Here is a 225,907-nt window from a genome sequence, read left to right on the forward strand (position 1 = left end):
GACGAGGCGGTCGTCGTGATGTTCGGCAACCACCCGTCGTGGGGCACGTTCACCCCCGGCGACCAGCGCGTCCGCGTGCGGGCGACGGACGCCGAGCGCAGCTGGCTGGTGCGGCTCGGACGATTCGCGGGTACGTCCTCGCAGGGCGAGGCCGTCGACGTCCCCTCCTGGCAGGCGGTCGACGACGACGGCCGAGCCGCCGACGCAACCGTCACCGGGTCCGCCGCCGACCTCGACCTGTGGCTGTGGGGCCGGCCGGTCATCGGCAGCGAGCCGGTGCTCACGGGCGACCAGCAGGCGCTGGCGACCTTCCGCGCGGTGCGCGACGACGGCGTCGGCTGACCGCCCGCCGAGCAGACCGGCCGGCCCGGAGCATCCCGCCGGCCGCGGCTCAGACCGCGTTGCTCGGATGCACCTGGGCGGGCTCCTCGACCGGCACCGGGGCGTCGCGCAGCGCCCGGTTCACCGCCGAGAGCACCGCGGTGAGCGAGGCCTTCACGATCGAGCTGTGCAGGCCGACGCCCCACAGCACGCGCTCGCCGATGGCCGCCTCGACGTACGCCGCCGCCCGGGCGCCCTCACCGGCCGACATGGCGTGCTCGGCGTAGTCGAGCACCCGCACGTCGATGCCGAGCGTCGACAGGGCGTCGGTGAACGCGGCGATCGGGCCGTTGCCCTGCCCCTGGATGGTGATCTCGCGGCCGCCGTTGTCGCGGTCGGTCATCGTGGCGGTGATCCGGTCACCGTCGGACGTGCTCTCGATGGAGTGCGTGATCGGGGCGAACCGGCCCCAGGCCGCCTCGCCCTCGCCCGCGCCGGGGACGTACTCGTCGGTGAAGACGTCCCACAGCTGCGCCGGGGTGACCTCGCCGCCCTGGGTGTCGGTGCGCTGCTGCACGACCCCGCTGAACTCCACCTGCAGCCGGCGCGGCAGGTCCAGCTGGTGCTCGCTCTTGAGGATGTAGGCCACGCCGCCCTTGCCGGACTGGCTGTTGACGCGCACGACCGCCTCGTAGGAACGGCCGATGTCGTGCGGGTCGATCGGCAGGTAGGGCACGCCCCAGACCAGCTCGTCGAGCTCGCGGCCGGACTCGCGCACCTGGCGGTCCATGTCCTCGAAGCCCTTCTTGATGGCGTCCTGGTGCGACCCGGAGAAGGCGGTGTAGACCAGGTCGCCGCCCCACGGGTGCCGCTCGTGCACCGGCAGCTGGTTGCAGTGCTCGACGGTGCGCCGGATCTCGTCCATGTCGGAGAAGTCGATCTGCGGGTCGACGCCCTGGCTGAACAGGTTCATGCCGAGCGTGACCAGGTCGACGTTGCCGGTGCGCTCGCCGTTGCCGAACAGGCAGCCCTCGATGCGGTCGGCGCCGGCGAGGTATCCCAGCTCGGCCGCCGCCACGCCCTCCCCGCGGTCGTTGTGCGGGTGCAGCGACACGACGATCGACTCACGGCGGTCGAGGTGGCGCACCATCCACTCGATGGAGTCGGCGTAGACGTTGGGCGTGGCCATCTCGACGGTCGCCGGCAGGTTGACGATCATCTTGTGGTCCGGCGTGGGGTCGATGACGTCGATGACCTCGTTGCAGATGCGCACCGCGAACTCCAGCTCGGTGCCGGTGTAGGACTCCGGGGAGTACTCGTAGTAGACGTCGGTCTCGGGAACGGTCTCCTCGAGCTTCTTGCACAGCCGGGCCGCCTGCAGCGCGATGTCGACGATGCCGTCCTGGTCGAGCCCGAAGACCACCCGCCGCTGCAGCGCCGAGGTCGAGTTGTAGAAGTGCACGATCGCCGACTTCGCGCCGCGGATCGCGTCGAAGGTGCGCTCGACCAGGTGGTCGCGGCTCTGCGTGAGGACCTGGATGGTCACGTCGTCGGGGATGTGGCCGCCGTCGATGAGCTGGCGGCAGAAGTCGTAGTCGGTCTGGCTGGCGCTGGGGAAGCCGACCTCGATCTCCTTGTAGCCCATGCGCACCAGGAGCTGGAACATGCGCATCTTGCGCTCGGCGTTCATCGGGTCGATGAGGGCCTGGTTGCCGTCGCGCAGGTCGACCGCGCACCAGCGCGGCGCCTTGGTGATCTGCTTGTCCGGCCAGGTGCGGTCGGGCAGGTCGACGGTGATCTGCTTGCTGAACGGTTCGTACTTGCCGATCGGCATCGACGTGGGCTGCTGGGGGTGGATCATCTCTCGCCTCGGGTTCGGGGCGGTGCGCTCGCCGGTGCCGCAGTGATGGCGCGGGGCCGACGGGTCCGCCAGTTCAGGTGTGGCTGAAGGGGATTCGGCCGCAGGAGGCGACTCCGCGGCGAGGAAGGCCGAAGATCAGGCCTCGCCGCGGCGACGAAGGAGAAGCAGCGAGTACGTCGTCCGCACGTGGTCACCATAGCCGCGCCCAGGTGCGTGGTGTCCACGGGTCGGTCTCGATTGCCCGGGATGCGGGACGCCCCCAACGCTGATCGAGTAGCCGAGCCGCTAGGCGAGGCGTATCGAGATCGCCCCCAGCCGGGCGGCGAAGTCGAGGATCGCCGGGCCGGACTCGGGGCCGCGGTCGCCGAGCGCGAGCACCGGCACGCGGGTGGCACCGGCGTCGGCGAGCTCGTACACCCGGTCGGTCAGCTGTTGCACCGACGCGTCGACGGGCAGGTCGGTGAAGACCACCACGTCGGGCTCGGCCGCTCCCGCCGGACGGGCCCCGCGCAGCCGTGCGACGGCCTCGCGCACGGCCGCGGCGGACGTCCCGCCGGTGAGGATCAGCCCGTCTCCGAGCTCGCCGGCGAGCGCGATCGTCTTCGGGCCGACCGCCCCGACGAGCACCGGCGGCACCTGCTCGGGCGGCCAGCGCAGCTGCACGCCGTCGAGCCGGACGTAGCGCCCCTCGACCGTGACCGACTCCCCAGCGAGGAGCGCGCGCAGGGCCGTGGCGTGCTCGCGCAGCAGCGTCATGGGCGACTCGGCGCGCACCCCGGCCTGGCCCATCCACTCCAGCACCCCGTGGCCGATGCCGGGCAGCAGCCGGCCGGGGAACAGCCGCGCCAGGGTGGCCAGCTCCATCGCGGTCAGCGCGACGTTGCGCAGCGGCACCGGGAGCAGCCCGACGCCGACCCGGATGCGCTCGGTCCACGCCAGCGCGGCGGCGGCCGGGGCCAGCCCGCTCTCGGCGAAGCAGTCTTCCCAGAACCACACCTCGGGCAGACCGGCCCGCTCGGCGGCCAGCACCGCCTCGCGGTAGCGCTCGGGCGGTTGGTCGGGCGGCACGATGAGTCCGGTCTCAGCCATGCCCGGCACGCTAGAGGTGCCCGACGACATCCCCCCGCCGATCGGCGCCGGCTCGCTAGCCTCCCGCCATGCGACGAGGACTCCCGGTGACCGCTGCGGCGGCAAGCGGTGCGCTCCTGCTCACCGGCTGCGGCGGCAGCGACGCCGCGGACGACGCACCGGCCAGGCCCGCCACCTGCGCGAGCCAGGCGCCGCGGGTGAGCCAGGCGTACGGCTGGGGGTCGAAGGTCGACGTCGACGACAGCGGCCGGCTGTACGCCCTCGCCACCGCCGTCGACGGACCCACCGTGCGCGACGCGCGCGTCGAGGTCGGGGTGGTCGCCACCCGCCGCACCGGCGACGTGCTGGCCGAGGCCAGCACCCTCACCCTCGGCGTCGTCACCAGCGACGGGAAGCTGTGCCGCGACCCGGTCGGGCTGCCGATGCTCGGTCTGAACCGGCAGACCTCGGTCGATGTCTCGGTGCGCACCGAGACCTCCGGCGAGAGCAAGGACGCGATCACGCTCGTGGTGCTCGACCAGGGCGGTGCGGTGCTCGCGGCGTGGCGCACCGGAGGCGCCACCGCCCCGAGCTGACAGGCACGACGACCCGCCGATCACCGCTCGAACCGCCACGCCCGGCGCGTGCGCTCGCTAGCCTGCCGGCCATGCGAGCTCTCAGGGGGACAGCCGCCGTCGGTGCGGCCATCGGTGCTTTGGTGCTGGCCGGGTGCGGCAGCGACAGCGGACCGGCAGCAGCGAGCTCCGCTGCGGGACAAGGCGATTCGCACGCGAGCGCATCAAGTGGTGACTCCCCCGACCGTAGCTCCGGACCGCGCAAGCCGTTCGGGTGCGAGGACTCCGCGCCCGAGGTGACGAAGACGTACGCCTGGGGTTCGCAGGCCGAGGTCTCCAGCGGCGGCGAGCGATACTCGCTCAACACCGCCAAGCAGGGCCCGGTCGTCAAGGGGTCGCGGATCACCGTGGCGCTCAACGCCGTGCGCACCAGCGGCGACCAGTTCCCCAGCCCCACCAAGCTGCGGTATGCCGTGGTCACCGGCGACGGGATGCTGTGCCAGGACCGCACGCCGTTCCAGATGCTCACCCGCGGCCGGGTAGAGCCGGTGAACGTGTCCGTGCAGGCCGACTCCCCCGGCGAGGACAAGAACCGGGTGACCCTCGTGGCGCTCGACACCGGCGGCCGGGTGCTCGCCGCGTGGCGGACCGGTGGCGAGGTGCGCACGATCGCGCCACCGACCGGGTGCACCGCGAAGCTGAAGGAGCCGTTCGACCCCGACCGCACGACCTCGTTCGGCAAGGCGGCACCGCTGCGCAAGAAGCAGGTCGAGGGCACGACGCTGCAGGTCGCGAAGCCGAAGGTCACGAACGAACCGGGTGCGCTGTCCAGCACGGTCACCGTCGAGGTCACGCTCACCAGTCCGTTCTCCGCCATCGTGGGACCGCAGCAGTTCGCCCTGGTGGACGGCAAGGGAAACCTGTGCCCGCGCGTGAAGGACGTCGTCGACCTGCCGCTGGTCTCCTCGGGCGACCCCGAGACCCGTGAGCTGACGTTCGAGCTCCCACGCGGTGTGAAGCCGGAGGGTCTGAAGGTCTTCTGGTCCAGCTCCGAGGAGACCGTCGAGTTCCGCTGACCGCCCCCGGGCACAGCTGCGCCCGACCCGACCGAGACCTCGGTCACAGTATTTGACAGAGTCAAGCATTTCGACATACTTGACGTTGTCAAACAACCCCGTGACCGAGGAGGCCGCCCCCGATGACCGATCTGGTGCACCGCAGGGCAGGCCTGCCACCCCTGCGACGGGTCCACCGCGAGCACCCGTGGCGGATGCCGATCCTGGTCGTCGCGGTCATCCTGTCCGGTCTCGCGGTGCGCTCGCCGATCACGGTGATGGGTCCGCTCGGCCAGCAGATCGGCGACGCGTACGGCTTGTCGGCCGCGGGCATCGGCGCCCTGACCACCGTGACGCTCGTGGTGTTCGTCGTCGCGTCACCGTTCGCGACCACCGTCGGACGCCGGCTCGGCATCGAGCTCGCGGTGGTGCTCGGCTTCCTGATCGTCGTGGCGGGGGCGGTGGTGCGCACGCTGCCCTCCACCGCCGCGCTCTACGCCGGCACCGTGCTCGTCGCGCTCGGGCTCTGCCTCCCGAACGTGCTGCTGCCCATGGTGATCCGCCGCGACTTCCCCCGCTCGATCGGGACGATGACCGCCCTGTTCACCTCGACGATGACCGTCAGCGGCGCCCTCGGCTCCTTCCTCGCCCTGCCGCTCACCTCGCAGTGGGGCTGGCACGTGGCGATCACCGTGATCCCGGCCGGCGCGCTGCTCGCCGCCGTGCTGTGGCTCCCCTTCGAGCGGGAGCACCACCAGCCCGACCGCACCGCCGGCGTGCCCGCCGGGTCGCTGTGGCGCTCGCCCCTCGCGTGGCAGGTGACCGCCTTCTTCGGCATGCAGTCGCTGATGTTCTACACCGCGGTCGCGTGGCTGGTGCCGATGCTCACCGACCGGGGCATGTCCGCCGCGGCCGCCTCCGGCCTGCTGGGCATGCTGGCGCTGATCGGCATGGTGCCGAGCCTGCTGGTGCCGCCGATCGCGGCCCGCGGGCGCGACCAGGTCGTCGTGGCCGCCCTGATCGGGCTCGTGCAGCTGGTCGGCGGCGTGCTCGTCGCGACCACGACGGGCGCGGCGCTCGCGGTCGGCGTGCTGGTCGTCGGCGTCGGCAGCGGGGCCGGCATGTCGCTCGCATACTCCTTCCTCGGGCTGCGCACCGGCACGAGCATGGCCGCCGGCCGGCTCGCCGGCATGTCGCAGTCCGGTGGCTACGCCATCGCCGCCCTCGGCCCGGTCCTGGTCGGGCTCGCGCACGAGTGGTCCGGCTCGTGGAGCGGCCCGCGGTGGACGTACGCCATCGTCGGGCTGGCTACCCTGACGCTCGGCATGCTGGCCGGTCGGGCCCGCCGCGTCTGATCAGGAGACCCCGCATGACGACTTCGAGCAAGCTGCCGCCCGAGCTGGCCGGTGGCCTCACGGGCCGGGAGCGAGAGACCTGGCGCGAGTTCGCGCGGGTCTCGCGGGCCATGGAGGCGCGTCTGGCCGCCGTGCTCGCCGACACCCCGGTGAGCACGGGCGAGTTCGGCGTCCTGATCGCCGTGGCCGAGCTCGGTGGGTCGCCCCAGATGTCCGTCGTGGCCGGTCACCTGTCCCTGTCCCCCAGCGACCTGTCCCACCGCGCCGCCCGGCTCGAGCGCAAGCAGCTGCTGCGGCGCAGCAAGTCCTCCGACGACGCCCGCGCGACCACCGCTGAGCTGACCGACGAGGGACGGGCGCTGCTCGCGGAGGTGCTGCCGACGTACGCCGAGACGGTGCGCGGCGGGCTGCTGGCCCGGCTGAGCGCCACCCAGCAGCGCTCGCTCGTGGACTGGCTGCGCGACATCCGCCCCTGATCGGAGCACGCACAACGCCCCCGCTGTCGGACCCTCGTTGCACAGTAGGGGCATGACCACGACTCGCTGCCACATCGTCCCGCCCCACCTGCTGCGTCGGCTGGCTCGCGACGCCGACCCCCGGGTCGCGCAGATCGCCGAGCGCACGCTGCTGATGGGCAACGACATGGTGGCGCGTCGCGAGGTGCGCGCCGCGCGCAGCGGCCCGCGGCGCGACAACCTCGGCGGCACCGGTCTGCTGCCGCCCGACGTGCGCGACCGCGGGCGCGCGGCACGGCCGGCTCCCACCGACCCCACCGTCGTGCGCCCCGAGCCGACCGACGAGCTGCAGCCCGACTCCGGCGCCGTCTCGCCCAAGCGCAGCATCTACGACGCGCAGCGCAAGCAGGAGCTGCCCGGGGTCCTGGTGCGCTCCGAGGGCGAGCCGCCGGTCGCCGACGAGTCGGTGAACGAGGCCTACGACGGGCTCGGCCAGACGTTCGCGCTGTTCGCCGAGGAGTACGACCGCAACTCCCTCGACGACCAGGGCTTGCCGCTGACCGCGAGCGTCCACTACGGCGTCGAGTTCGACAACGCCTTCTGGGACGGCGAGCAGATGGTGTTCGGCGACGGCGACGGCGAGTTCTTCAACTCCTTCACCGACAGCGTCGACGTCATCGCGCACGAGCTGGTGCACGGCTTCATCCAGTTCACCGCTGCGTTCACCTACGTCGGCCAGTCCGGGGCGCTCAACGAGTCGGTGTCCGACGTGTTCGGGTCGCTGGTCAAGCAGCGGGTGCGCGGCGAGACCGCCGACCAGGCCGACTGGCTCATCGGCGAGTCGCTGTTCACCGACAAGGTGCAGGGGGTTGCGCTGCGCTCGCTGAAGGCGCCCGGCACGGCGTACGACGACCCCACCCTCGGCAAGGACCCGCAGCCGGCGACGATGGACGACTACGCCGAGATGCCGCACGACGAGCAGAACGACAACGGCGGCGTGCACATCAACTCCGGCATCCCCAACCACGCCTTCTACCTCGCGGCGACCGCGATCGGCGGCAACGCCTGGGAGCGGGCGGGGCAGGTCTGGTACGACGCGATGACCCGGGGCGGGCTGCCCAAGGACGCCGACTTCGCCGTGTTCGCGCAGGCGACCGTCACCCAGGCCGGCGAGCGGTTCGGTTCCGGCAGCCCCGAGCAGCAGGCGGTTGAGCGGGCTTGGCAGCAGGTGAAGGTGCTGTGACTCAGCGGCGGCGGCGCAGGTCGGGGTGGCGCCGCACCGCGAGGTAGCGGTCGTCGATCTCCTCGATGCCGAACGAGCCGACCGGGATCTCGTCGACGATGGTGTCCTCGCTCAGGCCGTAGGGCCGCACCCGCGTGGACACCTCGCGCACCACCTCGCCGTCGCGCAGGGTGAGGTAGTCGTTGGTGATCTCGACCCGGCCGTCGTCGAGCGGGGTCGCGGCGAACCAGCGCTGATACTCCTGGCGGCCCATGGTGGCCGAGGCCGACAGCTTGCGCTCGACGGGGCCGTCACCGGCGCCGTACGACCTGCTCATCAGCACCGGCGCCCCGGGCACGAGCACCCGCGCCATCCGCTGCCAGAAGGCTTCGCGCTGCCGCTCGCCGAGGAAGTAGATCACGTTGAACAGCAGCGCACCGCCGCACTGGTCGGGCAGCCAGGAGTCGAGGATCGACTCGGGCAGCACGGTGGTGCGCGGGCGCAGGTCGTCGCGCTCGGCGATGCGCAGCATCAGCAGCGAACGCATCACCCAGTCGGGCTCGACCGCGACGATCTCGGCCTCGGGGTAGCGCTCGGCGAGGGTGACCGTGGTCAGCCCGGACCCCGACCCGATGTCGATCAGCGGCAGCTCGGGCTTGAAATCCGCTGCCTCCCAAGGGATGTCGGTGACGAAGTCGGTGTCCTTCACCGGCAGTCGCAGGGCGTCGCCGAACTCGGCCCAGGCTTCGTACTCGCTCATCGTCTCCCGCTCAGAAGCCGAGCTTGCTCAGCTGGTTGGGGTCGCGCTGCCAGTCCTTGGCGACCTTGACGTGCAGATCGAGGAACACCCGCTGCCCGAGCATCGCCTCGATCTGGGTGCGCGCCTGGGTGCCGACCTCGCGCAGCCGCGAGCCGCCGCGCCCGATGATGATCGCCTTCTGCGACGGCCGCTCGACGAACACGTTGACCCGCACGTCGAGCAGCGGGTTGTCCTCGGGGCGGTCCTCGCGCGGCACCATCTCCTCGACGACGACCGCCAGGCTGTGCGGCAGCTCGTCGCGCACGCCCTCGAGCGCGGCCTCGCGCACCAGCTCGGCGATCATCACCGACTCCGGCTCGTCGGTGAGCATCCCGTCGGGATACAGCTGCGGCGACTCCGGCAGGTACGACATCAGCACCTCGGCGACCGTGTCGACCTGGTCCATGCGCGTCGCCGAGCACGGGACGATCGCGTCGTAGTCGCCGAGCTCGCTGATCGCCACGAGGTGCTCGGCCAACCGGTCCTTGCTGACCGTGTCCGACTTGGTCGCGATGGCCACCACGGGCCGTCGGCGCCCCCGCCGCAGCTCGGCCAGCTCGGCGGCGATGAACGCGTCCCCCGGACCGATGCGCTGATCGGCCGGCAGGCAGAAGCCGACCACGTCGACCTCGAGCAGGGTCTCGCGCACCAGGTCGTTCAGCCGCTGCCCCAGCAGGGTGCGCGGCTTGTGCAGCCCAGGGGTGTCGACCAGCACCAGCTGGGCCTGGTCGGTCGTGAGCACCCCGCGAATCGTGTGCCGCGTCGTCTGCGGCTTGCTGGAGGTGATCGCGACCTTCTGGCCGACCAGCGCGTTGGTCAGCGTCGACTTGCCGGCGTTGGGCCGGCCCACCAGGCAGGCGAACCCCGCGCGATAACCCTCGCCGCCCGCACCCTGCGCTGCGCGCTCCTCGCCGCTCACAGCACTACCTCCTCGCCCGAGGACCGGGCATGCTCGCGGGGCTGCTCGTCGTCGGACGGCTCCCCCGGGTCGACGGGCTCCACCACCACGGTCGCCAGCTGGTGCCGGCGACCCGACATCCGCTCGGCGACCAGCCGCAGCCCGGCGATGTCGCCGGTGGCGCCCGGGATCGGCACCCGGCCGACCAGCTTGGTGAGCAGGCCGCCGACCGTCTCGACGTCCTCCTCGTCGATCGTGACGTCGAACAGCTCGGCGAGATCGTCGATGTCCATCCGCGCCGGCACCCGGGTGCGCCCGTCGGCGAGCTGCTCGACGCCGGGGGTGGCGCGGTCGTACTCGTCGTCGATCTCGCCCACGATCTCCTCGACGATGTCCTCCATCGTGACCAGGCCGGCGGTCCCGCCGTACTCGTCGATGACGACCGCGAAGTGACGCCGCTCGAGCTGCATCTCCTTGAGCAGGTCGTCGGCGGGCTTGCTGTCGGGCACGAACGCCACCGGCCGCATCACCTCGTGGACCGGCAGCTGCTCGGAGTCGTGGTCGGAGAACACGCGACGCGACACGTCCTTGAAGAACAGCAGGCCCTCGATGTCGTCGGGGCTGCCGTCGACCACGGGCAGGCGGGAGAAGCCGGAGCGCGAGAACAGGTACATCGCCTGCCGCAGCGTCTTCTCGCGGTCGATCGTGATCATGTCGGTGCGCGGCACCATGACCTCGCGCGCGAGGGTGTCGCCGAGGTCGAAGACCGAGTGCAGCATCTTGCGCTCGTCGTCCTCGATCAGCTGCGACGCCTGCGCGATGTCCACGAACTCGCGCAGCTCGGCCTCGGTCTCGAAGGGGCCGTCGCGGTAGCCGCGACCGGGGGTGACGGCGTTGCCGAGCAGGACCAGCAGGCGTACGACCGGGGCCAGCACGCGACGCAGCTGCACCACGAGCGGGGCGCTGACCAGCGCGACCGCCTCGGCGTGCTGGCGACCGAGCGTGCGCGGGGAGACGCCGACGAGCAGGAAGCTGACCAGCAGCATGACGCCGATCGCGGTGAGCAGCGCGGGCCAGAAGTCGTCGAAGAGCTCTTGCACGGCCAGCGTGACGAGCACGGCGGCGGTGGCCTCGGCGAGCACGCGCAGGAATGCCAGCACCATCGCCACGGCGCTGCGGTCGGCGACGACGGCCTGCAGCGCGGGCGCGCCGCGCTTGCCCTCCTCGACGAGCTCGGCCGCCCGGCCGGCCCCGACCCGGCGGATGGCCGACTCCATGGCGGCGAAGGCGAACCCCAGCACGACGCTCGCGAGGGCGACGATCCACAGGGCGGTCATGGTGTGCTCACTCCTTGCCCGACGGCGGGGTGATGCGCGCGTCGGAGCCTCGGCGGGCGAGGAAGGTCAGCAGCAGGGTGCGCTGCAGGTCGAACATCTCTTGCCGCTCCCGCGGCTCGGCGTGGTCGAAGCCCAGCAGGTGCAGCACGCCGTGCACGGTGAGCAGCAGCAGCTCCTCCTGCGTCGTGTGGCCCGCCTCGGCCGCCTGACGCGCCGCGACGGTCGGGCACAGCACGATGTCGCCGAGCACGCCCTCCTCGGACGGCTCGCCGGCGCGGCCGGGACGCAGCTCGTCCATCGGGAAGCTCATGACGTCGGTCGGCCCGGGCAGGTCCATCCACTGCACGTGGAGCACCTCCATGGCCGCCTCGTCGATGACCCGGATCGCGAGGTCGGCCTGCGGGTGCACGTGCATCTCGTCCATCGCGTAGCGAGCCACCTCGTGCAGCTCGTCGAGGTCGACCTCGACCTCGGTCTCGTTGAGCACGTCGATGCTCATCGCTCCCCCTGCGGGCGCCGGCCGGACGGCCCCTGCGGGCCGCGCTGGCCGTGCTGGCTGTGCTGGCCAGGGGCCCCCTTCTCCTGCTTGGCGTCCCACCGGCCGTAGGCCTCGACGATCTCGCTGACCAGGCGATGGCGTACGACGTCCTGGGCCTTGAGGTGCGCGAAGTGCACGTCCTCGACGTCGCCCAGGATCTGCTGCACCACCCGCAGCCCCGACGTGGTGCCGCTCGGCAGGTCGACCTGGGTGGTGTCACCGGTCACGACCATCCTGGAGCCGAAACCCAGCCGGGTGAGGAACATCTTCATCTGCTCGGCCGAGGTGTTCTGCGCCTCGTCGAGGATGATGAAGGAGTCGTTGAGGGTGTTGTGGGTGACCAGGAAGTCGTCGGTGACGTAGAGGGAGTCGGCCGCGGCCACCTGGATGCACACCGTCTCGGCCTCCCCGGCCGGCTCGATCGCGTGCACGAACCGCATCGGCCGCCCCGGCTCGCCCTGGGCGTACTTCACCCGCTTGCGCTCCAGCCGGAACGGTTCGAGCCCCGCCGGCAGCCGCAGGTCGACGACGTAGGCGTCGTGGTCACTCCCCGTGTCGGCGACGCCGCCCAACGACCGCACCAGCTCGACCACGTCGTCACGCAGCCCAGCCGAGCCGGACCGCACCTCGATCGAGGTCGTGCCTGCCTCGCCACGCACGTGGCCCGCCTCGCTGTCGAGCAGGCCCTGCAGCAACGCGTGCCGGACCGAGAGGCTGTTGAGCAGGTACGCCTGAGGAACCCGGTCCGGCGCGTCGCCTGGGGCCGGACTTGGATCGAGTGAGCCGCCGGCCGAAGCGTTGACCACCGCGCCCGCCGCGACCGGATTCGCCAGGGTCGCCCTCGACCCGTCACCGAGCAGCAGCCCCAGCACGTAGGGGTCCAGCGGGACGTCGGCCTCGGGCAGGTTGACCGGTGCCACCACCGGCAGCTCGAACCGGTGGGCGTGGGCGGCGCGCTCGTGGCCGATCATGTCCTGGGTCTGCAGCGTGCGCTGGGTGCCGCGGCGCTTGTCGCTCGCGGTGCGCACGGTCCACAGGTGCTCCCCGCAGCACAGCGTGGAGCTGCCGTCCTGGGCACTGACCCGGAAAATCGGCTTGCGACCCTGCGGGAAGACGCCGAGCACCGGAGTGGGCGACCCGTCGGAGCCGATCACCAGGTCACCGACGGCCAGCGAGCCGATCTCGCGGAAGCCCTCGGGGGTGAGCACCTTGGCGTCGAGCGGCTGCGCGCGGCCGCGCATATAGGCCAGCGGCGCCACCTCGATCGTGCCGGCGGCCATCAGCCGCGGGATCGAGTCGGGGTCGATCATGTCGTGCAGCGCGTCGTAGAGCGGCCGCAGGTAGGGGTCGATCTTGTCGTTCAGCGTGCCGGGCAGGAAGCCCAGCCGCTCGCCCGCCTCGACCGCCGGCCGGGTCAGGATGATCCGGTTGACTTCCTTGGCCTGCAGCGCCGCGACGGCCTTGGCCATCGCGAGGTAGGTCTTGCCGGTGCCGGCCGGGCCGATGCCGAAGACGACGGTGTTGGAGTCGATGGCGTCGACGTACTGCTTCTGGCCGAGCGTCTTCGGCCGGATCGTGCGGCCGCGGCTGCTCACGATGTTCATCGTCAGCACGTCCGCCGGCCGCTCGCGGGTCTTGGCCTGCAGCATGCCGATGGAGCGCTCGACCGCGTCGCGGTTGAGCGGGTGGCCGGCGTCGATGATGGTCAGCAGCTCGCCGAGCAGCTCCTCGACGATCGCGACGTCGGCGCTCGGGCCCTGCGCGCGGAACTCGTTGCCGCGCACGTGCAGCTCGACGCGCGGGAAGGCGCGCTCCATCGTGCGCAGCAGCTCGTCGCGCGGACCGAGCAGCGTGACCATCTGGATGTCGGGCGGGATGGTGACGGTGCGGCTGATCGAGTCGCCGCCCTCGGGGCTGGGGGTGTCGTCTGCGGGGACCTCGGCCGTGCCGGGATGCTCGCTCGGATGGTCGTCTGTCATCGCGGCCAGTCTACGGAGCCCCGCCGACAGCGGCCTCATCCTTTGTGCCCGACCAGCGGCTGCGCGCCAGCAGCACCGCGAGCGCCGCCGGCCCGGCCGTCGACGAGCGCAGGACCGTCGACCCCAGCCGTACGTCCGTCGCACCTGCCGCACGCAGCGCGGCCAGCTCGGCGGGCGAGATACCGCCCTCGGGCCCGACCACCACCAGCACCTCGCCCGCTGCGGGCAGCTCCACCGCGCCGATCGGCTGCTCGGCCTCCTCGTGCAGCACCAGCGTGGCCGCGGCGTCGCCCGCCACGGCGGCCAGGCCGTCGAGCCCGACCACGTCACCGACCTCGGGCACGGTCGCCCGCCGCGACTGCTTGGCCGCCGCCACGGTCGCGCTGACCCACTTCGCGTGCGCCTTGGCCGCCCGGTCGCCGCGCCAGCGCACGATGCTGCGCTCGGCCTGCCAGGGCAGCACCCGGTCGACGCCCAGCTCGGTGGCGGCCTCGACCGCCTGCAGGTCGCGGCCGTCCTTGGCCAGGGCCTGCACGAGCACGAAAGTCGTTGCAGGAGAGGGCGATCGGTCGACCGACTCGACGAGCAGCACCAGCTCGTCGCGGCCGGCCTCGGCCACCGTCGTGGTCGCGACCGCACCGGTCCCGTCGGCCAGCAGCACCTGCTCCCCCACCCCGATGCGCCGCACGGTCGCGGCGTGCCGCCCCTCCGCCCCGTCGAGCACCACCCGGGTGCCGGGCTGCGTGTCGGCGAGCCGGGCGTACGGCAGGTGGAACAGCGGCGCGGTCACGCGCTACTTCCCCCGAAGGCGTCGCGGATGCGGCCGAACAGCCCCTGGCTGACCGGCTGGAAGGCGGCCTGCGGCCGCTCCTCGTCGCGCTCCTTGGCCAGCTGACGCAGCAGCTCCTGCTGCTGGTGGTCCAGCTTCGTGGGCGTGCGCACGTTGGCGTGCACCATCAGGTCGCCGCGCACGCTCGAGCGCAGGTGGGTGACGCCCAGCCCGCGCAGCGTGACGACGTCGCCGGGCTGCGTGCCGGGGCGCACCTCGACGTCGCGCGGCCCGTCGAAGGTGTCGAGCGCGACGGTGGTGCCGAGCGCGGCCGCGGTCATCGGCAGCTCGAGCGAGCAGTGCAGGTCGTCGCCCTGCCGCTGGAAGACGGGGTGCTTGCGCACCCGGACCTCGACGTACAGGTCGCCGTTCGGACCGCCGCCCGGACCGGCCTCGCTCTCGCCGGCGAGCTGGATGCGGGTGCCGCTGTCGACGCCCGCGGGGACCTTGATGGTGATGGTGCGGCGGTCGCGCACGCGCCCCTCGCCGGAGCAGTCGAAGCACGGGTCGGTGATGATCTCGCCGAAGCCGCGGCAGGCGCCGCACGGTCGGGTGGTGCGCACCTGGCCGAGGAAGGAGTTCTGGATCTCCTGCACCTGGCCGGCGCCGTGGCACACGTCGCAGGTGCGCCGGCCGGTGCCCGGCCGCGCCCCGTCGCCGTGGCAGGTCGGGCAGACGACGGCGGTGTCGAACGTCAGGTCGGCCTCGCCGCCGAACACGGCCTCGCGCAGGTCGATCTCGAGCGGCACGAGGGCGTCCTGGCCGCGCTGCTGGCGACTGCGCGGCCCGCGGGCGCCGCCCGCCGCACCCGCGCCGAAGAAGGCGTCCATGATGTCGGTGAAGGAGAAACCCTGGCCGAACCCCGCGGCTCCGCCGGCCGCCATGGGGTCGACGCCGGCGTCGTACTGCCCCTTCTTCTGCGGGTCGGACAGCACCTCGTAGGCCACCGACAGCCGCTTGAACTCCTCGGCCGCCTCGGGGCTGGGGTTGACGTCGGGGTGCAGCCGGCGGGCCTGCTTGCGGTAGGCGCGCTTGATCTCCTCCGGGCTCGCGTCGCGCGAGACGCCGAGGGTGCCGTAGTAGTCATTCACTGGTCGAGGATCTCCGAGACGTAGCGGGCGACGGCGCGGACGGCCGCCATGGTCGAGGGGTAGTCCATCCGGGTCGGTCCGAGCACGCCGAGGCCGGCGACGCCGCCACTGCCGTACGTCGTCGTCACCACCGACGTGGACTGCAGCCCGGCGTGCGGGTTCTCGGCGCCGATGCGCACCGCGACGGCGTCGCGCTCGACGGGGTCGAGCGACTCCAGCAGGCGCAGCAGCACCACGTGCTGCTCGAGCGCCTCGAGCACGACACCGAGGTCTCCGGCGTCGACGCCCGTGCGCGCGAGGTTGGAGGTGCCGGCCAGCACCACCCGCTCCTCCCGCTGCTCGCGCAGCAGGTCGGTGAGCGAGGTGATGATCGCCTGCACGCTCGGCCGGTCGGCGGCGGGGAACTCCTCCGGCAGGCTGGACAGCTGCGCGGTCGCCTCGCCGAGCACCTGACCGTCGGTGACGGCGTTGATGCGGGCGCGCAGCTCGCCGAGCAGCTGCTGGCCGGCCGCGTCGGCCGGGTCCTGCGCCAGCTCGACGACGCGCTGCTCGACCCGGCCGCTGGACAGGATCAGCACCACCATCGCGCGGTCGATCCCGAGCGGCACCAGCTCGACGTGGCGCACCGTCGAGCGGCTGAGCGAGGGGTACTGCATGACCGCGACCTGCTGGGTGAGCGAGGCGAGCAGCCGCGCGGTGCGGTCGACGACGTCGTCGAGGTCGACCGACTGGTCCAGGAAAGTCCGGATGGCGCTCTTCTCGGCGCGGCTCATCGGCTTGATCCCGCTGAGCCGGTCGACGAACAGCCGGTAGCCCGCATCGGTCGGGATGCGCCCGGCCGACGTGTGCGGCGCGGCGATCAGCCCGTCCTCCTCGAGCGCGGCCATGTCGTTGCGCACGGTCGCGGCCGAGACGCCCAGGCGGTGCCGCTCCAGCAGCGCCTTGGACCCCACCGGCTCGGAGGTCGCGACGTAGTCCTGCACGATCGCGCGCAGCACCTGCAGTCGCCTGTCGTCGGACATGGTCACCACCTTCGTCGGCATCGGGAGCGGCGGGCGCGCTCGCACCGGCCCGGGACCGCCCGAGCTGGCACTCTGCACACCCGAGTGCCAAGTCTACGTCCGGTGCGGCGCAGCGAGAAAACCACGCGCCGGCGTACGAGCGTGTCGCCCGGGCGGGTCTGCTCCCCTTCCCTACCCTCACGGGGTGACTCCCGACCGCTACGGATCCGACGTGCTCGCTGGTGACTGGAAGGCGCCCCGGCGCGGCCGCTCGGCGCAGGTCGAGGCCGCGCGCGACCTGGTCGTCGAGGACGCCGACTCCGGCTGGGTCGGCGCCGTCGTGCGGGTCGAGAAGGCCGGCGGCATGCACGTGGTGCACCTGGAGGACCGGCGCGGCCGGGTCAAGGCGTTCCCGCTCGGTCCGGGCTTCCTCATCGACGGCAAGCCGGTCGAGCTCACCGCGCCGCGCACCGACACGGCCGCGCTCACCGCGCAGCGGGCCACGAAGAGCCGCACCGCCTCCGGGTCGGTGGCCGTGCCCGACGCCCCGGCCCGGGTCGCGTCGGCCTCGCGCATCCTCGTCGAGGGGCGGCACGACGCCGAGCTGGTCGAGAAGGTCTGGGGCGACGACCTGCGCATCGAGGGCGTCGTGGTCGAGATGCTCGACGGCGTCGACGACCTGCAGGCGGTGATCCGCGACTTCCGGCCCGGTCCGCAGCGCCGCCTCGGGATCCTCGTCGACCACCTGGTGCCGGGCAGCAAGGAGACCCGCATCGTCGAGCAGGCCCGCGCCGCGGCCCCGTCGGAGCACGTGCTGATCGTGGGCCACCCCTACGTCGACGTCTGGCAGTCCGTGCGCCCCGAGCGGCTCGGCTGGTCGCAGTGGCCGACCATCCCGCGCGGCACGTCGTGGAAGCACGGCATCCTCGACGAGCTGGGCTGGCCGCACGCCTCGCAGGCCGACGTCGCGCACGGCTGGAAACGCATACTGGGCACCGTGCGCACCTACGCCGACCTCCAGCCCGAGCTGCTCGGCCGGGTCGAGGAGCTCATCGACTTCGTCACGGTGCCGTGAGCCGCAGGCCCGGCGCGGGTGCCGTCGCGCAGGACACCACCGAGCTGGTGGCGCTGGTCGTCACGGTCGACGACGGCATGCCCGCCGCGCTGGCCTCCGGCGACCCGCGCCGGCTGCCTGCCGGCCCGCTGCACCCGCAGCAGCGCTCGCTGCAGGCCGGGGTGCGCGCGTTCGTCGAGGAGCAGACCGGCCACTCGCTGGGCTTCGTCGAGCAGCTCTACACCTTCGCCGACCTCGGCCGCGGCGACAGCGAGGGCCGCGTGGTGTCGATCTCCTATCTCGGGCTCACCCGCGCCGCCACCGACGAGCAGGGCTGGCTGGGGCTGTACGACGCGCTCCCCTGGGAGGACCGGCGCGGCGCGGCCACAGAGCCGGGGTCGGCCGACGGGTCGCCCGGGTCGGCCGGGTCGGCCGAGCCGGTGGCGCGGCTGGACCGCTGGGTCGGGCGCGGTTCGGGCGCGCAGGTGCGGGCGCGGCGCGAGCGACGCGACCAGCTGTTCGGGCTGGGTGAGCACGCCTGGCGCCCGGAGCTGGCGCTGCAGCGCTACGAGCTGCTGTGGGAGGCCGGCCTCGTGGCGGAGTCGCCGCAGTTCGGTCCGCGGTCGGGACAGGAGCCGCTCGGCGTGCCGATGCTGCACGACCACCGGCGCATCCTCGCCACCGGCCTGTCGCGGCTGCGCACCAAGCTGCAGTACCGTCCCGTCGTCTTCGAGCTGCTGCCCGAGGCGTTCACCCTCGGCCGGCTGCAGGAGGTCGTGGAGGCGCTGGCCGGGCAGACGCTGCACAAGCAGAACTTCCGCCGCGTCGTCGAGCAGCAGCATCAGCTGGTGGAGCCCACCGGCGAGACCACGCACGCGACGGGCGGACGCCCGGCCCGGCTCTACCGCTTCCGCCGCGAGGTGTTCGCCGAGCGCGAGCAGGTCGGCACCAAGCTGCCCATCCCCCGCTCCCGCTGAGCCGAGCCGAGCGCGGGCTCCGTCGAGGGCGTCGGGCGTACATCTGGACAGGAAGAACGCGTCCTCGGCACCGGAATAGCGCACCGCTGCGGGAGGGGCGCGGGCTTTGTCCCGTCCATCTGCACGGCGCCGCGCAGATTGGCCCTGTGGACAACGGCACAGCGACCCGGCGCGCGCCAGGCTGGTGCGCATGTCCCGAGCCGTCATCGACGCCCTGCGCGAGCGGGGCGGAGCCGCGCGGCTGGGCGACCTCCTCGGACCCGTCACCCGGCGCGAGATCGCCGAGTCGGTGGGGTCGGCGGACATCTGCCGCCTCGCTCACGGCGTCTACTGCCTGCCCGAGCTGGAGCCCCAGCTGCGCCGGGCCGTGGAGCTGAGCGGCACCCTGTCGCACGTCTCGGCCGCGGTCCGTCACGGGTGGTCGGTGAAGGCCGAGCCCCGGCAGGCCTGGGTCACGATCCCCCCGAACCGGCACCTGCGCGTGCCCCCGCCCCGCGACGTGCGGCTGGTCTGGCGGCCGGTCCCGCCCGAGGACGTCGTCGACGGGGTCACCGAGCCGCTGCGCACCACGCTCGACTGCGCGCGAGACCTCCCGTTCGACGAGGCACTGGCCGTGGCCGACTCCGCCCTGCGCAGCGGCATGGTCACCGCGCGCGAGCTGCGCTGGGCGGCCGACCGGCTGCGCGGGCCACGCTCTGCTGCGGCGCGCCGCGTCGCCACTCACGGCACCGGCGAGAGCGCAGGCCCCATGGAGTCGGTGCTGCGCGCCATCTGCCTGGACGTCCCGGGGCTGGCGGTCACCCCGCAGCTGATCATCAGCGACGACGGGTTCTGGGCGCGGGTCGACCTGGGCGACGAGGACCTGCGCATCGTGATCGAGGCGGAGGGGTTCGAGCACCACGGCACGCGCCAGGGGTTCGACAAGGACACCGAGCGCTACACCGAGCTGGTCAGCCGCGGCTGGCTCGTGCTCCGGTTCACCTGGACCCAGATCATGTTCCACCCCGAGTGGGTGCGCGAGCGGATCGTGGAGACGGTGCGCCTGCGCCGGGCCGCCGCCTGACCGGCCGCGCGGATCCGGGGAGCCGGGGAGCCGGGGAGCCGGGGAGCCGGCGCTGGCGTACATCTGGACAGGAAGAACCGATCGCGGCACCCCGATCGGCGCGGGTTTCGGCACGGCCCGAAGGCTTCGTCCCGTCGAGATGTCCGCACCCAGCCTCGTGAGATATGCTCACTCCTAGCATTTGCTCAATATGAGCAGATCAAACACTCGAACGAGGGAGCAGACCATGAGCGTGACCGCCCGCCCCAGCGACCTGGCGTACGACCGTGTCCGCCACGTGGTGCCCGAGGTCGAGTGGGCGACGTTCGCCGACGACATCGACGCGATCCACGCGCTGAAGCGGGAGCACGACGCGGTGATCCTGGCGCACAACTACATGACGCCCGAGGTCTTCCACGGCGTCGCCGACATCGTGGGCGACTCCCTCGCACTGGCCCGGGAGGCGCAGACGGTCGAGGCCGGCACGATCGTCCTGGCCGGGGTGCACTTCATGGCCGAGACCGCCAAGCTGCTCAACCCCGGCAAGCGGGTGCTGCTGCCCGACCTGCGCTCGGGCTGCTCGCTCGCCGAGTCGATCACGCCCGAGCAGGTGCGCGAGCTGCGCGCGCAGCACCCCGGTGTGCCGGTCGTGACCTACGTCAACACCAGCGCTGCCATCAAGGCCGAGAGCGACATCTGCTGCACCAGCGGCAACGCGCTGGCCGTGCTGGAGTCGCTCGGCGTGCCCGAGGTGATCATGATCCCCGACCAGTACCTCGCCCGAAACATCGCTGCGCAGACCGGGATTCGCGTGATCACCCACCCCGGCGCGTGCGAGGTGCACGAGCGGTTCACGCCGCTCGACATCGTCGGCATCCGGCAGGGCCACCCGGGCGTGCAGGTGCTCGCGCACCCCGAGTGCCCGCCCGACGTGGTCGCCGAGGCGGACTTCGCGGGTTCGACCGCGCAGATGCAGGCGTACGTCGAGCGCGAGCGACCCGAGCGTGTCGCCCTGATCACGGAGTGCTCGATGAGCGACAACGTGGCGGCCGCGAACCCCGACGTCGACTTCGTGCGCCCGTGCAACCTGTGCCCGCACATGAAGCGCAACACGCTGTCGGCGATCCGCGCCGCGCTGGAGCAGGGACGCCACGAGATCACCCTCGACCCGGCCACGGCCCGCGACGCGCGCCGCGCCATCGAGCGGATGCTGGAGGTGGCCTGATGCGGGCCCGCCCGATCGTGGTCGGGTCCGGCCTCGCCGGGCTGGTGGCGGCGCTGGAGCTCGCGGCGCGCGGCGGTTGCGTGCTGGTGACCGCCGGCCGGCTCACCGAGGGCGCGGCCAGCGCGTGGGCGCAGGGCGGCATCGCTGCCGCGCTCGCTCCCGACGACTCCCCCGCCCAGCACGCCCACGACACCTGGCTCGCGGGGGCGCGGGCGGGTGACCGCGAGGTCATCGCCCGCATCACCGACCTGGCGCCCGGCGTCGTCGCCCGGCTCGCCCGCGACGGGGTGCCGTTCGACAGGGACGCGAGCGGGGCGTACGACCTCGCGCTGGAGGGCGGTCACTCGCGCCACCGCGTCGCGCACGCCGGCGACCGAAGCGGGGCGGTGATCACCGCGACCCTGGCGGCGCTGGTCGAGGGGCACCCCGACATCGAGCTGCTCGAGGGCCGCAGGGTCGACGACCTCCTGCTCGACGAATCGGGAGTGGTGCGCGGGATCCGTTGCGGCGCAACGACTCTCGAGAGCGACCGGGTCATCCTGGCGACCGGCGGGCTGGGCGGCTTGTTCCCGCACACCACCAACCCGGTCACCGCGACCGGCGCGGGGGTCGCACTGGCCGCTCGGGCGGGGGCTCGCACCGACGACCTGCACCTGGTGCAGTTCCACCCCACCGCGCTCGACGTGGGCTCGCGTCCGGCGCCGCTGCTGACCGAGGCGCTGCGCGGCGCCGGCGCGGTGCTGCGGTCGGACGGCGAGCGGTTCGTCGACGAGCTGCAGCCGCGCGACGTGGTGGCCGCAGCCGTCTGGGCCGAGCTGCAGCAGGGGCGAACCGTGCACCTCGACGCACGACGCGTCGACGACGCTGAGCGCCAATTCCCAGCGGTGACAACGCTTCTCGCGGGCCACGGTCTGACGCTGCAAGACCTGCTCCCCGTCCGGCCCGCCGCGCACTACTCCATGGGCGGCGTCACCGTCGACGCGCAGGCGCGCACCGGCGTGCCGGGCCTGTGGGCGGTCGGCGAGGTGAGTCGCACCGGGCTGCACGGGGCCAACCGGCTGGCGTCGAACTCGTTGCTCGAGGCGGTCGTGACCGGCCGCGCCGCCGCGGCGTCGGTCTGGGCGCACAGTGCCGCCGACGGGTGGCGGGCCGACGGCCCGCCCGCGGACCCCGGCCTGGTCCGTCCGCGCGAGCAGGCTCCCGCGATCGCCACCGAGCAGGTGCGTGCGGAGCTGGGCCGCTCGTGCGGCGTGCTGCGCGAGGCGGGCGCGCTGCGCGACACGATCCGACAGCTCGAGCAGGCCACCGGGCAGGACGACGCCTACGTCGCCTGGCTGCTGGCGCGCTCCGCCCTGGCGCACCCGAGAAGCGTTGGGGCACACCGACGTACGGACACGACCGAGGCGGTGCCGGCATGACTTTCGACCCTCAGCTGGAGCAGGTTGTGCGCACAGCGCTCGCCGAGGACCTCGGCGCCGCCGGTGACCTCACGGCGGCGGCCGTCGTCCCCGAGGACGCGCAGGCGCAGGCCCAGATCGTGGCGCGCGAGGACGGGGTGCTGTCCGGTGTCGACGCGGTGACGACGACGTACGCCCTCGTCGACCCGCGCATCGAGGTCACCTGGCACGGCCAGGACGGCAGATCGGTGACGCCAGGGTCGGTGCTGGCGACGGTGCGCGGCCCCGCGCGCGGGGTGCTGACCGGTGAGCGGGTCGCGCTGAACCTGCTGGGCCGCCTGTCCGGCGTGGCGACCGCCACCGCCGAGCTCGTGCACCTGGTGGACGGCACCGGCGTCGGCATCGCCGACACGCGCAAGACCACCCCGGGCCTGCGTGCGCTGGAGAAGCGGGCGGTGCTGCACGGCGGCGGCGTGAACCACCGCTTCGGCCTGCACGACGCGATCATGGTGAAGGACAACCACATCGGGTTCGGCGGCGGGCTGGCCACGGTGCTGCGGCGGCTCGCCGACCAGCCCCGGCACATGGTCACCGTGGAGGTCGAGGTCGACACGCTGCAGCAGCAGCTGCAGGTGCTGCAGTTCGACGCCGAGCGGATCGCCCGCGGGCTGCGGCCGGTGTGCCACGCGATCCTGCTCGACAACATGACTCCTGGCCAGGTCGCCGATGGTGTCCGGCGGGCGCGCTCGCACCCCGCGCCGCTGGTGGTCGAGGTGTCGGGCGGGGTGAACCGGAAGACCGTGCGCCCGCTCGCCGAGGCCGGGCCCGACCTGATCTCGGTGGGCGCCCTGACCCACAGCGCGCGCTGCCTCGACGTGGGGCTGGATCTGGCGGGGCCGGACCTGGGCTGATCGACCTCGCCCGCCCGACCGCGCGTGCGCCCAGGGTGATCCCTGAGACGTCCCGGATCCGACCCTGATCCGGCCTGTCGGCGGAACGCCGCGGCGGGTTCGCGTGTTGTCATGGATGAAGCACCCGCACAGGAGGAGTGACTCATGAGCCAGCCCGGCCCGCAGCAGGGTCCCGGACCGTTCCCGCCCGGCGGCCAGCCCCAGCAGGGCTATCCGCAGCAGGGCTACCCCCAGCAGGGTTATCCGCAGCAGCAGTACGGCCACCCGCAGCAGGGCTACGCCCCGCAGGTCCCCACGGCCGACCAGCGCACGGCGGCCGTGCTCGCGCACCTGTCGGCGCCGATCGCCGGTCTGCTCAGCCTCGGCACGCTGAGCATGCTCGGGCCGCTGATCGTGTGGTTGGTCTACAAGGACAAGTCACCGGCGGTCCGGCAGGCGGCCGCCGGAGCGTTCAACTTCAACCTGTCGTTCTGGCTGCTCTACCTGCTGAGCTGGCTGCTGATCGTCACCGTGATCGGTGCGATCGTCGGCATCCCGCTGATGATCGTGATCTTCCTGGTGGCGCTCTGGTGCCACGTCAAGGGCGCGATCCGCAGCGCGAACGGCGAGCCCTACCGCTACCCCTTCCAGATCCCGGTGCTGTCCTGATCACCAACCCAGCAACCGGCGTACGACGGTGTCGGCGAGCAGCCGGCCTCGCCGGGTGAGCACGAGTCGCCCGCGCAGGGCCGCCGGCCCGTCGAGCAGCCCGTCCGCGATCAGCCCCGCCACCGCACTGCGGCCGGCGGGGCTGATCGCGTCACGCGGCAGACCCTCGACGAGCCGGATCCCGAGCAGCACCTCCTCGTCGTGGCGCTGCTCGGCGGTCAGCTCCTCGCGCGCGTACGCCGGAGAGTCACCGGCCGACAGGCGCTGGGCAAAAGCGTTGGGGTGCTTGACGTTCCACCACCGCACGCCGCCGACGTGGCTGTGCGCTCCGGGGCCGACGCCCCACCAGTCACCGCCTCGCCAGTAGCCCTCGTTGTGGCGGCACCGCGTGGCCTCGTCGCGCGACCAGTTGCTGATCTCGTACCACCCGAGCCCGGTGCCGGTGAGCAGCTCGTCGGCGAGCTCGTACTTGTCGGCCTCGTCGTCGTCATCGGGCATCGTGACCTCCCCGCGGCGGACCTGGGCGGCCAGCCGGGTGCCCTGCTCGACGACGAGGGCGTAGGCGCTGACGTGGTCGGGCTCGAGCGCGACGGCCGCCTCGAGGCTGGTGCGCCAGTCCTCGAGCGACTCCCCCGGCGTGCCGTAGATCAGGTCGACGCTGACCTGCATGCCCGCGGCGCGGACGCCGTCAACGGCGCGCGCGACGTTGGCCGGGTCGTGCGTGCGGTCGAGCGTGCGCAGCACGTGCGGGACGGCCGACTGCATGCCGAGGCTGACCCGGGTGAAGCCGCCGTCGGCCAACTCGCGCAGCGACTCGGGCGTGACCGAGTCGGGGTTGGCCTCGGTCGTCACCTCGGCGTCGTCGGCGAGCCCGAACCGCTCGCGCAGCCGGTCGAGCATGCGCACCAGGTCGCCCGAGCGGAGCATCGTGGGTGTGCCGCCGCCGACGAACACGGTGTCGACGCGCGGCCGGTCGTCGCCGAGAACCGTTGCAGCCAGGTCGATCTCGGCCATCGCGGCGTCGGCATAGGTGTCGAGGCTGGCGCCCTGCTGGCCCAGCTCGGGCAGCGTGTAGGTGTTGAAGTCGCAGTAGCCGCAGCGCACCGAGCAGAACGGCACGTGCAGGTAGATGCCGAACGGTCGCTCGCCCAGCCCGGCGAGGGCGTACGTCGGGAGGGCGCCGTCGCGCGGCGCGGGGTCTCCGTCGGGCAGGGCACTGGGCATGCGTGTCATTCTCGCCCGCCCAGCGCACAGGTGTGAGTCTGGGGCGGTGAGCTCATCCCTGCCCGGCACACCGACCCCGACCGACGTTCGGCCAGTGGGAGCACCGCCCTTCGCCGCTCCGGGGTCCGTCGTGCACTGGACCTATCGCGGGGCAGGGTGGGTCCACGGCGCTCCGCAGCACGTGAACCCGATGCGCGTCGTCCGCGACGACGAGCGCGGGCTGGTCGCGTGGCTGGCCGAGGGCACGGTACTGCTGCAACCCCGCTATCCCGACGGCGGAACTTTCCGGGAGCGCCCGCTCTCCGAGCGCTTCCTCCCGTCCACGCAGCGTGACCGCATCAGCGCTCGTGCTCGTTGGCGCGGACCAGGCATCCTGCGGATAGCCCCGACGGACCGGCCTTTCAGCGTGTGGCTCTTCTGGTCGACGCAGGGCCAGTTCGCGGGGTGGTACGCCAACCTCGAGAACCCGCTGCTGCGGGCCGGCGACCGCTGCTTCACGTCGGACCATGTGCTCGATGTCTGGATCACGGCCGACGGCCAGGTGCGCTGGAAGGACGAGGACGAGCTGGCTGAGGCCGTCGCTCAAGGCCGATACACCGAGGCGCAGGCGCAGGCGCTTCGCACCCACGGGGAACAGGCGATCGATGAGTTCCGTTCCGGCGCCTGGATGTTCGACGCGAGGTGGACCAGCTGGCGCGCACCGGCCGACTGGACCGTCCCCCACCTCCCCGACGACGCCCACTGGCAGCTGGATCTGCTCGACCGCGGTGGCCGGGGCAGTCCCGGGTGACCCTGGCGGCCCCACCGATAGTCGGGCGTACGTCCTCGCGGACCTCCGCCGAAGGGTGCGCCAGAGCGCACGGGTCGGCGGTGGACCGCCGGTGGGTGCGGAGCCGTACGTTCTCGCGGTCCTCCGCCGAAGGGTGCGCCAGAACGCACGGTTCGACGGTGGACCGCCGGTGGGCGTGCGGGCGTGGCGCACCCCCGCACACCGGTCCTCCGCCGCAAGGTGCGCTCCCCGCGTTAGCGTCCGGGCGTGACCTACGACATCCGCCTCGCCACCACCGACGACGTCGACGCGCTCGCACGGCTGAGCAGCGAGTCGTTCGGCTACCCCGTCTCCGACCACCCGCACCCGGACCCGCAGGCGACCGGGCGCACGACGTACGTCGCCGCTCACCAGGGCCGGATCGTCGCCTGCGTGGTGCACCGGCGCTACGACTCCTGGTTCTGGGGGACGCGGGTGCCGACGGCCGGCATCGCCGGGGTGAAGGTCGCGACCGAGCATCGCGGGAACGGCCTGCTCACACCGCTGTTCGAGCGCTGCCTGAGCGACGCCGCGTCCGAGGGGCGACCGGTCAGCACGCTGTACCCGACCGCGCCCGGCATCTACCGCCGGTTCGGCTACGAGCTGTTCGCGAGCTACGACCACGAGACGGTGCTGCCCACCGCAGCCCTCGCCCAGGTGCGCCCGGGAGGCGGCTCGTTGCGCCGGGCCGAGCTCGCCGACGTCCCCCAGATCCGGCGGGTCTACGACGAGTGGGCGAGGGCGTACAACGGTCCGTTGACGCGTGACGGCGCGAGCTTCCCGGCCACGGATTCCGAGCTGCTCGAGGCGTTCTCGGGCGCAACCCTGGCGCTCGACGAGGCCGGCGGCGTCGTCGGGTACGCCCTGTGGGAGCGCACCGGCGGCTACGGCGCCGACGGGGTGCTCGACGTGCGCGACCTCGTCACCCTGACCGCCGACGCGACGCGCCTGCTGGCTCACGCCCTCGGCTCGTCGGCCGGCGTGGCCCCCACCACGGTGCTCAGCACCAGCCCCTCCGACCTGCTCGACCTCCTGCTGCCCAGCAGCCCGCGCACGGTGCGGCGGGCATACCCCTACATGCTCGCGGTGCTCGACGTCGCCGGCGCCCTCACCTCTCGCGGTTTCGCCGAGATCCTCGACGGCACAACGACGTTCGCGGTCGAGGGTCTACCGCTCAGCGGCCAGGACGGCACCTACGCCCTGACCGTCGACGGCGGCCGGACGAGCGTCGAACGCACCGACGCCGCCCCGGCTGCGACCTTCACCGCCCGCGGCCTCGCCCTGCGCTTCGCCGGCACGCACTCCAACCTCGATCTGCGCCGCGCGGGCCTGCTCACCGGCCCGACCGGCGACGACGCCCGCTGGGACGCCCTGTTCAGCGGGCGGACCCCGCAGGTGCGCGACTACTTCTGAGCAGCGCACGAGCGGTCGCGCCGGCGCACAGCGACCAGGTGCCGACCAGACCGACGCAGACCACGACGCCCAGCAGGCTCAGCGCACCCGACCCGGTGCCCGCCGCCAGCTGGTAGGCGCCGAGCGACAGCGTCCCCACGGGGAAGGTCATGGCCCACCAGCCGGGGGTGAACGGCATCCGCGCCGCGAACCCGCGCAGCGTCTGCCACACCGCCCAGGCCACCAGCCCGGCTCCCACGACGAGCAGCACCAGGCCGTACGCGTTCACGATCCCGCGCAGTGCCGTCGCCGCTCCCCGGGTCAGCTCGGGCGTCGCGGCGGTGACGAGCACCTGCGCGGCGGCCGTCGACTGACCCACGATCCCGAGCGGGATCCACGCGCTCGGCGCCATGACCGGCGTGAGCGGCCGCACCCGCCAGTGGTGGTGGTAGGCCACCGCGAAGATCACCGCGCCGAGCAGCAGCGCCACGACGAAGCACAGCGACGACGCCAGCACGAGCCCCGTGCGCCACGGGTCGCCCAGCCGGTGCGCGATGCCGGCGCCGACGGTCGCCGAGACCATCGGCGACACCACGGCCAGCCCCCACGTCATCGCCGGCTCGCCGATGTCGCGCCGCAGCAGCACGAGCAGGAAGCCGATCGCCGTCCCGACGCCGAGCAGCGTGCCGAGCACCCAGGTGACCTCGTCGACCCGCCAGGACAAGTCGGTGAGCCGGGGCACCCACCCGGGAACCACTGTCGCTGTTGCGGATCCGGCCGACAGCACCCCCATCGACACCATGCCCCAGGTGACCAGGACCTTCGGGTCCCGCAGCGTGCTCGCCAGGGTGCCGGGCGTCGTCAGGCACCGTCGCGCGAAGCCGATCGACAGGCCGAGGCACACGACCCAGCTGACGAGCAGCAGGGTGCGCGCGGCGTACGTCGCCCCCGGCAGCCGGTCGTGGTGCAGCTGCAGCAGCGTCGCGAGGATGGACGTCCCCATGACCGAGCCGAACCACTGCGGCCCCGTCTTCGGGAGAGCAGGAGCCGGTGCAGCACCGGTCTGCGGACGCGCCGTGGTCACCGTCAGCATGCTTCCACGGCCGCTCCCCGGGCGATGCCACGGCCACCGCGCAGCAGCGCGTGCCCGGTCGCGAGCGCGCACAGCGTCCAGGTCCCGACGAGCGCCACGCAGACGACCACGGCGAGCCCGCGCAGCACCTCCAGCCCGGTGCCACCGGCCAGCGTGTAGGCGCCCAGCGACAGCGTCCCGAACGGGAAGACCAGCCCCCACCAGCTCGGCGAGAAGGCCATGCCCGCGCGGAAGCCGCGCACCGTGTGCAGCGCGGCCCACCCGACGAGCACGGCGCCGAACGCCACCAGCGCCAGCCCGTACGCATTCGCCACCATCCGCAGCGTCTCGCCCGTCCACGGGCCGAGTCCGCCGCCCGCGGCCGTGACGAGTCCCTGGGCCGCCGCCGTCGACTGGCCCACGACCCCGAGCGGGATCCACGCCGTGGTGGCGGCAGCCGGCAGCAGCGGCGCCACCCGCCAGTGGTGGTGGTAGCCGACGGCGAAGATCACCCCGGCCAGCAGCAGGCCGATCGTGAAGCACAGGGCGGCCGCGACGAGGAGCCCGGCCCGCCACGCCCCGTCCGTCCGCATGGCGAGCGCGGCGCCGCTGGTGGCCGAGACCACCGGCGGCACGACCGCGAGACCCCAGGTCAGGGTCGGGGCGCCGATGTCGTGGCGCACGAGCACCGACAGGAACCCCACGGCCGTCACGAGCCCGAGCGTGGTGCCCACGACCCACAGCACCAGGTCGACGCCCCACGCGAACCCCGTCAGCCCCGGCACCCACGCCGGCAGCACGACCGCCGTGGCCGACCCGACGCCGAGCACCCCCATGGCGACCAGGCCCCAGGTGACCGCGACGCCCACGTCGCGCACGGTGGCGCCGAACGCGCCGGGGACGGTGCGGCAGCGACGCGCGAACGCCGCGCTCAGTCCGATCAGCAGCGCCGCGGCGACGACGAGCAGCACCCGCGAGGCGATCTCGGCGCCGGGCAGCATCTCCCGGTGCAGGTGCAGCAGCGTCGCGAGGATGCCGGTGCCCATGACCGAGCCGAACCACTGCGGACCCGCCTGGGGCAGGTCGGGCGCGGTGGCGGCGCGGGCCAGGGTCGTGGGCTGCATGCTCCAAGGCTGCCGGGCCGCGCGTCGGCGCAGTAGCCCCCGGAACGGCATCACGACATATCCCCTGGATATGTCTCGCTGGCCATGTCGAATTCCACGAGCCCGGCTCCGACGTACGGTGACGGCCTATCGCGAGGCGGCTCGGCTCACCGCGAGCGCCCCCGAGCAGCGATACCTCAACCGGCGCCTCGCCGCGCTCACCGGATGAGGAGCCATACGCTTCGGGCATGACCGACTGGCCCGACCTCAGCGCCCTCGAGCTGCTGGTCGCCGTCGCCGACCACGGCAGCCTCAGCGCGGGTGCGCGAGCGGTCGGCACGGCGCAGCCCAACGCCAGCCGCTCCCTCGCCCGCCTCGAGCGCCGGCTCGGTCTCGGGCTGCTGCAGCGGTCCACGCGCGGCTCCACCCTCACCCCGGCCGGGCTCATGGTCGTCGAGTGGGCGCGTCAGGTGCTCACCGCGGCCACCGAACTGCGCGAGGGCGCGAGCACGCTGCGCGACGAGGGCACCGCGCGGCTCACCGTCGCCGCGAGCCAGACCATCGCCGAGCACCTGCTGCCCGGCTGGCTGTCGCACCTGCGCGAGACCGAGCCGTCGGTCTCGGTGGTCGCGCACGTCGAGAACACCCAGCAGGTCGTCGACGACGTGCGCCGCGGCCGCGCCGACGTGGGGTTCGTCGAGGGGCCGCAGGCACCGTCGGGCCTGCACCACGCCACCGTCGCGACCGACGAGCTGGTGCTCGTCGTCGCGCCCGACCACCCGTGGGCGCGGCGCCGCAAGCCGGTCGGGCCCGACGAGCTGGCGGCCACTCCCCTGGTCTCCCGCGAGGCGGGGTCCGGCACCCGCATCGCCCTGGCCGCGGCCCTGGCACCGCGCGAGCTCGCGCCGCCCGAGCTGGAGTTCGCCAGCAACGCGGCCGTGCGGGTCAGCTGCGAGGGTGGCTACGCCCCCGCGGTGCTGAGCCGCCTCGCGGTCGCCGACGCCCTCGCCTCCCGCGCGCTGCGCGAGGTCCCGCTCGCCGGAGTCTCGCTGCACCGCCGGCTGCGCGCGGTCTGGGGCGGGCCGCGGCGGCTGCGCGGCCCGGCGGCGAGCCTGGTCGCGATCGCCCGCGCCTGAGGCGCGCCCGCGCGGGCAGAACGGGTCGATACCGACCCCAAAGCACACGCCCGGGGCCGTCCAGCCGGGCAGAACGGGTCGATACCGACCCCCAAACACACGCCCCCGACGTACGCACTCCGCGGCTCAGGCGGTGGCCGGCACCTTCTCCTGGGCGGACGAGGCGGTCGGCGACGCACCCTTCGACGACGACTTCGCCGTCACCCAGATCGGGATCGTGCCGCGCACGACCTCGCTGCCGTCGTCGATGATCCCGGTGCAACGCACCTGCACCTCGAACGGCGGCTCCTGGTCCCAGTCGGCCGGGTCGGTCTCGGCGACGCAGCGCACGTCAGTGGTGACCTTCGCGAGGTAGTCGAGCCGAATCCCCTTGGGGATCCAGCGCATCCCGCGCGGCGTGGTCGCCTCGGCCAGCAGCCCCATCGCCGCCTCCATGCCGTTGGCGACCGCGATCGCGTGCACCGTGCCGATGTGGTTCTGCACGCCCCGACGCTTGCGGATCTTCACCTCGCCGCGGTGCGGGCGCATGTCGAGCACCCACGGCCGGACGGTGGCGAAGTAGGGCGCCTTGAGCATGAAGCCGACGCTGAACGCCTGCTTGCCGAGCGGGCGACGGTCGAGCTTGCGAAAGAGGTCGTACGACGAGGTCATGCCCCGATGTTACCCGTCGGTAGTCCTCGATTCGCGTGCTTGCGACGACGCGTCAGCGCTGCACGGCGAGCTTGCCGGCCAGGCCGATCATGGCGATCCCGCCACCGGCCTTCAGCCGCTGCATCCGGCGGGGCCTGCGCTGGAACCAGCCGCGCAGCGTCCCGGCCGCGCAGATCCACAGGGTCTCGATGAGGACCTGGGCGACGCCGCCGGTGATGCCGATGATGAGCATCTGCAGGGTCGGGCTCCCGAGGCTGTGGTCGACGAACTGCGGCAGGATCGCCATGAGCGAGACGATGCTCTTGGGGTTGGCGACGCCGACGGTGACCCCCTGGCGGATCTCTGCCGTCCTGGTCTTTGCCGTCCTGGTCGCCGGAGCTCCGGTCATCGATTCGACCTGGTGGTCGGGCTCGGCGTGGCGCGCTGCGAGCAAGGACTGCACACCGAGGAACAGCAGGTAGCACGCGCCGGCGATCTTCACCACCAGGAAGAGCTTCGCCGACGTGGCGACGATGACCCCCAGGCCCGCGAGCACCAGCGCGAGCAGGACCATTCCGCCCATGGCGTTGCCGAACATGATCCACATCGCCGACCGTCGTCCTCGGGTGATGGCGCGGCTGGTCTCCAGCAGCACCGACGGGCCGGGGATCGCCGACAGCAGTGCTGACAGGACGAGGAATCCAACGACCAGGCTGGGGTTCACGGGCACGGCTGCGACGCTACCGGGTCGCGCGGGGTCCGCTGGTCATGACGAGACGAGCGCCGGAGTCCGAGGCAAATCGTTTGCCTCCGACGACGCATCCGTCGTGCGATGGTGCGCGTGAACCAGCACCCGACCGACGCGACCCTGATCGCCGCGCTGAGCGCCGGCGACTCCTCGACGCGCCTGCGTGCCGCCCTCGCGGCCGGCACCGGCGCGCGCGCGACCCTGCTCGAGGTGCTGGTCGAGCGCTGCGCGGACGAGCCGGACTTCTTCGTGCGCGACATGCTCACCTGGGCGCTCACCCGTCTGCCGGTCGCCGCGACCGTGCCCCGACTGGTTGCCGAGCTCGACGCCGCGCAGGCGCAGGCGCGCAGCCAGGCGCTGCACACGCTGTCCAAGATCGGCGATCCGCAGCCCTACCCCGAGATCTTGCGGTTCCTGCGCGACCCAGACGACGAGACGGCACGGACCGCCTGGCGAGCAGCGGAGGCGCTCTCCCCGGAGAGCGAGAAGCCTGCTCTGGCAACGCAGCTGGCGACCCAGCTCGGTCGGGGTGAGCACGACCTGCAGCGCTCGCTCAGCCGGGCGCTCGTCGCGCTCGGGGACGCGGCAGAGCCGGCACTGCGCGACGCTGCTGCGAGCGGCGAGGAGGGCGTACGTCTGCACGCGGAGGCGACTCGGCGCCTCGCAGACGACCCCGACCTGGGGTTCGCGGCGGCGCTCGACGAGGCGACGAAGGCCTCGATCCTCGGGAGCTAGCGCGGGGCGTCCGCCGTCGAGGTGCCGAGCAGCGAGCGCACGAGCAGGTCGGGGGTCTCGAACGGCGTCATGTGGCCGACGCCCTCGAGCACCTCGAGCTCGGCGCCCGGGATCGCGGCAGCGAGGCGCTCGCCGAGCTTGCGGGGCGTGAGCCCGTCGCGGCGCCCGACGACGACGGTGACCGGCACCTGGGCGAGCGTGCTCATCGCGGCGGACTCGTCGTGGCGCATCAGCGCGCCGTAGTAGGAGCCCCAGGTGCTCACCCGGGTGCCGCCGAGCATGGCGCGGGTGGCGGCGACGTCGGCCCGGTCGGCGACGGTGCCGAACTGCTGACGCGCGATCTTGTTGCTCACCAGGCGACCCGGCCGCCCCGGCGCCTTGGCCGCGAACGCCATGACCTGCTGCTCCAGCGGCAGGCCGGTCCCGCGCAGCTCGCCCATCGCGGTCGAGGCGAGCAGCACGCGCTGCACCCGCTCGGCGAAGACGTCGGGGTGGGCGCCGGCGAAGGCCATCACCGTCATGCCGCCCATCGAGTGGCCGCCGAGGTGCACCGGCGATCCCTCCGGCACCAGCGCGTCGATGACCGCCGCGAGGTCGGAGCCGAGCCGGCGCACGGACTCCTGCTGCGGCCGGCGCGACCCGGCCGCGAAGGTCGAGTCGCCGTGGCCGCGCTGGTCCCAGGCCACGACGCGCACGTCGCCACGCTCGGCCAGCCGCTCGGCCACCGGCAGCCAGGCGCGGTACGACAGCAGCCAGCCGTGCGCGAGCACGACCGTGGGGGCGTCTGCCGGGAGGTCGGCGGGTTCGTGGCGATAGGCGGCGAGCCGGGCGCCGTCGGGCGTCGCCACGGTGTGCCGCTGGAGGGAGAGGGTCATGCCCCCACCCTCCCACGAGGGGTTACTGGCGCGTAACCGCTATCGCCGCACGACCGCCAGGTCGCGCACGACCCGCCCGGCCCGCTCGCCCTTCAGCTCGAACCGGGTGAGCACCCGGCCGGCGAACCGCGGCGCGAAGCCGCCCCGGTCGCCCTGCGGGTCGACCGCGGGGTCGCCGGCGTCGGCCAGCCGCCCGGCGTGCAGGTTGTCGAACGCCTCGCAGCCCTCGACCACGTCGCGCATCTGCCAGGCGTAGTCGGCCCAGTCGGTCGCGAGCCGCCACGTGCCGCCCGGCCGCAGCACCGTCGCGACGGTCTCGGCGAAGTCCGGCGTGACCAGCCGGCGCTTGTGGTGCTTCTTCTTCGGCCACGGGTCGGGGAAGAAGATCCACAGCTCCTCGAGCGACCCGGGCGCGAACAGCTCGGCCAGCGCCTGCCCGGCGTCGACCTGCGCGACCCGCAGGTTGCGCACGTCGGCGTGCGCCGCCTTGGCGAGCGTCTGGGCGACGCCCGGCCGCCACACCTCGAGGGCGACATAGTCACGATCGGTGTCCGAACCCGCAGCAGCGACAACGCAATCGCCCGACCCGGACCCGATCTCGGCGACGACCGAGGACGTACGTCCGAAGACCGTGGGCAGGTCGAGCCGGCTCTTGCCGGGCTGCACCATGCTGCCGGCGTCCTGCCGCGGCAGGTCGAGCAGGTAGGCCGGGCCGTGCTCGGCGAGGGCGCGGTGGTGCCGCTGCGGCATGCGCCCGCCGCGTCGGGTGAACGAGCGGATGCGCGCGGGGTGGGTGACGCCTTCGCGCCCGACCACCTCGTGCCCGACCACCTCGTGCTCGACGGCCTGCTCCTGGCTCGTCGGGACGGTCACTTCTTCGCCTTCTCGGCCGCGCCGGAGGAGTCCTGCGACAGCGCCGCGATGAAGGCCTCCTGCGGCACCTCGACGGACCCGACCATCTTCATCCGCTTCTTGCCTTCCTTCTGCTTCTCGAGCAGCTTGCGCTTGCGGCTGATGTCACCGCCGTAGCACTTGGCCAGCACGTCCTTGCGGATGGCGCGGATGTTCTCGCGGGCGATGACGCGGGCGCCGATCGCGGCCTGGATCGGCACCTCGAACTGCTGCCGCGGGATGAGCTCCTTGAGCTTCGCGGCCATCATCGTGCCGTAGGGGTAGGCCTTGTCGCGGTGCACGATCGCGCTGAACGCGTCGACCTTGTCGCCCTGCAGCAGGATGTCGACCTTGACCAGGTCGGCGGTCTGCTCGCCGTCGGGTTCGTAGTCGAGAGAGGCGTATCCGCGGGTGCGCGACTTCAGCGCGTCGAAGAAGTCGAAGACGATCTCGGCCAGCGGCAGGGTGTAGCGCATCTCGACGCGGTCCTCGGACAGGTAGTCCATCCCGCGCAGCGTGCCACGCCGCGACTGGCACAGCTCCATGATCGCCCCGACGTACTCGCTCGGCGCCAGCAGCGTCGCGCGCACCACCGGCTCGGTGATCGAGGCGATCTTGCCCTCGGGGAACTCGCTGGGGTTGGTCACCTCGACCTCGGTGCCGTCGTCGAGCTCGACGTCGTAGACCACGTTGGGCAGCGTCGAGATCAGGTCGAGGTCGAACTCGCGCTCCAGCCGCTCGCGCACGATCTCCAGGTGCAGCATCCCGAGGAAGCCGACGCGGAACCCGAACCCGAGCGCGGCAGAGGTCTCCGGCTCGTAGACCAGCGCGGCGTCGTTGAGCTTCAGCTTGTCGAGCGCGTCACGCAGGATCGGGTAGTCCGACCCGTCGATCGGGTAGAGCCCGGAGAAGACCATCGGCTTGGGGTCGCGATAGCCGCCCAGCGGCTGCTCGGCCGGCTTCGCGGCCGAGGTGACGGTGTCACCGACCCGGCTCTGGCGTACGTCCTTCACACCGGTGATGAGATAGCCGACCTCGCCAACGCCGAGCCCCTTGCTGGGCGCGGGTTCCGGTGAGATCACACCGATCTCGAGCAGCTCGTGGGTCGCCTTGGTCGACATCATCGCGATCTTCTCGCGCGGCGAGAGGGCCCCGTCGACGACGCGGACGTAGGTCACGACGCCGCGGTAGGTGTCGTAGACCGAGTCGAAGATCATCGCCCGCGCGGGAGCGTCGGCGTCGCCCTCGGGCGGCGGGAGCTGCGCGACGATCTCGTCGAGCAGCGCCTCCACGCCCTCGCCGGTCTTGCCCGACACCTTCAGCACGTCGGTCGGCTCGCAACCGATGAGGCCGGCGAGCTCCTCGGCGTACTTCTCCGGCTGCGCCGCCGGCAGGTCGATCTTGTTGAGCACCGGGATGATCGCGAGGTCGTTCTCCATCGCGAGATAGAGGTTGGCGAGGGTCTGCGCCTCGATGCCCTGGGCGGCGTCGACCAGCAGGATCGCTCCCTCGCACGCGGCCAGCGAGCGCGACACCTCGTAGGTGAAGTCGACGTGACCGGGGGTGTCGATCATGTTGAGGCAGAACGTCTCCTGCCCGTCGCCGAGGTCGGCCGCCCACGGCATGCGCACGGCCTGGCTCTTGATCGTGATGCCGCGCTCGCGCTCGATGTCCATCCGGTCGAGGTACTGCGCGCGCATCGCCCGCTCCTCGACGACGCCGGTGATCTGCAGCATCCGGTCGGCGAGCGTCGACTTGCCGTGGTCGATATGGGCGATGATGCAGAAGTTGCGGATCTGCTCCGGTGGCGTGGCTGCGGGGGGCAGCCCCTCAGGGGCCATCGGTGACACAGGGTTTCCTCGATGGGTCGACGAACGGGATCGACCCAGTGTCCCACGCGCAAGGAGCACACATGACCGAGCACGACTACGCCGTCAGCGTGGCCTGGACGGGCAACCGCGGCACCGGCACCAGCGACTACCGGGGGTACGGCCGCGACCACCTGATCTCGGCGTCCGGCCTGCCCGACATCGCCGGCAGCGCCGACCGCACCTTCCACGGCGATCGCGACCGGTGGAACCCCGAGCAGCTGCTGCTCGCCGCGCTCGCGCAGTGCCACATGCTCTCCTACCTGCACATGGCGGTGCGGGCGGGCGTGGTCGTCACGGCGTACGCCGACGCGGCCGAGGGCACGCTCGGACTGAACCCCGACGGGTCGGGTCAGTTCACCGCGGCGACCCTGCGCCCGCGCGTGACGATCGACGCCGGGTCCGACCGCGACGCCGCTCTCGAGGCGCACCACCCCGCGCACGAAGCCTGCTTCATCGCCCGGTCGGTGAGCTTTCCGGTGCGGGTCGAGCCGACGGTCGAGGTCGAGAGCTGAGGTCCCTGCGCTGGAGCCAGGCCGAAAGGCCCGCCACCAGCAGACCCGCGACGGCCAGCACCGCGCCCACCCGGCTCGGCCACTCGTAGCCGTAGCCGGCGTCGAGCACCACGCTGCCGAGCCAGGCGCCGAGCGCGTTGGCGATGTTGAGCGTGGAGTGGTTGAGCGCGGCCGCGAGCGACTGGCCCTCGTGCGCGACGTCCATCAGCCGCGTCTGCAGCATCGGGACGAGGATGGTCGGGACGAGGCCGAGCAGGAACACAGCCGGCACCGCGCTCCACTTCTGCTGCGCGGCGAACCCGAAGCCGGCGAGCAGCACGGCGATCGCCATGAGGCAGAAGAAGATTCCGCGCATGAGGCCCCGGCTGGCGACGCGGCCGGCGAGGAAGGCGCCGCACGTCATGCCGACGCCGTAGACCACGAGGATGAACGGCACCGCGCGCTCGCCGAACCCGGTCAGCTCGGTCATGGTCGGCGCGATGTAGCTGAACGTCGCGAACATGCCGCCGAATCCGACGGTGCCGATCGCGAGCGCCAGCCACACCTGCAGGCGGGTGAGGCTGCGCAGCTCGGAGCCGATCGAGGCGGTGTCGTCGCTGCGCTGCCAGGGCACCCAGCGCCAGATCGCGAGCACGGTGACGGCGGAGATGGCGGCGACGAGGGCGTACGGCCACTGCCAGCCGAGGTGCTGCCCCAGCAGCGTCGCGGCGGGCACCCCGACGATGTTGGCGACGGTGAGGCCGGCCAGCATCATCGCGACGGCCCAGGTGCGTCGCTCCTTCGGCACGAGCGAGGCGGCGACGACCGACCCGATGCCGAAGTAGGCGCCGTGCGGCAGGCCGGAGACGAAGCGCGCGAGCAGCAGCGGCAGGTACGCCGTCGCGAGCGCCGACGCGAGGTTGCCGATCCCGAACGCGACCATCAGCCACAGCAGCACCCGCTTGCGCGGCGCCCGGGCCGCGAGCGCCGCGATGGTGGGGGCACCGACGACGACCCCGAGGGCGTACGCCGAGACGACGTAGCCCGCCGCCGGGATGCTGATCCGCACGCCCTCGGCGATCTGCGGCAGCAGCCCCATCGTCACGAACTCGGTGGTGCCGATCCCGAAGCCGCCGAGCGCCAGGGCCAGCAGCGCGAGGTTGACGTGGGCAGCGCGCGGCGCGGGGGCCGGCACGGCCTCCTCGTCGCAGATGTCGCGCAGCGCGGCAGGTTCGGTCACTCGTCAACGGTGGGGCACCCGCTCCCCACCCGGCAAACCGGGGCGCCGAGACGCTGGTCACAGGAGCCGCATCGCCGAAGCCTTTCCACAGCGCGGCCCGCGCCGGGTCGTACGTCCACAGCGCCTCGTCCGCCCCTCGCCCCCAGACCTGGGTCGCCGCAGGCTGCCCGGGTGGAGATCGACGAGGAGACCGTAGCGGCGCAGGGCGACGTGGCATCCCGCGCCCAGCTGCGGGGCTGGGGCGTCACCAGGTGGCAGCTGCGCAACCAGGTGGGGGCGCGGCGGTGGCGCCTGCACGGCCTGCACACAGTGGCGTTGCACACCGGGGAGCTGTCCGCGACGGCCCGGTGGTGGCGCGCGTGCTGGGAGTCCGGGAGCCGCGCGGCGCTCGACGGCGTCAGCGCGCTGCTGTGCGCCGGGCTGACCGGTTTCTGCGCACCCGCGGTGACGGTGTCCCTGCCCTCCGGCCGCAGCCGCCCGGCCGTTCCCGGCGTGCGGGTGCACTACGTCGAGCGCCGGATCCCCGGCGAGCTGATCACCGCGGGGGCGCCGCGGACCCGCCCGGAGGTCGCTGCCCTGCGCGCGGCCTGCTGGGCCGACAGCGACCGCCAGGCTGCACTGCTGCTCGTCATGCCGGCGCAGCAGCGGCTGGTGTCGCCGGCCCGGCTGGCCGAGGCGTGCGACCAGGTGGCGCTGCACTGGCGACCGCGGCTGGTGCGGGCGGTCGTCGCCGACGTGGCGTCGGGCGCGCAGGCGCTGGGCGAGCTGGACTTCGGGCTGCTGTGCCAGCGGTACGGCCTGCCCCGGCCGGACCGTCAGGTCGTGCGGCAGGGGCCGAACGGACGCCTCTACCTCGACGCAGGTTGGGAGGCGCTGCGGCTGTTCGTCGAGGTCGACGGCATCCACCACCACCTCGGGCTGGGGCCGGTCGACGACGCCCTGCGGCAGAACGAGCTGCACCTCGGCGGGGACACGGTGCTGCGCATCCCGCTGCTGGGGCTGCGCACGCACGAGGCGGAGCTGATGGGCCAGGTGGTGCGGGCGTACCGCCTGCGCGTGGCTGCGGCCTGACCGCGCAGGCCGACCGGCCACATCGGTGAGTCGCATCGGTGAGCAGGCGTGCGGCTGAGCGCACGGTTGCTCACCGATCCCCCTCACCGATGCCCACGGCCGGCCGAACCCGCGGCAACCTCACCCCTGGGGGCGCTGTCGGTCGGACCAATGCCTGCTACGGTTTCCGCGTAGTGATCAGTCCTTTCCGCATCTCGGAAACGAACCGCAATCATGGAGGTCTGCATGCCCGCGCTCACGACGCCCGACGGGGTCGAGGTCACCGGTCCGCTCGAGGAGCGATACGAGGAGATCCTCACGCCCCAGGCGCTGGAGCTCATCGCCAAGCTGCACCGCGAGCTGAACCCGCGGCGCCTGGAGCTGCTCGAGGCGCGCACGCAGCGGGTGGCCGACGTCTCCGCCGGCAAGGACCTGCACTTCCTCGACGAGACCAAGAGCGTCCGCGAGGACGACAGCTGGCAGGTCGCGCCGCTGGCCCCGGGCCTGGAGGACCGCCGCGTCGAGATGACCGGTCCGACCGACCGCAAGATGACGATCAACGCGCTCAACTCCGGCGCCAAGGCGTGGCTCGCCGACCAGGAGGACGCCAACACCCCGCTGTGGGGCAACGTCGTCGCCGGTCCGCTGAACCTGATGGACTCCCTCGACGGGAAGCTGGAGTTCACCAGCCCCGAGGGCAAGGAGTACAAGCCGGTCCCGTTCGAGGAGCGGCCGACGATCATCGTGCGCCCCCGCGGCTGGCACCTGCCCGAGAAGCACATCACCGTCGACGGCGAGGAGACCTCCGGCTCGCTGGTCGACTTCGCGCTCTACCTCACCGCCTGCGGCCAGAAGCAGATCGACGCCGGCAAGGGCCCCTACTTCTACCTGCCCAAGATGGAGTCGCACCTGGAGGCGCGGCTGTGGAACGAGGCCTTCGTGATCGGCCAGGACCACCTGGGCATCCCGCAGGGCACCATTCGGGCCACCTGCCTCATCGAGACCTTCCCCGCGGCGTTCGAGATGGAGGAGATCCTCTACGAGCTGCGTGACCACTCCTCGGGTCTGAACGCCGGCCGCTGGGACTACATCTTCAGCGCGATCAAGACCTACCGCACCCGCGGTGAGGACTACGTGCTGCCCGACCGCGCCGCGGTGACCATGACGGTGCCGTTCATGCGCGCGTACACCGAGCTGCTGGTGCGCACCTGCCACAAGCGCGGCGCCTCGGCGATCGGCGGCATGGCCGCGTTCATCCCCAGCAAGGACGAGCAGGTCAACAAGAACGCCTTCGAGAAGCTCGACGCCGACAAGACCCGCGAGGCCGGCGACGGCTTCGACGGCTCGTGGGTGGCCCACCCCGGCATGGTCGAGGCGTGCGCCGAGGCGTTCACCAAGGTGCTCGGCGACAACCCCAACCAGATCGACAAGAAGCGCGAGGACGTCGACGTCACCGCCGAGCAGCTGCTCGACATCAAGAGCACGCCCGGTGAGGTCACCGAGGCGGGTCTGCGCAACAACATCGACGTCGCGCTGCAGTACCTCAAGGCGTGGCTCGAGGGTCGCGGCGCGGTCGGCATCCACAACCTCATGGAGGACGCCGCCACCGCCGAGATCTCCCGCTCGCAGATCTGGCAGTGGATCAAGCTCGGCATCAAGACCGACTCCGGCGAGCCGGTCACCCGCGAGCGCGTGCTGCAGCTGGTCGACGAGGTCATCGCCGACCTCCCGGGCGAGCCGTCCGACTACGACGACGCCAAGGCCACCTTCCTGGAGGTCGCCGTCGCCGACGACTACGCCGACTTCCTCACCCTGCCGGCCTACCGCCGGATGCCCTGATCCGTCGCTGCTGCCGCGCGTCCCTCCACGCGCGGCAGCAGCGCCGCGGGGCCCCTCGCCAGAAGGTATTTCAGGAGCCAGACCATGACGACGATCACGCCCCAAGACCCCGAGCTCGGCCCCACGACCGACAACTCGCCCGCGCCGCAGGAGAACTCCCAGGTCACTCCTGAGGTCGGTCTCGGCTCGGTCGAGCGGGTACGCCAGCGGCTGTCCCGCGAGCTCCCGCCCGAGGCGCTCATCACCGACCGCACCCGGCTGCGCACGTACGAGTGCGACGGGCTCCTGCACTACCGCGTCACCCCCGCGCTGGTCGTCCTGGCGCACGACGCCGCGATGATCCAGGCCGCGGTGCGCGCGTGCGCCGACGAGCGGGTGCCGTTCGTCGCGCGCGGCTCCGGCACCGGCCTGTCCGGCGGCGCGCTCCCGCACGCCGACGGCGTGCTGATCGTGACGTCGCAGCTGCGCACCATCCACGAGGTCTCCCCCGACGACCAGCGCGCCGTGGTCGACCCCGGCGTCATCAACCTCAAGGTCTCCGAGGCCAGCCGGCCGCACGGCTACTACTTCGCGCCCGACCCCTCCAGCCAGCAGATCTGCTCGGTCGGCGGCAACGTCGCCGAGAACTCCGGCGGCGCGCACTGCCTGAAGTACGGCTTCACGACCACCCACGTGCTGTCGGTCGACCTCGTGGCCCCCGACGGCGAGACGGTGACCCTCGGCACCCGCGCGCCCGACGCCCCCGGCTACGACCTGCTCGGCACGGTCGTCGGCTCCGAGGGCACCCTCGGTGTCGCGACGAGCGTGACGGTGCGCCTGGTGCGCACGCCCGAGACGGTCAAGACGCTGCTCGCCGGCTTCCGCAGCACCGACGATGCGGGTGCGGCGACCTCGGCGATCATCGGCGCCGGCATCGTGCCCGCCGCGATCGAGATGATGGACGCCCTGGCCATCGAGGCCGCCGAGGCGGCCGTCTCCTGCGGCTATCCCGCGGGCGCCGGCGCGGTGCTGGTCGTCGAGCTCGACGGCCCCGTCGCCGAGGTCGACCACGAGTTCGCCCAGGTCGAGCGGATGTGCGAGGAGAACGGCTCGTTCGAGCGCCGGGTCGCCGTCGACGACGCCGACCGCGCGGCGATCTGGCGCGGTCGCAAGTCGGCGTTCGCGGCCGTGGGGCGGATCAGCCCCGACTACATCGTCCAGGACGGTGTCATCCCGCGCACCGCCCTCGCCGAGGTGCTGCACCAGATGGGCGAGCTCGCCCGCGAGCGCGGCGTCCGGGTCGCCAACGTCTTCCACGCCGGCGACGGAAACCTGCACCCGCTGGTGCTTTTCGACGAGTCGGTGCCCGGCCAGGGCGAGCAGGCCGAGGAGGTCAGCGGCGCCATCCTCGACCTGTGCCTCCAGCACGGCGGCTCGATCACCGGCGAGCACGGCGTGGGCTCCGACAAGGCCAAGCACATGCCCAAGATGTTCACCGAGGACGACCTCGACACGATGCAGCTCGTGCGCTGCGCGTTCGACCCGGCGGGCATCGCCAACCCCGGCAAGATCTATCCGACGCCGCGGCTGTGCGGCGAGCGGCCCGGCCGGCGCACCGAGGCCCACCCGGCGCAGCAGGCCGGACTGGCGGAGGTGTTCTGAGTGAGCACGCTCGCCCGCGTCCCCGACGTCGACGTCCAGGACGCCACCGAGACCGACTCCGTCGGCGGTGTACGCCCGCGCCTGGTCGCGCGACCCACCTCCACCGAGCAGGTGTCGCAGCTGCTGAGCGCCGCGGCCGAGGACGACCTCGTCGTCGTCCCCCGCGGCCGCGGGACGAAGCTGCGCTGGGGCGTCCCGCCACGGTCGGTCGACGTCCTGCTCGACCTGTCGGGCATGGACCGGGTGCTGGAGCACCAGGCCGGTGACCTCATCGTCGCGGCCGAGGCCGGCACCCCGCTCGCGGCGATGCAGGACACCTGCGCCCGCGCCGACCAGCGCCTCGCGATCGACGAGCTGGTGCCCGGCACGACCATCGGCGGCCTGATCGCCACCAACCTCAGCGGCCCGCGCCGCATGGCCTACGGCACGATGCGCGACCTGCTCATCGGCGTCACCGTGGTGCGGCCCGACGGGGTCGTGGCCAAGGCCGGCGGCAAGGTGGTCAAGAACGTCGCGGGCTACGACCTCGGCAAGCTGATGACCGGCTCCTTCGGCACCCTCGCCGTCGTCACCTCGGCCTTCTTCCGCCTGCACCCCGTGCCCGAGACCTCCACCTGGGTCTCGGTCGAGGCCGAATCCCCCTCTGCCGCAGCCGAAACCGTCCGCCAGGCGGTCCACTCGCAGATGGTCCCGGCCGCCGTCGAGATCGACGCGCAGCCGGGCCGGCCGACGCTCGTCTCGGCCCTGCTCGAGGGCACCGAGGTCGGTGTCGCGGGCCGGGTCGACCAGCTGCTTCGGCTGTGGGGCGACACGGCTGCCGTCGACACCCAGGAGCGGCCGCGCGGTTTCCCCCGCGAGAGCGAGTCGCAGGCTCTGCTGAAGCTCACCTGCGCGATCTCCGCCGTGCCCGAGATCGCCCAGGCCGCAGTCGATCTCGGGCTGCACGTGCGAGGCAGCGCCGGCACCGGCGTGCTGTTCGCGGCGCTGCCCGACGGCACCCCGCCCAAGACCGTGGCGAGCGCGCTCGAGCGGCTGCGCGAGCGTACGACCGCGGCGGGTGGGGCGGCCGTGCTGCTCGACGCACCCCCGGAGATCTCCACCGCCGTCGACGCCTGGGGCCCGGTCCCCGGCATCGAGCTCATGCGGCGCGTCAAGGAGCGCTTCGACCCCGAGAACCTTTTGTCCCCAGGCCGATTCGTGGGAGGAATCTGATGACCACGCACGCCGACCGCCCCCAGACCGACCTCGGCATGCCCAGCGTGCGCGGAGCCTTCGACGACCACCGGCCGCCGAGCAAGGAGCTCATCAGCGACTGCGTGCACTGCGGCTTCTGCCTCACCACCTGCCCCACGTACACGCTGTGGGGCGAGGAGATGGACTCCCCGCGCGGCCGCATCCACCTGATGAAGACCGGGCTCGAGGGCGAGCCGCTGTCCGACGAGATGGTCAGCCACTTCGACGCCTGCCTCGGCTGCATGGCCTGCGTGACCTCCTGCCCCTCGGGCGTGCAGTACGACCGGCTCCTGGAGCAGACCCGCGCGCAGGTCGAGCGCAACCACCGCCGCTCCCCCGCCGACCGGGCGCTGCGCACGCTGATCTTCAGCCTGTTCCCCTACCCCGCCCGGCTGCGCGCCGCGCGCGGACCGCTGCGCCTGGCCCAGCGGCTCGGCGTCGAGGACCGGCTGCGCCACTCGGCGCTGCTGCAGCGCCTCGCGCCGCGCCTGTCGGCGATGCAGAGCCTGACCCCCGCGCTGGCCGACCGCGAGGAGCTGCCCGAGCGCATCCCCGCCGAGGGCACCCGGCGCGCGACCGTCGCGATGCTCACTGGCTGCGTGCAGCGGGAGTTCTTCCCCGGCGTCAACGCCGCCACCGCGCGGGTGCTCGCCGCCGAGGGGTGCGAGGTGCTGGTCCCGCGCAGCCAGGGGTGCTGCGGCGCGCTGTCCGGCCACAGCGGACGCGAGGAGGAGGCCCAGCGGTTCGCCCGGGCCACCATCGAGGCGTTCGAGGAGGCCGAGGTCGACTACATCGTCGTCAACGCGGCCGGCTGCGGGTCGGCCATGAAGGAGTATGACTTCCTCCTCGAGGACGATGCCGAGACGCCGAACGGCCTTGCGCCCGAGCGGGTTCGGGCGTTCACCAGCAAGGTCCGCGACCTGTCCGAGGTGCTGGTCGAGCTCGGGCCGCAGGCGACGTACCACCCTCTCCCGACCACCGCCGCCTACCACGACGCGTGCCACCTCGGGCACGCCCAAGGGGTGCGCGACCAGCCGCGCGCGCTGCTCGCCGGCGTGCCGGAGCTGACCGTCAAGGAGATCCCCGAGGCAGCGATCTGCTGCGGCTCCGCGGGCGTCTACAACATCCTCAACCCCGAGCCCGCGCGCGAGCTCGGCGACAGCAAGGCGCGCAACGTCATGTCCACCGGCGCCGAGCTGCTCGTCACCGCCAACCCGGGCTGCCTCATGCAGATCGCCGCCTCGGTCGAGCGGCTCGGCGGCCGCATCGCGCTGGCGCACACCGCGGTCGTGCTCGACGCGTCGCAGCGGGGCCTGCCGGTCAGCGCGCTGCTCGACGAGGGCAGCTGATGAGCGCACCGGGGTCCACCCAGCGCCGCGGCAGCGTGCAGTCGGTCGAGCGCGCGCTCGACCTGCTCGAGGCCCTCGGCCAGGGCACGCCGATGGGCGTCAGCGAGCTGGTGCGCGCCACCGGGCTCCCGCTCGGCACCGTGCACCGGCTGCTCGCGACGCTCGGCGAGCGGTCCTACGTGCGCCAGGACGGCGAGCGCAAGTACGCCGTCGGCCCCGCCGCGCTCCACCTCGCCGACGCCGGGGAGCAGTCGCTCGCGTCGGCGGGTCGGCCGTTCACCGCGCGGCTCACCGCCCTCACCGGCGAGACCTGCAACCTCGCGGTGCAGCAGGGCAGCGAGATGGTCTACATCTCCCAGAGCCCGTCGCCGCACTCGCTGCGCATCTTCGCCGAGGTGGGGCGCCGGGTGCCGATGCACAGCACCGCGGTGGGCAAGGCCGTGCTCGCCTCGCTGCCGTGGACCGAGGCCGAGAGCCTGCTGCGCGCGGCCGGACTGACCCAGGCGACCCCGCACACGATCACCTCGCTGGGCCGCCTGCGCGAGGAGCTGGAGCGGGTCCGCCGCATGGGGTACGCCATCGACGAGCAGGAGCGCGAGCTCGGCGTGCGCTGCGTCGCCGCGGCCGTCCCCGGCGCGGGTAGTCTGCACGCCGCGCTGTCGGTGTCCGGCCCGGCCGAGCGTTTCCCGCTGCCGGCCGTGCGCCAGGCGGCTCCGGCGCTGCGCGAGGCCGCGGCCGAGCTCGCCGCCGAGCTGCGCCGCAGCGGCTGAGCAAGACTGGACCCGTGCCCGACTCCACGTCCTCGCCGTCCTCGCCGTCCTCGCCCCGCCCCGTCCTGCGCCGACTGATGGCGCGCGTGCGCCGGGCGGTCGCGCCCTCCACCGCGGCGGACCGCACCCGGCCGAGGCCGCCGGCCGGCGGCTACCCGGGTGACTTCACCGGCGTACCGCCCTTCGACTACGCCCCCGAGCCCGACGGGCAGCCCGACGCCGGCGAGATCGTGTGGGCCTGGGTGCCGTTCGAGGAGGACCACACGCGCGGGAAGGACCGGCCCGTCCTGCTGGTGGGCTGGGACCGGAGCGGCGAGGAGCGCGCAGCGCAGGTTGCGGGCGACGAAGGAGCACGCGGCCGGAGCGGAGTGCGACCGAGCGCGACAGAAGGTGCTACCCGCTGGCTGCTCGCGCTCCAGCTGACCAGCAAGGACCACGACCGCGACGCCGAGCAGGAGCGGCGCGCCGGGCGCCTCTGGATGGACATCGGCAGCGGCGCCTGGGACGTGCGCGGCCGGCCGAGCGAGGTGCGGCTGAACCGGGTGATCCGGGTCGACCCCGCGGCCGTACGCCGGGAGGGCGCGGCCCTGGACCGGCAGGTCTTCGAGGCGGTCGCCGCAGCCGCCCGAGCCGCCCTGGCCTGAGGCGCTCGCCAGCCCTCGCCCGCCACCCCGACGCTGAAACGCAGTTTCAGCGCTCTGACTCCGCTGCAGCGCGGTCCGAGAGCTGGAACGCGGTTTCAGCGGCCCGAATCCCCCGGAACGGCGCGGGTTCGCCAGGCTCCCGCTAAGTATCCGGTACCGAAAGTACCGTTTTCCTGTACGCTCTCCGAAACGACATCCGGCGACCACCGGCTGACTCAGGAAGGGCCAGATGAGCGACCTCACCGGCAAGCCCTCCCTCCTTGACCGAGGGCAGGCCCTGGGCCTGCGCTTCATCACCAAGGCGGGCGGGCTCGAAGCGATGAAGAACCCCAAGCTGCGAGGCCGGGTCGAGAAGGCCCTCTACCGCGGGGCCAAGGAAGGCTTCCGGGCGCAGACCGCCGCTGGGCGGCAGTTCGCCAAGAAGTCCAGCTCCGACTCCCCCACCCGCACGTCTCCCACCAAGCCGCGGCGCGAGTTCGACCTCACGCCGACCGAGGACCAGGAGATGATCCGCGGGGTCGCGCGCGAGCTCGCCCAGGAGCTGCTGCGCCCCGCCGGCGCGCAGGCCGACACCGACCGCCAGATCCCCGACGAGATCCGCGCCCAGGCCGGCGAGCTCGGGCTCGCGACCCTCGGGGTGCCGAGCGACCTGGGCGGCATCGCCGACGAGCGCAGCGCCGTGACCGGCGTGCTCGTGCTGGAGGAGCTGGCCCGGGGCGACATGGGCATCGCGGTCGGGCTGCTCGCCAGCGGCGCGGTGGCCACCGCCATCGCGAGCTACGGCGACGCCACTCAGCAGCAGACGTACCTGCCGGGCTTCACCGACGAGAACGCGCCGGCCACCGGCGTGCTGGCGCTCATGGAGCCGCAGCCGCTGTTCGACCCGTTCCGGCTGCAGACGACCGCGCGCAGCGAGGGCGAGGACCTGGTGCTCAACGGCATCAAGGCGCTGGCCCCGGGTGCCGACTCGGCCGACCTGTTCGTGGTGTCGGCGATGGTCGACGACGAGCCGCGCCTAGTCATCGTCGAGGCCGGCACGCAGGGCCTGGAGGTCGAGCCCGACCCGGCCATGGGCGTGCGCGCCGCGCGCACCGGCCGCATCCACCTGATCGACGTGCGGGTGCCCAGGGCCAACCTGCTCGGCACCGCCGAGGACCACCGTGACGCCGTGCGCCGCGGGCGCCTCGCCTGGGCCGCGGCGGCCGTCGGCACCGCGCAGGCGGTGCTCGACCACGTCACGCAGTACACCGTCGAGCGCAAGGCGTTCGGCGAGCCCATCGGCTACCGCCAGGCGGTCGCCTTCACCGTGGCCGACATCGGCATCGAGCTGGCCGCGCTGCGGCTGGTCGTGTGGCGGGCCGCGTCGCTGCTCGACGCCGACCGCGACGCCTCCGCCCAGATCGCGCACGCCCGCCAGCTGGCGGCCAAGCACGGCGCGGTCATCGGCTCCAACGCCGTGCAGCTGCTCGGCGGCCACGGCTTCGTCAAGGAATTCGACAACGAACGCTGGTACCGCGACCTCCGCGCGACCGGCATGCTCGAGGGAGGGCTGTTGGTGTGATCGATCTCGAGGTCCCCAAGAAGTTCGTTCCGCTGGTCCGTCAGGCCGGCTCGCTCGCCGACGAGGTCTTCCGGCCGATCAGCCGCAAGTACGACCTCGCCGAGCACGAGTACCCGCGCGAGCTCGACCTGACGTCGGCGCTGATCGACGGGCTCAGCGACTCCGGCGCCAGCCAGGGCGCGGGCGCGCGCGGCTCGACCAACGCCGGGGCGTCCGAGAAGCCCGCCGGGGTGGGCGCCGGTCGCCGCGAGAAGAAGGAGCAGGGCAACAAGAACGGCGCCAACCTCTCCTCGGTGCTGTCGGTCATGCAGACCTGTCGCGGCGACGTCGGCCTCACGCTGAGCATCCCGCGCCAGGGCCTCGGCAACGCCGCGATCGCCGCCGTCGCCAACGACGAGCAGAAGGAGCGCTACGGCAACCGGTGGGCCGCCATGGCCATCACCGAGCCCGACATGGGCTCCGACTCCGGCGCCATCCGCACCACGGCGGTCAAGGACGGCGACGAGTACGTCCTCAACGGCGAGAAGATCTTCGTCACCGCCGGTGAGCGGGCCGAGCTCGTCGTGGTCTGGGCGACGCTCGACCGCGACCTCGGCAAGAAGGCGATCAAGTCGTTCGTCGTCGAGCGCAGCAACCCGGGCCTGAAGCTCGCCCGGCTCGAGCACAAGCTCGGCATCCGCGCCAGCGACACCGCGGCGTTCAGCCTGCAGGACTGCCGGGTGCCCGCGCAGGACCTGCTCGGCGACCCGGAGATCCGCACCGAGGGCGGCTTCGGCGGCGCGATGCAGACGTTCGACAACACCCGGCCGCTGGTGGCCGCGATGGCGTGCGGTCTGGCCCGCGGCTGCCTGGACCTGATCACCGAGAAGCTCGCCGAGGTGGGCGTCGAGCCCGACCACGACGCCCCGCTGCACCGCCAGCCCGCGGCCGCGGCCCGGCTGGTCGAGCTGGAGGCGGAGTTCGAGGCGGCCTACCTGCTCACCCTGCGGGCGGCGTGGATGGCCGACAACGGCCACCCGAACTCGATGGAGGCCTCCATGGCCAAGGCCAAGGCGGGGCGCACCTGCGTCGAGATCTCGCTGGCCTGCGTCGAGCTCGCCGGCGCCTCGGGATACGCCGAGACCGAGCTGTTCGAGAAGTGGGCACGTGACTCCAAGATCCTGGACATCTTCGAGGGCACCCAGCAGATCCAGCTGCTGGTGGTCGCCCGCCGCCTGCTCGGCCTCACCTCCGCCCAGCTGAAGTGACGCCGTCGAGCTAGCCGCGCTTCCCCTCAGAGCAGCGCCGACCCGGCCGGACCTCCACCCTCCTGGTGGGTCCGGCCGGGTTTTTCTCGTGCCAATCCGCCCCGCCGACGCCCCGAACCGTGGAAACTATTTTCCTGAACCTCCTCACCTATGTGAGGAACCGATCATCCCGAGGGGTCCCCGCGGGCGGCGAAGGAGAGAGCGGATGCGTTGGTCACGGTCGTCAGGGGTGGCTGCGGTCGCAGCGTTCGGTCTCCTGCTCGCCGGGTGCGGCGACGACGGCAGCAGCGGCACGGGCGCGACGGGTGAGGGCAGCGGGTCCGGTGGCGCGCGCACCATCACCTGGTGGGTCATGAAGGGCACCAACCCCGACTCCACCGCCTTCTACAGCGAGGTCAAGGCCGCCTTCAAGAAGGCGACCGGCGCCACGCTGGTCGTGCAGGAGGTGGAGTGGGCCGACGCGCACGACCGGCTGGTCCGCGCGTTCGCCGGCGGCGGCGGACCCGACGTCGCCGAGATCGGCTCGACCTGGACCCCGGAGTTCGCGGCCGCGGGCGGCCTGGTCGACCTGACCGGTCGGATCACCTCCAGCGGGCTCAACAAGGACCTGCTCCCGGCGCTGAAGGACTCGGCCACCTACGACGGCAAGCAGTGGGGCGTCGGCTGGTACGCCGGCACCCGCGGCATCGTCTATCGCAAGGACATCTTCGCCAAGCACAACCTCAAGGTGCCGACGACCTGGGCCGAGCTGCAGCAGGTCGTGAAGACCCTCAAGACCAAGGAGCCGGGGCTGCTGCCGATGCCGATCGCCGGCGGCAGCTCCTACGCCGCCGCCCCGTTCGTCTGGGGCGCGGGCGGCGACTTCGCCAAGCAGGAGAACGGCAAGTGGGTCGGCACGCTCGACAGCCCGCAGGCGCGCGAGGGCCTGTCGTTCTACACCGGTCTCGCGACCAAGGACGGCTCCTCCAGCCCGGGCGCGGCGACCTGGAAGGAGACCCAGCTGCTGGACTCCTTCTCGCAGGGCAAGTCGGCGATGGTCATCCAGGGCAACTGGACGCCCAAGACCGCGGTGGAGAAGAACCCTGACCTGAAGAACAAGATGGGCGCGTTCGCGATCCCCGGCAAGAACGGCGGGATGGCCCCGACCTTCCTCGGCGGCTCCAACCTCGCGGTGCTGAAGACCACGAAGAACGCCGACCTGTCCTGGCGCCTCGTGCAGCTGCTGACCACCGGCGACCTCGCGACCAAGTGGGCGACCCAGACCGGCTTCTTCCCCAGCACGACCACGGGCATGAAGACGTTCACCCAGAGCAACGACCCGCTGGTGCAGCCGTTCGCCAAGGCGATGACCGAGGCGGGCAAGAACGTCCCGAACGCGCCCCAGTGGGGCACCGTCGAGGGCGACAAGACGCTCACCCAGATGCTGCAGTCGATCCTCACCGGCACTCCGGTCGACGCCGCCACCAAGAAGGCGTCCGACGCGATCGGCAAGACGCTGAACAGCGGAGGCTGATCCGCGTTGCCGGTCTCCCGCTGGCGGCCGTGGCTCCTGCTGGCCGCGCCGCTCACGGTCATCGGTGTCCTGCTGCTGTGGCCGATCGTGCGCGTCACGATCCTGTCCTTCCAGCAGTACGGCCTGCGCGAGGTCATCGCGGGCCGGCCCACCTTCGTCGGGCTGGACAACTTCCGCGAGGTGCTGACCGGCGACTACCTGTGGTCGACGGTCCTGCCCAACACGCTGATCTTCGCCTTCGTCGCCGTCGTCGGCACGATCGTGCTCGGCACCCTGGTGGCGCTGCTGCTCCAGCAGCTCGGCACCTGGGGCCGGGTCGTCGTCATCGGCTCCGCGCTCGTGGCGTGGGCCCTGCCCGCGGTGACGGGGACGTACATCTGGGTCTGGATCTTCGAGCCCGACACCGGGATCGCCCGGAAGGTGTTCGAGGGCCTCGGCCTGATCGGCCCGGAGGGGTTCAACTGGTTCACCGAACGCTGGTCGTTCTACTCCATCGCCGCGATCAACGTGATCCACCACAGCTACCCGTTCGTCGCGATCACGATCTTCGCGGGCCTGTCGACCGTGCCCGAGGAGCTGCACGAGGCGGCCAAGCTCGACGGCGCCTCGGCCTGGCGCCGGTTCTGGTCGATCACCGTGCCGATCATGCGGCCGGTCTTCGCCGTGGTCACGATCCTGTCGACCATCTGGGACTTCAAGGTGTTCGCGCAGATCTACCTGATGCCCGGCGGTGACGGCGGCAACGAGGAGATCTTCAACCTCGGCGTCTGGTCCTACATCACCGCCATGACCAAGACCGACTACGGCCTCGGCTCGGCCATCGCCGTGCTGCTCACCGCGGTGCTGCTGGTGATCACCGTGCTCTACATCCGTGCGCTCTTCCGGGAGGACGACCTGCAATGAACCGCTCTCCGGCCGCCCGGCTGGGTCTGGGGGTCGCGGCCACCGTGCTGGTCGCGTTCACCCTGTTCCCCGTCTACTTCATGCTCACCACGGCGTTCAACGCGCGGGCCACCTCGGGCACCGACTCGTTGCTGCCGTCGAACCTCACGCTGGACAACTTCGGCCGCGCGCTCGGCGAGGGCAAGTTCACCGACTTCATGGTCAACTCGGCGATCGTCACGGTCGCCACGGTGCTGTTCGCCTGCTCCATCGCGCTGCTCGGCGCGGTGGCGATGGCCCGCTTCCACTTCCGCTTCCGCACCACGATGCTCGTGCTGATCCTCGTGGTGCAGATGCTGCCCGCCGAGGCGCTGGTCATCCCGCTGTTCCTGCAGATGAAGGACCTGCGGATGCTCAACTCGCTCGCCGGGCTGGTGCTGGTCTACGTCGCGTTCTCGCTGCCGTTCGCGATCTGGAACCTGCGCGGCTTCGTGGCCGCCGTGCCGCGCGAGCTGGAGGAGGCGGCCTATCTCGACGGCTGCGGCTGGTGGCAGATGTTCCGCTACGTGCTGCTGCCGCTCGTGGTGCCCGGGCTGGTCGCCACCAGCGCCTTCTCGTTCGTGATGGCCTGGGAGGAGTTCACCTTCGCGCGCACCTTCCTCACCAACGAGGACCGGATGACCGTCGGCATCGGCCTGCAGCGCTTCTTCGGCCAGAACACCGACGACTGGGGCGGGCTGATGGCCGCCTCGACCCTCGTCACGCTGCCGGTGATGATCGTGTTCGTCCTGGCCCAGCGCCGGCTCGGCTCCGGGCTGGTGCAGGGGGCGGTCAAGTGAGCGACGCGGCCGAGCTGCGCCGGCTCGCCCACCGGGTGGTCATGCCCGGCTTCGACGGTACGTCCGCGCCGGCCTGGGTGCTCGCGGCGGCGGCCGAGGGGCTGGGCGGGGTGTGCCTGTTCGGCCACAACGTGCAGACGCCCGAGCAGCTGCGGGCACTGACCGACGAGCTGCACGCCGCCGGCCCGCTGCTCGTGGCCGTCGACGAGGAGGGCGGCATCGTGTCGCGGCTCGGCGCCATCGGCGGCTCGCAGCACGTCGGGGCCGCGGCCCTCGGCATGGCCAGCGACCCCGACCTGACCCGCCAGGTCGCGGCCGCGATCGGGGCAGACCTGGCCGCCGCCGGGATCGACCTCGACCTCGCCCCGGTCGTCGACGTCAGCAGCGACCCCGACAACCCGGTGATCGGGGTGCGGGCCTTCGGCACCGAGCCGAGCGTCGTCGCGGAGCACGCGAGGGCGTACGTCGAGGGGTTGCGCGAAGCGCGAATCCTCAGCTGCGCCAAGCACTTTCCCGGTCACGGCGACACTCGGGTCGACTCGCACGTCGGGCTCCCCCGCATCGACGTCGACCTCGAGACGCTGCGGGCGCGCGACCTCGTGCCGTTCGCGGCGGCGGTCGAGGCGGGGGCCGACGTGGTGATGACCGCGCACATCGTCTTCCCCGCGCTCGACGAGCGTCCCGCCACGCTCAGCCGCACCGTGCTGCGGTTGCTGCGCGAGGACCTCGGCTTCACCGGGCTGATCACGTCCGACGCGATGGACATGCGCGCGATCGTCGACTCGGTCGGGCTCGCCCCGGGCTGCGTCGCGGCGCTCGATGCCGGGGTCGACCTGGTGGGTCTCGGCAACCCGGTGCTCGGCTCGCCCGAGGGCGACGACGAGACGACGTTCCGGTCGGTGGTCGACGCGGTCGTCGCGGCGGTCGGGTCCGGAGAGCTGGCGCCGGAGCGGCTGCGGGAGGCAGCCGGGCGGGTCGACGCCCTGGCCGCTCGCGGTGCGGCTCGCGGCACGGCCGAGGACGCGGCGGCGGTGCGCGCCCCACGGTCCAGCCCCGCCGACGAGGAGGCCGCGGCCCGGTCGCTCCGGGTGACGCCGTGCGCCGAGGCGGTGCGCGGATCGCTGCGCGGGACCCCGTCGATCGTCGACGTGCGGCGGCACCGCAACGTCGCCGGCGGACGCAACGCCGGGCTCGTCGGCGACGAGCTGCGGCGCCGCCTGCCCGGCGCCACGATCACCCGCGCGTTCGAGGCCACCGGCGTCGTCGGCGGGCAGGCCGCGGGCGAGGTCTCCGAGGGCGAGCTGCCCGACCGTGCCGACGCGATCCTCACCGGGTCACCCTGGCTCGACGAGCGCGAATCTGCAGCGCTCGCAACGCTCCTCGCGCACAACCCCGACGCGGTGGTCATCTGCACCGGCTGGGCGCCCGAGGCGACGATGCTCTCCCCCGCCCGCAACGTCGTACGCACCTTCGGCGACAGTGCGCCGACGGCCCGGGCCGTGGCCGACCTGCTGGTGCGCTAGCCAGCGCCAACCCCGCCCGCCCCGAACACGGCTGCTGAAACGCAGATCGAGCGCTCTGACCGTGCTGCAGCGGAGTCAGAGCGCGGTAACCGCGTTTCAGCGCGGGGATGCGCGGCGGCAGCCTCCCGCCCACCCGCCTGTGGTCGACGCCACATCCGCCCCGTTTGCACTCATCGCGCCTGGAGTGCAAAACTGCACTCTGTGTTGAAGAGTGCCAATCCGAACCTGACGGCCGCGGACCAGCGACGACTGGCCCGCCGCCTGCAGATCCAGGACGCCGCGCTGGAGCTGGTCATGCAGCACGGCTACGACGGCTTCACCATGGACGACCTCGCCGAGGCCGCCGGCGTCAGCCGGCGCACGCTGTTCAACCACGTCGCCGACAAGGAGTCCTCCGTCCTCGGGCCGATGGAGGAGGACGAGGACATCCCCGTCGTCGCGGAGTTCCGCGCGGGCGGCCCGACCGGCGACCTGATGCAGGACCTGGTCATCACCGCGCAGCGGATCATGGACGAGGCGCAGGAGGAAGACACCTGCGCCGTCGAGCGGCACCTGCGCGTCGAGGACGCCATGCGTCGCGACCCGAAGCTGATGGCGCTGGTGGACGCCCGGTTCGCCCGGTTCACCGCGCTCGCCGCCGAGGCCATCTGTGCGCGGCAGCAGTGGCCGGACGACGATCTGCGCGCCCGCGCCATCGCCACCGCCCTGCTCGCGCTGATCCGGCTCAGCCTGGAGGAGCTGCGCGACCGCCCCGACAACCCCGGGCTCGGCGACGCTTTCCGCGAGGTGATCGCCGCCTTCAACGACTGCGCCGACATCGCTCGGCCGCCGTCCGCCTGACCCGGCGCGCCGATCCGGCCGCGCCGACCCGAACGCTCGAACCCGAAACCCCTTAGCCCACAGACTTTTTCGAGGAGATCCCCGTGGCCACCATGCTCTACCGACTCGGGCGGACGGCCTACCGCCGTTGGCCGCTCGTGCTCGTCGGATGGCTCGTCGCGCTGCTCGCCGTCGGCGGTTTCGCCGCGACGCAGTCGAAGCCGATGACCAACGAGTTCACCATCCCCGGCATCCCGTCGCTGCAGGCGGCCGAGACCCAGCAGGAGCTGTTCCCCGGCAGCAAGAGCGCCGACGAGCAGGTCGACGGCCAGGTCGTCGTGCAGGCGCCGGCCGGGAGCACCCTGGCCGAGCAGCCGTACAAGGGCCAGGTGGACCGGCTGGTCACCGAGCTGCGCGGCACGCCCCAGCTGGCCCCGGGCGCGCAGGAGCAGATCGTCAGCCCGGTCGTCGCCGGGCCGGCACAGCGGCAGCAGATGGTGAGCGCCGCGACGAAGCAGGGGGTGCCGCAGGCCGTCGCCGAGCAGAACGCCCAGACGCTGTCGCCGCTGTCCCAGGACCGGCGTACGGGCGCCATCACCTTCTCGTTCGACACCGACGACCCGATGTCGGTCGAGCCGGCGACCCAGGCGTACGTCGAGCGCGCGGTGGAGCGCGCCGACGCGGACGGCCTGACCGTCGCGGCCGGCGGTCGCGGCATGGAGAAGCCCATCAAGCCCGGGGCGACCTCGGAGATGATCGGCGTCGGCATCGCCCTGATCGTGCTCGTGCTGACCTTCGGGTCGCTCGTCGCCGCTGGGCTGCCGATCCTGACCGCCATCACCGGCGTCGGCCTCGGCCTGCTCGGGATCACCGCTGCCACGGCGTTCTTCGAGCTCGCCGACACGACGATCACCCTCGCCTCGATGATCGGTCTCGCGGTCGGGATCGACTACGCGCTGTTCATCCTGTCGCGATACCGCACCGAGCTGCGGCACACCGACGACCGGGCGCACGCGATGGGCCGCGCCCTCGGCACCGCCGGGTCGGCCGTGGTCTTCGCCGGGCTCACCGTCGTCATCGCCCTGTCCGGGCTGTCGCTGCTCGGCATCTCCATGCTGACCTCGATGGGGCTCGCGGCCGCGGCCACCGTCGTCATCGCGGTGCTCGTCGCGCTGACCCTGCTCCCGGCGATCATGGGGCTGCTGAAGCACCGGGCGTTCGCCGGCCGCATCCGCCGCGACCCCGCCGCGTCCGACAGCGACCACCACTCGGTGAACGGGTCGGTGCGCCTCGGCCGCACCATCCGCCGCGCGCCGTGGCTCGCGGCCCTGCTCGTCGTCGTCGGCCTGGGCGCCCTGGCGCTGCCGGCGCAGAACATGTACCTCGGGCTGCCCTCCGACGCGACCGCCGAGGTCGGCACCAGCGCCCGCACCTCGGCCGACCTCGTCGCCGACGGGTTCGGCGCCGGCCGCAACGCCCCGATGGTCGCCGTCGTCGACGCGCGCGAGCGCAGCGACGACCCGCAGTCGCGCGCGATGTCGTTCAACGCCGTCGCCCAGTGGGCGGCGAACGACCCGGGCGTCGCCAACGCCCAGGTGGTCCAGGTCAACGAGTCCAGCGACGGCGGGATCGTGCTGATCACCCCGAAGACCGGCCCCGCCGACCAGGCCACCGACGACCTGCTGCAGCGGCTGCGCGACGGGCAGGGCACCATCGAGCGCTCCAGCGGCACCGACATCGGCATCACCGGCATGACCGCCATCCAGGCGGACATCTCCGAGAAGCTCAACGACGCCCTGCCGGCCTACCTCGCCATCGTCGTCGGCCTCGCGCTGCTGCTGCTGGTCGTGGTCTTCCGCTCGATCCTGGTGCCGCTGCTGGCCACCGGCGGGTTCCTGCTGTCGGTGCTGGCCACGCTCGGCGTGACCGTGAAGATCGTGCAGGACGGCCTGTTCGGCATCTTCGACCCGCAGCCGATCATGAGCTTCATGCCGACGATCCTCATCGGCATCGTGTTCGGGCTGGCGATGGACTACCAGGTCTTCCTGACCACCCGGATGCGCGAGGCGTACGTGCACGGCATGGACGCGCGCGACGCGGTGATCGACGGCTTCCGGCACAGCGGCCGGGTCGTGACCGCGGCGGCGCTGATCATGATCTCGGTGTTCGCGGCGTTCGCCTTCCAGGACAACGCGCTGATCTCCTCGATCGGCGTGGCCCTCGCGACCGCGGTCTTCCTCGACGCGTTCCTGGTGCGCATGGTGCTGCTGCCCTCGCTGCTGCTGATGCTGGGCGACAAGGCCTGGTGGATGCCGCGCTGGCTGGACCGGATCCTGCCGTCGGTCGACGTGGAGGGTGAGGCACTGACGAAGTCGCCGCCGCGCCACCTCGCCGCCGAGGACCGGGACGGCGAGCCGAGCCAGGTCTGAGTCGAGCCCGGCCCGGGTCAGTCCGGCAGGCGTACCAGGTCGACCAGCACACCGCGGGAGAACTCGCGCGTGGCCACCACGCTCAGCAGCGGAGGGGTCGCGAGCTGGTCGACCTGGTCGCGCGTCCCGAGCTGGAGCACCCCGTGCCCGCCGGGGAGCAGGTGGTCGGCCATGGCGCGCAGGCAGGTGCGGGCGACGTCGAGGCCCTGCGCTCCCCCGTCGATCGCGACGGGTGGGTCCTGCGGGAAGCGGGTGATCTGCGCGTGCGGGACCCACGGCGGATCGGCGAGGACGATCGCGAACCGGTCGTCGGGGTCGAGCACCTCGTCGATCCGGCCGCGGCGGGTCTGCACCTGGCCGTCGAGCCCGGCCGCGCGGGCGTTGGCCTCCGTCTGGCGCACCGCGACCGGGTCCTGGTCGACCGCGAGAAGCGACCGACCGGTGAGCCGGGCCGCGAGCAGGCCGATCTGGCCGGCGCCGCAGCACAGCTCCAGCAGGGCCCCGTCGGGTGCGTCGGCCGCGAGCTCGGCGGCCCACTCGGCCTGAGCGACGGTCCACTCCCGGGGCTGCAGCAACCGGTCGTCGGCGACGATGCGCAGCCCGCCGAACGCCGTGACCGAGGCGCCGGCCGCGGCGTCGCTCACCGCGGCTTGCGGATCGGTGCGGAGCTGCCGGTCGACCGCAGCAGCTTGTGGGTGCCGTCGCACCAGGGCGCGCTGCCCGAACGGCCGCAGACGCACAGCGCGACGACCGGGCGCGACACCTGGTGCTCGTTGCCCTCGGCGTCGGTGACCGTCGACGCCCCGCGCACGAGCAGCGGGCCGTCCGGGCACGGCTGCACCGAGATGTCCCCGCTCATGCGCTGGCCGCCTGCGGTGCCGCGCCCCACTGCTCGAGCTGCTCGGCGCCGGCGCGCGCGTCGAGCTCGAGGCAGGCGGCCGCTCCGAGGAGCACGTCCGCGCGCAGCGCGGGGTCCTCGGCGACAAGCGACCCGCAGATGTTGCGCAGGGCGAGCTGCTCGTGCACCGCGTCGGCCTCGACGTGCTCGTCGTAGTAGCCGGCGAGCTCCTCGGGCAGCCCCAGCCGGCGTACGCCCGCCGCGATCTTGCGCGACGGCAGCGAGCTGGTGGCCTCGAACACCGCGAGGTGGCCCATCGCGGCACCCCGCAACCGCCGGTTGAGGCCGAAGAGCGACATCAGGTTGTTCACCGCCAACGTGGTCGCGTCGGCGTCGTCGAGATAGGCGCCGTACGTCCGGTCCAGCCCGCAGGCCTCCAGGGCGTCGCCGAACAGCGTGGCGTGCAGGGCGGGCACGCGGCCGCCGCCGAACTCGTCGTACTGCAGCTCGGCCAGCGCCACCTTCGCGGCGCCGTCGATCCGCGGCACGACGAAGGCGTGCGGGTCGGACTCCTTGAGGTGGTAGATGCTGCGCTGGCGCAGGAACGCCAGCACCTGGTCGGCGGTGGCGTAGCGGCGCACGAACGCGGCCAGCGACGGGCTGTCGTCGGCGTCGATGAGCGCAGTGACCTGGTCGGCCACGTCGGCCTCGTCGTCGTCCGCGACCGCGTCCAGCCGGTCCTGCACGGCGCGGCGGACGTCGCGCTCGAACGCGGCCTCGAGCCGGTTGCGGGTCGCGATGACGCGCGGGTCCCACTCCAGCTCGGGAGCCACGTCGTCGAACCCGCGGTAGTGCAGCTCGTAGAGGCACCACAGGGCCAGCTGGACGTCGGCGTCGGCGAGGACGTCGGGCCCGCCGGGGCGTCGCGGGTCCACCTCGACCGTGATGTCGTCGACCTGGCGGTCACTGCCCTGCCCGCCCAGCAGGGCGAGCACCTGTTCGCTCACCGGCCCCCGGGACCGAGGTAGACGCACCTGTTCCACTCCTTCGCATGCCGGTCGCTGCCGCAGCAGCGACGAGGGTCGACCACGAGACTCGTGCGAACGACATTGCAGCACGGCGACCCGGGTGGCCGGTTCACCCCCAGGCGGGGTTGCGGGCCCGGGCGGAACGCGCCGGGGGCGGACCCAGCCTTGACCGCGCCTCAGCCCTCGGCCTCGTCCAGCTTCTGCTTCTCGGGGAAGTAGGCGTTCATGACCTCGCGCAGGTTGTCGGCGTCGTCGCGCGCCCAGTTGCGCATGAGCTCCGAGCCGAACGAGATCGCGGTGATCGGGTGGGCGCCGGCCTGGATCACCCGCTCGAGGGCGTAGTGGTGCGACTCGGGGCTGATGCCGCCGACGGCGTCGACGACCGGGTAGACCTCGAACCCCTCGGCGAGCATGTCCAGGGTCGGGAAGGTCATGCAGACCTCGGTCCACAGCCCCGCGATGACGACCTTGCGACGCCCCGTGGAGGTGATCGCCTCGCGGAAGTCGGCGTCCTCCCAGGCGTTCACGCCGGAGCGGTCGATCTCCTCGACGCCCGGCAACTCGTCCTTGATGACCTGGGCGGTCCCCTCGTTCTTGCCGAGGTCGACGCCGACGGTCGAGAGCACGACGGGGACGTCGTACTTCATCGCGAGACGGCACAGCGCGACGACGTTGAGGTCGATGCGCTCGCGGGTGCTGGAGGTGACCGTGCCGTACTGCTCCGGCTGGTAGTCGATGAGCGTCAGGACACAGTTCTGGGGGGTGAGCAGGTGGTCGGAGCGGGGGTCGCGGACCGGCTCGGGCTGGGTCTTGGCCATGGGCTCAGGCTACGGCGCCACGCCGCCGCCGGGGCCAGGACCTGCGGACCCGGCGACGGCGACGGGCCGCTCGCGCTGCGGCAGCATGGCGCCATGGATGTCGCCCGCTCGCTGGTCCTGTTCGTCGCCGCCGCGCTCGCCGAGATCGGCGGCGCCTGGCTGGTGTGGCAGGGCGTGCGCGAGCATCGCGGCTGGGCGTGGATCGGCGCCGGCGTGATCGCGCTCGGCCTCTACGGCTTCGTCGCCACCCTGCAGCCGGACGCCCACTTCGGGCGGATCCTCGCGGCGTACGGCGGGGTGTTCGTGGCCGGTTCGCTCGCCTGGGGCATGGTCGTCGACGGGTTCCGGCCGGACCGGTACGACGTCGCCGGCGCCCTCATCTGCCTCGCCGGGGTGGCGGTGATCATGTACGCCCCGCGCCCCGCCTGATCCTGTCCGTTCGGTGAGGAAATCGCCCGTCCGGTTGCCCGGGCGTCCCCGGCGGGGGACGGTGGAAGCCCGAGGACAAGGAGGTCCCGAGATGAGCGACTCCAACCGTGTCGTGGTGTACAAGGGCCCGGGCGAGGTGGCCGTCGAGTCGATCGACTACCCCAAGCTGGAGATCCCCCAGGAGGTCGCCTCGCACTTCGGCATCGCGCAGAAGGCACCGCACGCGGCGATCCTGAAGCTGGTGACCACGAACATCTGCGGCTCCGACCAGCACATGGTGCGCGGACGCACGACCGCCCCCGTCGGGCAGACGCTCGGCCACGAGATCACCGGTGAGGTGGTGGAGGCCGGCGAGGACGTGCTGTTCGTGAAGGAGGGCGACATCTGCTCGACCCCGTTCAACATCGCGTGCGGTCGCTGCCGGATGTGCAACGAGGGCAAGACCGGAATCTGCCTGAACGTCAACCCCGCTCGGCCGGGCGCGGCGTACGGCTATGTCGACATGGGCGGCTGGATCGGCGGGCAGGCCGACTACGTCATGGTCCCCTACGCCGACTTCAACCTGCTGCGGTTCCCCGACCGCGACCAGGCGCTGGAGAAGATCCTCGACCTGACGATGCTGTCGGACATCTTCCCCACCGGCTATCACGGCGCCTACACCGCCGGCACGACGACCGGATCGACGGTGTACGTCGCCGGCGCCGGCCCGGTCGGGCTCGCCGCCGCACACTCGGCCCAGCTGCTGGGCGCCTCCGTCGTGCTCGTCGGCGACATGAACCCCGAGCGGCTGCGCCAGGCCGAGTCGTTCGGCTGCGTCGGCATCGACCTCACGACCGAGGGTGACCTCGCCGACAAGATCGCCGAGGTGACCGGCGACCCGGTGGTCGATGCCGCGGTCGACGCGGTCGGGTTCGAGGCGCGCGGGCACGGCAAGGACGCCGACGAGGCGCCGGCGACCGTGCTGAACGACGCCATGACCGTCGCGCGGGCGGGGGCCGGCATCGGCATCCCGGGGCTCTACGTCACCGGCGACCCCGGTGCGGCCGACGACGCCGCGAAGGAAGGCACCCTGGGGGTGCGCCTCGGCCTCGGGTGGTCCAAGTCGAACTACTTCATCACCGGTCAGTGCCCGGTCAAGCAGTACAACCGGCAGCTGATGAACATGATCCTGGCCGACCGGACGCAGATCGCGAAGGCCGTCAACGCCACCACGATCTCGCTGGACGACGCCCCGCGCGGCTACGCCGACTTCGACCAGGGTGCCGCGCGCAAGTACGTCATCGACCCGCACGGCATGGTCGCCTGAGTCGGTCTAGGGGTCGGTGCGGGTGAGCTCGTCGGCCGACCCGATGCCCGAGCGGTCGGGCACCTTGACCGCCTCGGCGTCGAAGCCGGTCTGCGCGTCGCGCTGGCTCAGCTGGTCCAGCAGCTCCAGCTGCTGGACCAGCGGGGGCCGACGGTCCTCGGGCGCGATCGTGAGCAGGTCGTCCAGGGCAGCCCGGAGCCGGCGTACGACCTGGGGCGAGGCGGCGCCGGCCTGGCGCAGCTCGTCGAAGGCGATGCGGACGTACCCCGGCCACTGGATGGTCGGGACCACGAGGCGCACCTCGCCGTCGTCGTCGAGGTAGCGCCCGTCGTGCAGCGGCCGCTGCACGATGCGCCGCAGCACCTCGTGGATGCGGTCGATCGCCTGCACGGCGGTGGTCGGGTCCTCGAACGGACCCGCCGACAGCGTGCGGGCGCCGATGTCGACGAGCATGCGCAGGCCGTACGCCACGTCCTGGTTGAGCGTGCGCTCGGGCCCGACGTTGATGCACCTGGCGACGGCCGAGCGCGCGACGCCCGCCGGGTCGCCGTGGATCCGCACGAGGTCGCCACCCTCGGGCACGTAGTCACCGGTGGACCAGAGCAGCTCGAGGCGTACGCCGGCCCGCCGGGCCAGCTGCACCAGGCGATCGTGGTCGATGGCGAAGATGACCCCGCCTCGCGGGGCGGGGATCACCTGCGGGTCGTCGGTCTCGGCATCGGGGTCCGGCGGGTAGTTGCGGTCGAGCGAGCGGATGGTGTCCTTCGCCACCCAGCCGACGAGCGCGGCGGCGCGCAACGACTGCCCGATGTAGTTGATGTACCAGACCAGCGTGATCATGCACGCCATCCCCAGACCGATCGTGACCAGCACGGCCAGCCCGGGCACGACGGGGCCGCGGTCGCTCCGCACGACGCGCATGGTCAGGATCGCGTGGATGAACGTGCCGGCGAACAGTCCGATGGCGCACTGGCTCGGGCGGTCCTGCAGGATCTGGCGCACGATGCGCGGGGAGAAGCTGCCCATCGCCAGCTGCACGACGACGACCACCAGCGACAGCACCAGGCCGGTGAGCGTGAGCATTGAGAACGCGATGAGGTAGAGCATCTGGCTCGCCGCCGACGCGTCGCCGCTGATCGACTGCGGCACCAGCTCGCCGCGCGGGTCGAGCTGGACGGTCAGCAGGTTCAGGCCCGCCGCCGCCACCATGAACAGGAGCGGCACGACCCACAGACTCGTCTTCAGGTCGTGCTTGAGGTGGAACCAGCTCATCGACTCTCCCGCCCGTCCGATCGCTCCGGCGCTCGCTCCCGCCGGCGGGGGCAGGCGCCGACCGACCACCTTAGGTATCAGGTCCGCGCTTCCAGCTCACCCGAAAGCGCTCAAAGGTGGTCGAGCAGTGCGACCGATGGTGGTCGAGCAGCGCGACGAAGGAGCGCGGGTACAGCGAGCACCGGTCCGCATCCCTGACGAGGCGCCCCGACGATGGGTCATCCTGGAGCCATGAGCGACGACATCGACCTCACCCGCGACCTCCTGCGCGACGGTTTCGGCCGCGTGGCCGAAGGCGTACCCGCCGTCGTCGACGGCCTCTCCCCCGACCAGCTGCTCTGGCGCCCCGACGCCGACGCCAACCACATCGCCTGGCTGGTGTGGCACCTCGGGCGACAGCAGGACGGACAGGTCAGCCACCTCGCGGGTCGACGGTCGCTGTGGACCGGCGACGACTGGGTGGGCCGGTTCGCGCTGCCGTACGACCGCTCCGCCTCGGGATACGGGATGCCCAGCGACGACGTCGGCCGGTTCACGCTCGACGAGCCGCAGCTGCTCGTCGACTACTACGCCGCGGTGCACGCCATGACGACCGACGTCCTCGAGCAGCTGACGCCCGACGACCTCGGGGAGGTCATCGACACCAGCTGGGACCCGCCGGTCACCGCGATGGCGCGCCTGGTCTCGATCCTCGAGGACGCGACGAAGCACCTCGGGCAGGCGGAGTACGTCCGCGGCCTGGCCGAGCGCCGCTGACCCGACCGAACGCACCAGGGGGGACCCGATGGACCCGGACCAGGAAGCACTCGTCGAGGAGCTGCGCGCGCGACTGGCGGGCGAGTCACCGCTGCGCGAGGTGGCGATGTTCGGGGGGCGGTCGTTCATGGTGCGCGAGAAGCTCGCGGTCTGCGCCCTGAAGCACGGCGACCTGCTGGTGCGGGTCAGTCCCGACCGCGACGCCGACCTGGCTGCCCAGCCCGACGCGTCCCGCGCCGAGATGGGTGCCGGCCGCTCGATGGGCACCGGGTGGATCCGGGTCCCCGCGAGCGCCCTCGCCGACGAGCAGCGCCTGGACTTCTGGCTCGACGCGGCCCTGGAGCACAACCGCGCCGTGACCACGTAGCCCGCCGCGAGCGACGCCGGTTCAGGCGTCGCCTGCGCCGTCCTCCAGCCGCCGCGCCCATTCGATGAACAGCCTGGTCTCGCTGGCCCCCAGGACCTCCGGGTGCGAGGCCGCGCGCTCGATCAGCGAACGCGTCGCCTCCGAGGCCGACTCCTCCCCCGACGACGCGCCCGTGATCGCGGCGATCGTCCCGTCGCGCACGCTGGCGGACAGCTCGGGGTCGGCCTGGTCGAGGACGATCTGCCGCAGCGTCACGCCGATGTTGGCGACCAGCACGTGCGCGGCCGCCTGGTCCGGGTCCACCACGAGCCGGCCCTGCTCGGCGGCCTGGCGGGTGATGGAGCGCAGGATCTCGCTGGGCCGCCCCTGCGCCGGCGGGGAGTAGCCGGGCTGCACCTTGCCGTACATCAGCGTGTAGAAGCCCGGGTTCTCCAGCCCGAACGCGACGTGCGCGTCCCACCCCGCCCGCAGGTCCTGGATCGGGTCGCCGGAGGAGCCGACCGAGCCCTTGGCCTCGAGGTACATGTCGAACCCGCGCTCCACGACGGCCTCGATCAGCCCCTGCTTGCTGCCGAAGAAGTGGTACAGCGTCGGCATCTTCACCCCGGCCGCGTCGCACACCGCGCGCAGCGAGACCTCTTCGCCCGGAGCGGACGCGATCAGGTCCGCGGCGGCGTTGAGCAACCGCGTCCGTGTATCACTGTTCCGCTCCTCCGGCATGGTGTTACATTACCAGTGTGTAGCGCTGCTATAGCGATACATCACACCGATACAAGAGGAGCTGGACATGACGGAGCACACCCTCAACGGCAAGAACGTCCTCATCGCCGGGGGTGCCAAGAACCTCGGCGGCCTCATCGCCCGCCAGGTCGCCGATCAGGGCGCGAACGTCGCCATCCACTACAACTCGGAGTCCAGCCGCTCGGACGCCGAGCAGACGCTCGCCGCCGTCGAGGCGGCCGGTGGCCGGGGCGTGGTCCTTTCCGGCGACCTGACCAAGCCGCAGAACGTGACGAAGCTGTTCGACGACGCCACCGAGGCGCTGGGGCAGCTCGACGTCGCGGTCAACACCGTCGGCAAGGTGCTGCGCAAGCCGATCACCGAGACGTCCGAGGAGGAGTACGACGAGATGTTCGACGTCAACTCCAAGGCGGCGTACTTCTTCATCAAGGAGGCCGGCACCCACCTCGCGGACGGCGGCAAGGTCATCACCATCGTCACCTCGCTGCTGGCGGCGTTCACCGACGGCTACTCGACGTACGCCGGTGGCAAGAGCCCCGTCGAGCACTTCACCCGGGCGGCGGCAAAGGAGTTCGCCGAGCGCGGCATCTCGGTGACCGCGATCGCGCCCGGCCCGATGGACACCCCGTTCTTCTACGGTCAGGAGACGCCCGAGCGGGTCGAGTTCCACAAGTCGCAGGCGATGGGCAACCAGCTCACCAAGATCGAGGACATCGCGCCGATCGTGCGGTTCCTGTCGACCGAGGGCTGGTGGATCACCGGGCAGACCATCCTGGCCAACGGCGGCTACACCACCCGCTGAGCCGCACCGCCGCTCGCCAGCCCGAGCCACCACCAGCCACCAGGAGGCAGACATGAGCAGCACCGACATCCCCGAGCCCGTCGGCTCGTTCGTGGAGACCGTCAACCGGCACGACGGCGCCGGGTTCCTCGAGGCGTTCACCCCCGACGGCGCCGTCGACGACTGGGGCCGCACCTTCACCGGGCGCGAGGAGATCAAGGCCTGGAGCGACAAGGAGTTCATCGGCTCCGAGGGCACCCTGACGCCCGAGGAGGTCTTCACCGACGGCGACGAGCTCGTGGTCGTCGGCGACTGGCGCAGCAACCACGCCAACGGCCGCAGCCGGTTCGCCTTCCGCACCGAGGGCGACAAGATCGCGAGGATGACCATCCGCGAGGGCTGACCGACGCCAAGGACCGGCACCGAGCCGGCGGGCCGGCGTCCATCACCCGGCTCGGTGCCCACTGTCGTACGGCGCGCCTGCCGCACGACGCGAGAAGGCCCGGATCCGCAACGGATCCGGGCCTTCTCGTGCTGTACGTCCTCGCGGACGAACCGGGTGGAGCTGAGGGGATTCGAACCCCTGACCCCTTCCATGCCATGGAAGTGCGCTACCAACTGCGCCACAGCCCCGGGTGTCTCCGCTCTCGCGGTGACTGCCTCCGCTCTCGCGGCGACCGCCTTACTCTAGCGGGCGGATTCGGCCCCCTCCAAATCGGGTCGCGAAGCCCCTCGCTTGAGCCGGACGTAGACCTGCCGACGCGCGTGCGCGACCACCGTGCCGTCCTTCAGCGTGAGGTCGGTGTCGAACCAGCGCAGCACCTTCGCGCCCGACGCCGCCTCCCGCCGTACGTCCTCGGCCTCCTCGGGCGTGACCCGGAACGTGGCGTAGACGGTGCCCGCCCCGGGGCTGACGTAGCGGACCTGCGCCTCGGTGTCCCAGACGAGGTAGTCGGGCCCGAGCTGACCGATGAGCAGCAGCGCGTTGAACGCGTCGCTCATCGCGCCGATCGACCCGCCGAACGCGGTGCCGTGGTTGTTGCGGTTGAACGGCGTCAGCAGCAGCTTGACCCGCACCTCGGTCCAGTCGTCGGTCCAGCCGTAGATCCGCAGCCCGATGCCGAGGAACGGCGGGTAGAGGTTCATCACGCGCCACTGCTGCTTGGGCGTCATGCTCAGCGAGCGCTCCCGCCCGACGTGCGCGCGCGAGCGCACCACCCGGTTCAGCATCGAGGCCACACTCATCGCGCCACTCCCTGGTTCCACCGGTCGATCCGCCAGCCGAACCGGTGCTCTACGAGCTCGGCCCAGCAGCAGTTGTGCAGTCCGCCGAGCGCCATCCAGGCCGTACGCTGGTCGATCCCGACCAGGTCGGCCGCCAGCGCCCGCCCGGTCACCCCGTGCGTGGTCACCACCGCGGTCTCCCCCTCGGCGAGCTGCTCGGCCACCTCGCGCAGCGCCGGGCGACCCCGCTCGACCACCTGGCCGACGGTCTCACCGGTCACGCCGCGCGCCGGGTCCTCGCCGCGCATGACCTGGTCCTGCAGGTCGGGGTATCGCTCGGCGACGTCACCGGCGGTGAGCCCCTGCCACTCCCCCACGTGGATCTCGCGCAGCCTCGGGTCGACGCGCGCCTGCAGCCCCGTCACCTGCGCCAGCGCGTCGGCCGTGGCGGCCGCGCGCAGCAGGTCGGAGGTGACCAGCAGCGTCGGGCGGTACGTCGCCAGCACCTCGGCCGCGGCCCTCGCCTGCTCGCGTCCCACCTCGGACAGCTCGGTGTCGAGCTGCCCCTGCCAGACGCCGGAGGCGTTCTGGTTGGTCTGCCCGTGCCGCCACACGACGATGCGGCGCTGGCCGGAGCCGGCGCGCATGAGCCGTTCGGACGGGCCCGGGACCGGCTGCGTCTCGCCGCTCATCCCGCCAGGTCGAGGTCGAGGACCGGGCAGTCGCGCCAGAGCCGCTCGAGGGCGTAGAACTCACGGTCCTCGTCGTGCTGCACGTGCACGACCAGCTCGCCGAAGTCGAGCAGCACCCAGCGTCCGTCGCGCCGGCCCTCGCGCCGGATCGGCTTGGCGCCCAGCTCCAGGAGACGCTCCTCGACACCGTCGACGATCGCGTTGACCTGGGTCTCGCTGCTGCCGGAGGCGATGACGAACACGTCGGTGAGGGCCAGCTGGTCGCTGACGTCGATCGCGGTGATCGACGTCGCCTTCTTCTCGTCGGCGGCGGCCGCGGCGGCCTGCGCCAGCTCGGTCGCGCGCTCGGTGGCGGCCACGATCTAGACCTCCTGCAGTTCTCCGGCACCGGGCCGGTAGAGGTTGTACTTCCCGATGTACTGCACGACGCCGTCGGGCACGAGGTACCAGACCGGTTCGCCGTTGGCGACCCGCTCGCGGCAGTCGGTGGAGCTGATCGCCATGGCGGGCACCTCCTGCAGCTCGACCTCGTCCTCGGGCAGCCCCTCGTCGGTGAGCTCGTGCCCCGGGCGCGTCACGCCGATGAACTTGGCGAGGTCCCAGAGCTGGTCGACGCCCTTCCAGGACAGGATCTGCGCCAGCGCGTCGGCGCCGGTGATGAAGAACAGCTCGGCGTCGGGCCGCTGCCGCTTCAGGTCACGCAGGGTGTCCAGGGTGTACGTCGGTCCCGGCCGGTCGATGTCGACCCGGCTGACCGTGAAGCGCGGGTTGGACGCGGTCGCGATCACCGTCATCAGATAGCGGTGCTCGGCCTCGGTGACCCGCTTGCCCGCCTTCTGCCACGGCTGACCGGTGGGCACGAAGACGACCTCGTCGAGGTCGAACAGGGACTGCACCTCGCTCGCGGCGACGAGGTGGCCGTGGTGGATCGGGTCGAACGTCCCGCCCATCACGCCGACGCGCGAGCTCAGTGTGAACCCGCGCTGCTCTGCCGGTCGGCGCCCTGCCGGTCGGCACGGTGCCCGTCACCGGTCCGCCGGTCGCCCGCCCGCTCGTCGGCGGTGCGCTGCGCGTGCGAGTCCCGGGTGTGCTGGGCGTTGAGCTGCTGCTCCAGGCGGGGCGCACTGTTGCGGAAGGCCCACAGCAGCGCGAGCAGGGCGAGGAACATGCCGAGGGTGACCAAGCCGTAGGCGATGGGCGGCCAGGGCAGCGACTCCTCGCCGCCGGCCGCCTCGGTCTGTCCCGCGAGCGAGAGGAGCGAAGCCGTCATGCGGCCCAGCGTAACGGGTGGCCATACGATGCTCGCATCATGAGTCTGGAGCTGTCCGTCGTCGTACCGATGTACAACGAGCAAGAGGTGCTCCCCCTGTTCGTCGAGCGGCTCCGACCGGTGCTCGACGCCACCGGCGCCGACTACGAGGTGCTCGCCGTCGACGACGGCTCCCGCGACCAGACCCCCGTGCTGCTGCAGCGCTTCCTGCGCGACTGGCCGCAGCTGCGCGTGGTGCGGCTGCGCGCCAACGCCGGCCACCAGGCGGCGATCTCGGCCGGCCTCGCCGCCGCCCGGGGCGACTGGGTGGCGACGATCGACGCCGACCTGCAGGACCCGCCCGAGGTCATCGCCGAGATGCTCGAGGTCGGCCGCCGCGACGAGGTCGACGTCGTCTACGGCGTGCGCGGCGACCGCACCAGCGACTCGCCGTTCAAGCGGCGCACGGCCCGCGGCTTCTACCGGGTGATGCGCACCCTCGGCGACGTCGACGCCCCGGTCGACGCCGGCGACTTCCGGCTCATGTCGCGCGCGACCGTCGACGCCGTGAACGCCCTGCCCGAGCAGGGCCGCGTGCTGCGGCTGATCGTGCCGACGCTGGGCTTCCCCTCGACCTCGATCAGCTATCGCCGCGACGAGCGCGCGGCCGGCGAGTCGAAGTACCCGCTGTCCAAGATGCTCAAGCTCACCCTCGACAGCGTCACCGGCTTCTCGCACGCCCCGCTGCGGCTGGCCACCTGGTTCGGGCTGGCGGGCTTCGTCGTCGCCACCGGGCTGCTCGTCTACGCCCTCGCCGCGAAGCTGCTCGACGTCACCGTGGCGGGCTGGACCTCCACCGTGGTCATCGTCGCCGGTTTCGCGGCGGTGCAGCTGCTGTGCCTGGGCATCCTGGGTGAGTACGTCGGGCGCATGTACACCGCGCAGCAGGCCCGCCCGACCTACTACGTCGCCTACGACTCGCTGGAGCCCCGGCAGGGCGAGCAGGGCAGGTAGCCCCGCGACGGCGGCGTACGCCGGTGAAGGCGTGCGCCGGGCGCACGTCCTACGCGCGCACCTGCCCGTCGCCCTGCACGATCCACTTGGTGCTGGTCAGCTCCTGCAGCGCCATCGGACCCCGCGCGTGCAGCTTCTGCGTGGAGATCCCGATCTCGGCCCCGAAGCCGAACTCGCCGCCGTCGGTGAACCGGGTGGAGGCGTTGACCATCACCACCGCGGCGTCGATCTCGGCGACGAATCGCCTTGCCGCAGAACGGTCTTCGGTGACGATCGACTCGGTGTGCTGACTGCCGTACGTCGTGATGTGCTCGATCGCCGCGTCCAGGCTGGGGACCACGCCCACGCTCATCTCGAGCGCGAGGTGCTCGGCCGCCCAGTCCTCGTCGGTGACGGCGTCGTACGCCGCCCCCGCCTGCTCCGCGAACGTCGCCGTGCGCTCGTCGCCGTGCACCAGCACCCCGGCGCCGCCGAGCTCGGCGAGCACCTTGGGCAGGAACTCCTCGGCGACCGCCTCGTGCACCAGCAGCGACTCGGCGGCGTTGCACACGCTCGGCCGGTGGGTCTTGGAGTTGACCGCGATGGCGCGCGCCATGTCGAGGTCGGCGGCGGCGTCGACGTAGACGTGCACGTTGCCGATCCCGGTCTCGATCACGGGCACCGTGGCCGTCGTGACGACCGTCTGGATCAGGTCGGCCCCGCCGCGCGGGATGACCAGGTCGACCAGGCCGCGGGCGGTGACCAGCGCCCGCACGTCGTCGCGGCCGCCCTCGAGCAGCTGCACCGCGTCGGCGGGCAGCCCGCGCTCGGCGAGCGTGCCGCGCAGCACGTCGACCAGCGCCGCGTTGGTGCTCGCGGCCGCGCTGCCCCCGCGCAGGATCATCGCGTTGCCCGACTTCAGGCCGAGCCCCGCCGCGTCGACGGTGACGTTGGGCCGGGCCTCGTAGATCATTCCGACGACACCCATCGGCACCCGCACCTGCGTGATCTGCAGTCCGTTGGCCAGCGTCGAGCCGCGCACCACCTCACCGATCGGGTCGGGCAGCGCCGCGAGGTCACGCAGGGCCTGCGCCACCGCGCTCACCCGCTCCGGCGTGAGCCGCAGCCGGTCCAGCAGGTTGGCCCGGGTGCCGGCCTCCTCGCCGCGGCGGACGTCGTCGGCGTTGGCCGCGACGACGCGCTCGCTCGCCTGCTCGACCGCGTCGGCCATCGCGAGCAGCGCGGCGTCCTTCTCGGCGCGCGGCAGCAGCGCCAGGCGACGGGAGGCGACCCGCGCCGCCTCGGCGGCGACCCGCACCCGCTCGACGGACTCTTCGCTCATGCCTCCAGCGTACGAGCCGCCCGACTCCCGCGCCCGAGGCAGCCGAGTCCTGGGCACACCGCGTCGGGGGCAACAGGCCTACGCCTGCGCCGGGGTCTCCTTGCGGCTGTTGCGCATGCTCTTGATCATGATCACCACGACGATCGCGATGGTGATGTAGGTGCTGTAGCGCGCGATCAGCGAGACGGCGTCCTTGGCCGGCTCACCGATGCGGTAGCCGAGGTAGAAGTAGAACAGCCGGTTGGTGAGCGCCCCGAGGAAGTCGATGAGCAGGAACGTGCGCAGCCGCATCCGGGCCGCGCCGACGAACGCGAAGACGACCGCGCTCGGCAGGAACGGCACCAGCCAGACCAGGTAGGTGGCGATGCCGCCGAACCGCTCGGCCAGGCGCTCGGCGTGGTGCGCGGTGCGTGCCGCCCAGCGCGAGCGGCCGGCGATGATCTCGATCATGCCGCGGCCCCACAGCCGGCCGGCCCACCAGAAGATCCAGTCGAACTTCATCACCGACAGCGCGGCGATGGTCACCCACATCCACCACTGCGGCTCGCCGCCGAGGCGCAGCCCGGCCCCGATGTCGACCATCGCGATCGTCGATCCGGTGATGATGGCGAGGGCATAGGTGCTCATGCCGAGGATCAGCGGCCGCAGCGGCAGCATGACCAGGCCGTAGACCCCGAGCAGCGCGAACGCGATCCAGCAGCGCTTGTCGGCCGCGGTGGGCTCGCCCTTCCACGGCAGGCGGGGGTCGTCCCACCACTCCTTGCGCTCCGCGGCGACGCTCTGCTCGACCTGCTCCTGGTCGCTGAGCGCGTCCTCGGAGCGGGTCGCGCCCGTACGTCGGGGAGCCTGGCCCGGCTCGCCGCCCGCGGGCGTCTCGCTCGCCGGCTCCTCGCTCACGGGCTTGTCGGCCTCGTCGGTCACGGAGCTCCCCCTCGTCGCAGCACTACCAGATCATCGCGGTGCACCAGCTCGCGCTCGTAGGCGGGTCCCAGCTCGCGGGCCAGCTCCTTGGTGCTGCGGCCGAGCAGCGCGGGCACCTCGGCGCTGGCGTAGTTGACCAGGCCGCGGGCCACCGGCCGCCGCTGCTGGTCGACCAGGTCGACCGCGTCGCCCTCGCCGAACCGGCCGGTCACCTCGACCACCCCGGCCGGCAGCAGCGACTTGCCCCGCCGCGTCACGGCCTCGACCGCGCCGTCGTCGAGCACCAGCGAGCCGCGCGCGGTGGTCGCGTGCGCCAGCCACAGCCGGCGCGCCCGGCCGCGGCGGCCGGTCGGCACGAAGATCGTCCCCACGTCGTCCCCGTCGAGCGCCGCGCCGGCCAGCGGGGTCGCGGTGAGCACCGTCGGCACCCCCGCCGATGTCGCGATGGTCGCGGCCTCGACCTTGGTCTGCATGCCGCCGGTCCCCACCCCGCTGCCGGACCCGGCGATCTCTAGCTCGGCGAGCTCCTCGCTGCCGGCGACCCGCGGGATGCGGTGCGTGCCCTCGCGGGCGGGCGGGCCGTCGTACAGCGCGTCGACGTCGGACAGCAGCACCAGGGCGTCGGCGTCGATCAGGTGCGCGACGAGCGCGGCCAGCCGGTCGTTGTCGCCGAACCGGATCTCGTGCGTCGCGACGGTGTCGTTCTCGTTGACCACCGGCACGATGCCGAGGTCGAGCAGCCGCTCCATGGTGCGCCGGGCGTTGGTGTAGTGCGTGCGCCGCGTGACGTCGTCGGCGGTCAGCAGCACCTGGCCGACGGTCAGCCCGTGCCGCCCGAACGCGAGGTTGTACGCCGCGAGCAGCGCCCCCTGCCCCACGCTGGCGGCGGCCTGCTGGGTCGCGAGGTCGCGCGGCCGACGCTCGATCCCGAGCGGCTGCATGCCCGCCGCGATGGCACCGCTGGAGACCAGCACGACCTGCGAACCGGCCAGCCGGCGCCGGGCCAGCACGTCGACCAGCGCCCCCAGCCGGTCGGTCGAGAGCCCGCCCTCCTCGGCGGTCAGCGAGCTCGACCCGACCTTGACCACGACGCGCCGCGCAGCCCGGATCTGCGGCCGCTGCGGGGCCTCGGATTCGCTCACGGGACGAGGGTACGCACCGCCCCCGCCGATGCGCCCGCTCGTCCGGGGGCTGTAACAGGGCCTTCGCCGCGACCGATGTCCTCGAAGGTTGCCTTTTTCGTGGCCGCCTCTCGGCTGCGCCGCGACATCGGCGACCTGGACCTGTCCCCGAGCCGAAAGCTCCTCATGACACGCCCCCTCGACCAGACCCTCCCCACCGACGACGCGAGCCCGGCGCCCAGCCGGCGACGCTTCCTCGGTGCGGCCCTGGCCGGAACGGCCGCCGTCGCCCTGCCCGTCGTCACCGCCGGGCCCGCCCGGGCGGCGACGCACATCACCGCCGAGGACGCCTACAGCGCGTACTGGACCGCCCGCTACCGCTACGCCGGCAAGGTGCCCTACGTCTACGGCGGCATGGACCCCGACACCGGGTTCGACTGCTCGGGCATGACCAAGTGGCTCTACTCCCGCTTCGGCGTCTACCTCCCGCGCAGCGCCGACGAGCAGTACCGCTACGTGCGGACCATCGACAAGGGCTCCGCCCGACCCGGCGACCTGGTGTTCTACGTCAACAGCTCCGGCCGCGCCTTCCACAACGGCCTGTACGCCGGTGGCGACATGCTGGTCGACGCCGGCAACCCCGAGGTCGACATCTCCTACCGCCGCATCTACTACGGCAGCAAGGTCGTCTTCGGAACCCAGCGGTACTGACGCCTTTGGCCTCGGCTCCTCCGCCGGCCGTCCGTCGCACGCTCCGGCCGGCCGGCATCGTCACCGAGGCGCTGGGTCCGCTCCGGCTGGCCGGCATCGTCGCCGAGGCGCTGGGTCCGCCTCGGTGACGGTGCGGATCTGCTTGCGGCGCAGCCCTACTCGTCGTCCTCGTCGAGGTCGCGGTCGGTCCAGATGCCCGAGCGGCGCTCGGTGTCCAGCTCCTCGCGGGCCTCGCGCTGGGCGTCCTTGCGCGCGTGGAACTCCTCGCGCTTCTCGGCGCGCGTGGGGCGGTGGTGGTCCTCCAGGCGCAGGTCGGTGCCGCGGCGGCCGAGCAGCTCGGGGCCGGTGCTGAGGGTGGGTTCCCAGTCGAAGACCACCGCGTCGTCGGCGGGGCCGATGAGCACGGTCGACCCGGCGACCGCGCCGGCCTTGAACAGCTCCTCCTCGACGCCGAGGCGGTTGAGCCGGTCGGCGAGGTAGCCGACGGCCTCGTCGTTGCCGAAGTCGGTCTGGCGCACCCAGCGGGTAGGGCGCTCGCCCACGACCCGGAAGACCTCGCCGTCGGAGGTGTTCTCGCGGCGCACCTCGAACCCGGAGTCGTCGACCGCCTTCGGGCGCAGCACGGTGCGCTGCGGGACGACCTCGGCCTCGATCTCGGCGCGGGCCTGAGCGACGTGCCGGGCGAGCGAAAAGCTGAGCTCCTTCAGCCCCAGGTGGGCCACGGCCGAGACGATGTGCACCTCGAGCCCGCGCGCCTCCAGGTCGGGCCTGACCATCTCGGCGAGCTCGCGGGCGTCGGGCACGTCGGCCTTGTTGAGCACCACGACACGGGTGCGCTCGGAGAGGGGCACCCCGCCGAGCGAGGCGTCGGGGACGTACGCCGCGAGCTCCTCCTCGATGACCTCCAGGTCGGTCATCGGGTCGCGACCGGGCTCGAGCGTGGCGCAGTCGATGACGTGGACCAGCACCTCGCAGCGCTCGACGTGGCGCAGGAACTCCAGGCCCAGCCCCTTGCCCTGGCTCGCGCCCGGGATCAGGCCCGGCACGTCGGCGACGGTGAACCGCTCCTCGCCCGCGGTGACGACGCCGAGGTTGGGCACCAGGGTGGTGAACGGGTAGTCGGCGATCTTGGGCCGCGCCGACGACAGCACCGACACCAGGCTGGACTTGCCGGCCGACGGGAAGCCGATCAGCGCGACGTCGGCGAGCGTCTTCAGCTCGAGCACGATGTCGCGCGTCTCCCCCGGCTCGCCGAGCAGCGCGAACCCGGGCGCCTTGCGCCGGGGCGAGGCCAGCGCCTTGTTGCCGAGGCCGCCGCGGCCGCCGCGCGCGACGACGAACCGCGTGCCGAACCCGACCAGGTCGGCGAGCACCTCGCCGCCGCGAGTCTTCACGACGGTGCCCTGCGGCACGGGCAGCACGAGGTCGTCGCCGTCGGCGCCGTTCTTCTCGTCGCCGGCGCCGGGACGGCCGTTGGTGGCCTTGCGGTAGGGGTTGCGGTGGTAGTCCAGCAGCGTGGTGCTCTGCGGGTCGACCTCGAGCACGACGTCACCGCCGTGCCCCCCGTTGCCCCCGTCGGGGCCGCCGAGCGGCTTGAACTTCTCGCGGTGCACCGAGGCGACGCCGTGGCCGCCGTTGCCGGCCGCCACCTGCAGGACCACGCGGTCGACGAACTGCGTCGCCATGACGCTCCTTCTGCTCGGGCCTTCTCCGGCCTCTTCGCGGGGCGCCGTCCCCCGAGGGGCCGGGCCAGGCCGCTGCTGTCGTACGGACGACGCGAGGGGGCGGGCCGTTCGGCCTGCCCCCTCGCGAGAGTGTCTAGCTGGTGCGCAGTCTCAGACGGCGCTGGCCTCGACGTCGGCGGTGCGGGTCGAGACGATGTTGACGACCTTGCGGCCGCGCTTGGTGCCGAACTGCACCTGGCCGGCCTCGAGGGCGAACAGCGTGTCGTCGCCGCCACGGCCGACGTTCTCGCCGGGGTGGAAGTGCGTGCCGCGCTGGCGGACGATGATCTCGCCCGCGTTGACGAGCTGACCGCCGAAGCGCTTCACGCCGAGTCGCTGTGCGTTGGAGTCACGACCGTTGCGGGTCGAGGACGCACCCTTCTTGTGTGCCATGAGCTGATCTCCTCAGATGCCGTCGATCGACGTGACCTTGACCCGGGTCAGCGGCTGGCGGTGACCCTGGCGCTTGCGGTAGCCGGTCTTGTTCTTGTACTTCATGATCGTGATCTTCGGGCCCTTGGCGGCCTCGACGACCTCGGCCTTGACGGTCACCTTGGCGAGCTTGTCGGCATCGCTGGTGACGGTCTCACCGTCGACGAGCAGGAGCGGCGTGAGGTCGATGCTGTCGCCGGCCTCACCCTTGACCTTGTCAATGACGAGCACGTCGCCGACGGAGACCTTCTCCTGGCGGCCGCCAGCGCGAACGATCGCGTACACGTTGCGTCTCACTTCTCTTAGTCGTTCAGGGTGGTCGTTCGCTAGGGAACGTCAGGTGCGTCTCGCGTCGAGGTCATCGCCGTGCGGGAGGAGACCCCCGCTGCAGAACCCGGAAGAAACCAGGCCGACCGCCGCGACGGCGCACCGAGGATCAAAGATACCGGTCGGCCACCGGCATCTCCAAACTCAGCCGCCGGCGGGGTCCTGGTCGGCGTCGGTCGAACCGCCCTCGGCGGTCTTCGCGGCACCGGGCGGACCGGCCGGGGCGACGACCCGGCCACGCCGACGGCGCGGACGGCGTACGGGCTCGGCCGGCTCCCCGGCGTCGGCCTGGCTCTGCGCCGCGGCCGGCGCCTCGGACCGACCCTGCGCGGCCGGCGTCTCCGGCTGGGCGGGGGCGTCGTCGCGCGCCTGCTCGTCCTTGGCCTGCTCCAGCTTGCCGACCGCCGCGGCGTGGGCGGCGGCGGCGATCTGGGCGGGCGTGCGCCCGTTGGAGTCGACCCGCTCGTGCTGGCCGTTCTGGCCGTTCTGCCCGGACTGGCCGTCCTTGCCCTCGCGGCCGGAGTCCTGCTGGCCAGACTTGCCGCCACGGCCCCGGCGGCTCTTGCCGCCGCCCCCGCTGTTGCTGCCACCGCCGTTGCCGTTGCCGCCGCCCTGCTTCTCGACCGGGTGGTCGTGCACGACGACGCCGCGGCCCTGGCAGGTCTCGCACGGCTCGGAGAAGATCTCCAGCAGCCCGCTGCCGACCCGCTTGCGGGTCATCTGCACCAGGCCCAGCGAGGTGACCTCGGCGACCTGGTGCTTGGTGCGGTCGCGGCCGAGGCACTCCAGCAGCCGGCGCACGACCAGGTCGCGGTTGGCCTCCAGGACCATGTCGATGAAGTCGACGACGATGATCCCGCCGATGTCGCGCAGCCGCATCTGGCGCACGATCTCCTCGGCGGCCTCGATGTTGTTCTTGGTGACGGTCTCCTCGAGGTTGCCCCCGGAGCCGACGAACTTGCCGGTGTTGACGTCGATGACGGTCATCGCCTCGGTGCGGTCGATGATCAGCGACCCGCCGGAGGGCAGCCAGACCTTGCGGTCGAGAGCCTTGGCGAGCTGCTCGTCGACGCGGTGGACGGTGAAGACGTCCTTCTCGCCGGTCCACTTCTCCAGCCGCGGCGCCAGGTCGGGCGCGACCGACTCGACGTAGTCGCTGATCTGCGACCAGGCGCCGTCGCCGGAGACGACCAGCGAGGAGAAGTCCTCGTTGAACACGTCCCGGATGACCCGCACCGTCAGCTCGGACTCCCCGTGCAGCAGCGACGGTGCGCTGGTGCCGGAGGAGGAGGCCTTCTTCTGGATCTTCTCCCAGGCCTTGGTGAGCCGCTCGACGTCGGCGCGCAGCTCCTCCTCGCTCGCGCCCTCGGCGGCGGTGCGCACGATGACGCCGGCGTCCTCGGGCACGACCTCCTTGAGGATCTTCTTCAGCCGGGCCCGCTCGGTGTCGGGCAGCTTGCGGGAGATGCCGGTCATCGAGTTGCCGGGGACGTAGACCAGATAGCGGCCCGGCAGCGAGATCTGCGAGGTGAGCCGGGCGCCCTTGTGCCCGATCGGGTCCTTGGTGACCTGCACCAGCACCGTCTCGCCCGACTTCAGGGCGTTCTCGATGCGCTTGGGCTGGCCCTCCATGCCGGCGGCGTCCCAGTTGACCTCACCGGCGTACAGCACCGCGTTGCGGCCCCGGCCGATGTCGACGAACGCCGCCTCCATGCTCGGCAGCACGTTCTGCACGCGCCCCAGGTAGACGTTGCCGGCCATGCTGCCCGAGCGGGTGTCGCTGCTGACGTAGTGCTCGACGAGGACGCCGTCCTCCAGCACCCCGATCTGGGTGCGCCCCTCGCGCTCGCGCACGACCATCGAGCGCTCGACGCTCTCGCGGCGGGCGAGGAACTCTGCCTCGGTGATGACCGTACGGCGGCGGCCGGCCTCGCGCCCCTCGCGGCGGCGCTGCTTCTTGGCCTCCAGCCGGGTCGAGCCCTTGATGGCGGTGACCTCGTCGCGGCCCTTGCGCGGCTCGCGCACCTTGGTCACGGTGCCGGGCGGGTCGTCGCCCTCGGCCGAGCCGGACCCGGAGCGGCGACGGCGGCGCCGGCGGCGGCTGCCGGTCCCGCCGGTCTCGTCCTCGCCCTGCTCGTCGGCCCCGTCGGTTTGCTGGTCCTCGTCGGAGTCCGTCGCTTCGGCGTCGGGCTGCTCGCCGTCGCCCTGCTCCTTCTTGCCCTTGCCGCCGCGACCCTTGGCCTGGCCCTTGCCCTTGCCCCGGGCGGGCTTGTCGTCGCCTGCCGCGTCGGAGCGGTCGTCCTCGGAGCCGGACTCCTGACCCCCGTCGGCCTCGCCCTCGCCGTCCTTGGCACGCCGGCCGCGGCCACCGCGCCGGCGGCGGCCCTTGCCCTCGCCGGAGTCCTGCTCGTCCTGGTCGCCCTGCGCGTCCTCGCGCCCCCCGCGGCTGCCGCCGCGCTGGTCGGCGTCCTCGCCAGATCGGTCGTTGCGGTCGTCGCGCTCGTTGCGGTCGTCGCGCTCCGGCGTGCGGGCCGGGGCCCGGGTCTCGGGGTCGGGCGCCTGGAAGATCAGCCCGAACGCAGCGGCCGGGGGCTGCTGCTGCGGGGCCCCCTGCTCGGCGCCCTGCGCGGTCTTCGCCGATTCGTCGTCGGCGGTCTTGCCCTGGTCTGAAAAGTCGAGGCTCATCTGCTCGATCCCTCCGTCGCGCGCGAGCGGCCACAGCCCGGACCGGGTGGTCCGCCACGCCCGCGCGTTGCGGTGGTGCGCCGCCGGTCGCGGGGTTCGCGACGGCGGAAGTCGTCTGCTACGCCAGGGCGAGCTTCGCGGCAGTGCGCGGCAGCTCCGGTGCCGTTGGCGCCGATCGTCCCGGTCGGCGGCTTCGCAGGTCAGCGTCGGCCACCCGCGCTCGGCCTGGGCGCGCGATCAGGCGGCTGCAACAGGCTGGCGGTCGGGGCTCGGTCGGGGCGTATCGGTGCTGTGGTGCTCCGGTACGACCGCTGAGCAGTATCGCACAGAGTGCGGCTCAGTCCGGGACGAGCGGGTCGGCCACCGAGCCGTCGGCGGCCAGCGGGCCCTGGGCCAGCCGGGTGATCAGCGGCGGCCGGCCCGGCGCGAGCCCCGCCACGACGCCCAACCCGGTGAGCACGTCGTCGGGGCGCACGGCCGGGGTCGTGTGCTCCAGCACCAGCAGCAGCTGCTGCCCGTCCTCGGCGAGTCGCGCCGAGCGGACCGCGGCGCGCACGTCGAACGTGCGCGGCCCGCGCTTCATCATCCGGGTCACCTCGACCGACTCGGCGGCGAGGAGGGCCGCGAGCGCCGGCCCCAGCGCGGGCGCGTCGTCGGGCGCGAACCGCACCGACCAGCTCGAGGCCTGCAGCCGGTCGGCGAGCGCCCCGGGCTCGGCCTCGACCACCTCGAGCACGTCGAGACCGGGCGGGAGCGCCTCGTCCAGCCGCCGGCGTACGTCGTCGGGCTCGAGCCGCGCGCGCAGCTGCAGCTCGAAGTACTCCGCCTCGCTCGCGGTGCCGGTGGCCGCCGCGTTGGCGTAGCTGATCTTGGGGTGGGGGTGGAAGCCGGCCGAGAACGCCATCGGCACCTGTGCCCGGCGCAGCGCCCGCTCCAGCGCGCGCTGGAAGTCGCGGGTGGAGGTGAACCGCAGCCGGCCGCGCTTGGCGTAGCGCACCCGCAGCTTCTGCACGGGCGGGTCGGGTGCCGGACCCTCGGGGACGCGCTTGGCCATGCGCGCACGATAGGACAGCGCGACGGGCGGGGTCGCCTCGGCCGCGACCCCGCCCGTCGACCCACCGGTCAGGCGCCGGCGACCTCCTGGGCGGCCTTGTCGATGAGGTCGCAGATCGCGGCCGGCTGCGAGGCGAGCGAGGCGTGGCTGGCGTCCAGCTCGACGATCTCGCGCGGCTGCATGCGCTGGGCCATCTGCCGCTCGTTGTCCGGGTCGATCATCCGGTCCTGGGTCGACACCTGGTACCAGGACGGCTTGCTCTTCCACGCCGGGTCGGTGATCTCGTCGCCGAACGTGGAGGCCTTGGGCGCCTTCTGGGTGACGGCCATGACCAGCGCCTCGTCCTCGGGCAGGTCCTGGCAGAAGCTCTCGCGGAAGTCCTCCTGCTTGACCCACAGGTAGCCGTTGTCGTCCTCGGCGATGGTGGAGAACGCGGCCGGCGGACGGGCCTGGCTGAGGCCGCCGGGGCTCTCCCCCGCGTCGGGCGCGAACGCCGCGACGTAGACCAGCGCCTGCACCTTGTCGTGGCCGCCGGCCTCGGTGATGACCGCGCCGCCGTAGGAGTGACCGACCAGCACGATCGGGCCCTCGACCGAGTCGAGCATCTCTCGGGTGCGACCCGCGTCGTCGGCCAGCGAGGTGAGCGGCACCTCGACCGCGTTGAGCTTGTCGTAGCCGCGCTTGCGCAGCTCGACGATCACCTTGCCCCAGTGGGCGGCGCCGCCCCAGAAACCGTGGACGAGTACGACGGTGGGCTTGTCTGCCATCGGGATTCACTCCTCATGGGTGGATGAGCGTTCAACCATGTCGATCCTGCCTCCTGGCAGCCGGCCACGGGAGGTTCCGCACCCAAGATTCAGCGCGGCGAGAACCCCAGCAGGTCGAGCAGCGGCGAGGCGCTGGCCGAGCCGCGCATCGAGACCCTCCTCGGGCTCGGCCACCCGGTGAGCGAGGTAGCCGGCTAAAGGCATTAGCCCTAGGATGGCTAACAACATTAGCCAGCCGAGGAGGAGTCATGGCCGACGGACCGCAGACGCAGGACGTCCACTACCGCCGCCCGGGGTGGTTCACCCGCAACGTGCTCAACCGAGCGATCAGCGCGCTGGCCCGTCGCGGCTGGTCGTTCTGGGGGTCCCGGGTGCTCGAGACGCGCGGCCGGCGCACCGGCGAGCCCCGGCGTACGCCGGTGAACGTGCTCGAGCTGGACGGCCGCACCTACCTCGTGGCAGCGCGCGGGACCACCGAGTGGGTGCGCAACGTGCGCGCCGACGACGGACGGCTGGCGCTGCTGCTCGGCCGGCACCGGAAGACCTATCGCGCGCACGAGCTGGGCCCGAGCGAGCAGGTGCCGGTGCTGCGGGCGTACCTGAAGCGGTGGAAGGCCGAGGTCGGCGCGTTCTTCGACGGGGTCGGCCCCGACTCCACCGACGCCGAGCTCGCCGCCGTCGCGCACCGGCACCCGGCGTTCCGGCTGGAGCCGGCGTCAGGGGTTGCACGAGACTGACCGGGTGACCCAGCCCTCGGCGCTCCCTCACCCGCCGGCCCTGCCCCGCGTCGCTGCGCGGCCCGACCCGCAGGAGCGCACCCCGCGCGTGCGCGAGGTCGTGGCGGCCGCCGCCCGGGTGCTCGAGGCCGAGGGCCAGGAGGCGCTGACCATGCAGCGGCTGGGGTCCGAGCTCGGCATCCGGGCGCCATCGCTCTACAAGCACGTGGCGGGCAAGGCCGCCGTCGAGGGTCTGCTGGTCACCGACACGTTCTTCGCGCTCGGCGACCTCGGGCACCGTGCGGTGGAGCGGCCGGGCCGCTCCGGTCCGGTCGCGGCGCTGCTGCGGGCATACCGCCGGTTCGCGCTGGAGCGGCCGCACACGTATCGGCTCGCGAGCCGGCCCGGGGTGCGCGAGCACGTGCAGCCCGGCGTCGAGATGTGGACCGGTGAGGTGTTCTGGCGGGCCATGGGCGAGCCCTACCTCGCGCAGGCGCTGTGGGCGTTCGCGCACGGCACGGCCACCCTCGAGATCGACGGGCGGTTCCTGCCGGGGTCGGACCTGGACCGCACCTGGCGGGCGGGCGCGCGGGCCTTCGCCGGGCAGCGCAGCCGGACCGGCTGACCGCGGCGACCGGACGCGCCGGTGGCCGGTCAGACGGGTCAGGCCGGGGGCCGGATCTTGCGCGCGGCCAGGTCGATGAACCCCTCGAACGGTCCGCGCGCGAACGGCCCGCTGCGCACGATCCGCGGCCAGACCGCCGCGACGAGGAACGACACCAGGGTGAGCAGCGCCAGGGTGAGCCAGGAGTCGTCCGGCTCGCCGGGCTTGGTGCGGGCGACCAGGGCCAGCCAGCCGACCTGCAGCACGTACAGCGACAGGGTCATCCGCCCCAGCTGGGCCGTGGTCTCCTGCCCCGGCCACACCCAGCGCCCGACGAGCAGCGCGAGCGCGATCACGGCGGTGGCGAGGGCGGCGTCCAGCAGCACCTCGGGCACCTCGCCGCTGTACGGGCGCACGCTGCTGCGCGCCACGACCAGCACGACCCCGGCGACGCCGAGTCCGACCGCCGCCGTGCCGGCCAGCTCGGCCGTCGAGGGCTCGCGGTCCTCACGCACCCAGCGCCGCACGAGCAGCGCCCCGAGGCAGCCCCACACCAGCAGCGTGACGAGGCGGTAGGCGTCGCCGGCACCGAAGATCTCCAGCGCACGCGAGACCGGCGTGCCGATCTCGTCCTGGCCGCTCACGAGCCGCTGGACCCAGACCTCACGGGTCAGGTCGCGCACGGTGGGGCCGGCGAGGAGCAGGACGACCGCGAGCGCCCCCAGCGCCCAGCTCCGCAGGCGCGTGAGCACGCTCATGACCAGGGTGAGCACGCCTAGGTAGATCAGGATGATGACCACCTGGGCGTCCCACTGCTCCAGCATGATCCCGACCAGGACCAGCGCCAGGCCGCGCGCGACGGCCACGGCGTGCACCTGCCACCACGGCGCGTCCCCGCGCCGGTCGGCCGACAGCTGCGCCCCGACGCCGACGAGCGTCGCGAACAGGGCTGCGGTGAGGTACTCCGAGACCTCGAGCAGGCCGAGCGGGCCGGTCGAGGGTGCGACGTGGGCGACGTACATCGAGACGACGGCGCCCGCCCTGGCCAGGTCGATGCCGACCGCACGGCCCACGCGTTGGTCCACGGGCGGCCGTCAGGAGCGCACGACGGTCAGCGGCAGCAGCGTCTTGCCGGTGGGGCCGATCTGGATGTCGGTGCCCATCTGCGGGCACACGCCGCAGTCGAAGCACGGGGTCCAGCGGCAGTCGTCGACCTCGGTCTCGTCGAGGGCGTCCTGCCAGTCGTCCCACAGCCAGTCCTTGTCGAGACCGCTGTCGAGGTGGTCCCAGGGCAGCACCTCGGACTCGTCGCGCTCGCGCGTGGTGAACCAGTCGACGTCGACCGGCTGGCCCTCGAAAACCTCTGCGGCGCAACGCATCCAGGTGTCGTAGGAGAAGTGCTCGCTCCAGCCGTCGAAGCGGGCGCCGGCGCGCCACACCGCCTCGATGACCTCGCCCACCCGGCGGTCGCCGCGGGACAGGAGCCCTTCGACCAGCCCGGGCTCGCCGTCGTGGTAGCGCAGGCCGATGGCCGAGCCGTAGCGCTTGTCGCTGCGCAGCGCCTCGCGCAGCTTGCGCAGCCGTTCGTCGGTCTCTTCGACCCCGAGCTGGCCGCACCACTGGAACGGGGTGTGCGGCTTCGGCACGAACCCGCCGATGGAGACCGTGCAGCGGATGTCCCTGCGGCCGCTGACCTGCCGGCCGGTGTCGATGACCCGCTTGGCGAGGTCGGCGATCTGCAGCACGTCCTCGTCGGTCTCGGTGGGCAGGCCGCACATGAAGTAGAGCTTGACCTGCCGCCAGCCCGCGCCGTAGGCCGCGGCGACCGTGCTGATCAGGTCGTCCTCGGAGACCATCTTGTTGATCACCTTGCGGATCCGCTCGCTGCCGCCCTCGGGGGCGAAGGTCAGACCCGACCGGCGGCCGTTGCGGGTGAGCTCGTTGGCCAGGTCGATGTTGAACGCGTCGACCCGGGTCGACGGCAGCGACAGGCCGGTCTGGGTGCCGTCGTACCGGTCGGCGAGCCCCTTGGTGACCTCGGCGATCTCGCTGTGGTCGGCGGAGCTCAGCGACAGCAGACCGACCTCCTCGAAACCCGTTGCGGCCAGGCCCTTCTCGACCATCTCGCCGATGCCGGTGATGGAGCGCTCGCGCACCGGCCGGGTGATCATGCCGGCCTGGCAGAAGCGGCAGCCGCGGGTGCAGCCGCGGAAGATCTCGACCGACATCCGCTCGTGCACGGACTCGGCGAGCGGCACCAGCGGCTGCTTCGGGTAGGGCCACTCGTCGAGGTCCATGACGGTGTGCTTGGAGACCCGCCACGGGACGCCCGCGAGGCCGGGGCGAGGAGCGACCCGCTGGATGCGTCCGTCGGGGAGGTAGGACACGTCGTACAGGCTCGGGACGTAGACCCCGCCGGTGCGCGCCAGGCGCAGCAGCAGCTCGGCGCGGCCGCCGGGCCGGCCCTCGGCCTTCCAGGCCTGCACGATGTCGGTGACCGCGAGCACGGCCTGCTCGCCGTCGCCGACGACCGCGGCGTCGACGAACCCGGCGATGGGCTCGGGGTTGAACGCGGCGTGCCCGCCGGCGACCACCAGCGGGTCGTCGTCGGAGCGCTGCTCCGCGCGCAGCGGGATGCCGGCGAGGTCGAGGGCGGTGAGCAGGTTGGTGTAGCCCAGCTCGGTGGAGAAGGAGACCCCGAGCACGTCGAAGTCGCGCACCGGGCGGTGCCCGTCGACGGTGAACTGGGCCACCCCGGCCTCGCGCATGGCCTGCTCCATGTCGGGCCAGACGGCGTACGTCCGCTCGCACAGGGCGTCGGGCCGCTCGTTGAGCACCTCGTAGAGGATCATCACGCCCTGGTTGGGGAGGCCGACCTCGTAGGCGTCGGGGTACATCAGCGCCCAGCGGGTGGTGAGCTCCTCGCCCTGCGGCGAGTGGCCCCCGCAGTTCCAGTCCTTGACCTGGGAGTTCAGCTCGCCCCCGACGTACTGGATGGGCTTGCTGACCCGCTCCAGCAGCGGCTCCAGGGCAGCGAAGATCGACTCACCGGACATGGGTTCCAGGGTACGTGCGCGGCCGCGATCGACCGAACGCCGCGACCGCTCGATCGGCTCAGGCCTCGGCGGCCAGCGCCCCGGCGAAGCCGAGCATCACCACGCCGGTCGAGCCCTCGACGGCGCGCCGGACGCGCTGCCGGCGCAGCACCGACGAGGCGGCGTCTGCGGCCCAGACGATGGCCAGCAGGACGACGCAGCCGAGCACGGCCAGGGTCAGGGCGTAGGCCAGCAGCACCGGGACGCCGGCGCCGGGGCCGACGAACTGGGGCAGCAGGGCCAGGTTGAACGCCAGCACCTTGGGGTTGGTGATGTTGCACAGGAAGCCCTGCCAGACCGGCAGCCAGCCGCGCCGCGCGGGCGTCGGCCCGGCGTCCCACCCGGCGGCGTCACGACGCAGCGCGGCGCGCAGCGTGGTGATGCCGAGGTAGAGCAGGTAGGCCACGCCGGCCCAGCGGATCACCGTGAACACGGTCTCCGACCGGGCCAGCACCGCGCCCAGGCCGCAGGCGACCAGGGTGCCCTGCACGACGTTGGCGGCGAAGATGCCGCCGGAGGTCAGCAGGCCGCGCCGGCGGCCGCCCGCCACCGTGCTGCGCAGGGTGAGGAAGGTGTCGGGTCCGGGGGCGATCGCGAGCATCGCGGCGAACGCGACGAAGGCGAGGTACTGGCTCATGGAGCCAGGTTAGGACCGCCGGCCTAGTCGACGTACAGCTCGTCCAGCTCGTCCTTGTACTTGGTCGCGACGACCTTGCGCTTGAGCTTCAGGCTCGGGGTGATCTCGCCCTCCTCGACCGTCAGGTCGCGCGGCAGGATGATGAACCGCTTGATCTGCTCCCACCGGTTGAGCTTGCCGTTGAGCTGGTCGACGTAACCCTGCACCATGTCGCGGCACTCCTGGGAGGTCACGATCGTGCGGTAGTCGGCGTCGGCCATGCCGTTCTGCTCGGCCCAGCCCTTGATGCCCTCCTCGTCGAGGGTGATCAGCGCGGAGACGAACTTGCGCCCGTCGCCCTCGATGACCAGCTGCGAGGCGTAGGGGCAGATGCCCTTGAACATCGACTCGATGGTGCTCGGCGCGACGTACTTGCCGTTGGAGGTCTTGAACAGGTCCTTCTTGCGGTCGGTGATGCGGATGTGCCCGGTGGGCAGCTGCTCGCCGATGTCGCCGGTGCGGAACCAGCCGTCGACGAGCGAGTCGGCGGTGGCCTCGTCGAGGTTGCGGTAGCCCTGCATGACGCCCGGGCCCTTGACGAGGATCTCGCCGTCCTCGGCGACCTTCATCTCGGTGCCGGGAAGCGGCCAGCCGACGGTGCCGGTGACGTTGGCCCCGGGGTAGGGGCGGTTGACGCAGGTGGCGCCGCTGGTCTCGGTGAGGCCGTAGCCCTCGAGGATCGGCAGCCCCATCGCGTCGAACCAGCGGGCCACGTCGGGGTTGAGCGCGGCGGACCCGGAGATGAAGAACCGGACGTTGCCCCCGAACCGCTCGCGGATCTTGTGCAGCACGAGCTTGTCGGCGACGCCGCGCTTGACGCCGAGCAGGCCGCCCGCGCTGCTGCCCTCGGCGCGCTTGTCGGCCGCCTGCCCGCCGACGTCGCTCGCCCAGCCGAACAGCTTGGCCTTCACGCCGCCCTCGTCGGCCATCATCGTGGTGATCCGGCCGTAGACCTTCTCGAAGATGCGCGGCGCGGCGCCCATCCAGGTCGGCTTCACGATCGGCAGGTTCTCGACGATCTTGTCGACCCGGCCGTCGATGGCCGTCGGGAAGCCGATCTGCAGCGGCAGGGTGAGCAGCACCTTGCCGAACACGTGCGCGAGCGGCAGCCACAGGAACTGCAGGTCGTCCTTGCCGAGCAGACCGACCGAGTCGACGGCAGCGGCCTCGTACGTCCAGGCCGAGTGCGGCAGGCGCACGCCCTTGGGCCGGCCGGTGGTCCCCGAGGTGTAGATGAGGGTGGCGAGGTGCTCGGGCCGGATGCCGGCGATGCGCTGCTCCAGCACGTCGGGCTGCTCGGCGAGCAGCGCCGCGCCCGCCTCCTCGAGCTGCTCGAGGGTGATGACCTGGTCGCCGTCGGCGGCGCCGTCGATGGTGACGACCTTGACGACCTCGCCCGCGTCGGGCGCCACCTCGCGGAACTTCGCCAGCTGGGAGTCGTCCTCGGCGATCAGCACCTTGCTGCCGGAGTCGCTGAGGATGTGCAGCACGTCGTCGGTCGTGGTCGTGGGATAGATCGTGGTGGTCGCCGCGCCGGCGAGCATGATCCCGAGGTCGACCAGGGCCCACTCCAGGCGGGTGCTGGACTCGATGGCGACCCGGTCCTCCGGCTCGACGCCGAGCGAGACCAGCCCGGCCGCGATCGCGCGCACCCGCTGGTCGACCTGCTTCCAGGTGAGCCACTCGACCTGCTCGCCCACCGGCCGCCCGAACGCCCGGTCACCGCCGCTCTGCTCCACCCGCGAGACGAACAGGTGCGCGACCGAGGCCGGGCGGTTCTCGATGATCGACAGGTCGGGTTGCTCGTCGGTGAGCGACATGGCCATGAGTGATCTCCTGGTCTCGCGGCGAGGTGTCCGCAAAGCATGCCAGCCGGGAGTGACCCCCACCACAGGAACGCGGGGAGCCCACGCTCAGAAGAGTTTTCGCAGGTTCACCAGGTGCACGTTGCCGAGCAGCCCGACGGCGACCCAGCAGGCGAACATGCTCGACCCGCCGTACGACACGAAGGGCAGCGGCAGGCCCGTCACCGGCAGCATCCCCAGGTTCATCCCGACGTTCTGCACGGTCTGGAACAGCAACCAGCAGCCCACGCCGGTCGCGACCAGCCGGCCGAAGGAGTCCTGGGCGTCGCGGGCGATGAGGAACGCCCGCAGCACCACGAAGCCGCTGACCAGCAGCAGCCCCGCGGCGCCGGCGAACCCCAGCTCCTCCCCCGCGACCGAGAAGACGAAGTCGGTCTGCTGGAAGGGGATGAAGCCGCCCTGGGTCTGGGTGCCCTCGCCGACACCCTGCCCCCACCAGCCGCCGGAGCCGATGGCCAGGCGCACCTGGCTGACCTGGTAGCCGATGCCCTGGGGGTCGATGGTGGGGTCGGCGAAGGCGAGCAGCCGGTCGCGCTGGTAGTCCGAGAGCAGCGGCGTGGTCCAGGCCGCCACCACCGCGGCCACCATGCCGACGGCGGCGCCGACCAGCCACCAGCGCGAGGCCCCGGAGACCGCGACGACGCCGAGGGAGATCATCACGAGCACGACCGCCGAGCCCAGGTCGGGCTGGGCGAGCACGAGCAGGATCGGCACCGCCGCGAGGCCGACGGCGAGGGCCACGTCGCGCTGCGGCGGCGGGTGGTCGCGCTCGCCGCGCTCGGCGAGGATCATCGCGAGGCCGATGCACAGCGCGACCTTGGCCAGCTCGGCCGGCTGGATGGAGAAGCCGGGCAGCTGTACCCACGAGCGGGACCCGTTGATCGTGGAGCCGAGCGGGCTGAGCACCGCGACCAGGCCGAGGAGCGAGGCGAGGTAGACCCACGGCGCCCAGGCCCGGATGGTGCGGAAGTCGATGCGCATCACCGCGAGCCCGAGCCCGACCCCGACCGCGGTGTTGAGCAGGTGGCGCACCAGGTAGCTGTTCCCGCTGGTGCCGCGGGTGGCCGACCAGACCAGCATCGCCCCGACCAGCGACAGGCCGAGCGCGGCGACGACCAGGCCCCAGTCGGTGCGGGTCCAGGACAGCTGCCGGCGCGCCTCGGTGCCGGTGCGCGCGAGCGTCACCGTGCTAGCCCTCCTGCGCCAGGATCTCCCGCGTCTGGTCGACGTCGCGGCCGATCTGCTCGATCAGCGCCTCGATCGAGTCGAAGCGGTCGTTGCCGCGCAGCCGGCGCACGAACTCCACGCTCACGTGCTCGTCGTACAGGTCGAGGTCGGTGCGGTCCAGGACGTACGCCTCGACGGTGCGCTCGACGTTGTCGAACGTCGGGTTGGTGCCGACCGAGACGGCCGCCGGCATCCGGTGCTCGGGGTCGTCGTGGGCGAGGTCGTGGCGGACCAGCCAGCCGGCGTACACGCCGTCGGCGGGCACCAGCCCGCGCGCGTCCTGGGCGAGGTTGGCGGTCGGGAAGCCCAGCTCGCGGCCGCGCTGCAGCCCCTGCACGACGACGCCGCGCACGCGGTGGCGGCGGCCGAGGATCTCGGTGACCTCCTCGACCCGGCCCTCGGCGAGCAGCCGGCGCACCTGGGTGGAAGACCAGCGCACGCCCGGGCCGACGTCGTCGAGGGTGAGCACCTCGAAGGCGTACTTGTCGCCGAGCTCGCGCAGGGTGTCGATGTCGCCGGAGTTGTTGACGCCGAACCGGGTGTCCTTGCCGACGATGACCGCGCGGGCGCGCAGCCCGTCGACGAAGCACTCCTTGACGAACTGCTCGGGGGTCTGGGCCGCGAGCTCGCGGTCGAAGCGCAGCACCAGGACGACGTCGACGCCGGTCTGCTCCAGCAGCGCGACGCGGTCGTCGAGCGCGGTGATCTGCGCCGGCGCGCGGTCGGGGTGCAGCACCTCGAGCGGGTGCGGATCGAAGGTGACCGCCACGGCCTTGGCGTCGCGCGCGCGGGCCTGCTCGACGACGCTGCGCAGCACGCTGGCATGGCCGCGGTGCACCCCGTCGAAGTTGCCGAGGGTGACCACGGTCGGCCCGAGGTCGGCGGGGACCTGCGAGAGGTCGGTCAGGCGGAGCACGGCGGCAACCTTACTGAGCGAAGGTTCGGGTCAGGACGCCGGCAGGGCGGCCGGCAGGACCACGTGGGTGCGCACGGTCGGCCCGCTCTCGTCGATCACGGCCACCAGGTCGCCGCCCGGGCCGACGGCCGCGACGCGGGCGGCTCCGTCGGTCCGCGAGCGCAACCGCCGGCCGTGCCGCAGGTGGTCGGCCTCGTCGGCGTCGACCTCGCGCACCGGCAGGTGCGCCGCCGCGGCCTCGGCGAGCGGCACGAGCGGCAGCGGCTCGTCGGCCTCGACCAGCGCCTCCAGCTCGGTGAGCGGGACCGCGCGGTCGAGACCGAAACCGCCCACCCGGGTGCGACGCAGGGCGGTGAGGTGGCCGCCGACGCCGAGGGCGGCGCCGAGGTCGCGGGCGAGCGCGCGCACGTAGGTGCCCGAGCTGACCTCGACCTCCACGTCGAGGTCGACGACGGCCTGCCCGGCCACGGACGTACGCCGCCGGTCGCCGACGTCGAACCGGTGCACCGTGACCGGGCGGGCCGGCAGCTCGACCTGCTCGCCGGACCGGACGCGGGCGTAGGAGCGCACGCCCTTGATCTTGATCGCGCTGACCGCGCTCGGCACCTGCTGGATGTCGCCGGTGAGGTCGCGCACGGCGGCGTCGATCGCCTCGTCGGTCACGCCGGAGGCGTCGTGGGTCGCGGTGACCTCGCCCTCGGCGTCGTCGGTGATCGTGGTCTGCCCGAGCCGCACGGTGGCGGTGTAGGTCTTGTCGCTGCCGACGAGGAAGGTCAGCAGCTTGGTGCCCTGGTTGACGCCGAGCACGAGCACGCCCGTCGCCATCGGGTCGAGCGTGCCCGCGTGGCCGACGCGGCGGGTGCGGGCCAGGCGCCGACCGCGCGCGACGACGTCGTGGCTGGTCCAGCCGGCGGGCTTGTCGACCACGAGCAGACCGGCCGTGGGCTGACCGGTCGTGGGCTGACCGGCCTGGGTCATGCGTCCTCGCGGTCGTCCTCGTCGCCGGGCTTGCGATAGGGGTCGGCCTCGCCGGCGTACGTCGCGGCCGAGGCCGAGCGCGCCAGCTCGGCGTCGCGCTCGCGCGCCTTGCGCAGGGCGTCCTCGAGGTGGGCCGCACCCTCGGGCAGCGCGTCGGGGATGAACTCCAGCGAGGGCGTGAGCCGGATGCCGAGGCCCTTGCCGACGGCGGAGCGGATGCGGCCGCGGTTCTCCTCGAGCACCTCGGCCGTGGCCTCGCGCGAGGCATCGTCGCCGAAGACGGTGTAGAAGACCGAGGCCTGCTGCAGGTCGCCGGTGACCCGGACGTCGGTCACCGTGACGAAGCCGAGCCGCTCGTCCTTGAGCCGGAACTCCAGATACTCGGCGACCAGCGACTTGATGCGGTCGGCCACCTTGCGGGCGCGTGCGGGGTCAGCCATAGGTCCCAACGTACCCGCCCGCGGCGGGTGGTCCCGACGGTGGCGGGCGGCTCGCGGATGCCGTCAGCGCGGGCGGCACGACGGGCGCGGTCAGCGCGGGCGGCGCAGTACGCGCGCCGCGTCGGTCACCAGGTCGGTCAGCCGGTCCAGCGGCGTCGACCGGATCCGCCAGCGCTGCCAGAAGAGGGATACGTCCACGGGGCCGGCGCCGGGCAGGCGCACCAGCGACCCGTCGTCGAGCGCGGTGCCGAGCTGGGCCTCGGGCAGCACGCCCCACCCGAGTCCGGCGCGGACCGCGTGCGCGAACGCCTCGGACGAGGGGACGTGATGGGTGGGCACCGCGTGGTGGCCGGGGACGCCGTGGGCGCGCAGCACCTGCGCCTGCAGGTCGTCGACGTCGTCGAAGCGCAGCACGGGCATCTGCGACCAGCGGGCGCTGCGGCCGGCCCGGTGATCGGCGAGCAGGTCGGGGGTGGCGACGGGGACGTACCGCATGGTGCCGAGCGGGGTGACCGAGCACCCTTGCACCGCAACGGGATCCGCGGTCACTGCCGCCATCACCGACCCCGCGCGGAGCATGTCGGCCGACGTCGCCTGGTCGGCGACCTCGAGACGCAGGGTGGGGCCGCGCCAGGCGGCGACCGCGGCCAGCACGTCAGCGAACCAGGTCGCGAGCGAGTCGGCGTTGACCTCGACCGTGAGCACGGCCGCCGAGGCTGCTCCCGTCACGGCTGCGGCGGCCTCCTCGTCGAGCAGCAGCAGCTGCCGGCCGATCCGCACCAGCTCGGCGCCCGCGCGGGTCGGCTGGGCGGGGGCGCTGCGCACGAGCAGCACCTGGCCGGCCCGCGACTCCAGCGCCTTGATGCGCTGACTGACAGCCGACTGGGTGATGCCCAGCGCCGTGGCGGCCGCCGCGAAGGTCCCCTCGTCGACGACGGCGACGAGGGCCTCGAGATGGTCGGGCGGGAAGCGCACGCCCCACCATAAGCAGATCTGATCTCTGAGCAGAAACATTCGCTTCTCGGATGGGAGCCGGGTGCCTAGCGTTGTCCCGTGCTCCCCTTCTTCCCCGGGCTCCTCACCGGCCTGTCGCTCATCGTCGCCATCGGCGCGCAGAACGCGTTCGTGCTGCGTCAGGGGCTGACCGGACGACACGTGCCGCCCGTCATCCTGACCTGCATCGCCGTCGACGTGACGCTGATCCTGGTCGGCGTCGCCGGCATCGGGACCATCGCCGAGCGTGCGCCGCTCGTGCTCGACCTGCTGCGCTGGGGTGGCGTCGCCTATCTCACCTGGTTCGCGGTCCGGTCGTTCCGGGCGGCCGCGTCGCCCACCGGGCTCGACGCCGGCCGGGCCTCGTCGGCGGGGCGCCGGTCGGTGATCTCGGCCACCCTGGCGGTGTCGCTGCTCAACCCGCACGTCTATCTCGACACGATGGTGATGCTCGGCACGATCGCGAACCAGCACGGCCCCGTAGGCCGTTGGGCGTTCGCCGCCGGCGCCTGCGTCGCGAGCGTAAGCTGGTTCACCGCGCTCGGGCTCGGCGCCCGCAAGCTCTCCGGCCGGTTGTCGCGGCCGTCGACCTGGCGCTGGATCGACGCGAGCATCGGCGTGGTGATGCTCGGCCTGGCAGCGATGCTGGCGCTGGGCGGCTGAGCCGCGGCGTCGGTCAGGCGCGCCGCGCCACGATCAGGTCGCGGTCGATCGAGGCGTCCACCCGGTGGCGGTACGTGTCGTCCGTCGGGTCCCCCACCGGCTCCAGGCCGTGCCGCCCGAACAGCTCCACCAGCTCCTCCGGCGGCGCCACGTGCCGGTTGTACGTCAGCCCCAGCGCTCCCCCGCGGCGCAGCACCCGCAACCAGCCCGGCAGCGCGACGTCCAGCAGCTGCAACGGGTTTCGCGCGATGCGGTCGCCGTGCGAGCCGTGCTCGACGCCGTACGGCGTGTCGGTGACGACGACGTCGAACTGGCCGCCCTTGAGCAGCCCGTCGAGGTCGGTGGTGTCGGTCCCGAGGTAGGTCAGCCGCTGCACCTCCCCCGCCTTGAACTCCTCCTTGGTGGGGGCGACGGTGACGTCGAGCCGGCGTCCGCGGACGCGCCCGTGCGTGCGCAGCTGGCCGACGTCGGCCGTGTGCTTGTAGCGGTGCTGGCGCAGCCAGGTCTTGATGAACCGCTCGTACTCCTCGAAGTCGCGCTTGTCGACGTCGACACCCGTCACCTCCAGCCCGTACGTCAGCGCCACGTTGAGCGTCGTCCCGCGCCCGCACATGGGGTCCAGCACCTGCAGGGTGCCGTCGAGGAGCCGCTCCGGGTGATCGGTCGCCGCGGCGGTGACGTCGAGCAGCAGGCGGGTGAGCTGCTCGTTGGTCTTGCCCGGGTACTTCTGGATCGTGACGAGGTCGGACGGGTATCGCTCTGGCCGGCGCAGCGGAACGGGTCGCAGCAGCTCGCCCTCCCGGGCGAAGATCGCGTGCGCGGCAGAGACCACCGACAGCACGCGTACGGCCTCGTCATCGACCTCTCCTGCGAGCCGCACGGCCAGGTAGTCGACACCGGCCACCTGCACCGGCTCGACCGAATCGAGCGGAAGCCCGAACCCCGTTGCCAACGCTTGGATCTCGGCCGCGACGAGCCGGGGCGCCTCCGAGGCGTACACCCGGTTCGCCGACGGGGACAACAGGATCAACAGCTCCACCACGCCGGACAGGCTAGTGCGACGCTTCCCCCGGGCGGCATTCCGGCGGATCACTGCGCGAGCGACCGAACCTTGGTGCGCAGGCTCGCGGCCCAGTCGGCCGGGAGGTCACGGTCGGGGTCGGGCGCCAGGTGGATCGACACCAGCGCGGGCATCGCGGCTCGGACGTCCGCAGCCGCCCGGGCGGCACCCTCGCGCGGGGCTACCCGCCACGCCTGCGTCACGGAGCCGCGGATCAGGCTGGTGGCGGTGCGCACCAACGTGTCGAGGCCGGCGGACCCCACCACCTGCAGCGCCAGCTCCTCGGCGAGGAGGCGATAAGCAGCGATCAGTCGCTCGCAGCGCCGAGCCTCCGAGTCGACCAGGACCTCGGCGATGACCTCCCGCGTCCCGGCGTCCGGCAGCGCGTCGACCGCGGCGACGAGCAGCAGGTAGGTGCGCCACTCCGGCGAGGAGAACAGCAGCTCGACCTCTACCGCCGCAGCCTCGCCGAGCATCGACCCGGCGAGCGCAACCCGGTCGCCACGGTCGCTGCGGCGACGGGCTGCTCGAGTCACCACGTCGGCCAGCACCTCGGGTCCGACCGTCGGCGGCTCGACCACGGTCGCGACGTGGCGCAGCACGTCGACCGCGAGGGCATCCCGGCTGGGCCAACGTCGATAGACAGCGGCGCGGGCGACCCCCGCGTGCTCGATGACCTCCTCCATCCGGAGCCGCAGGTCCAGGACGAGGCCGTCTCGCTGCACGAGTCTGGTCGCGGCGTCCAGGACGCGCTGGGTGGTCTCGGCCTCGCTCAGGCGCTTCTTCGGGGGCACCAGGGCATCGTGCCACGACACCAACCCCTCTTGCGACATCATGTCTCTTGCTTGATACTCGATGTATCAATATGAACGCGACCCTAGGAGTGACATGAGCACCACCCCGTCCGCACCGAGAAGCGCCACCGTCCTGTGGGCCGGGGCGCTCGCCTGCGCGCTGTCCGTCGTCGTCACGATCGCCACCCAAGGGGCCCTGCGAGACGGCCTCGCAGCGGCGTACACCTACACCGCGGACCGCACTCTGGAGGCGGCCCAGTCGGCAACGCTGACCTACCTGTTCACGATCGCCGGGCTCGGCCTGGTCTTCTACACCGCCTACGCCCTGGCCGGCCGGCGGGCGGGCCGCAGCGGGATCGCAGCCTGGCTCTCGGTCGGGCTGCTGGTCCTCGCCTCGGCGCTCGCGATCTACAACCTCACCCAGCCCTTCCCGCTCGCGGTCCGGCTGGTCGGGCTGCTGCCGCCGGCCGTCGGGGCGCTGGCGGTCGGCACGCTCCGCGCCGAGCGCCGCGCCACCGCCGCCTGACGCCCGCCCGGCATCGTCGACGGCGGCACAGGCCATGTTCTCGGCCGCAGCTCCTCCTCCGGCCGCGCTCGCAGGCTCGCCCGTCCGGCATCGTCGACGGCGGCACAGGCCATGTTCTCGGCCGCGTCTCCTCCTCCGGCCGCGCTCGCAGGCTCGCCCGCCCGGCATCGTCGACGGCGGCACAGATAGCACGACGGCGGCACAGAAGTTATCTGTGCCGCCGTCGTACTTCGTGGGCCGCCGTCGTCGGGCGGCCGTTCGCCGTGGGACTACGCCCGCGGCTTCTCGCGCATCTCGTACGTCGCGATCAGGTCGCCCTCCTGGAGGTCGTTGTAGGACCCCAGGTTGATGCCGCACTCGAAGCCCTCGCGGACCTCGGTGACGTCGTCCTTGAAGCGACGCAGACCGGCGATCTCGACGTCCTCGGCCACGACCACCCCGTCGCGGGTGATGCGGGCCTTGGCGCCGCGCCGGATCTCGCCCGAGCGCACGATCGAACCGGCGATGTTGCCGAACTTGGAGCTGCGGAAGATCTCGCGGATCTCCGCCGTCCCGAGCTCGTGCTCCTCGTACTCCGGCTTGAGCATGCCCTTGAGCGCCTGCTCGATCTCCTCGATGGCCTGGTAGATCACCGAGTAGTAGCGGATCTCCACGCCTTCCTTCTCGGCGTACTCGGCGTTCTGGCCCTCGGCGCGGACGTTGAAGCCGATGATCACCGCGTTGGAGGCCACCGCGAGGTTGATGTTGTTCATCGTGATCGCGCCGACACCACGGTCGATGATCCGCAGGTCCACGTCGTCGCCGACGTCGATCTGCAGCAGCGCGTCCTCGAGCGCCTCGACCGAACCGGACACGTCGCCCTTGAGGATGAGGTTGAGCGTCTCGACCTTGCCGGCCGCGAGCTGCTCGTTGAGGTCCTCGAGGCTGATCCGCTTGCGGGCCTTGGCCAGCGACGCCTGCCGGTCGGCGGCCTCACGCTTCTCGGCGATCTGCCGAGCCGTGCGGTCGTCGGGCGCGACGATGAACGTGTCACCGGCGCGCGGCACCGACGCCAGACCAGTCACCTGCACCGGACGCGACGGACCCGCCTCCTCGACGTTCTGGCCGTGCTCGTCGAGCATCGCCCGGACGCGGCCGTGGGCCGTGCCGGCGACGATGCCGTCACCGACGCGCAGCGTGCCGGACTGCACCAGCACCGTCGCGACCGCGCCGCGACCACGGTCGAGGTTGGCCTCGATCGCGACACCACGGGCGTCCTTGTCGGGGTTGGCGCGCAGGTCCAGCGCCGCGTCTGCGGTGAGCAGCACGGCCTCCAGCAGCGAGTCGATGTTCTGACCCTGCTTGGCGGAGACGTCGACGAACATCGTGTCGCCGCCGTACTCCTCGGCGATGAGGTTGTACTCGGTCAGCTGACCGCGGATCTTCGCCGGGTCGGCGCCCTCGACGTCGATCTTGTTGACCGCGACCACGATCGGCACGTCGGCCGCCTGGGCGTGGTTCAGCGCCTCGATCGTCTGCGGCATCACCCCGTCGTCGGCCGCCACCACGAGGATCGCGATGTCGGTGACCTTGGCACCACGGGCACGCATGGCGGTGAACGCCTCGTGACCCGGGGTGTCGATGAAGGTGATCGGCCGGTCCTCGCCCTCGTGCTCCTTGTGCACCTGGTAGGCACCGATGTGCTGGGTGATGCCACCGGCCTCGGAGGCCTGGACGTCGGCGTTGCGGATCGCGTCGAGCAGTCGGGTCTTTCCGTGGTCGACGTGACCCATCACGGTGACGACCGGCGGCCGCGGCAGCAGGTCCTCGTCGTCCTCGGCCTCCTCCTCGGCCTCGAGGTCGATGTTGAACGAGCTGAACAGCTCCTTCTCCTCGTCCTCGGGCGACACGATCTGCACGTCGTAGCCCAGCTCGGTGCCGAGCAGCGCGAACGTGTCCTCGTCCAGCGACTGGGTCGCGGTGGCCATCTCACCGAGGTGGAACAGCACCGTCACCAGGCTGGCGGGGTTGGCGTCGATCTTGTCAGCGAAGTCGGTGAGCGAGGCACCGCGACGCAGCCGCACCACCGTGCTGCCGTCACCGCGGGGAACGGTGACGCCACCGACGGACGGCGCCTGCATCTCCTCGAACTCGCGACGCTTGGCCCGCTTCGACTTGCGGCCGCGGACCTTGCCGCCGCCACGACCGAACGCACCCTGGGTGCCGCCGCGGCCCCCGGGGCCACGACCGCCACCGGGACGCCCGCCGAAGCCGCCGCGGTAGCCACCGCCACCGGGGCCGCCGCCGGGACCGCCACCGCGGCCGCCGGGGCCACCACCGCGCGCCGGGCGCTCACCCGGACGTGGGACAGCGGTCTTGCCCGGCATCATGTTCGGGCTCGGGCGCGGGCCCCCGGGACGGGGAGCGCCGCCACCCGGGCGCGGACCGGCCTGGCCGGGCGCGCCCTGACGGTTCGCAGGGCCACCGGCGCCGGCACCCTGACGGTTGCCCGGGCGCGGCATGCCCTGCTTGTCGGCGAACGGGTTGTTGCCCGGACGCGGCCCCGGCGAGGGGCGCATGCCCTGCGAGGACGAGAACGGGTTGTTGCCCGGACGCGGTCCCGGCGTGCCCGGACGGGGCCCGGGACGCGAGGTGCCGCTCGGGCGCTGGCCCGGGGTCGGAGCCCCTGACGGCTTCGGCGCCGCCGGACCCGGCTTGCTCTCGGTCGCCGGCTTGCTCTCGGCCGCCGGGGCGCTGGGCGCGCTCGGCGTCGGCTTCTCGGCGGGCGCGGCCTGCTCGACCGGCTCGCTCGTGGTGGGGGCTGCCGGGGTCGGCTCTGCCGCAGCCGGAGCCTCGGCCGGAGTCGGCTCGGCCGCAGGCTTCGCGGGGCCCGGCTTCGGGCCGGGCTTGGCGGCAGCGCCCGGCTTGGGGGCAGCCTTCTTGGCGGGCGCCGCCTTGGCGGCGTCCTTGGTGGTGCTCTTGGCGGTGTCGTCGCCGTCAGCCTTCTTGGCCGCCGCGGGAGGGTTCTCCCGGATCTTGCGCACGACGGGAGCCTCGATGGTCGAGCTCGCAGACTTCACGAACTCGCCCTGCTCCTTCAGGTGGGCCAGGAGCTCCTTGCTCTCGACCCCGAGCTCCTTGGCGAGCTCGTGGACCCGGACCTTTGCCACGTTTCTCCTTGCTGGTCGTGACGGCCCGGGTCGTGCCGGCGCTGGCCGGCAGCACGGACCGTCAGGGGTGGGTGCTCATCGGTGAGTACTCATCGGGTGCTCATCAGCGTTGAACCCGCTTCCTACGGTCAGCCGCGACGACGGTCGCCTCGGCATCCTTGCTGTTCTCGCCCTGCAGCGCCTCGACCGTGGCCACGACCTCGTCGAGGTCGAGCTGGTCGGCGGTGCGCAACGCCCGGCCGAAGGCCCGCCGCGCGACCGCCTTGTCGAGGCAGTCGGCATCGGGATGAAGCCAGGCACCGCGGCCCGGCAGTCGCTTCCGCAGGTCGGGGACCACCCGGGATGTCCCGGGCCGGGCCTCGTCCGCGACGGCGACGACACGCAGCAGTGCGGACCGCTCGCCGCGCCGACGGCACCCCACACACGTGCGCCTTCCGGCGTGCGAACGAGGGCTGCGACCGTCGGACGGGAGATCGGTCACCACCATTCTAGCGCCAGCTCAGTCAGAACCCGATTCGGGTGGCGCCGCCGACGCGGCCGCGCCCTGCCCCGCGCCCGTGGGCGTGTCGGGTCGGATGTCGATGCGCCAGCCGGTGAGCTTCGCGGCGAGCCGGGCGTTCTGCCCCTCCTTGCCGATCGCGAGGCTGAGCTGGAAGTCGGGTACGACCACGCGGGCCGAGCGCGCGCGCTCGTCGACGATCTCGACGGACTGCACCCGGGCCGGCGACAGCGCCGCGGCGACGAACTCGGCCGGGTCCTCGGAGTAGTCGACGATGTCGATCTTCTCGCCCTGCAGCTCGGTCATGACCGCGCGCACCCGGCTGCCCATCGGGCCGATGCAGGCGCCCTTGGCGTTGACCCCGGGCACCGTCGCCTTGACCGCGATCTTGGTGCGGTGACCCGACTCGCGGGCGAGCGCGGCGATCTGCACGGTGCCGTCCGCGATCTCGGGCACCTCGAGGGCGAACAGCTTGCGCACCAGGTTGGGGTGCGTGCGCGACAGCGTGATCTGCGGGCCCTTCAGCCCGCGCTTGACGCTCACGACGAAGCAGCGCAGCCGGTCGCCGTGGGCGTAGGACTCCCCCGGCACCTGCTCGGCCGAGGGCAGGATGCCCTCGACGGTGCCGAAGTCGACGCGCACGACCCGCGGGTCGCTCGACTGCTGGATCACGCCGGCGACGACGTCACCCTCGCGGCCGCGGAAGTCGCCGAGGATGGCCTCGTCCTCCAGGTCGCGCATGCGCTGGACGATGACCTGACGCGCGGTGGCCGCCGCGACCCGGCCGAACCCGCTCGGGGTGTCGTCGAACTCGGGCCCGGGCTCGCCGCGGTTGCCCTCCTCGTCGACGGGGGCCTCCTCGCGGGCCCACACCACGACGTGGCCGGTCTTGCGGTCGAGCTCGACGCGCGCGTCGCGCAGCGAGCCGTCCTCGCGGTGGTACGCCGTGAGCAGCGCCTGCTCGATCGCCGGGACGATGACGTCCATCGGGATGTCGCGCTCGCGCTCCAGCAGGCGCAGGGCCGCCATGTCGATGTCCATCAGCTCTCCTCGTCGTCGGCGTCGGAACGGTTGAACTCCAGCTGCACCTTGGCCCGGTCGACGTCGGGCAGCGCGAACCGCTGCTCCTCGCCCTGCTCGGGCTGCACGGTGAACCCGTCAGCGTCGGCGGCCACCAGCCGGCCGGTAACCTCCTGCTCGCCGGCGCGCACCTCGACCAGCCGTCCGACGTTGCGCCGGAAGTGGCGCGGCTCGGTGAGCGGCCGATCGGTGCCGGGCGAGGAGACCTCGAGGACGTAGGGCTGCTCGCCCATCACGTCGGAGGCGTCGAGCGCGTCGCTCACCGCGCGCGTCGCGTCGGCGACGGCGTCGAGGCTGAGCGGCGGGACCGCCGACGTGGTGTCGGCGTCGTCGAGGTCGGCCAGGTCGTGGTCGAGCAGCACGCGCACCAGGCGGCGCTTGCCGGCGGGGGTGACGGCGACGTCCTCGACCACGAGACCGAGCGGGCGGACGGCCGCGGTGACCTCGTCGAGCACCGCCTGCGCGCGTGCGGACCGGTCGCCTGTGCTCATCACGTGCTCCTGCCTCTGTTCTCGAGTGGGCGCCGGGACGGTGTCCGGCGCCAGGGGTCGTCAACCCGCAAAGGGTAACGGAGACCTGGGGTCCCTCCGGGCGCGTGACATGATCGCCCGGTGAGTCAGCAGGGGTCAGGTGGGGTGTCCCGGCGCGCCCTCGTGGCCTCGCTGTCCGCCGGAGCGGCGCTCTCGCTGGCCGGTTGCGGCGTCCGTCTCGAGCGCGACGCGCCGCAGGTCCCGGGTCTGCGCACGCAGGACCCGCCCGCCGACCAGGACACGCTGCTCGCGACGCTCGGCGCCCTCCAGCGGCTGGTGCGCACCGCCGAGTCCACCGACCCGGCCCTGTCCCCGTGGGTCGGACCGCTGCTCACCATGCACCGCTCGCAGGTCTCGCGGCTGGTCGACGTCATGGCCGGTCTGGGCATCGACGTGCCGTCGGTCGCCGGGAGCAGCTCGCGCCCGCCGGCGCCCGCCCCGTCCACGACACCGTCCGGGTCCGGCACCTCTCCGGCCCCGCCCTCCGGCGCGCAGGAGACACCTCCGCCGACCACCACCACGCGCTCCCCCGGGTCCACCAGCCTGGCCCCCGACGTGGCCGCGCTCGCCCGGGCCGAGCAGGACGTGCCCGCCTCCGCCGGGTTCGGCGCCGCCTGGTCGGCCGAGCCGACCAACCGCGCGATGCTGCTGGCGCTCGGCGTCACCCGGCACGCGGCGGTTCGGGTGCTGGGCGCCCCGCCGGCGATGGCGTACGGCTCGGTGCCGGCCGCGGCCAGCGCCACGCCGCTCGCCCAGGCGATCCGGCCGGCGGTCTACGGCCTCGAGGTCATCGCAGCGCGCACGCCCACCGACCAGCGCGCGCTCGTCACCTCCACGCTCGGCTGGCTCTACGGCGCGCGCAGCGCCCTCGACGCGGTGCTGGAGGAGCCGGCACGCCCGAGCTATCGGCTGCCGGTGCAGGTCACCGACAAGGCGTCGGCGCGGCGGCTGGCCCAGGCGCTGCTCGGCTCGGTCGCCCGCGCCGCCGCGAGCCAGGTCACGCCGACGGCCGCCCAGGGGCAGGCTCGGCGCGACTGGCTGGTGCGCGTGTGGTCGCTCGCGGCGGCCGACGGCTGGCAGTGGGGCACCCCGCCCGAGCCGTTCCCCGGACTCACGCTCTGACCGCTGTCCCAGGAGGAGACGCATGGGAACCCTCGCCGACCGCATCGGCACGCCGGACGGGAGCGTGCCCGACCTGGGCGCCTTCGGGCCGTCGGTGCCGCCGTCGTTCGTCAGTCTCGTCAGCGGGCACGAGCCCGAGGGCGGGGTCGAGGGGAGCGACTGGTTGCGCACCCTGCCGCGGTTGGTGCGCGAGTGCGCCGAGCGGTGGCAGCTGCGGGCCACTGGGCCGGTGCGGCACGGGATGGCCGCGGTGGTGGTCCCGTGCACGTCCGCCGAGCACGGCCCCGCCATGCTCAAGGTCACCTGGCCGCACCCCGAGGCCGAGCACGAGCATCTCGCGCTGCGGGCGTGGGCCGGCGAAGGAGCCGTACGTCTGCTCGCGGCCGACCCGAGCAGCTGGGCCATGCTCCTGGAGCCGGCGCACGACGACCGACCGCTCACCACCGTCGACGTCGACACCTCCTGCGAGGTCGTCGGCGGGCTGCTGCGTCGGCTCGACCGCCCGGCGCTGCCGGGCACGACACCGTTGTCGCAGGAGTGCGAGCGCTGGGCCGAGCGGATCCGGCGCGAGGGGCCCGCGGTGCTGCCGCGACGGCTGGTCGACCGGGCCGCCGCGATCTTCACCGAGCTCGGCGGTGAGGCCGGCATCGACGACCGGCTGGTGCACACCGACCTGCACGACGGCAACGTGCTGGCCGCCGACCGCGAGCCGTGGCTCGCGATCGACCCCAAGCCGATGGCTGCGGTGCCGGAGTTCGCGGTGGCCTGCCTGGTGTGGAACCGCGAGGAGGAGGCGACGTCCGCGCCCTCGCTGCGCGAGCACGTACGGCGAAAGGTCGAGATCACTTGCGCCGCAGGCGATCTCGACGTCGATCAGGCGATGATGTGGACCCTCGCCCGGTGCGCTCTCAACGCCGTCTGGGAGGCCGAGCGCCCGGACGCCGCCGACGCCGACTTCGTGACCTGGCAGGTGTCGGTCGCCAAGGCGATGGACGGCTGAGCAAGCCCCGAAGCGACCTCCCACCCGCGAACCGTCGTGACTGTGCAAGACACGCGGGCCGGTGCGAGTGCGTACCCGCGTGTCCTGCACAGTCACGGACTGCCGATTCCTCACCGGGAACCGGACCGGCGCCCCGCACGGTCGGACAGACCCCGAACCGACGGCCGGTCCTAGGAGACGACGGTGTCCTTGCCGTCGACCACCTCGTGGTTGGCGGACTGGAACGCGGTGGGGCGCAGCGACATCGCGATCGCGCCGGGGCCCGTCTGGCGCACGTCGGCCACCTCGAACGAGGCGGGCGGGGTGCCCTCGCCGAACAGCCGCTTGCCGCTGCCCACCACCGTCGGGAACTGGATCACCCGGTACTCGTCGACCAGCCCGTTGGCCGTCAGCCCCTGGATCAGCTCCCAGCTGCCGTGCACCTGCAGCTCGCCGTCACCGCCGGACGCCTTCAGCTCGCGCACCCGTTCGACCAGGTCGTCGCCGAAGACGCCTTGGGTGTTGTTCCAGGTGGCGTCCGCGGGCGCGAGCGTCCGAGAGGCGACGAACTTCGGCACGGCGTTCAGCCGCTGCGCCACCGGGTTGTCCGGGTCGGTCACCTGCGGCCAGTACGCCGCCATGATCTGGTAGGTGTTCCGGCCGAACAGCAGGGCGTCGGTGCGCGCGAACCAGCCGTCGACGACCTCGCCGAAGACCTCGTCGGCGAACGGCGCCATCCAACCGCCCTGCGCGAAGCCGCCCGAGGTGTCCTCCTCAGGGCCGCCCGGGCCCTGCATGACCCCGTCGGCGGTGACGAAGGTGTGGGTCGTCAGACGCATCTTCCAGCTCCTGCCCGTACGCCGACGGCGGCTCGTGCTCCCGAGCGGGGCGCCTCGACGGACGGGAACAACCTGACACACCCCGGACGCCCGCGCAGCCGGGCCCGTAGAACTCGTCGGAGAGTGCCGGGTGGAGGGGTTTGGCCAACCGACTCGCCGCCAGCCTGTCGCTACCTCGCAACAGGTGGGCGGCACGTGTTCGGTCACCTGACACCGCTGCCGTGTTAGATCCCTCGACGATCGGGCAGACCGCGACCCGGTCGACGCCCGCAGCCCACGTCGATGCCGTCGCATGGTGCTCGTGCTCGGCGAGCGTCAACGCGATCAGCACGTTGGCGTCGAGCAGGTGCACCGTCACTCGTCGTCCAGCACGTCAGCCACGTCCGCCGACGTGACGCGCTGGCCGAGGCTGACCACCGGGAAGCCGGAGCGCTCGTCGGTGCGGATGTGCAGCGGCTCGTGCAGCTGTCCCAGCCCCCGCACGGTGAGCTCGGACACGACGGACGACAAGGAGACCCCGCGCTCACGGGCCAGCTCGACGGCCCGCCGGTGCACGGCGGGTGGCAGGTCGACGGTGGTGCGCATAGCTGCATCATCATCACATCACCTTTGATGCATTCGGGCTCTGCGACGTCGCGGCTGGGGGGTGGGGACGGGGGACACCAAGCCGTCGGGTGGAGACTCGGGGTATGGCCAACCGACTCGCCGCCAGCCTGTCGCCCTACCTGCGCCAGCACGCCGACAACCCGGTCGACTGGTACGAGTGGGGCGAGGAGGCCTTCGCCGAGGCGCGCCGCCGCGACGTGCCGATCTTCCTGTCCGTGGGCTACGCCGCGTGCCACTGGTGCCACGTCATGGCCCACGAGTCGTTCGAGGACGAGCAGGTCGCCCAGGCGCTCAACGCCGGCTTCGCGCCGGTGAAGGTCGACCGCGAGGAGCGGCCCGACATCGACGCGGTCTACATGCAGGCCACCCAGGCGCTCACCGGGCACGGCGGGTGGCCGATGACCTGCCTGCTCACGACCGACGGCCGCCCGTTCTTCGCCGGCACGTACTACCCCAAGCCCCAGCTGCTCGCGCTGCTCGAGGGCGCCGGGCAGGCGTGGACCACGCGCCGGGCCGAGGTGGAGGACACCAGCGGCAAGGTCGTCGAGGCCCTCGACCACCTGAGCAGCCCGCCATCCAGCGGCCCGATCAGCGACACCGACCTCGAGGCCGCCGTCAGTCGACTCGTCCGCGAGTTCGACTCTGCCCGTGGGGGATTCGGCGGTGCGCCGAAGTTTCCGCCGAGCATGGTGCTGGAGTTCCTGCTGCGCCACCACGCGCGCACCGGCTCCGAACCCGCCCTCGAGATGGCCGCACGCACCAGCGAGGCGATGGCCCGCGGCGGCATCTACGACCAGCTCGACGGGGGCTTCGCGCGCTACAGCGTCGACGCCGACTGGGTGGTGCCGCACTTCGAGAAGATGCTGTACGACAACGCCCAGCTGCTGCGTGACTACCTGCACCTGTGGCGGATCACGGGTGAGCCGCTCCCCCGCCGGGTCGCGGACGAGACGGCCGACTTCCTGGTGCGCCGGCTCGGCACCGCCGAGGGCGGGTTCGCCTCCGCGCTCGACGCCGACACCGACGGGGTGGAGGGGCTGACCTACGCCTGGACGCCCGACCAGCTCGTCGAGGTGCTCGGCCCCGACGACGGGGCGTGGGCCGCCGATCTGCTGTCGGTCACCGAGCGCGGCACCTTCGAGCACGGCACCTCGACCCTGCAGCTGCGCTCCGACCCCGACGACCCGCAGCGCTGGGCGCAGGTCCGCGAGCGGCTGGCCGTGGCCCGCGACCAGCGCCCCCAGCCGGCTCGCGACGACAAGGTCGTCACGTCCTGGAACGGTCTGGCGATCGCCGCCCTCGCCGAGGCCGGGGTGCTGCTGCAGCGGCCCGACCTGCTCGAGGCCGCCCGCCGCTGCGCGCAGTTCGTCGTCGACCAGCACCTCGTCGACGGGCGGCTGCGGCGCGTCTCGCTCGACGGCACCGTGGGCGCGGCGCAGGGGGTGGCCGACGACTACGGCAACCTCGCCGAGGGCCTGCTCGTGCTGCACCAGGCCACCGGCGAGCGACGCTGGCTCGACGTCGCGCTCGACCTGCTCGCCACCGCCCGCGCGCTGTTCACCGCCGACGACGGCGGCTTCCACGACACCCCGAGCGACGGCGAGGCGCTGGTCAGCCGGCCGAGGGCGTACGGCGACAACGCGGAGCCCTCGGGGCAGAGCGCCCTCGCCCACGCGCTCGTCACCGCCTCCGCCCTCACCGCCGACGACGACCTGCGCTCGGCCGCCGAGCAGGCCGTGGCGGCGAGCAGCGCTGTGGCACAACGTGATCCGCGGTTCGGCGGGTGGTTGTTGGCGACCGCCGAGGCGCTGACCGCGGGTCCGCTCGAGGTCGTCGTGGTCACTCCCCCGGCGGCCGCCGACGAGCGCGAGCCGCTCGCCCGGCTCGCCTGGTTGAGCCCGCTCCCAGGCCTCGTCCGGGTCTCCGGCACCCTCGGCAGCGACCAGTCGCCGCTCATGGTCGAGCGGCCGCTGCTCGAGGGCCGGCCGACGGCGTACGTCTGCGAACACCACGTCTGCCAGGCCCCGACCACCGACGCCGACACGCTGGCCGTGTCGCTGGGAGTGCAGGTCGCCCGGCTAGATTGAGCGGCATGACACGGGGGAAACCGCTGCTCGTCGCTGCCGCCACGACGCTGCTCGTGGCCGGTTGCTCGCTGCCGTTCAGCGATCACGAGGGCCAGGGCGCCGCGAGCACCACGGGTGCCGACGGTCGCGCCACGGCCGTGCCGAGCACCGGCGACGAGGGCGACGACAAGAAGCCGGTGAGCGTCACCGTGACCGGGACGGGCGACATCCTCGTGCACGTGCCGGTGACGCGCAGCGCCAAGTCGTTCGCGCAGGAGTCGGGCAGCCAGGACGAGTTCGACTTCGACCCGATGTTCGCGGGCGTGAAGCCGGCCCTGTCGGGCGCCGACGTGTCGATCTGCCACCAGGAGACGCCGATCTCGGCGACCAACGACGACCTCAGCAAGCCCGGCTCGCTGGTCTACAACGTGCCGCGCGAGATCGCCCCCGCCCTGAAGACCGCCGGCTTCGACGGGTGCGACACCGCCTCCAACCACGTGTGGGACCGCGGCGCCAAGGGCATCGACACGACCCGCGAGCAGCTGACCAAGGCCGGCCTCAAGGTCGCCGGCCCCACGACCGACCCGGCCGACCCGGGCATGCCCGCGGTCTACGAGGCCAAGGGCGTCAAGGTCGCCAACCTGTCCTACACGTACACGATCCTCAACCAGTCGGGCCCCAACACGAACACGCCGCCGGGCGCGGACCACCTCGGCCGCTACCTCTACCCCAAGATCGGCGCGGCCGGGATCATCGCCGACGCGAAGAAGGTCAAGGAGGCCGGCGCCGACCTGGTCGTCGTGTCGGTGCACTGGGGCAGCGAGTACGTCAAGGAGCCGACCAAGGAGCAGCAGAGCATCGCCAAGCAGCTGCTGGCCTCGCCGTACGTCGACGGCATCTTCGGCGCGCACGCCCACCTGATCCAGCCGTGCCAGACCTTCGGCGGCAAGACGGTGTTCTACGGCCTCGGCAACTTCCTCTCCAACCAGGGGCCGGGCACGGTCGGCACCCTCGACGAGAACAACGCCGACGGCGCGATCGCGAAGTACACCTTCACCCGCGGCGAGGACGGCACCTGGAGCCAGAAGGCCAGCTATCAGCCGACCATGGTCGACGTGAAGGGCAAGCACAAGATCACCCTGTCGACACCCGAGAGCAACCCCGGCTCGTTCAACCGCACCAAGTCCGCGATGAACGAGCTCGGCAGCTGCAGTGCCACCGCCGATGGCGGCTGAGCGCAGGGCAGCCGCGGCCGCACTGCTCGCGGTCGTGCTGGCCGGATGCTCGACCGGCGGCGGTAACACCGCCGAATCGTCTGGCGCCGCAACGGGATCCGCCCCTTCCCGTACGCCATCGCCACCCACGACGGGTTCCTCACCGTCGGCGTCGGTCGGCACCCGGACCTCCGCCGGCGCCTCCACCACGGGCGCCTCACCCGGCCCCGGCTCCTCCTCCCCCGCGGCCCCCGCACCGGTGCGCGGCAAGCCCGCCACGATCACCCTCTCGGCCATCGGCGACGTGCTGCCGCACAGCGTCGTCAACCGCGACGCCAGCACCGGCTCCGGATACGACTACACCCGCCAGCTGGAGTCGATCAGGCCGATCGTCAGCGGCTCCACCATCGGCATCTGCCAGCTGGAGACGGCGCTGTCGGCCGACAACACCCGCCTGACGCAGAAGAACACGTTCAACTCCCCGCGCGAGCTCGCCCGCGACCTGCGCAAGATCGGCTTCGACGGCTGCTCCACGGCCAACAACCACACCTGGGACGCCGGAGCGCGCGGCCTGCGCGAGACACGAAAGGTGCTGTCCGACAACGGGATCGCCGCCGCAGGACCCGCAGACTCGGCGGCCGCGTCGGGCCGGCCGGCGACGTACGACGCGCCGATCAAGGTCGCCCAGCTCTCCTACAGCTACTCGCTGATGAACTCCATCGAGCAGGACACGACGGTCACGCCGAGCGGCTTCCCGTGGCTGCGCGACAACCTCTATGCCGCCAAGGGCGCGGCGGGCATCATCGCCGACGCGCGCCGGGCCAAGGCCGCCGGCGCCGAGGTGGTGGTCGTCTCGATGCACTGGGGCGGGCAGTTCCAGCCCACGATCTCCGCCGACCAGAAGCGGCTGGGCGACGAGCTGCTGCGCTCGGGCGCGGTCGACGTCATCCTCGGCGCGCACCCGCACCTGGTGCAGCCGTGCGCGAAGATCAACGGCCGCTACGTGCTCTACAGCCTCGGCAACCTCATCTCGACGCAGGGGACCGCCGTCGGGTCGCCGGTCGGCGCGCAGGACGGGGTGGTCGCCACGGTGCGGCTCAGCCGCGACGCCGAGGGCCGGATCAGCCAGTCGCTCACCTATCAGCCCACCTGGGTCGACCGCGGCGACCGGCACAAGGTCGTGCTGGCGACCCCCGACCGGCAGCCGGAGTCCTACCGCCGCACGGTGGCCGCGATGTCTGCGGGCGGCTGCGACGCGAAGCCGGCTCAGCCGACCAGCTGATTCACCACGTCGTAGCCGATGCGCAGGATGAACGCGCTCACCACGACGACGAACACCACGCGGATGAAGCCCGCGCCCTTGGCGACCGCCGTGCGGGCCCCGACGTAGCCGCCGACCAGGTTGGCCGCCCCCATCGCCAGGCCGATCCCCCACAGCACCGCGCCCTGCGGCACGAAGATCACCAGCGAGGCCAGGTTGGTCGCGAAGTTGGCGAGCTTGGCCTTGGCGCTGGCCTCGAGGAAGCCGTAGCCGAGCAGCCCCACCAGCGCGAAGACGAAGAACGACCCGGTGCCCGGCCCCAGGGCGCCGTCGTAGAGGCCGATGCTGAAGCCGGTGAGCCCGGCGATCGCGTAGTGCCGGCGGCCGTCCCACTTCAGCTGCGTCACCTCGCCGAGGCCGGGGCGGGCGAGCGTGTAGGCGCCGACGGCGACCAGCACGAACAGGATGATCGGGTTGAACGCCGACCGCGGGATCTGCGAGGCGATCAGCGCGCCGAGCAGCGAGCCGGCAAATGCCAGCAACGCCAACGGGATCGCCGTGCGCATGTCGGGGCGCACCCGTCTGATCAGCGTCACCGAGCTCGTCGAGGTGCCGCAGATCGACGCGAGCTTGTTCGTGGCGAGCAGCTGCACCGGGGCGGCCCCGGGAAAGGCGACCATCAGCGAGGGCAGCTGCACCAGCCCGCCACCCCCGACGACGGCGTCGATCCACCCGGCCGCGAAGCCGGCGACGACGAGGAGTACGACGGTGACCAGCGAGACGTCGTCCACGAGGGCCCTTCGGATGTCGGTAACGGTGCGGCTGTCAGCCTGCTGTAATGGCCTTATGCATATCAACCCTTACGGCGAGGAGCCGGTGCGGCTCGCCTGCGAGCTGGCCAACGACCCGCCGAACTCGTTGGCACAGCTGCGATCTCGCTGCGCCGAGGCCGACCTCGTGGTCGAGGGTCGGCCGTCCCGAGCGGACCTCGAGACGACTCTTCGCTTCCTGGACGCATGGCTCGAGGTCGTCGATGCGCCGAGCGACGCAGCCCGGGCCGGGCGGCTCAACGCGTTGCTGGCCGAGCACAGCGAGCACCCCCGGCTGACCAATCACGCCGGCGACGGCTGGCACGTCCACTACCGCGGGCGACGTTCGCTCGGCAGCATGCTCGCGGTCGTCGTCAGTGTCGGCACCGCCATGCACCTGACCGCGCGCGGCATGCACCGGCTCGGGAGGTGCGGTGCCGCCGACTGCGACCGGGTATATGCCGACACGTCACGCAACGGGCAGCAGGCGTACTGCTCACCTCGTTGTGGCAGCCGGTCGGCCGTGCGTCGCCACCGCGCCCGCGCGAGCTGACGGCGGGCGCTGCGCAGCTGCGCTCGGTTGCTCATCGACTGGCGGGAGGCGCGGCGGTCAGCCGCGCACCTCGCGCAGCACCTCGGCCACCGCGTCCTCGACCGGCACCTCGCGCCGGTCACCGCTGCGGCGGTCCTTGATCTCGATCTTGCCGTCGGCCAGGCCCTTGCCGACCACGACGATCGTCGGGACCCCGATGAGCTCGGCGTCCTTGAACTTCACCCCCGGCGACACCTTGCGCCGGTCGTCGTAGAGCACGGTGAGGTCCTGCGCCTCGAGGCCGCTCACGATCTCCTCGGCCGCGACGAACACCGCCTCGTCCTTGCCGGTGGCGACCAGGTGCACGTCGGCGGGGGCGAACGCGCGCGGCCACACCAGACCGGCCTCGTCGCGGTTGCCCTCGGCGACCGCCGCGACCGAGCGCGAGACGCCGACGCCGTACGACCCCATCGTCACCGTGACGAGCTTGCCGTTCTCGTCGAGCACCTTCAGCCCGAGCGCCTCGGCGTACTTCGTCCCGAGCTGGAAGATGTGGCCCATCTCCATGCCGCGGGCCAGGGTCAGCGAGCCGTGCCCGTCGGGGCTGGGGTCGCCCTCGCGGATCTGCGCGGCCTGGATGGTGCCGTCGGCGGTGAAGTCGCGACCGTGCACCAGGTGCAGCACGTGCTTGCCGCGCTCGTCGGCGCCGGTCACCCACTCCGACCCGACCGCGATCGAGGGGTCGAGCAGGTAGCGGATGCCGGCCGGCTTGTCCTCGCCGAGCGCGCCGGGCCCGATGTAGCCCTTGGCGAGCGCCGGGAACGCCGCGAAGTCCTCGTCGGTGAACGGCTCCGGCTCGGCCGGAGCCACCTGGGCCTCGAGCCGCTTCGGGTCGACCTCGCGGTCACCGGGCACGCCGACGGCCAGCGGCTCGCGGGTGCCGTCGGGCTGGTGCAGCATGACCAGGACGTTCTTCAGCGTGTCGGCCGCGGTCCAGGCCCGGCCGTCCTCGCGCGGGTGGGCCTCGTTGAGCCGGGCCACCAGGGTGTCGATGGTGGGGGTGTCGGGGGTGTCGTGCACCTGCGCGGCCGGCACCGCGGACGCGTCGACCTCGGCGGCCTGGGGCACCTGCACGGCCTCGACGTTGGCGGCGTAGCCGTGCTCGTCGCGCACGAAGGTGTCCTCGCCGAACTCGCTGACCGCGAGGAACTCCTCCGACGCCGAGCCGCCCATGGCGCCGGAGTCGGCGTGGACGATGACGTACTCGAACCCGAGCCGGTCGAAGATGCGCACGTAGGCCTCGCGGTGCGCGTCGTAGGACTTCTGCAGGCCCGCCTGGTCGACGTCGAAGGAGTAGGAGTCCTTCATGATGAACTCGCGCCCGCGCAGCAGGCCCGCGCGCGGCCGCGCCTCGTCGCGGTACTTCGTCTGGATCTGGTAGAGCGAGAGCGGCAGGTCCTTGTAGGAGGAGTACATGTCCTTGACCGTGAGGCAGAAGATCTCCTCGTGGGTCGGGCCGAGCAGCATGTCCGAGCCCTTGCGGTCCTGCAGCCGGAACAGCGCCTCGCCGTACTCCGTCCAGCGGCCCGTCGCCTCGTAGGGCTCGCGCGGCAGCAGCGCCGGCAGCCGCACCTCCTGGGCGCCGATGCGGTTCATCTCCTCGCGCACGACGCCCTCGACCTTCTGCAGCACGCGCAGCCCGAGCGGCAGCCAGGTGTAGACGCCCGGCGCGACGCGGCGGATGTAGCCGGCGCGCACCAGCAGCTTGTGGCCCGGCAGCTCGGCATCGGCCGGGTCCTCGCGAAGCGTTCGCAGGAACAGGGTCGACATGCGCATGGCCACGGGACAGCACTCCTCGGTGTGGGGTGCGGACGCGATGCGCGCCCGCGCCGTGAGGATATCCGTCGCCGCCCGGGCGGCTCATCCGCGTTTGCGCCGGCCCCGGTCAGCCGGTGACCGACGCGCGCTCCACCACGGCCCGTACGTCGGTGGTCGCCGGCAGCATGCCCAGCACCCCGGTCGGTTCACCGGTCACCCGGGTGGCGACGAACGCGTCGGCCACCGCCGGGTCGCTGTGCCGCACCAGCAGCGACGCCTGCAGCAGCACCGCGACCCGCGAGGCGAGCCAGCGCGCCTGCTGGGCCGCGGCGTCGGGGTCGCCCAGCCCGGCGATCGCCTTGAGCACCTCGTCGGTCGGGGCGAGCAGCCGCTCGTCGCCGGCCGCGTCGACCTCGTCGCGCCAGGCGTCGAGGCTCTCGGGCGTGCGCATCAGCGCGCGCAGCAGGTCGAGGGCGTTGACGTTGCCGCTGCCCTCCCAGATCGAGTTCAGCGGCGACTCGCGGAACAGCAGCGGCATGCCGGACTCCTCGACGTAACCGTTGCCGCCGAGCACCTCCAGCGCCTCGGCGACGTGCGTGGGCGTGCGCTTGCACACCCAGAACTTCGCGGCGGGCAGCGCGATGCGGCGCAGCGCCGCCTCGGCCGGGTCGTCGGCGTGCTCGACCGCGGCGGCCAGCCGCAGCGCGAGCATCGTCGCGGCCTCGGACTCCACGGCCAGGTCGGCGAGCACGGCCGTCATCGCGGGCTGGTCGACCAGGGCGCGGCCGAAGGCCGACCGGTGCGCGGCGTGCCAGGTGGCCTCGGCGACCCCGCGGCGCATGAGCGAGGCGGAGCCGAGCACGCAGTCGAGCCGGGTCGCGGCGACCATCTCGATGATGGTGCGCACGCCCGCGCCCTCGTCGCCGAGCCGCCAGCCGACCGCGTCGTGCAGCTCCAGCTCGCTGGAGGCGTTGGAGCGGTTGCCGAGCTTGTCCTTCAGCCGCACCAGGGTGACCCGGTTGCGCTCTCCGCCGGGCAGCACCCGAGGCAGCAGGAAGCAGGTGAGCCCGCCCGGCGCCTGCGCCAGCACGAGGAACACGTCGTTCATCGGCGCGCTGGTGAACCACTTGTGCCCGCGCAGCAGGTAGTGCTCCCCCGACGGCGTCGCCCGGGTCACGTTGGAGCGCACGTCGGAGCCGCCCTGCTTCTCGGTCATGCCCATGCCGGCGAGCGCCGACCCCTTGACCTCCGGGTCGCCGAGCGCCGGGTCGTACGTCCCCGCCGTCAGCCGCGGGGTCCAGGTCGCCGCGAGCGCGGGGTCGGCCCGCAGCGCGGGCACGGCGGCGTACGTCATCGTCATCGGGCACCCGTGGCCCGGCTCCACGTGCGCCCAGGCGACGTAGCCGGCGGCGCGGCGCAGGTGCGGCAGCGGCTCGTCGGAGACCCAGGGCGCGGCGTGCAGACCGGCGCGCACGGACCGGTCCATCAGCCAGTGGTAGCTGGGGTGGAAGTCGACCTCGTCGACCCGGTTGCCGAACCGGTCCACCGGCCGCAGCCGCGGCGGGTTGGCGTTGGCCGCCATGCCGTGCTCGCGCGCCTCGGCCGACCCCGCGAGCTCGCCCAGGTCGGACAGCGAGGCGAGCACGCCCGCGGCCCGGTCACCGGCGTACGCCTGCACCGCGTCGCGCAGCGCCCGGTCGGACTCCACGGTCGAGACGCCCTCCAGCGGCGGCGACTGGTTGGTGGGCCGGTGGGCGAACTCGTCGGTAACCATGCGGCGACGGTACCCAGCAGCGGGCCCAGGGCTGCTAGAACGACGTGGCTCGGTGAGGCAGGATGCCTGCATGGGGGACACGACGCCCGCACCCGACGAGGAGCCGCGCCCTGCCCAGGAGGGGCCAGAGCTGTCGGCCACCAGCCTGGCCGCGCTCGACCTGGCCCGGGCCGAGCTCGACCTCGCCGAGCGGTTCGTGGTGATCGTCGGGGACACCGAGGACGCCGTCGACCTGGCGCCCGCCCTCGCGGAGGTGTGGCCGACCGCGCACCTGCGGCTGATGACCAAGAACCAGCCGCCCCGCGAGCGCCGCCCCGACGACCTGCGCCTCACGCCGGTGGCGAGCGTGCCCGACATCTTCAACGCCCTGGCCGCCGGACCGGCGCCCGACGTGATCATCGAGCTGGGCGGCGACCGCGGGTATGCCGGCCACGGCGCGTTCGGCGCGACGTTCCTGTCGCTGCGCGACGGCGGCGCCTATCTCAAGGTCGACCTCGCCGGCGAGGTCGCGGCCGCGAGCGCCGACGACGCGGACGACTCGCTGTGGCAGTGGCTCGGGCGCAGCCTCGGCGACCAGCACCAGCCGCCCCGCCTCACCGGGGAGCTCGACAAGCAGGGCCTCGTGCGCACCCTCGGCGAGGCGATCAGCGGCGTCACGATCCGCGACGGCAGCGCGGTCGTGCACAAGCGCGGCGAGCACCTGATGAAGGTCAACAACCTGCTGCACCGCCCCGACGGCGAGCACCGCGTCGAGCAGACCGTGGTGCGGCGCTGCGGCGAGGGCAGCGCGAGCACCATCGCCGGCGAGCCGGCCCACGAGTTCGAGGTGACCTCACCGGTGTGGGTCAACGACGCCGAGGCCGGTGTCCGGCTGCGCGACCGCTACCTCGTGCGCGAGCTGGCGGCCCGGGAGTACCTCGGCGCGGTGTGCGCCCCGCGGGGCGTGGTGACCATGGGCGGGCTGTTCCTGCCGGAGTCGTCGATGCAGCCGCTGGTGCGTCCGTGGTTCAACCGCGGCACCCAGGACGCCGGCCCCGACTACGCTGTCTTCCCCCGGGTCAGCGGCCCGGTCCCGACCCTGCCGGGCAGCTACTACCACCTCGACAACGAGTTCCCGGGGCACTACGGCCACGTGACCACCCAGGACCTCAGCCGGCTGTGGGCCTGGGACGCGGCCGTCGAGCGCGACCCCGACGTCCGCGTGCTGCTCAGCCCGCCGACCGGCCACCAGGAGCCGCACGACTACCAGCTGCGGCTGCTCGAGGCGTTCGGCATCGAGCGTGACCGGGTCACCGTGCTGCGCGAGCCGGCCCGGGTCGAGCGGCTGGTGAGCGCCACCCTCGGCCTGCAGAACCACTACTTCGCCAGCCCCGTCTGCACGCCGGTCTGGGAGCGCATCCGCGACGCCCTGGTGCCCGAGGCCGAGGGCTCGACCCCCGAGCGGGTCTTCGTCGGGCGCAACGAGACCCGGCGCCGCTGCCTCAACGGCGACGAGGTCGAGCGACGGTTCGTCGAGGCCGGGTTCACCGTGGTGCACCCCGAGACGCTCGACATCGCCGAGCAGATCCGGGTGTTCTCCGGCGCCCGGGCCGTCGCCGGCTATGCCGGCTCCTCGATGTTCACGATGGCGTACGCCACCGGCGACACCCACTGGATCGTCATCGGCTCGCGGTCCTACACCGCGACGACCGAGCACCTGCTCGCGACGCTGCACCGGCAGCCGATCGACTACTTCTTCGCCGACCCCGAGGTCGAGCAGCCCGCGGGCGGCTTCGCGCCCGAGGCGTACTTCTCCGACTACACGTTCAACTTCGAGCGCGACGGGGCCGACCTCGACGCGCTGCTCGCCCGGCTCTGAGCGGCGAGCGCCCGGCACCAGTAGCGTGCTGTCATGCCGACGTCGGTCTCCTTCGCCCATCACCTCGACGGCCTGGCCCTGGCAGCCGCCCGGCTGCACGCGTACGGCGACGCGGCCGGCCTCGACACGGTGGTGCCGACCGCGCGCGACTGGACGGTGCGCGACCTGGTCGCCCACCAGGGGATGGTGCACCGATGGGCCACCAGCGTCGTGCGCGGCGAGGGACAGGTCGACACCGACGCGCTCGAGCGTGAGGGGCGCGAGGCGCTGGACCCGATGACCTGGCTCGGTCACGGCGCCGACCGGCTGCGGGCGGCGCTGCGCCGCGCGCCGCAGGACCTCGACGTGTGGTTCTTCCTCCCCGACGCCCCCGCCCCGCGGCACGCCTGGGCCAGGCGGCAGTGCCACGAGACGACGGTCCACGCGGTCGACGCCCTCGCGGCCAAGGAGGGGCGGGTGCCCACCGCTGACGAGGCCGACATCACCGCCGAGCTCGCCGCCGACGGCATCGACGAGCTGCTGCTGGGCTTCGCCACCCGCCGCGACGAGCAGCTGCGCACGACGGGCACCCCGTTCGAGGTCGAGGTGCGCGCCGACGACACCGGCGACGTGTGGCGAGGGCGCGTCAGCGACGGGCCGCTGCGGGTGGTGCGCGGCACCGAGGCGCGCGACGCCGACGCGGTCGTGCACGGCAGCGCTGCGCAGCTGTTCCTCGGGCTGTGGAACCGGGGCGAGGAGCTGCAGACGAGCGGGCGCGACGTGGTGCCGCTGTGGCGCGAGCGGATGCAGGTCAGCTGGAGCTGACGGGGTCGCGCAGCGGCGGCGGCAGCGCGTCCTTGCGCAGGCTCGGCACGTTGGCCGCCACGATCATCAGGGCGTGCACGCCGGCCATGGCCGTGATGGCGACGGGGAGCCCGAACCGCTCGGCCAGCTGGCCGGCCGCCAGCGCGCCGGTCATGGAGCCGGCGCCCCAGCCGATCATCCGGGCCGTGCTGCTCACCCGCGACAGCAGCGCGTCGGGGACGATCTGCTGCCGGTAGGTGATGACGGCGGAGTATTAACTCACGTGCACGACGGCGTACGTCGACCACACCGCCAGCGCGACGTAGTAGTCGGTGGTCAGTGCTGTCGCGAGGATGCACAGCGGGACCACCCAGGCGGCGAAACGGGTGAGACCGACGGCGCCCCAGCGGCGGATGAGCCGCGGCAGCAGGGCTGCCGCGACCGCGGCACCCGCCGACCAGGCTCCGGCCAGCAGTCCGAACCGCACTCCCCCGGTGCCGATGCCGAGCTGCCGGTCGGCCCAGACGACCATCAGCGCGACCATGCCGCCGCCCGACGCGGAGCCGATCACCGACACCGCGAGGAGCGGGCGCAGCACGGGATGGGAGAACAGATAGCCGACGCCTTCGCGAATGTCGGCCAGCATGGTGTTGCGTGAATCTGCCTGGTGCAGCTGAAGATTGGAGCTGATCGAGCGGATCAGGGCAGCCGAGGCGAAGAAGCTGGCTGCGTCGACCGCCAGCAGCGCCGCGGGCGCCACGAAGGCGAGGGCGACTCCCACCGCTGCTGGCAGACCCACCTCGAGCAGCGCCTGCACGCCCCACACGCGTGCGTTGGCCTCGGGCAGCCGGTCACGCCCGACGATGGCCGGCAGAGCGCCCCAGTTGGACCCGTCGAAGATCGTGACGGCCGACGCCGAGACGAACGCGGCCACGAGCAGGTGCCCCAGCGTCAGCCGCCCCAGCAGATGGGCCAGCGCGACCGAGCCGATCGCTGCGCCCGAGACGAGGTCGGCGCGCACCATGACGCGCCGCCGGTCGCGCCGGTCGCCCAGCGCGCCGCCGACCAGGCCGAGCAGCACCATCGGCAGCGTCTCCACGACGACGGTGATCGAGGTCCAGGCCGCGCTGCCGGTCATCCGGTAGACGATCACCGGCAGCGCGACCCAGGTGACGACCGCCCCGGTGAAGGACACCGTGCGCGCGCTGAAGTAGCGCACGAAGTCGGCGTCGCGCCACAGGGAGTCGTCTCGCACGCATGACAGAGTGCTAGCAATCTGTCATGCGGTCAAGGGTCGGTTTCTCTCAGCCGCGCCCGGCGATCGGGTTGGCGATCGGCCCGACGTGGATGAGCGACCCGGACTGGTCGGTGAGGTCGACCATCTGCCGGGTGTTGCGCAGCTGCAACCGGTTGAGGCAGCTGTGGCTGAACTGCGCGCGGAAGAAGTCGAACCCGTCGTGCAGCCCCGGGTGGTCGGCCCGGTGGTCGCGCACGACGCCTGCCACGACCTCCCAGAACGCGTCGTCGTCGATCACCCCGACCTGCGACAGCGTCGCGCCGAGGTGGCGCAGGAAGCCGTCGAAGACGTCGGTGAAGATCGCCATCTCGCGCTCCTCCCGGTCGGCCGGCTGGCGGATGCGCGCGACGGCCTCGGGCAGCGGCCGGTCGCTCATGACCATGACCTCCTCGCCGATGTCCTTCATGATCACCCGCACCACGCGGTGCTCGCGCAGCACGAGGATGAGGTTCTCGCCGTGCGGCATGAAGGCCAGGTCGTGCGCGAGGAGGCAGTGCAGCACCGGCCGCAGGTATGCCCGCAGATAGTCCCCGAGCCACTGCGCCGGAGCGCAACCCGAGGCCCGAATCAGTTGTGCTGCCAACGATTCTCGCTGTTGGTCCACGTGCAGCAGCGACGCCATCGTCGCGAGCCGCTCGCCCGGCTGCAGCCGCGGCACCGGGCTCTCGCGCCACAGCGCGGCGGTCATCTTGGCGTACGCCGACGACGGGTCGAGCTGCGCGTGCACCCCGCCGGTCCACCCGATCGCGGCGTGCTCGCGCAGCACCGAGAAACCGACCTCGCGCAGGTCGGCGTCACCCTCGACCAGCTCGTGCACCCAGTCGTTGATGGCCGGTGTGGCGGCCATGTATCGCGCCGACAGCCCGCGCAGGAACCCCATGTTCTGCACCGACAGGGCCAGCTTCACGAAGCTGCGCTCGGGGTGGTCCAGGTTGAACAGCGTGCGGATCGACTGCTGCGCCTGGTAACGGTCGCGCCCCTCCCCCAGCGGCACCAGCTCCCCGCGCGCGACTGCGGGTGCGTACGTGATCGCCAGCTTGTGCTGCCACTGCCACGGGTGCACCGGCATGAACCGGAACTCCTCCGGGTCGCGCCCGCTCTCGCGCAGCAGCGCGCGGAACCGGTCGTGGTCGGGGCCGAGCTCGCGCGCGTAGAACGCGTCCTCGTCCAGTCCTTCGCCCAGCGACAGCCGGGAGTCGGTCTTGCGCACCGCGACCCAGAACGGCGAGAAGGGCCGGCCGGCCTCCGGGGCGAACGCGGCGTAGTCGTCCAGCCCGAACCCGATCCGCCCGTTGGTGGCGATGAAGCTCGGGTGCCCGGTCATCGAACGCTCGATCGTCTGCGCGTCGGCCTCGACCAGCTCGGCGGCGCTCGGCTGCCGCTGGTCGTGCATCCACGCGGCGGCCTGCAGGGTGCTCGCGACCTCCTCGAGATAGATGTCGACCAGATCGCCGGGAATGCCCAGGGCAGAACGCAGCTCGAGCACCAATGCCTGCGCGTCGAGGTCGAGCTCGGCGCCGTCCGGCCCGAGCCGGCGCACGCTCGCCGGGTCGATCGCGAGGTGCTCGAGCGGGTGCGCGGAGGCCGCGAAGTCGTACGTCGTCGTGCCGGTGTCGACGCGCCAGCGCCCGTCGACCGGCTCGGGCCGGATCAGCCGCTCGTGCACCAGCTCGCGCAGCGCCTTGGTGACCAGGTCGCGCTGCGCGGCGGACATCGCCTCGCGGTTGAGGTGCGGCGCCGGCGACGGGCGACCGCGAAGGAACTGCCGCGCCAGGGCGCTGTCGGCGAAGTCGGTCCGGGTCGCGACGCTGAGCAGCGCGGTCTTGTCGGGCAGCTGCACGAGCCCGCGGGAGCGGAAGCCGGCGCGCAGGTTCTTCGCGAGGATCGCGTCGTTCGTGGCGTCGGGCTCGACGACCACCCGCTGCACCCGCGGGTCGCGGAGGCACCATCGCATGACGGCGGTCATCACGACGTCGGTCGTGCCGGTGCGCGGGGTGCGCGGCGGCGCGACGAGCACGTGCATCCCGAGGTCGCCGTCCTCGACGTCGTAGCGGCCCTGCAGCGGGCTGCGCTCCGGGTCGTAGGTCTCGGCCAGCGCGATCGGTTCGCCGTCCAGGTCGAGCAGCCACGCGTCGTGGTGGGTGCTCGCGGCGATGCCCTCGAGCTCCTCGCGCACCTGCTCCGTCGACCAGCCCTGCATGCCCCAGAAGCGCGAGCGCGGGTGGGTCACCCAGCGGTGCAGCAGGGCGAGGTCGCGCTCCGGCTCGACCGGGCGCGCGTCCACGCGGCCGAGCGGGGACTCCCACGGCAGACCGACCGCCACCTCGGCGTCCAGCAGCGTCATCGGGCCACCTCCAGGAGCTCGCGGGCCTCGACCCTCGGGGCGTTGCCTCGCGCAGGACGCATTCGGTCGGGAATCCCGAACTCCTGGAAGGCGATTCGCTCCTCGACCGGATAGACCTCGCGGCCGCAGAGGGTGTTGAGGATGACCGAGCTGCGGAACGCGCCCATCCCGAGGTCGGGGGCGAGCACCCCGGTGAGGTGCTCCTCGGCGTTCTGCACGAAGACCGTGCGGCCGGCGTCCACGCTGTAGTCCTCGGCCACGGCGTAGCGGCCCAGGTCGTCGGTCGCGATGCGCGCGCGCACCGCCTCGTCGAGGAAGTCGTGCGTGCTGGGGCGGTAACCGGTCGCCAGCACGAGCCCGCCGGTGCGGTGCTCGAGCCGGTCGCCGGTGCGACCGGAGCAGCCGCCGACGAGCACCTGCCCGTCGACCGCGGCGGCGTCGGTCACCTCGACGTCGGTGAGCAGCGTGGTCGGCACGTCGCCGCGACCCTGGACCTGCCGCTGCTGGCGCAGGCGGTAGAGGGTGTCGAAGATGTCGTCGACGAGCTCGGCGGAGATGCCCTTGTAGAGCGTGCGCTCCTCGCGGTTGAGCCGCTCGCGCACGTCGGCCGGGAGCGCGCGGCGGTGGCGGGCGTAGTCGGGCGAGGTCAGCTCGAGCGTGAGCTTGGTGTACTCCATCGGGAAGAACCGCGGCGAGCGCGTGAGCCAGGTCAGCTCCAGCTCGTCGGCGGCCGCGTGCTCGAGCAGGTCGCGATAGATCTCGGCGGCGCTCTGCCCCGAGCCGATCACCGTGACCGACCCGGTCGCCCGCAGCTCCTCGCGCCGGTGCAGGTAGTCGGCCGAGTGCACGACCGGGTGCTCGAGCCCCACCTCGGTGAGGCCGGCGATCTGGGGCACGTGGGGCACGGTGCCGGTGCCGAGCACCAGCGTGCGGGTGAGCAGCGTCGGCCCGGGGCGCCCGTCGACCTCGGTGGCGACGGCATAGCCGACCTCGTGCGGACGTACGCCCACGACGCGGTGACCGAAGCGCACCCCGAGGCGGTGCGCGGCCCAGCGGCAGTACTCGCTGTACTCGCTGCGCAGCGGGAAGAAGCTCTCCCGGATGTAGTAGCTGTAGAGCCGGCCGGTCTCCTTCAGGAACGCCAGGAAGCTGTAGGACGAGGTCGGGTCCGCCAGCGTCACCAGGTCGGCGAGGAACGGCACCTGGATCGTGGCGCCGTCGAGCATCATCCCCGGGTGCCAGGCGAAGTCGGGGCGCTGCTCCAGCACCACGCCCGAGAGCCCCTCGACGGGGTCGGCGAGGCAACCCAGGCCGAGGTTGAACGGCCCGGCGCCGATCGCCACGAAGTCGTACGTCGTCGCGGCCTGCGCGCTCATCGCGCCACCTCCAGCAGCTCGGTGCGGGCGCAGTCGTCGGCGACGGCGCAGACCTCGTCCAGCACGGCGCGCACGTCGTCGACGCTCGTGCGCGGGTTGAGCAGGGTCAGCTTGAGCCAGACCTGGCCGTCGAGCCGGGTGCGAGCGATCATCGCCGTCCCGGCGAGCAGCAGCCGGGTGACGACCTCGTCGGCCACGCGGTCGGCCTCGAGCGGGTCGGTGCCCTCGGGCTCGAAGCGGAACAGCACCGTGCTGAGCGCCGGGCGCTGCGCGAGGCGCAGGCGCGGGTCGTCCTCGACGAGGTCGGCGACCTCGCCCGCGAGGTCGATCACCCGGTCGAGCATCGCCCCGATCGCGTCGGCGCCCTCGACCCGCAGCGAGGTCCAGACCTTCAGCGCATCGAACCGGCGGGTCGTCTGCAGCGACTTGCCGACCTGGTCGGGCATGGCCGCGCGCCGCGGGTCGGTGCGCACCGGGTTGAGGTAGTCGGCGTGGTGGGCGACGTGCCGCAGCGCCGCCCCGTCGCGCACGAGCACCGCGCTGGCCGCCACCGGCTGGAACCAGGTCTTGTGGAAGTCGATCGTCACCGAGTCGGCCAGGTGGATGCCGGCCAACCGGCCGCGGTGCCGGCGCGAGGTGAGCAGGCCACCGCCGTACGCCGCGTCGACGTGCAGCCAGACCCCCGCCGCGGCACACACGGCGGCGACGTCGACCAGCGGGTCGACCACGCCGAGGTCGGTGGTGCCGGCCGTCGCGACGACGGCCATCGGCACCAGGTCGGCCTCGGCCAGCCGGTCCAGCTGGGCGCGCAGGGCGGTCGGCTCCATCCGGTGGGTCTCGTCGGTGGGCACGGTCACGACGGCGTCGGGGCGCAGGCCGAGCGTGCGGGTCGCGAGGTTGACCGAGAAGTGGCTCTGGTCGGTCGCGAGCACCCGCAACCGGTCGAAGCCCTCTGGCGCGACGGGCAGACCGGCCCGCTCGAGCGCGTCCTGGCGGGCGAGGGTGAGCGCCTGCTGGTTCGAGGCGGTCCCGCCGGAGGTGAAGATGCCGTCGGCGCGGCCGTCGAACCCGATCCGCTGCGCGGTCCAGGCCACGACCTGGCGCTCCAGCTGGGTCGCCGCGGCGCTCTGGTCCCAGGTGTCCATCGAGGTGTTCACGGCCGAGGCCAGGGCGTCGGCGGCGAGCGAGGACACCAGCACCGGGCAGTTGAGGTGGGACAGGTATCGCGGGTGGTGGAACCAGACGGCGGAGTCGAGCCACACCGAGCGCAGCTCGCCCAGCGCGGCCTCGACGCTGCCGAGCGGCCGGTCGAGGTCGACGGCGGACACGGTCTGCGTCAGCGCGGCGGGGTCGGCGCCGGAGTAGGGCCGGTCGGCCGAGGCGACCAGGTCGGCGACGGTGTCGACGGCCAGGTGCATGGCGGCGCGGTAGTCGGTCACGGCATCCTCGAACAGCAGTGAGGGGACTGCTGCCGGTGCTGCATCGGACACGGAGATCCTCTCCTCGGGTTTAGGACAGCCTTGCTTAGGGCAGGCTGACCTAACCGTGGCACACCCCTCGCCGCGCGCCGACCGGCGGCCCCTGTGGTGCTGGTCACACCGACCACCGCGCTTCGGGTGGAAGGATGACCGGGTGCCTGCGCCGCCGAACCCGCCGCCCGTCGCCCTGCCGCGCCCCCCGGCGCTGCGGCTGCGCGAGCACAGCTTCGACGCCGCCTCCCCCGCCGTCATGGCGATCGTCAACCGCACCCGCGACTCGTTCTGGTCGGGCAACCGGCACGCCGACCTCGACTCCGCGCGCCGTGCGCTCGACGCCGCGGTCGAAGACGGAGCCGACATCGTCGACGTGGGCGGGGTGCGCGCCGGGCAGGAGGGCGAGCGGGTCGACCCGGACGAGGAGATCCGCCGCGTCGTGCCGTTCCTGCAGGACGCCCGGGAGCGCTATCCGCACCTGGTGCTGAGCCTCGACACCTGGCGCTCGGAGGTGGCCCGGGCCGCCGACGGCGTGGTCGACCTGGTCAACGACACCTGGGCCGGGCACGACCCCGATCTGGCCGGCGTGGCCGCGCAGCTCGGCGCGGGACTGGTCTGCTCGCACACCGGGGGCCTGCCGCCGCGCACCGACCCGGTCGACGTGCGATACCGCGACGACCTGGGTGACGACGAGCGAGCCGTGGTGCGCGACGTGCTGGGCGGGTTGCGGGCGGGGGCCGACGCGGCGCTGGCCGCCGGCGTCCCCGCGGAGCGGATCCTGCTCGACCCCACGCTCGACTTCGGCAAGACGACCCGCAACTCGCTGGTCGTGCTGCGGCACACCGCTGACGTCGCGTCGCTGGGATTCCCTGTGCTGCAAGCACTTTCGCGCAAGGACTTCATCGGCGAGACGCTCGACCTCGACGCCGACGACCGGCTCGAGGGCACGCTCGCGGCGACGGCCGTCGCCGCCTGGCTCGGGACGTACGTCTTCCGGGCGCACGACGTGCGCGCCACCAGGCGCGTGGTCGACATGGTCGCCTCGATCCGCGGCGACCGCCCGCCCGCGCTGGCCGTGCGCGGCGAACCTCCGGCCGAAGGAGTCTCGTGACCACCACCTCCGACCTCGACCTGGCGAGCCTGCCGACGATCCGCAGCGCCGAGGAGCTCACCGCGCTGATCGGGGCGCCCGACGCCGCGGTGCGGGACAAGGCGCAGCCCGCACTGGTCGCGCAGGACCGCGAGTTCCTGGCCGCCTCTCCCCTGTGCTTCGTGGCCACCCGCGGACCCGACGGCGGCGACGTGTCACCCAAGGGCGACCCGGCGGGGTTCACCCACGTGATCGACGACCGCACGATCGCCATCCCAGAGCGCGCGGGCAACAAGCGGATAGACGGGTTCCACAACCTGCTGCACGACTCCCGCGTCGCGCTGATCTTCCTGGTGCCGGGCCAGGGCTACACGCTGCGCGTCAACGGGCGGGCGCGGCTGGTGACCGACGCGCCGTTCTTCGACGAGATGGTCGTGCGCGGGCACCGGCCGCTGCTGGCGATGGTGGTCGAGGTGGACGAGGTGTTCAACCACTGCCCGAAGGCGTTCATGCGGTCGGGGGCGTGGAAGCCGCAGACCTGGCAGCCGGAGTCGGTGATGCCGTACGCCGAGCTGGCGAAGGCGAAGTGGCGCGCGAGCGACCCGCCCGAGGAGGTCGACGCGCACTACTCGCCCGAGGCGTACGAGCGCTCGCTCTACCCGAGCGGCGACTGACCGGGTCGGTCAGCGGCCGGCGCGCCACGCGGCGCGCACCAGCGGCGCCTGCAGCGGCAGCCGGAGCAGGGTGCCGGTGCGCATGACCTCGCGCTGCGGCGTCCAGCCCCTGCGCTGCACCGCCCGCTGCGCGTCGAGCGCCATCTGCACGTTGGCGGGCAGCACGGTGAGCAGCAGCGCGGCCGAGGCGATGCCCGCGACGCGGCGTGTGCGGGGCGCGAGAAGCCCTGCGGCACAAGCGATCTCGGCAACGCCCGAGGCCAGCACGAGCTCGCGGTGGGCGGGCAGCACGCGCGGCACGATCGGCTCGAAGATCTGCGGGCGCACGAGGTGCAGCACGCCGGACCCGGCGAACATCGCGGTCACGAGGCGGGCGGTGGGGGCGAGGGGTGCGGTCACAGGATCACTGTGGCAAAGGTCGCGACCTGCCGGAAGCCCGCCCCGTGATAGGCGCGCAGCGCCGGCTCGTTGTAGCCGTTGACGTACAGCGAGACGGTCGGCGCCAGGGTCTGCAGCACGTGCTCGACCACGGCGTTCATGGCCGGGGTGGCCAGGCCCTGGCCGCGCCGGTCGGGGGCGACCCACACGCCCTGGATCTGGGCGACGCCCAGCGCCAGCGACCCGACGTCGGCCTTGAAGACGACCCGGCCGTCCTCGAGCAGCACGAACGTGTGCCCGGCGTCGATCAGCGACGCCACGAGCGCGCGGTAGTCGCGGTCGCTGCCGACGTAGGGCGGGTAGCCGATCTCCTCGGTGAACATCGCGGTCGAGGCGGGCAGCACCAGGTCGAGCTCGTCGGGGCGGGCGAGGCGGACCCCCGGGTGGCGCTCCAGGCCGGCCTCGGACGGCAGCGTGCTGACGGCCAGCATCGGCTGGTCGGGACGGAACGAGCGGGGCTGGCCCCAGTGCCGCTGCAGCCGCGCCCACAGGGGCAGCACCTGGTCGGCGAGGCCGAAGATCGACGACGAGCGCCGTCGCTGCCGGCGCAGCCGCCCGGCGAACAGGTCGAGCGCCACCTCGTCGCACTCGATGGGGACCACGTTGGCCGAGGTCCAGCACAGCGAGCGCAGCCCGCCGTCGTCGTCGTCGATGCCGACGGCCGACCCGGGCGACATGAGGCCCCCCTCGCGCACCCGCGCGGCGACGAAGACGCTGCTGGCGGGGTCGTGCCCGCACAGCCGCATCACCTCGTCGTGGTCACGCGTCCCCAGGGGGCGGGTCGCGCCGAACGTCCGCAGCACCCCACCAGCCTGCCAAGTCCGGCGAGCTGCGGTGCGGAAATCGACGAGCGGGGCGGGTCGTGGCACGTGCGGGCCGGAGGGCCTCAGCCGACCGTGACCTGCGGGGCGCCGGCGGGCTCGCCGTCGACGGGCTCGCCCATCTCCTCGGCGATCCGCATGGCCTCCTCGATCAGGGTCTCGACGATCTGCGACTCGGGCACGGTCTTGATGACCTCGCCCTTGACGAAGATCTGTCCCTTGCCGTTGCCGGAGGCGACGCCGAGGTCGGCCTCGCGGGCCTCGCCCGGGCCGTTGACGACGCAGCCCATGACGGCCACCCGCAGCGGGACCTCCATGCCCTCGAGCCCGGCGGTGACCTCGTCGGCCAGCGTGTAGACGTCGACCTGGGCGCGGCCGCAGGAGGGGCAGGAGACGATCTCGAGCTTGCGCGGGCGCAGGTTGAGGCTCTGCAGGATCTGGTTGCCGACCTTGACCTCCTCGACCGGCGGCGCCGACAGCGAGACGCGGATCGTGTCACCGATGCCCTTGCTCAGCAGCGCGCCGAACGCGGTGGCCGACTTGATCGTGCCCTGGAACGCCGGGCCGGCCTCGGTGACCCCGAGGTGCAGCGGCCAGTCGCCGCGCTCGGCGAGCAGCTCGTACGCCCGCACCATCACCACCGGGTCGTTGTGCTTGACCGAGATCTTGAAGTCGTGGAAGTCGTGCTCCTCGAACAGCGACGCCTCCCACACGGCCGACTCGACGAGCGCCTCGGCGGTGGGCTTGCCGTACTTCTCCAGCAGCCGCTTGTCGAGCGACCCGGCGTTGACGCCGATGCGGATCGAGACGTTCGCAGCCTTCGCGCGGCGGGCGATCTCGGCGACCTGGTCGTCGAACTTGCGGATGTTGCCGGGGTTGACGCGCACGGCGGCGCAGCCGGCGTCGATGGCCGCGTAGACGTACTTCGGCTGGAAGTGGATGTCGGCGATCACCGGGATCTGCGACTTCTGCGCGATCGCGGGCAGCGCGTCGGCGTCGTCCTGGCTCGGGCAGGCCACGCGCACGATGTCGCAGCCGGAGGCCGTCAGCTCGGCGATCTGCTGCAGCGTCGCGTTGATGTCGGTGGTCGGGGTGGTGGTCATCGACTGCACCGAGATGGGGGCGTCGCCGCCCACCTCGACCTTGCCGACCTTGATCTTGCGGCTCTTGCGGCGGGGGGCCAGCACGGGCGGCGGCGCAGACGGCATACCGAGGGACACGCTCATGCCTTCGAGTATCGCTCACGCCTCGTTTTGCGGAGCACCGTGGGCACCCGTCACCCTGGGAGGGATGCCCGCACCCGAGCCGCCGCCGCTGAACGACCTGGAGCACCTCCTCGTCGCGTCGGCGTCGACCCCGCACGACCACGCCCTCGGGCAGCGGTTCGCGCAGGCCGTGCTGCGCACGTCGATGGGCGTCGCGGGCACCCTGCACCCGGGCCACGAGTTCACGCCGTTCCTGGTCGGCACCACCGCCCGGCACCACGTCGTGGCGTTCACCCACCCGGTCCGGTTCCAGCGGTTCGCCGAGGCCGTGCGCCTCGACCCGCAGATCCAGACCCAGCCGCTCACCGGCCACGACGCGTTCGAGCGGCTGGTCCCGAGCGGCATCCCGCTGCTGATCAACCCGCAGAGCTCGACCGGCCGGGAGCTGTCCGTGCCGCAGATGGTCGACCTGCTGCGCGGCGGCATCGGGGCGCCCGTCGCGCAGACCAACCCGACCGCCGTCGCCGAGACCGCGCCGGTGGCGACGTCGCGATGGGTGGGGCCGCCGGCGTACGTCGTCCCGGGGCTGTACGAGCGGCTCGCCCACTACTTCGACTGGCTCGGCCAGGTCGACGAGGCCGTGCTGCTGTGGTCCCGCGAGGCCGACGGGCGCGAGGGCTACCTGCTGCGCGTGCGCACCCAGCTGCCGCCGCCGCGGGTGCTGAACGACCTCGGCCGGGCCCTCGGCGACCTGCAGGGCCGCCGCCTGGACGCCCGCGTCTACGGCTGGGCAGAACCGCCCTGGACCGACGGCGTCGCGCCGTTCTACCGCCGCCGCTAGTTCTACGGAGGCCCCGCCGGAACGGTGGGCAGCGCGGACGTGGACGCAGGCTCGGCGACGACCCGGGACCATCGAGCTTGCGAGATGGAACCGGCGAGGAGCCGAGCCAAAGGACGCAGGCTCGGCGACGACCCGGGACCATCGAGCCTGCGAGATGGAACCGGCGAGGAGCCGAGCCAAAGAAGTCAGTTCAACCGGATGGGGTTGACGATGTCGGCGTAGATCAGCAGCCCCGCCATCACGATCAGCACGATCGAGACGCCGTAGGCGAGGGGCAGAGCCTTGGTGACGTCGGCGTACACCGGGCCCTTGACGCCGCGCGCCCGGGCGATCGGGCGCTTGATGCCCTCCCACAGCGCACCGGCGATGTGGCCGCCGTCCAGCGGCAGCAGGGGCAGCATGTTGAACACGAACAGCGCCAGGTTCAGCGACGCGAGCAGGGTCAGCAGCATCACCACCACGCTGCCGGTCGAGTCGGCGGCGCTGGCGACGTCACCCGCGACCCGACCGACCCCGACGACCGAGACAGGGCCGTTGAGGTCGCGCTGACCGTCGCCGAACGCCGCGTAGTAGACACCGACCATCTTCTGCGGGATGCGCAGGAAGACCGCGGCCGTCTGCTTGACGCCCTCACCGACGATCGCCGGGGCCTGCGTGAGGGGTCGCCTCTCAGTGACCTTCGACCCGACCTGGATGCTGACACCGATCATCCCGACCTGCTCCATGACCGGCTGGCCAGTCATGGTCAGGACCCGAACGCCTCGCTCGTCGCGCTTGGGCATCTCGCGCGGCTCGGGCGTGACCGTCAGCTCGACGTTCTTGCCCTCCCGCGCGACCACGACGGGGGTCGCACGCCCGGCGTTGTCGTTGATCAGCGACGTCGCTTCCAGAGTCGTCCGGACCGGCTCCCCCGCCACGGACACGAAGACGTCACCGGGCTTGAGGCCGGCCTTCCAGGCGGGCGACTGGTTGTCGGGGTCGCACACGGGCGGCTTCTCACCCTGGGCGACCGTGACGGGCAGGCACTCGTTGACCCCCGCGACGCGGGCGCTGGTCTGCTGCGGCAGGCCGATCACGCAGGCCACGCCGACGAGCAGCACCGTGGCGATGAGCAGGTTCATCAGCGGCCCGCCCATCATGATGACGACCTTCTTCCAGACCGGGAGCTTGTAGAACACGCGGTTCTCGTCGCCCTCGCGGATTTCGTCGAAGGAGTCCTCGCGGGCTCGGTCGGTGAGCTGGCTCATCCGCCCCGTGGAGGAGGTGCGCAGCCGGCCGCCGTCGTCCTGGCGGGGCGGCAGCATGCCGATCATCCGGATGTAGCCGCCGAGCGGGATGGCCTTGAAGCCGTACTCGGTCTCGCCCCTGCGCCGCGACCAGATGGTCGGGCCGAAGCCGATCATGTACTGGGTGGTGCGCACGCCGAACTTCTTCGCGGGCACCAGGTGCCCGAGCTCGTGCAGGGCGATCGAGGCCGCGACACCGAGCGCCATGAGCAGCACGCCGAGCAGATACATCACGTCGTCTACGGTCTCATGGCTCCCCGTGGACGACGTACGCCGTCACGGGCGCAGCATCGACCGCGCCTGCTCGCGGGCCCAGTCCTCGGCGGCCAGCACCTGCTCCACCGACAGCTCGCCCGGGTCGGGCTCGTGCCGGTCGACGACCGCGTGGACCACGTCGACGATGTCGACGAACCCGATTCGCCCGTCGTGGAATGCCTCGACGCACTCCTCGTTGGCCGCGTTGTAGACGGCCGGGAAGGTCGAGCCGGCGGCGCCGACCTGGCGAGCCAGGCGTACGGCCGGGAACGCCTCGTCGTCGAGCGGCTCGAACCGCCAGTCGGCGGCCCGGGTCCAGTCGATCGGGGTCTCGGCGTCGGCCACCCGGTCGGGCCAGCCCATCCCGAGCGCGATCGGCACGAGCATCGTGGGCAGCCCGAGCTGGGCGACGACGGCGCCGTCGACGAACTCGACCATCGAGTGGATGAGCTGCTGGGGGTGCACGACGACCTCGATCTGCTCGAACGGCACGTCGAACAGCAGGTGCGCCTCGATGACCTCGAGCCCCTTGTTGACCAGGGTCGCGGAGTTGGTCGTGATGACCTTGCCCATCGCGAAGTTGGGGTGCGCCAGCGCCTGGTCGGGGGTCACGTCGGCCAGCTGCTCGCGGGTGCGGCCACGGAACGGGCCGCCGCTGGCGGTCACCACGAGCCGGCGCACCTCGCGCGCGGACCCGGCGCGCAGGCTCTGGGCGATCGCGCTGTGCTCGGAGTCGACCGGCACGATCTGGCCGGGGGCGGCCAGGCGCTTCACGACCGGGCCGCCCACGATCAGCGACTCCTTGTTGGCCAGCGCCAGGGTCGAGCCGGACTCCAGGGCGGCGATCGTCGGGCGCAGGCCGATCGAGCCGGTGATCCCGTTGAGCACGACGTCGGCGCCGGAGGCGGCGACCTGGCTCGCGGCGTCGGGACCCACCAGCACCTCGGGCCGGGGACCGCCGCCCGCGAGCGCGGCGATGCGCTCGGTCAGCTCGGCGCGGTCGCCCTGGGCGACGCCGACGAGCGAGGCGCCGGTCGCGACGGCCTGCTCGGCGACCAGCCCGAGGTCGCGCCCACCCGCCGCGATCGCGGTGATCTCGAACCGGTCGGGGTTGGCCCGGGCGATCTGGATGGCCTGGGTGCCGATCGACCCGGTCGACCCCAGCAGCGCGACCGAGCGTCGCGCCGGCGCGGGATGGTCGTACGTCGGACTCGCCAGGCTCTGCTCGCTCACCCCGGCATCGTGCCAGCCGCGAGCAGCGCGACGACCCGCTCCCCCACCCCCGCGACCGGCAGGGACTCGAGCTCGGTCGGCCCGGTGGCGCCGACGACCGCGGCGGCGGCGCAGCTGCCCCGGTCGCCGAGGAGCACGGCGAGCAGCTCGGGGTCGCTGGTGCCGGGTGCGTGCCAGACGGCGGCATCGACCTGCAGCAGCGGGGTGCCGAGCAGCGTCGCGAGCGTGGTGTCGGCCCCGGCCGCGACCGCGGGCAGGTCGGCCTCGACGGGCGGGCCGGTGCCGTCGGCGGCGCCCACGTCGGGCAGCCGGTCCTGCAGCGCGGCCGCGAGGCCGTCGAGGTCGAGCGCCCAGAACTCGTGCAGCCCCTCGACGACGACGTCCTCGAGCAGCACGAAGTCGTCGACGATGTAGGCGTAGTGGTCGCTGGCCCACGGCTCGGGCCGCCCGGGGCCCGGCGGGCGCAGCACCTGGACGAGCAGCACCTGCCGGGCGCCCGAGCGCACGTCGAGTAGGTCGGCGAGGTGCTGCGGGACCTCGACCGAGCGGCCGTCGTCGGCGAGGTCGAGCCCGCGCGAGCGCAGCCCGCGCAGCGCCGCGCGCAGGGACTGGGTCTGCTCGGTCTCGTCGAGCCGGTCGTGGTGCGGCAGCTGCACGAGCGGGTGGGTGCCGCCGAGCAGCACCAGCTCCTCGTCGGTCAACCGGGTCAGGTGCACCGGCTGCCGCAGCAGCGCGGGCGCCTCCTGGGCGGTCATCGGGTCGCTCCGACGAGCGGCGGGCCCACCGGCGGCTGCGCCGGGGCCGGCGCGGGCGGGGGCGCGGGCGCAGGCGTGGGAGCGGGCGCGGGCGTGGGCGCCGTGACCGTCAGCTCCTCGGGGAGCCGCACCTGCCGGATGTTCCTGGCCTCGGGCGGCTGCTGCCTGCGGTGCAGCTCGGCCAGCCGCCTGGCGGCGTCACCCGTCTGCTGCGGCGTGGCCCGGGCGGGCGGCGGCTGGGTCCGCTTCGGCGGCGGCGGACCCTTGAGCGTGCCGGTGACCTTCAGCGGCTCCGCGCGGCTCAGCAGGCGAGAGATGCTCTGTCGCTTGTCCCAGACGGCGTTGCCGCCCTTCCACAGCATCCAGCCGCCGACGAGCACCGCTCCGGCCACGGCCGTGGGCGGGAAGAACATCAGCGGCGCCCCGACCATGGCCGCCCCGCCGGCCGTGCGGGTGATGACGCCACGGGCGCCCTGGTGGCCGTCGCCGTCACGGACGTCCTGGTATCCGGAGTAGACCGTGTCGGCCACACCGACCGGCAGGATCACCCGCCGACCGACCTTGGTGATCGGGCTGTCGCGCAGCGCCGTGATCGTCCTGCTGTCGATGATGCGCCGGGCGGGCGGGGAGGTCAGCACCTTCTGGGCGGCCGGGGAGCGCATCGCCTGACGCGCGCGCCGCTGGGCCGCGGCGATGTCACCCGGCTGGGCCAGCGTCTTGCGGGCCAGGGCCATCCGGCGCAGGGCCTCGGCGGCTCGCTTCGGGTCGCCCGCGGCCACCGCGGCCTTGTGCTGGTTCACCGCCTGCACCATGGTCTTGCTCGCTCTGCCGGTGGTGATCATCGTGCCGGCGGCGGTGACCGCGTCGCGAGTGCCGTCGGCGTCGAGCCACCACTGGTAGATCTCCGGCGGCACCATGCGAATCAGGCTGTCCTTGAAGCGTTTTCGCAGCCGAACCAGGTCCTTGTGGAGGCCGTTGATCACGCCCTCCTGGTAGGAGATCGCGCGCCGCACCCGCGCGATCTCGTTGTCGTACGCCTGTCGCCCGGAGAGGCCGACCGCGGCCAGCTCCGCCGGCCGGTCGTGCAGCAGCTGGGCCAGGTCTCGCTGCAGCTGACCCCGCTTGGTGAGCGCGGTGCCGGCCAGCCGCTGGATGCGCGACAGCTCACGGCCGAACGCCGCCGCGTCGCGTCCGGCCTGGCCGAGCGTCCGCGCGCCGCTCGTGCTCACCTTCACGTGCTCGAAGGACCGGCCGGCGTGCGCGACCGACGCGCTCCCCCGCCAGCCGCGCGCCGCCTGCGCGCCGGCCGACGACGCCGACCGCGAGTGCGCGGTCAGCCGGCCCGCCTGGCGGCCGAGCTCGCGCGAGGCGAGGAACAGCTCCTCCGGACGTCCCGGGAAGCGGTCGCTGCTCATGGGGCGACCCGGAACCGGCGCACCTGGGTGGCGTCGGCCCGTTCGTAGTCGTCGGCCGACTGCCCGGACGTGCGCGCGAGCGCACCGGCCTCGCCCACCAGCCGGCCGCCGGCCCCCTGCCAGGTGCGCGCGACCGAGCCCGCGGTCGCGGCGACGTCGGGGTCGCCCGCGGCGTCACCGAGCCCGCGCAGCAGCCTCAGCAGGTCGCCGGGCAGCCCCTCCAACGCCGACGCGCCTCCTGAGCGCGCACGCGAGCTCCCCTGCAGCTCAACGGGATTCGCCGAGTACGAGTTCGACACGTCCCACCTCCTCGTCCACGGTCAACGCTAGACAAGAAGAAGCACCCCCTGCGGAAGTTATCCACAGGGGGTGCCGCGGCCGCGCTCAGAGGGCGAGGCCGACGTACTTCGTCTCGAGGTACTCCTCGATGCCCTCGAAGCCGCCCTCGCGGCCGAAGCCGGACGCCTTCACGCCGCCGAACGGCGCCGCCGGGTTGGACACGATGCCCTGGTTGACGCCGACCATGCCGTACTCCAGCGCCTCGCTGACGCGCAGCGCGCGCGACAGGTCCTTGGTGAAGAAGTAGGCGACGAGGCCGTACTCGGTGTCGTTGGCGCGGCGGATCGCGTCGTCGTCGTCGGTGAAGGTCTGGATGCCGGCGACCGGGCCGAAGATCTCCTCGCGCACCATCTGCGCCTCGAGCGGCACGTCGGTGAGCACCGTCGGCGGGTAGAAGTAACCCGGCTCGTCGCTCGCGGTGCCGCCGGTGACGACGTTGGCGCCGCGCTCGGTGGCGTCGTCGACGAGCGCGGTGACCTTGTCGACGGCCTTGGCGTTGATGAGCGGACCGACCTCGACGCCGTCCTGGGTGCCGTCGCCGACGGTCATCGCGCCCATCCGGTCGGCCAGCTTGCGGGAGAACTCCTGGGCCAGGTCGGCGTGGACGTAGAACCGGTTGGCGGCGGTGCACGCCTCACCGATGTTGCGCATCTTGGCCAGCATCGCGCCCTCGACCGCCGCGTCGACGTCGGCGTCGCCGAAGACGATGAACGGCGCGTTGCCGCCCAGCTCCATCGACACGCGCAGCAGCTGGTCGGCGGACTGCTCGACGAGCCGGCGACCGACCGGGGTCGAGCCGGTGAAGGTGAGCTTGCGGGTGCGCGGGTCGCGGATCAGCGGCTCCATCACGCCGCCGGAGTCACTGGTCGTGACGACGTTGAGCACGCCCTTGGGCAGCCCGACCTCCTCGAGGATCTGGGCCAGCGCCAGCATCGTCAGCGGCGTCTCGGCCGCGGGCTTGACGACCATCGTGCAACCGGCCGCGATCGCCGGGCCGATCTTGCGGGTGCCCATCGCCAGCGGGAAGTTCCACGGCGTGATCATCAGCGTCGGGCCGACCGGCTGCTTCATGGTGACCAGCCGGGTGGCGCCGTTGGGCGCGGTGGACCAGCGGCCCGAGATGCGCACCGCCTCCTCGGAGAACCATCGGAAGAACTCCGAGCCGTACGTCACCTCGCCCTTGGCCTCGGCGATCGGCTTGCCCATCTCGAGGGTCATCAGCAGCGCCAGGTCGTCGGTGCGCTCGACGATCAGGTCGTACGCCGCGCGCAGCAGCTCGCCCCGCTCGCGCGGCGCGGTGGCGGCCCAGTCGGCCTGCGCCTCGGCCGCAGCGGTCAGCGCCGCGTCGCCGTCGGCGACCGAGGCGTCGGCCACGTCGACCAGCCGCTCCCCCGTCGCCGGATTGTCGACCTCGAGGGTCTTGCCGCCCTCGGCGTCGCGCCACTCCCCACCGATGAAGAGTCGCTTCTCGACCTGCCCCAGCACCGTTGCTGCATCGCTCATGGAGCCAGCGTCTCACCCGGGCGCGACACGCGCTCGCCAGGTCCGCAGCCCGGCCGCGCGAGGATCCTCTCGGCCTGGCACCATGGCGCCCGGGCGCCCGTCGACCAGGGGAACGCGGCGCCCGCCGCGAAGATCTGACGAAGGGGAACGTCATGCACCGCACCACCACTCGTACCGCCCGCAGCGCCGCCGCCGTGCTGGCCGCCGCCGCAGCGTTCACGCTGTCGGCCTGCCAGCAGGACGTCGATCCCGGCAGCGGGGGCGCCGGCTCACCGGCCACGCCCAGCGCCAGCTCGACGCACGACTCCGGCTCCGGCTCGGGTGCGTCGTCCAGCCACGCGCCGAGCACGAGCCAGTCGCCCGGCGCGAGCGAGTCGGAGGGGTCGGGCCAGCAGGCCGGTCGGGTCCGGCTCACGCCGGACGGCAAGGTCAACGGGGTCGGCCTGCCCGCCTCCGTCGACACGGTCACCGGCGCGGTGAACCCCGCGCTCGGGACGCCCACGAAGCGGACCGGCAAGGTCTGCGAGCTGAGCGGCGACACCGGCCCGACGGTGACGCTGGACTACGGCGACATGTCGTTCTACGGCGAGGCGCCCAACGGTGCGCCGATGCGCATCAAGAGCTGGACCATCGACCGCGACAGCGGCAAGCCGATCAACGCGCCGTACGGCGTGGGCATCGGCTTCACCCAGGAGCAGGTCATGAGCATGGTCCCCGGGGCGGAGCTCAACGAGGAGGGGACGGTCTTCAACGACGGGCCGGTCATCACCAAGGGCGACCTGACGTACTTCCTCGCGCGCAACAAGCCCACGGTGATCTCGATCATGTACCGCGCGGTCACCTGCGAGTGACCCGCGACGTACGGTGGAGCGCATGTCCGCCGTCGCGCCCGACAGCATCGCCGAGCTCGCCGACCTGGTCGCCCGCAGCGCCCGGGTGGTGGTGTTCAGCGGGGCCGGCATCTCGACCGAGTCCGGCATCCCCGACTTCCGCTCGCCGGGTGGGGTGTGGACCCGGTACGACCCGACCCAGCTGACCTTCGAGCGCTACGTCGACGACCCCGACGTGCGTCGGCAGTCCTGGCAGATGCGCCGCGAGTTCTTCGACGCCGCGCCACGGCCCAACGCAGCGCACCGGGCCGTGGCGCGGCTCGAGCGCTCCGACCAGGGGCTCGGCGTGATCACCCAGAACATCGACGGACTCCACCAGGAGGCCGGTGCGCGGACCGTCGTCGAGGTGCACGGCACCGCCCGCGAGGTCATGTGCATCGGTGAGCGCCCGCTCGGCGGCGTGCCCGACGGCTGCGGCTTCCGCGCCGACCACGACTGGGTCGTCGGGCTGCTCGACGCCGGCGAGGCGGACCCGCGCTGCCCCGGGTGCGGCGGCCTGGTGAAGTCGGCCACGGTGAGCTTCGGGCAGGTGCTGTTCCCCGAGGCGATCGCCGCGGCCGAGCGGCTCGCGGGCGAGGCCGACCTGATGATCGCGGTCGGCAGCTCGCTGCAGGTGTTCCCCGCGGCGGGGCTGCCTATGGAGACCATCACCAGCGGCGGCCGGCTCGCCATCGTCAACGACGAGGAGACCCCGCTCGACGAGCTGGCCGCCGTCGTGGTGCGCGGGCGCGCGGGCGAGGTGCTCCCCGAGGCGCTGAAGGCGTACAGCGGGTAGGGCGGTGGCGGCAAGGCCGGGAGAGGATCCTCTCCTGCGCCATCCCCGGCCGCGGTCGTACGTCCTTCTCGTGCGACAACCCGTCGCGGGCCCGCGGGCTCCCGCGGGCCGAGAGGCAAGGGGGAGACATGCAGCACCTGCGCAGCACCACCGTTGCTCTGTGCGCCGCCGGCGCACTCGTCACGACGCTGGGGGTCGGAACGCCCAGCGCCAGCGCCGACCCGGCGCCACCCATCCCGTCCGCCACCAACCGCACCGCGACGACCACCGCGACCACCACGTCGGTGCCGAGCAACTTCGTGATCGACACGATGGGGCTCGGCCGCCGGGACGAGGCGGGGTCGACCTACCGCCCGGTCGCGATGACGCAGCTGCTGCTGCGCCGCTGGGCGCCGAGCCTCGCGGTCGACGGCAGCTTCGGCTACCAGACCCAGGCTGCGGTCCAGGCGTTCCAGCGAGCCGAGGGCCTGACGGTCACCGGCAAGCTCGCCCGCGCCGACTTCTACCGACTGTTCGCTCGCCAGACGGTGCGCTACGGCGACACCGGCGACGCCGTGCGCAGCCTGCAGATCGGCCTCGCCCGCAGTCGCACCCTCGCGATCGACGGGTCGTTCGGGTCCGCGACCCTATCGGCCGTCCGCAACGAGCAGGCGACCCACGGCCCGTGCCACGGCACCGGCGTCGACGGGATCGCCGGCCCGATCACCCGGATGATGCTGTTCGAGTACGAGCACGACTCCGCCTGCTGACAAGGGCGGCACAGATACAGCGACGGCGGCACAGAAGTTTCGTGTGCCGCCGTCGTCGTATGTGTGCCGCCGTCGACGAGGCGGACCGGCCGCGCCGGTCCGCCTCGCGTGTCGTTCGGGTCGTGACGGTCAGCTGTCGATGTTGGCCATCACGTGCTTGATGCGCGTGTAGTCCTCGAAGCCGTACATCGACAGGTCCTTGCCGTAACCGCTGTGCTTGAAGCCGCCGTGCGGCATCTCGGCGACGAGCGGGATGTGGGTGTTGATCCAGACGCAGCCGAAGTCGAGCGCCTTGGAGACCCGCATGGCACGGCCGAAGTCCTTGGTCCAGACCGAGGAGGCGAGGCCGTACTGCACCCCGTTGGCCCAGGCGATCGCCTCGGCCTCGTCGGTGAAGGTCTGCACGGTGATGACCGGGCCGAAGATCTCGTTCTGGATCGCCTCGTCGTCCTGCTTGAGCCCGTCGACGACCGTCGGCTCCAGGAAGAAGCCGTCGCCGAGGCTGCTCACCCGGTTGCCACCGGTTGCGATGCTGGCGTGCTGCGGCAGCCGCTCGAGCATGCCCGTGACGTGGGCCAGCTGGGTGCTGTTGTTGACCGGGCCGAACAGCGCGTCGTCGTCGTCGGGCATGCCGACCTTGGCGTTGCTCTTGGCGTAGTCGGCGAGCGCCGCGACGAAGTCGTCGTGCACCCGCGGGGCCGCGAGCACGCGGGTGGCGGCGGTGCAGTCCTGGCCGGCGTTGAAGTATCCGGCGGTCGCGATGCCCTCGACCGCGGCCTCGATGTCGGCGTCGTCGAAGACGATGACCGGGGCCTTGCCGCCGAGCTCGAGGTGCACCCGCTTGACGTCCTTGGCGGCCGACTCGGCCACCTGGATCCCGGCGCGCACCGAGCCGGTGATCGCGACCAGCTGCGGGGTCTTGTGCTCGACCAGCGCCTGGCCGGTGCTGCGGTCGCCGGTGATCACGTTGAACGTGCCGGCCGGCAGGAACTCCGCGGCCAGCTCGGCCATGAGCAGCGTGGTCTCGGGCGTGGTGTCGCTCGGCTTGAGGACGATGGTGTTGCCCGCGGCGAGCGCCGGGGCGATCTTCCACATCGCCATCATCATCGGGTAGTTCCACGGGGTCACCTGGCCGACGACGCCGATCGGCTCGCGCCGGATCCACGAGGTGTGCCCCTTCATGTACTCCGCCGAGGCGCGGCCCTCGAGCACGCGCGCGGCGCCGGCGAAGAAGCGCAGCTGGTCGACCATGACCGGCACCTCCTCGGTGGTGGTCAGGGCGTACGGCTTGCCGGTGTTCTCGGCCTCGAGCTTGACGAAGTCGTCGGCCCGCTTCTCGATGGCGTCGGCGAACTTCAGCAGCGCCTCCTGGCGCTCCCCCGGCGTGGTCTGGCCCCACTCGCCGAAGGCGCGCTCCGCGGCGGAGTAGGCCGCGTCGACGTCGGCCTCGCTGGACACCGGCGCCTTGGCCACGACCTGGCCGGTGGACGGGTTGACGATGTCCTGCGTCGCGTCGGTCTGCGCATCGGCATAGCTGCCGTCGATGAAGTTGCGCAGGGCGCGGGGTGAGGTGCTCACTGGGGGCTCCTTCGTTGTCGTCGTTGACGTGGTCGAGCGTATCCGTGGGGTACGCCCTCGATCAGCGGGTCGTCAGCACTCGATGACGTTGACCGCGAGGCCGCCGCGGGCGGTCTCCTTGTACTTCACGGACATGTCGCGACCGGTGTCGCGCATGGTCTTGATGGCCTTGTCGAGCGAGACCGTGTGCACGCCGCTGCCGTTCAGCGACAGGCGGGCCGCGTTGATCGCCTTGACCGAGGCGATGGCGTTGCGCTCGATGCACGGGATCTGCACGAGACCGCCGACCGGGTCGCAGGTCAGGCCGAGGTTGTGCTCGATGCCGATCTCGGCGGCGTTCTCGACCTGGGTGGGGGTGCCGCCCAGCACCTCGCACAGCGCGCCGGAGGCCATCGCGCAGGCCGAGCCGACCTCGCCCTGGCAGCCGACCTCGGCGCCGGAGATGGAGGCGTTCTCCTTGAACAGGATGCCGATGGCGGCGGCCGTCAGCAGGAACTTCACGATCGCGTCGTCGTCGGCGCCGTCGACGAACCGCACGTAGTAGTGCAGGACGGCGGGGATGATCCCGGCCGCCCCGTTGGTCGGCGCGGTGACGACGCGGCCGCCGGAGGCGTTCTCCTCGTTGACCGCGAGCGCGAACAGGTTGACCCAGTCCATGACGCGCAGCGGGTCCTCGCGCAGCTCGCCCCGGGTGAGCGCCTGGTGCAGCGCGGGGGCCCGCCGCGGCACCTTCAGCCCGCCGGGCAGGGTGCCCTCGTGCTCGATGCCGTTCTGGACGCACTCGGCCATGACCGACCAGATGCGCAGCATCCCGTCGCGGATCTCCTCGTCGGTGCGCCAGACCCGCTCGTTGCGCCACATCACCTCGCTGACGCTGAGCCCCTCGCGCTCGCAGATCTCGAGCAGCTGGGCGCCGGTGGTGAAGTAGAGCGGGAGCCGGGTGTCGTCCTGGACCACCCGGTCCGCGCCGGTCGCGGACTCGTCGACCACGAAGCCGCCGCCGACCGAGTAGTAGGTGTGCTCGGCGAGGACCTCGCCGGCGTCGTCGTACGCCCGGAAGGTCATGCCGTTGGGGTGGGTCGGGAGCGACTTGCGCCGGTGCATCACCAGGTCGGCGTCGGGGTCGAACGCGACGGTGTGCCGGCCCGCGAGCCGCACCTCGCGGCCGCTCTTGATCGTCGCGACGCGCTCGTCGGCGCTGCCGGTGTCGCACCCCTCGGGCGTCTCGCCCTCGAGGCCCAGCAGCACCGCCTTGTCGGAGCCGTGGCCGTGCCCGGTCGCGCCCAGCGAGCCGAACAGCTCGGCCTGCACGCGGGCGACCCGGTCGAGCCGGCCGTCGGCCACGACGCCGTCGACGAAGGTCTTCGCGGCGCGCATCGGCCCCACCGTGTGCGAGGACGACGGGCCGATGCCGATCGAGTAGAGGTCGAACGCGCTGAGTGCCATGCCGCGCTGCTCACTTCCGTCGGGGGCGAGCGTCGTCTGCCGCGTGCCCGGACGGTCGCCGGGCGAGTCGTGCGGTGCCTCGACGACGCTGGCGAGACACCAGGATCAGCATAAGCCGCGGACCCCGACCTTCGGAATCCTTCGTGGAATGCTTGTCAGACCACGGATTCCGCGGCACCATGGCCGCATGTCGGCACCTGCGCGCCCCGCCTCCACGGGTCCCGTCGTGCTCGACGAGGTCGCCAAGGCGATCGTGCGCATCCTGCAGCACGACGGCCGCACGCCGTACGCCACCATCGCCCGCGAGGTCGGTCTCTCCGAGGCCGCCGTGCGACAACGCATCCAGCGCCTGCTCGACAGCGACCTGGTGCAGATCGTCGCCGTCACCGACCCCGCGCAGGTCGGCTTCACCCGGCAGGCGCTCATCGGCATCAGCACCACCGGCGACAGCCAGCGGGTCGCCGACCGGCTGAGCGCGCTCGAGGAGGTGTCCTACGTCGTGAGCACGACCGGGCGCTACGACCTGCTCGTCGAGGTGGTCTGCACCGACGACGACCACCTGCTCACGCTGCTGCAGAAGACGATCCGCGGCACCCGGGGCGTGACCGCCACCGAGACGTTCCAGTACCTCAAGCTGAACAAGCAACGCTACGACTGGGGAGCGAGATGAGCACGAGCACGACCAACACGACCACCACCGACGGCACCCCCGAGGGCGTCGGCACGACGCCGAAGGGCACCCCGCGCTACGACGCCGCCCGCGACCACCTGTGGGGTCACTTCACCCGGCAGTCGGTCTACGAGCCGACCGAGACCGGCGGGCTCGGGCAGACCGTGCCGACGATCGTCAAGGGCGAGGGCGCCTACATCTGGGACGCCGACGGCAAGAAGTACCTCGACGGCCTCTCCGGGCTGTTCGTCGTGCAGGCCGGTCACGGGCGCGAGGAGCTCGCCGAGGCCGCCGCGAAGCAGGCGCGCGACCTGGCCTTCTTCCCCATCTGGTCCTACGCCCACCCGCCGGCCATCGACCTCGCCGAGCGGCTCGCGGGGTACGCCCCCGGCGATCTCAACCGGGTCTTCTTCACCACCGGTGGCGGCGAGGCGGTCGAGACCGCCTGGAAGCTCGCGAAGCAGTACTTCAAGCTCACCGGCAAGCCGGGCAAGCACAAGGTGATCAGTCGCTCGATCGCTTACCACGGCACCCCGCAGGGCGCCCTGTCGATCACCGGGCTGCCGCCGCTGAAGGAGATGTTCGAGCCGCTGGTGCCGGGCGCGTTCAAGGTGCCCAACACCAACATCTACCGCGCGCCCAGCGACGAGCTGCGTTCTGACGCAAAGGCTTTCGGCCGCTGGGCCGCCGACCGCATCGCCGAGGCCATCGAGTTCGAGGGCCCCGACACGGTTGCCGCCGTCTTCCTCGAGCCGGTGCAGAACGCCGGCGGTTGCTTCCCGCCGCCGCCCGGATACTTCGAGCGCGTGCGCGAGATCTGCGACGAGTACGACGTGCTGCTCGTCTCCGACGAGGTGATCTGCGCGTTCGGCCGCATCGGATCGATGTTCGCCTGCGACGACTTCGGCTACGTGCCCGACATGATCACCTGCGCCAAGGGCATGACCTCGGGCTACTCCCCCATCGGCGCGATGATCGCGAGCGACCGGCTGTTCGAGCCGTTCAAGCAGGGCGCGACGTCCTTCCCGCACGGCTACACCTTCGGCGGCCACCCCGTGTCGGCCGCCGTCGCGATGGCCAACCTGGACATCTTCGAGCGGGAGACCCTGAACGACCGCGTGCACCAGAACGCCCCGGCCTTCCGGCGCACGCTGGAGAAGCTCGGCGACCTGCCGATCGTCGGTGACGTGCGCGGGGAGGGCTACTTCTACGGGATCGAGCTGGTCAAGGACAAGGAGACCCGCGAGACGTTCAACGACGACGAGGCCGAGCGGATGCTGCGCGGCTTCCTGTCGAAGGCGCTGTTCGACGCCGGGCTCTACTGCCGCGCCGACGACCGCGGCGACCCGGTCGTCCAGCTCGCGCCGCCGCTGATCTGCGGCCAGGCCGAGTTCGACGAGATCGAGCGGATCCTGCGCGGGGTGCTCACCGAGGCCTGGAACATCCTCTAGCGCCGCCAAACCCTCCCAGAGTGAGCGAGGCGGATCGGCATGCCGATCCGCCTCGCTCATTCTTGAGGTAGGAGCGGCTCGCCTAGGCTCACGGCGTGCGCACCGAGCCGCTGCTGGAGCAGCCGACGCGCCCCACCTGGGGTGACTGGCTGCTCGTCGGCCTGCTGTGGACGTTTGCCGGCCTGCCCTACCTCGTCGGCGCCCAACCGGCCGTTCTCGCCGTCGTCGCGACCGTGCAGATCGTGCCGCTCGCCTGGCGACGGGCCCACCCCGTCGTGGTGTTCGGGACGGTCGCGCTGGCGACGCTCAGCCAGGTCCCGTTCTCCGACAACGTGATCGCGGCCAACATCGCACTCCTGTTCGCGCTGTACTCCCTCGCGGCCTGGGCCTCGAGCAACCTCGAGCTCGTGCTCGGCCTCAGCGTCTGCGCCGTAGGCGCGCTGGTCGCCGGGGCCGACTGGGCCGAGTTCGCCGCGGTCGAGCCGGGGGCCGGCTTCCCGTGGCGGCTGTTCGTCATCACGGCGGTGATGTGCCTGGCGGTGACCGTGGCCGCGGCCGCGCTGGGCGACGCGGCCCGCCGCCGGCGCCAGCTCGTGCTGCAGCTGCGCGCCCGGGCCGAGGACGCCGAGCGCGAGCGCGACCAGCACGCCCAGCTCGCCGCGCAGAGCGAGCGCACCCGCATCGCCCGCGAGATGCACGACGTCGTCGCGCACGCGCTGGCGGTGATCGTCGTGCAGTCCGACGGCGCGGCCTACGCCGTGCGCCACACCGGCTCGGTCGGCACCGCGGCCGACGCCCTGGAGACCATCGGCGCGACCAGCCGCGAGGCGCTGGCCGAGACCCGCCGCCTCGTGGGGGTGCTGCGCGAGGAGGGCTCGGCCGCCGAGCTCGCGCCGTCGGCCGGCGCAGGCGACATCGCCACCCTCGTCGACCGGGTGCGCGACGCGGGCCTGCCCGTCCAGCTCGAGACCGACGGCGCGCTGGAGGGGCTGCCGCGCGAGGTCGGCGCCGCGGCATACCGCGTCGTGCAGGAGGCGCTCACCAACGTCATCAAGCACGGCGGTCCCGACGCCACCGCGTCCGTCACCATCACCCGGGCCGACGACCGGCTCGAGGTGACGGTCAGCGACACCGGGCGCGGCCTGCTGCCCGGCGCCGACGACCAGCACGGGCACGGCCTGGTCGGGATGCGAGAGCGTACGTCGGTGCTGGGCGGGTCGTTGCGCACCGGTCCGCGCCCGGGCGGGGGCTTCGTGGTGACCGCCGAGATTCCTAGTGGGGAAAGGACTTCCGCGACATGACCGACACGATCCGACTGATGCTCGTCGACGACCAGCAGATGGTGCGGGCGGGCTTCCGCATGGTGCTCGACGCCCAGCGCGACATGGCCGTCGTGGCCGAGGCCGGCGACGGCCAGGAGGCGATCGACCTGCTGCGCCCGGCCCCCGACGCGGTCGACGTGGTGCTGATGGACGTGCGCATGCCGCGCCTCGACGGGGTCGCCGCCACCGAGCAGGTCAGCGCGCTCGACCCCACGCCCCGGGTGCTGGTGCTCACGACGTTCGACCTCGACGAGTACGTCTTCGCCGCCCTGCGCGCCGGCGCCTCCGGCTTCCTGCTCAAGGACGCCGGGCCCGAGGAGCTGCTGCTGGCGATCCGCGCCATCCACGCCGGGGACTCGGTGGTCGCCCCGTCGGCCACCCGGCGGCTGCTCGAACAGGTGGTGCCCACGCTGCCCAGCGCCGAGGCGGCCGACCGCACCGCTCGGCTCGACGTGCTGACGCCGCGCGAGCGCGAGGTCCTGGTCGCCGTCGGCCGGGGCCTGTCCAACGGCGAGATCGCGAGCGAGCTGTTCCTCGCCGAGCCGACGGTCAAGACGCACATCAGCCGCATCCTGGCCAAGCTCGACCTGCGCGACCGGGTGCAGATGGTCGTGCTGTGCTACGAGACCGGCCTGGTGCGCGTCGGGGACTAGCGCTCCCGCCCCACCCGCTCCCGCTCCACCCGCTCTCGCTCCACCCGCTCTAGCTCCACCCGCGGTCGCCCGCGCGAGCCGCGCCGGTCATACCGCGGTCGTAGGCAGGTCGAGACGGTCGCACGATGTGCCACCCACCCTCGAATCCCTAACGTCGACAACGACGTTCAGCCGACAGAGGGGAACCCCGTGCACACCACCACCGCACCGTCCGACCGGCCCGCACCGATCGGCGCCGACACCAACGCCGCCGCGGTCGTGGGCCGTGGCCTGGTGAAGACGTACGGCCAGGGCGACGCCCAGGTCGTGGCGCTCGACCACGTCGACGTGGCGTTCGGCCGGGGCCGGTTCACCGCGATCATGGGCCCGTCAGGGTCCGGCAAGTCGACGCTCATGCACTGCCTCGCCGGCCTCGACACGCTCACCGCGGGCGAGGTGGTGCTCGGTGGCCGGTCGCTGACCGGGCTGTCCGACGACCAGCTCACCCGGGTCCGCCGCGACCACGTCGGCTTCGTCTTCCAGAGCTTCAACCTGCTGCCGACGCTGAGCGCGGCCGACAACGTCCGGCTGCCGCTGCGGCTCGCCGGTCAGCGGCCGGACCCGGCCTGGTGGGACCACGTGATCGGCGTGCTCGGCCTCGGCGACCGCCTGCAGCACCGGCCGAGCGAGCTGTCGGGCGGCCAGCAGCAGCGGGTCGCGGTGGCGCGAGCCCTGATCTCGCGCCCGGCCGTGGTGTTCGCCGACGAGCCGACCGGCGCGCTCGACTCGGTCACCGGCGCCGGCCTGCTGGCAGCCCTGCGTGCGTCGGTGCACGAGATGGGACAGACCGTCGTCATGGTGACCCACGACCCCGGCGCCGCCGCCTACGCCGACCGCGTGGTGCTGCTCGCCGACGGGCGCCTCCAGGGCGAGCTGCAGCGCCCGACCGCCGACACGGTGCTCGACGCGCTGCGCGGACTGGGGGCCTGACATGGGATCGGTCACCCTGGCCGAGCTGCGGCACGGCCTGCGCCGCTGGCTCGCACCGGCCGTCGCCGTCGTGCTCGGCGTCGCCTTCCTCACCGCCACCCTCGCGATGCGCTCGACGCTCAACGCGACCGTCGAGCGCTTCGCCGCCGCCCAGGTTGCCGGCGCCGACGCCGTGGTGAGCCCGCCCGGAAAGTCAAGCAGCACAACGGGTCTCACGGCCGACCAGCTGCAGACCGTGCGTCAGCTGCCGGGCGTCACGCAGGTCGACGTCGAGCAGAGCGCGACGACCACCGTGCGTGGCCCGGACGGTGCACCGCTCGACGTGGTCGCCCGCACGGTCGACCCGGACCAGGTCGTCCTGCTCTCCGGCCGTACGCCCGCGGGGCCTGGCCAGGTCGTGCTCAGCGAGTCCGCCGCGAGCGCCCTCGGTGCCACGACCGGGTCGGTCGTCACGGTCGGGGGCGCCCCCGGCCGCGCCGAGTCGCGTCAGGTGGCCGGCATCGTCCGCGTCCCCGGCTCGACGGGGGTCGCCGTGGTGATCGGCACCTCGGGCGAGCTGACCCGGTGGAGCGGCACGACGGCGTACGACGCGCTGCTGGTGCGCGCGGGCGGTGACCAGGCCGCGACGGCCGACCGGCTCCGGGCCGCGCTCGGCAGCGGCGTGACCGTGCGCACTGCCGACGCCGAGATCGCCGCCCGCGTCGACCGGTTGGTGGTCGGGATCAGCCAGATCACCATGTTCTTCGCGGTGTTCGCGATCGTGGCGATCTTCGTGTCGGCGCTGGTCATCGCCAACACCTTCCAGATCCTGCTCGCCCAGCGGTCGCGGCAGCTGGCGCTGCTGCGCTGCGTCGGCGCCTCGCGCCGTCAGGTGACGCGCTCGGTCGTGGGCGAGGCCGTGGTGCTCGGGCTGCTTGCGTCTGCGGTCGGCGTCGCCGTCGGCCTCGCACCGGTCGCTGCCCTCGCCGCCGTCAGCGACACCGTGCAGCTGGTGCAGCTGCCCATCGAGTCGCTGCGCGTCTCGGCCCTGGAGCTGCTGGTGCCGGTGGCCGTCGGTCTCACGGTCACCGTGCTGGCCGCGCTGCAGCCGGCCCGGCGCGCCTCGCGCGTCGCGCCCCTGGCCGCGCTGCGCCCCGAGCTGTCCGGCCCCGCGCAGACCCGCGCCTCGCGGCTGCGGCTGCTCGCGGGCGGCACCACCGGCGCGCTCGGCTTCACCGGCCTGCTGGTGTCGGCGCTGCGCGGCGAGGCGCTCCCGGCCGTGCTGTGCGGGGTGCTGTCCTTCCTCGGTGTGGTGCTGGTGGCGCCGGTGGTCGTGCCGCTGCTGGCGCGCGGCCTCGGCCGCGTCGCCCGGGTCGCCGGGGTGCCCGGGGAGCTGGCGACCGACAACACCGTGCGCAACCCCCGACGTACGGCCGCGACCAGCACCGCGCTGCTCGTCGGCATCACCCTGATGGCCACCATGCTCGTCGGGGCACAGACCAGCCGCGCGGCCATCGCCGACGCCGTCGACAGTCAGTACGCCCTCGACGTCTCGCTCGACGCCAAGGGCCAGGCGGTCGCGCCGGCCCTGGTCGAGCGGGTCGAGCGCATCGACGGGATCGAGCGCACCGCCCGGCTGCGCGCCGGGAAGGTGAGCGTCGGCGGGGCCCGAGCCGCCCGCGAGCAGACGGTGCTCGGGCTGCCGAGCGACGCCACCGCGGTGCTGCGCGACCCGAGCGTCGTGACGGCCGCGGCGCCCGGCACCGTGCTGGTCGACGAGCTGACCGCCGCCGACCTCGGCATCGGCGACGGCGACCCGGTGCGCCTCGGCCCGGTCACCCTGACGGCCCGCGTCACCGACCGGTCGCTCGACGCGTTCGTGGTGACCGCCCAGGACCTCGCCCGCATCGCGCCCGACGCCCCGGTCGCGGCGATGTGGCTGCGGCTGTCCCCCGGGGCGGACGCCGGCCAGGTCGTCGGCGCCGTGCAGCGCGCGACCGCCGGCACCGAGGTCGAGGTCGGGGGCTCCGCCGGCGCCCGCGCCGAGCTGGACAGCCTGGTGAACCTGATGCTCGCCGTCGTCACCGGGCTGCTCGGCGTCGCCGTGGTCATCGCCCTCGTCGGTGTCGCCAACACGCTCGGGCTGTCCGTGCTCGAGCGTCGCCGCGAGACCGCGCTGCTGCGGGCGCTCGGCCTCACCCGTCGTCAGGTGCGCCGCACGCTCGCGATCGAGGCGCTGCTCGTCGCGCTCGTCGCCGCGGTGCTCGGCACCGCGCTGGGGGTGCTCTACGGCTGGGCCGGCACGCGGGCGCTGCTCGGCACCTATGCCGCCGGCGCCGTGCCGCAGCTGCCGTGGCTGCTGCTGACGGCCGTCGTGCTGGCCGCCGCCGCGTGCGGGCTGCTGGCGTCGTGGGCGCCGGGGCGACGGGCCGCCCGCACCTCGCCGGTGGCCGCGCTGGCCGCCGACTGAACCGCCCGCCGGTGGCGCCGATTAGGCTGCGGCCATGACGGACCGCGAGCTCGACCTGATCCTGTTCGGCGCCACCGGCTTCGTCGGTCGTCTCACGGCGGAGCACCTCGTCAAGCACGCGCCGGCCGGCACCCGCATCGGACTCGCCGGCCGCTCGGCCGCGAAGGTCGAGCAGGCGCGCGCCCGGCTCGGGGTGCACGCCGCCGACTGGCCGGTGATCGTCGCCGACGCCGACGACCCCGCCTCGCTGGCCGCCATGGCGCGGCGCACCAAGGTCGTCGTCTCGACCGTGGGGCCCTACGCCGCCTACGGCCTGCCCCTGGTCCGCGCGTGCGCCGAGACCGGCACCGACTACGTCGACCTCACCGGCGAGGTGCTGTTCGTCCGTCGCTCGATCGACCAGGCCCAGCAGCTCGCCGACGAGACCGGGGCGCGCATCGTGCACAGCTGCGGCTACGACTCGGTCCCGTCCGACCTCGTGGTGCTGATGGCCGCCGAGCGCGCCCGCGCCGACGAGGCCGGCGAGCTCACCGACACGACGACGTACGCCACGCTGCGCGGCGGGTTCAGCGGCGGCACCGTCGCCTCGGCCCGGCAGCAGCTCGAGGAGATCACCCGTGACCCCTCGCTGCGCCGCGTCGCGCTCGACAAGTTCGCGCTCAGCCCCGACCGCTCGAAGGAGCCCTCCGGCGAGTGGAAGGACAGCGCCGCCGTCCGCTACTCCGACGAGGCGCGCTCGTGGGTCGCGCCGTTCATCATGGCGACCTACAACACCCGCGTCGTGCGGCGCAGCAACGCCCTGCTCGAGCACGCCTACGGCCGGCGGTTCCGCTACCGCGAGGTCATGCGCACGGGTGACGGCGCCGTGGGCTCGGCGACGGCGTACGCCGTGGCGGCCGGTCTCGGCGCCGGCATGGCGGCGATGAGCCTGCCGTTCCTCAGCACCCTGGTCGACAAGGTCGTGCCGGCCCCGGGCGAGGGCCCGAGCGACCGCAAGCGCGCCCGCGGCTTCTTCCGGATGGACGCCTACACGCTCACCACCAGCGGCAAGCGCTACCGCAGCACCGTTGCGGCACAAGGAGATCCGGGCTATGCCGCCACCAGCGTGATGCTCGGCGAGAGCGCGCTGGCGCTGGCCCTCGAGCGCGACAGCTGCCCGCTGCCCCCGGGCATGAACGGCGGCGTGCTGACCCCCGCCACCGCCCTCGGCAACGTGCTCGTCGAGCGGCTGCGCGCGCAGGGCTTCACCTGCGAGGTCGAGGAGCTCTAACCCCGCGCGTACGCCCTCGCGGACCACCGCCGGATCGTGCGCCCCACCGCACCCCCCGGCGGTCCACCGCCGCACCGTGGGCCCCACCGTGCGCTACTCGCGGCGCAGCACCGGCGCCAGCCGGTCGAGCACGCCGGCGTCCTCGATCGTGCCGGGCACCGGGGCGTCGTCACCGTCGGCGAGCTGGCGCATCGTCTTGCGCAGGATCTTGCCCGAGCGCGTCTTGGGCAGCGCCGGGACGATGTCGACCTGGCGCAGCGCCGCCACCGCGCCGACCTCGTCGCGCACCCGCTGCACCAGCTCCTCGCGCAGCTGTTCGGTCTGCGCGTCGTCCAGCTCGTCGGCGCCCTTGAGCACGACCAGCGCGCGCGGCACCTGCCCCTTGAGGTCGTCGCGCACCCCGATCACCGCGCACTCGGCGACCTGGGGGTGGCCGGCCAGCGCCGCCTCGAGCGACCCGGTCGACAGCCGGTGCCCGGCCACGTTGAGCACGTCGTCGGTGCGGCCCATGATCCACAGGTATCCGTCCTCGTCGACGTAGCCGCCGTCGCCGGTGAGGTAGTAACCCTCGTAGGCCGACAGGTAGGACTCGACGTAGCGGTCGTCGTCGCCCCACAGCGTGGTGAGCGTGCCGGGCGGCAGCGGGAGACGGATGCACACCGCGCCCTCGGTGCCCGGCGGCACGGGGTTGCCCGACTCGTCGAGGATCTGCACGTCGAACCCCGGCGACGGACGCGTCGCCGACCCCGGCCGGATCGGGAAGGTCTCGACGCCGACCGGGTTCGCCGCGATGGGCCACCCGGTCTCGGTCTGCCACCAGTTGTCGATCACCTCGACCCGCAGCCGGTCGGTCGCCCACTGCCAGGTGTCGGGGTCGAGCCGCTCGCCGGCGAGGAAGAGGGTGCGCAGCGACGACAGGTCCGACCCGCGCATCAGCTCGCCGTCGGGGTCCTCCTTCTTGATCGCGCGGATCGCGGTGGGCGCGGTGAACATGCCCGCCACCCGGTCGCGCTCGACGATGCGCCAGAACTCCCCGGCGTCGGGGGTCCCGACCGGCTTGCCCTCGTAGAGCACCGTCGTGCAGCCGGTGAGCAGCGGCGCGTAGACGATGTAGGAGTGGCCCACCACCCAGCCGACGTCGCTGGCGGTGAACCACACGTCGCCGGGCCGCATCCCGAAGATGTTGGTCATCGACCAGCGCAGCGCCACCGCGTAGCCGCCGGTGTCGCGCACCACGCCCTTGGGGCGACCGGTCGTGCCCGAGGTGTAGAGGACGTACAGCGGGTCGGTGGCCTCGACCGGCACGACCGCCGCCGGCTCGACCGCGCCCGGACGCATCGCGACGGCCCAGTCGAGGTCGCGCTCCCCCAGCTCGGCCGGCCCCTGCTCGCGCTGCACGACCAGGCAGCGCTCGGGCTGGTGCTGCGAGCGCTTCAGCGCCTCGTCCAGCAGCGGCTTGTAGGGCACGACCCGGTCGCGCTCGACGCCGCTCGAGGCGGCGATGACCACGGTCGGGCGCGCGTCGTCGATGCGGGCGGCGAGCTCGGCCGGCGCGAACCCGCCGAACACCACCGAGTGCACGGCGCCGATGCGCGCGCAGGCGAGCATCGAGACGATCGCCTCGGGGATCATCGGCAGGTAGATCACGACCCGGTCGCCCTTGCCCACGCCGAGCGCGGTGAGCACGCCGGCCGCGCGCGCGACCTCGTCGAGCAGCTGGGCGTACGTCAGCACGCGCCTCGTGCTCGTCACCGGGCTCTCGTAGATGACCGCCGGCTGGTCGGCACGGCCCTCGATCACGTGCCGGTCGAGCGCGTTGAAGCACAGGTTCAGCCGCGCGCCGGGGAACCAGCGGTAGAAAGGCGCCCGCTCGGCGTCCAGCGCCCGCTTCGGCGGGTTCACCCAGGAGATGTCGCGCGCCGCCTCCAGCCAGAACCCCTCGGGGTCGTCCATGCTGCGCCGGTAGACCTGGTCATAACCGCCCGTGCCGCTCATGACCTCATCCTGCCTGCGCGCTCACCCGCGCGCACGGCTTCGCGGGCGGCGACATACTGACCCGGTGACGACGTCGTCCCTCCGCACGGGTGAGCCCGACCTGCAGCAGGCGCAGGCCCGCACCGTCAGCACCCTGGTCGCCTCGCAGGTGCTCGGCGGCGTCGGCGTCGCGAGCGGCATCGCCGTCATGGCGCTGCTCGCGCTGCGCATCTCCGGCTCCGAGCAGGCGAGCGGCCTCGGCACCACCGCGCAGGTGCTGGGCGGGGCGCTGATCACCGTGCCGGTCGCGCGCCTGATGGCCGCGCGCGGACGCCGCCCCGGGCTGCTGCTCGGCTATGCCCTCGCCGCGATCGGGTGCGGCGTGATCGTGGCCGCCGCCTCCCTCGGGTCGTTCCCGCTGATGCTGCTCGGCAGCCTGCTGTTCGGCGGTGCGACGACGTCGAACAGCCAGGCGCGGTACGCCGGTGCCGACCTGGCCCTGCCGGCGCGCCGTGGGCGCGACCTGGCTCTGGTGGTCTGGGCGACCACCGTCGGATCGGTGCTGGGACCCAACCTGGTCGGGCCCGCCGAAGGCGTCGCGGACGCGCTCGACCTGCCGGCGCTCACCGGCAGCTTCGTCTTCGCACTCGTCGGATTCACCCTGGCCGCAACGGTTCTCGCGCTCCGGCTGCGGCCGGACCCGCTGCTGCTCGCCCGCGAGGCCGCCGCCCGCGAGGCCCCGGCCGACCCCGCGGCGCCGCTCCCGCACGGCTCGCTGCGCGACGGCCTGCGGCTGGTGCGGTCGCGCCCGCGCGCGCTGCTCGGCGTCGTCACGATGGCCCTCGGCCACGCCGTGATGATCTCGGTGATGGTGATGACCCCGCTGCACATGGACCACGGCGGGGCGTCGCTGCGCCTGGTCGGCCTGGTGATCAGCATCCACATCCTCGGGATGTACGCCTTCTCCCCCGTGACCGGCTGGTGCGTCGACCGTTTCGGCGGGCCGGTCGTGGCCATGGGTGGCGCCGGGCTGCTGATCGCCGCCTGCCTGCTCGCAGGCCTGTCCGACCAGGGCATGTCGGGCACGCTCACCGCCGGCCTGTTCCTGCTCGGGCTCGGCTGGTCGGCGACCCTGGTGTCGGGGTCGACGATGCTCACCTCGGCGCTCACTCCGGACGAGCGCCCGGCGACGCAGGGCCTGGCCGACCTGCTCATGGGGCTCGCCGGCGCCGGCTGCGGCGCGGTCGCCGGGCTGGTGCTCGAGCACGGCAGCTACGCGGTGCTGGCGTTCGGCGCGGCCGGCATCGCCGCCCTGGTCGGGCTGAGCGCGCTGCTGCTCGGCCGCGCCGGCGCCGCGCCGGTCAGCGGAGCATGATCGAGTTCTTCGCCGCCGTCGAGATCGGGTGCCCGGGGTTGGTCGAGGCATAGGTGCGCAGCTGCGACTCGGTGATCCGGTGGATGTCGTTGGTCGCCAGGGTGCTGAGCGGGTCCATCGCGAGGTAGTACGTGCCGTCCCAGCCGAGCACCGCCATCCAGTGCGACACCGGGCCGTTGGCGTGGTTGTCCCACGGCAGCTTGTACGCGTCGCCGCCCGCGATCGAGGCGCGCCCGGCGCGGGCGTCCGCGAGGGTGTCGCTGATCCCGCCCTGCCAGGTGGTGAGGCCGTACGTCGCGAACGCCTTCTGGAAGTCGGGGTACTCCGTGCCGCGGGCGTCGCGCTCGGCGGTGTTGGCCAGACCCATCGCGCGGTAGCGGAAGTCGTTGACGGCCGCGGTGCGCAGGTCCATGTTCCAGGTCCAGCCACGCGGGGTGATGCCGCGATAGATCAGCAGCGTCACCGCCGAGACCGGGCCGCAGTTGGACCACTGCGCGCGGCCGGTGTCGGCCTGGCGCAGCGGGTACATCGGCTGCGTCGACTTCGCCGCGAACAGCGTGCGCCAGGTGTAGTAGCCGACGAACGTCGCCGGGCCGATGCCGTGCCCGGCCTGGAACGCTTTGACGTACTTGGTCGTGATCGGCCCGTAGTTGGTGCTCATGTCGGGCGCGGAGGAGTCGAAGAACCGGTAGCCGTGCTTGCGCAGCAAGGTCTGGATGGCATACACGCGGTAGCTCACCGCGCCCGCGCCGGTGGACGGCGTGAGCTTCTCCAGCGTGGCCGGGTCGGCGGTGCCGGTCACGGGCAGGCCGACCTTCTGCTGGTAGGCGCGCACGGCCGAGGTGGTCGAGGAGCCGTACGTCTCCTCCCAGTTGGTCTTGAAGCCCGCCGACAGCAGGAGGTACTGCAGGGCGCGGGTGTCCCAGAACCCGGTGCCGGTGCGCAGCGTGGGGAAGCCGCCGGCGTAGTAGTTCGGGGCGCCGCTCAGCGACATCGCGGTGCGCGAGCCGTCGTCGCTGCCCTTGCCCCGGGCGGATCGCTGGGTCTGCTCCTTGCCGCTGCCGGCACGGCCCTTGCTGTTGGGCACGGCGTCCGGGTCGTCGGGCAGCGGGAAGCCGCGGTCGTCGCGACGCTTGGGTGCGGGGCCGCCGTCCCCGCCGCTGCCGGTCAGCAGGGCGGGCGCGCCGGTGGCGGCCGCCGGGCCGACGCCCAGGGCGAGGCTGCCGGCGCCCGCGACGGTGCCGAGCAGCAGCGCGCGGCGCGAGGCGCTCGGGATGAGTGCGCGGTCGGACATCGAGGTCTCCATCGTTCGGTCGATGCGCCCACCGCGCATGGTGCAGGCCCCCGTCCCCGACGGCTCAGCGTCGGCTGCCCCACTCCCAACGTGGTGCGGTCAGCATTCCCTGGCCGACCGCACGCGTCTCACCGAGGTCTCGCTCGAGTCCCAGCAGCCGCGCAGGCGACGACAACCCTAGCGGGCCCGGTGTGGCCTGTGGGGACAATGAGTCATCTGTGAGCACCTCGGTCAACGGGCCGGAATGGGTCACCACGACGACCTGGGTGTCGGCCGCCACCCGGCGGACCAGCCGCCCGAGCGCGCCCACGAGGTCGGCGTGCAGCGAGGTCTCGGGCTCGTTGAGCACCATGAGCGGCGGCGGGTTGGTGGTGAGCAGCGCCGCGACCCACAGCAGGTAGCGCAGCGTCCCGTCGCTCAGCTCGGCCGCCGCGAGCGGGCGCAGCATGCCGGGCTGGTGCAGCAGCACGTCGAACCGGCCGTCGCGCACGTCGACCTCGAGCCGGGCACCGTCGAAGGCGTCGGCCACCGCCTCGTGCAGCGGCGCGGGGTCCTGCTCGACGATGGTCTGCAGCGCCGCCGCGAGGTCGCTGCCGTCGTCGGCCATGCGCGGGGTGCGGGTGCCGATCTGCGGCCGCCGGGCGGGCGAGTCGGGGTCGGCGCGGAACCCGTCGTAGAACCGCCAGCCGCGCAGCACCCGCCGCACCGCGACCAGCTCGGGCGCGCGCTGCGGGTCGGCGAGCTCGTCGAGCATGCTCTCCCACGGCGCGAGCCCGCGGGTCAGCTCGGTCCAGCCCCGCCCCTCGCGCGCCTCGACGACCGACCAGCGGCGGCGCACGTGCACCGTCGCGGGCCGCATCACCGGGCCGCTGAAGACGACCTCGCGCTTGATCTCGGGGTCGCGCAGGAACGCCGACTCGTATCCCGGCGCCTGCGGCGGCAGCCCCAGGTCGACGAGGTAGCCGAGGTCGTCGGAGGCGAACCCGAGCCGCAGGCTGATCGGGCCCTTGCGCACCGTGCCCTGCACCTCGTGCCCACCGCGGCGCGCGCCGTCGAGCGACGCCGGGCCGGCCCACAGCGCTGAGCTCAGCCCGCCCTCGCGCGCGAGCGAGGACACCACGTCGCCCTGCCCGCACGCCGCGAGCAGCCGCAGCGCGCGATAGAGGTTGGACTTGCCCGCGCCGTTGGGCCCGGTGATGACGTCGAGCCCGTGCAGCGGCACCACGAGATCGCGCAGCGAGCGGTAGCCCGAGACGGCGACGGTGCGGATCACGCTCCCGAGGCTAGGGCCAGGCGCCGACACCGCCCGGTCCGCGAGGACGTACGGCCGCTGCCAGACTGGCGCCATGCCGACCATGGAGATCGAGGACCTGGAGCAGCTGCGCGTCGTGCTCGAGACGCGAACGACGTTGTGGGGCTTGCGTCTTCAGGGCCTCGACCTGACCGGGCCCGAGGGTGCCGCACTGCTGCAGCGGCGCTGCGCCGGGCTGGTCGTGCTCGGCGGTCTGCTCACCGTCGACCTGGAGCACCACCTGCGGGTCAGCGGCGCCACGATCTTCCCGGCCGACCCCGCCGCGCCGGTCGACCCCTACCGGGCGCGGCTCTACACCCCCGCCGAGCTGTACGCCGGTCTGCTCGAGCGCGGTTACGCCACCACCCCCGACGCGACCGCGTACGCCTGGTCGCGCGAGGCGAGCCTCGCCAACGACGCGTTCGTCACGCTGCTGCGCTCGATCCACGACCACTCGATGACCGACGCGCTGAACGAGCTGCTCGACGGCCGCGGCGTCGTGGGCGTGATGGGCGGCCACGCGGTGCAGCGCGGCACGCAGGAGTACGCCGACGCAGCGCTGCTCGGGATGGCGATCGCGGCCAGCGGCCGGGTCGTGCTGACCGGCGGCGGCCCGGGGGCGATGGAGGCGGGAAACCTCGGCGGCATCTGCCGCACCGAGGTCGAGCTCGAGGCGGCGCTGACCGACCTCGCCGCGGTGCCGTCGTTCCGGCCGTCGATCGACGACTGGGCGCGCTCGGCGTGGCAGGTGCGCGAGCGGGTCGCCGGCGACCGCCTCGCGACGACCCCGGCCGACGTCACCAGCGTGGGCGTGCCGACCTGGTTCTACGGCCACGAGCCGCCCAACCTGTTCGCCTCGCTCATCGCGAAGTTCTTCTCCAACGCGCTGCGCGAGGACCTGCTGATCAACCGGTGCACCGACGGCATCGTGGTGCTGCCCGGCGCGGCCGGCACGGTGCAGGAGATCTTCCAGGCGGTGACCCCGCTCTACTACGCCCCCGACGACGTCCGGCTGCCGCCGCTGGTGCTGGTCGGTCGCGAGCAGTGGACCCGGACCGTCCCCGTCTGGCCCGCCCTCGAGGCGCTCGCCGCAGGTCGCCGGATGGCGGGCGCGGTGCACCTGGTCGACACCACCGCCGAGGCGGCCGACCTGCTGCTGCGCCCCGCCGGCGCCCAGCGCTGAGCGAGGCGTGCCGGGCCGGCACGCCTCGCTCCCCCTCCTGCGCCGGAGGTCAGCCGCGCGTGCCGACCAGCCGCGCGAAGACGACGATGTTGTCGAGGTGGGTCTGGGCGTCCCCGTCGTAGACCCCGCCGCAGGTGATCAGCCGCAGCTCGGCGCGGTCGGTGGCGCCGTAGACCTTCTGGGTCGGGAACTTCGCCTTGGGGTACTGCTCGACCGCGTCGACCTGGAAGACCGCGGTGGTCCCGTCGGCCCGGTCGACCTCGACCCGCTGCCCGGGCTTGGTGGCGCCGAGGTCGAAGAACACCCCGCGCTTGCCCTGCCAGGTCACGTGGCCGACGACGATCGAGGGGCCCAGCTCGCCCGGCGTCGGGCTCTTGCTGAACCACCCGGTGTCGGTGCCGTTCTGCGGCACCGCCATCTCACCGTTGGGCTGCAGCCCGAGCTGGATGACCTTGCCGGCGATGTCCTGGGCCGGGAGCCGCATGGTCGTGGGCGTGGCTCGCGCCATCAGCTTCCCGGAGGGCTGGACGTACGCCTGCCCCGTCCGCCCGCCGGCGGCACCGGGTGCCGGAGCCGGCCCGCCGCCGGACGAGCTCGCGGCCGGCCCAGGAGTCGGGTCCGCACCCTGGCTGGTGCCCGAGCTGCCTTGCGCTGCACCGTGATTCCCGTGACCGGCGTTGGCGAGCTGGGGGTTCGGCGAGGGCGGGTCACCCACCTGCTGGGCGATGCCGTACGAGATCAGCCCGACCCCGGTCAGGGCGAGCACCGCGGCCACGGCCGACGCACGACGGCGCCGGCCGCGGCCACTGCTGTCGGGCATCGATCAGCTCTCGTCGCCCGTGCGACGACGGACCATCCAGGCCCGGCCGGCGGCACCCAGCGCGACCACGCCGAGACCGATCGGCACGGCCGCCTCGACGCCTTCGGTGGAGCCGTTGCCGGTGTCGACGCCGCCGGAGGGCGGGTTGCCGACCGAGGCGGCGCTCACCATGCCGCACGTCGCGGGGTTGGTGGCCTCCTCGGGAATCCCGTTGACGCCCAACGACTTCGCGAACGAGGACTCGCCGAGCGCCTCCATGTCGTACTTGTCGTTGCCGTTGGCGTCGAGGCCGTGCTGCACGATGTGCAGGTTGCGCAGCTTGGCGCCGGCGCCGGCGGGCAGCGCGATCGTGCGGCGGTAGGACAGGTTGCCCTGGGCGTCGGCCTTCGGCATGCGCTCGATGGCCAGGCCGCTCTTGGGGCTGGTGTCGCCCTCGGTCGTGAGCGAGAGGACCACGTCGCCGTACATCGGGACGCCCTCCTCCACGTTGACCTGGCCGTCGCCGTCCTTGTCCTGGTCGGGCCCGGGGCACATGAACTTCTTGGCCTCGGTGAACGACCCGTGGAAGTGCTGCGCGTGCGGGGAGTTGGGCGTGAAGCCCTTGCCCTTGATGTCGACGGTGAGGTTGTCGCCGTCGATGGTGAGCGTCGCGGTCGAGGTCGACCCGCTCTTGTTGCCCATCGTGTCGGTGAGCTTCATCGTGTAGCTCTCGTCGGCCATGGCTCCCGTCGCGGAGGCGAGGAGCATGGCGCAGGCGGCAGGTGCCGCGAGGGCGAGCTTGGTGGTCCGGCGCATCGTGTCGATCCCTTCCTGGTGACCGTTGGTGCCAGGAGTTCGGAGACACAGGTCACACGGATGGGTGGCGCCCGAATCTGTTTGTCGGCGCAGGGCGTACGCGTGGTGCCGGGTCAGGCGGTGGCGGCCGCCAGCTGCCCGCAGGCACCGTCGATCTCCGAGCCGCGGGTGTCGCGGATCGTCGTCGGGATGCCGTGCGCCCGCAGCCGCTCGACGAAGTTCTGCTCGACGCCGGGGCGCGACGCGGTCCACTTGCTGCCGGGGGTCGGGTTGAGCGGGATCGGGTTGACGTGCACCCATCCCTTGCCGCGGCGGCTGAGCTTCTCGCCGAGCAGGTCGGCGCGCCAGCCCTGGTCGTTGATGTCCTTGATGAGGGCGTACTCGATCGACACCCGCCGGCCGGTGGTGCGGTAGTAGCGGTAGGCCGCGTCGATCGCCTCGTCGACCTTCCAGCGGGTGTTGATCGGCACCAGCTCGTCACGCAGCTCGTCGTCGGGTGCGTGCAGCGACAGCGCCAGCGTGACGGGGATGCCCTCGGCGGCGAGCTTGTCGATCGCCGGGACCAGGCCGACGGTCGACATGGTGATGCCGCGCGCGGACATCCCGAGACCGTCGGGGGTGGGGTCGGTGAGCCGGCGGATCGCGTTGATCGCCTGGCGGTAGTTGGCCAGTGCCTCACCCATGCCCATGAACACGACGTTGGAGACCCGCAGCGGCGCCTCTCGGTCGGCCTCGTCGCCGCCGGCGAGGTCGCCGTGGCGCAGCGCACGGGCGCCGGCCACGACCTGCTCGACGATCTCGGCGGTGGTCAGGTTGCGGGTCAGCCCCTCCTGCCCGGTCGCACAGAACGGGCAGTTCATGCCGCAGCCGGCCTGGCTCGAGATGCACATGGTCACCCGGCCGGGGTAGCGCATGAGCACCGACTCGACGAGGGCGCCGTCGAACAGCCGGAAGACCTGCTTGATCGTGGCGCCGGCGTCGGCCTGCAGCTCGCGCACCGGGGTCAGCAGCTGGGGCAGCAGCCCCTCGACCAGCTCGGTGCGTGCGTCCTTGGGCAGATCGGTCATCTGGTCGGGGTCGTCGACCAGCCGCTCGAAGTAGTGGGTGGACAGCTGCTTGGCGCGAAAACCCTTGTGGCCCAGCGCTTCCACGGCCGCCTTGCGCTCGGCCGGGTCGAGGTCGGCCAGGTGCTTCGGCGGCTTGCCGCGCCGCGGCGCGGTGAAGGTCAGCTGCCCCGGCTCGGGGCGGCGGGTGGTGGGGGTCGGCAGGTCGGTCATGTCGGGGTCGCCTTCTCGGTCGTGCTCGGGCGGGGTGGGTCGCGGGGCTCGGGGAGCTCGGGGAGGTCAGGTGGTGCTGACGAAGGTGAGGATGGCCCACGTCACGGGCACCGACAGCAGCATCGAGTCGAGCCGGTCCATCAGGCCGCCGTGGCCGGGGATGAGGTTGCTCATGTCCTTGATGCCGAGGTCGCGCTTGATCATCGACTCGCACAGGTCGCCGACGGTCGCCGCGACCACGACGGCGAGGCCGAGGAGCAGGCCGATCCACCAGGCGCTGTCGAGGAGGTAGACGACGGTGAGGATGCCGGCCGCGACGCACCAGACGACCGACCCGGCGAAGCCCTCCCAGGACTTCTTGGGACTGACCGTCGGCGCCATCGGGTGCTTCCCGAACAGCACCCCCGCGGCATAGCCACCGATGTCGCTCGCGATCGTCACCACGATGAACACGACGATGCGCTGCATGCCGTCGTCGGGCCGCACCAGCAGCATCGCGAACGCCACCAGCGCCGGCACGTAGATCACCGTGAGCACGCCACCGGCCGTGTCGCGCGGCACGTCGGCGCCGTGCCCGCTCGCACCCCACACGATGACCACCAGGACCGCGATGACCACGGCGGGCGCGAGCGCGGACGGGCCCCAGACGTACGCCGACACCGGCACGGCGGCAGCCGCCGCCAGCGTCGGGACCCACGGCGGGTGCACCCGCCCCTTGCCGAGCGCCTGCAGCATCTCGACCGCCCCGACGATCGAGGCGAGCGTCGCCAGCGCGACGAAGAACCGCTTGTCGAACAGCAGCGACGCCAGCACGACGGCGCCGAGCCCCACCCCGACGCCGATCGCGACGGGCAGGTTGCGCCCGGCGCGGCCGGCGGGTTTGGAGCCGCCGCTGCCGCCGGCGGCGCGCAGCTCGCGCCGGCTGCTGGGCGGCGGCGTCTCGGTGGTCATGTCGCTCGGCGGCTGCTCAGACCTCGAGCAGCTCGGTCTCCTTGCGCTTCAGCAGCTCGTCGACCTGGTCGACGTGCTTCTTGGTGAGGCCGTCGAGGTCCTTCTCGGCGCGGTTGCCGTCGTCCTCGCCCACGTCGCCGTCCTTGACGAAGCGGTCGATCTCGTCCTTGGCCTTGCGCCGGATGTTGCGCACCGAGACCTTGGCGTCCTCGCCCTTCTGCCGGGCCAGCTTGATGTAGTCGCGGCGCCGCTCCTCGGTGAGCTGCGGCAGCACGATGCGGATCAGGTTGCCGTCGTTGCTGGGGTTGACGCCCAGGTCGGACTCGCGCAGCGCCTTCTCGATGGCGGCCATCGAGCCCTTGTCGAACGGCTGGATGAGGATGGTGCGCGCCTCGGGCGTCTGGAACGAGGCCAGCTGCTGCAGCGGCGTCGGCGCGCCGTAGTAGTCGACCTCGAGCTTGTTGAACATGCCCGCGTTCGCCCGACCCGTGCGGATGCCCGCGAGGTCCTCCTTGGCGACCTCGACGGCCTTCTCCATCTTCTCCTCGGCCTCGAGCAGGCTCTCTTCGATGCTGCCGTCCATGGGCGAACTCCTCGTGCTGCGCAGTGGGTGGTGCGAACGTACGGTGCCCGGCCTCAGGCCGGCATCACCCTGGTCCCGATCTTCTCACCCTGGAGGGCCCGGGTGATGGCGCCCTCCTCCTCCATCGCGAACACGACCATCGGGATCTTGTTCTCGGCGGCCAGCGAGAACGCGGTCTGGTCGACCACGCGCAGCTCGCGCTCGAGCGCCTCCTGATAGGTCAGCTCGTCGATGCGGGTGGCGGTCGGGTCGGTCTTGGGGTCGGCGGTGTAGACGCCATCGACGCCGCTCTTGGCGACCAGCACCGCGTCGCAGCGGCTCTCCAGGGCGCGCTGCACCGCGACGGTGTCGGTGGAGAAGAACGGCATGCCCATGCCGGCGCCGAAGATCACGACGCGGCCCTTCTCCATGTGCCGGATCGCGCGACGCGGGATGTACGGCTCGGCCACCTGACCCATGGTGATCGCGGTCTGCACGCGCGTGTCGATGCCTTCCTTCTCAAGGAAGTCCTGCAGCGCCAGGCAGTTCATGACGATGCCGAGCATCCCCATGTAGTCGGCGCGCACCCGGTCCATGCCCTTGGTCTGCAGCTCAGCGCCGCGGAAGAAGTTGCCGCCGCCGATGACGACGCAGATCTGGATCCCCTCGCGGGACGCGTCGGCGATCTGGGAGGCGATGCTCTTGACCACGTCGGGGTCGAGGCCGACCTGCCCGCCGCCGAACACCTCGCCCGACAGCTTCAGCAGGAATCGCGTCTGGTCGGGGTCAGGGCGATCAGGGGTCACGCGGGAGCCTCCGTCGTGCGGTGTGGGCGGTCGAGGCAGTCTTCCACACGAGAGGGCCCGAACCCGAGTCGAGCCACGGGTTCGGGCACCGGCGCTGGTACGTTCGTCGCCGGAGTCGCCCGGCTCCACCCCTTTGGTTCCACGGAGGTCCCATGGCAGCGGTGCGCCGTTCGGCGTCGACCCTCGGTCTGCTCGCACTGGCTGCCGTCACCGTTGTGCTGTGCGTCCTCGCGCTGCGGCCGCAGTCGGCCCCCGACTCCCCCGCCGCGTCCGGCCAGGGCGGCCCCACGGCCGCCTCGCCCAGCACCCCCGGGCCCGCGTCGACGCCCAGCAGCGCCGCCTCCCAGGGACGCACGGTGGCTGTCTACGGCGACGCGATCAGCGCCGGCGGCGGGTCGATCGAGGACCCGCAGCAGCTGCCCGACCGCTCCTGGGTGGGATACCTGTCCGACCAGGGCCTGCGCTACGTCGGCGGCGAGGCCACGACCGGCGAGACCACCGCCCGCGCCGCCTCGGACCCGCCCGAGGTCGACGCCGACCTGCACGTCGCGTTCCTCGGCCTGAGCGACGCGTACGCCGGCCGCAGCATCGACCAGGTGATCGGGTCGCTGAAGGACCTGCAGACCGCCGTCTCGCCCGACTCCCCCGGCAGCTTCGTCGTGGCCGCGCTGGGCCCCGCCCGCGGGCTGAGCCCGGCGACGCTGGGCTCCTGGAACAGCGCGCTGCGCCAGGCCGCCACCGACAACGGGTGGCAGTTCGTCGACCCGTGGAGCACGCTGCGCACCGACGACTTCGGCTGGACCGAGACGCGCTTCTCCTACAACGCGACGACCCCCAGCGTCGAGGGCGCCAAGGTGCTCGGGGCCAACCTCGCCCGGGCCCTGGCCGCCGCCCCCAGCCCCACGGCCACCACCGCCACCAGCTGACCCGGCCGTCCCCGCCCGCCCGGCCCGGGCGTACGCCCGCGCCCGGCCTCCCGCGCCCGGGGACTCGCCCTCCCCGACGACGGCGGCACAGAAACCACGACGGCGGCACAGAAGTTATCTGTGCCGCCGTCGTACTTCGTGGGCCGCCGTCGACGATGCCGGGGCGGTGAGCCTGCGAGCCGACCCGGAGGAGGAGACGCGGCCAGAAGACGCGGCCAGAAGACGCTGCGTGGGCCGCCGTCGACGATGCCGGGGCGGTGAGCCTGCGAGCCGACCCGGAGGAGGAGACGCGGCCAGAAGACGCTGCGTGGGCCGCCGTCGACGATGCCGGGGCGGTGAGCCCGCGAGCCGACTCACAGCAGCTCGAGCGTCACCGGGTCGAACCAGGGCTGGTCGCTCGGGCGCAGGCCGTGGCCGATCAGGACAGCGCGCAGCCGTTCGCGGTGCAGCGCCTCGCGCCACGTCCACCGGGCTACGCCGGCGACGACGCGCCGCAGCCGGTCCTCCCGTCGCTTCTCGTCCCACAAGACCTTCGAGGCCTGGTCAGGAGTGGCGTTCGGAGGCACCCGGTACTTCACCCGGCCGTCGAACTCACCGATGAGCCGCGCTGCCTCCCAGAACGCGTCGGTCCGCCCGATGAACCCGGCGGCGTCATGAAACTCCACCTGGAGTCGCGGGCGCGGGAAGCCCAGCTGCCAGAACCCGAACCGGCTCAGTGACTCACCGGTGGACTCGGCCAGGGGATCCGCCAGGGCCGCCACAGCCTGGGCGCCCTGGCGTCCGCCGGCTCGCGGCGGCACGGCCAGCGCCTCGGCGCGCAGCTCCTCCTGCGTCACCAGACCGATGCGCACCGCGTGGTCGGCCGCCGCGAGGCCGGACTCGGGGCTGGTCCGGGCGACGTCGATCACGGTCCGTGCGGCGGAAGTCACCAGCAGACCGGAGCGCAGCTCGCCCTGTGGCAGGACGGTGGTGCGGCGCCGCCTGATGCCCGGCCGGCTGCCGGGCGCACCGTCCGGCACGAGCACCTCGACGTCGTCGGACCACGCTCCGATGATCGGCAGACCCCAGACGGCCGCAGCGCTGGGCCCGCACAGCAGCGGCGGTTCGTCCCGACGAGCTGTGACCTCGTGCGCCCGCACCAGGTGGCGACTGCGGGCGTCGAGCTCGGTCCACGCGTCGGCGCGGACGTACGCATCACGCCGCAGCCGCACGTAGTCACCCCCGCCCGCGCGCCGGCGCTGCGCCGTCGAGAGCACCATGGCGGCAAGTTCGACCTGTTCCATGGGCCAAACCTGACAGCCGAGCGGGCCGCGAAACGCTATCCACAGGCGGAACTTCCCGCGTTTCCCAGCGCCCGACGACGGCGGCACAGAAACCACGACGGCGGCACAGAAGTTATCTGTGCCGCCGTCGTACTTCATGTGCCGCCGTCGACGATGCCGGGGCGGCCAGAAGGCGCCACACGGAACCGCCGCCGACGGATTGCGCGTCCGGTCAGACGCCGACCTTGAAGCGGGCGAAGCCGGTGACCGTCGCGCCGCCCTCCTCGGCGACCTTGCCGACGGTCTTCTTGGTGTCCTTCGCGAACGGCTGCTCCAGGAGCACGTTGTCCTTGAAGTAGGAGTTGACCCGGCCCTCGACGATCTTGGGGAGCGCAGCCTCGGGCTTGCCCTCCTCCTTCGCCGTGGCCTCGGCGACGCGACGCTCGTTCTCGACCGTGGCGGGGTCGACCTCGTCACGGCTGAGGACGGTGGGGCTGAAGGCCGCCACGTGCATCGCGACGTCGCGAGCCACCTGCTCGTCGCCACCGGCGGTGGCCACCAGGACGCCGATCTGCGCGGGCAGGTCGGGGCTGGTCTTGTGCAGGTAGGCCACGACGTTGTCGCCCTCGAGGCGCGCCAGGCGACGCAGCTCGATCTTCTCGCCGATCGCGGCGTTGGCCTCGTCGAGGACCTCCTGGACGGTCTTGCCGTCGAGGTCGCTCGCGAGCAGCGCCTGCGGGTCGGCCGCGCCGACCTTGACGGCCTGGCCCAGCACCCGCTCGGCCAACTCGCCGAACTTCGCGCCCTTGGCGACGAAGTCGGTCTCGCAGTTGATCTCCAGCATCGTGCCGACGCCGCCCTCGACGGCGGCAGCGACCAGGCCGTTGGACGCCGAGCGCCCCTCGCGCTTGGTGACGCCCTTGAGGCCCTTGACCCGCAGGATCTCGGCGGCCTTGCCCTGGTCGCCGTCGGCCTCGTCGAGCGCCTTCTTGACGTCGAGCATGCCGGCGCCGGTCTGCTCGCGCAGGGACTTGATGTCAGCGGCGGTGTAGTTCGCCATGTGCGTGCTTCGCTCCTTCGCGAATGTCAGCGGTGGATGTACGACGCAGCCGGCTCAGGCCTGCTGCTCGCCCTTGGCCTGCTCGCCCTGAGCCTGCTCGCCCTGGGCGACGCCCTCGGAGACCTCGGCGGCCTGGCGCTCGGTGGCCTCGGCGACCGCGGTGGTCTCCTCGGCCGGGGCGCCGGCGGTGTCGACCGCGGCGGTCTCGTCGGCGGCCTTCGCGGTGGAGGTCGGGCCGGTGACGGTGTCGCTGTCGGCAGCCGCACCCTCGGAGGCCAGCAGCTCGCGCTCCCACTCGGCCATCGGCTCCTGGGCGGCGTCGGCGCTCTCGCCCGACTTGCCCTGCGAGCGCGAGATCAGACCGTCGGCGACGGCGTCGGCGACGACGCGGGTGAGCAGCGTGACGGAGCGGATCGCGTCGTCGTTGCCCGGGATCTTGTAGTCGACCTCGTCGGGGTCGCAGTTGGTGTCGAGGATCGCGATGACCGGGATGTTCAGCTTGCGCGCCTCGGTGACCGCCAGGTGCTCCTTCTTGGTGTCGACGACCCAGACCGCCGACGGCACCTTGGCCATGTCACGGATACCGCCCAGGGTGCGCTCGAGCTTGTCCTTCTCGCGCTTGAGGACGAGCAGCTCCTTCTTGGTGCGGCCCGAGCCCGCCACGTCGTCGTAGTCGATCTCCTCGAGCTCCTTGAGCCGGGTCAGACGCTTGTGGACGGTGTTGAAGTTGGTGAGCATGCCACCGAGCCAGCGGTGGTTGACGTAGGGCATCCCGACCCGGGTCGCCTGCTCGGCGATCGACTCCTGCGCCTGCTTCTTGGTGCCGACGAACAGGATCGTGCCGCCGTGGGCCACGGTCTGCTTGATGAAGTCGTACGCGTCGTTGAGGTAGGTCAGCGACTGCTGCAGGTCGATGATGTAGATGCCGTTGCGCTCGGTCATGATGAAGCGCTTCATCTTGGGGTTCCAGCGACGGGTCTGGTGCCCGAAGTGGACGCCGCTCTCCAGGAGCTGGCGCATGGTGACGACGGCCATGCCGAGGTCCGCCTTTCGTTGTGAGGTTTCCAGTTGTTCGACGCCTCGAGGGCGTCATGCCTGGTGTCCTGACGCGCACCCCCGCCACGCGAGGTGGCGGACTGCGGACGCGCGCCCCGGCAAGGCAGCCGGAGCAGGACACGCGAATTCGACCCGTCGGGACGGGTCGTGTCTCCAGCGTACGCCAGCAGCGCCGTTCTGCGGAAATCTCACCGGCCGTACGCTGGCGGGGATGGACACTCCCCTCGTGCCTCGCATGCGCCGGTTCGGCACCACGATCTTCGCGGAGATGTCGCAGCTGGCGACCCGCACCGGTGCGGTCAACCTCGGGCAGGGCTTCCCCGACACCGACGGCCCCGCCCTGATCAAGGACGCCGCCGAGCGGGCGATCGCCACCGGCGACGGCGGCGCGAACCAGTACCCGCCCGGCCGCGGCGTGCCCGCGCTGCGCGAGGCGGTGGCCGAGCACCAGCGCACCCGCTACGGCCTCGAGCTCGACGCGGAGACCCAGGTCATCGCCACGGTCGGCGCGACCGAGGCGATCGCGGCGAGCGTGCTCGCGCTGTGCGCACCCGGCGACGAGGTGGTGACCTTCGAGCCCTACTACGACTCCTACACCGCGATGTTCGCCCTCGCCGGCGCGGAGCACCGCACGTGCACCCTGCGCGCGCCGACGTACGCCATCGACGAGGACGAGCTGCGCGCCGCCTTCTCACCGCGCACCCGCGTGGTGCTGCTGAACACCCCGCACAACCCGACCGGCAAGGTGTTCACGCGCGCCGAGCTGCAGCTGGTGGCCGACCTCGCCCGCGAGTTCGACGCGGTGGTGGTGACCGACGAGGTCTACGAGCACCTGACGTTCGACGGCGCCGAGCACGTGCCGATGGCGTCCCTGCCCGGGATGGCCGAGCGCACCCTGACCATCGGTTCGGCCGGCAAGTCGTTCTCGCTCACCGGGTGGAAGGTCGGCTGGCTGTCCGGGCCCGCCGAGCTGGTGCAGGCGGCGCTCACCGTGAAGCAGTACCTCACCTTCTCCGGCGGCGGCCCGTTCCAGCTGGCCGTGGCCGAGGGGCTGCGGCACGGCGGTGACTTCCTCGCGGAACTGCGCACCGACCTGGACCGCCGGCGGCACCTGCTGGTCGACGGACTGCGCAGCGCGGGGTTCGAGGCGTGGCTGCCGCAGGGCACCTACTTCGCGGTGGCCGACGCAGCGCCGCTGGGGTGGACCGACGCGACCGAGCTGTGCTGGAAGCTGCCGGAGCTGTGCGGCGTCGTCGCGATCCCGGTGTCGGCCTTCCACGACGACCCGGCGGCCAACGCGAGCCTGCTGCGGTTCGCGTTCTGCAAGGACGACGCGGTGGTCACCGAGGGCGTCGAGCGGTTGCAGCGCCTGCGGCGCTGACCGCGGGCGGGCCCGGGTCAGCCGCGCGTGACGGTCGGGTAGATGTTGGGCCGGCAGCCCTGGAGCCCCTTGGACTGCTGCAGCATCACCGGCGCGAGCCGACCCTTGCCGCCGCAGCTCACGTGCGGGTGACCGAGCTCGTGCCCGACCTCGTGGTTGATCTGGTAGGTGCGGTAGTCCGCGCCGCGCCCGGCGTACGACGGGGTCGCCGTGGCCCAGCGGCGGTAGTTGAGCACGGCGGTGTCGTGGTTGGCACACGACCAGGTGCCGTCGGTGCTCAGCGGCTTGCACATCTGGTCGGTCTTGTCGGGCGACACCAGCGCGATGGTCAGCTTGGGCCTGGCGCCCTTCTTCAGCTCCTCGGGCGTGACCTGCACGAACCGCACGCCGTCCTGCTTCTGCCAGCCCTTGGGGTCGCGCAGCGTCTGGCCGACCGTCCGCGCGGCGGCGACCTTGTCGATGCCGAGCCCTTCCTCGACCTGGAAGGCATAGGTGACGACGCGACCCTTGCCGCGGGTGTCGTCGCCCGGCACGAGAACGGGCGTGAGCCGGCCGTTGCCGCGGTCGGGCACGGCGGTTTGCGACGCGGTGGGCTTGGCGGACTTGGTGGGCTTGTCGGAAGGGGTGGCCTTCGCGGTGCTGCGGGAGGCCGACAGCTCGGGGGTGGGTGTGGCCGACGAGGGCGTCGCGGCCTCGCTGTGCGCCTCGCTCGGGGTGGCGGCAGCGGGGGCGGGCCCGCCCCGGCTTGCGCCGGACACCGCGGCGAGCGAGCCGTTGACCTGGGCGGGCGCGTCGGCGGCCCGGGCGACACCGATGGCCGCGCTGCCCGTGGCGAGCACCACCAGCGTGGCGGCGATGGCGCGGCGGGTGCCGAGCGGCAGCGACGGCGGCTGCCGGTGCCGCCCGGGCGCGGGGGCGGCATGGCGCGGGGTGCGCGTCGAGACGACGGACGTCGGTCGGCCGGCGCGACGGTGCCGGCGGGTCTGCTCCACGACCAGCACCGTAGCGAGGGCGGACCCCCGCAGGGGTGAGCCACGCCACATCTGGGGACAACCTCGTCCAGGGCGCCCGGACCTGTCGACCCCCGCCGTCCACACGTACGTCGGCGGCCGGCTCGTCGTGCACAGGCCCGGCTCGCACCGTTGCCGGACGCGGCTGCCCACCGCGATGGTCTGGCCATGGGGACCTTCGCCTGCTCGCTGCTGCTGACCGCGCTCGGCGCCTGCGCGGCGGCGCCCGCACCGCCGCTGGCGCTGCGCGCGGCGCCACTGACGGCCGCGGCTGCCACGGGCGCGAGGCCACCGGACGCGCTGGCTCCGGACGCGCCGGTGCCGGGCGGGCAGGACCCGGCACCGGCGTACGGATTCGGCTGGCCGCTGCAGCCGCAACCGCCGGTGGCCCGGGCGTTCGAGCAGCCACCGCAACCGTGGGCGGCCGGTCACCGCGGGGTCGACCTGACGGGCGCAGCGGCCCAGCCGGTGCTCGCGGCAGGTCCGGGCCGGGTGACCTTCTCCGGCGTGATCGCCGGGCGGGGTGTCGTCACGGTGGAGCACGCGAACGGGTGGCGCACGACGTACGAGCCGCTCGAGACCCGGGTCGGACAGGGGGCGCAGGTCGAGCGCGGCGACCGGATCGGCACGCTCACCGCCGCGTCGTCGCACTGCTCCCCGGCGGCCTGCCTGCACTGGGGCCTGGTGGTCGCGCCCGACGACTACCGAGATCCGTTGACACTGCTGCAGATCCAGCGTGTCGTGCTGCTCCCGCTCGACGGGTAGGCGGGCGTCGCTCCGGCGGGTCAGGCGCGGGGGTGCGCCTGCTGGAACGAGCGCCGCAGCCGTTCGGTGGAGACGTGGGTGTAGATCTGCGTCGTCGACAGCGAGGCGTGCCCGAGCAGCTCCTGCACCATGCGCAGGTCGGCCCCGCCCTCGAGCAGGTGCGTCGCGGCGCTGTGCCGCAGCCCGTGGGGTCCGAGGTCGGGCGCGTCGGGCACGTGGGCGAGCAACTGGTGCACGACCTCGCGCACCTGCCGCGGGTCGACCCTGCGGCCGCGCCGGCCGAGGAAGACCGCGGCCTGGCTCTCCCCCGTCACGAGCTGGGGACGTCCGCGCACCAGCCAGGCCTCGATCGCCTCGGCGGCGGGCACGCCGAACGGGACGGTGCGCTGCTTGTCGCCCTTGCCGGTGACGCGCACCGTGCGCTGGTCGCGATCGAGGTCGTCGACGTCGAGGCCGACGAGCTCGCTGACCCGGATGCCGCTGGCGTAGAGCAGCTCGAGCATGGCGCGGTTGCGCAGGTGCACGGGGTCGGCGTCGTCGGAGGCGACCGTCGCGACGTCGAGCAGGGCGGTCGCCTCGCGCTGGCGCAGCACCCCCGGCAGGTGCTTGCTGCGGCGCGGTGCGAGCAGACGCAGCGACGGGTCGGTGTCGACGTGACCGGTGCGCAGCGCCCAGCGGAAGAAGGTGCGCGCCGCGGCCGACCGGCGGGCGATCGTCGAGCGCGCGGCGCCGCTCTCGGACATGGCGGCCAGCCAGCTGCGCAGGTCGGCCAGCCGCACATCGCGCCACGCGCCGATGCCCGCACCGGTCAGGTGGGTCGCGAGGTGGCGCAGGTCGCCGACGTACGCGCGCTGGGTGTGCGCCGACCGGTTGCGCTCGGAGCGCAGGTGCCGCTCGAACGCCTCGATCAGGTCGGCCAGGTCACTCACCCGCCCAGCCTAGGCAGGCGCGCGGCGCCGGGCCCGCAGGCGCGGCGCGTCGATCAGGGCTGCGCGGGTGACGTCGATCCGGTCGCCTGGTCACCCGTCGTGCTCGGGGTGGCGGCCGGCGCGGGAGCGCTCGCCGGGTCGCTCGCGCCGGAGGTCGCCGGCGTCGTGGTGCTGGGCGTCGGGCTGCTCGTCGAGCTGCTGGTCGAGGTGCCGGTCGTCGAGGAGCTCGAGCTGCTCGACGTGCTGGTCTCGGCACTGCGCTGACCGCCGCACGGCACGATGGTCACGCTCAGCGTGCCGCTGCGCAGCAGGGTGCAGCCGTCGGCGCTGTAGACGGAGTAGCCGATGGTGGCCGACGTGACGTTGGGCGTGCTCACCCGGAAGCTCAGCGTCGGGGTGGTCGCGCTCCTGGCCGCCACGCAGGTGGAGGTCGTGCCGCAGGTGCTGGTGCAGCTGCCGCGGGTGATGCTCGGGCTGCCCTGCAGACTGCCCTGCCCCGGCGTGACGCTCGTGATGGTCACGACCGCATCCGTGCTCATCGTGGAAACCAGGCTCAGGGTGACGGAGACGTCGGAGAAGTTGCTGCCCGTGCGGCAGGCGGTCAGCGCGGTGACGGTCACCTGGCCGGACGCCGCGTAGACCGGCACGACGGCACCGACGGCCACGGCCGGCGCCGTCCACGCGGCACCCTTGGCAACAGCACGTCTCGAGATCGCGGACATGTGCGGACTCCCCACCCCAGTTCGTGGCCCCAGGCCCGGCGGCGTTCCCCCACCGCCGGACGAGAACAGGGCTCGTTCCTCAGAACGTAGGTCACCCGGACGGGCGTGGCGAACGCTCAGCGACTTGTTGCACAGATCACTCTCGCCTGAAACAACGCGCGTCGGCCCGACCCACCCGGCACCGCCCCGGCTCACACGCGCAACCAGCCGCGCCCGTCGTGCTCGGCGAGCCCGCGCGCCTCCAGGGTCGCGAGCAGCGTCTGGGCGCGGATCAGCTCCAGCCCGGCCGAGAGGCTCACCTTCGTCGCGTCGCTGGTCCTGCTGCGGCTGAGCGCCTCCCACACCGCGAACTCCTCGGGGTCCAGCGCGTCCTGCGGCCGCTCCGGGCTCCGGCGCAGCGGCACCAGGTGCTCGCCCATGCGACCGACCTGCTCGAGCACGTCGTCGGCACCGGTGACCAGCACCGCGTCGGTCTCGCGCAGCAGCTCGTGCGCGCCCGCGCTGGACGCCGACGTGACCGGCCCTGGCACCGCCATGACGGGTCGGTGCAGCTCGCCGGCCCACCGCGCGGTGTTGAGCGAGCCGGACCGCAGACCGGCCTCCACCACGACGGTCCCGCGGCTCAGCGCGGCGATCATCCGGTTGCGCGCGAGGAACCGCGAGCGCAGCGGCGCGGTGCCGGGCGGCGCCTCGGTGAGCACCACTCCCCCGTCGGCGATGTCGACCAGCAGCTGGGAGTGCACCAAGGGGTAGGCCCGGTCGATGCCGCACGCGAGCGCGGCGACGGTCGGCCCTTCCGCGGCCAGGGCGCCGCGGTGGGCGGCGCCGTCGATGCCGTACGCCGCTCCGGACACCACGACCGCGCGGGCCGCGGTGAGCCCGAACCCGATCTCGGACGCCACGTGCTCGCCGTACGCCGTCGCACCCCGAGCGCCCACGACCGCCACTCCGCGCTCGGTCAGCTCGTCCAACCGGCCGGACCCGCGCAGCCACAGGCAGTGCGGCGGGCGCTCGAGCTCGTCGAGGGCGTCGGGCCACTCGTCGTCGCCGGGCACGATCACCCGCGACGCGCTCCAGCGGGTCGCGCGCAGATCGGCCTCGAGGTCGAAGTGCGCGACGCGGGTTGCGGCGCGGCCCTTGATCGAGCTGCTGCCGGACAGCAGCCGCACCACCGCCTCGACGTGCCCGAAGCCGGCGATCTCCTGGTAGGCGCCGGCGAGCAACGGGTCGGTGAGGCGGGCCAGAGCCATCCGCGCCCGCCGCTCCGCCTCGTGCGGGTCGTCGGTGCCGAGCAGGTCGCTCGTCGTCGTCACGCCGCCACCTCCGGGATGCGGCCGCGCATCGCGAGCGCGCGCAGGACGTCGTCGGGCCCGGGCCGCTCGCGCCCGGCCAGGTCGCCGATGGTCCAGGCGACCCGCAGCACCCGGTCGTAGCCGCGCAGGGTCAGCGACCCCCGCTCGAGCGAGGAGTCCAGCAGCCGGGTCTCGGCGGCGGGCAGGCGCCAGGCGCTCTCGCGCAGCAGCGCACCGGGCACCGCACCGTTGATGGTCCAGGTGGTCCGGCGCCACCGGTGGGCCTGACGCTCGCGGGCCTCGGCGACCCGGCCGGCGACGACCGCGCTGCTCTCTCCCGGCCCGCTGCGCAGCGCGGCGCGGCTCACCGGCAGCACACTGAGCTGCAGGTCGACGCGGTCGAGCAGCGGCCCGGACAGCTTGGCCAGATAGGTGCGTTGCACGAGCGGCGTGCAGGTGCAGCCCTCGCCGCGACCGACGCGGCGTCCGCAGCGGCACGGGTTGGCCGCGAGGATCAGCTGGAAGCGCGCCGGGAAGCAGACCATGCCCTGCCCCCTGGCCACGGTGACACGCCCCGACTCCAGCGGCTGGCGCAGCGCCTCGAGCACGTCGCGGCGGAACTCCGGCACCTCGTCGAGGAACAGCACCCCGCGGTTGGCGCGGGAGATCGCCCCGGGGCGCACCCGACCCGTGCCGCCGCCGATGATCGCGCTCATCGACGCGCCGTGGTGCGGCGCCACGAACGGCGCGCGGTCGATCAGCGCCCGGTCGCCGAGCTCCCCGAGCACCGAGTGGACGGCGGTGACCTCGAGCGCCTGGGGCCGCGTCAGCCGCGGCAGCAGCCCGGGCAGCCGCTCGGCCAGCATCGTCTTGCCGGCGCCCGGCGGGCCGATCATCGCCAGGTGGTGGCCGCCCGCGGCCGCGATCTCCAGCGCCGCCCGCGCCTCGTCCTGCCCGGCGACGTCGGCGAGGTCCGGCCCCTGCTCGTCGTACGTCCGCAGCGGCTCGGGAATCGGGCGCGGCTCGACCGCTCGCCCGCGGTGCAGGTCGCGGCAGCGGCGCACCAGCTCGGCCAGGTCGGCGACCGGCACCACCTCGACGCCGTCGACGAGCGCGGCCTCGGCGGCGTTGGCGACCGGCACGACGACCGTGCGCACCCCGGCCGCGGCCGCGGCGAGCACGGCGGGCAGGACCCCGGGCACCGAGCGCACGGTGCCGTCGAGCCCGAGCTCGCCCAGGTGCACCACCCCCGCGACCTGCTCGGCCGGCACGGTCTGGCTGGCCGCCAACACCGCCACGGCGATCGCCAGGTCGAAGCCGGCCCCGGTCTTGGGCAGCGACGCCGGCGACAGGTTCACCACGATGCGCTGCCCGTGCATCGGCAGGTCGGAGTTGGTGATCGCGGCGCGCACCCGCGACGGCGACTGCGCGCACGCCGTGTCGGGCATCCCGCTGATCCCGAAGTGGGGCAGGCCCGGACCGGTGTCTGCCTCGACGTCGACGAGCGTGCCCTCGATGCCGGTCACCGCGACGCAGCGCGTGCTCCCCAGGCTCATCCGGTCACGCCCTCGACGTGCAGGATCTGCGGCGGCGCGGAGCCGTCGACGATCACCCCGATGACGTCGATGCGCACGTCGCCCGTGCCGGGGCCGTGCGCGCGGCACCAGGCGGCCGCCAGCCTGCGCAGCCGCGCCGCCTTGGCCCAGGTGATCGCCTCCAGCGGCGACCCGTAGGCCAGCGAGCGACGGGTCTTGACCTCGACCGCGACCACGCAGGCGCCGTCGGGCGTGCGCGCCACGATGTCCAGCTCACCCTCGCGCCCGCACTGCCAGTTGCGGTCGAGCACGGCGTATCCCTGGTCGCCCAGGTAGCGCACCGCCATGTCCTCGCCGAACCTGCCGAGCGCGCCGCGCACCCCTGTCGCGGCCTGTCGTCCGGTCGCCATCGGCACCACCTCCTGGCACCACGGTGGCCAGGGACGGGACCGCCCACCAGGGCGCGGAGCGGGCCTGTGGAAACCGCTGGCGCCGACGACGCCCTGTGCACGACGGGCCGCCGCCGGCGCGGACGTACGGCGCTCAGCCGGGGAAGGTGTCGCCCTTGGGGATCTCGATGTCGGACTTGGCGATCTCCTCGACGTTGACGTCCTTGAAGGTGATCACCCGCACCTTCTTCACGAACCGCGCCGGGCGATAGACGTCCCACACCCAGGCGTCGGTCATCCGCACGTCGAAGAAGACCTCGCTGCCCTCGCCGCGCACCTGCAGGTCGACGTCGTTGCACAGGTAGAACCGGCGTTCGGTCTCGACCACGTGGCTGAACAGCCCTACGACGTCTCGGTATTCGCGATAGAGCGCCAGCTCCTGCTCGGTCTCGTAGCGCTCCAGGTCCTCCGCACTCATACGAGCTCCTCCATCGGCGTGGACGCGGCGTCGGCCCGGGTCGCCCCGGTGTGCGCCTGCTCCTCGACCCCTTCGACAGCCTCGACCACCTCGGCCTGCGCCGCGGCGAACCGGCGCCACGACCGGCGGTGCTGCACGCACGGCCCGTGCTCGTCGAGCGCGTCGAGGTGCTCCTTGCAGGAGTAGCCCTTGTTGCCGGCCCAGCCGTAGTGCGGGTGCTCCTGCGCCATCTCGACGAGCATGCCGTCGCGCTCGACCTTGGCGAGCACGCTCGCGGCCGCCACCGACGAGCAACGCATGTCGGCCTTGATCATCGTGCGCACCGGGGGCGTCACCGGCCCGTCGTCGCCGAACGCGAACAGTCCCGCGCGGGCCGGGTCGGTGAGCCAGTCGTGGTTGCCGTCGAGGATGACCAGGTCGGGCACGACGTCCAGCTGCGCCAGCGCACGCGTGCCGGCGAGCCGCAGGCACGCCATGATGCCGAGCTCGTCGATCTCGGCGGCCGAGGCGTGCCCGACGGCGTACGCCCTCGCCCAGCGCCGCACCTTCGGCACCATCCGCTCGCGCGCCTGCGGCGACAACAGCTTGGAGTCGCGCACCCCCTGCGGCACCGTGCGGGTGCTCTCGTCGACCACGACGACGCCGACCGACACCGGGCCGGCGAGCGCCCCGCGGCCGACCTCGTCCATCCCGGCGAGCAGGGCGTAGCCCTCGCGCTGCAGCGACCGCTCGACGCGCAGGGTGGGCTTGCGCGGGGTCATCGGGACGGCACCTGGCTGAACACGGCGCGCCCGTCGGGCGGGGTGCCGAACCGGCCGATGGGCCAGACGACGGCCCACACCTTGCCGGTGACGACCGAGGTGGGGACCGAGCCCTCGGTCCCGCCGGAGCGGCCGTCGTGGGCGCGGGAGTCCTCGGAGTTGCTGCGGTTGTCGCCCATGACCCACAGGCGGCCGTCGGGCACCCGCACGTCGAAGGGCACCGCGCTCGGCTGCACGCCGGGGCTGAGATAGGTCTCGTCGATCGCCGCGCCGTTGACCGTGATGCGGCCCCGGTCGTCGCAGCAGACCACGTGGTCGCCGCCGACGCCGATCACCCGCTTGACCAGGTGCTGCTCGCCCGCGGGGTAGAGCCCGACGAACTGCAGCGCCCGCTTGGCCGCGCCGCCCACGCCCTCGCTCTCGGGCACCGGCGGCAGCCAGCCGTTGGGGTCCTCGAACACCACGATGTCGCCGCGCTGCAGGTCGTCGTTGCTGCCGGGCAGCTTGTTCACGACGATCCGGTCACCGGTGATCAGCGTCTGCTCCATCGACCCCGACGGGATCCAGAACGGCTGCACCAGGAACGTCTTGACCAGGAACGACAGCGCGATCGCGATGGCCACGACCATGGTGTACTCGCGCACCCGCCACCAGAACCCGTGCCGGGCCGGCTGGGGCTGGGGCGGTGTCTCGGGCTCGGTGTCGCGATCGCGTGCGGTCGCGTCGGTCTCGTCGCGCGAGGCGTCGTCGGTCACGGATCGTTCACCTTGTCGAAGGTCGAGGAGTAGTCGCTCAGCCACCCCATCCTGCCAACCGGCCACACGATGACCACCGCGCGCCCCGTGATCTTGTCGATCGGGACCGACCCGGCCCGGCCCGTGCCGTCGTCGTGGTAGCGCGAGTCGGAGGAGTCCGAGCGGTGGTCGCCCATCACCCAGACCCGCCCCGCGGGCACCCGCACGTCGAACCGCAGGTCGCTGGGGTTGTCACCGGGCTGCACGTAGGGCTCGGTCAGCGGGGTGCCGTTGACGGTCAGCCGCTGCTGCCGGTCGCAGCACGCCACCCGGTCGCCGGGCATCCCGATCACCCGCTTGATCAGGTGGTTGTCGCCCGCCGGGTAGAGCCCGACGAACTCCAGCGCGGTCGCCACCGGCCCGCGCTCGGGCGTCTGGGTCTGCAGCCAGCCGCCCGGGTCCTCGAACACCACGACGTCGCCGCGGTTCAGGTCGAACGGCCCCGGGGTCAGCTTGCTCACCACGACCCGGTCGCCCTCGATCAGCGTCTGGTTCATCGACCCCGACGGGATCCAGAAGGGCTGCGCCAGGAAGGTCTTGACGAGGAAGGAGATGACCAGCGCGATCGAGATCACCAGGCCGACCTCGCGCAGGAAGACCAGCCACCCGCTGCGGCGCGGCTCGTCGTCCTCGGAGCTATCGGCCTCCTCCCCCTCCTGCCGTACGCCGTCCGCCGGCTCGTCCTGACCGGCGCCCTGGCCAGCACCCGGCTCGGCCCGGCCGGCACCCCGGCCGGCACCCGGCTCGGCCTGGCCGGCCTCCTGCCCGGCGACGGGCGCACCCGCGCCGGGCAGGCGTACGGGCCGGTCGTGCTGCGGCAGCCGCAGGGCGGGCTGGGTGGCGGCCTCGTCGCGGCCGGCCTCCGGGGCGGGATCGCGCGGCGTCGCCCCGGGCAGCGCGTGCCGGGACTGGGCCTGGGTGGTCTCCCCGTCGGACGGCGGCGAGGTCTGCTCGGCCTCGCGGGCGTGCAGCGCGCTCAGGTCGATGCTGCGGGTGCGCCCGCCGTCGAGGGCCTGGATCTCGACCGTCTCCTCGGTCGGCTCCGGCCCGTCGGCCTGCCCGCCCGGGCGGCGCTCCGGCTGCGGCCGCCCCGCGCGCTCCGGCTCCGCGCGCTCCGGCCCACGCGCGCCCGAGGACTCCCCGGAGCGCCCACCGAAGCCGGGCAGCCGCCGGCGGCGGCCCTCGTCGGCGTCGCTCACAAAGGTCCCCGATCCGTGGTGAGGGTGGCGGAGGCCTCGAGGCCCCCGGCGCGGTCCAGCGGCCAGTATCTCCCGACCACCTGGCCGATCACGTCATCGACCGGCACCGTGCCGCCGCCCGGGCTGCCGAGGTGGTGCCGGGAGTCCTCGGAGGCGCCGCGGTTGTCGCCCATCACCCAGAGGCGACCCGGCGGGACCGTGATGTCGAACGGGCTGAACGTGCCGGTGCGGCTGGCGTACGGCTCGGCCAGCGGCCGCCCGTTGACGCTCACCCGCCCGGCCCCGTCCATGCGCACCCGGTCGCCGCCGACACCGATGACGCGCTTGACGTAGTCGGCCTCGCCCTGGCGCACGCCGATCGCCTGACCGGCCTTGCGCACCAGCTCGGCGACCCCCGTGGCGGGCGCCTGCTCGAGGTCGGGCCCGAGCGAGCGCCGACCGTCGAACACGATCACGTCGCCGCGGCGCACCTCGTCGGCCGAGGGCTTCCAGACCACGATCCGGTCGCCGCCGGCGAGCGCCGGCTCCATCGACCCGGTCGGCACGGTGAACGTCTCGACCACGAGCCCGCGGGCCAGGACGATCACCGCGAGCGCGACGAGCAGCAGCAGCGGCCAGCGCCGCCGGGAACGCGACGACGGCGCGACCCGGGAATCGGTCGCGCCGTCGTCGGACGATGCGGGGGTGGCGGGCTCGGTCATGGCCAGGCGAGCGTAACGGCGCCGGCTGTGGCCCGCGCTCCGCCTCAGGCCTGGTTGGCCGGGGTCTCGCGCTTCTCGCGGATCTTGGCAGCCTTGCCGCGCAGGTCGCGCAGGTAGTACAGCTTCGCGCGACGCACGTCACCGCGGCTGACCAGCTCGATGTGGTCGATCACCGGGGTGTGCAGCGGGAAGGTGCGCTCGACACCGACACCGAAGCTGACCTTGCGGACGGTGAAGGTCTCGCCCACGCCCGAGCCGTGGCGGCGGATCACGACGCCCTTGAAGACCTGGACACGGGAGCGGCTGCCCTCGATGACCTTGACGTGGACGTTGACGGTGTCACCCGCGCGGAAGTCGGGGACGTCGTCCCGCAGGCTGGCCGCGTCGAGGGCGTCGAACTTCTTCATCGTGTGCTTCTCTCTCGTGGCGCCACAGGTCGCCACCGTCGAATGATCGGGTGCGCGTGCGCTTGTGTCGGCCGCATGACCGGGGGCGAGCTGGCCCTCCGTCACTCCCCCTGCGGCGGGGGCCGAACCGTGCACGACGCGACCACCCATGGTGCCAGATCCCGCGTCGTCCCGCGAAATCGTACGTCCGCTCAGGCCGTGAGATAACCGGCCGAGCGGCGGGGGTCGGCGTGCGAGGAGATGGTGCGGCGGTCCCAGTCCACGTCGAGGGCCTGGGTCGAGCCGAAGTCGACGCGCCGGGCCCGCGGGACGACCTCGACGCGGTAGCCGCGCTGCGTCATCGCCTCGCGCAGCGCCGCCGTCTCCAGCTGCAGCCGCCCGTCGTCCAGCAGGAACCGGTCGGCCGGCACCGCTTGGGCCAGGCTCTGCCCGTGCAGCGCCCACCGGGTCACCACGTGCGCGGTGGTGTTGGGGATGTAGCGGCCGCCGGGCGTCCCGATCACCAGCACCGGGCGGCGCCGGTCGTCCAGCAGCATCGACGGCGCGCTCCAGGTGACCGAGCGGCGGCCGGGCTCGGGCTGGTTCGCGTCGGTGCTGCCGATGTCGTCGAACCGGCCGATCTGGTCGTTGAGGAAGAAGCCCGCGACGTACTGCCCGCTCCCCCAGTAGTTGGTGATCGTGTTGGTCATCGACACCGCCGTGCCGTCGGCGTCGACCACCGAGACGTGCGTGGTGTTGGGGGCACCGGCGTACGGCTTGGTGCCGGCGGTCGGCTGCGCCGGCAGCGACCGGGCCAGCCGGGCGTTCTCGCTCGGGTCGGTGAGCCGGTCCACCGGCACCGAGACGAAGTCGGGGTCGCCGAGCACCGTCTGCACCGAGCGGTCGGCCACGTCCCACGCCTTCGACTGCAGGTCGACGAACTCCGCCGAGCCGGGCTCGGCGTCACCGATGCCCGCCGCCTCCGCGATCTGCAGCATCTGGATGATCGCCGCGCCGGGCAGGGCCGGCGCACCGGACAGCACGGTGAAGTCGCCGAACGGGCCGCTCGCGGGCGCCCCCTTCTGGATCCGGTACGCCCCGAGCGAGCGCAGGTCGATGCCGTCCACCTTCGCCAGCTGCCGGGCCAGCGCGCCGCGGTAGAAGTCGTCGGGACCCTCGGCGCCGAGCCGGCGCATGGTCGCGGCGAGGTCGCGCTGCACCAGCCGCTGCCCCTCGGCCAGCGGCCGCCCACCGGCGCCCTGGAAGTGCTTCAGCGACCGGGTCACCCGGCGCCCGAGCGGCGCGCCGATCGTGTCGGCGAGGTATCTCGAGACCGGTGCGCCGTCCTCGGCCAGCGCCACCGCCGGGGCCAGCAGGTCGGGCCACGCCACCGTGCCGTGGTCCTCGTGCAGCCGCGCCATCCCCGCCACGAACCCGGGGATGCCCGTGCCCGACTCGGGCACCTTGCCCGAGGCGTCGGCGACCTCGCGGTAGTCGTAGTTGGCGGTCGCGCCGCCCTTGACCACGATCGCCGCACCGCCCCCGCCGATCCCCGACGACGCCGGCTGCAGCACAGCGTCCGCGAACGCGGTGGCGATCGCCGCGTCCACCGCGTTGCCCCCGTCGCGCAGCACGTCCATGCCGGCCCGGCTGGCCAGCGGGTGACCCGAGCTCACGCCGTACGTCCCCAGCCGGGGCCGCGCGGACGTCGCCGGGGCCGGGGTGGAGGAGGTGGGCGCGGGCGTGCCCTCGGAGCTGCTGGTCGCCGGGCTGCGCGAGCCCTGCCCGGTGCACGCCGCCAGCGGCAGCGCCAGGGACGCCGCTGCCAGCACCCGCCGCCGCGACGGCCCCCTGCGCCCCCCGCGCTCCTCGCCGCCGCTCACACCATCTGTCGCGCTCGGTCGCACTCCGCTCCGGCCGCGTGCTCCTTCGTCGCCCGCAACCTGCGCTGCGCGCTCCTCGCCGCTCACACCATCTGTCGCGCTCGGTCGCACTCCGCTCCGGCCGCGTGCTCCTTCGTCGCCCGCAACCTGCGCTGCGCGCTCCTCGCCGCTCATGGAGCCACCGGCCTGGTCGCCCCACCCACCGGCCGCAACCACGAGGCGCGCACCACCCGCTCCAGCGGGCCGATGGCGTACCTGCTGCGCCAGACCCAGGAGAAGACCAGCAGCCCGACCACGATCACCGCGCTCAGCACCATGCCGCCCGCCAGCGTCTCGGCCTTGCCCGTGGCGGCCAGCACCAGGTAGTGCCCGACGTAGCAGGTCAGCGCCAGCTGCCCGGCGTAGACCAGCGGCCGCGCCAGCGTGGCGATCCGGTCCCAGAACCGCAGCAGCAGCCCCAGCACCAGGATCGCGCCGCCCACGCTGCTGATCAGCCACAGCGGCATCTGCCCGTGCGCGGCACCGGTGAGCAGCTTGAGGTATCCCTCCTCGGCGGAGGCCCCGAGCAGCCCCGGCGTCACCAGGCTGACCGCGAGGCCGCCCACCGCGGCCACCCCGCCCCACAGGATCATCGCGTGCTGCGTGGGCCGACGGCTCAGCTCGAGACCGGCGACCCACATCCCGACCATGAACGGCACCGCCCAGCTGAGCAGCGGGTAGGGCCCGGACACCAGCGAGCTGTGCACGACCTGCCCGACCGGGTCGGTCAGCGCCACCGGCTCGGTCAGGTGCCGCACGGCCGCACCGGCCGAGGTGTGCATGACGATCACGACCGGACCGGCCACCGCCCAGACCAGGGTGAGCCACAGCAGGGCGCTGCGCGGGACGTACTGCAGCGCCAGCGCCAGGGCGAACAGCAGACCGTACGTCGGCAGGATCACCCCGATCTGCGGCGTGAGCAGCTGCAGTGCCAGGCCGCCGAAGAACAGCAGCCCGGCACGCCACAGCAGCACCGGCCAGCGGCGGGCGTCGTCCCGGCGCGAGCGCAGGAAGAACGACATCCCGAGGCCGGCGATGAGCACGAACAGGATCGACGCGCGGCCGTACGGCGCCAGGTAGAGCCGCCCCAGCACCCCCTCGGTGCGGGTCGGGCCGACGTTGACGATCACCATGCCGACCATCGCGAGCCCCCGGGCAGCATCGATCGCCAGCAGGCGTCCGGTGCCGGACTGCCGCTGGGCACGGGTCGACGGGGTCGGTTCGGTCGAGCGGGCCATGAGGTCGGGCTCCCGTCAGGTGCGGGACGGGCCTTCGCAGGTACGCATGTCACGCCGACACTAGGCCGGTCGCCTGGGAGCCGCATGGGTCTGCGCTGTTCGCCGGAGCAACGGCGCACGGGCGGGCGTCAGCCCGACGGCGCCTCGAGCGCGCGGGCGAGGCGCGCGGCGTAGTCGGCCGACTCGTTCGCGTCGGCGTACTTCGTGCGCGGCCAGAAGAACCCGCGCAGCCCGTCCCCCTTGGTGCGCGGCACGACGTGCTGGTGCAGGTGCGGCACCGACTGGCTGACCACGTTGTTGTTCGCCACGAACGCCCCCTGCGCCCCGAGGCCGTCCGTCACCGCGCGCACCAGCCGCTGCTGCAGGTCGACCCACTCCAGGTGCAGCTCGGCGGGCAGGTCGAGCAGGGTCTCCAGGTGCTCGCGCGGGACGAGCAGGGTGTGCCCCTTGAACACCGGCCGCGCGTCGAGGAAGGCCACGAACCGGTCGGTCTCCAGCACCACGTCGGCGGTGGTGTCGCCGGCGACGATCGCGCAGAAGACGCAGGCCCGCTCAGCCACGGTCGCCCTCGACGCCCGGCTCGACCTCCAGCGCCGCGAGGGCGGCGAGCAGGTCGGGCCGGCGCTGGGCGGTGCGGTCGAGGCGCTGCTGGTGGCGCCACGCCGCGATCCTGCCGTGGTCGCCCGACAGCAGGATCTCGGGCACCGAAAGCCCTTGCCACACAGCGGGTTTGGTGTAGATCGGGTATTCCAGCAACCCGTCCTCGTGCGACTCCTCGACGAGCGACTCGGCGTTGCCCACCACGCCCGGGAGCAGCCGCGCGACCGCCTCGACGATCGCGAGCACGGCCACCTCTCCCCCGTTGAGCACGTAGTCGCCGAGCGACACCACGCGCACGTCGAAGGTCTCCCGCGCCTTCTCGTAGACGCGCTCGTCGATGCCCTCGTAGCGCCCGCACGCGAACGCGATCCACGGCTGCTCGGCGAGCTCGCGGGCCATCGCCTGGGTGAACCGCTCCCCGCCGGGACCCGGAATGATCAGGACCGGTCGCGAATCTCCTTGCGCCGCAACGTGTTCCAGCGCCTCGCCCCACGGCTGGGGCTTCATGACCATGCCGGCGCCACCGCCGTACGGCGTGTCGTCGACGGTCCGGTGGCGGTCGTGGGTGAAGTCGCGCAGGTCGTGCACGTGCAGGTCGACGATGCCGTCGCGGCGGGCCTTGCCGATGAGCGACAGGTCCAGCGGCGCGAGGTAGTCCGGGAAGATCGTGACGACGTCGAGCCGCATCACGACTCCAGGTCGAGCAGGCCCGGCGGCGGGTCGAGCACCACGCGCCCGCCCTCGAGGTCGACCTCGGGGACCATCTCCGCCACGAACGGCACGTACGCCCTCCCCCCGTCGGCCTTCTCGATCTCCAGCAGGTCCTGGGCCGGCCGGGTGTGCAACGCGGCCACCCGACCGATCTCGGCACCGCCCGTGTCGACCACCGACAGACCGACCAGGTCGTCGGCGTACCACCCGTCCTCGTCCTCCTCCGGCTCGGTGGAGGCGGCGAGCAGCCGGGTGCCGCGCAGCTGCTCGGCGGCGGTGCGGTCGGGCGCCTCCTCGAACGCCAGCAGTTGGATGCCGTTGTGCACGCGCGCCGAGCGCAGGGTGAGCGGGCCCCGCTCGGGCGGCTCGGTCACGAACGCGGCGCCCGGCACGAACCGCTCCTGCGGCGCGTCGGTGTGCAGCTGCACCGTCACCTCACCCTTGAGCCCGTGCGCCTTGCCGATGCGCGCGACCACCACGTCCGTCATGGCGCCCATCCTGGCAGGAGCGCCGATATGGCCCCGCGCGCGGCCCGGCGAACCTACGCTCGCGAAGCATGACCTCGCCGCACGTCACCCCTCCGCTGGTGCGCGACCCGCACGCCGACCCGGTCGAGCGCGCCTCGGGCGGCTGGATCGCCCGCGTGTCCCTGACCTGCATCGCCATCTGGATCGGCATGTACGGCCCGATCCAGGTGCTGCTCGGCCTGCAGGCCGCGCGCTTCTCCCCCGACCACAAGGAGCTGACGCTCGGCATCGTCACCGGCGCCGGCGCGGCGGTGTCGACGATCGCGACGCCGCTGTTCGGGGCGCTGTCGGACCGCACGACGTTCCGGATGGGGCGTCGGCTGCCCTGGGTGGTGGGCGGCACGATCGGTGGCGCGGCCTCGCTGGTGCTGCTGGCGTACGCGCCGGGCGTGGGCGTGATGATCCTCGGCTGGTGCCTGGTGCAGGCGTTCCTGCACGCCGCGATGGCGGCGGTGCTCGCGGCGATCCCCGACCAGGTGCCGGTCGACCAGCGCGGTGCGGTGAGCGGGTGGTTCGGCGTCACCCAGACCCTCGGCGTCGTGGTCGGCACCGGCGTCGCGGCGACGGTCGGCGGCATCCGGGCGGGCTACATCGCCTGCGCGGCGCTGCTGCTGGTCTTCGCCCTGCCGTACGTCCTGCGCAGCAACGACATCCACCTGCCGCGCACGCACCTGCGGGCGTTCAGCTGGCGGGAGTTCGCGCGCGGATTCTGGATCGACCCGCGCCAGCACCCCGACTTCGGCTGGGCCTGGCTGACCCGGTTCATCATCAACCTGTCCAACGCGATCGGGCTGCTCTACCTGCTGTACTTCCTCACCGACGCCGTCGGCCGCGCGGACCCGCCGGGCGACCTGTTCGTCCTCACCCTGATCTACGCCGGCTGCCTGATCGTCACGGCCGTCGTCTTCGGGGTGCTGTCCGACCGGGTCGGCCGCCGCAAGATCTTCGTCATCGCCTCCGGCTTCGTCATGTGCGTCGCCGGCTTCACGCTGGCCTTCAGCCCGACCTGGACCGGCGCGCTGGTCGGCGCGGTGCTGCTCGGCTCGGGCTTCGGGGTCTACACCGCCGTCGACTTCGCGCTGATCACCCAGGTGCTGCCGGTCGCGACCGACCGCGCCAAGGACCTCGGCGTCGTCACCATCGCCGCCTCCCTGCCGGCGGTGCTCGCCCCCGTGGTGGCCGCCCCGATCATCGCCGCGTTCGCGGACAAGTCCACCGGCTACCGGGTGCTCTACCTCGTCGCCAGCCTGATCGGTCTCGTCGGCGCCTCGCTGGTGACCCGGATCCGCTCGGTGCGCTGACCAGCCCCACCCGCCCCCGGCGTACGCCCGCCGCCCCCCGGTGACGACGGCGGCACAGATACCACGACGGCGGCACAGAAGTTATCTGTGCCGCCGTCGTACTTCATGGGCCGTCGTCGACGATGCCGGGGCGGGGAGCCTCCGAGCCGTGTCCGGTGCGTCAGCGCACGCGATCGGTGTCGACGATGTCGACCCGGACGCTCTTGCCGCCGGCGAGCGCGCCGATGACGGTGCGCAGCGCAGAGGCCGTACGTCCGGAGCGGCCGATCACGCGCCCCAGGTCGTCGGGGTGGACCCGCACCTCGAGCAGGTCACCGCGGCGGCCCTGCTTGTGGCGCACGACGACCTCGTCGTCGTGGTCGACGATGCCCTTGACCAGGTGCTCCAGCGCTTCCTCGAGCACCGGATCAGGCCTCGGCCGACTCGCCGTCGCCGGCCTGGGCAGCCTCGCCACCGGCCGGCTCGAAGCCCGCGGCCTTGGCGGCGTCGGCGGAGCGGAACCAGACCTCGGCCTCGGTGGAGTCGTACCAGCGCGAACCCGGCACGTGGTACTTCATCGAGTCCTTGTTGCCCTTGACGTCGAAGCCCGCGGGAGCGGAGCCGTCGGCGTTGGTGCGGGCCGAGTCGGGGCCGAAGTCGCCCTCGGTCACCGAGGCGTCGACGACCTCCTTGCGGATGTCGGCCTTGCCCTCCTCGACCGGGACCTCGGTCTGCGGCGCGGCGGTCGCGGCGGCGGCCTCGTCGGCAGCCTCCTGCTTCTCGCCCTTGGCCTCGGGGGTCTCGGTCTTCTTCTCCGCCTTCTTCTTGGCGGTGGTCGCGCCGCCCTTGGCGGAGCTGTCGTCGGCGTTCTGCGCGGAGGCCAGCGCGGCCTCGTACAGCGCCTTCTTGTCCGGCTTCGGCTCGGCGACCTGCAGGGTGCCCTCGGCACCGGCCTCGCCCTTGTGCTTCTGCCAGTCACCGGTGATCTTCAGCAGCGCGGCGACCTGCTCGGTCGGCTGCGCGCCGACGCCCAGCCAGTACTGCGCGCGCTCGGAGTCGATCTCGATGAGGCTCGGCTGCTCCTTGGGGTGGTACTTGCCGATCTCCTCGATCGCCCGGCCGTCGCGCTTGGTGCGCGAGTCCATGACGACGACGCGGTACTGCGGCTGGCGGATCTTGCCGAGGCGCTTCAGACGAATCTTGACGGACACGTGGTGTGTCTCCTGTTTCTGTGTCAGGTGAGGCACGGCGAGACCGGGTGGGGAACACGCGGGGAGCCGCAGCTCGGGGGTAGGCGTGCGGCCACGAGGTAGAGGGCTCGAGACGCACGGGTACGCCGCAACAGTGTGCCAGAGACGGGCCGGAGCCCGGAAATCGCGCCGGCCGTACGCCTGCCGCACCTCCGGCGTCTCGCCTCCGGCGTCGCGCCTCAGGCGGGCGCGTGCCGGTCGAGGAAGTCGTAGACCTCGGTGTCGTCGACGCCGGGGAACACCCCGGGCGGCATGGCGGCGAGCAGGTGGGAGTGGGCCCGGGCCGAGGGCCAGGCCTGCCCCTCCCACCGGTGCGACAGCGCGGCGGGCGGCTCGGCGCAGCAGCCGGGGTCGGGGCAGCGCGACTTCGAGCGCGAGGTCGTCTCGCGGCCACGCATCCACTTCACGTCCTGGTATCGCACGCCCACGTTGACCGCGAACAGCCCGTCGTGCGTGCGGTCGACGACCGCGGTGCACCAGTAGGTGCCGGTGCGGGTGTCGGTGTACTGCTGGTAGGCCTGCGACAGGTCAGGCTGCAGGAACACCTGCCGCGCGGTCCACTCGCGGCACACCCGCTGCCCCTCGATCGCGCCGCTGGCGTCGGTCGGGAAGTTGACCCCGTCGTTCTCGTAGGCCTTGTAGATCACCCCGTCGCGCGAGATGCGCATGAAGTGCACGGGGATGCCCAGGTGGTGGGTGGCCAGGTTGGTGAACCGGTGGGCCGCGGTCTCGTAGGACACCGCGAACGCGTCGCGCAGGTCCTCGATCGCGATGTCCTTGTCCTTCTTGGCCTGCTGCAGCTGCGCCACGGCGTCGCGCTCGGGGATCAGCAGCGCCGCCGCGAAGTAGTTGATCTCGACCCGCTGGGACAGGAAGTCGGCATAGCTCTCGGGGACCTCGTGCCCGAGCACCAGGTGCCCGAGCGCCTGCAGGGCCAGCGAGCGCGAGTCGTGCTGACCGGCCTCGGGCTGCGGCAGGTAGACGCGCTTGTTGCGCATGTCGGTGACGGTGCGGGTCGAGCCGGGCAGGTCGGAGATGTGCACCAGCTGGTATCCCAGGTGGCCGGCGAGCCGGTCGACCGAGGCGCGGCTGATCGGGCCCCCGGGGTGCTTGATCGCAGCCAGCAGCTCGCCGGCGGCGTCCTCGATCTCGCCGAAGTAGTTGTCGGCCGCGCGCATCCGCTCGCGCAGCTCGGCGTTCGCGAGCCGCGCGTGCTCGGGGGTCGCGGCCCGCTCGGCCTGCACCGCGGCCATCGCCTCGTGCATGCCGACCAGCGCCTCGAGCGCCTCCATCGGCAGCCGCGGCCCGATCTTCACCGCCGGCAGCCCCAGCTGCTGGTAGGACTCGGCCCGCTGCGCGCGCTCGAGCCGGATCTCCAGCGACGCGCGCCGGGTGGGCGGCGCGGTGGTGAGCAGGTCGGCGAGCGGGGTGTCGAGCGTCTCGGCCAGCGCGGTGAGCACCGACAGCCGCGGCTCGCGCTTGCCGGTCTCGATGAGCGACAGCGCCGAGGGTGACATGCCGACCTGCTCGGCGACGTCGCCCAGCGTGCGCCCGGCCTCGGTGCGCACGTGCCGCAGCCGCCGGCCGATGGTGAGCGCGTCGGGAGCCGCGGAACCCTTGGACTCCGGGGCCGTCTCGCGCCGGGGCCGGGTGAGGCGACCTTCGCGGGCGGGTGAAGAAGTCGTACTCATGACACCCATCATGCCTGGCGACCGGGCGAAAGCGCGAGCAAAACCCGTCAGTACGTCAAGATCGCCTGATCTTTACGTCTCCAGCGGGTGCACAACCGCTTCCGTGCTGCCCAGGATGGTTCACATCACACCGCAGGCGAGTCCGGCAGCCGCCGGAAACGAAAGGACGAGGGAGCCATGACCTCCACCGTGAACGAGTCGCAGCAGCTGAGCGAGCAGGGCCTGGACCCGCGCGCCACGCAGGCGGCCGAGATCCAGAAGGACTGGGACACCAACGAGCGTTGGAAGGGCGTCACGCGTGACTACACCGCCGACGACGTCGTCCGGCTCCGGGGCAGCGTCCAGGAGGAGTTCACCCTCGCCCGCCGCGGTGCCGAGCAGCTGTGGGACAAGCTGCACACCGAGGACTACGTCAACGCGCTCGGCGCGCTGACCGGCAACCAGGCCGTGCAGCAGGTCAAGGCGGGCCTGAAGGCCATCTACCTGTCGGGCTGGCAGGTCGCCGGTGACGCCAACCTCTCCGGCCAGACCTACCCCGACCAGTCGATCTACCCGGCCAACTCGGTGCCGAACGTGGTCCGCCGCATCAACAACGCGCTGCTGCGCGCCGACCAGATCGAGTTCTCCGAGGGCACCAAGAGCGTCGACGAGTGGGTCGTGCCGATCGTGGCCGACGCCGAGGCCGGCTTCGGTGGCGTGCTCAACGCCTACGAGCTGATGAAGTCGATGATCGCCGCCGGCGCCTCGGGCGTGCACTGGGAGGACCAGCTCGCCTCGGAGAAGAAGTGCGGCCACCTCGGTGGCAAGGTGCTCATCCCGACCCAGCAGCACGTGCGCACGCTCAACGCCGCGCGCCTGGCCGCCGACGTCTCCGACGTGCCGTCGCTGATCATCGCGCGCACCGACGCCGAGGCCGCGACGCTGATCACCACCGACGTCGACGAGCGCGACCAGCCGTTCATCACCGGCGAGCGCACCGCCGAGGGCTTCTACAAGGTCAAGAACGGCATCGAGCCGTGCATCGCGCGGGCCAAGGCCTACGCGCCGTACGCCGACCTCATCTGGATGGAGACCGGCACCCCCGACCTGGAGGTCGCCCGGCAGTTCGCGGAGGCGGTCAAGGCCGACTTCCCCGACCAGATGCTGGCGTACAACTGCTCGCCGTCGTTCAACTGGAAGAAGCACCTCGACGACGCCACGATCGCCAAGTTCCAGAACGAGCTCGGCGCGATGGGCTTCAAGTTCCAGTTCATCACCCTGGCCGGCTTCCACGCCCTGAACTACTCGATGTTCGACCTCGCTCAGGGCTACGCCCAGGAGCAGATGAAGGCCTACGTCGAGCTGCAGGAGCGCGAGTTCGCGAGCGAGGGCCGCGGCTACACCGCGACCAAGCACCAGCGCGAGGTCGGCGCCGGCTACTTCGACCTGGTCGCGACCGCGATCGACCCGAACAGCTCCACCACCGCGCTGAAGGACTCCACCGAGTCCAGCCAGTTCTGAGCCGGTTCGAGCCGGACGGCTCGAACCGGGCTCCGCGGAGGAGCTCTCCAACCACCCGGGTCCCGCTCTGGTCACCTGGCTCCGGCCAGAGCGGGGCCCGGGTTCCTCCCCTTTCATCCCCTCTTCTTCTTCATCCATGCAGCACCGGACGTCCCGCGAAGGAGGACGTGTCATGACCACCACCACCCGCGGCACCATGCATCCGCGATTCGACGAGATCCTGACCCCCGAGGCGATCGCGTTCGTCGCCAAGCTCGACTCGGCCTTCGCCGGCCGCCGCGCCGAGCTGCTGCAGACCCGACGTGACCGCGCCCGCCGGATCAGCGCCGGCGAGAACCTCGACTTCCGCTCCGACACCCGCCACATCCGGGCCGACGCCAGCTGGTCGGTGGCCGCGCCCGGCCCGGGCCTGCGCGACCGCCGCTGCGAGCTGATCTCGCCGGCGACCCGCTCGATGGGCGTGCACGCGCTCACCTCGGGGGCACAGGTGTGGATCGCCGACCTCGAGGACGCCACCGCCCCCTCGTGGGAGAACGTCATCTCGGCGCAGGTCAACCTCTACGACGCCGTGCGCGGCCGCCTGGACGAGACCCGCGAGGACGGCAGCACGATCACCGCCGAGGACAGCCCGACGACGATCGTCGTGCGCCCCCGCGGGATGCACCTGTGCGAGAAGCACATCAGCATCGACAGCCGGCCGATCTCGGCCAGCCTGCTGGACTTCGGCCTCTACTTCTTCCACAACGCCCAGGCGCTCATCGACGGCGGGCGCGGGCCGTACTTCTACCTGCCGAAGATCGAGTCGCACGAAGAGGCGCGGCTGTGGAACGACATCTTCGTGATGGCCCAGGAGGAGCTCGGCATCCGCCGCGGCACCATCCGCGCGACCGTGCTGGTCGAGACGATCACCGCGGCGTTCGAGATGGACGAGATCCTCTACGAGCTGCGCGAGCACGCCGCCGGGCTCAACGCGGGCCGCTGGGACTACATCTTCAGCTACATCCGCACCTTCGCCCACCGCGGTGACGAGTTCGTGCTGCCCGACCGCGACCACATCACGATGACCACGCCGTTCATGCGCGCCTACACCCAGCTGCTGGTGTCGACCTGCCACCAGCGCGGGGCGTACGCCATCGGCGGGCCGGCCGCGGCCAACCCGACCCGGCAGGACGACGAGCACCGGCACCGCGCGCTGGCGCTGGTGCGCGCGGAGAAGGAGCGCGAGGCGGCCGAGGGCTTCGACGGCTCGTGGGTGGCCCACCCGGCGGTCGTGCAGACCTGCCAGGAGGCGTACGCCACCGTGCTCGGCGACAACACCTGCCAGCGCGACTTCCGGCACGGCCCGATCACCGCGCAGGACCTGGTCTCGCTGGAGGGCGTGCCGCAGACGATCACGCTCGGCGGGGTGCGCACCAACGTGTCGGTGGCGCTGCGCTACCTCGCCTCGTGGGTCGAGGGCACCGGCGCCGTGGCGATCGAGAACCTCATGGAGGACGCCGCGACCGTCGAGATCTCCCGCGCCCAGCTGTGGCAGTGGCTGCACCACGGCTCGCAGCTGGCCGAGGGCCCGACCGTCACCCGCGCCCTGCTGGACCGGGTGATCGAGGAGGAGATGGCGGTGCTGACCCGCAACGCTCCCCCGGAGCGGGCGCGGCACTTCGAGCAGGCGCGCGACGTGCTGACCCAGACCGCGCTGGGCGACTACCTGCCCGGCTTCTTCACGCCGTACGCCTACGTCCGCTACCTCATCGACCGGCCGCTGCGCATGGACGGCCCGCTGTCGCCCGACGACCTGCGGCAGTCGGAGCAGGTCGCCACGCCCGTGACCAACGGGTCTGCGGCCTGAGCCGCGAGTACGCTGACCGGCGGTGATCCGGCCCGGCCCGCACCACGCGGGCCGGGCCGGTGCCGTACCCGGCTGATTTGCAGTCGGGAACGAAAGTGGGGGTCGTCGCGTCCGATCGGCACCCCGATCTCGAAGGAGCGATGATGTCCCCTCGTCCCAGCCGCACCTGCCGGTTGTCCCTGACCCTGTCGGCCGCCACTCTCGTCCTCGGCTCGCTCGCCGCGTGCTCCGAGGACGCCCCCTCCGTCTCGCAGCCGAGCTCGCCGGCCGGCGCGACCAGCTCGGCCCCCACCGCGAGCTCCCCGACGCCGTCGGCCGCGGCGCCCACCACCACCGAGGCGCCCACGAGCAGCACGAGCAGCACGAGCAGCATGAGCACTCCCCCGGCTGCGCCGTCGACCGCGCCCAGCCCCGCCAGCTCCACGGTCGCCGGGGAGCGCTCCGACGCGGTGAAGCTGTGCGGCGCCGACTCTTCCAAGGACGACAAGACCTGCGGCTCGACTGCCTCGACGGTCAAGGGCAGCGCGATCTACTGCTCGGCCGACCTGCCGAGCGACATGCGCGGCGACGTCGACGCCGTGCTCTACCGCAACGGGTCGGAGGTCTACTCCGCGTCGATCAACCGCCCGGGGGGCATGGGCTCGGTGATCGTGAACTACTCCGTCGGCAAGCTGCAGCTGCCCGCCGGTGACTACACCTGCGCGCTCAAGGGCGGGGGCAAGACGTACGTCAACAGCACCAAGGTCGACGGGCCCGACGGGCGCGCGACGCAGGGCATGGCCTGCGACGGGTCGACGATGTACTCCCAGTCGAACGTCACGCACTGCGAGTCCAACAGCTCGACGCTGTCCAGCCCCTCGTCGGTCGGCTGCAGCGCGATGGTCACCGACCTGAAGGGGCGTTCGGTCTCGGCCACGCTGGAGACGCCCGAGGGGCCGAAGAGCCTGAACCTGTCGAACAGCTTCCAGCTGGGCTCGGCCGTGGTCTACCTGCGCGCCCCCGCCACCGCCTTCCCCGGCGGGATCCCGAGCGGCGCCTACACCTGCACCTTCAAGGTCGACAACCAGGACGTGATCCGCATCCCGTTCACGGTGAGCTGACCCCGCAACCGCAGGAATGCGCGAGGCGTACCGGCATGCCGGTACGCCTCGCGGCCCCTCAGCCGCTGGTGGCGCGGGCGTGCAGGGCGACGGCGACCAGCGTGCGCGGGTCGACCTCGCGGGAGGTGTCGACGCGCACCGTGGCGGGCAGGTCGAGCGGGTGGTTCTGCTCGGCGAGCTCGGCCCACATGTCCTCCAGCCCGGCCTGCGGCCCGTGCACCGCGTGCCGCGCGCCGGCCTGCTCGCGCCCCTCGAAGCGCTCGCGGGCCAGCTCGACCGGCACGTCGCACCAGACCTGCAGCACCCGCGCGGGGTCGAGCCCGGCGTCGGCGAGCCCGTCCAGGACGTACGGCCGTGCGGGCGGTGCGAACCAGCTCTCGACCACGCCGCCCACCGGGGAATCGGCGAGCAGCCGCCACAGCGCGGCGTGGCAGCCGGCGCCGAGGCGGGAGGAGCGGCCGCCGAGGCGCTGCAGGTCGGCCGGCTCGAGCTGGTCGCCGAGCGCCTCCTTGAGGGTGTCCTTGCTGAGCAGCGGCACGGACAGCTCGGCGGCCAACCGGCGCGCGAGGGTGGTCTTGCCCGATCCGGGCAGCCCGTTGACGAGCGTCACGACCCGGGCCGGGCGGTGCGGCGGGTAGGCCTGCCCGCGCCACTCCTGCGCCGTGACCGCGTGCATGTCGTGGTCTCGCCAGGCGTGGTCGCCGGTGCTGTCGGCGAGCCACAGCATCTCGGGGATGCGGCCCTCGCGCCGGAAGCCGACCGCGCGCAGCACGCCGGCCGAGGCGACGTTGCCCGGCTGCACGTTGGCCTCGAGCCGGTGCAGCCCCATGCCGTGCGGCTCGGGCGCGAACGCCAGCTCGCACACCAGCCGCAGGCCCTCGGCGAACAGCCCGCGCCCGGCGTAGGGGTCGTAGGCGTCGTAGCCCATCGTCCCGTTCTGGAACCGGCCGCGCACCACGTTGCTGATGTTGACCTTGCCGACGATGCCGTGCGCGCCCTCGGGGTCGCGGGCGTGGATCACGAAGGTGCGGTGACCCAGGGTCTGGTTGCGCAGGTGCCGCTCGAGGTCGCTCGGGTCGACCGGGTTCCACCGGGCGAGGCGCTCGCGCGAGGCCTCGACGGCGTCGCGGTAGGGGCCGAGATCGGCCTCGGTGACGGTGGCGACACTGACGCGGTCACCGAGCGCGGACAACGGGCGAGGCACGCCTGAGAGTCTAGGGAGCCGCGGCCGCGCCCACCGGCCGGCCGCGCAGCACGACCTGCCGGGGCCGCTTGAGCTCAGTGAGGTCTTCGCGCGGATCCGACTGATACACAACCAGATCCGCGCTCTCGCCCTCCTCGAGCCCTGGCCGCCCGAGCCAGGCGCGAGCCGACCAGGTCGCCGCCCCGATCGCCTCGGTCGGTGACAGCCCGGCCGTGCCCAGCTCGATGACCTCGTCGGCCACCAGCCCGTGCGGCAGCTGCCCGCCGGCGTCGGTGCCGCAGAAGATCGGGACGCCGGCCTCGTGCGCGGCGGCGACGACGGCGTACCGCGTCTGGAAGAGGCGCTCCATGTGGTCGGCGTAGGTGGGGAACTTGGGCCGCCCCGCCTCGGCGAACGAGGGGAAGTTGGCGATGTTGACCAGCGTCGGCACGATGCCGATGCCACGGTCGGCGAAGGTCTGGATGCTGTCCTCCTGCAGCCCGGTCGCGTGCTCGATGCAGTCGATGCCGGCGTCGGCCAGGTCGCGCAGCGACTGCTCGCCGAAGCAGTGCGCGGTGACCCGGGCACCCTCCTCGTGCGCCGCGTCGATGGCCGGGCGCAGCGCCTCGGCCGGCCAGCAGACCCCGAGGTCGCCGGTCTCCCGGTCGATCCAGTCGCCGACGAGCTTGACCCAGCCGTCGCCGCGGCGGGCCTCGTGCCGCACGTACGCCACGAGGTCCTCCGGCTCGATCTCGTGCGCCAGCCCCTTGATGTAGCGCCGGGTCCGGGCGATGTGCCGACCGGCCCGGATCAGCCGGGGCATGTCGTCGCGCTCGTGCATCCAGGAGGTGTCGACCGGGCTGCCCGCGTCGCGCAGCAGCAGCGCGCCGGCGTCGCGGTCGGTGATCGCCTGGGGCTCGGCCTGGGTGTCGTCGATGCCGTGCTCGGGGTCCATGCCCACGTGGCAGTGCGCGTCGACCAGGCCGGGCAGCACCCACCCCTCGACCGTCTGCACCTCGTGGCCCGCTCCGGTGGGCCGCTCGAAGGTCACCCGGCCGTCGACGACCCACAGATCCGAGCGGATGTCGTCGACGCCGACCATGATCCGGCCACGCACGTGCAGCACGGTTGCCATGCGCGTCACCGTATCCGGCCGGCGCGCAGACCGGGTGCGCCCGCCGCGGCCGAGGCCTCAGACGTCGACCAGCACCAGGTGCGGCCCGGGCTCGGCGAAGGCGGTCGCGAGCGCCTGGTCCAGCTCGTCGCGGGTCGCGGCGGTCTCGACCGGCACGCCGTAGCCGGTGGCGATCTCGGCCCAGCCGACCGCAGGGTGCTCCGGGGAGGACAGTCGGATCGCACCCTGCGGACGGGGTCTGCCGTCCGCGCTGCGCAGCTCCTGGTGCCGCGGCTCGGCCGGTCGCGGCCGCGGGATGACCACGGTGACGTCGAGCTCCTCGCGCGCCACGGTCCACAGCGCCGGGGCGGTGTAGTGCGCGCCCGCCGGTGACTGCACGGCCAGCACCGACCGGTGCGGCGCAGCCAGCGCGGCGCCCACGGCGACGGGCAGGCCCTGACCGAGCGGCCCGCCCGGGGTGCTGAGCAGCGTGTGCGGCGCGGCCGTCGCGGAGGCCTCCGCAACGGCGTCGGCCCAGCGGTCGTCCTCCAGCGACAGCACCGCGTGCTGCGGCAGCCGCTCGGCGATGGTCTGCGCCGCCGTCGCGGTGTCCCACTCGCGGTGGCCGTCGGCGGCCGGCTGCGGGGCCAGCTGCAGCTGGTGGCGCGGCGGCGGCAACGCGTCGACGAGCCGGCCGAGGGCGTCGGCGCACGCGTCGACCGGGCCGCACAGCACGACCATCCGCTCGGCGGACGCACCCGGTGGCAGGCGCTCGGGCTCGGTGCAGACGCTGGCCGGCGGCGGCGCTCCCACGAGCACCACCAGATCCGCTCGGCGGAGCACGCGGTGTGCTCCCTCGGGCCCGGACGGCAAAAGAGGCAGGGTCGGCCGTCCGGACCCTCGTTCGGCGAGCGCCGGGGTGGCCTCCGCGTAGCACCGAACGCCAGGACGCCGACCCAGTCGTTCGAGATACGGCAAGGCCTCCGCCCGCAGGGCGTCGCCACCGACCAGCAGCACCACACGCCCGGCGGAGAAGATCCGCCGCGCGCAGTCGACCACCCGGTCCTCACCGACCGGGGCCCGGCGCACTCGCTCGGCGAGCACGACGGGAAGCTCTTCGGCCTCCGCCTCCTGGACGTCCACCGGGACGACGAGGGTGGCGGGGCAGCGACCCGACCGCGCGGCACCCACCGCGTCGATCAGGTCCCACCCGGCGTCGGCGACGCTCTGGGTCGTGGCGTGCCAGCCCGACACCGCCGCCGCGATCGCCTCGAGGGGGGCCGCACCGCGGGCGTCCCCCGCCGGCTGCGTCGTCGCGTGGTCACCCACGACGGACACGACCGAGGAGTACGCCCGGCGCGCGTGGTGCAGGTTCGGCGCGGCGTGCGCGAGCCCCGGCCCGCGCATCAGCACCATCGCGGGCCGGCGCGCCACGCGCGCATAGCCGTCCGCGACACCGGTGGCGACGCCCTCGCACAGAGCCAGCACCGGACGTACGCCGGGCTCGCGGACGAGGGAGCGCACGAGCGGCAGCTCGGCGGCTCCGGGGTGAGTGAGGCACAGCCGCACTCCCTCGTCGTGGGCGGCGCGGACCAGCAGGTCGGCACCGGTAAGGGTCATCTTCATCGCACCTATGAGTGTCGTCCTCACCCCCGCGTTCTGGAAAGCAGATGTTTCCGCTGGTTTCCATCGACTGCAGCGATGCCTGGTGCGCCGGGCCGCCGGACGCAGGATCATGCCAGGGTGAGCGAGGAGATCGGCTTCACGCTGATCCAGCTCGACCACTTCGTCGCGGTGGCCGAGTTCGGCAGCGTCAGCGGCGCCGCGCAGCAGCTGCACGTCTCGCAGTCGGCGCTGTCCGCGAGCGTGATGAAGCTCGAGCAGCACCTGGGCGTCCAGCTGCTCATCCGCAGCCCGTCGCGCCGGGTGACCCTCTCCCCCGACGGGCACGCCTTCCTCGCCGACGCGCGCAGCATGCTGCGCCAGGCCCGCGACGTGACCGCCGGCGCCCGCGCGGCAGGGTCGGCCGAGAGCGGCACCCTGTCGCTGGGCTGCTTCCTGCCGCTGGCACCCGTGTGCGTGCCGAAGGTGATGCACGAGCTGCGGCGGCGCGGGCTGGACATCCACCTCGACCTGATCGAGGGCGACGTGGACACGCTGCACCGCGCCGTCGTGACGGGCACCTGCGAGGTGGCCCTGAGCTATCTGCTCCGGCCGCTGACCGGCGTGGAGTTCGAGATCGTGCGCGACATGCGCTTCCACGCGATCGTCGCGGCGGGACACCCGCTGGCCGAGCGCGGCGAGGTCACCCTCGCGGAGCTGAGCCAGTTCCCGTGGATCCGGTTCAACATCCCCGAGTCGGTGCAGGTCATGGAGCTGCTGATGCTCGAGGCGGGCATCTCGGTCACCTCGTCGATGACCTCGACCAGCATCGCCACGATCCGCAGCCTGGTCGGCGCGTCCGACGGGTTCGCGCTGCTCACCATGCCCTGGGCCACCGAGCTCACCGCGGCCGGCGACCGGGTCGTGCGGCTGGAGATCTGCGACGCCGGGTCGCGGCTGAAGATGGGCCTGATCACCGCGCCGGGGCGCCACCCGAGCCGGCGCACCGAGCTGCTGAAGGAAGCGCTGCGCACCGCCGCCCTGAGCCTGTGACCCCCCGAGCGCCGCGCGCGCCGGCCTGCCTCGCTCAGCCGGCCGAGAGGAACTGCCGCATCGCCGCGGTGAAGATCGCCGGCTGCTCGGAGTGCAGCCAGTGCCCGGCGCCCTTGACCGTGATCAGCCGGGTGCGCGGGAAGTATCCGCGCATCGCGTCGCCGAACTCCGGTCGTACATAACGAGACTCGGCGCCCGCGAGCCACAGCACCGGCCCGTCGTACGTCCTCCCCGGCTCGATCTCGTCGGCCGGCCAGCCCGCGAGGTCGGCGAGCGAGTCGCCCAGCAGCTGCAGGTTCATCTGCCAGCGGAAACCGCCGTCGTCGTCGCGCCGCAGGTTCTGCAGCAGGAAGGCCCGGATGGTCGCCTCGGGGACGTACGGCGCCAGCAGCTCGTCCGCCTCGGCGCGACCGCTGAGCCGGTCCAGCGGCAGGGAACGCATGCCGGCGACGTAGTCCTCGAAGACGGTGCGCCCGCGATACGCGACCGGGGACATGTCGACCACGGTGAGCCGGTCGACCAGCTCGGGCCGACGCAGCGCGAGCAGCATCGCGGTCTTGGCCCCCATCGAGTGCCCGACCAGCGCCCACCGCTCGTCGCCGCCGACGCTCGCGAGCGCCTCGGCGACCTGGTCGGCCATGCCGACGTAGGAGAAGGAGGTCGACCAGGGCGAGCGGCCGTGGTCGGGCAGGTCGATCAGCGTGACGCGGTGGTCGGAGGCGAGCTCCTTGGCCATCTGGGTGAAGTTCTTGCCCTGCCCGAAAAGCCCGTGGCAGAAGGCAACTCGCGGCCCTGCCTCCCCGAGCGAGGTCGTGTGCAGCACCGCCGGGTCAGTCCTTGCGGTCGAGGAACTTCTCGAACCCCTTGGGCAGCTTCAGGTCGCTGAGGTCCTGCTCGCCCTGCTGGTCGCCGAGGTCGCCGAACGCGCTGCCCATCGCCGCGGCGCGGGCCCGCTCGGCCTTCTCGGCCGCCGCCTTCTCCTGCTGGGCGCGCTTGGCGGGGTTGCCGCTCTTGCCCTTCTTCTTGGGCTGCTGCTTGCCGCGCTTGGGGCCGCCGCCACCCGGGGCGCCGCCGGGCATCCCCGGCATGCCGGGCATCCCGCCACCGCCGCGGCGCATCTGACGCATCATCTTCTGCGCGCCCTGGAAGCGCTCGAGCAGCTGGTTGACCTCGGAGACGGTGACTCCGGAGCCCTTGGCGATGCGCGCCCGGCGCGAACCGTTGATCTGCTTGGGGTGGCTGCGCTCGAACGGGGTCATCGAGCGCACCATCGCCTCGACCCGGTCGAACTCCTTCTCGTCGAGCGCGTTGAGCTGGTCGCGCATCTGCCCCATGCCGGGCATCATCCCGAGCAGCGACTTCAGGTTGCCCATCTTCTTGATGGCCGCCATCTGCTCGAGGAAGTCGGTGAAGGTGAAGTCCTCCTCGGCCATGAACTTGCGGTGCATCTCGGCCGCCTGCTGGCGGTCGAAGGCCCGCTCGGCCTGCTCGATGAGGGTGAGCACGTCGCCCATGTCGAGGATGCGCGAGGCCATCCGGTCGGGGTGGAAGACCTCGATGTCCTTGACCTGCTCGCCGACCGAGGCGTACATGATCGGGCGGCCGGTGACCGAGGCGACCGAAAGGGCCGCACCACCGCGGGCGTCACCGTCGAGCTTGGACAGCACGACGCCGGTGAAGTCGACGCCGTCCTGGAACGCGTGGGCGGTGTCGACCGCGGCCTGACCGATCATCGCGTCGATGACGAACAGCACCTCGTCGGGCTGCACCGCGTCGCGGATGTCGCGCGCCTGCTCCATGAGGTTCTCGTCGACGGCGAGGCGACCGGCGGTGTCGATGATGACGATGTCGTAGCCGCGCAAGGTCGCCTGACCGACGCCGGCCCGGGCCACCGCGACCGGGTCGCCGAACGAGCGGGTGCCCTCGCCCGACTCGGTGACCGCGTCGTGCCCGCCCACGTTGCCGCGCTCGGGCGCGAAGCTCAGCACGCCGGCCCGGTCGGCGACGACCTCGAGCTGGGTGACGGCGTTGGGGCGCTGCAGGTCGGCCGCGACCAGCAGCGGGTAGTGCCCCTGGTCCTTGAGCAGCTTGCCGAGCTTGCCGGCGAAGGTCGTCTTTCCCGACCCCTGCAGGCCGGCGAGCATGATCACCGTCGGCGGCTTCTTGGCGAAGGTGAGCTGGCGGGTCTCGCCGCCGAGCACCCGGATCAGCTCGTCGTTGACGATCTTGACGACCTGCTGGCCGGGGTTCAGCGCCTGGCTGACCTCGGCGCCGAGGGCCCGCTCGCGGATGCCGCGGGTGAACTCCTTGACGACCGGGAGCGCGACGTCGGCGTCGAGCAGCGCCATCCGGATGTCGCGGATGGTGGCGTTGACGTCGGACTCGCTGAGACGCCCCTTGCCGCGCAGGTTCTTGAAGGTCGCGGTCAGGCGATCGGACAGGCTGGTGAACACGGGCCCCAGGTTAACTGCCGGTGCGGGTCTCGCCCTATCCGACGGCCCCCGGGCGGGTGCCGTCGCAGGCGTCGATCAGCGCCGCGATGGCCCGAGCCACCTGCGGCGGGTCGATCGTGAGCCCCTGGGCGCCGGTGACGTAGAACGTGTCGAGCGTCTGCCCGGCGTACGTCGCCACGTGCGCCGAGCGCACCACCAGCCCGAGCCGGGTCATGGTCAGGCCGATGTCGCGCAGCAGGCCGGGCCGGTCGGCGGCCCGCACCTCGATGACGGTGGCGTCGTCGGACGCGCCGGGCTCGACGGTCGCGCGCGTGGGGCGTACGTCCGCGGCCGGCTCTCCCGAGCCCTCGCCCTGCCGCCCGAGCCCGCGCAGCGGCCCCCGGTCGCCGCCGGCCAGCCGGCGCAGGTCGCGCGCGAGGTCGGCTGCGGCCGGCAGCTCGCCGGCGGGTGCCTCGACGTGCCAGACGTCGACCGCCGTCTCCTCCACGGTGCGCAGCCGGGCGGACCGCACGACCAGGCCGTGCGCGGCCAGCAGCCCCGCGGTGTCGGCGAACAGGCCCATCCGGTCGCGGTCGACGACCTCGACGCGGGCACCGCCCTCGACGGGCACGACCGCGACGTGCGCCTCCCCCACGAGCAGCCGCTCCATGACCTGCGGGGTGAGCAGCTCCTCGGCGCCGCCCGGCTCGGTGCGCAGGGCTCGCCGGCCGGCGAGGCTGTCGCGGGCGAGCGTGCTGAGGTCCTGGACCAGCCGGGCGCGCCAGCTGGTCCAGGCGCTGGGCCCGGCGGCGACGGCGTCGGCCTCGGTCAGTGCCCGCAGCTGCTCCAGCAGCTCGGGCCGCTCCTCGACCACCGCCACGAGCTCGCGCACGGTGCTCGGGTCCTGCGGGTCGCGTCGGGTGGCGAGGTCCACCAGAGCCAGGTGCTGGCGTACGAGCAGCTCGACGGCCGCGACGTCGTCGGGGCCGAAGCCCATCCGCCGGGCGATCGAGGCGGCGACGGGCGCGCCCTCGACCGCGTGGTCGTGCACGCCGGCGATCTTGCCGATGTCGTGCAGCAGCGCGGTGACGAGCAGCAGGTCCGGGCGGTCGACGTCGCGCCGGCGCGCGGCGGCCTCGACGACGGTCTCGACCAGGTGCCGGTCGACGGTGTGCCGGTGCACCGGGCTGCGCTGCGGGCGGCTCGAGACGGCCTTCCACTCCGGGATCCACTGCGCGATCACGCCGGCCAGGTCGAGGGCCTCCCACACCTGCACCAGCCCGGGTCCGCTCGCGAGCAGGTCGACGAACGCCGCCCGCTGCGCCTCGCTCCACGGCTGCGGGAGCGGCGCCAGGTCGCGGGTGAGGTTGCGCACCGTGACGGGCGCGAGCGGCAGGTTGCGCCGGGCCGCGGCCGCCGCCGCGCGCATCAGCAGCAGCTGGTCACCGGGCGGGGTGCGCCGGCCGAGCACGACCTCCCCGTCGTGCTCGAAGAGCCCGAAACCCAACGGCCGCAACGTCGGTCGACGCGGACCCACCCGCAGGGTGCGGGCGCGCTGGGCCTGCGAGGCGCGGCGCAGGGTGGAGTCGAGCGCGAACGCCACGCCGCGCGCCGAGCGCACGACCTCGGTGAGCAGCGCGTCGGCGTCGGGCAGCCCGAGCAGCGCGGCGGTGGCGTCCTGGTCCTCCCGAGCGAGCCGGTCGCGGCCCCGGCCGGTCACGACGTGCACGGCGTCGCGCACGTCGAGCAGCCGCTCGTACGCCTCGTCGACCGACCCGTGCGGGCGATCGGTCAGCCACGCGGCGGTCAGCGACCGCAGGATCGTCATGTCGCGCAGCCCTCCCCTGGCCTCCTTGAGGTCGGGCTCGAGCGCGGTCGTGAGGTCGCCGTGGCGGGCGTGCCGCAGCCCCACCTGCTCGACCAGCTCGGGCAGCCGCTTGCGGGCGTTGGACCGCCAGTCGTGCGCGACCGACTGCTGCACCGCAGCCGACAGCACGGGGTCGCCCGCGACGTGGGCGATGTCGAGCAGGCCCACCGCCGCGCCCAGGTCGTCGGCGGCGACCTTGCGCGACTCGGCGGGCGTGCGCACCGCGTGGTCCAGGCGCACGCCGGCGTCCCACAGGGGATACCAGACCGCGTCGGCCACGGTGTCGACCTGCTTGCCGCGCACGGTGCGGCCGTCGTGCAGCAGCACCAGGTCGTAGTCGCTGAGCGGGCCGGCGTCTCCCCGGGCGAGGCTGCCGACGGCGGCCAGGGCGACCCCGGACGTACGCCCTCCGAGCGCGGCCGTGCACGCCTCGTCGAACAGCCCGGCGGCGTGCCGCAGGCCGAAGCTGCTCACCCGGTCGCGGCGGTCGCGACCCGCGCCGGGACGCGTGAAGTCACGCGTCCCGGCGAGGTCGAGCCGGTCGGTGGGGCGGTGGCCGGTGCGCAGGTCGTCCATGTCAGCCCCGCCGCGTCACAGCGCCGACGCGCCGTGCTCGCCGGTGCGCACCCGGACGACGTCCTCGACGGGGACGGTCCAGACCTTCCCGTCGCCGATGCGCCCGGTCTGGCTGGCCTTGACGATCACGTCGACGACGCTGGAGGCGTCCATGTCGTCCACGATCACCTCCAGGCGCACCTTGGGGACCAGGTCGACGTCGTACTCCGCACCGCGATAGACCTCGCTGTGCCCGCGCTGGCGGCCGTAGCCGCTGGCCTCGCTCACGGTCATGCCCGCGATGCCGTAGGCCTCCAGCGCCTCCTTCACCTCGTCGAGCTTGAACGGCTTGATGATGGCGGTGACGAGCTTCATGCCGTGACCTCTTCCTCGTCGTGGTGACGGGCGCCGGCCGCTTCGCGGTCGGCCGGTGCGGTGGAGCGCCGCGGGATGCGGCTGCCGGCGCCGAACGAGGCGAGCTCGTAGGCCGACTCGGCGTGGACGGCCTGGTCGATGCCGGCGACCTCGTCGTCGGCGTGGATGCGCCAGCCCATCGTCTTGGCGAGCACGACACCGATGATCGCGGTGAGCACGCCGGTGTAGACCATGGCGATCAGCGCGACCGCGGTCTGGATGCCGAGCTGGCGCAGGCCGTGGCCGTAGAGCAGGCCGGTCTCCGAGCCGAGCAGGCCGATGGCGATCGTGCCCCACAGGCCGGCGACCAGGTGCACGCCGACGACGTCGAGCGAGTCGTCGTACCCCAGGCGGTACTTCAGCCCCACGGCCAGCGCGCACAGCCCGCCGGCGACGACGCCGAGCGCCAGCGACCCGACCGGGGTCAGCGCGGCGCAGGCCGGGGTGATGGCGACCAGACCGGCGACCACGCCCGAGGCGGCGCCGATCGAGGTGGCGTGCCCGTCGCGGATGCGCTCGACGGCGAGCCAGCCGAGCATCGCGGCGCAGGTCGCGGCGGTCGTGTTGACCCAGACCAGGCCGGCGGTGCCGTCGGCGGCCAGCTCCGACCCGGAGTTGAAGCCGAACCAGCCGAACCACAGCAGCCCGGCGCCGAGCATCGTGAGCGGCACGTTGTGCGGACGCATCGGGGTCTTGCCGAAGCCGAGCCGGCGGCCGGTGAGGATCGCGAGGACGAGGCCGGCCATACCGGCGTTGATGTGCACGACCGTGCCGCCGGCGAAGTCGATCGGGCCGTACGCCGCGTCGCCCTCTCCCCCGGCGAACCAGCCGTCGGCGCTGAGCACGCCGCCGCCCCACACCATGTGCGCGAGCGGGAAGTAGACCAGCGTCACGAAGACGCCCGCGAACACCAGCCAGGTGCTGAACTTCACGCGGTCCGAGAGGGATCCGCTGATCAGCGCGACGGTGAGCACGGCGAACGTGAGCTGGAAGGCGACGAAGACGACGGTGGGGATCCCGCTGGCCATCAGCGCGAACTCGCCGCCGGCGTCGTACATCACCTCACGCAGGCCGAAGTTGGTGAACGGGTTGGCGAAGAACCCGCCGACGTCGTTGCTGCCGAACGACATCGAGTAGCCCCACAGGACGTAGATGACGCCCACGAGCCCGAGGGCCCCGAACGACATCATCATCATGTTGAGGACGGACTTGGAACGGTTCATGCCGCCGTAGAACAGGGCGAGGGCCGGGGTCATCAGCAGCACGAGCGCGGCGCTGATCAGCATCCAGGCCGTGCTGCCGGTGTCCAGCGTCACCGAGTCGGCGGTGGCGAGGGCGAGGTTTCTCATGGGCCACCACGGTGGGCCCGCGCCGTTTCGCCTCCGCGCGCCTTGTGTTACGCCCGTGTTGCGATGCCGCGGATCGTGTTAACGACCTGCAACAGCGGCCGGCTGGTCCCGGATGGTGGGACGCGGGGCGTCAGGCGAGCCCGGCGTACGCCCTCGCGGACCACCGCCGCACCGTGCGCCCCAGCGCACCCCCCGCCGGACCACCGCCGACGCGTGACAGGCGAACCAGCCGACCCGGCCCGCTCGCCGGTCGCCGCTCGCTCGGCCCTCAGTCCAGGACGGCGTCGACGAACGCGGCCGGATCGAACGGCGCGAGGTCGTCGGGGCCCTCGCCGAGGCCGACGAGCTTGACCGGCACGCCGAGCTGGCGCTGCACCGCGACGACGATGCCGCCCTTGGCGGTTCCGTCGAGCTTGGTGAGCACCACGCCGGTGACGTCGACGGCCTGGCCGAAGACCTCGGCCTGGCGCACGCCGTTCTGGCCGGTGGTGGCGTCGATGACCAGCAGCACCTCGTCGATCGGGCTCTGCTTCTCGACGACGCGCTTGATCTTGGACAGCTCGTTCATCAGGTTGGCCTTGTTGTGCAGCCGGCCCGCGGTGTCGATGAGCACCACGTCGGCCTCGGCCTCGTTGCCGCCGCGCACCGCGTCGAAGGCGACGGCCGCGGGGTCGGCGCCCTCGCGGTCGGAGCGCACCGTCGGCACCCCGACCCGGGCGCCCCAGGTGTCGAGCTGGTCGGCGGCGGCCGCGCGGAAGGTGTCGGCGGCGCCGAGCACGACGTCCTTGTCCTCGGCCACGAGCACGCGGGCGAGCTTGCCGACGGTGGTGGTCTTGCCGGTTCCGTTCACGCCGACGACGAGCACCACGGCGGGGCGCCCCTCGACCCGGCTCGCGGCGATGCGGCGGTCCATGGTCGGGTCGACCTGCTTGAGCAGCTCCTCGTGCAGCCAGCCGCGCACGGTCTCCTCGTCGACCGTGCCCGCGACCTTGGCGCGGGTCTTGAGCGCGTCGACGACCTCGGTGGTCGCCTCGACGCCCAGGTCGGCCGCGAGCAGGGTGTCCTCGACCTCTTCCCAGGCCTCCTCGTTGAGCTTGCCGCCGGCGAGCAGGTTGAGCAGCGCCTTGCCGAGCGCGGAGTTGGAGCGCGAGAGCCGCTCACGCAGCCGCACCATGCGTCCGCGGGCCGACTCCGGGCGCTCAAGGTCGGGAGCCTCCTCGGGCTCGACCAGCTCGTCACCGACGAGGGTGTCGTCAGGGCGGTCGACGGTCGAGACGTCGGGGTCGCCGGTCTTGGCGGTGGGTACGTCGGTGGTCGCCTCGGGCTGCTCGGCCACCTCGGGGGTGACGCTGGGCTCGGTGGCGTCGGGCCGGGTGTCGCCCGGCGCGGGTGTGCCCTGGTCCGTGGGGGTCGTGCCGGCGCTGCCCGGAGTGGTCGTGCCGGTCGCCCCGGACGCGGGCCGGTCGATCGTGCCGGCCCCGGCGCCGCCCTTGCCGGTCGCGCCCGTGCCGCTGGTGTCGATCTTGACGCCGGCACCCGGCTTGTAGGTGTTCTTCTTCGGCGGCTTGCGCTCGATCGTGCTGGTGCCCGTGCCGCCGCCCCCGTCACCGGAGGCGCCCGCACCGGGGGTGCCGGTCGTGCTGGTGTCGTCCTGCTTCGGCGGCAGGTCCTTGGTGCGTCCGCCCTTGCCGCGGAAGAACCCGACGACGAGCAGAAGTCCCGCGACAGCCGCCGCGGTGATGACGAGCAGAATCTCCCAGAACTGATCCACGGGGCCATCATGGCAAACGGGGACGACAGCCCCGAGCCCCCGGCCAGGACGCCGCGAGGACGTACGAAGGGCTAGCTGGCCTCGCGCCCGGCCTCGGCCTGGGCGCTGCGGCGACCGCTCACCGAGCCGCCGCGGGAGCGGGCGACTGAGGCGACGCTGCCGGTCGCACCCTTGGCGGTCGAGACGACCTTGTCGGTGCGGCGCGCGACGCCGGAGACGACTTCTTCGCCCTTGGGCGTCAGCATCTGGCGTCCGTCACGACGCGCGGGCACCGCCACGATGCCGACGACGGCAGCGGCGAGCGCGAGACAGACCACCATCGCGAGGATCAGCCAGACCATGGGCATATCTTGCGGTGCGAACCTGTGGCTTCCCAAACCGCCACACCCGAGAAACCTGGGTGAATCCGGGAACCTTCACCCACTGTTCACGTCACCCCGGGTCACCTCGCGCACGAAACCGTCGGCGGCGTCGACCAGCTGGTCGAGACCGGGCTGCTCGATCGGGTAGTGCCCGGCGTTGGCGAGCTCGGTGACGCGCACCGGCACCCGGGTGATCCGGTCCAGGAACGGGGTGCTGAGGCGCAGCGGGCTCCACCGGTCCTTCGCCGGCTGGGTCAGCAGGATCGGGCAGGCGTCGAACTGCTCGGGCTGCACCGCCGGCTCGTAGCGCAGGTAGGAGTCGAGGAACGTCAGGGTCACCGCGTTGCCGGCCGAGGTCTTGTCGGCGAGGCACGCCTTGAGCGCGGCCTTGTCGTTGACCAGCGTGTGCATCTTGCTCACCAGGCGCATCGGGACCTTGACGCGGCGCAGCGGGCTGCTCGCCCCGAGCCGCATGGTGGTCTCGCCGGTGCGCCCGGCGATCTTGGTGATCGCGGTCTCGACCTGAACCTGAGGGTTGCGCTGGTCGAGGAAGGTCATCCCCACGATGCCCTTCACCTTCGGGTTGACGGCGGCGATGTGGTACGCCTCCATCCCGCCGGCGCTCAGGCCGTACAGCACGATCGGCCGGTCGTCCTTGGCCAGCTCGGCGTCGACGAGCGCCGACCCGGCGCGGACCCAGTCGTCGTACGTCACGAGCGCGTCCGGCCGCACCCGGCTCAGGCCGTACGTCGGCATGTCGACCGCGATCGTCTCGAGCCCGCGCTCGGCGAGCGGGTGCCCGAGGATCGTGGTCATCTGGCGGCCGTTGGTGCCGACGCCGTGCAGCAGGATCACCTTCGCGGGGGCGTCGGGGTTGCGATAGGTGTCCAGGTGCAGCCGGTGCCCCTCCCAGTCCCACCACTCCTCGGCGGGCAGGTCGTCGGGGCCGAGCTGGTACGCCGTGGGCAGGAAGGACTGGATCCGGCGCCACTGCGGCTGGTCGGCATAGGACTCGGGCAGTTCGCTACTCACGAGTCTCACGGTGCCGCACCCGCCTGTGAAGCGGGGAAACGGCGTCCCAACCTCCGATATCGGCCGTCGTGACCGTCACGGGCGCGAAACCCGCGCAACAACCCCCGACATCGGCCCTCGTGACCGTCACGGGCGCGAAACCCCCGCAACAACCCCCGACATCGGGCCGTACGACCGTGGCCGGCTCAGGAGGCCGCGGCCACGTCCTGGTCCTCGGGGGCTCCCCCGCCGTCGCCCGGACCGCCGTCGCCACCGTCGTCGGCGACGTCGCGCAGCCGCTGGCTGACCACCGTGGTGACGCCGTCGCCGCGCATGGACACGCCGTACAGCGCGTCGGCGACCTCCATCGTGCGCTTCTGGTGGGTGATGACGATGAGCTGGCTGGAGTCGCGCAGCTCCTCGAACAGCGTGATGAGCCGGCCCAGGTTGGCGTCGTCGAGGGCGGCCTCGACCTCGTCCATGATGTAGAAGGGGCTGGGCCGCGCCTTGAAGATCGACACCAGCAGCGCGACCGCGACCAGCGACCGCTCGCCGCCGGACAGCAGCGACAGCCGCTTGATCTTCTTGCCGGGCGGGCGGGCCTCGACCTCGATGCCGGTGGTCAGCATGTCGCCGGGCTCGGTGAGCACCAGGCGCCCTTCGCCACCGGGGAACAGCCGCGAGAAGACGCCCTCGAACTGCGCGGCGGTGTCGGCGAACGCGTCGGCGAAGACGGTCTTCACCCGCTCGTCGATGGTCGTGACGATGTCGAGCAGGTCCTCGCGGGAGCGGCGCAGGTCGTCCAGCTGCTCGGTGAGGAACTTGTGCCGCTCCTCCAGCGCCGCGAACTCCTCCAGCGCCAGCGGGTTGACCTTGCCGAGCTGGTTCAGCTTGCGCTCGGCCGAGCGCAGCCGCTTCTCCTGCGCCTCGCGCACGAACGCGATCGGCTCGGGGAAGTCCTCGTCGTCGGGCGACTGGTCGGGCCCGGGGACGTGCGGGACGAGCTGGTGCGGGCCGTACTCCTCGGTGAGCACCTCGGGGTCGATGCCCAGCTCCTCGACCGCCTTGGTCTGCAGCGCCTCGATGCGCAGCCGCTGCTCGGCGCGGGCGATCTCGTCGCGGTGCACGGTGTCGGTGAGCTCGCGCAGCTCCTCGGTGAGGTTCTCCATCCGGCTGCGCGTCTGGCTCATCTGCGTCTGCCGCTCGGCCTGGGCCTGCTCGGCGCTGCTGCGCCGCTCGGCGGCGATCTCGAGCAGCTGGGCGACGACGTCGACCGAGTACGTCGCGCCGGTGCGCACCGCCCGGGCCGCCTGGGCCTCGCGGTGCCGCCGCTCGCGACGGCGCTGGGCCTTCTCGCGCGCCTCGAGCTCGGAGCGTACGGCCGACTCCAGGCTGCTCGCCCGTCCCGCGAGCGAGCGGGCCTGCTCCTCCTGGGTGCGCAGCGCGAGGCGCTGGTCGGTCTCGTGGGTGCGCGCCCTGGCCGCCGCCTGGGCCAGCTGTTCACGCTCGTCGGCGGTGGGCTCCTCGTCGGCCGGCTCCTGCTCGGCCGCGGCGAGCCGCTGCTCGAGCTCGGCCAGCGCGCCGCGGTCGGCCTCGAGCGCGGTCTCGGCGGACTGGATGCCCTGCTCGAACCGCTGCTGCTCGGCGCCGGCCGAGCGGACGGTCTGACCCAGCTGACCCAGCTGCTCGGCGACGGCCGACATCTTGGCGTCGGAGTCGTTGAGCTCATCCAGCGCCGCCTCGGCGTGCGACTTCAGCGACCCGACCCGCTCGCGCAGCTGGCCGAGCTGGAACTGCGCCCGCTCCTTGCGGCCGGTCGCGTCGGCGAGCGCCTTGCGGGCGTCGTCGACGGCCGACTGGATCTCCAGCAGGCTCGGCGCGTCGGCCGAGCCGCCGCGCACCACGCCGGGGGCGTAGACGTCGCCGTCGGGCGTGACCGCGGTGACTCGCTGGCCCAGCAGGCCGGTCGCGGTGGTCGCGTCGGGCACGAGCGCGACCCGGTCGAGCAGCTGGTCGAGCGCGGCACGTACGCCGTCGGGCGCCTCGACCACGTCGCGCGCCCAGGTGCACCCCGCCGGCAGCGACGGCCACGCGTCGGGCTCGACCGGGTGCGCGGTCTCCCCCACCAGCAGCACCACGCGCCCGCCCTCGTCGTCGCGCAGGCTGTCGACCGCGGAGGTCGCGGCGGCCAGGTCGTCGACCACGACCGCCTCGGCGGCCCAGCCGAGCGCCGCGGCGAGCGCGGCCTCGTGGCCGTCGGCGACGCGCACGAGCCCGGAGACCGAGCCGCGCACGCCGTGCTCGTCGCGCCGCTCGAGCAGCGTGGCCGCGCCGTCCTTGCGCCGCAGCGACAGCTCCAGCGCCTCGACCCGCGCCTGGTGGCTGCTGCGGTCGCGGTCGGCGCCGCGCTCGTCGTCCTGCAGCTTCGCGAGCTCGGCCTCGGCGGCCTCCAGGTCGGCGACGGCCTGCTCGTAGCGCTCGTCGAGGTCGACCTCGCCGGCCTCGGTGTCGGCGATGGACCCCTCGAGCTCGGCGTACTTGCGCTCGGCGACGGCGGCCCGCTCCTGGGCCTCGCCGATGCGCTCGCGCAGGCGGCCGATCTCGGCCTCGCCCGCCTCGATGCGGCTGCGTCGCGCGGCGACCTGGCCCTGCAGCTTGGCGAGCCCCTCGCGGCGGTCGGCGGCGGCCCGGGCGAGCTGGGCGATGCGCCGCTGCTCGTCGTCGTAGGCCTTCTCGGCGGCGCCGCGCGCCTCGACCGCGGCCTGCAGCGCGGCCTGCGAGCCGGTGATCGTGGCCTGCAGCTGCTGCTCCTGGGCGCGCAGGTCGGCGGCCTGCCGCTTGAGCTGCTCGGGGTCGCGCCCGCTGGTGGGCTGCTCGTCGTCGGTGGCCAGCAGGCGTACGCGCTCGGCGGCGAGGCTCGCGGTGGCACCGAGCCGCTCCTTCAGCGAGCCCAGGGCGTACCACTGCTCCTGCGCCTGCGCGAGCGCCGGCCGCGCCCGCTCGGCCTGTCGCTCCAGGGCGGACAGCTCGTCCTTGACGCGCGCCAGCTCGGTCTCGACGCGGGTGCGCCGCTCGATCATGGCGGTCTCGTCGGCGACCTCCTGCTCGAGCGTGCTCGTGAGCTGCACCAGGTCGTCGGCGAGCAGCCGCAGCCGGGCGTCGCGCACGTCGGCCTGGATGCTCGCGGCGCGGCGGGCCGTCTCGGCCTGACGCCCGAGCGGGCCGAGCTGGCGGCGGATCTCGTCGACGAGGTCGCGCAGCCGGTTGAGGTCGCCCTCCATCGACTCCAGCTTGCGCAGCGCCTTCTCCTTGCGCTTGCGGTGCTTCAGGACGCCGGCGGCCTCCTCGATGAAGCCGCGGCGCTCCTCGGGCGTGGCGCGCAGCACGGTGTCGAGCTGGCCCTGGCCGACGATGACGTGCATCTCGCGGCCGATGCCGGAGTCGGAGAGCAGCTCCTGCACGTCGAGCAGCCGCACGACCGTGCCGTTGATCCGGTACTCCGAGCCGCCGTTGCGGAACATCGTCCGCGAGATGGTGACCTCGGTGTAGTCGATCGGCAGGGCGCCGTCGGTGTTGTCGATGGTCAGCGTGACCTCGGCCCGGCCGAGCGGCGGACGGTTGGGCGTGCCCGCGAAGATGACGTCTTCCATCTTGCCGCCGCGCAGGCTCTTGGCGCCCTGCTCACCCATCACCCACGCAAGCGCGTCGACCACGTTGGACTTGCCCGAGCCGTTGGGGCCGACGATGCAGGTGATGCCCGGTTCGAGCGTCATCGAGGTCGCGGACGCGAAGGACTTGAAGCCCTTGAGGGTGAGGCTCTTGACGTACACGCGGGGCGGGCCCTCCAGGCGGCGAACGGTTCAGGTCACCATACCGAGGGGTGCCGGAGTGTCTGCGGACCTGGGCTCTGAGCGCCTTCGGGCGCAGAGCCCCGCGTGGTCCAGACTTGGCGCATGTCCGCGAAGACCGACTACGCCGACGAGCACCTGGCGCGCTGGAGCGACCTGTTCCCCGACCCCGACGCGCGCGAGGCGCTGGTCGAGGCGGCGCTGGTGCGGATGAACCGCGTGATGCAGCGCACCGAGCGCGAGCTGCGCGCGATCGCCCAGGACGGGCCGCTGACGTACGAGGAGTTCCGCACCCTGCACGCGCTGATCGGCGGGGTGCAGCGCGGCAAGCCCTCCACCCCGGCCGAGCTCGCCGAGCGCACCGGCGTCTCGCGCGCCGGCATGACGAGCCGGCTCGACCGGCTGACCGGCGCCGGCATGGTCACCCGCACCCCCGACGAGAACGACCGGCGCAGCGTGCAGATCACCGCCACCAAGGCGGGCCACAAGGCGTGGCAGCAGATGCTCGACGCGTGGGCCGGGGCCGAGCAGCGGCTGTTCGCGGGGCTGAGCGAGCGCGAGCTGCAGCAGCTCAACACGGTGCTGCGCAAGGTGGTCCTCACCTCCGCGGAGCAGGGATGACCGACCCGGCGGGCTCCCCGGCGCTGCGCGACGCCGACGTGCCCGCCGTGTGGCGCTCGCTCGGGCTGCCGGGCCTCGCCGACATCCACGTGCACTTTCTCCCCGAGGGGATGCTGCGCAAGGTCTGGCAGTTCTTCGACGAGCGCGGCGAGCGCGACGGCGTGCCGTGGACCATCACCTATCGCGACACCGAGGACGAACGGCTGGCGACCGTGCGCCGGCTCGGGCTGCGCGCGGTGCCGTCGCTGACGTACGCCCACAAGCCGGGCATGTCCGCCTGGCTGAACGAGTGGTGCACCGAGTTCGCGGCCCGGGTGCCGGACGCGCTGCACTCGGCGACGCTGTTCCCCGAGCCCGGGAACGCGGATTACCTTGCGCGCGCGCTGGACTCGGGCGCGCGCCTGGTCAAGATGCACGTGCAGGTCGGCGCGTACGACCCCTCCGACCGGATCCTCGACGACGCCTGGGACCAGCTGCAGCAGTGCGGCGTTCCGGTGGTCATCCACTGCGGGTCGGGGCCGGCCCCGGGGCGGTTCACCGGGGTGGGCCCGGTGCGCGAGGTGCTGGGTCGCTTCCCCGACCTGACCCTGGTGATCGCGCACGCCGGACTGCCGGAGTATCTCGAGTTCGCAGACCTGGCAACGGAGTTCGCGAACGTGCACCTCGACACCACGATGGTCGGCACCGACTTCACCGAGCGCTTCGCGCCGATGCCGAGCGGCTATGTCGATCGGTGGCGCGACCTGCAGCACAAGGTCGTGCTGGGGTCGGACTTCCCCAACATCCCCTACCCCTATGCCCACCAGATCGAGGTGCTGCAGCGGCTCGACCTCGGCGACGCGTGGATGCGAGATGTGCTGTGGCACAACGGGGCTCGGCTGATGGGGCTCGACGCGGCGGCGCGGTAGGTCTCGCAACAGGTCCCCTCGGGGGTGGGCCGACCCGCCTCCGCCTGCCTAGCGTGGGGGCCATGACGACTCGAACGCGCGACGTGCTCTGGTCCGACGTGGAGGGCATCTACGACGAGATCCTCCACCACCCCTTCGTCACCGGGCTGCGCGACGGCTCGCTGCCGCACCCGGTCTTCCGGCACTACATCGTCCAGGACGCGCTCTACCTGCGCGGCTACGCCCGGTCCCTGGCCGCCTGCGCCGCCCGCGCGCCTGAGGTCGACGCCACGGTGATGTTCGCCGAGCACGCCGCGGGCGCGGTCGCGGCCGAGCGCGAGCTGCACGCCGAGCTGCTGGGCGACCTCGGGGTCGACCCCGACGACCTGGGCGCGCCCGCCCCGGCGACACAGGCGTACGTCAGCTATCTGGCCGCGACGGTGCACGCGGGCTCCTACGCCGAGGCCGTCGCGGCCGTCCTGCCCTGCTACTGGATCTACGCCAAGGTCGGCGAGGCGCTGCTCGAGGCCGGCTCCCCCGACCCGCTCTACCAGCGGTGGATCGACCTCTACGCCGGCGAGGAGTTCCAGGCCGTCGTCGACGCGGTGCTCGACGAGACCGACCGTGTCGGCGCGACCGTGTCGGACACCGAGCTGGCGCGCATGCGTGAGCACTTCACGACGACCTCGCGCTACGAGTGGATGTTCTGGGACGGGGCCTACCGCCAGGAGACCTGGCCGGTCTGAGCCGGCGAGGGCGTCCGGACACCCCTTCCGCATTTCGTTCACCGGTGCACGAAATGTGGAGCGCCACCCCCGGGATCCCGGGAGGTCGGCGCCACAGATCGTTCACAAGTGCACGAAATGCGGAGGCGCAGCCCGGCGAGGGCGTACGTCAGTCGCGGGCGGTGAGCACGAGCGGGCCGTCCTCGGTGATGGCGATGGTGTGCTCGGAGTGGGCGCCGCGGGAGCCGTCGGCGCTGCGCAGGGTCCAGCCGTCGTCGTCGGTGTAGATCTCGTCGGTGGTGGCCATGAGCCACGGCTCGATCGCCACGACCAGGCCCGGGCGCAGCCGCAGGCCCCGGCCCGCGCGGCCGTCGTTGGGCACGTGCGGCTCACCGTGCATCGTGCGCCCGACGCCGTGACCACCGAACTGGGTGTTGACGGCGTAGCCGCCGGAGCGGGCGACGTCACCGATCGCCGCGGAGATGTCGCCGATCTTGGCGTCGACCTGGGCGGCGTCGATGGCCACCGCGAGCGCCCGCTCGGTGTGCTCGATGAGGCGCAGGTCCTCGTCGCGCGGGGTGCCGACGACCACCGACAGCGCCGAGTCGGACACCCAGCCGTCGATCGACGCGGCGAAGTCGACCGACAGCAGGTCGCCGTCGCGCAGGACGTAGTCGTGCGGCAGCCCGTGCAGCACGGCGTCGTTGACCGAGGTGCACAGCACCTTGCCGAACGGGCTCGCGCCGAAGCTGGGGTGGTAGTCGATGTAGCACGACTCTCCCCCGGCGTCGCGGATCATCCGGTGCGCCAGAGCGTCGAGGTCGAGCAGGTTGACCCCGACGTCGGCGGCCTCGCGCAGCGCCGTCAGCACCGAGGCGACGAACCGGCCGGCGGGCCGCATGGCCTCGATCTCCGCAGGGGTCTTGAGCTCGATCACGCCCCCACGGTAAGCCCCGGTGCGCACCGGCCCGGGCACGGGCCGACCGCGGCCGGGGTTACCCGAGCGGCCAGAGCAGTGCGGCGAGCGCGAAGGCGGTGACGCCGATCGTGGTCTCCATGACCGTCCAGGTCTTCAGCGTGGTCTTCTCGTCCATCTGGAAGAAGCGGCTGACGAGCCAGAAGCCGGAGTCGTTGACGTGCGAGAGCACGGTGGCGCCCGCGGCGATGGCCACGACCAGAAGCGTCAGGCGTACGTCCGACAGGTTCGCCGCGGTGGCTGCCTCGGCGACCAGGCCGGCGGTCGTGGTGATCGCGACCGTCGCCGAGCCCTGCGCCACGCGCAGCGCGGTGGCGATGACGAACGACTGGAGCAGCAGCGGCATCCCGAGGTCGCCGAGCGAGGCGGTGAGCGCGTCGCCGATGCCGCTGGCGCGCAGCACCCCGCCGAACATGCCGCCCGCGCCGGTGATCAGGATGATCGAGCAGATCGGGCCGAGCGCGTCGTCGAGGATGTTGCGCAGCGGCGCCATCTTGCCGGGGCGCACCATGGTCGCGATCGCGACCAGCAGCGTGATCAGCAGCGCGACCGGCGTCTGCCCGAGCAGCACCAGCGCCTGCGCCCACACCGCCTCGTCGTCGATCGTTCCGGCGGTCCCGAGCGTCGACACGATCGTGTTGCCCGCGATGAGCACGAACGGCAGCAGCAGCAGGAGCAGCACGTGCCCGAACCGCGGGCGGCGCAGGTCGGCCTGCACCTCGTCGTCGTCGCCGTCGTTCATCTCGCCGAACAGCAGGTCGGGCACGTCGACGTGCACGCGCTTCCCGAGCACCTGGGAGACGAGGTAGGAGCCGACGAACCAGGTGACGACCGCGACCGGCAGCCCGATCAGCAGGCCGATGCCGATGTTGCCGCCGAGCGCGTCGGCCGCGGCCACCGGGCCGGGGTGCGGCGGGACGATCGCGTGCATGGCGGCGAACGCACCCGCGGCGGGGAGGGCGTACAGCAGGACGGAGCCGCCGAAGCGACGGGCCACGGTGAGGATGATCGGCAGGAAGACGACCAGGCCGGCGTCGAAGAAGATCGGGATGCCGAACAGCAGCGCCGCGACGCCGAGCGCCAGCGGTGCGCGCTTCTCGCCGAAGCGGTTCACGAGCACGTCGGCGAGCACCTGCGCGCCGCCGCTCACCTCGAGCAACCGCCCGAGCATGACGCCGAACCCGACCAGTAGCGCTACGGATCCGAGGGTGGAGTTGAAGCCGGTGCTCATGGCTTCGGGCACGTCGCCGATGGGGATGCCGGCGGCGACGGCGGTGATGACGCTCACCAGCACGAGCGCGATGAAGGCGTGCAGCTTGACCTTCATGATGAGGAACAGCAGCAGCACGACCGCGGCCCCCGCCACGAGCAGCAGCGTGGCGGTGGGGTAGGTCGCGACGACTCCGTCGTCCATGGTGTCTCTCCCGATCAGTCGGTGCCGGGCTCGCGGGAGAGCCAGGCGGCGTAGGCGTCGAAGGTGTAGGGGCGGCCGAGGAAGTCCTCGACCAGGTCGGCGGCGTCGCGGGACCCGCCCGGCGCCAGGATGCGGTCGCGATAGCGCTCGGCCACCTCGGACGCGAACAGGTCACCGGGGTCGAACGCCGAGAACAGGTCCTTGGCGATGACGAGCGACCACATGTACGTGTAGTAGGCCGACGCGTAGCCCGACAGGTGGCCGAACGAGCAGTGCATGTGCGTGTCGGGCAGGGCCGCGAACACGGAGTACTGGCGCTGCAGCTCGCCGATGCGCTCGGTGAGGTCGTCGGGCAGCGCGTGGTGCAGGTCGTAGCTCACGGCGGCGTAGAACATCTGCGTGCGCGCCTGGAACCCCTTGCCGAACTCGTGTGCGGCGCGCATCCGCCGCACCAGGTCGGCCGGGATCGCGTTGCCGTCGGCGTCACGCGCGAACGACGCGAGCACGTCGGCGTCCCAGGCCCACTCCTCGAGCATCTGGCTCGGCGCCTCGACGAAGTCCCACTCGGTGGCGACGCCCGAGAACCGTTGCCACTGCTGGCGACCCGCGGTCACGTGGTGGATCAGGTGGCCGAACTCGTGGAAGAGCGTGACGACCTCGCTGTGCTCCATCAGCCCGCGGCTGAAGTTGCAGACGAGCACGCCCTCGGGCAGTGCGCGCTCGAAAAGCCCTGAGACCAGGGTGAACTGGGCCGCGTGCTTGAACTTGCCGTCGCGCGGGTGCAGGTCGAGGTAGATCCGCCCGATCCGTTCGCCGGCCAGCTCGACGTCGTACGCCGTCACGTCCTCGTGCCAGGTCGTCGCCTCGACGGGGGTCCAGGTGAGACCGAACAGGCGACCGGTCACGTCGAGCAGCCCCCGGCGTACGTCCTCGAAGGCGAAGTATCGACGGACCTCCTGCGCGTCCACGTCGAGCTGCTCCCGACGTACGAGCTCGGAGTAGTAGGTCGCGTCGGCGGTGTCGACGTCGGCCAGGTCGGGGCGGTCCTGCCGGGCGCGCTCGAACAGGCGCTGCTTGTCGCGCTCGGCGCTCGGACCCGCGAGATCGGTGATGCGCGCGATGAACCCGGCCTCCGCCTCGGCCGTCTCGATCATCTTCACCTCGGTGTCGAGGTCGACCCAGGTGGGGTATCCCAGCAGCCGCGCGTGCTCGGCGCGCAGCTCGAGCAGGCGGCGCAGCACCGCGTCGTTGTCGGGCCAGGCCACCGTCAGCGACGCCGACGAGACCGCGACCCGCGCGTCGCGGTCGTGGGCGAACGTGCGCACCGGGATCGAGTCGGGGTAGTCGGTCGTGACCTCGACGAGGCCGTCGGCACCGGCCGGGTGCTGCTCGCGCCAGTCGTCGGGCAGGCCGTCGAGCTGCTCGGGGCGCAGGCGCACGGTCTTGGTGCCCTCGCGGATGTTGCGGGCGAACTCCTGGCTGGTCTCCAGCTCCAGCCGGTTGAGCTCGCGCAGCCGCTCGCGCGTGGCCTCGTCGCAGTCGACGCCGCTGCGCCGGAAGTCGCGCAGCACCTTGTCGAGCATCCGGGTGGCGTCGGCGTCGAGCCCGTCCGGGTCGACCCCGGCGACGACGGCGTAGATCTCGGTGTCGAGCGACAGGTCGGTCGCGAAGGCGTCGAGGTCCTGGGAGTGCTTGTCGGCTGCCTCGCGCACCTGCGCGTCGGGGTGCACCTCCGACAGCAGCGACGCCGCAGCCCCCGCGTCGCCCAGCGCCGTCTGCAGCGCGTCCCAGGTCTGCAGCACCTCCAGGGCCGGCGCGTCGCTCATGCCTCGCAGGCGGTCGGCTAAAACCCTTGCCGCATCGAGGCTTTCGTCGGTTCGGGCACGGAGCCAGGGTCCGGTTGCCGCGGCCTCGGGGAGGGCGATCGGCTGCAGATCGGTCACCGGCTCAGGCTAGTCGCGCACCTCCCCACCACGCTCGCCGACGCGAGCACCCGCTGAAACGCAGTTTCAGCGGGTGCTGATCACACGATCGGGCGGCGTGTCGTCGGCGATGCCCTGGGCCAGCTCGCGCACGGCGCTCCGCCTGAGTTCCGCACGGGTCTGCCGGTAGCGCTCCAGCTCCGCCGCGCTGATCCGACGGTGCACGCCACCGCCCTCGCGGCCCAACCCGCCCCGGTCGATCAGCCGCACCCACGGTCATGCGGCTGACCCCCAGCAGCAAGCATGTCAAAGCGCGGGAGGTCGATCGCGACCGACACACGTCCCAAGCCCAGGCTCCGACCGCAACGTGCAAGGGAGGTTGCTCTGCGCGGACCGCTTCCCGCGACGTTGGCTCTTCCGGGTTAGCCCTCGAGCCCCAGCCCAGGCACCCCTGAACACCGACATCTGTCGGCGGGCATCGCTATCAATAGGACATGACTCCATCGTCGTCAGGCCGAAAGCCGCTCGCCGCGAGCGGCGCTTCCGTTGCCGACACAGCCAAGCGGAGACAGCATGCGTCGCACCGGACGCAGCGCGTGCGGATCCGGGGGCTTGTAGTGGATCCGCCCGGCTCAGCCGGACCGGTCGAGGTCTGCGTCAACGACCAGTCGGACTGGGAGCTAATTTACAAGAACCCCGCGATCCGAGTGAAGTGCCTAGTCAGGTCATGCGACACCCTGCTCACGGCGAAGCGGATGAGCCGGAGCGGGCTGAGGTTTCTCGCGGTCCGTTCCGGAGGCTGCTCCCACAACCTGGTAGAGATGCGCGTGGAGCGAGGAGAAGTCGAACAGAATCCAACTGATCTCGTCGGAGGCGGTGGACCAGAAGGCGACGAGCACCTCTGGGTGAAGGGCCGATTGTTCAAGGTCGCGCAGAGCCTGGGTGCTGAGGCAGTGGTGGAGCACTCCCTGACGCGCGCGGACGTCTTCCTGCCAGAGCACAACCTCGTCCTCGAGTACCAGCGATGGAGCACAGATTTCCGCGGGCGAACGGCGCAGCGCTGGTCGACTGGGGCAGCGCGCACTATCTGGATGTTCCCCTGGCAACCGCCTAACGCGCCTCGGACCGGCACACTCAAATTGTTCAACAACGAAGTCTTCGAGCATGGCGGCATCTACGTGGCCGTGCGGAACAAGGACGACCTCAGTGAGTTGCAGAGGCCGTGGGAGGACCCCTCGCAGGAACGCACGGCCCGCCTCTACGCGAGCGGGTCGATCGCGGTGTTCGATCCTGACCGCGGAGCACTGATCCGCAGACAACTCTCACTGGCAACGGTTCTCGCCGAGATCATGAGCGACGAGCGAGTCCTGGCCCACGCCGTCGTCCTGACGAAGGCCAACGGCCATAGGGCACGAAAACGCCTCTGGGTGCTCCGCGAGGACCTCGCCCAGGCGGAAACAGCGCGGGAAAAGCGACGGCACGCCATGAGCAAATCCCCAATCACGGAGCAGCAATCTGAGCCGCCGGTCGAACGGAAGGTCCAGCCAGCCGGCGACTCGGCCGCGGAGCAGCACCACCCACCGTCGCCCGTCGATGTGCAGGCATCAGCGGCATCGGCCGAGCTCGCCCCCAGCCCGCCAGCGGCCGAGATGTCGAACGATGACCGCGCCGCTCCGGAAGAAGCTGCACGCGAGACCTTTGCCGTGACCAGCAACGCGAACCTGGCCGCCCGACCGCCGAAGAACCACCAACCCACGCCCCGCGGGTCATGGTGGACATCGATCACCGACTGGTTTCGCCGACTCTGACGGACCAGCCGGACACCATCCTCGACAAAACCGGGCTACGCACATCTGGTCGGACCAGGTCGACCACGAAGGGAAGCTACTTGAACGCGTTGGAGCGACAGTGTCGATAGCCACATAATCGCTACTCGTCATCTGGGGCTGCTGCACGGATAGGTGACAGGTTGTGTCGTGCGCCACGAAGTTCGCGTTCTAAGACAGCGGGCACCACGGGATAGGCGTTGCGCAACCATGTGCGCATCTCGGTGGCGACGGAGTCTTCGAGCGTCTCCTTGAACGGCCCGGACAGGAGAGGCCACAAGCAGTGCTTGACGACGTCCGGGTGCCTATCGGGGTCGGGACACGTGGTCGCGCCGATCAGCCGAAGGTGCTTGAATACAGCTTCTTCGCCGATCTCCTTGACGGCAATCATGACTGCGCGAACCGCCTTCTTGATCAGTGCCTCCAGGAACGCGTACTCGGATACTTCGAACGCCGCGACAATCCGGTGCCTGTACTGGTAGATGTCCCGAGGCTGGCTTTCCTCTCCTCGGTCGGTCGAGATGTCTTCTCGCAAAGCCCCCATGATGTTCTCGACGAGGTCGTCAAGGGTCCCGTTGACGAGGTTGAATCCGTGGTCGTAGAGGCGGCAAAGTGTCGCCAGGACGACGCACCAGAGATGTCGGGTGCTGCGATGGTCAGGGCCGCCGCCGTCGAGATGCCGTTCGAACTCGTCGCCGATCTCGTCGGAGATCTGGTGGGCCAGCGCCGCAATGGCGTCGATCTCGCCGTCGGTGCGACCCTGCTCGATGAGGGTGATCACCAGTTCGCTGGCGATTCCTGTCACCGCCGGATGGCGGTCGGCGACTCGGCCTTTTACAGTCGTTGCCCGTGTCGCCTCCGGCAAGCGGGTCCAGCGGCGTGGCTCTGCCCACTCGATCGCCTCGGCCTGATCTGCCGGGTCGGAAGTGGCGATACCCCTGATCAAGATCGCTCCGTGCCGTGCCCCTCCGCAGGGGCACACGCAGGTGTAGGTCTTCGCGGTCTCGCAGTTGGTGGTGTGTCCCATGGTCCGTTCACGCTCCTGGTCGGTTCCGAGGGTGCTGGTCGAGGGCTGCGGCAAGTCACCGCCACTCCAGGATCGGGCTCCACACCCCGGCCTCGGTCCACCTCGGCACCGCGACTGAGTTCCGGGCGCAGCGGCAAGCCACCCTCGACGCCGCTCACGCTGCCCACCCCCAACGGTTGGGCAACCGCCGCCCCATCGCACCCAAGCTGCCCGAGACCGCCTGGATTAACCAGCCCTCACCGGAGGCCCTCACCCAGACCGCGTGCGGTTCACATTCTCGAGGCTATGTTCATGCCTTCCTCGCGGTGGCGATCACCGTGTTCATCCGAGGCTCGATCGACTTGGCCATCATCGTGATTTCCTGCTCACGGATGCCGTTCCTCCGCGCCGCGTCGCGCCACCCGGTGACCGCTCCGGCTGCGCGCGCGATCCGCTCGCCTGCCTGAGCGGGCGAGAGGCTGCACTCCTCTGCCAGGGCGAGCAGTGCCTCGGCCTCGTCGGGCGGGGCGTCAGCTCCCATGATCGTGGTCGAGCGGGCCCGCTGCGGGTCGGGGTTCGGGTTGACGTCGAAGACGGGGCTCAGGGTCCACGAGCCCCGATCGGCGAGGAAGCCGTGGTTGCGCAGATGGTCGTCCGTGTTACCGAGCGCGACGCTCGCGACGACGCGGTCAAAGAGTTCGTGATGGTCCGCCTTGGGCGACCGGGACAGGTCTCGCATAGCCTCGGTGATCTCGGCGTAGTCGCGGTGCTCTCCGTCGGCGGCGCTCAACGCCGTCATCGCGCTGATGTAGCCGATCCTGCGCCCCTCGCCCGTCCGGTCGAACCTGCGCAGGATCAGCACGCTGCGCTCGCCCACCCGGACGAGCCGCCGACGAGGCGCCCTGATCCCCGCGGCCTCCATCAGGTCCAGCGCCGTCGCTTCCCAGGCCATGACGTCCCACTGGTCGCTGCCGTGGGGGAATTTCGCGATCGCCAGCGAGCCGTCCTCGAGGCGCACTGAGGCCTTCGGCCGCGCGCCGCCCAGGCCTGTCGTGCCGGTGTCGAGCAGCTGCTTGACGGCCCGGCTCGGATCCTCGTCCGAGGCGAGACCGTCCGAGGCGCGCAGCAGCTCCGGCAGCGAGACGAGCCGGGGGACGGTCGCGGGCCTCCCGAGGAACTCCTCGCTGCCCGGCAGCCGGTAGCGCAGCGCGCCTTGGCGGGTGTCGTCGCTGACGCCCAGGAGGAAGTCGAGGTCGTCCAGCCGGCGCGGCGCGCGGCCCTCGTCGCGGGCACGCGCGCGCTCCGCCTTCTCGACGAGGTTGCGGCCCCAGCGGTCGGGAGCGCTGTCCGCGAAGGCGCGCACCAGCCCGGACTGGTGCTGCGCGCCCGAGACCAGCGGCAGGCCGGGGTCGATGCTCGTGCCGTCGCTCGACAGGTAGCCCGGGTCGTAGAGGAACGTGGTGGAGATCTGGCCGCGCTGCCTGGTGAAGTGCGCCTGGCCCACCACGCGCGCGCCATCCGCCTCGTCGACGAGGACTTCGACGGTGGTCATCGCGCGCGCTTCTTCGCGAGGCTCCCCGCGCGCAGGCGGCCGATGTCGCTGCCCAGCGGGTCGACGGCCTCGACCACCTGGTCGAGCACGCCGAGGGCGCGCATCACCTGCGCGACGTTGCCGAAGCCCGCACTCGGGTCGCCGGCCTCGATCTTGCGCAGGGTGTCCCGAGTAATCCCTGCGCGCTCGGACACTTGCTGCGCTGTCAGGCCCAGCACCATGCGCCAGCCCCGCACGTGCTCGCCGAACTCGGCGAGCTGTCGGTCGATCTTGTACCCGGCCATAGCACAATCCCTCCTACTACGACGAGTATGCTAGCCGGATAGACCTAATATGGCGAGCATCGTCGTCACAATACAAGGCATCCTTGCCGGGACCACGAGGTCGCGCGGCGCGATCCTCACGGCCGACGCGGCGAAGCGGGATGCCGAGATCAAGCTCCTCCTTGGCTGCGCGCCGGAGGAGACCGCCGTGACCCCGCGCTTCGTCGCGGAGGTCGCGGCGACCCAGATGGACGTCACCGACCTCATCCTCGACCTCCTCGAGGTGATCCGTCACAGGAGCGCTCTCACACATCGGCGCGCTCGGCTCGTCAGACCGAGGGTTCGGCGACTGCGTCTTCAGCTACGAGTTCTCTCGCCGGCAGGGGCTATGCATTGAGCGTGAGAAGCGGGGTGGGCATCATCGCCGCGGGCGGGGCTGGCAGCGCGGGCAGAAGAAGCTCGAGCGGTTCATGAACACCTCGCGGCGCATCAGCGTGCCGCAGCGACGGCACGGCTCCCCCACCCGGCCGTACGCGTTCAGCGACCGCTCGAAGTAGCCGCTCGCGCCGTTGACGTTGACATAGAGCGCGTCGAACGAGGTCCCGCCCTGGTCGAGCGCGGCCTCCATCACCTCGCGGGCGTGCCCCAGCACCCGCGCCAGCGCCGGCTTGGTCAGCTGGTCGGTGCGCCGCGCGCCGTGCACCTGCGCCCGCCACAGCGCCTCGTCGGCATAGATGTTGCCGATGCCCGAGACGAGCGACTGGTCCAGCAGCGCCCGCTTGACCTCCGTGTGCTTGCCCTTCATCCGCCGTACGACCGCGGCCGGTTCGTAGGCCGCCTCCAGCGGGTCCGGGGCGATGTGGGCGATCGTGGCCGGCACCCGGCGCGGCCCGACGTCGGCGAGCTCGTCGAGCTGCAGCCCGCCGAAGGTGCGCTGGTCGACGAATCGCAGCTGGCGTCCGTCGTCGAGGTCGAGCACCGCGTGGGCGTGCTTCTCCAGGGGCGCGTCGGCGTCCTCGACCAACAGCTGCCCGCTCATGCCGAGGTGGGCGATCAGCGCCTGCTCGTCGTCGAGCAGCAGCCAGAGGTACTTGCCGCGGCGCTCGGCCGCGGCGACCGTGCGGCCGGTGAGCCGGTCGGCGAGGTCGAGCGGCCCGGGCAGGTGACGGCGCGCGACCCGCGCCCCGGTGACCTGCACCCGCTCGAACCGGCGCCCCACCACGTGGTCGGCGAGGCCGCGGCGAACCACCTCGACCTCGGGCAGCTCGGGCACGGATCAGGCCCCGTCGACCGGGGGTGCCGTGTCGCTCACGGCGTCGGCGCGCTCCTTGAGCGTGGTCCACGCCTGCTGCGCGGCCTCCTGCTCGGCGGTCTTCTTGTTGCGGCCCTCGCCGCGCCCCAGCTCCTCGTCGCCGACCAGCACCTTGGCGGTGAAGATCTTGTCGTGGTCGGGGCCCTCGGCGGTCACGGAGTACGACGGCGAGCCCAGCTCGGCCGCGGCCACCGCCTCCTGCAGCGAGGTCTTCCAGTCCAGCCCGGCCCCCAGCTGCGTCGACTGCTCCAGCAGCGGGTCGAGGATGTGGTGCACGAAGCGGCTGGCCGGCTCCAGCCCGCCCATCAGGAACACCGTCCCGATGACCGCCTCCATCGTGTCGGCGAGGATCGAGTCCTTGTCGCGCCCGCCGGTGGCCGCCTCGCCCCGGCCGAGGAAGACGTACTCCCCGAGGTCCAGGCCGCGAGCGACGTCGGCGAGCGCCCGCGAGTTGACCACCGAGGCGCGCAGCTTGGCCAGCTGCCCCTCCGGCAGGTCGGGGTGCTCGCCGTAGAGGTGGTCGGTGACGACCAGCCCGAGCACGGCGTCGCCGAGGAACTCCTGGCGCTCGTTGTGCGGGGCGCCGCCGTTCTCGTACGCGTAGGACCGGTGCGTCAGGGCACGCGAAAGCAGCGGTTCGTCGATGACCGTGCCCGAGACCTCGGTGAGGATCTGGGCCAGGTCAGCGACGGACCGCTGCGCTGCGCTGAGGTGCCGTGAGCGCTTGGACTGCGACCCCACGGCGGGGGTCAGCTCTGGTGCTCGGTGCGCTCGGCCGAGGCGTAGTGCCGGCCGGCGTAGGTGCCGCAGTTGGGGCACGCGATGTGCGGCTGCTTGAGCGCCGAGCAGTTCGGGCAGGCCTGGGTGGCGACCGGCGTCGCCTTCCAGTTCGCGCGGCGCGAGCGGGTGTTGGAGCGCGACATCTTCCGCTTCGGGACGGCCACGTCAGTTCCTCTTCTGGTCGTCGGTGGCGGCCTGGTCGCGCAGTGCGGCCAAGGCTCCCCACCGGGGGTCTACCTGGTCATGGTGGTGGTCCGGGTCGTCGGCCAGCCTGGCTCCGCACTCGGAGCACAGGCCGGGGCAGTCGTCCCGGCACACCGGCTGGAACGGCAGCGAAGGCACCACTGCGTCCCGGAGCACGGGCTCCAGGTCGGCAAGGTCACCGTCCAGCTCCCGCAGCTCCTCGTCGTCCTCACCCCCCACCTCCTGGTGGTGAGCGGCGCGATCGGCGTAGGCGAACAGCTCCTGGAGGTGCACGTCGACAGGGACGTGAACCTCCTCCAGGCACCGCACGCACGCGCCGGTCGCGGTGGCGCGAGCCGAGCCGGTGACCAGGACCCCCTCGACGACGGCCTCCAGCCGCAGGTCCAGCTCGATGGGCTGGCCCTCCGGGACGGAGATCACGTCGGTGCCGAGAAGCTCTGGCGCCTCGACCTCGCGGTGCACCTCGAGCATGTTGCCTGGGCGGCGCCCCAGCTCCCGGGTGTCCAGGACCAGTGGGCCGCGTGGGTCCGCATGCGTCATCAGGTGCTCACGAAGATCGTTGGGTGGCTCGGCCCACGTCATGACGACGAGGCCGAGGGCCAAGGCTACCGGAGCGGCGCTCCCGGCCCAAAACGTACGTCCTGGGCCGGCTCCCGCCCATCCCGAGGGGTGGCGCGCGGCCGGCCGCGGCGGCCACCTTGGCACACTGTCGCGCGTGACCCAGCCCACCCCCGACCGTCGCCACGTGGCGCTGCTGACCAACCCCGCCTCCGGGCACGGCAAGGGCGGGCGCGCGATCCAGCCGGTGCTCGACCGGTTGCGGGCCTCCGGGGTGCGCGTCGACCACGTCGCCGAGGACGGTCGCGACGCCGCCGAGGCCGCGGTGCGCGAGGTCGCCGGGCAGGGGGCCGACCTGATCCTCAGCGTCGGCGGCGACGGCACGCACGGCGTCGCGCTGCAGGCCGCCGTCGCGACGGGCACGCCGCTCGGCGTGGTGCCCGCCGGCACCGGCAACGACCTCGCGCGCGCCCTGCGCATCCCGCGCTCCGACCTCGGCGACGCGGTGACGCTCGCGCTGGAGGCGCCGGTCCGCTCGATCGACGTCGGCCGGGTGCGCACGGGCGAGCAGGAGCGGTTCTTCGCGACCATCGTCACCGCCGGCTTCGACTCCCTGGTCACCGACCGCACCAACGCGATGCGCTGGCCGAACGGCAAGGCCCGATACCTGCTCGCGATCGGGATGGAGTACTTCCGCCTCGCCCCGCGCGACTTCCGCGTCGAGATCGACGGCGAGCTCGTGCACGACGGCCCGGCGATCCTCACGGCCGTGGGCAACACCGAGAGCTACGGCGGCGGCATGCGCATCCTGCCCACCGCCGACCCCGCCGACGGGCTGCTGGACGTGACGATCCTGGAGGGCGTGCGCTACCCGCGGGTGGAGCTTCCGGCCGTCCTGCCCCGGATCATGCGCGGCACGCACGCGACCCACCGCGCCGTGCGCACCCTGCGGGGCCGGCGGGTGCGGCTGGAGAGCGGCGTGATGAACGCCTACGCCGACGGCGACCCGGTCGGCGCGCTGCCGGTGACGATCGACGTCGTGCCCGGCGCGCTGCAGGTCGCCGCGCCGAGCGCCTGACCGACCCCGCCGTACGCCCTCGCCGGGCTCAGCTCGGACGCACGCGCTCCAGCAGCGGGCCGAGCACCGGTGCCGGCACCATCGACGCGACGTCGCCGCCGAGCGAGGCGACGGTGCGGATCAACGAGCTGGAGTAGTGCCCGAGCGCCGGGTCGCCGGGCAGCAGCAGCGTCTCGACGCCGGTCATCTCGCGGTTCATCTGCGCCATCGGCTGCTCGTAGTCGTAGTCGACCGACCCGCGGATCCCCTTGAGCAGCACGCCCGCGTCGAGCTCGCGGCACACGTCGACGATCAGTCGCCGGCCGAACTCCTCGGCGCGCACGTTGGGCAGCCCGGCGGTCGACTCCTCGATCAGGGCGATGCGCTCCTGCGGGGTGAACGTGCCCTGCTTGTCGGGGTTGTGCAGCACCGCGACAACCACCTCGTCGAACAGCGCGCTGGCCCGGGTGATGACGTCGAGGTGCCCGACGGTGATCGGGTCGTAGGAGCCGGGGCACACGCAGCGTCGGGGGTTGCCGGTCATGCGCGCCAGGCTATGCGTTCGCCGGCTCAGGCGACGTCGCCCTCGGGCACGAACTCGGCGAACCAGACGGTGGTCTCGCCGTAGCGCCGCGGCCCGATGAGCTCGACGTCGGCCGGCCAGGTGGGCTCGGGCGAGCGGGCCGAGCGCTCGACCGCCAGCACGGCGGAGTCGGCCAGCCACGGACGTACGGCGGTGAGGACGGCGGCGAGCTCGGCCTCGCCGATGTCGTAGGGCGGGTCGCACAGCACCAG

General features: G+C 72.8%; 213 protein-coding genes, 1 tRNA gene and 3 pseudogenes (2 of these 217 only partly in view). 82 read left to right on the plus strand and 135 right to left on the minus strand.

What is annotated here, in order from left to right:
- On the plus strand, positions 1-342 hold the end of the coding sequence (locus tag FB554_RS08445; RefSeq protein ID WP_142005550.1) for a maleylpyruvate isomerase family mycothiol-dependent enzyme. 465 nt of this gene lie to the left of the window's left edge; 342 of the gene's 807 nt are visible here — the last part of the coding sequence; its start codon lies beyond the left edge, outside the window; its stop codon occupies positions 340-342.
- A 49-nt stretch (positions 343-391) separates the two neighbouring features.
- Here FB554_RS08445 and leuA read toward each other — a convergent pair whose 3' ends face one another.
- The gene (gene leuA / locus FB554_RS08450) at positions 392-2,182 is read right to left on the minus strand and encodes a 2-isopropylmalate synthase (protein WP_142005551.1); all 1,791 of its coding nucleotides are present in this window, start codon (positions 2,180-2,182) and stop codon (positions 392-394) included.
- Between the two features lie 285 nt (positions 2,183-2,467).
- On the minus strand, positions 2,468-3,271 hold the full coding sequence (locus tag FB554_RS08455) for an LLM class flavin-dependent oxidoreductase (RefSeq protein ID WP_142005552.1): 804 nt from the start codon (positions 3,269-3,271) through the stop codon (positions 2,468-2,470).
- Positions 3,272-3,339: 68 nt separating this feature from the next.
- On the opposite strand from FB554_RS08455, the gene FB554_RS08460 reads away from it, so the two are divergent.
- From FB554_RS08460 to FB554_RS08480, 5 genes are all read left to right on the plus strand, one after another.
- A complete protein-coding gene (locus tag FB554_RS08460) occupies positions 3,340-3,846 on the plus strand; it encodes a hypothetical protein (protein ID WP_142005553.1) in 507 nt (168 codons plus the stop codon).
- A 275-nt stretch (positions 3,847-4,121) separates the two neighbouring features.
- On the plus strand, positions 4,122-4,901 hold the full coding sequence (locus FB554_RS08465) for a hypothetical protein (protein ID WP_142005554.1): 780 nt from the start codon (positions 4,122-4,124) through the stop codon (positions 4,899-4,901).
- Between the two features lie 122 nt (positions 4,902-5,023).
- Positions 5,024-6,235, plus strand: a complete 1,212-nt coding sequence (locus tag FB554_RS08470) for an MFS transporter (protein WP_142005555.1) — start codon at positions 5,024-5,026, stop codon at positions 6,233-6,235.
- A gap of 14 nt (positions 6,236-6,249) precedes the next feature.
- Positions 6,250-6,711 (plus strand): MarR family winged helix-turn-helix transcriptional regulator, encoded by a 462-nt coding sequence (locus tag FB554_RS08475; protein WP_142005556.1) that lies wholly within the window; start codon positions 6,250-6,252, stop codon positions 6,709-6,711.
- Positions 6,712-6,763: 52 nt separating this feature from the next.
- The gene (locus FB554_RS08480; protein ID WP_142005557.1) at positions 6,764-7,933 is read left to right on the plus strand and encodes a M4 family metallopeptidase; all 1,170 of its coding nucleotides are present in this window, start codon (positions 6,764-6,766) and stop codon (positions 7,931-7,933) included.
- 1 nt (position 7,934) lies between these two features.
- Here the strand turns inward: FB554_RS08480 and FB554_RS08485 are convergent, their stop codons facing one another.
- From FB554_RS08485 to hrcA, 9 genes and pseudogenes are all read right to left on the minus strand, one after another.
- Complete coding sequence (locus FB554_RS08485) at positions 7,935-8,672, minus strand: class I SAM-dependent methyltransferase (protein ID WP_142005558.1); 738 nt, start codon at positions 8,670-8,672, stop codon at positions 7,935-7,937.
- Positions 8,673-8,682: 10 nt separating this feature from the next.
- Positions 8,683-9,630 (minus strand): GTPase Era, encoded by a 948-nt coding sequence (gene era / locus FB554_RS08490; RefSeq protein ID WP_142005559.1) that lies wholly within the window; start codon positions 9,628-9,630, stop codon positions 8,683-8,685.
- A complete protein-coding gene (locus FB554_RS08495; RefSeq protein WP_142005560.1) occupies positions 9,627-10,946 on the minus strand; it encodes a hemolysin family protein in 1,320 nt (439 codons plus the stop codon). Before FB554_RS08495 ends, era begins: the two co-directional genes overlap by 4 nt.
- Positions 10,947-10,953: 7 nt before the next feature.
- Positions 10,954-11,445, minus strand: a complete 492-nt coding sequence (ybeY, locus tag FB554_RS08500; RefSeq protein WP_142005561.1) for an rRNA maturation RNase YbeY — start codon at positions 11,443-11,445, stop codon at positions 10,954-10,956.
- A pseudogene (locus tag FB554_RS17325) lies at positions 11,442-11,813 on the minus strand (PhoH family protein); the annotation flags it as partial. The gene ybeY and the pseudogene FB554_RS17325, both read right to left, overlap by 4 nt.
- A 900-nt stretch (positions 11,814-12,713) precedes the next feature.
- Positions 12,714-13,463 (minus strand): annotated as a pseudogene (locus FB554_RS17330) (PhoH family protein); the annotation flags it as partial.
- Between the two features lie 10 nt (positions 13,464-13,473).
- Entirely contained in the window at positions 13,474-14,253 is a 780-nt protein-coding gene (locus FB554_RS08510) for a 16S rRNA (uracil(1498)-N(3))-methyltransferase (protein ID WP_142005562.1), read from the minus strand.
- On the minus strand, positions 14,250-15,383 hold the full coding sequence (gene dnaJ, locus FB554_RS08515; RefSeq protein ID WP_142005563.1) for a molecular chaperone DnaJ: 1,134 nt from the start codon (positions 15,381-15,383) through the stop codon (positions 14,250-14,252). The genes FB554_RS08510 and dnaJ overlap by 4 nt, the downstream gene beginning before the upstream one ends.
- Positions 15,380-16,405, minus strand: a complete 1,026-nt coding sequence (gene hrcA, locus FB554_RS08520; RefSeq protein ID WP_142005564.1) for a heat-inducible transcriptional repressor HrcA — start codon at positions 16,403-16,405, stop codon at positions 15,380-15,382. Before hrcA ends, dnaJ begins: the two co-directional genes overlap by 4 nt.
- A gap of 184 nt (positions 16,406-16,589) precedes the next feature.
- Between hrcA and FB554_RS08525 the strand changes: the two genes are divergently transcribed.
- The 7 genes from FB554_RS08525 (at position 16,590) to FB554_RS08555 (ending at position 23,638) form a co-directional block, all read left to right on the plus strand.
- Positions 16,590-17,459, plus strand: a complete 870-nt coding sequence (locus FB554_RS08525; RefSeq protein ID WP_211344561.1) for a DUF3097 domain-containing protein — start codon at positions 16,590-16,592, stop codon at positions 17,457-17,459.
- A complete protein-coding gene (locus tag FB554_RS08530) occupies positions 17,456-18,415 on the plus strand; it encodes an NUDIX hydrolase (RefSeq protein ID WP_236022343.1) in 960 nt (319 codons plus the stop codon). The genes FB554_RS08525 and FB554_RS08530 overlap by 4 nt, the downstream gene beginning before the upstream one ends.
- Before the next feature lie 190 nt (positions 18,416-18,605).
- A complete protein-coding gene (locus FB554_RS08535; protein ID WP_142005565.1) occupies positions 18,606-19,478 on the plus strand; it encodes a DUF559 domain-containing protein in 873 nt (290 codons plus the stop codon).
- Between the two features lie 226 nt (positions 19,479-19,704).
- Entirely contained in the window at positions 19,705-20,682 is a 978-nt protein-coding gene (gene nadA, locus FB554_RS08540) for a quinolinate synthase NadA (RefSeq protein WP_142005566.1), read from the plus strand.
- A complete protein-coding gene (locus tag FB554_RS08545; protein ID WP_142005567.1) occupies positions 20,682-22,100 on the plus strand; it encodes an L-aspartate oxidase in 1,419 nt (472 codons plus the stop codon). Before nadA ends, FB554_RS08545 begins: the two co-directional genes overlap by 1 nt.
- A complete protein-coding gene (nadC, locus tag FB554_RS08550) occupies positions 22,097-22,990 on the plus strand; it encodes a carboxylating nicotinate-nucleotide diphosphorylase (protein WP_142005568.1) in 894 nt (297 codons plus the stop codon). Before FB554_RS08545 ends, nadC begins: the two co-directional genes overlap by 4 nt.
- 144 nt (positions 22,991-23,134) lie before the next feature.
- Positions 23,135-23,638 (plus strand): DUF4870 domain-containing protein, encoded by a 504-nt coding sequence (locus tag FB554_RS08555; RefSeq protein WP_142005569.1) that lies wholly within the window; start codon positions 23,135-23,137, stop codon positions 23,636-23,638.
- Here FB554_RS08555 and hemW read toward each other — a convergent pair whose 3' ends face one another.
- A complete protein-coding gene (hemW, locus tag FB554_RS08560; RefSeq protein WP_142005570.1) occupies positions 23,639-24,862 on the minus strand; it encodes a radical SAM family heme chaperone HemW in 1,224 nt (407 codons plus the stop codon).
- 190 nt (positions 24,863-25,052) lie between these two features.
- On the opposite strand from hemW, the gene FB554_RS08565 reads away from it, so the two are divergent.
- A complete protein-coding gene (locus FB554_RS08565) occupies positions 25,053-25,652 on the plus strand; it encodes a ribonuclease FAU-1 family protein (protein WP_170206821.1) in 600 nt (199 codons plus the stop codon).
- Positions 25,653-25,898: 246 nt separating this feature from the next.
- Positions 25,899-27,083 carry a GNAT family N-acetyltransferase gene (locus FB554_RS08570; protein ID WP_142005572.1) on the plus strand — a complete coding sequence of 395 codons (1,185 nt, stop codon included), beginning with the start codon at positions 25,899-25,901 and terminating at the stop codon, positions 27,081-27,083.
- On the opposite strand, the gene FB554_RS08575 is transcribed toward FB554_RS08570, so the two are convergent.
- Positions 27,046-28,155: a TDT family transporter gene (locus tag FB554_RS08575; RefSeq protein ID WP_142005573.1), complete on the minus strand. Its 1,110-nt coding sequence runs from the start codon at positions 28,153-28,155 to the stop codon at positions 27,046-27,048. The genes FB554_RS08570 and FB554_RS08575 overlap by 38 nt on opposite strands.
- Positions 28,149-29,258, minus strand: coding sequence for an SLAC1 family transporter (locus FB554_RS08580; protein WP_142005574.1), 1,110 nt, complete (start codon positions 29,256-29,258; stop codon positions 28,149-28,151). Before FB554_RS08580 ends, FB554_RS08575 begins: the two co-directional genes overlap by 7 nt.
- 227 nt (positions 29,259-29,485) lie before the next feature.
- Between FB554_RS08580 and FB554_RS08585 the strand changes: the two genes are divergently transcribed.
- Positions 29,486-30,373, plus strand: a complete 888-nt coding sequence (locus tag FB554_RS08585; protein WP_142005575.1) for a LysR substrate-binding domain-containing protein — start codon at positions 29,486-29,488, stop codon at positions 30,371-30,373.
- Between the two features lie 126 nt (positions 30,374-30,499).
- Here the strand turns inward: FB554_RS08585 and FB554_RS08590 are convergent, their stop codons facing one another.
- Both FB554_RS08590 and FB554_RS08595 read right to left on the minus strand, forming a co-directional pair.
- Complete coding sequence (locus FB554_RS08590; protein WP_142005576.1) at positions 30,500-31,024, minus strand: hotdog fold domain-containing protein; 525 nt, start codon at positions 31,022-31,024, stop codon at positions 30,500-30,502.
- Positions 31,025-31,076: 52 nt separating this feature from the next.
- Positions 31,077-31,733, minus strand: a complete 657-nt coding sequence (locus FB554_RS08595) for a LysE family translocator (RefSeq protein WP_142005577.1) — start codon at positions 31,731-31,733, stop codon at positions 31,077-31,079.
- Between the two features lie 102 nt (positions 31,734-31,835).
- Between FB554_RS08595 and FB554_RS08600 the strand changes: the two genes are divergently transcribed.
- Complete coding sequence (locus FB554_RS08600; protein ID WP_142005578.1) at positions 31,836-32,486, plus strand: HEAT repeat domain-containing protein; 651 nt, start codon at positions 31,836-31,838, stop codon at positions 32,484-32,486.
- Here the strand turns inward: FB554_RS08600 and FB554_RS08605 are convergent.
- The 3 genes from FB554_RS08605 to lepA are packed head-to-tail and all read right to left on the minus strand — an operon-like array spanning position 32,483 to position 36,093.
- Positions 32,483-33,361, minus strand: coding sequence for an alpha/beta fold hydrolase (locus FB554_RS08605; protein ID WP_142005579.1), 879 nt, complete (start codon positions 33,359-33,361; stop codon positions 32,483-32,485). The genes FB554_RS08600 and FB554_RS08605 overlap by 4 nt on opposite strands.
- A gap of 39 nt (positions 33,362-33,400) precedes the next feature.
- Positions 33,401-34,234 carry a tRNA (guanosine(46)-N7)-methyltransferase TrmB gene (trmB, locus tag FB554_RS08610; RefSeq protein ID WP_142005580.1) on the minus strand — a complete coding sequence of 278 codons (834 nt, stop codon included), beginning with the start codon at positions 34,232-34,234 and terminating at the stop codon, positions 33,401-33,403.
- Positions 34,231-36,093 (minus strand): translation elongation factor 4, encoded by a 1,863-nt coding sequence (gene lepA, locus FB554_RS08615; protein WP_142005581.1) that lies wholly within the window; start codon positions 36,091-36,093, stop codon positions 34,231-34,233. The genes trmB and lepA overlap by 4 nt, the downstream gene beginning before the upstream one ends.
- A gap of 71 nt (positions 36,094-36,164) precedes the next feature.
- On the opposite strand from lepA, the gene FB554_RS08620 reads away from it, so the two are divergent.
- Complete coding sequence (locus tag FB554_RS08620) at positions 36,165-36,635, plus strand: OsmC family protein (protein WP_142005582.1); 471 nt, start codon at positions 36,165-36,167, stop codon at positions 36,633-36,635.
- Here FB554_RS08620 and FB554_RS08625 read toward each other — a convergent pair.
- The gene (locus FB554_RS08625; RefSeq protein ID WP_142005583.1) at positions 36,574-37,854 is read right to left on the minus strand and encodes an MFS transporter; all 1,281 of its coding nucleotides are present in this window, start codon (positions 37,852-37,854) and stop codon (positions 36,574-36,576) included. The two genes, FB554_RS08620 and FB554_RS08625, sit on opposite strands and share 62 nt — an antisense overlap.
- 171 nt (positions 37,855-38,025) lie before the next feature.
- Between FB554_RS08625 and FB554_RS08630 the strand changes: the two genes are divergently transcribed.
- From FB554_RS08630 to FB554_RS08700, 15 genes are all read left to right on the plus strand, one after another.
- Positions 38,026-38,925: a PDDEXK family nuclease gene (locus FB554_RS08630; protein ID WP_142005584.1), complete on the plus strand. Its 900-nt coding sequence runs from the start codon at positions 38,026-38,028 to the stop codon at positions 38,923-38,925.
- A gap of 225 nt (positions 38,926-39,150) precedes the next feature.
- The gene (gene aceB / locus FB554_RS08635; RefSeq protein WP_142005585.1) at positions 39,151-40,743 is read left to right on the plus strand and encodes a malate synthase A; all 1,593 of its coding nucleotides are present in this window, start codon (positions 39,151-39,153) and stop codon (positions 40,741-40,743) included.
- Between the two features lie 84 nt (positions 40,744-40,827).
- Complete coding sequence (locus FB554_RS08640) at positions 40,828-42,384, plus strand: FAD-linked oxidase C-terminal domain-containing protein (protein WP_142005586.1); 1,557 nt, start codon at positions 40,828-40,830, stop codon at positions 42,382-42,384.
- Positions 42,385-43,596, plus strand: a complete 1,212-nt coding sequence (locus tag FB554_RS08645; protein ID WP_142005587.1) for an FAD-binding oxidoreductase — start codon at positions 42,385-42,387, stop codon at positions 43,594-43,596. It abuts the gene before it with no gap.
- The gene (locus FB554_RS08650; RefSeq protein WP_211344563.1) at positions 43,596-44,966 is read left to right on the plus strand and encodes a (Fe-S)-binding protein; all 1,371 of its coding nucleotides are present in this window, start codon (positions 43,596-43,598) and stop codon (positions 44,964-44,966) included. Before FB554_RS08645 ends, FB554_RS08650 begins: the two co-directional genes overlap by 1 nt.
- A complete protein-coding gene (locus FB554_RS08655) occupies positions 44,966-45,736 on the plus strand; it encodes an IclR family transcriptional regulator (RefSeq protein WP_142005588.1) in 771 nt (256 codons plus the stop codon). Before FB554_RS08650 ends, FB554_RS08655 begins: the two co-directional genes overlap by 1 nt.
- A 77-nt stretch (positions 45,737-45,813) precedes the next feature.
- Positions 45,814-46,380, plus strand: coding sequence for a type II toxin-antitoxin system PemK/MazF family toxin (locus FB554_RS08660; RefSeq protein WP_142007519.1), 567 nt, complete (start codon positions 45,814-45,816; stop codon positions 46,378-46,380).
- A 229-nt stretch (positions 46,381-46,609) separates the two neighbouring features.
- Positions 46,610-47,941: an acyl-CoA dehydrogenase family protein gene (locus tag FB554_RS08665; protein ID WP_142005589.1), complete on the plus strand. Its 1,332-nt coding sequence runs from the start codon at positions 46,610-46,612 to the stop codon at positions 47,939-47,941.
- Positions 47,938-49,188, plus strand: a complete 1,251-nt coding sequence (locus FB554_RS08670; RefSeq protein ID WP_142005590.1) for an acyl-CoA dehydrogenase family protein — start codon at positions 47,938-47,940, stop codon at positions 49,186-49,188. Before FB554_RS08665 ends, FB554_RS08670 begins: the two co-directional genes overlap by 4 nt.
- A 229-nt stretch (positions 49,189-49,417) precedes the next feature.
- Positions 49,418-50,701, plus strand: a complete 1,284-nt coding sequence (locus FB554_RS08675) for a sugar ABC transporter substrate-binding protein (RefSeq protein WP_236022346.1) — start codon at positions 49,418-49,420, stop codon at positions 50,699-50,701.
- Positions 50,702-50,707: 6 nt separating this feature from the next.
- Positions 50,708-51,604 (plus strand): carbohydrate ABC transporter permease, encoded by an 897-nt coding sequence (locus FB554_RS08680; RefSeq protein WP_142005592.1) that lies wholly within the window; start codon positions 50,708-50,710, stop codon positions 51,602-51,604.
- Complete coding sequence (locus FB554_RS08685) at positions 51,601-52,422, plus strand: carbohydrate ABC transporter permease (protein ID WP_142005593.1); 822 nt, start codon at positions 51,601-51,603, stop codon at positions 52,420-52,422. The genes FB554_RS08680 and FB554_RS08685 overlap by 4 nt, the downstream gene beginning before the upstream one ends.
- Complete coding sequence (locus FB554_RS08690; RefSeq protein ID WP_211344564.1) at positions 52,419-53,945, plus strand: glycoside hydrolase family 3 N-terminal domain-containing protein; 1,527 nt, start codon at positions 52,419-52,421, stop codon at positions 53,943-53,945. The genes FB554_RS08685 and FB554_RS08690 overlap by 4 nt, the downstream gene beginning before the upstream one ends.
- A gap of 201 nt (positions 53,946-54,146) precedes the next feature.
- Positions 54,147-54,785 carry a TetR/AcrR family transcriptional regulator gene (locus FB554_RS08695; RefSeq protein WP_170206822.1) on the plus strand — a complete coding sequence of 213 codons (639 nt, stop codon included), beginning with the start codon at positions 54,147-54,149 and terminating at the stop codon, positions 54,783-54,785.
- A 92-nt stretch (positions 54,786-54,877) separates the two neighbouring features.
- Positions 54,878-57,193 carry an MMPL family transporter gene (locus FB554_RS08700; protein ID WP_236022456.1) on the plus strand — a complete coding sequence of 772 codons (2,316 nt, stop codon included), beginning with the start codon at positions 54,878-54,880 and terminating at the stop codon, positions 57,191-57,193.
- Between the two features lie 17 nt (positions 57,194-57,210).
- Here the strand turns inward: FB554_RS08700 and FB554_RS08705 are convergent, their stop codons facing one another.
- From FB554_RS08705 to FB554_RS08720, 4 genes are all read right to left on the minus strand, one after another.
- A complete protein-coding gene (locus FB554_RS08705) occupies positions 57,211-57,837 on the minus strand; it encodes a methyltransferase domain-containing protein (RefSeq protein WP_142005595.1) in 627 nt (208 codons plus the stop codon).
- Complete coding sequence (locus tag FB554_RS08710) at positions 57,834-58,052, minus strand: CDGSH iron-sulfur domain-containing protein (RefSeq protein WP_142005596.1); 219 nt, start codon at positions 58,050-58,052, stop codon at positions 57,834-57,836. The genes FB554_RS08705 and FB554_RS08710 overlap by 4 nt, the downstream gene beginning before the upstream one ends.
- A complete protein-coding gene (locus tag FB554_RS08715; protein WP_142005597.1) occupies positions 58,049-59,065 on the minus strand; it encodes an iron-containing redox enzyme family protein in 1,017 nt (338 codons plus the stop codon). Before FB554_RS08715 ends, FB554_RS08710 begins: the two co-directional genes overlap by 4 nt.
- A 170-nt stretch (positions 59,066-59,235) precedes the next feature.
- Positions 59,236-59,877 (minus strand): isochorismatase family protein, encoded by a 642-nt coding sequence (locus tag FB554_RS08720; protein ID WP_142005598.1) that lies wholly within the window; start codon positions 59,875-59,877, stop codon positions 59,236-59,238.
- Between the two features lie 93 nt (positions 59,878-59,970).
- Between FB554_RS08720 and FB554_RS08725 the strand changes: the two genes are divergently transcribed.
- Both FB554_RS08725 and fdhA read left to right on the plus strand, forming a co-directional pair.
- Complete coding sequence (locus tag FB554_RS08725) at positions 59,971-60,306, plus strand: YnfA family protein (protein WP_142005599.1); 336 nt, start codon at positions 59,971-59,973, stop codon at positions 60,304-60,306.
- A 91-nt stretch (positions 60,307-60,397) separates the two neighbouring features.
- Complete coding sequence (gene fdhA, locus FB554_RS08730; RefSeq protein WP_142005600.1) at positions 60,398-61,612, plus strand: formaldehyde dehydrogenase, glutathione-independent; 1,215 nt, start codon at positions 60,398-60,400, stop codon at positions 61,610-61,612.
- 6 nt (positions 61,613-61,618) lie between these two features.
- Here the strand turns inward: fdhA and FB554_RS08735 are convergent, their stop codons facing one another.
- A complete protein-coding gene (locus FB554_RS08735) occupies positions 61,619-62,884 on the minus strand; it encodes a DUF2254 domain-containing protein (RefSeq protein ID WP_142005601.1) in 1,266 nt (421 codons plus the stop codon).
- A gap of 231 nt (positions 62,885-63,115) precedes the next feature.
- On the opposite strand from FB554_RS08735, the gene FB554_RS08740 reads away from it, so the two are divergent.
- Complete coding sequence (locus tag FB554_RS08740) at positions 63,116-63,640, plus strand: mycothiol transferase (RefSeq protein WP_142005602.1); 525 nt, start codon at positions 63,116-63,118, stop codon at positions 63,638-63,640.
- Positions 63,641-63,668: 28 nt separating this feature from the next.
- Positions 63,669-64,007, plus strand: coding sequence for a TfoX/Sxy family protein (locus FB554_RS08745; protein WP_142005603.1), 339 nt, complete (start codon positions 63,669-63,671; stop codon positions 64,005-64,007).
- Positions 64,008-64,028: 21 nt separating this feature from the next.
- Here FB554_RS08745 and FB554_RS08750 read toward each other — a convergent pair whose 3' ends face one another.
- Positions 64,029-64,691 (minus strand): TetR/AcrR family transcriptional regulator, encoded by a 663-nt coding sequence (locus FB554_RS08750; RefSeq protein ID WP_244937441.1) that lies wholly within the window; start codon positions 64,689-64,691, stop codon positions 64,029-64,031.
- Between the two features lie 103 nt (positions 64,692-64,794).
- Between FB554_RS08750 and FB554_RS08755 the strand changes: the two genes are divergently transcribed.
- Positions 64,795-65,550, plus strand: coding sequence for an SDR family oxidoreductase (locus FB554_RS08755; RefSeq protein WP_142005605.1), 756 nt, complete (start codon positions 64,795-64,797; stop codon positions 65,548-65,550).
- Between the two features lie 52 nt (positions 65,551-65,602).
- A complete protein-coding gene (locus FB554_RS08760) occupies positions 65,603-65,932 on the plus strand; it encodes a nuclear transport factor 2 family protein (RefSeq protein WP_142005606.1) in 330 nt (109 codons plus the stop codon).
- 157 nt (positions 65,933-66,089) lie between these two features.
- Here FB554_RS08760 and FB554_RS08765 read toward each other — a convergent pair.
- The 6 genes from FB554_RS08765 to FB554_RS08790 all read right to left on the minus strand — a co-directional run bounded on the left by FB554_RS08765 (position 66,090) and on the right by FB554_RS08790 (position 68,715).
- A tRNA-Ala gene (locus FB554_RS08765) sits at positions 66,090-66,162 on the minus strand.
- A gap of 54 nt (positions 66,163-66,216) precedes the next feature.
- Positions 66,217-66,774: a DUF4442 domain-containing protein gene (locus FB554_RS08770; protein WP_142005607.1), complete on the minus strand. Its 558-nt coding sequence runs from the start codon at positions 66,772-66,774 to the stop codon at positions 66,217-66,219.
- Complete coding sequence (locus FB554_RS08775; protein ID WP_142005608.1) at positions 66,771-67,445, minus strand: histidine phosphatase family protein; 675 nt, start codon at positions 67,443-67,445, stop codon at positions 66,771-66,773. Before FB554_RS08775 ends, FB554_RS08770 begins: the two co-directional genes overlap by 4 nt.
- On the minus strand, positions 67,442-67,804 hold the full coding sequence (gene rsfS / locus FB554_RS08780; protein ID WP_142005609.1) for a ribosome silencing factor: 363 nt from the start codon (positions 67,802-67,804) through the stop codon (positions 67,442-67,444). Before rsfS ends, FB554_RS08775 begins: the two co-directional genes overlap by 4 nt.
- A gap of 3 nt (positions 67,805-67,807) precedes the next feature.
- Positions 67,808-68,416, minus strand: coding sequence for a nicotinate-nucleotide adenylyltransferase (nadD, locus tag FB554_RS08785; protein WP_268885504.1), 609 nt, complete (start codon positions 68,414-68,416; stop codon positions 67,808-67,810).
- Positions 68,413-68,715, minus strand: a complete 303-nt coding sequence (locus FB554_RS08790) for a hypothetical protein (protein ID WP_142005611.1) — start codon at positions 68,713-68,715, stop codon at positions 68,413-68,415. Before FB554_RS08790 ends, nadD begins: the two co-directional genes overlap by 4 nt.
- A 39-nt stretch (positions 68,716-68,754) precedes the next feature.
- On the opposite strand from FB554_RS08790, the gene FB554_RS08795 reads away from it, so the two are divergent.
- The gene (locus tag FB554_RS08795) at positions 68,755-69,708 is read left to right on the plus strand and encodes a glycosyltransferase family 2 protein (RefSeq protein ID WP_142005612.1); all 954 of its coding nucleotides are present in this window, start codon (positions 68,755-68,757) and stop codon (positions 69,706-69,708) included.
- A gap of 49 nt (positions 69,709-69,757) precedes the next feature.
- Here the strand turns inward: FB554_RS08795 and FB554_RS08800 are convergent, their stop codons facing one another.
- The 3 genes from FB554_RS08800 to proB form a co-directional block, all read right to left on the minus strand.
- Complete coding sequence (locus FB554_RS08800) at positions 69,758-71,029, minus strand: glutamate-5-semialdehyde dehydrogenase (protein ID WP_142005613.1); 1,272 nt, start codon at positions 71,027-71,029, stop codon at positions 69,758-69,760.
- Between the two features lie 78 nt (positions 71,030-71,107).
- The gene (locus tag FB554_RS08805) at positions 71,108-71,950 is read right to left on the minus strand and encodes a DedA family protein (protein WP_142005614.1); all 843 of its coding nucleotides are present in this window, start codon (positions 71,948-71,950) and stop codon (positions 71,108-71,110) included.
- The gene (gene proB / locus FB554_RS08810) at positions 71,947-73,092 is read right to left on the minus strand and encodes a glutamate 5-kinase (RefSeq protein ID WP_211344565.1); all 1,146 of its coding nucleotides are present in this window, start codon (positions 73,090-73,092) and stop codon (positions 71,947-71,949) included. Before proB ends, FB554_RS08805 begins: the two co-directional genes overlap by 4 nt.
- 99 nt (positions 73,093-73,191) lie before the next feature.
- Between proB and FB554_RS17335 the strand changes: the two genes are divergently transcribed.
- Positions 73,192-73,782, plus strand: coding sequence for a C40 family peptidase (locus FB554_RS17335; RefSeq protein ID WP_211344566.1), 591 nt, complete (start codon positions 73,192-73,194; stop codon positions 73,780-73,782).
- A 155-nt stretch (positions 73,783-73,937) separates the two neighbouring features.
- On the opposite strand, the gene obgE is transcribed toward FB554_RS17335, so the two are convergent.
- The 6 genes from obgE to FB554_RS08845 form a co-directional block, all read right to left on the minus strand.
- On the minus strand, positions 73,938-75,467 hold the full coding sequence (obgE, locus tag FB554_RS08820; protein WP_142005616.1) for a GTPase ObgE: 1,530 nt from the start codon (positions 75,465-75,467) through the stop codon (positions 73,938-73,940).
- Between the two features lie 150 nt (positions 75,468-75,617).
- Positions 75,618-75,899 (minus strand): 50S ribosomal protein L27, encoded by a 282-nt coding sequence (gene rpmA / locus FB554_RS08825; protein ID WP_142005617.1) that lies wholly within the window; start codon positions 75,897-75,899, stop codon positions 75,618-75,620.
- A gap of 12 nt (positions 75,900-75,911) precedes the next feature.
- On the minus strand, positions 75,912-76,223 hold the full coding sequence (gene rplU, locus FB554_RS08830) for a 50S ribosomal protein L21 (protein WP_142007523.1): 312 nt from the start codon (positions 76,221-76,223) through the stop codon (positions 75,912-75,914).
- Between the two features lie 186 nt (positions 76,224-76,409).
- The gene (locus FB554_RS08835; protein ID WP_142005618.1) at positions 76,410-78,950 is read right to left on the minus strand and encodes a ribonuclease E/G; all 2,541 of its coding nucleotides are present in this window, start codon (positions 78,948-78,950) and stop codon (positions 76,410-76,412) included.
- A gap of 337 nt (positions 78,951-79,287) precedes the next feature.
- Positions 79,288-80,004: a TIGR03936 family radical SAM-associated protein gene (locus FB554_RS08840; protein WP_142005619.1), complete on the minus strand. Its 717-nt coding sequence runs from the start codon at positions 80,002-80,004 to the stop codon at positions 79,288-79,290.
- Positions 80,005-80,072: 68 nt separating this feature from the next.
- Positions 80,073-80,771 carry an alpha/beta hydrolase gene (locus tag FB554_RS08845; protein WP_142005620.1) on the minus strand — a complete coding sequence of 233 codons (699 nt, stop codon included), beginning with the start codon at positions 80,769-80,771 and terminating at the stop codon, positions 80,073-80,075.
- Between the two features lie 248 nt (positions 80,772-81,019).
- On the opposite strand from FB554_RS08845, the gene FB554_RS08850 reads away from it, so the two are divergent.
- Together FB554_RS08850 and FB554_RS08855 are read left to right on the plus strand one after the other, a co-directional pair.
- Positions 81,020-81,508, plus strand: coding sequence for a nitroreductase family deazaflavin-dependent oxidoreductase (locus FB554_RS08850; protein ID WP_142005621.1), 489 nt, complete (start codon positions 81,020-81,022; stop codon positions 81,506-81,508).
- A 4-nt stretch (positions 81,509-81,512) separates the two neighbouring features.
- Complete coding sequence (locus tag FB554_RS08855; protein ID WP_142005622.1) at positions 81,513-82,112, plus strand: TetR/AcrR family transcriptional regulator; 600 nt, start codon at positions 81,513-81,515, stop codon at positions 82,110-82,112.
- Positions 82,113-82,150: 38 nt separating this feature from the next.
- On the opposite strand, the gene FB554_RS08860 is transcribed toward FB554_RS08855, so the two are convergent.
- The 9 genes from FB554_RS08860 to FB554_RS08900 all read right to left on the minus strand — a co-directional run bounded on the left by FB554_RS08860 (position 82,151) and on the right by FB554_RS08900 (position 92,263).
- Positions 82,151-83,164, minus strand: a complete 1,014-nt coding sequence (locus FB554_RS08860; RefSeq protein ID WP_142005623.1) for a DUF418 domain-containing protein — start codon at positions 83,162-83,164, stop codon at positions 82,151-82,153.
- Between the two features lie 21 nt (positions 83,165-83,185).
- On the minus strand, positions 83,186-85,147 hold the full coding sequence (locus tag FB554_RS08865; protein ID WP_142005624.1) for a TIGR03960 family B12-binding radical SAM protein: 1,962 nt from the start codon (positions 85,145-85,147) through the stop codon (positions 83,186-83,188).
- A 58-nt stretch (positions 85,148-85,205) separates the two neighbouring features.
- The gene (locus FB554_RS08870) at positions 85,206-85,823 is read right to left on the minus strand and encodes a LysE family translocator (RefSeq protein ID WP_142005625.1); all 618 of its coding nucleotides are present in this window, start codon (positions 85,821-85,823) and stop codon (positions 85,206-85,208) included.
- A 23-nt stretch (positions 85,824-85,846) separates the two neighbouring features.
- Entirely contained in the window at positions 85,847-87,688 is a 1,842-nt protein-coding gene (locus tag FB554_RS08875) for an AMP-dependent synthetase/ligase (protein WP_142005626.1), read from the minus strand.
- An 87-nt stretch (positions 87,689-87,775) separates the two neighbouring features.
- Entirely contained in the window at positions 87,776-88,912 is a 1,137-nt protein-coding gene (rodA, locus tag FB554_RS08880) for a rod shape-determining protein RodA (protein WP_142005627.1), read from the minus strand.
- A gap of 4 nt (positions 88,913-88,916) precedes the next feature.
- Positions 88,917-89,870 (minus strand): bifunctional riboflavin kinase/FAD synthetase, encoded by a 954-nt coding sequence (locus tag FB554_RS08885; RefSeq protein ID WP_142005628.1) that lies wholly within the window; start codon positions 89,868-89,870, stop codon positions 88,917-88,919.
- A gap of 30 nt (positions 89,871-89,900) precedes the next feature.
- Positions 89,901-90,848: a tRNA pseudouridine(55) synthase TruB gene (gene truB, locus FB554_RS08890; protein WP_142005629.1), complete on the minus strand. Its 948-nt coding sequence runs from the start codon at positions 90,846-90,848 to the stop codon at positions 89,901-89,903.
- A complete protein-coding gene (gene rbfA, locus FB554_RS08895; protein WP_142005630.1) occupies positions 90,845-91,288 on the minus strand; it encodes a 30S ribosome-binding factor RbfA in 444 nt (147 codons plus the stop codon). The genes truB and rbfA overlap by 4 nt, the downstream gene beginning before the upstream one ends.
- 90 nt (positions 91,289-91,378) lie before the next feature.
- Complete coding sequence (locus FB554_RS08900; RefSeq protein WP_236022347.1) at positions 91,379-92,263, minus strand: ArgP/LysG family DNA-binding transcriptional regulator; 885 nt, start codon at positions 92,261-92,263, stop codon at positions 91,379-91,381.
- Between the two features lie 78 nt (positions 92,264-92,341).
- On the opposite strand from FB554_RS08900, the gene FB554_RS08905 reads away from it, so the two are divergent.
- Positions 92,342-92,944 carry a LysE/ArgO family amino acid transporter gene (locus tag FB554_RS08905; RefSeq protein ID WP_142005632.1) on the plus strand — a complete coding sequence of 201 codons (603 nt, stop codon included), beginning with the start codon at positions 92,342-92,344 and terminating at the stop codon, positions 92,942-92,944.
- A gap of 13 nt (positions 92,945-92,957) precedes the next feature.
- Here FB554_RS08905 and FB554_RS08910 read toward each other — a convergent pair whose 3' ends face one another.
- Both FB554_RS08910 and FB554_RS08915 read right to left on the minus strand, forming a co-directional pair.
- Positions 92,958-93,986: a TRM11 family SAM-dependent methyltransferase gene (locus FB554_RS08910; protein ID WP_142005633.1), complete on the minus strand. Its 1,029-nt coding sequence runs from the start codon at positions 93,984-93,986 to the stop codon at positions 92,958-92,960.
- Between the two features lie 47 nt (positions 93,987-94,033).
- The gene (locus FB554_RS08915; protein WP_170206824.1) at positions 94,034-94,798 is read right to left on the minus strand and encodes a TetR/AcrR family transcriptional regulator; all 765 of its coding nucleotides are present in this window, start codon (positions 94,796-94,798) and stop codon (positions 94,034-94,036) included.
- 94 nt (positions 94,799-94,892) lie between these two features.
- Between FB554_RS08915 and FB554_RS08920 the strand changes: the two genes are divergently transcribed.
- Positions 94,893-95,324, plus strand: a complete 432-nt coding sequence (locus FB554_RS08920; protein WP_142005635.1) for a hypothetical protein — start codon at positions 94,893-94,895, stop codon at positions 95,322-95,324.
- A 269-nt stretch (positions 95,325-95,593) separates the two neighbouring features.
- Here FB554_RS08920 and infB read toward each other — a convergent pair whose 3' ends face one another.
- The 4 genes from infB to FB554_RS08940 form a co-directional block, all read right to left on the minus strand.
- The gene (gene infB / locus FB554_RS08925; RefSeq protein WP_142005636.1) at positions 95,594-98,473 is read right to left on the minus strand and encodes a translation initiation factor IF-2; all 2,880 of its coding nucleotides are present in this window, start codon (positions 98,471-98,473) and stop codon (positions 95,594-95,596) included.
- Positions 98,474-98,576: 103 nt separating this feature from the next.
- The gene (locus FB554_RS08930) at positions 98,577-98,954 is read right to left on the minus strand and encodes a YlxR family protein (protein WP_338070560.1); all 378 of its coding nucleotides are present in this window, start codon (positions 98,952-98,954) and stop codon (positions 98,577-98,579) included.
- 18 nt (positions 98,955-98,972) lie between these two features.
- Positions 98,973-100,013: a transcription termination factor NusA gene (gene nusA, locus FB554_RS08935; protein WP_142005638.1), complete on the minus strand. Its 1,041-nt coding sequence runs from the start codon at positions 100,011-100,013 to the stop codon at positions 98,973-98,975.
- A complete protein-coding gene (locus FB554_RS08940) occupies positions 100,013-100,543 on the minus strand; it encodes a ribosome maturation factor RimP (RefSeq protein ID WP_142005639.1) in 531 nt (176 codons plus the stop codon). The genes nusA and FB554_RS08940 overlap by 1 nt, the downstream gene beginning before the upstream one ends.
- Before the next feature lie 120 nt (positions 100,544-100,663).
- Between FB554_RS08940 and FB554_RS08945 the strand changes: the two genes are divergently transcribed.
- Positions 100,664-101,704, plus strand: a complete 1,041-nt coding sequence (locus FB554_RS08945) for a DUF4439 domain-containing protein (RefSeq protein ID WP_142005640.1) — start codon at positions 100,664-100,666, stop codon at positions 101,702-101,704.
- Positions 101,705-101,726: 22 nt separating this feature from the next.
- Positions 101,727-102,704 (plus strand): aminoglycoside phosphotransferase family protein, encoded by a 978-nt coding sequence (locus FB554_RS08950; protein WP_142005641.1) that lies wholly within the window; start codon positions 101,727-101,729, stop codon positions 102,702-102,704.
- Positions 102,705-102,874: 170 nt separating this feature from the next.
- Here FB554_RS08950 and FB554_RS08955 read toward each other — a convergent pair whose 3' ends face one another.
- Both FB554_RS08955 and FB554_RS08965 read right to left on the minus strand, forming a co-directional pair.
- Positions 102,875-103,522 carry a dihydrofolate reductase family protein gene (locus FB554_RS08955; RefSeq protein WP_142005642.1) on the minus strand — a complete coding sequence of 216 codons (648 nt, stop codon included), beginning with the start codon at positions 103,520-103,522 and terminating at the stop codon, positions 102,875-102,877.
- 354 nt (positions 103,523-103,876) lie between these two features.
- On the minus strand, positions 103,877-104,107 hold the full coding sequence (locus FB554_RS08965; protein ID WP_142005643.1) for a condensation domain-containing protein: 231 nt from the start codon (positions 104,105-104,107) through the stop codon (positions 103,877-103,879).
- Between the two features lie 104 nt (positions 104,108-104,211).
- Here FB554_RS08965 and FB554_RS08970 point away from each other — a divergent pair, with 104 nt between their 5' ends.
- The 3 genes from FB554_RS08970 to FB554_RS08980 all read left to right on the plus strand — a co-directional run bounded on the left by FB554_RS08970 (position 104,212) and on the right by FB554_RS08980 (position 108,690).
- Positions 104,212-106,215 carry a thioredoxin domain-containing protein gene (locus tag FB554_RS08970; RefSeq protein ID WP_142005644.1) on the plus strand — a complete coding sequence of 668 codons (2,004 nt, stop codon included), beginning with the start codon at positions 104,212-104,214 and terminating at the stop codon, positions 106,213-106,215.
- 5 nt (positions 106,216-106,220) lie between these two features.
- Positions 106,221-107,429: a CapA family protein gene (locus FB554_RS08975; RefSeq protein WP_142005645.1), complete on the plus strand. Its 1,209-nt coding sequence runs from the start codon at positions 106,221-106,223 to the stop codon at positions 107,427-107,429.
- Between the two features lie 238 nt (positions 107,430-107,667).
- Positions 107,668-108,690: a CapA family protein gene (locus FB554_RS08980; protein ID WP_142005646.1), complete on the plus strand. Its 1,023-nt coding sequence runs from the start codon at positions 107,668-107,670 to the stop codon at positions 108,688-108,690.
- Here FB554_RS08980 and FB554_RS08985 read toward each other — a convergent pair.
- On the minus strand, positions 108,675-109,460 hold the full coding sequence (locus tag FB554_RS08985; protein ID WP_142005647.1) for a TSUP family transporter: 786 nt from the start codon (positions 109,458-109,460) through the stop codon (positions 108,675-108,677). The genes FB554_RS08980 and FB554_RS08985 overlap by 16 nt on opposite strands.
- Before the next feature lie 55 nt (positions 109,461-109,515).
- Here FB554_RS08985 and FB554_RS08990 point away from each other — a divergent pair, with 55 nt between their 5' ends.
- Positions 109,516-110,031, plus strand: a complete 516-nt coding sequence (locus FB554_RS08990; protein ID WP_142005648.1) for a CGNR zinc finger domain-containing protein — start codon at positions 109,516-109,518, stop codon at positions 110,029-110,031.
- 57 nt (positions 110,032-110,088) lie between these two features.
- Here FB554_RS08990 and FB554_RS08995 read toward each other — a convergent pair whose 3' ends face one another.
- On the minus strand, positions 110,089-111,846 hold the full coding sequence (locus FB554_RS08995) for a proline--tRNA ligase (RefSeq protein WP_170206935.1): 1,758 nt from the start codon (positions 111,844-111,846) through the stop codon (positions 110,089-110,091).
- A gap of 109 nt (positions 111,847-111,955) precedes the next feature.
- A complete protein-coding gene (locus FB554_RS09000) occupies positions 111,956-113,602 on the minus strand; it encodes an acyl-CoA dehydrogenase family protein (RefSeq protein WP_142005650.1) in 1,647 nt (548 codons plus the stop codon).
- 70 nt (positions 113,603-113,672) lie between these two features.
- Between FB554_RS09000 and FB554_RS09005 the strand changes: the two genes are divergently transcribed.
- Both FB554_RS09005 and FB554_RS09010 read left to right on the plus strand, forming a co-directional pair.
- The gene (locus FB554_RS09005) at positions 113,673-115,460 is read left to right on the plus strand and encodes a glycosyltransferase family 61 protein (protein ID WP_170206825.1); all 1,788 of its coding nucleotides are present in this window, start codon (positions 113,673-113,675) and stop codon (positions 115,458-115,460) included.
- A gap of 33 nt (positions 115,461-115,493) precedes the next feature.
- A complete protein-coding gene (locus FB554_RS09010; protein WP_142005652.1) occupies positions 115,494-116,264 on the plus strand; it encodes a maleylpyruvate isomerase N-terminal domain-containing protein in 771 nt (256 codons plus the stop codon).
- On the opposite strand, the gene FB554_RS09015 is transcribed toward FB554_RS09010, so the two are convergent.
- Genes FB554_RS09015 through FB554_RS09035 form a run of 5 tightly spaced genes read right to left on the minus strand, consistent with a single transcriptional unit; the run spans position 116,251 to position 122,750 of the window.
- Positions 116,251-116,460, minus strand: coding sequence for a hypothetical protein (locus FB554_RS09015; protein WP_142005653.1), 210 nt, complete (start codon positions 116,458-116,460; stop codon positions 116,251-116,253). The two genes, FB554_RS09010 and FB554_RS09015, sit on opposite strands and share 14 nt — an antisense overlap.
- Before the next feature lie 57 nt (positions 116,461-116,517).
- A complete protein-coding gene (locus FB554_RS09020; RefSeq protein ID WP_170206826.1) occupies positions 116,518-117,498 on the minus strand; it encodes an MFS transporter in 981 nt (326 codons plus the stop codon).
- A 49-nt stretch (positions 117,499-117,547) separates the two neighbouring features.
- Positions 117,548-119,884 carry a GNAT family N-acetyltransferase gene (locus FB554_RS09025; RefSeq protein WP_142005655.1) on the minus strand — a complete coding sequence of 779 codons (2,337 nt, stop codon included), beginning with the start codon at positions 119,882-119,884 and terminating at the stop codon, positions 117,548-117,550.
- Complete coding sequence (locus FB554_RS09030; RefSeq protein ID WP_142005656.1) at positions 119,881-121,260, minus strand: lysine N(6)-hydroxylase/L-ornithine N(5)-oxygenase family protein; 1,380 nt, start codon at positions 121,258-121,260, stop codon at positions 119,881-119,883. Before FB554_RS09030 ends, FB554_RS09025 begins: the two co-directional genes overlap by 4 nt.
- Positions 121,257-122,750 (minus strand): pyridoxal phosphate-dependent decarboxylase family protein, encoded by a 1,494-nt coding sequence (locus FB554_RS09035; RefSeq protein ID WP_236022348.1) that lies wholly within the window; start codon positions 122,748-122,750, stop codon positions 121,257-121,259. Before FB554_RS09035 ends, FB554_RS09030 begins: the two co-directional genes overlap by 4 nt.
- Before the next feature lie 142 nt (positions 122,751-122,892).
- Between FB554_RS09035 and folP the strand changes: the two genes are divergently transcribed.
- On the plus strand, positions 122,893-123,843 hold the full coding sequence (gene folP / locus FB554_RS09040; protein ID WP_236022349.1) for a dihydropteroate synthase: 951 nt from the start codon (positions 122,893-122,895) through the stop codon (positions 123,841-123,843).
- Positions 123,840-124,496 (plus strand): MSMEG_1061 family FMN-dependent PPOX-type flavoprotein, encoded by a 657-nt coding sequence (locus FB554_RS09045; protein WP_236022350.1) that lies wholly within the window; start codon positions 123,840-123,842, stop codon positions 124,494-124,496. The genes folP and FB554_RS09045 overlap by 4 nt, the downstream gene beginning before the upstream one ends.
- A gap of 9 nt (positions 124,497-124,505) precedes the next feature.
- Here FB554_RS09045 and FB554_RS09050 read toward each other — a convergent pair whose 3' ends face one another.
- The 3 genes from FB554_RS09050 to ispG all read right to left on the minus strand — a co-directional run bounded on the left by FB554_RS09050 (position 124,506) and on the right by ispG (position 126,981).
- Positions 124,506-124,895 carry a DoxX family protein gene (locus FB554_RS09050; RefSeq protein ID WP_338070561.1) on the minus strand — a complete coding sequence of 130 codons (390 nt, stop codon included), beginning with the start codon at positions 124,893-124,895 and terminating at the stop codon, positions 124,506-124,508.
- Complete coding sequence (locus FB554_RS09055; RefSeq protein WP_236022351.1) at positions 124,892-125,737, minus strand: GNAT family N-acetyltransferase; 846 nt, start codon at positions 125,735-125,737, stop codon at positions 124,892-124,894. Before FB554_RS09055 ends, FB554_RS09050 begins: the two co-directional genes overlap by 4 nt.
- An 83-nt stretch (positions 125,738-125,820) precedes the next feature.
- Complete coding sequence (ispG, locus tag FB554_RS09060) at positions 125,821-126,981, minus strand: flavodoxin-dependent (E)-4-hydroxy-3-methylbut-2-enyl-diphosphate synthase (protein ID WP_142005657.1); 1,161 nt, start codon at positions 126,979-126,981, stop codon at positions 125,821-125,823.
- 64 nt (positions 126,982-127,045) lie between these two features.
- Here ispG and FB554_RS09065 point away from each other — a divergent pair, with 64 nt between their 5' ends.
- Positions 127,046-127,801: a hypothetical protein gene (locus FB554_RS09065; protein ID WP_142005658.1), complete on the plus strand. Its 756-nt coding sequence runs from the start codon at positions 127,046-127,048 to the stop codon at positions 127,799-127,801.
- Positions 127,802-127,986: 185 nt separating this feature from the next.
- On the opposite strand, the gene FB554_RS09070 is transcribed toward FB554_RS09065, so the two are convergent.
- The 6 genes from FB554_RS09070 to FB554_RS09095 all read right to left on the minus strand — a co-directional run bounded on the left by FB554_RS09070 (position 127,987) and on the right by FB554_RS09095 (position 134,587).
- Positions 127,987-129,318, minus strand: coding sequence for a M50 family metallopeptidase (locus FB554_RS09070; RefSeq protein ID WP_142007529.1), 1,332 nt, complete (start codon positions 129,316-129,318; stop codon positions 127,987-127,989).
- A 45-nt stretch (positions 129,319-129,363) separates the two neighbouring features.
- Complete coding sequence (gene dxr, locus FB554_RS09075; RefSeq protein WP_170206827.1) at positions 129,364-130,575, minus strand: 1-deoxy-D-xylulose-5-phosphate reductoisomerase; 1,212 nt, start codon at positions 130,573-130,575, stop codon at positions 129,364-129,366.
- On the minus strand, positions 130,572-131,330 hold the full coding sequence (locus tag FB554_RS09080; protein WP_142005659.1) for a hypothetical protein: 759 nt from the start codon (positions 131,328-131,330) through the stop codon (positions 130,572-130,574). Before FB554_RS09080 ends, dxr begins: the two co-directional genes overlap by 4 nt.
- Positions 131,327-132,745 carry a hypothetical protein gene (locus FB554_RS09085; RefSeq protein WP_142005660.1) on the minus strand — a complete coding sequence of 473 codons (1,419 nt, stop codon included), beginning with the start codon at positions 132,743-132,745 and terminating at the stop codon, positions 131,327-131,329. Before FB554_RS09085 ends, FB554_RS09080 begins: the two co-directional genes overlap by 4 nt.
- Entirely contained in the window at positions 132,742-133,044 is a 303-nt protein-coding gene (locus FB554_RS09090; protein WP_142005661.1) for a hypothetical protein, read from the minus strand. Before FB554_RS09090 ends, FB554_RS09085 begins: the two co-directional genes overlap by 4 nt.
- A gap of 85 nt (positions 133,045-133,129) precedes the next feature.
- Complete coding sequence (locus tag FB554_RS09095) at positions 133,130-134,587, minus strand: NAD-dependent succinate-semialdehyde dehydrogenase (RefSeq protein WP_142005662.1); 1,458 nt, start codon at positions 134,585-134,587, stop codon at positions 133,130-133,132.
- A gap of 152 nt (positions 134,588-134,739) precedes the next feature.
- On the opposite strand from FB554_RS09095, the gene FB554_RS09100 reads away from it, so the two are divergent.
- The 3 genes from FB554_RS09100 (at position 134,740) to FB554_RS09110 (ending at position 137,001) form a co-directional block, all read left to right on the plus strand.
- Complete coding sequence (locus tag FB554_RS09100) at positions 134,740-135,438, plus strand: hypothetical protein (protein ID WP_142005663.1); 699 nt, start codon at positions 134,740-134,742, stop codon at positions 135,436-135,438.
- Positions 135,439-135,460: 22 nt separating this feature from the next.
- Positions 135,461-136,252, plus strand: coding sequence for an SIR2 family NAD-dependent protein deacylase (locus tag FB554_RS09105; protein WP_142005664.1), 792 nt, complete (start codon positions 135,461-135,463; stop codon positions 136,250-136,252).
- A 128-nt stretch (positions 136,253-136,380) separates the two neighbouring features.
- The gene (locus tag FB554_RS09110) at positions 136,381-137,001 is read left to right on the plus strand and encodes a peptidoglycan-binding domain-containing protein (protein WP_142005665.1); all 621 of its coding nucleotides are present in this window, start codon (positions 136,381-136,383) and stop codon (positions 136,999-137,001) included.
- Between the two features lie 129 nt (positions 137,002-137,130).
- Here the strand turns inward: FB554_RS09110 and FB554_RS09115 are convergent, their stop codons facing one another.
- Both FB554_RS09115 and FB554_RS09120 read right to left on the minus strand, forming a co-directional pair.
- Positions 137,131-138,579 carry a gamma-aminobutyraldehyde dehydrogenase gene (locus tag FB554_RS09115; RefSeq protein ID WP_142005666.1) on the minus strand — a complete coding sequence of 483 codons (1,449 nt, stop codon included), beginning with the start codon at positions 138,577-138,579 and terminating at the stop codon, positions 137,131-137,133.
- 72 nt (positions 138,580-138,651) lie between these two features.
- The gene (locus FB554_RS09120) at positions 138,652-140,025 is read right to left on the minus strand and encodes an L-serine ammonia-lyase (protein WP_142005667.1); all 1,374 of its coding nucleotides are present in this window, start codon (positions 140,023-140,025) and stop codon (positions 138,652-138,654) included.
- Between the two features lie 187 nt (positions 140,026-140,212).
- On the opposite strand from FB554_RS09120, the gene FB554_RS09125 reads away from it, so the two are divergent.
- From FB554_RS09125 to FB554_RS09155, 7 genes are all read left to right on the plus strand, one after another.
- Complete coding sequence (locus FB554_RS09125; protein ID WP_142005668.1) at positions 140,213-140,695, plus strand: Lrp/AsnC family transcriptional regulator; 483 nt, start codon at positions 140,213-140,215, stop codon at positions 140,693-140,695.
- A complete protein-coding gene (locus FB554_RS09130; protein ID WP_142005669.1) occupies positions 140,692-142,146 on the plus strand; it encodes an aspartate aminotransferase family protein in 1,455 nt (484 codons plus the stop codon). The genes FB554_RS09125 and FB554_RS09130 overlap by 4 nt, the downstream gene beginning before the upstream one ends.
- 95 nt (positions 142,147-142,241) lie before the next feature.
- Positions 142,242-143,447 carry a sensor histidine kinase gene (locus FB554_RS09135; RefSeq protein WP_142005670.1) on the plus strand — a complete coding sequence of 402 codons (1,206 nt, stop codon included), beginning with the start codon at positions 142,242-142,244 and terminating at the stop codon, positions 143,445-143,447.
- The gene (locus tag FB554_RS09140) at positions 143,444-144,121 is read left to right on the plus strand and encodes a response regulator transcription factor (protein ID WP_142005671.1); all 678 of its coding nucleotides are present in this window, start codon (positions 143,444-143,446) and stop codon (positions 144,119-144,121) included. The genes FB554_RS09135 and FB554_RS09140 overlap by 4 nt, the downstream gene beginning before the upstream one ends.
- Positions 144,122-144,310: 189 nt before the next feature.
- Complete coding sequence (locus FB554_RS09145; RefSeq protein ID WP_142005672.1) at positions 144,311-145,090, plus strand: ABC transporter ATP-binding protein; 780 nt, start codon at positions 144,311-144,313, stop codon at positions 145,088-145,090.
- A 1-nt stretch (position 145,091) separates the two neighbouring features.
- A complete protein-coding gene (locus FB554_RS09150; protein WP_142005673.1) occupies positions 145,092-147,539 on the plus strand; it encodes an ABC transporter permease in 2,448 nt (815 codons plus the stop codon).
- 34 nt (positions 147,540-147,573) lie between these two features.
- The gene (locus FB554_RS09155) at positions 147,574-148,809 is read left to right on the plus strand and encodes a saccharopine dehydrogenase family protein (protein ID WP_142005674.1); all 1,236 of its coding nucleotides are present in this window, start codon (positions 147,574-147,576) and stop codon (positions 148,807-148,809) included.
- A 93-nt stretch (positions 148,810-148,902) separates the two neighbouring features.
- Here the strand turns inward: FB554_RS09155 and FB554_RS09160 are convergent, their stop codons facing one another.
- The gene (locus tag FB554_RS09160) at positions 148,903-150,804 is read right to left on the minus strand and encodes a propionyl-CoA synthetase (RefSeq protein ID WP_142005675.1); all 1,902 of its coding nucleotides are present in this window, start codon (positions 150,802-150,804) and stop codon (positions 148,903-148,905) included.
- A gap of 64 nt (positions 150,805-150,868) precedes the next feature.
- Here FB554_RS09160 and FB554_RS09165 point away from each other — a divergent pair, with 64 nt between their 5' ends.
- The gene (locus FB554_RS09165; RefSeq protein WP_236022352.1) at positions 150,869-152,158 is read left to right on the plus strand and encodes an MFS transporter; all 1,290 of its coding nucleotides are present in this window, start codon (positions 150,869-150,871) and stop codon (positions 152,156-152,158) included.
- On the opposite strand, the gene FB554_RS09170 is transcribed toward FB554_RS09165, so the two are convergent.
- On the minus strand, positions 152,145-153,452 hold the full coding sequence (locus tag FB554_RS09170; RefSeq protein ID WP_170206828.1) for a peptidoglycan-binding domain-containing protein: 1,308 nt from the start codon (positions 153,450-153,452) through the stop codon (positions 152,145-152,147). The genes FB554_RS09165 and FB554_RS09170 overlap by 14 nt on opposite strands.
- 64 nt (positions 153,453-153,516) lie before the next feature.
- A complete protein-coding gene (locus FB554_RS09175; protein WP_142005678.1) occupies positions 153,517-154,725 on the minus strand; it encodes an AAA family ATPase in 1,209 nt (402 codons plus the stop codon).
- Between the two features lie 73 nt (positions 154,726-154,798).
- On the opposite strand from FB554_RS09175, the gene FB554_RS09180 reads away from it, so the two are divergent.
- Complete coding sequence (locus FB554_RS09180) at positions 154,799-155,926, plus strand: LOG family protein (RefSeq protein ID WP_142005679.1); 1,128 nt, start codon at positions 154,799-154,801, stop codon at positions 155,924-155,926.
- A gap of 49 nt (positions 155,927-155,975) precedes the next feature.
- Here FB554_RS09180 and FB554_RS17605 read toward each other — a convergent pair whose 3' ends face one another.
- The 6 genes from FB554_RS17605 to pyrH form a co-directional block, all read right to left on the minus strand.
- Positions 155,976-156,746, minus strand: a complete 771-nt coding sequence (locus tag FB554_RS17605) for a class F sortase (protein WP_142005680.1) — start codon at positions 156,744-156,746, stop codon at positions 155,976-155,978.
- 3 nt (positions 156,747-156,749) lie between these two features.
- Positions 156,750-157,541, minus strand: a complete 792-nt coding sequence (locus FB554_RS09190) for a hypothetical protein (protein ID WP_142005681.1) — start codon at positions 157,539-157,541, stop codon at positions 156,750-156,752.
- Positions 157,542-157,654: 113 nt separating this feature from the next.
- On the minus strand, positions 157,655-158,818 hold the full coding sequence (gene rlmN / locus FB554_RS09195) for a dual-specificity RNA methyltransferase RlmN (protein ID WP_142005682.1): 1,164 nt from the start codon (positions 158,816-158,818) through the stop codon (positions 157,655-157,657).
- Between the two features lie 66 nt (positions 158,819-158,884).
- Positions 158,885-159,769 (minus strand): phosphatidate cytidylyltransferase, encoded by an 885-nt coding sequence (locus FB554_RS09200; RefSeq protein WP_142005683.1) that lies wholly within the window; start codon positions 159,767-159,769, stop codon positions 158,885-158,887.
- A gap of 16 nt (positions 159,770-159,785) precedes the next feature.
- Positions 159,786-160,352 carry a ribosome recycling factor gene (gene frr / locus FB554_RS09205; protein WP_142005684.1) on the minus strand — a complete coding sequence of 189 codons (567 nt, stop codon included), beginning with the start codon at positions 160,350-160,352 and terminating at the stop codon, positions 159,786-159,788.
- Positions 160,353-160,405: 53 nt separating this feature from the next.
- The gene (gene pyrH, locus FB554_RS09210; protein ID WP_142005685.1) at positions 160,406-161,137 is read right to left on the minus strand and encodes a UMP kinase; all 732 of its coding nucleotides are present in this window, start codon (positions 161,135-161,137) and stop codon (positions 160,406-160,408) included.
- Between the two features lie 152 nt (positions 161,138-161,289).
- On the opposite strand from pyrH, the gene FB554_RS09215 reads away from it, so the two are divergent.
- A complete protein-coding gene (locus FB554_RS09215) occupies positions 161,290-162,063 on the plus strand; it encodes an SGNH/GDSL hydrolase family protein (protein ID WP_142005686.1) in 774 nt (257 codons plus the stop codon).
- Positions 162,064-162,416: 353 nt separating this feature from the next.
- Here FB554_RS09215 and FB554_RS09220 read toward each other — a convergent pair whose 3' ends face one another.
- The 3 genes from FB554_RS09220 to rpsB all read right to left on the minus strand — a co-directional run bounded on the left by FB554_RS09220 (position 162,417) and on the right by rpsB (position 165,420).
- The gene (locus FB554_RS09220) at positions 162,417-163,346 is read right to left on the minus strand and encodes a hypothetical protein (protein WP_142005687.1); all 930 of its coding nucleotides are present in this window, start codon (positions 163,344-163,346) and stop codon (positions 162,417-162,419) included.
- 211 nt (positions 163,347-163,557) lie between these two features.
- Positions 163,558-164,385, minus strand: a complete 828-nt coding sequence (tsf, locus tag FB554_RS09225) for a translation elongation factor Ts (protein ID WP_142005688.1) — start codon at positions 164,383-164,385, stop codon at positions 163,558-163,560.
- Positions 164,386-164,439: 54 nt separating this feature from the next.
- A complete protein-coding gene (rpsB, locus tag FB554_RS09230; RefSeq protein ID WP_142005689.1) occupies positions 164,440-165,420 on the minus strand; it encodes a 30S ribosomal protein S2 in 981 nt (326 codons plus the stop codon).
- 232 nt (positions 165,421-165,652) lie between these two features.
- On the opposite strand from rpsB, the gene FB554_RS09235 reads away from it, so the two are divergent.
- Positions 165,653-166,822 carry a pyridoxal phosphate-dependent aminotransferase gene (locus FB554_RS09235; RefSeq protein WP_142005690.1) on the plus strand — a complete coding sequence of 390 codons (1,170 nt, stop codon included), beginning with the start codon at positions 165,653-165,655 and terminating at the stop codon, positions 166,820-166,822.
- Positions 166,823-166,839: 17 nt separating this feature from the next.
- Here FB554_RS09235 and FB554_RS09240 read toward each other — a convergent pair whose 3' ends face one another.
- Positions 166,840-167,814, minus strand: a complete 975-nt coding sequence (locus FB554_RS09240; RefSeq protein ID WP_170206829.1) for a DUF3152 domain-containing protein — start codon at positions 167,812-167,814, stop codon at positions 166,840-166,842.
- A gap of 186 nt (positions 167,815-168,000) precedes the next feature.
- Between FB554_RS09240 and FB554_RS09245 the strand changes: the two genes are divergently transcribed.
- Positions 168,001-168,597, plus strand: a complete 597-nt coding sequence (locus FB554_RS09245; RefSeq protein ID WP_142005692.1) for a M23 family metallopeptidase — start codon at positions 168,001-168,003, stop codon at positions 168,595-168,597.
- 20 nt (positions 168,598-168,617) lie between these two features.
- On the opposite strand, the gene xerC is transcribed toward FB554_RS09245, so the two are convergent.
- The 16 genes from xerC to rimM all read right to left on the minus strand — a co-directional run bounded on the left by xerC (position 168,618) and on the right by rimM (position 182,742).
- Positions 168,618-169,526: a tyrosine recombinase XerC gene (gene xerC, locus FB554_RS09250; protein ID WP_142005693.1), complete on the minus strand. Its 909-nt coding sequence runs from the start codon at positions 169,524-169,526 to the stop codon at positions 168,618-168,620.
- A gap of 53 nt (positions 169,527-169,579) precedes the next feature.
- Positions 169,580-170,248 carry a hypothetical protein gene (locus tag FB554_RS17105; RefSeq protein ID WP_170206830.1) on the minus strand — a complete coding sequence of 223 codons (669 nt, stop codon included), beginning with the start codon at positions 170,246-170,248 and terminating at the stop codon, positions 169,580-169,582.
- 191 nt (positions 170,249-170,439) lie between these two features.
- Positions 170,440-171,561 (minus strand): DNA-processing protein DprA, encoded by a 1,122-nt coding sequence (dprA, locus tag FB554_RS09260; protein ID WP_236022353.1) that lies wholly within the window; start codon positions 171,559-171,561, stop codon positions 170,440-170,442.
- On the minus strand, positions 171,558-173,096 hold the full coding sequence (locus tag FB554_RS09265) for a YifB family Mg chelatase-like AAA ATPase (protein ID WP_142005695.1): 1,539 nt from the start codon (positions 173,094-173,096) through the stop codon (positions 171,558-171,560). Before FB554_RS09265 ends, dprA begins: the two co-directional genes overlap by 4 nt.
- Positions 173,093-173,485, minus strand: coding sequence for a YraN family protein (locus FB554_RS09270; RefSeq protein ID WP_142005696.1), 393 nt, complete (start codon positions 173,483-173,485; stop codon positions 173,093-173,095). Before FB554_RS09270 ends, FB554_RS09265 begins: the two co-directional genes overlap by 4 nt.
- Before the next feature lie 133 nt (positions 173,486-173,618).
- Positions 173,619-173,942 (minus strand): DUF2469 domain-containing protein, encoded by a 324-nt coding sequence (locus FB554_RS09275; RefSeq protein ID WP_142005697.1) that lies wholly within the window; start codon positions 173,940-173,942, stop codon positions 173,619-173,621.
- Positions 173,939-174,703: a ribonuclease HII gene (locus FB554_RS09280; RefSeq protein ID WP_142005698.1), complete on the minus strand. Its 765-nt coding sequence runs from the start codon at positions 174,701-174,703 to the stop codon at positions 173,939-173,941. The genes FB554_RS09275 and FB554_RS09280 overlap by 4 nt, the downstream gene beginning before the upstream one ends.
- Positions 174,700-175,458: a signal peptidase I gene (gene lepB / locus FB554_RS09285; protein WP_236022354.1), complete on the minus strand. Its 759-nt coding sequence runs from the start codon at positions 175,456-175,458 to the stop codon at positions 174,700-174,702. Before lepB (FB554_RS09285) ends, FB554_RS09280 begins: the two co-directional genes overlap by 4 nt.
- On the minus strand, positions 175,455-176,696 hold the full coding sequence (gene lepB, locus FB554_RS17870) for a signal peptidase I (protein WP_338070562.1): 1,242 nt from the start codon (positions 176,694-176,696) through the stop codon (positions 175,455-175,457). The genes lepB (FB554_RS09285) and lepB (FB554_RS17870) overlap by 4 nt, the downstream gene beginning before the upstream one ends.
- Positions 176,693-177,397, minus strand: coding sequence for a signal peptidase I (lepB, locus tag FB554_RS09295; protein ID WP_142005699.1), 705 nt, complete (start codon positions 177,395-177,397; stop codon positions 176,693-176,695). The genes lepB (FB554_RS17870) and lepB (FB554_RS09295) overlap by 4 nt, the downstream gene beginning before the upstream one ends.
- A gap of 44 nt (positions 177,398-177,441) precedes the next feature.
- Positions 177,442-177,804 carry a 50S ribosomal protein L19 gene (gene rplS / locus FB554_RS09300; RefSeq protein WP_142005700.1) on the minus strand — a complete coding sequence of 121 codons (363 nt, stop codon included), beginning with the start codon at positions 177,802-177,804 and terminating at the stop codon, positions 177,442-177,444.
- A 191-nt stretch (positions 177,805-177,995) separates the two neighbouring features.
- Positions 177,996-179,615 carry a gamma-glutamyltransferase gene (locus FB554_RS09305; protein WP_170206831.1) on the minus strand — a complete coding sequence of 540 codons (1,620 nt, stop codon included), beginning with the start codon at positions 179,613-179,615 and terminating at the stop codon, positions 177,996-177,998.
- A gap of 221 nt (positions 179,616-179,836) precedes the next feature.
- On the minus strand, positions 179,837-180,943 hold the full coding sequence (locus FB554_RS09310; protein ID WP_142005702.1) for a DUF418 domain-containing protein: 1,107 nt from the start codon (positions 180,941-180,943) through the stop codon (positions 179,837-179,839).
- 128 nt (positions 180,944-181,071) lie between these two features.
- Positions 181,072-181,503: an HIT family protein gene (locus FB554_RS09315; RefSeq protein ID WP_142005703.1), complete on the minus strand. Its 432-nt coding sequence runs from the start codon at positions 181,501-181,503 to the stop codon at positions 181,072-181,074.
- On the minus strand, positions 181,496-182,230 hold the full coding sequence (gene trmD, locus FB554_RS09320; RefSeq protein ID WP_142005704.1) for a tRNA (guanosine(37)-N1)-methyltransferase TrmD: 735 nt from the start codon (positions 182,228-182,230) through the stop codon (positions 181,496-181,498). Before trmD ends, FB554_RS09315 begins: the two co-directional genes overlap by 8 nt.
- On the minus strand, positions 182,230-182,742 hold the full coding sequence (rimM, locus tag FB554_RS09325; RefSeq protein WP_142005705.1) for a ribosome maturation factor RimM: 513 nt from the start codon (positions 182,740-182,742) through the stop codon (positions 182,230-182,232). Before rimM ends, trmD begins: the two co-directional genes overlap by 1 nt.
- Positions 182,743-182,810: 68 nt before the next feature.
- Between rimM and FB554_RS09330 the strand changes: the two genes are divergently transcribed.
- Positions 182,811-184,082, plus strand: a complete 1,272-nt coding sequence (locus tag FB554_RS09330; RefSeq protein ID WP_142005706.1) for an MFS transporter — start codon at positions 182,811-182,813, stop codon at positions 184,080-184,082.
- Between the two features lie 160 nt (positions 184,083-184,242).
- Here FB554_RS09330 and FB554_RS09335 read toward each other — a convergent pair whose 3' ends face one another.
- The 4 genes and pseudogenes from FB554_RS09335 to FB554_RS09345 all read right to left on the minus strand — a co-directional run bounded on the left by FB554_RS09335 (position 184,243) and on the right by FB554_RS09345 (position 187,002).
- Positions 184,243-184,485 carry an RNA-binding protein gene (locus FB554_RS09335; RefSeq protein WP_142005707.1) on the minus strand — a complete coding sequence of 81 codons (243 nt, stop codon included), beginning with the start codon at positions 184,483-184,485 and terminating at the stop codon, positions 184,243-184,245.
- Between the two features lie 4 nt (positions 184,486-184,489).
- Complete coding sequence (locus tag FB554_RS17955) at positions 184,490-184,732, minus strand: sunset domain-containing protein (protein WP_433997081.1); 243 nt, start codon at positions 184,730-184,732, stop codon at positions 184,490-184,492.
- A gap of 99 nt (positions 184,733-184,831) precedes the next feature.
- Positions 184,832-185,272, minus strand: a pseudogene (gene rpsP / locus FB554_RS17875) (30S ribosomal protein S16); the annotation flags it as partial.
- Positions 185,273-185,490: 218 nt separating this feature from the next.
- Positions 185,491-187,002 (minus strand): helix-turn-helix domain-containing protein, encoded by a 1,512-nt coding sequence (locus FB554_RS09345; RefSeq protein WP_236022355.1) that lies wholly within the window; start codon positions 187,000-187,002, stop codon positions 185,491-185,493.
- A gap of 177 nt (positions 187,003-187,179) precedes the next feature.
- Between FB554_RS09345 and aceA the strand changes: the two genes are divergently transcribed.
- The 3 genes from aceA (at position 187,180) to FB554_RS09360 (ending at position 191,448) form a co-directional block, all read left to right on the plus strand.
- Positions 187,180-188,502, plus strand: a complete 1,323-nt coding sequence (aceA, locus tag FB554_RS09350; protein ID WP_142005709.1) for an isocitrate lyase — start codon at positions 187,180-187,182, stop codon at positions 188,500-188,502.
- Positions 188,503-188,674: 172 nt separating this feature from the next.
- The gene (gene aceB, locus FB554_RS09355; protein WP_142005710.1) at positions 188,675-190,348 is read left to right on the plus strand and encodes a malate synthase A; all 1,674 of its coding nucleotides are present in this window, start codon (positions 188,675-188,677) and stop codon (positions 190,346-190,348) included.
- Positions 190,349-190,491: 143 nt separating this feature from the next.
- Entirely contained in the window at positions 190,492-191,448 is a 957-nt protein-coding gene (locus FB554_RS09360) for a hypothetical protein (protein ID WP_142005711.1), read from the plus strand.
- 58 nt (positions 191,449-191,506) lie between these two features.
- Here FB554_RS09360 and FB554_RS17350 read toward each other — a convergent pair whose 3' ends face one another.
- Genes FB554_RS17350 through FB554_RS09375 form a run of 3 tightly spaced genes read right to left on the minus strand, consistent with a single transcriptional unit; the run spans position 191,507 to position 195,371 of the window.
- Positions 191,507-192,652 carry a GNAT family N-acetyltransferase gene (locus tag FB554_RS17350; RefSeq protein WP_236022356.1) on the minus strand — a complete coding sequence of 382 codons (1,146 nt, stop codon included), beginning with the start codon at positions 192,650-192,652 and terminating at the stop codon, positions 191,507-191,509.
- Between the two features lie 10 nt (positions 192,653-192,662).
- Complete coding sequence (locus FB554_RS09370; protein ID WP_211344568.1) at positions 192,663-193,766, minus strand: amidohydrolase family protein; 1,104 nt, start codon at positions 193,764-193,766, stop codon at positions 192,663-192,665.
- A 57-nt stretch (positions 193,767-193,823) separates the two neighbouring features.
- On the minus strand, positions 193,824-195,371 hold the full coding sequence (locus tag FB554_RS09375) for an acetolactate synthase large subunit (protein WP_170206833.1): 1,548 nt from the start codon (positions 195,369-195,371) through the stop codon (positions 193,824-193,826).
- 117 nt (positions 195,372-195,488) lie between these two features.
- Between FB554_RS09375 and FB554_RS09380 the strand changes: the two genes are divergently transcribed.
- On the plus strand, positions 195,489-196,400 hold the full coding sequence (locus tag FB554_RS09380) for a LysR family transcriptional regulator (RefSeq protein WP_170206834.1): 912 nt from the start codon (positions 195,489-195,491) through the stop codon (positions 196,398-196,400).
- Positions 196,401-196,434: 34 nt separating this feature from the next.
- Here FB554_RS09380 and FB554_RS09385 read toward each other — a convergent pair whose 3' ends face one another.
- The 9 genes from FB554_RS09385 to smc all read right to left on the minus strand — a co-directional run bounded on the left by FB554_RS09385 (position 196,435) and on the right by smc (position 209,991).
- On the minus strand, positions 196,435-197,223 hold the full coding sequence (locus tag FB554_RS09385; RefSeq protein ID WP_142005714.1) for an alpha/beta fold hydrolase: 789 nt from the start codon (positions 197,221-197,223) through the stop codon (positions 196,435-196,437).
- Positions 197,224-197,230: 7 nt separating this feature from the next.
- Entirely contained in the window at positions 197,231-198,853 is a 1,623-nt protein-coding gene (gene ffh, locus FB554_RS09390; protein ID WP_142005715.1) for a signal recognition particle protein, read from the minus strand.
- 34 nt (positions 198,854-198,887) lie between these two features.
- A complete protein-coding gene (locus tag FB554_RS09395) occupies positions 198,888-201,275 on the minus strand; it encodes a [protein-PII] uridylyltransferase (protein ID WP_142005716.1) in 2,388 nt (795 codons plus the stop codon).
- 15 nt (positions 201,276-201,290) lie between these two features.
- Positions 201,291-201,629: a P-II family nitrogen regulator gene (locus tag FB554_RS09400; protein ID WP_142005717.1), complete on the minus strand. Its 339-nt coding sequence runs from the start codon at positions 201,627-201,629 to the stop codon at positions 201,291-201,293.
- Entirely contained in the window at positions 201,626-203,017 is a 1,392-nt protein-coding gene (locus FB554_RS09405; RefSeq protein ID WP_142005718.1) for an ammonium transporter, read from the minus strand. Before FB554_RS09405 ends, FB554_RS09400 begins: the two co-directional genes overlap by 4 nt.
- A 268-nt stretch (positions 203,018-203,285) precedes the next feature.
- Positions 203,286-204,788 (minus strand): signal recognition particle-docking protein FtsY, encoded by a 1,503-nt coding sequence (gene ftsY, locus FB554_RS09410; protein ID WP_142005719.1) that lies wholly within the window; start codon positions 204,786-204,788, stop codon positions 203,286-203,288.
- Between the two features lie 71 nt (positions 204,789-204,859).
- Entirely contained in the window at positions 204,860-205,129 is a 270-nt protein-coding gene (locus FB554_RS09415; RefSeq protein ID WP_142005720.1) for a hypothetical protein, read from the minus strand.
- Between the two features lie 75 nt (positions 205,130-205,204).
- Complete coding sequence (locus tag FB554_RS09420; RefSeq protein WP_211344569.1) at positions 205,205-206,182, minus strand: alpha/beta fold hydrolase; 978 nt, start codon at positions 206,180-206,182, stop codon at positions 205,205-205,207.
- A gap of 185 nt (positions 206,183-206,367) precedes the next feature.
- Positions 206,368-209,991 carry a chromosome segregation protein SMC gene (gene smc / locus FB554_RS09425; protein ID WP_142005721.1) on the minus strand — a complete coding sequence of 1,208 codons (3,624 nt, stop codon included), beginning with the start codon at positions 209,989-209,991 and terminating at the stop codon, positions 206,368-206,370.
- A 123-nt stretch (positions 209,992-210,114) separates the two neighbouring features.
- Between smc and FB554_RS09430 the strand changes: the two genes are divergently transcribed.
- The 3 genes from FB554_RS09430 (at position 210,115) to tenA (ending at position 212,263) form a co-directional block, all read left to right on the plus strand.
- The gene (locus FB554_RS09430; protein WP_142005722.1) at positions 210,115-210,630 is read left to right on the plus strand and encodes a MarR family winged helix-turn-helix transcriptional regulator; all 516 of its coding nucleotides are present in this window, start codon (positions 210,115-210,117) and stop codon (positions 210,628-210,630) included.
- Positions 210,627-211,538 carry an amidohydrolase family protein gene (locus FB554_RS09435; RefSeq protein ID WP_142005723.1) on the plus strand — a complete coding sequence of 304 codons (912 nt, stop codon included), beginning with the start codon at positions 210,627-210,629 and terminating at the stop codon, positions 211,536-211,538. The genes FB554_RS09430 and FB554_RS09435 overlap by 4 nt, the downstream gene beginning before the upstream one ends.
- 62 nt (positions 211,539-211,600) lie before the next feature.
- Positions 211,601-212,263 (plus strand): thiaminase II, encoded by a 663-nt coding sequence (gene tenA, locus FB554_RS09440; protein WP_142005724.1) that lies wholly within the window; start codon positions 211,601-211,603, stop codon positions 212,261-212,263.
- A gap of 148 nt (positions 212,264-212,411) precedes the next feature.
- On the opposite strand, the gene map is transcribed toward tenA, so the two are convergent.
- The 4 genes from map to FB554_RS09460 all read right to left on the minus strand — a co-directional run bounded on the left by map (position 212,412) and on the right by FB554_RS09460 (position 216,824).
- Positions 212,412-213,179: a type I methionyl aminopeptidase gene (gene map / locus FB554_RS09445; RefSeq protein ID WP_142005725.1), complete on the minus strand. Its 768-nt coding sequence runs from the start codon at positions 213,177-213,179 to the stop codon at positions 212,412-212,414.
- A gap of 58 nt (positions 213,180-213,237) precedes the next feature.
- The gene (locus tag FB554_RS09450; protein ID WP_142005726.1) at positions 213,238-214,632 is read right to left on the minus strand and encodes a GntP family permease; all 1,395 of its coding nucleotides are present in this window, start codon (positions 214,630-214,632) and stop codon (positions 213,238-213,240) included.
- 14 nt (positions 214,633-214,646) lie between these two features.
- On the minus strand, positions 214,647-216,458 hold the full coding sequence (locus FB554_RS09455) for a M3 family metallopeptidase (protein ID WP_142005727.1): 1,812 nt from the start codon (positions 216,456-216,458) through the stop codon (positions 214,647-214,649).
- Between the two features lie 183 nt (positions 216,459-216,641).
- A complete protein-coding gene (locus tag FB554_RS09460; RefSeq protein WP_142005728.1) occupies positions 216,642-216,824 on the minus strand; it encodes a hypothetical protein in 183 nt (60 codons plus the stop codon).
- A 551-nt stretch (positions 216,825-217,375) separates the two neighbouring features.
- On the opposite strand from FB554_RS09460, the gene FB554_RS09465 reads away from it, so the two are divergent.
- Positions 217,376-218,362 (plus strand): hypothetical protein, encoded by a 987-nt coding sequence (locus FB554_RS09465; protein WP_142005729.1) that lies wholly within the window; start codon positions 217,376-217,378, stop codon positions 218,360-218,362.
- A gap of 121 nt (positions 218,363-218,483) precedes the next feature.
- Here FB554_RS09465 and FB554_RS09470 read toward each other — a convergent pair whose 3' ends face one another.
- From FB554_RS09470 to FB554_RS09480, 3 genes are all read right to left on the minus strand, one after another.
- Entirely contained in the window at positions 218,484-219,407 is a 924-nt protein-coding gene (locus tag FB554_RS09470) for a hypothetical protein (RefSeq protein WP_142005730.1), read from the minus strand.
- A 289-nt stretch (positions 219,408-219,696) separates the two neighbouring features.
- Positions 219,697-220,938: a type II toxin-antitoxin system HipA family toxin gene (locus FB554_RS09475; RefSeq protein ID WP_142005731.1), complete on the minus strand. Its 1,242-nt coding sequence runs from the start codon at positions 220,936-220,938 to the stop codon at positions 219,697-219,699.
- A complete protein-coding gene (locus FB554_RS09480) occupies positions 220,935-221,222 on the minus strand; it encodes a helix-turn-helix domain-containing protein (protein WP_142005732.1) in 288 nt (95 codons plus the stop codon). The genes FB554_RS09475 and FB554_RS09480 overlap by 4 nt, the downstream gene beginning before the upstream one ends.
- 49 nt (positions 221,223-221,271) lie before the next feature.
- On the opposite strand from FB554_RS09480, the gene FB554_RS09485 reads away from it, so the two are divergent.
- Positions 221,272-221,598: a hypothetical protein gene (locus FB554_RS09485; RefSeq protein WP_142005733.1), complete on the plus strand. Its 327-nt coding sequence runs from the start codon at positions 221,272-221,274 to the stop codon at positions 221,596-221,598.
- Positions 221,599-221,619: 21 nt separating this feature from the next.
- Here FB554_RS09485 and mutM read toward each other — a convergent pair whose 3' ends face one another.
- Genes mutM through FB554_RS09505 form a run of 4 tightly spaced genes read right to left on the minus strand, consistent with a single transcriptional unit; the run spans position 221,620 to position 224,037 of the window.
- Positions 221,620-222,474, minus strand: a complete 855-nt coding sequence (mutM, locus tag FB554_RS09490; protein WP_142005734.1) for a bifunctional DNA-formamidopyrimidine glycosylase/DNA-(apurinic or apyrimidinic site) lyase — start codon at positions 222,472-222,474, stop codon at positions 221,620-221,622.
- Positions 222,475-222,477: 3 nt separating this feature from the next.
- On the minus strand, positions 222,478-223,254 hold the full coding sequence (gene rnc / locus FB554_RS09495; RefSeq protein ID WP_142005735.1) for a ribonuclease III: 777 nt from the start codon (positions 223,252-223,254) through the stop codon (positions 222,478-222,480).
- Positions 223,255-223,262: 8 nt separating this feature from the next.
- A complete protein-coding gene (gene rpmF / locus FB554_RS09500) occupies positions 223,263-223,457 on the minus strand; it encodes a 50S ribosomal protein L32 (RefSeq protein ID WP_142005736.1) in 195 nt (64 codons plus the stop codon).
- A gap of 1 nt (position 223,458) precedes the next feature.
- Entirely contained in the window at positions 223,459-224,037 is a 579-nt protein-coding gene (locus FB554_RS09505; protein WP_142005737.1) for a YceD family protein, read from the minus strand.
- A gap of 175 nt (positions 224,038-224,212) precedes the next feature.
- Here FB554_RS09505 and FB554_RS09510 point away from each other — a divergent pair, with 175 nt between their 5' ends.
- Complete coding sequence (locus tag FB554_RS09510) at positions 224,213-225,133, plus strand: YegS/Rv2252/BmrU family lipid kinase (RefSeq protein WP_170206835.1); 921 nt, start codon at positions 224,213-224,215, stop codon at positions 225,131-225,133.
- Positions 225,134-225,161: 28 nt separating this feature from the next.
- Here FB554_RS09510 and coaD read toward each other — a convergent pair whose 3' ends face one another.
- Positions 225,162-225,656 (minus strand): pantetheine-phosphate adenylyltransferase, encoded by a 495-nt coding sequence (gene coaD / locus FB554_RS09515; RefSeq protein ID WP_142005739.1) that lies wholly within the window; start codon positions 225,654-225,656, stop codon positions 225,162-225,164.
- Between the two features lie 26 nt (positions 225,657-225,682).
- A protein-coding gene (gene rsmD / locus FB554_RS09520) for a 16S rRNA (guanine(966)-N(2))-methyltransferase RsmD (protein WP_142005740.1) crosses the window boundary here: on the minus strand, positions 225,683-225,907 show its final stretch. It continues 348 nt past the right edge of the window; 225 of the gene's 573 nt are visible here — the last part of the coding sequence; the start codon falls outside the window, past its right edge — the gene reads right to left on this strand; it ends in the stop codon at positions 225,683-225,685.

Origin of the sequence: Barrientosiimonas humi, assembly GCF_006716095.1 — a bacterium.
Lineage (GTDB): Bacteria > Actinomycetota > Actinomycetes > Actinomycetales > Dermatophilaceae > Barrientosiimonas > Barrientosiimonas humi.

What these genes read in the sequence shown, in the direction of transcription:
- FB554_RS08800 (WP_142005613.1), bottom strand. Translation starts at nt 71,029, where the DNA reads ATGAGCGAAGAGTCCGTCGAGCGGGTGCGGGTCGCCGCCGAGGCGGCG.
- FB554_RS17605 (WP_142005680.1), bottom strand. Translation starts at nt 156,746, where the DNA reads ATGCCCGACAGCAGTGGCCGCGGCCGGCGCCGTCGTGCGTCGGCCGTG.
- FB554_RS09470 (WP_142005730.1), bottom strand. Translation starts at nt 219,407, where the DNA reads ATGGGACACACCACCAACTGCGAGACCGCGAAGACCTACACCTGCGTG.
- FB554_RS08650 (WP_211344563.1), top strand. Translation starts at nt 43,596, where the DNA reads ATGACCACGCACGCCGACCGCCCCCAGACCGACCTCGGCATGCCCAGC.
- FB554_RS09120 (WP_142005667.1), bottom strand. Translation starts at nt 140,025, where the DNA reads ATGGCACTCAGCGCGTTCGACCTCTACTCGATCGGCATCGGCCCGTCG.
- FB554_RS08455 (WP_142005552.1), bottom strand. Translation starts at nt 3,271, where the DNA reads ATGGCTGAGACCGGACTCATCGTGCCGCCCGACCAACCGCCCGAGCGC.
- FB554_RS08475 (WP_142005556.1), top strand. Translation starts at nt 6,250, where the DNA reads ATGACGACTTCGAGCAAGCTGCCGCCCGAGCTGGCCGGTGGCCTCACG.
- FB554_RS08470 (WP_142005555.1), top strand. Translation starts at nt 5,024, where the DNA reads ATGACCGATCTGGTGCACCGCAGGGCAGGCCTGCCACCCCTGCGACGG.
- FB554_RS09405 (WP_142005718.1), bottom strand. Translation starts at nt 203,017, where the DNA reads ATGAGAAACCTCGCCCTCGCCACCGCCGACTCGGTGACGCTGGACACC.
- FB554_RS09100 (WP_142005663.1), top strand. Translation starts at nt 134,740, where the DNA reads ATGCACCGCACCACCACTCGTACCGCCCGCAGCGCCGCCGCCGTGCTG.
- rplS (WP_142005700.1), bottom strand. Translation starts at nt 177,804, where the DNA reads ATGAAGAAGTTCGACGCCCTCGACGCGGCCAGCCTGCGGGACGACGTC.
- aceB (WP_142005585.1), top strand. Translation starts at nt 39,151, where the DNA reads ATGCCCGCGCTCACGACGCCCGACGGGGTCGAGGTCACCGGTCCGCTC.
- FB554_RS08485 (WP_142005558.1), bottom strand. Translation starts at nt 8,672, where the DNA reads ATGAGCGAGTACGAAGCCTGGGCCGAGTTCGGCGACGCCCTGCGACTG.
- FB554_RS08600 (WP_142005578.1), top strand. Translation starts at nt 31,836, where the DNA reads ATGGTGCGCGTGAACCAGCACCCGACCGACGCGACCCTGATCGCCGCG.
- FB554_RS08655 (WP_142005588.1), top strand. Translation starts at nt 44,966, where the DNA reads ATGAGCGCACCGGGGTCCACCCAGCGCCGCGGCAGCGTGCAGTCGGTC.
- FB554_RS09310 (WP_142005702.1), bottom strand. Translation starts at nt 180,943, where the DNA reads ATGGCCCGCTCGACCGAACCGACCCCGTCGACCCGTGCCCAGCGGCAG.
- FB554_RS08580 (WP_142005574.1), bottom strand. Translation starts at nt 29,258, where the DNA reads ATGCAGCCCACGACCCTGGCCCGCGCCGCCACCGCGCCCGACCTGCCC.
- FB554_RS09140 (WP_142005671.1), top strand. Translation starts at nt 143,444, where the DNA reads ATGACCGACACGATCCGACTGATGCTCGTCGACGACCAGCAGATGGTG.
- leuA (WP_142005551.1), bottom strand. Translation starts at nt 2,182, where the DNA reads ATGATCCACCCCCAGCAGCCCACGTCGATGCCGATCGGCAAGTACGAA.
- FB554_RS08970 (WP_142005644.1), top strand. Translation starts at nt 104,212, where the DNA reads ATGGCCAACCGACTCGCCGCCAGCCTGTCGCCCTACCTGCGCCAGCAC.
- FB554_RS09415 (WP_142005720.1), bottom strand. Translation starts at nt 205,129, where the DNA reads ATGGTCTGGCTGATCCTCGCGATGGTGGTCTGTCTCGCGCTCGCCGCT.
- FB554_RS09065 (WP_142005658.1), top strand. Translation starts at nt 127,046, where the DNA reads ATGCCCGCACCCGAGCCGCCGCCGCTGAACGACCTGGAGCACCTCCTC.
- FB554_RS08585 (WP_142005575.1), top strand. Translation starts at nt 29,486, where the DNA reads ATGACCGACTGGCCCGACCTCAGCGCCCTCGAGCTGCTGGTCGCCGTC.
- rpsB (WP_142005689.1), bottom strand. Translation starts at nt 165,420, where the DNA reads ATGGCCGTCGTCACCATGCGCCAGCTCCTGGAGAGCGGCGTCCACTTC.
- rpmA (WP_142005617.1), bottom strand. Translation starts at nt 75,899, where the DNA reads ATGGCACACAAGAAGGGTGCGTCCTCGACCCGCAACGGTCGTGACTCC.
- FB554_RS08565 (WP_170206821.1), top strand. Translation starts at nt 25,053, where the DNA reads ATGCGCGTCGTCCGCGACGACGAGCGCGGGCTGGTCGCGTGGCTGGCC.
- FB554_RS09070 (WP_142007529.1), bottom strand. Translation starts at nt 129,318, where the DNA reads ATGTATCTGCTCGGCGTGCTGCTCATGGCGCTCGGTGTCGCGGCCTCG.
- FB554_RS08775 (WP_142005608.1), bottom strand. Translation starts at nt 67,445, where the DNA reads ATGAGCGGCGAGACGCAGCCGGTCCCGGGCCCGTCCGAACGGCTCATG.
- rlmN (WP_142005682.1), bottom strand. Translation starts at nt 158,818, where the DNA reads ATGACCGACCTGCCGACCCCCACCACCCGCCGCCCCGAGCCGGGGCAG.
- FB554_RS08720 (WP_142005598.1), bottom strand. Translation starts at nt 59,877, where the DNA reads ATGGCCAAGACCCAGCCCGAGCCGGTCCGCGACCCCCGCTCCGACCAC.
- FB554_RS08790 (WP_142005611.1), bottom strand. Translation starts at nt 68,715, where the DNA reads ATGACGGCTTCGCTCCTCTCGCTCGCGGGACAGACCGAGGCGGCCGGC.
- FB554_RS09370 (WP_211344568.1), bottom strand. Translation starts at nt 193,766, where the DNA reads ATGGCAACCGTGCTGCACGTGCGTGGCCGGATCATGGTCGGCGTCGAC.
- FB554_RS08755 (WP_142005605.1), top strand. Translation starts at nt 64,795, where the DNA reads ATGACGGAGCACACCCTCAACGGCAAGAACGTCCTCATCGCCGGGGGT.
- FB554_RS08920 (WP_142005635.1), top strand. Translation starts at nt 94,893, where the DNA reads ATGAGCACCACCCCGTCCGCACCGAGAAGCGCCACCGTCCTGTGGGCC.
- FB554_RS08605 (WP_142005579.1), bottom strand. Translation starts at nt 33,361, where the DNA reads ATGACCCTCTCCCTCCAGCGGCACACCGTGGCGACGCCCGACGGCGCC.
- FB554_RS09435 (WP_142005723.1), top strand. Translation starts at nt 210,627, where the DNA reads ATGACCGACCCGGCGGGCTCCCCGGCGCTGCGCGACGCCGACGTGCCC.
- FB554_RS08760 (WP_142005606.1), top strand. Translation starts at nt 65,603, where the DNA reads ATGAGCAGCACCGACATCCCCGAGCCCGTCGGCTCGTTCGTGGAGACC.
- FB554_RS08840 (WP_142005619.1), bottom strand. Translation starts at nt 80,004, where the DNA reads ATGGCCAAGCGCGTCCCCGAGGGTCCGGCACCCGACCCGCCCGTGCAG.
- FB554_RS08545 (WP_142005567.1), top strand. Translation starts at nt 20,682, where the DNA reads ATGCGGGCCCGCCCGATCGTGGTCGGGTCCGGCCTCGCCGGGCTGGTG.
- FB554_RS09360 (WP_142005711.1), top strand. Translation starts at nt 190,492, where the DNA reads ATGTCCCCTCGTCCCAGCCGCACCTGCCGGTTGTCCCTGACCCTGTCG.
- ispG (WP_142005657.1), bottom strand. Translation starts at nt 126,981, where the DNA reads ATGAGCGTGTCCCTCGGTATGCCGTCTGCGCCGCCGCCCGTGCTGGCC.
- FB554_RS08460 (WP_142005553.1), top strand. Translation starts at nt 3,340, where the DNA reads ATGCGACGAGGACTCCCGGTGACCGCTGCGGCGGCAAGCGGTGCGCTC.
- FB554_RS09085 (WP_142005660.1), bottom strand. Translation starts at nt 132,745, where the DNA reads ATGAGCAGCGACCGCTTCCCGGGACGTCCGGAGGAGCTGTTCCTCGCC.
- truB (WP_142005629.1), bottom strand. Translation starts at nt 90,848, where the DNA reads ATGACCCAGGCCGGTCAGCCCACGACCGGTCAGCCCACGGCCGGTCTG.
- FB554_RS08710 (WP_142005596.1), bottom strand. Translation starts at nt 58,052, where the DNA reads ATGAGCGGGGACATCTCGGTGCAGCCGTGCCCGGACGGCCCGCTGCTC.
- FB554_RS09430 (WP_142005722.1), top strand. Translation starts at nt 210,115, where the DNA reads ATGTCCGCGAAGACCGACTACGCCGACGAGCACCTGGCGCGCTGGAGC.
- FB554_RS08995 (WP_170206935.1), bottom strand. Translation starts at nt 111,846, where the DNA reads ATGCGCATGTCGACCCTGTTCCTGCGAACGCTTCGCGAGGACCCGGCC.
- FB554_RS08875 (WP_142005626.1), bottom strand. Translation starts at nt 87,688, where the DNA reads ATGGCCATGTCGCTCACCGACGAGCAACCCGACCTGTCGATCATCGAG.
- FB554_RS09330 (WP_142005706.1), top strand. Translation starts at nt 182,811, where the DNA reads ATGACCTCGCCGCACGTCACCCCTCCGCTGGTGCGCGACCCGCACGCC.
- FB554_RS09245 (WP_142005692.1), top strand. Translation starts at nt 168,001, where the DNA reads ATGGGGACCTTCGCCTGCTCGCTGCTGCTGACCGCGCTCGGCGCCTGC.
- FB554_RS09155 (WP_142005674.1), top strand. Translation starts at nt 147,574, where the DNA reads ATGACGGACCGCGAGCTCGACCTGATCCTGTTCGGCGCCACCGGCTTC.
- FB554_RS08685 (WP_142005593.1), top strand. Translation starts at nt 51,601, where the DNA reads ATGAACCGCTCTCCGGCCGCCCGGCTGGGTCTGGGGGTCGCGGCCACC.
- tenA (WP_142005724.1), top strand. Translation starts at nt 211,601, where the DNA reads ATGACGACTCGAACGCGCGACGTGCTCTGGTCCGACGTGGAGGGCATC.
- FB554_RS08725 (WP_142005599.1), top strand. Translation starts at nt 59,971, where the DNA reads ATGGATGTCGCCCGCTCGCTGGTCCTGTTCGTCGCCGCCGCGCTCGCC.
- FB554_RS09485 (WP_142005733.1), top strand. Translation starts at nt 221,272, where the DNA reads ATGGCGAGCATCGTCGTCACAATACAAGGCATCCTTGCCGGGACCACG.
- hrcA (WP_142005564.1), bottom strand. Translation starts at nt 16,405, where the DNA reads ATGTCCGACGACAGGCGACTGCAGGTGCTGCGCGCGATCGTGCAGGAC.
- rbfA (WP_142005630.1), bottom strand. Translation starts at nt 91,288, where the DNA reads ATGGCTGACCCCGCACGCGCCCGCAAGGTGGCCGACCGCATCAAGTCG.
- FB554_RS08950 (WP_142005641.1), top strand. Translation starts at nt 101,727, where the DNA reads ATGGGAACCCTCGCCGACCGCATCGGCACGCCGGACGGGAGCGTGCCC.
- FB554_RS08575 (WP_142005573.1), bottom strand. Translation starts at nt 28,155, where the DNA reads ATGCTGACGGTGACCACGGCGCGTCCGCAGACCGGTGCTGCACCGGCT.
- tsf (WP_142005688.1), bottom strand. Translation starts at nt 164,385, where the DNA reads ATGGCGAACTACACCGCCGCTGACATCAAGTCCCTGCGCGAGCAGACC.
- FB554_RS09170 (WP_170206828.1), bottom strand. Translation starts at nt 153,452, where the DNA reads ATGTCCGACCGCGCACTCATCCCGAGCGCCTCGCGCCGCGCGCTGCTG.
- FB554_RS08740 (WP_142005602.1), top strand. Translation starts at nt 63,116, where the DNA reads ATGAGCGACGACATCGACCTCACCCGCGACCTCCTGCGCGACGGTTTC.
- FB554_RS08870 (WP_142005625.1), bottom strand. Translation starts at nt 85,823, where the DNA reads ATGAGCCAGTACCTCGCCTTCGTCGCGTTCGCCGCGATGCTCGCGATC.
- FB554_RS08700 (WP_236022456.1), top strand. Translation starts at nt 54,878, where the DNA reads ATGCTCTACCGACTCGGGCGGACGGCCTACCGCCGTTGGCCGCTCGTG.
- FB554_RS08850 (WP_142005621.1), top strand. Translation starts at nt 81,020, where the DNA reads ATGGCCGACGGACCGCAGACGCAGGACGTCCACTACCGCCGCCCGGGG.
- FB554_RS08535 (WP_142005565.1), top strand. Translation starts at nt 18,606, where the DNA reads ATGTCCCGAGCCGTCATCGACGCCCTGCGCGAGCGGGGCGGAGCCGCG.
- lepA (WP_142005581.1), bottom strand. Translation starts at nt 36,093, where the DNA reads ATGGCCCCTGAGGGGCTGCCCCCCGCAGCCACGCCACCGGAGCAGATC.
- FB554_RS08865 (WP_142005624.1), bottom strand. Translation starts at nt 85,147, where the DNA reads ATGTCCGGTGAGTCGATCTTCGCTGCCCTGGAGCCGCTGCTGGAGCGG.
- FB554_RS08795 (WP_142005612.1), top strand. Translation starts at nt 68,755, where the DNA reads ATGAGTCTGGAGCTGTCCGTCGTCGTACCGATGTACAACGAGCAAGAG.
- FB554_RS08480 (WP_142005557.1), top strand. Translation starts at nt 6,764, where the DNA reads ATGACCACGACTCGCTGCCACATCGTCCCGCCCCACCTGCTGCGTCGG.
- FB554_RS09150 (WP_142005673.1), top strand. Translation starts at nt 145,092, where the DNA reads ATGGGATCGGTCACCCTGGCCGAGCTGCGGCACGGCCTGCGCCGCTGG.
- FB554_RS08845 (WP_142005620.1), bottom strand. Translation starts at nt 80,771, where the DNA reads ATGGCAGACAAGCCCACCGTCGTACTCGTCCACGGTTTCTGGGGCGGC.
- coaD (WP_142005739.1), bottom strand. Translation starts at nt 225,656, where the DNA reads ATGACCGGCAACCCCCGACGCTGCGTGTGCCCCGGCTCCTACGACCCG.
- nadA (WP_142005566.1), top strand. Translation starts at nt 19,705, where the DNA reads ATGAGCGTGACCGCCCGCCCCAGCGACCTGGCGTACGACCGTGTCCGC.
- FB554_RS17105 (WP_170206830.1), bottom strand. Translation starts at nt 170,248, where the DNA reads ATGTCCGCGATCTCGAGACGTGCTGTTGCCAAGGGTGCCGCGTGGACG.
- FB554_RS09475 (WP_142005731.1), bottom strand. Translation starts at nt 220,938, where the DNA reads ATGACCACCGTCGAAGTCCTCGTCGACGAGGCGGATGGCGCGCGCGTG.
- FB554_RS09505 (WP_142005737.1), bottom strand. Translation starts at nt 224,037, where the DNA reads ATGACGCATGCGGACCCACGCGGCCCACTGGTCCTGGACACCCGGGAG.
- FB554_RS09030 (WP_142005656.1), bottom strand. Translation starts at nt 121,260, where the DNA reads ATGAGCGCGCAGGCCGCGACGACGTACGACTTCGTGGCGATCGGCGCC.
- FB554_RS08955 (WP_142005642.1), bottom strand. Translation starts at nt 103,522, where the DNA reads ATGCGTCTGACGACCCACACCTTCGTCACCGCCGACGGGGTCATGCAG.
- FB554_RS09005 (WP_170206825.1), top strand. Translation starts at nt 113,673, where the DNA reads ATGGGGGACACGACGCCCGCACCCGACGAGGAGCCGCGCCCTGCCCAG.
- FB554_RS09080 (WP_142005659.1), bottom strand. Translation starts at nt 131,330, where the DNA reads ATGACCGCCCAGGAGGCGCCCGCGCTGCTGCGGCAGCCGGTGCACCTG.
- FB554_RS09265 (WP_142005695.1), bottom strand. Translation starts at nt 173,096, where the DNA reads ATGAGCCTGGGGAGCACGCGCTGCGTCGCGGTGACCGGCATCGAGGGC.
- frr (WP_142005684.1), bottom strand. Translation starts at nt 160,352, where the DNA reads ATGGACGGCAGCATCGAAGAGAGCCTGCTCGAGGCCGAGGAGAAGATG.
- FB554_RS09455 (WP_142005727.1), bottom strand. Translation starts at nt 216,458, where the DNA reads ATGAGCGACGCGCCGGCCCTGGAGGTGCTGCAGACCTGGGACGCGCTG.
- FB554_RS08940 (WP_142005639.1), bottom strand. Translation starts at nt 100,543, where the DNA reads ATGAGCACAGGCGACCGGTCCGCACGCGCGCAGGCGGTGCTCGACGAG.
- aceB (WP_142005710.1), top strand. Translation starts at nt 188,675, where the DNA reads ATGACCACCACCACCCGCGGCACCATGCATCCGCGATTCGACGAGATC.
- obgE (WP_142005616.1), bottom strand. Translation starts at nt 75,467, where the DNA reads ATGGCGACGCAGTTCGTCGACCGCGTGGTCCTGCAGGTGGCGGCCGGC.
- FB554_RS09125 (WP_142005668.1), top strand. Translation starts at nt 140,213, where the DNA reads ATGTCGGCACCTGCGCGCCCCGCCTCCACGGGTCCCGTCGTGCTCGAC.
- ybeY (WP_142005561.1), bottom strand. Translation starts at nt 11,445, where the DNA reads ATGAGCATCGACGTGCTCAACGAGACCGAGGTCGAGGTCGACCTCGAC.
- FB554_RS09280 (WP_142005698.1), bottom strand. Translation starts at nt 174,703, where the DNA reads ATGACCCCGCGCAAGCCCACCCTGCGCGTCGAGCGGTCGCTGCAGCGC.
- nadC (WP_142005568.1), top strand. Translation starts at nt 22,097, where the DNA reads ATGACTTTCGACCCTCAGCTGGAGCAGGTTGTGCGCACAGCGCTCGCC.
- FB554_RS09000 (WP_142005650.1), bottom strand. Translation starts at nt 113,602, where the DNA reads ATGGTTACCGACGAGTTCGCCCACCGGCCCACCAACCAGTCGCCGCCG.
- FB554_RS08660 (WP_142007519.1), top strand. Translation starts at nt 45,814, where the DNA reads ATGGCGCGCGTGCGCCGGGCGGTCGCGCCCTCCACCGCGGCGGACCGC.
- FB554_RS09450 (WP_142005726.1), bottom strand. Translation starts at nt 214,632, where the DNA reads ATGGACGACGGAGTCGTCGCGACCTACCCCACCGCCACGCTGCTGCTC.
- FB554_RS09095 (WP_142005662.1), bottom strand. Translation starts at nt 134,587, where the DNA reads ATGAGCGATGCAGCAACGGTGCTGGGGCAGGTCGAGAAGCGACTCTTC.
- FB554_RS08665 (WP_142005589.1), top strand. Translation starts at nt 46,610, where the DNA reads ATGAGCGACCTCACCGGCAAGCCCTCCCTCCTTGACCGAGGGCAGGCC.
- FB554_RS09200 (WP_142005683.1), bottom strand. Translation starts at nt 159,769, where the DNA reads ATGACCACCGAGACGCCGCCGCCCAGCAGCCGGCGCGAGCTGCGCGCC.
- FB554_RS09215 (WP_142005686.1), top strand. Translation starts at nt 161,290, where the DNA reads ATGGCAGCGGTGCGCCGTTCGGCGTCGACCCTCGGTCTGCTCGCACTG.
- FB554_RS09105 (WP_142005664.1), top strand. Translation starts at nt 135,461, where the DNA reads ATGTCCGCCGTCGCGCCCGACAGCATCGCCGAGCTCGCCGACCTGGTC.
- aceA (WP_142005709.1), top strand. Translation starts at nt 187,180, where the DNA reads ATGACCTCCACCGTGAACGAGTCGCAGCAGCTGAGCGAGCAGGGCCTG.
- FB554_RS09235 (WP_142005690.1), top strand. Translation starts at nt 165,653, where the DNA reads ATGGACACTCCCCTCGTGCCTCGCATGCGCCGGTTCGGCACCACGATC.
- FB554_RS09130 (WP_142005669.1), top strand. Translation starts at nt 140,692, where the DNA reads ATGAGCACGAGCACGACCAACACGACCACCACCGACGGCACCCCCGAG.
- hemW (WP_142005570.1), bottom strand. Translation starts at nt 24,862, where the DNA reads ATGCCCAGTGCCCTGCCCGACGGAGACCCCGCGCCGCGCGACGGCGCC.
- nusA (WP_142005638.1), bottom strand. Translation starts at nt 100,013, where the DNA reads ATGGACATCGACATGGCGGCCCTGCGCCTGCTGGAGCGCGAGCGCGAC.
- FB554_RS08770 (WP_142005607.1), bottom strand. Translation starts at nt 66,774, where the DNA reads ATGAGTGTGGCCTCGATGCTGAACCGGGTGGTGCGCTCGCGCGCGCAC.
- trmD (WP_142005704.1), bottom strand. Translation starts at nt 182,230, where the DNA reads ATGCGGCTCGACGTCGTCACGATCTTCCCGGACTACCTCGCGCCGCTG.
- FB554_RS08640 (WP_142005586.1), top strand. Translation starts at nt 40,828, where the DNA reads ATGACGACGATCACGCCCCAAGACCCCGAGCTCGGCCCCACGACCGAC.
- fdhA (WP_142005600.1), top strand. Translation starts at nt 60,398, where the DNA reads ATGAGCGACTCCAACCGTGTCGTGGTGTACAAGGGCCCGGGCGAGGTG.
- FB554_RS09400 (WP_142005717.1), bottom strand. Translation starts at nt 201,629, where the DNA reads ATGAAGCTCGTCACCGCCATCATCAAGCCGTTCAAGCTCGACGAGGTG.
- FB554_RS09025 (WP_142005655.1), bottom strand. Translation starts at nt 119,884, where the DNA reads ATGACGCTGCTGGACGCCGAGGTGGCGGTCGGTCTGCCGTGGGAGTCC.
- FB554_RS08590 (WP_142005576.1), bottom strand. Translation starts at nt 31,024, where the DNA reads ATGACCTCGTCGTACGACCTCTTTCGCAAGCTCGACCGTCGCCCGCTC.
- FB554_RS08990 (WP_142005648.1), top strand. Translation starts at nt 109,516, where the DNA reads ATGCATATCAACCCTTACGGCGAGGAGCCGGTGCGGCTCGCCTGCGAG.
- FB554_RS08975 (WP_142005645.1), top strand. Translation starts at nt 106,221, where the DNA reads ATGACACGGGGGAAACCGCTGCTCGTCGCTGCCGCCACGACGCTGCTC.
- FB554_RS08495 (WP_142005560.1), bottom strand. Translation starts at nt 10,946, where the DNA reads ATGACCGCCCTGTGGATCGTCGCCCTCGCGAGCGTCGTGCTGGGGTTC.
- FB554_RS08745 (WP_142005603.1), top strand. Translation starts at nt 63,669, where the DNA reads ATGGACCCGGACCAGGAAGCACTCGTCGAGGAGCTGCGCGCGCGACTG.
- FB554_RS09270 (WP_142005696.1), bottom strand. Translation starts at nt 173,485, where the DNA reads ATGGCGACCGGACGACAGGCCGCGACAGGGGTGCGCGGCGCGCTCGGC.
- lepB (WP_142005699.1), bottom strand. Translation starts at nt 177,397, where the DNA reads ATGACCGAGCCCGCCACCCCCGCATCGTCCGACGACGGCGCGACCGAT.
- FB554_RS09395 (WP_142005716.1), bottom strand. Translation starts at nt 201,275, where the DNA reads ATGGACGACCTGCGCACCGGCCACCGCCCCACCGACCGGCTCGACCTC.
- FB554_RS09345 (WP_236022355.1), bottom strand. Translation starts at nt 187,002, where the DNA reads ATGAGTACGACTTCTTCACCCGCCCGCGAAGGTCGCCTCACCCGGCCC.
- FB554_RS09010 (WP_142005652.1), top strand. Translation starts at nt 115,494, where the DNA reads ATGCCGACGTCGGTCTCCTTCGCCCATCACCTCGACGGCCTGGCCCTG.
- FB554_RS09110 (WP_142005665.1), top strand. Translation starts at nt 136,381, where the DNA reads ATGCAGCACCTGCGCAGCACCACCGTTGCTCTGTGCGCCGCCGGCGCA.
- FB554_RS09160 (WP_142005675.1), bottom strand. Translation starts at nt 150,804, where the DNA reads ATGAGCGGCACGGGCGGTTATGACCAGGTCTACCGGCGCAGCATGGAC.
- FB554_RS09375 (WP_170206833.1), bottom strand. Translation starts at nt 195,371, where the DNA reads ATGAAGATGACCCTTACCGGTGCCGACCTGCTGGTCCGCGCCGCCCAC.
- FB554_RS08555 (WP_142005569.1), top strand. Translation starts at nt 23,135, where the DNA reads ATGAGCCAGCCCGGCCCGCAGCAGGGTCCCGGACCGTTCCCGCCCGGC.
- FB554_RS09220 (WP_142005687.1), bottom strand. Translation starts at nt 163,346, where the DNA reads ATGGAACAGGTCGAACTTGCCGCCATGGTGCTCTCGACGGCGCAGCGC.
- FB554_RS08965 (WP_142005643.1), bottom strand. Translation starts at nt 104,107, where the DNA reads ATGCGCACCACCGTCGACCTGCCACCCGCCGTGCACCGGCGGGCCGTC.
- FB554_RS08620 (WP_142005582.1), top strand. Translation starts at nt 36,165, where the DNA reads ATGACCGAGCACGACTACGCCGTCAGCGTGGCCTGGACGGGCAACCGC.
- FB554_RS08735 (WP_142005601.1), bottom strand. Translation starts at nt 62,884, where the DNA reads ATGAGCTGGTTCCACCTCAAGCACGACCTGAAGACGAGTCTGTGGGTC.
- FB554_RS09180 (WP_142005679.1), top strand. Translation starts at nt 154,799, where the DNA reads ATGCCGACCATGGAGATCGAGGACCTGGAGCAGCTGCGCGTCGTGCTC.
- FB554_RS09190 (WP_142005681.1), bottom strand. Translation starts at nt 157,541, where the DNA reads ATGCGCCGGACCACCAAGCTCGCCCTCGCGGCACCTGCCGCCTGCGCC.
- FB554_RS08835 (WP_142005618.1), bottom strand. Translation starts at nt 78,950, where the DNA reads ATGAGCCTCGACTTTTCAGACCAGGGCAAGACCGCCGACGACGAATCG.
- FB554_RS09275 (WP_142005697.1), bottom strand. Translation starts at nt 173,942, where the DNA reads ATGAGTGCGGAGGACCTGGAGCGCTACGAGACCGAGCAGGAGCTGGCG.
- rimM (WP_142005705.1), bottom strand. Translation starts at nt 182,742, where the DNA reads ATGACGGACGTGGTGGTCGCGCGCATCGGCAAGGCGCACGGGCTCAAG.
- FB554_RS09480 (WP_142005732.1), bottom strand. Translation starts at nt 221,222, where the DNA reads ATGGCCGGGTACAAGATCGACCGACAGCTCGCCGAGTTCGGCGAGCAC.
- FB554_RS09465 (WP_142005729.1), top strand. Translation starts at nt 217,376, where the DNA reads ATGCGCGTGGAGCGAGGAGAAGTCGAACAGAATCCAACTGATCTCGTC.